Genomic DNA, 169,498 nt, shown 5'->3' with positions numbered 1-169,498 from the left:
TTGGATGCCGGAACCAGAAGAGCTTTTCTTCTGTCACTCAGCTCAGAAGTGTTTCTGTTCTTTTCCTCTTCAGTAGGCCTGTTCTGCGGATCTCCCAAACTTTTGAAAGCCTTATCAAAATTCTCCATCTGAGGAGTCTTCATGCTTTCTACGGTATTGACTGCTGTTCCTTCATTATTACAGGAAATAAGACTTATTATAGCGATTGCTGATAATAATAAATGTTTTTTCATAGCTAAAGTTTAATGATTGGTGTATAAAAACTAATTTTTGATAAATTTATAAAAAAAAATTACATGAACAATAATTTATTCACGATTTAGTGTTTTTTAGGTTGAATTTTTTTAGTGTTACCAGCTATGATGTAATAATTTACATGTATGTATTATTCCCTTTCGAGTGTTTTTTTAGCTTCTTCCAGTTCCGTTTTTTCCTTTTTTCCCATCTGTGGGTATTTCAGACCCATATTTTCAAGGGTGTCGATAATGATCTGTATAGCGGCAACTCTTGCGAACCATTTATTGTCTGAGCAGTACATACCATGGTGCATATTCTTTTGAAGTTTCGTTGATAGCCGTTTTTAAACCGGTCACATGATGAAAGCGTGTCGGCATGCCGAATTATCTGTGATAAAATTAATATTGAATAAAATTTGAAAATTATACAAGACGTTTATAAGGTTTTTTTAAAACAATAAAAGATTTTTATAAGATTTTTATATTGCATGAATTAGGCAAATTTGTTTCAAAGAAATTAAAGTGAAAAATGAAGTTTTACTATTAGATGCAAAAAATTATGATACAGGTTGTGCTGTGTATGTTTTAATTGGTTCATCAGCAATTCTTACAAACGTATCGTTCATTTTTATGGGTATGGTTAACTTGAATATTCACTTATTCATTATTTTCATGATTGTCATTTTGGGCTGGGTTATTAATGAAAACAGGATCTACAAAAACAAAAACAGAAAATATGTGCTTTCCGTTTCTTAAAAAGGTATTTCCGATTTAAGAAAATCAAATTTACTGTCTTGGAAAGAAATTTCTGAAATCCAAATCATCGATCATGTACTTTCTGTGACTGTAGATTCTGAACCGGGAAAGGATTTCAAACTTGCATTAAATACTACAAATTTTTATGAACGGCAAATGACAATTGATGATTTTGTGAAATTCATTAATTGCTATTATAAGAAGAACATTTATACGTATACTTCTCCTCCATCCTGTGGATGTTGTTAACTAAATGATTAATCCTCAATATCTCACATTATGAAACCGGAATTAAATTCAATACAGTTAACTTTATCCCAATTAAATTATTCTGAAAACCCTCTGTGGAAAAGAATTGCCGAATACCAAATAGATCAGTCTGATGCTGCACTTCCTTTTTCCAGAAAACTGGGGCAAACTGAAGGATGGACAAGACGATTCTGCCTTTTGGCCATTGAAGAATATAAAAGATTTATCTATTTATGTTGCGTTTCAAAAAATGGAGCTTCACCTTCAATGATGGTAGATAAAGTCTGGCATATGCACTTGCTTTATACGACCGAATATTGGAAAGAATTTTGTCCTGATATTTTTACAGAGAGAGCTCCATCATTTCCCGAGTTTAGGCGGAGTTACTGCCTTCAATAAACATCAGGATTGGTACTTAGAAACCTTAAAATTATACATTATCGTATTTAAACAAAATCCACCAAAAGATTTTTGGAAAATTCCCAAAGAAATTATCCCCTTTTTACTGCCCGAAAAAATGAATGATAAAAATTACGTAAGACAGCCGAGCTGGAAAAAGATAATACAGAATTTACTTTCAAAAATTGATATAATCAGAAAATCTGTTTAAACTTATACTTTATATAGTTGGCCCATCGCAAAGGCACAAATTATGAAAATCTTTGATTTCCCTGCGCCTGAAAACATCCATACAGTTTGCGCCTTTGTGATTTTCCAACAAAGAAGTTTAAACAAATTCAGAATTATTCTTTTTCTAACTGTTTTTTAGCTTCCTGTAAATCCAATTTGTCTTTTTCAGAAAGCTGTGGGTATTTCAGGTCCATCTTTTCAAGGGTGTCGATAATGATCTGTATAGCGGCAACCCGTGCGAACCATTTGTTGTCAGCAGGCAGTACATACCATGGTGCATATTCTTTTGAAGTTTCGTTGATGGCCGTTTCATAAGCTTCCATATATTGTGGGAAAAGCGCTCTTTCAGGAAGATCGGCGGCGGAAAACTTCCAGTTTTTCTCCTGCTCGTTGATTCTGTCTAAAAGTCTTTTCTTCTGCTCGTCCTTAGAAACATTTAAAAATATTTTAACAACAGTAGTTCCGCTCTGTGTAAGGTGCTTTTCAAAATTCCGGATGCTTTCATACCTGTTCTCCCAGAATTTAGCATCAAAATCCTTTACGGAAGACCATGTTTTCTCACTGAGATTATATTCAGGGTGAACCTTGCATACCAGAACGCTCTCATAATGTGACCGGTTAAAGATGCCTATCATTCCCTTCTGTGGAAGAGCCAGATAATGTCTCCACAGAAAATCGTGGGAATATTCTTTTGAACTTGGAGTTTTAAAGCTGGTAACATTGCAGCCCTGTGGATTTACACCCCCGAAAACATGCTCTATCAGGCTGTCTTTTCCCGCTGCATCCATTGCCTGGAGGATTACGAGAAGAGATTTGCTGCCATCAGCATAAAGCTTTTCCTGAAGTTCCCGCAGCTTTTCTTTTTCAGCGATTAATAACTGCCCTCCTTCTTCTTTGGTAAGTTTTCCTTTATATTCCGTTGAATTTTTTTTTATTGAAATCTTTCCTTTTACCAGGAAATCGTCCGAGAAATTGGTGTCCATGCTTTTTTAATATTTAATGATTTAAAAATTTAAAGATTGAAAAATTAGAAATTAAGGAGGTTTTTTCAACTGACTTCTAAAACCTAATCTTATTTTAAATGTAATAAAAAAACCGTCTTCACTGAAGACGGTTCCTTTATTTTTTAGTAGAGATTACTTTGCGGCTGTTTTTTTAGCAAGTTTAGCTGCTTTCTTTTCCGCTTTTGCTGCTGCTTTCTGTTCTTCAGCTGTTAAAGGCTTTGGTTCAGGAGCGTTGGCGTCTACATTACCTTTAATGTAGATTACACTTCTGCTGTTAGCAGGGTCATTAGAGAAAACTTCGATCATTTTGTTGAAAGGTCCGTTAAGAGTAGTGTTGTATCCTACTTTAATCTTAGCAGATTTTCCCGGCATGATAGGATCCTGGCTGAATTCAGGAGTAGTACATCCGCAAGAAGGCTTTACATTGGAAAGGATTAGAGGCTTGTCACCTGTATTTGTTACCGTAAAGAATCTTGTACCGTCAGCACTTGGTTTGATAGTACCGTAGTCAAAAGTAGTTTTGTCAAACGTAATAGTCTGTGCAGATGCTAATGCAAATGTTCCAAATAATGCAATTCCTGCAATTAATTTTTTCATATTCTTGAATGTTAATATGTTTGTTAGATAAATTTTGAGAAACAAAGTTAAAAATTATTTTAATTCATACTTAAAATTTTTTTTCTTTAGACTATTTTTGCAAATTGTAAGCAAAAAGAAATAGAATTTTATGCAGATTTCAGAAAAGTACAATCCACAGGAAACTGAACAGAAATGGTATAACTTCTGGATGGAGAACAAATACTTCCATTCGGAGCCTAATGAAAAACCACCATATACTGTGGTAATTCCTCCGCCAAACGTAACGGGGATATTACACATGGGGCATATGCTGAACAATACCATTCAAGATGTTCTCGTCCGCCGTGCAAGAATGCAGGGCTTTAATGCCTGCTGGATTCCGGGCACAGACCACGCTTCAATTGCCACTGAAGCCAAAGTTGTTGCTAAACTGAAGTCTGAAGGAGTCAGTAAATCAGATATCACCCGCGAAGAATTCTTAAAGCATGCCTGGGAATGGACCGATAAATACGGCGGAACAATTCTTGAGCAGCTGAAAAAGCTTGGTTGTTCATGTGACTGGGACAGAACCCGCTTCACTATGGAAGAAAAACTTTCCCAACAGGTGATCAAAAGCTTTGTTGATCTTTATAACAAAGGATTGATCTACAGAGGCTACAGAATGGTTAACTGGGATCCGGAAGCCAAGACCAATATTTCCGATGAAGAAGTAATATTTAAAGAGCAGAACGGGAAATTATATTTCCTTAAATATAAAATAGAAGGCACGGAAGAATTCCTTTCCGTTGCGACGACGCGTCCTGAAACGATTTTCGGAGACACAGCGGTTTGTATCAATCCGAATGATGAGAGATATGCTCATCTGAAAGGTAAAAAAGTGATTGTACCTATCGTAAACAGGGTAGTTCCTATTATTGAAGACGAATATGTTGATATCGAATTCGGAACAGGTGCTTTGAAAATTACGCCTGCCCACGATATAAATGACTACGAAATCGGGCAAAAACACAATCTTCAGATGATTGATTCTCTGGATGATGATGGGAATTTGAATGATTATGGTCAGCATTACGCCGGAAAAAACAGATTTGATGTAAGAAAGCAGATCGCAAAAGAATTAGAAGAAAAAGATCTTTTGTTAAAAGCAGAAGATTACGTCAATAAAGTGGGAACTTCAGAAAGAACAGGCGCCGTTATTGAGCCTAAAGTTTCTGTTCAATGGTTCTTAAAAATGTCTGATATTGCCAAACCGGCTTTGGATGTTGTAATGGATGATGAGGTTAAATTTTATCCTGAAAAGTTTAAAAATACCTACAAGCATTGGATGGAAAACATCCGCGACTGGAATATTTCCCGCCAGCTTTGGTGGGGGCAGCAAATCCCTGCATTCTATTATGGAGATGGCGAAAACGATTTTGTAGTCGCAGAAAACATCGAAAATGCCTTAATACTTGCAAAGCAAAAAACGGGTAACGAGCAACTGACAACTGATACTTTAAAACAGGACGAAGATGCCCTTGATACCTGGTTCTCATCTTGGTTGTGGCCAATGTCGGTTTTCGACGGTTTGCTTGATCCTGAAAATAAAGATATTAACTATTATTACCCAACTTCTGACCTGGTGACGGGTCCGGATATTATCTTCTTCTGGGTAGCCAGAATGATCATGGCAGGATTGGAATACAGAAAAGAGGTTCCGTTCAAGAATGTATATTTCACAGGAATTGTAAGAGACAAAATTGGCAGAAAAATGTCTAAATCTCTTGGTAATTCACCGGATCCGTTAGATTTGATTGAGCGTTATGGAGCTGATGCGGTAAGAGTGGGAATTATGATGAGTTCTGCTGCCGGAAATGATTTGAAATTCGATTCTGAGCAGATTGATGAAGAAGGAAATGTTTTAACTGAAAAACAGATAAAACAGAGAATGGAGGAAGGCAAAAATGCTGTTTACACTTCGCCGCTTTGCGATTTGGGAAGAAATTTCGGAACAAAAATCTGGAACGCTTTCCGATTGATCAACATGTGGAATCATGAAGATAAGCCTGCTAATTCAACAGAAATTCAGACAATTGAATGGTTTGAAAATCAGTTGAATAAATCAATAACTGAAATTAATGATCAATTCGAAAAATTCAGAATTTCTGACGCGCTGCATTTAATTCAAAAACTGGTTAAAGACGATTTCTGCGGTTGGTATCTTGAAGCAATCAAGCCTAATTATGGTGAAGGAATTTCTAAAGAAGTTTATACAAAAACGATTTATTTATTTGAAGAATTAATGAAACTGCTTCATCCGTTCATGCCTTTCTTAACGGAAGAATTGTGGCAGACTATTTCAGAAAGAAAAATAGAAGATGCTTTAATGATTTCTCAGCAGAAAAAATCAGAATCATTTAACGAAGATATTATTAAGAACTTCGAAACTGCGGCAGAATTTATTTCAGGAATTAGAAATTACCGTCAGACAAAAGGGATTTCTCCAAAAGAAGCCACTGAAATTTATACAAACGTTTCTGAAATTGCGAATGAATCTGTAATTAAGAAATTGGCAAACGTTTTTGAAATTCATTTCGGAACAAAGACGGATAAACCTAGCTTTACATTCTTGGTAGGATCAACAGAAGTTTCAATTCCTTTGAGTGAAAATTTAGATTTGGGTGAAGAGAAAAAGAAAACTGAAGAAGAGCTGGCCTATTTAAAAGGATTCCTGATCTCTGTTGACAAGAAGCTTTCCAATGAAAAATTCGTAGCCAATGCTAAGCCTGAAATTGTAGAGGTAGAGCGCCGGAAACAGAAGGATGCCCAGGATAAAATTGCTATTTTAGAAGAGAAATTGAAAACTTTATAAATAAACCTTCAAGGTTTTTAAAACCTTGAAGGTTTGACAAAATAGAATGACACACATAGAAAACATAAAAAAACTATTCTCAAAGAACTTCGTGGAAAGCCCCTTATTAGAGAGCTTTGAAGTAGGGAAGATCTATCTTTCAAGCGGAAAGCTGATCGCCTGCGATCCTTTGATCACCAATGATATGCAGCCCTTCACTACCGAATTTCCGAAGGGTGATTTTTCTGTTTTACTGCATAAAGAAAGAGAAAGTAACTGTGTAGCGTATGCAGAAATTATTTTTAGTGCTGCAGAAATTGCAGAATGGAAAATGGCGGTTACTGCAGGCCAGGACGTAAAAGATCTGGGTGAAGAAGAAATCTTCGGATATCCTGTCGAAAGCGGGATGGGATGCCTGATGGATGCCGATACCCAGAACAGCCTTAACGAACTCGAAAAAAGATTGTACCACAGCAAGGGTGCAGATTTCATGGGCATTTATGAAGAATTTTTCCATGAGTATTTCTTTGATGAGAAAGGCGCTATAGATCAGTATGCATTTCTAAAGCCGGCCGATGAGCATCCGGGTACTGTTTTTGCCTTCGAAACAGGGTACGGAGAAGGTTTTTATGCCAGTTATATTGCGTATGACAAAGATCAGAAGCCTGTAAAGATAATTACTGAATTTATTGAGATAAGTTAATTAAATTAGTTATTTTTGAAACCTAGTTTTCTGAATATAATTATATAAAACTAACATAAACACTAATGAACTTCTCATCAGAACAACCCAAAATTATTGTTGTAGGCAGTTCTTCAATCGATCTGGTTTTAGAAACTGAAAAAATTCCACAAACCAATGAAACGGTTTTAGCCGTCAATTCTGACAGTTATTTTGGAGGAAAAGGTGCCAACCAGGCGGTAGGAACAGCAAGGCTGGGAGCTAGTGTTTATTTTATCGGTTGCGTAGGAATGGATCCTTTGGGCCAGCAGATCATGAGAAATCTGGTGGGTGAAAACGTAAATGTAGGCTTTGTCTATGAAACGGATGCAGAATCTACCGGTACCGCATACGTAACCACAAGCAACGGCAACGCAGCTATTGTAGTGGTTCCGGCAGCTAACAAATGTCTCAGCATACAGCATATAGAAGATGCAGACCGTTATTTTCACACGGTAGACCTGATCCTTGTCCAGCTTGAAGTAGCAATGGAGGTCGTAGAATACACGATAAGAAAAGCTAAAAAATATGGAAAGAAAGTAGGGCTTTATGCCTCACCGGCTATGAAGATCAGTGAAGGGATTATAGAAAATGTAGATTTCATCGTAGCAAAAAGCAGTGAACTGCATACCGTTTTCGGAGAAGAAAAAAGAGAAGAGATCCTTAAAAAATATTTCAATAAGGTTTTTGTAAGAGACGATACCAATTCGACGATCTATTTCGACGGGACGGAAATGAAGTATTACAGGAATGACAAAGATGAAACCGTTTACAAAATGGGAATGGGTGATGCCTTTACTTCAGGATTTGCTGTGGCACTCTGCCACGGAAACTCTATCGAGGACTGTGTGAAATTCGGGAATGAGGTTTCCTCAAGGGTTTCCGGAGGGAAAGGCTCACAGACAGGGCTTCCGAGAATGTCGGATTTCTTTTCCTAAAGCTATTTGCCACATATCGAAAGTCAGAAACTTAACATAAAATTATAAGTAAAATATCCACTTTTATAGTGGATATTTTCTTTTTACAGTATGGAAAACCTGGAACTTATTACAAAAGATCACGCACAGCTGGCTGTTCATCTTTTCAGACCTGAAAAAAGCAATGGCAAGCTCCTTCTGATCAATTCTGCGACGGGCGTGAGACAGCAGGTGTACTTCTCATTTGCCCGCTTCTTTTCAGAACATGGATTTACAGTCATCACTTATGATTACCGGGGAATCGGGCTTTCAAAACCGGAAAACATGAAAGGTTTTAAAGCTTCCATGAGGATCTGGGGTTCCGAAGACTATAAAACCCTGACCCAGTATATCAAAACGGAATTTCCCGCATATACAAAATACGGACTGGGACATTCGGTAGGAGCACTGATCCTTGGGATGAATGAAGATTCCATGATGTTTGATCAGTTTATTTTTGTGGGAACCCAGAATGCATTTGTGGGAAACCTGAAATTCAGGACAAAAATTGAAGCTTATCTGGGGTTTGGAATTGCCCAGCCTTTAACTACCGGATTATTAGGCTATTTTCCGGCCAATTGGTTTGGACTTGGAGAAAGTCTTCCGAAAAATTGTGCATATGACTGGAGAACCTTAATTTTAAACAGAAAATCAACCAACAGGCTGTTGGAAAAAATGGATGACTATTCTAAAAATCTGACCCAAAAAGTGTTTGTGATCCGCGCGGAAGACGATGCATGGCTGACTGAAAAAGGGGTGTTGAGCCTTTTAAACAGTACATATCCTAATCTTAAACCTTCCTACAGGCTGGTCAAAACCTCGGAATCTGACAAAAAAGAAATCGGGCACATCAATTTTTTTAGAAGCTATAATAAAAAACTCTGGAATATTATTTTAAACGAACTGACAGATCAATGAAAAGTACGATTGAAAACACCGTAGAATTTGTAAAAGAAAAATTAGAAGGCGCTGAAGCAGGGCATGACTGGTACCATATGGAAAGGGTATGGAAGCTTTCAAAAAAAATAGCAGCAACGGAAGACTGCAGTCAGGAAGTTGTGGAACTTGCCGCACTGCTGCATGACATTGCAGATCCGAAATTTCACAACGGAGACGAGACCATAGCTCCCAAAATAGCACGGGAATTCCTCGAAGGACAGAAGGTCCAGGAAGATGTGATAGAAAAAGTTTTATTTATCATTAAAAATATTTCCTTTAAAAACAGAGGTGAGGTTCCGGCGGAACTGCCGGTTGAGCTTAAGATTGTACAGGATGCAGACCGTATTGATGCGATCGGAGCCATTGGGATTGGAAGGACGTTCAATTTCGGCGGTTTTAAAAACAACCTGATGTACGATCCGGAAGTTCAGCCAAGCCTGAATATGTCTAAGGATGAGTATAAAAAATCCAACGGAACAACCATTAACCATTTCTACGAAAAACTTCTGCTTTTGAAAGACCTTATGAATACCAGGAAAGGGAAGGAACTGGCTCAGGAAAGACATGATTATATGCTGGGATTTCTTGATCAGTTTTTCAAAGAATGGAATGTGGATTAAGATTCCTCTGAAAAATCTTAAATCAGTATCTTTGCAATATGGTATTTATCATTTTTGTGATCTTCTGGGCTTGTATTCTTTCTCTGATTTTCGTTAAAGTAAAATCAGGAAGGGCTGCAAAATGGGCGAAGCTGTTCCGTATTCTCACACTGGTTTTTTCAATTTCAATCTTTACATACTGGTTTATCAAAAAAAGTGTGGTGAGTTTTGTGGATAATTCGGTGGGACTGCAGGTGGTGAATAAGCTTCCCCAGACATTGGATTTCTACCTGATCAAAGTGGATACCGCTAAAAGCGGAAACCTGGAACCTAAACATATCGGGAAAATACGTCCGGAATATTACAGGATAGAATACCTTAAAATGGATAAGTCCGATGAATACTGGATCATTGGATATCTCGGTAAAAAGAACATGGTGTATTTCTCCCAGCATGCTGTTCCGAACAAAAATATAGATCAGATTGTTGAAGTCCAGAACTATATCAATCAAAGTGTAAAGCTCTCTGAAACCGCAAAAAAACAGGTAGAGGCTTATAATTATGAAAATGCAAAACTGGGAATCTGGGTATCCTTAGACTTTCTCCTTCTCTTCCTGAATCTTGTACTGCTCCTGAGAAAGGCCAAAAAAATAAGCAATGAAGAATAAGTAATTTTTAAACCGTTACTCATTACCCATTACTTATTGCTCATTACCCATTACTCATATATCATGGATAGTCCAGGATCTGCATGATCTGCTCCTTAAATTCTTCAGGACAGCTTTTTACAAGCTTATCTTTATTTTGCTTACTGATCTGGTGAGGTTCCAGCCATTCAGTGCGGTTGGCGTTCAGGCTGTGGTTATCGTAGACCCTTTTTATTTTATGATCTTCATAAAATGTATATTCATCACCAAGCCAGTTACTGGTAATACTGATTGTACAAATTTCTTTTTCCATGACATTTTGTATTTTAAAATACCGTATTCTATACGAACAGCAGTGTACCCTAAATTACTGATTTTTTTCAACAAAAACGGCTTTTCGGTTAGTTTTTGTAAATCTTACCGGAAAATGAAATGTATTTTATTATTGAATTTGTTTAAACTTCTTTGTTGGAAAATCGCAAAGGCGCAAAGTTTTAAACTGTATGGATGTTTTCAGACGCAATAAAATCAAAGATTTTCAGCAAAACTCTATAATAAAAAGTTAGAAATTTTATCGCAGATAAAATCTTTGCGCCTTTGCGATTGGCCAACTATATAAAATATAAGTTTAAACAGATTGATTGTTAAAACAGAGTCCCGTTATTATCAGAAGCCATTTGCGGAATATGAAGATCAGTTTTCCATTCCTCATTCATCTTTTTAATAAAATAGGCGGAAAGCAGCGGGGAAGCTTTTTCAATGTTCTGGTGAACAAAGAAATACACATTCTGAAGACCCTCTTTTTTCCACTTCGTCAGGTGTTTCATCCAGTCATCCAGCCTCTCATAGTCACTTTCGGCATTGGCTCCTACATATCTTATGAAGGCGTTGGGGGTTGTAAGGCGCATATGGAGCATATCTCTTCTTCCTGCGGTATCTACCAGAATGTTGGTAATATTATGGGCTTCAAAAAGCTCACACGTAGTATTGAAAACCTCTTCATCGGTAAACCATTCCGTATTTCGGAGCTCGATGGCCAGAGGAACTTCTTTTGGCCAGTCTTTCACGAATTTCTCCAGCCTGTCATAATCCTTAGGTTTAAAATTATCATGAAGCTGTAAAAAAGCCATCCCCAGTTTTTCCTCAAAATTCATGACTGCTGATGCAAACTGGGTTACCGGTTCAGTAACGTCGATCAGCCTTCTGAAATGAGAAACCGTATTGGTGATCTTCGGGAAAAATTTAAAATCTTCAGGCGTTTTTTCTTTCCAGACTGCCACCTGTTCAGGGGTAGGCATACCGTAAAAAGTAGCGTTCAGCTCAATGGAATTAAACTGCCTGGCATAATAGGTCAATTCGTCTTTGGTTCCTTTAGGATAGAATCCTTTAAGGTCGGTTTTGTTCCATTTTGCACACCCGACGGAAATGTTTTCAAGTCCTTTTTTATTCTGGTTTAAAATTTCCTTAGTTCTGGAATGGTCTTTAGGAAGCGTGAAATCTATTTTTGACGGGTCTTCTACTTGTCCGAATTTCATAGCTGAAGCTTTTTAAATTAAACTTTTAAACAAATATAAAACAAAAACTATAGAATGATCTATGGTTTTCGTTCAAACTAGTATGGTAAAACAGACTATTCTTTGATGATTTTCTTATAAATTTCTGCTGTATTGGTTTTAATTTTCATCGTGTAAGTTCCGGTAGGTTGAGCTGAAAGATTGATTTGACCAGCTTACTTTCCACATAATTGATGTTTTCAAAATAAAAAAGCTCTTCTCAAAAATATTGATTCCCGGGAATTGATTGCTTTGTTATACTTGTTCATATTTCGTTCATATAAGATTAAAATCTCAGATATGAATGCTATACTTGTTTTTGATTTAATTATATGCTCTGAAATCAGATCATATCGTGAGGTCATTAAGTTTTTTTTAAGGAAATAGTAAACTTTGTGTTACATAATGTTAATTGTATGTTACCATCCTTTATGTTCAGGGAGTCTAATTTTGCCCTGTCAACTAAGAAGAAAAATATATGAAAAAAAAACTGATCTGTGCTTTTGCTTTACTATCCTTTGGATTTGCATTTTCACAGGAAACGACCTCTAAAATTTTTGGAAGGCTAAAAGGAGTCAATTCTGAACTGACGGTAAAAGTGGTTCATGTTCCCACCAATACTGCATTTGAGACCAAAAGTAATACTAAGGGGCAGTTTAGTTTAGATAATCTTCAGCCCGGTGGTCCTTACCGTATTGAGATTTCCGATGGATCGCAAATCGTCTATACGAATGCCAACCTGCAGCTGTCTCTTGGGAATAATGACCTGCCCATTATGGAGATTGGGACTGGTGAAAAGACCATTGATGAAGTAAAGATCACCTCTAAGAGAACCACTGTTAAAAACGGAGTGGGAATCAGCCAGGCTCAGATTTCAGGCCTGCCCAATATCAACAGAGGTATTCAGGATGTAACGAAATTGGTGCCGCAAAGTGCCAATAACTCTTTTAACGGAACAAACTTCAGATACAATAACGTTACCATAGACGGATCTATTAATAATGACGCGATTGGCTTCAGCCCTTCTTTGGGTGGTCAGACCGGAACTTCGGGAATGCCGGGAAGCAGTACCCGCTCCAATTCTATAAGTCTGGATGCTATTCAGGATGTTCAGGTCTATATCGCTCCGTATGATGTGAAACTTGGTAACTTTCTGGGAGGAAGTATTAATGCGGTGACCAGAAGCGGAAGCAATGATGTAACAGGATCGATCTATGCTTACGGAAGAAATGCTGCCATTACCGGAAATAACAGGATCGGAGATAATTCAAAAATGCCGAAAGCTTTTGAAGATGTTATCTATGGTGGAAGGGTAGGATTGCCGGTCGTAAAAGACAAAGTGTTTTTATTTTCAAATCTTGAATACACGAAAAGAAGAGATCCTGTATTTTATAATGCGAATGATCCAAACGCATTGGTGAATGATGCCGTAACTCAGCAGATTTCGGATTTCGTACGGAATAAATATGGCTTTAATACAGGAAGCTTCGATGGATACAATAATTTTTCAGAAAGTGCCAAGCTTTTTAATAAACTGGACTGGAAAATCAATGATAAACATACATTATCCATTAAAAACAATACCGTATTTTCACACGCATCGAATCTTGAAAGGGATGGGGCGAATTTCAGGTTTGCCAGTATGGATTTTATCCAGAAAAATACGTCTTCCTCAACTACTTTAGAACTGAAGAGCCGTTTTAATGATCAATGGAATAATAATTTAGTATTAGGATACTCTTCTATTCATGATTACCGGGATCCTACTTCCAGCAATGCCATGTTCCCACAGGTGGAAATAGCCTATAACGGAGGAACTATTTTGTTGGGAAATGACAGGGAAGCTACAGTTTTTAACATGAAACAGAAAACTTTTGAGATCACGGATAACCTGACCTATAAAACAGGAAATCATACATTCTTATTAGGAACACACAATGAATTATATAACATTAACTATGGTTTTGTCAATGCGCTTAATGGAAGAATTTCGTATAAAAGTTTAGCGGATTTTTATAATTCTAATCCTTCGAGGATAAGAGGGACTTATCCATTTAATGGTGAAAACAGACAGACGATTTTCGATAATCCGTATGCTCAGTATAAGGTGAATCTTCTTTCACTCTATTTTCAGGATGAGATCAATTTAGGACGATTAAGATTATCTCCTGGTGTAAGATTAGATTATACTGATTTACCTAATAAACCTCTTTTAAGTCCGCAGGTACAAAGTTCTCCGATGGATCCTAATTATGGGAACACCTATACTTATACTCCGCTGAGCCAGCTAAACAACGATTATCTTACCAAGCCTACACTTTCTCCAAGATTAGGATTTACCTGGGATGTCACCGAAGACCGATCTGTAGTGGTAAGGGGAGGTTCAGGAATATTTGTTGGCAGAATTCCTTTTGCATGGCTGGGGTATGCCTATTACAACGATGGAGTAGGTTTTGGAAGTTATGATTATAATTCGCCTACCACTGCACAGCTTGCAGCGAATGGAGATCCTTTGGTAAGCGGTAATTTTCCGAAATGGCAGAACTCTTCCAAAGTACAGGTAGATCTTATTGATAACAATTTTAAAATGCCTAGAGTATGGAGAAGTTCTTTAGCCTTAGATTATACATTCGCAGGATATAAACTTACCCTGGAAGGAATCTACACCAAAGTACTTTATGATCTGAAATTCCAGCAGGTGAACAAAACAGATAATGTAACGTATTACAGCTATGATGAGAATCACGAAATGCCGGTTTATACGACCAATATCAACAGTAATTTTTCCAATGCCTACCTTTTATCCAATACCAAGGAAGGCTATCGTTATAACCTGACGGCACAGATTTCGAAATCTTATAATTTCGGGTTCAATTTCTTTATTGCTTATACCTACGGTGACGCAAAAGATATTACCAACGGAATCCGAAACTCAATGGAAAGCAACTGGCAGATGAACCAGTCTCTGACACCGAATGATCCTAAGCTTACCACCTCCAATTTTGCGATTAAAAACAGAGTGGTAGCCAATCTTGGGTATGGTTTTGATATTTCCAAATCCAACAGATTATCGGCTAATGTGTATTTTAATGCTCAGTCTGGAAATCCTTTCTCATGGGGATTTGTCAACAGTACGATTGCCAATACAGGACAGGCTGCAGGACTTTCTTATATCTTTAAAGATGCAGCAGAAGCCACAAAATATATTGTTCCGATAAAAGATGCTTCAGGAAATGTGCTGGTAACTGCTCAGCAGCAGATCGCTGATTATGAAAGTTTCGTGAGTGGTAATAAATATCTAAATACCAGAAGAGGCAAGTTCACGGAAAGGAACGGAGATTTTACCCCGTGGAATATTCAGGCTGATTTTAAAATTATGGATGAGATCAGGCTGAGCGAAAAGTCTAAGAATAACATCCAGATCTCATTAAGCATCATCAACCTTACCAATATGCTGAATAAAAACTGGGGTAAAGTTTATTTTGTCCCTAATACTTTTAATTCTACAGCAAGCGTTGGGCTTACAAAGGTTGGAAACGTAGCAGCTGGTCAGCCATCTGCCGGAGATCCTACCTATAACTTTAAAACACCGGGACTGCCTTATACTGTTGATCAGTTTGCATCCAGATTCCAGGCGCAGCTCGGAGTGCGGTATAACTTTTAATAACTAGTCTTTCATTCTTACTTATAATTTTTTCAGCAGCCCGGATTTTTTGTCCGGGCTGTTTTTATGATCAATTTTATTTAAAATAAATATACAATCGGGCTCATTTTTTCTTTTACAGGATATAACAAAGACCATAGAAAGCTCTATGGCTTTTTATCATTCAATTTGTTTTGTTGTTTTATTTTACGCCCTGTGTTTAGGTATTGGATAGCGGATTTTTTCAGTATTGATGAACGATTAACGGAAAATAAATTTTTCAATGACAAATGTTAAATTTTTTGAACAACAAAAAAGCACGCTGAAAAGCGTGCTTTAGTATGCTGATATTAATTATTACTAAGCTTCACAAGCAGAACAGCTAACAAAATTAACCATCATTTCTTTAGAGACTGAAGAACTTCTTTGATAATACAGTGTTTTTACTCCTTTTTTCCAGGCCTCAATATAAAGATAGTTCACATCTTTTACAGGCATCGTAGAAGGAATCTGTAGGTTCAGAGACTGAGCCTGGTCAATATATTGCTGTCTTTGAGCAGCCTGCGAGATAATTTCCATCGGAGAAATCTCTTTGAATGTTTTGAATACTGCTTTCTCTTCGTCCGTTAGCTCTTTCAGATGCTGTACGGAACCGTGGTTCAGCATGATTGTTCTCCACGTTTCTTCATTATCAAGACCTTTCTCTTCCAGTAATTTTGCTAAATATTTGTTCTTACGCATAAAGTTTCCTTTGGCAAGACCGGCTTTATAATAGTTGGAAGCAAACGGCTCAATTCCGGGAGACGTCTGTCCTAAGATCGCAGAACTTGAAGTGGTAGGAGCGATAGCCATTGTTGTCGTATTTCTCAACCCGTAACCTTTCAATAATTCAGGTTCGCCGTAGATGTTGGCTAATTCTCTTGAAGCTGTTTCCGCCTGCTCTTTGATATGTTTGAAAGCTCTTGCATTGAACTGAGTGGCCTCAAAACTTTCAAACGGAATCATATTTTTCTGTAAATAAGAGTGGTATCCTAAAACTCCCAATCCAAGCGCTCTGTGACGCAGTGCGAAGTTTCTGGCTCCCTGCAGGTAGTAGTTGCCTTCCGTTTTTTCGATGAATTCTGTTAAAACAGCATCAAGGAAATAAACAGCTAATTTTACAGCGTCTGTATCTTTCCACTCGTCATACAGTTCTAAATTCATAGAAGATAAACAGCAGATGAAAGATTCTTCTCTGGTAGAAGGAAGCATGATTTCAGAGCAAAGGTTACTTGCATTCACGGTCATTCCTAAATCCTTATAAACCTGTGGCTTATTTCTGTTAACGTTATCGGTAAAGAAAATATAAGGAAGACCTTTCTGCTGACGGCTTTCAAGAACTCTCGCCCAGACTTTACGCTTATCCATATCCCCGTCTATCATATCCTGCATCCAGTAATCAGGAACGCAGATCCCTGTAAATAAGTTTTGAATAGGGCTTCCGATATCTTTGATGGATAAGAATTCTTCAATGTCACCGTGGTCTACATCCAGATAAGCAGCAAAAGCACCTCTTCTTACGCCTCCCTGAGAAACAACATCCATCGCAGTATCGAATAATTTCATGAACGAAACGGCTCCTGAAGATTTTCCGTTATCTGTTACAGCAGTTCCTCTGTTTCTAAGTTCTCCGAAATACCCTGAAGTTCCGCCTCCGATTTTTGTCTGCATGATCACTTCACCCATTTTGTGGGTAATTCCTTCAATGCTGTCCGGAATATGAACGTTGAAACATGAGATAGGAAGACCTCTCTGTGTTCCCATGTTTGCCCAAACCGGAGAAGAGAAGCTGATCCATCCTTTCACGATCATTTCCTTGAAAGCGGGTTGCAGTTCCGGTTTATATAATTTTTTTGCGGCAGCAGTGGTGATTCTGTCGATGGCTCCGTCCACAGTTTCCCCTTTTAACAGATACCCTCTGTTCAGCATCTGCTCAGACTCTTCATTGAGCCACCATATATTTGAATTTTGTTCTTCCATAGATGTTATATTTTCGAATTCCGGAACAGTGTTTATGCTCCGGAATTTTGTTGCTTTTTATATTGATTGTAATATTTCCACTTTGTGCGTCCCGTTCAGGCCGCTTTCATCTCTTAATCGCTGAAACTCCTTAAAAGAAGGTACGTTTAAAACCTCATGCTGAACTTCTTCATTGATATAGTTTGAATAATGTACAAAAGTAACCCCGTCTTCTTTTAAATAAACCTTGTATTCAAATGTTTCCTGATCCAGATTTTTAAAATCATCCAGAAACTTTTGAATATGATTTTTGTTTTCCGAAACATATTCGGGTTTTACGGTGTAGGTTACGATTACATTGATCATTCTTGTGGTTTGAATTGTTTTGTCATTCCGGGGAATGAAGAAATTTTATTCCGATAAATGTTTGTATAGGCTCATCATAATATTGCTAATACTATCTGCCCTGACGCTCGCTTCGCTCGCGCCCTGTTTAATTAAAATAAATCGTTCGCTGTAATACTCTTATCGTGTTTTGTATAATCTACCGGTCTTTTGGCAAAGAAATCATCCATAGAGTTCGCAAAAACTTCCTCTTCAAACCATTTCATCGGACGGTATTGCTCGGGAGAAATATTATAACGGGTTTCCATGTCGATTTTCTTTAAACTGTCATCTACACGGTACTTCATGAAGTTCAGAAGGTCTTCTTTTGAGAAAAAGCTTAATTCTCCCAGTTCAAAGATCCAGTCAATAATTTCACCTTCCAGCTCAATGGACTGATCTACCAATGTGTAGATGTCCTCGATATCTGAATCTGTCAACAGGTCCGGCTGTTCCTCACGGATCTTGTTGATCAGGTAAATTCCTGCATTGGCGTGAATTTGCTCGTCAACGGATGTCCATGCGATGATATTGGAAACGTTCTTCATGTATCCTTTGAATCTTGTGAAAGAAAGGATGATCGCAAATTGTGAGAAAAGCGATACATTTTCGATCAGGATACTGAATAACAAAAGAGAAGATACGTATTCTTTCGGTGTTGTAGAATTGGCGTGCTTCAGAACGTTTGACAGGAAGTCAATTCTCTTTTTCACGGCAGGAATTTCTATAACATTGGAAAATTCTTCGTTGTATCCCAGTACCTCCACCAATCGGGAATAGGCTTCGGAGTGACGGAATTCGCATTCTGCAAAAGTAGCTCCAAGGCCGTTGAATTCAGGTTTTGGCAAGTGATTGTATAGGTTTCCCCAGAATGTCTTTACGGACACCTCGATCTGTGCAATGGCTAACAGTGCATTTTTCACAGCATGTTTTTCGTGCGGCTCTAACTGCGAATGAAAATCCTGAACATCTGCAGTAAAATCCACTTCCGAATGCACCCAGAACGATTTGTTGATCGCCTCTACAAACTGAAGAACCTCAGGGTATTCAAATGGCTTGTAACTTACTCTCTTATCGAAAATTCCCATATTAAAATAGCTTTAAAATTAAATAATCAGCATCACTGTGGATAACGGTGAAATAATGCTTAAATTCCTGTATGTTTGGTACTTACATATGAAACATATTCACATTGATGAATCTCGGTTTCTTGTAAAGAACTAGTGACAAAGTTCGAAAAAAAGAAATGATTTTGAAAGGGGTAAATACTAATTGGCTGAGTTTTAACTGTAAAAGTTTTCCACATTTACATGAAACCAGCGCAGATAATGGCTTAGACGGGGTTATAGGTAAAAAATAAATGAAAAATTACAATTACAGTTAAACACTTTCGCGTAATGTACTTTAAATAAAGGATAAATATATTAAACAATAAAATATTTGAATATATTATTCTTCTTGTAACAAATTGAAAATAACATCTACTTATTGGGTATAAAACAAGTACCACTTAATGTTAGTAATTCAGGATTTACATAAATCATACGATACAGGGAAAAGCAAGCTGCACGTTCTTAAGGGGATTAATCTTAATATTTCCGAGGGCGAGTTTGTTTCCATTATGGGGAGTTCCGGTTCCGGAAAATCTACGCTTCTTAATATCATCGGTATTCTGGATGAAAAAGATTCGGGAACTTATGAGCTGGATAATGTTCCGATTGAGCATCTGTCTGAAGTGAAAGCGGCAGAGTACAGAAGCAAGTTTCTGGGCTTTATTTTCCAGTCTTTCAACCTGATCAGCTATAAAACAGCTCTGGAAAATGTAGCACTTCCTTTATACTACCAGAATGTTCCCAGAAAAGAACGTAACCAGAAAGCATTGGAATACCTGGAGAAAGTAGGTCTTGCCCAATGGGCCGGTCACCTTCCCAACGAACTTTCGGGAGGACAGAAACAGAGGGTGGCCATTGCAAGAGCACTGATTACAGATCCTAAAGTGGTCCTGGCCGATGAACCAACCGGAGCACTGGATTCAAAAACAACACATGATATTATGAAGCTTCTTCAGGACATCAATAATGAAGGGCGAACCATCATCGTTGTAACCCACGAACCTGATGTAGCCGCACAAACCAAACGAAACGTAATACTGAAGGATGGCATCATCGAAAGTGATGAGTTTATCAAGCAGATTGTTTTATAAGTGAATGGTGAATTTTGCTTCGTAAGTCAATTGTGAATGGGTGGATCATCAATTTCAAATTAATTAAGTTAACAAAAATACACACAAATGAAAATGGAAAAAAGTAATCATGTTTTTAAATCTGAACCATTATAAACTCGATGTTTATCAATCGGCCAGACAGTTAAGAATTGAATGTTATAAAATTTTATCCTTAATTCCGGATAGTGAACGATTTAATCTTACTGATCAGATACGCAGAGCTTCAACGTCGGTGGTGTTAAATATAACGGAAGGATGTTCCAGAAAATCGGAAATTGAAAGAAAAAGATATTTTGAAATAGCCAGAGGTTCGGTGATAGAACTGGATTCCTGTTTTGATATCGTTATAGACTGTAATTATATCAAAAAAGAAGAGCTGGGAAAAATTGAAAATTTAATAAAAACAACATTTATCTTATTAAGCGGAATGTTGAAAAAGAAATAGAGAAAGTGAATTGTTAATAGAATAAAAGTGAATTGAAAATTAGAAATAATTTACTATAAAAACAACTTACTATTGACAACAGGGTTAATTGACTTCGGAGAAAATTCACAACGCAGTTAATTGACTTTTTACAAAGTAAAAAATAAAACTATGTTTGACCTAGATCGTTGGCAGGAAATATTCAGTTCTATCCGCAGCAATGTATTGCGGACGGTGCTTTCGGGGTTTACGGTGGCTTTGGGGCTGTTTATTTTTGTCGTTCTTTTCGGAATAGGGAAAGGGCTTCAGAATGCTTTTACCGAAGGTTTTGCAAGAGATGCACAGAATCTTATCACGATCTATACAGGCAAAACCACGCTCGCTTACAAAGGACTTCAGTCTGACAGGACGGTCACGATGGATAATGAAGATTACGATTTCCTGATCAATACAGATAAAGAAAAAGTAGGCGATGCCAGCCCAAGATATACTACCAGCTTAATGGTAAAATACGGCAAAGAAAGCGGTACTTACCAGATCAACGGGGCAGAACCGGGAGAAAAGATCATTGAGAACAGAAAGATGCTGGACGGACGTTATCTTTCGCCTATGGACCTTGAAAGAAAGCAGAATGTAGCGGTAATAGGAAGAATGGTTCAGCGTGACCTCATCAAGAACGGAAGCCCGATAGGGAAAGACCTGAACATCAATGGAACCATGTTCAAAGTAGTAGGGGTATTTTCCGATGACGGAGGAGACTGGGACGAAAGGCATATTTCCGTTCCCATTACTACCCTTCAGCAGATGAAAAAAGGCTCGGACACAGTGTCCACCGCATATATTGCCTATAATGAAAAGCTGACTCCCCAGGAAGCCATTAAATATGGTGATGAGCTTAAAGACAGGTTGAAAGCCAGGAAAAATGTTGCTCCTGATGATGAAAACGGAGTCCGTGTATGGAATAACGCCCAAAACATGAATGAGACCTTCCAGTTTATGGCAGTGCTTACCATTATTGTAGGGTTTATCGGATTGGGAACCCTGTTGGCAGGAATTATCGGGATCAGTAATATCATGGTGTACATTGTAAAAGAAAGAACCAAGGAGATCGGTGTCCGCAAAGCTATTGGAGCCAAACCCAGAAGTATTGTAGCTCTTATTGTACAGGAAAGTGTCGTGATAACGGTAGTTTCAGGAATTATTGGAGTTGCGGTAGGTGTATTGGCGCTGAGCTTAATAGGAGACAGCCTCGAAGAATATTTTATTAAAAGTCCGAGTGTAGGATGGGGAACGATCCTGATGGCATTCATAGCACTGGTTTGCTCAGGGCTTATTGCTGGATTTGTTCCGGCATACAGAGCCTCAAGGATCAAGCCGATAGAAGCATTGAGAACCGAATAATGATATCCTTATGATAATTAAAAAGATGAAAAAATAACTTTCAGTTCTACCGCTCATCAATTATCATTTATGATTTATCAATTATAGTATAAACTTATAACTCAAAGAAGTGAACATTTTATTTAAAAAAGATACTTGGCAGGAAATTTATTATTCACTGAGGAATAATAAGCTCCGCACGTTCCTTACCATGATTGGTGTAGGATGGGGAATGTTTTTGTATGTGAGTCTTCTTGGAGCGGCAAAAGGCATGGAAAACGGTTTTGATAAATTATTTTCCGGGTTTGCAACCAACTCTATTTTTCTCTGGGCTCAGAAAACCTCTATTCCCTATGAGGGATTCCCAAAAGGAAGAGAAGTTCACCTCCAGCTATCCGATATGGAAATGCTGAAAAGAAAAGTGAATGCCATAGATTATATCTCCCCGCAAAATGCCAGAGGAAGCTTTACCGGAACACCCGGCGAATCCATGTCAAGAAACGGTAAAAGCGCTACCTATTCCCTTACCGGAGATTATTCGGTGGGAAATAAAATCTCTGAAAAGAAACTTATTTTCGGACGTTATCTCAACGATGCCGATGTTATGGGAAATAAAAATGTAGTAGTGATTGGAGAAGAAATTTACAAGAATTTCTTTAATGCCAAGAAAAAAGAAAATCCCGTTGGGATGCAGGTCAATATAAAAGGTATATTCTTTAATGTGATCGGTGTTTTCAGAGTGAAAAAAGGTGGCGGTTTTGAAAATGACCGGACGGCTTTTATTCCGCTTTCAACCTATACCAAAATGTATAACGCAGGAGAGCAGATTGACATGTTTGCCATCGTAAGCAAGCCCAACGCTAATGTGAATGGAGTAGAAGAAGATGTGAAGCAGATGCTGAAGACTAAAAATAAAGTATCTCCCGAAGATACCAATGCCTTTGGAAGCTTCAACCTGGGAAAAGAATTTAAAAAACTCACAGGTTTCCTTACAGGGATGCAGCTTTTAACGATTATCGTAGGAACGCTTACCATTCTTGCAGGAGTTATCGCCATCTCGAATATCCTCCTGATCACCGTGAAAGAAAGAACCAAAGAAATCGGGATACGCAGAGCCTTAGGGGCAAAACCGGCTGAAGTAAGAAACCAGATCCTTTTGGAAAGCGTTGTCATTACACTCTCATCCGGGATCCTCGGGTTTATGTGTGGGATATTTGTTCTGATCATTTTAAATATGGTGACCCAGAACCAGGATGAATTTCCATTTTACAACCCGACTGTAAATTATGGAAACGTTTTCGGGGCCATGGCTGTAATGGTGATTCTTGGCCTTATTATCGGGATGATCCCGGCACAGCGTGCGGTAAAGATCCGCCCGATTGAAGCCCTGAGATCAGAATAATAATGTGGGAATAGGTTGATGTAGTAATTTGAAAATAATGACAGATTTTTTTAATGTTTAAATTCTTAAATATTTAAATCAGTTAAAAAACCTTAATAGTAAAAAATAAACTAGATATATGAAAAAGAAATTCACTTGGAAAAAAGCCATTTATATTGTACTGGGGCTTTTATTTGCAGTGGCATTGTTCTTCGGGATCGCGTATCTCGTAAAATCCAATTCTAAACAGAGTGAAGCTTTCCTGACCAGAAAACCAAAGTACCAGAACATGGAAGACAAGGTAATGGCAACAGGCAAGATCGTCCCAAAAGAAGAGATCGAAATCAAGCCCAATATTGCAGGAATCATTGAGAAAATTCTCGTAGATGAAGGAGATAAAGTAACGGCAGGACAACTGATCGCCACAGTAAGAATCATCCCTAATATTGCTGAGGTCAACAATGCTCAGCAGGAAGTGGTGAACTCCCAGCTGCAGATAAGCAATGCCAAAATGAATGTAGATAATATTCAGAAGCAATATGCTATGCAGGAAAAGCTGTATAAGCAGGGCGTTATTTCCAAGCAGGAGTATTTAAACTCACAGCAGCAGCTGTTTTCACAGCAGCAGGCCCTCAGAAATGCCAATCAGCAGCTGGCTACAGCCCAAAAAAGATTGCAGATTGTAAAAACGGGAGCTATTCCTGAGCTTCAGGGGCTGGCGACAACACAGATCCGTTCCAAAGCAGCAGGGACCGTTCTTGAAGTTCCTGTAAAAGTAGGAAGCCAGGTGATCGAGGCCAACTCATTCAACGCGGGGACCACTATCTGCTCCATTGCAGACCTTAATTCTTTGATCTTCCAGGGAGAAATAGACGAAGCCCAGGCAGGAAAACTGAAGCAGGGAATGGATATGAAAATCGTAATCGGTGCCCTTCAGAACAAAACGTTCCCGGGAAAACTGACCATGATTGCTCCTAAAGGAAAAGATAACCTGGGAACCATAAAATTCCCGGTAGAAGGCGATGTAAACAACCCTAACAACGAATACATCAGGGCCGGATTTTCTGCCAACGGCGAAATTGTTTTGAAATCCGAAAAAAATGCATTGCTATTGGATGAATCACTTATTCAGTACGAAAAGAAAAACGGGAAAGACACTCCTTTTGTAGAAGTGAAGCAGCCGGACGGAAAATTCAAAAAAGTATATGTAAAATTAGGTGCCAGCGACGGGATCAATGTACAAATCCTTTCAGGAATCACCAAAGACTCCGATGTGAAAGTATGGAACCCTTCCGATAAAGACAAAGAGGAGCTTAAAGAAAAGAAAAAATAGTAAACGATCACTATATATTTAACTGTAAGATCCTGGGGAATTTTTTCTCAGGATTTTTGTTTGATTAAACTGATGTAATAGATATTTGTAATAAATTGTCTTACAAGAAGCAATAACCATAATGCATAATGAACCATGAAGAAAGACCACCTACTTCTCTTTTTCTTTATCACTGCAAAATTCATCCTTCAGTATTCACTCATCAGCCCTGAATACGAACTTCACAGAGACGAATTCCTTCATCTGGATCAGGGCAGTCATCTGGCTTGGGGATATCTTTCCGTTCCCCCTGTGAACTCATGGCTGGCCTGGCTCATTAAAATACCTGGTGAGTCCGTATTTTGGGTGAAATTTTTCCCGGCACTCTTCGGAGCACTGACCATTGCCGTTGTATGGAAAATAGTTGAAGAGCTTCAGGGAAATTTGTACGCCAAAATTCTGGCTTCAACAGGTATTCTGCTTTCAGTGCTTCTGCGTATCAACATGTTTTTTCAGCCGGTTTCTCTGGAGGTACTGCTGTGGACACTTATCTATTATGTATTGATCCTGTATTTTAATTCAGGAAAAGTGAAATGGCTCTACATTGCTGCAGTGACCTTTGCAGTAGGTTTTCTCAATAAATATAATATCGCCTTTTCCGTGTTGGGAATTATTCCTGCCATTCTATTGACGAAACAAAGAAAGGTTTTTGCTCAGCCTCATCTTTATGGAGCAGCATTGCTCGCTTTATTGATTATGCTTCCCAATCTGTTGTGGCAGTACCATTATGATTTCCCGGTTGTTCATCACATGAAAGAGCTTAATGAAAGACAATTGGTACACGTTAACAGGCTGGATTTCCTTAAATCTCAGATCCTTTTCTTTATAGGTTCGCTATTGGTGATCCTGGCAGGATTTTATGCCCTGCTTTTTTATAAACCGTTTCAGAAATTCAGATCCTTTTTTTGGATGTATGTCATGACAATTGGCCTGTTTTTATTTTTCAGGGCCAAAGATTATTATGCCGTTGGGCTTTATCCAGTTTTCATAGCATTTGGGTCTGTTTTTTTGGCGCATACTTTTGAAAAAGGCTGGGAAAAGTTTCTGAAGCCTGTCTTTATCCTGATACCTGTCCTGCTGTTTCTGCCCCTGTATGATATTGCTTTTCCCAATAAAAGTCCTGAATACATCGTCAGCCATCCCGGAAAATATAAAAAAATGGGATTGCTCCGTTGGGAAGACGGTAAAGATCATGCGTTGCCTCAGGATTTTGCAGACATGATGGGATGGAAAGAGCTTGCCCGTAAAGTTGATAAAGAATATTCACGGCTTTCCGGGACTGGCAGAACTTTAGTTCTTTGCGACAGTTACGGACAGGCAGGAGCCATTAATTATTATTCCCGGGAAGGAATACAGGCAGTTTCCTTCAATGCAGATTATATCGATTGGTTTGATCTCAGCAAAAAATATGACAACCTGATCCGGGTAAAAGATTTTTCCAAAGAAGATGATGAGTTAACAGAAACAGGCCCCTATTTCGAAAGCTCCAAAGCCGCAGATTCCGTTGTCAATAAATTTGCCAGGGAAAAAGGAACCACGATCTTTAGTTTTAAAGGAGCAAAAATTGATATTAACCCAAAGCTACGCGATGAAATCAATGAAGTGAAGCATGGATATTAACACTTAATTAACTATGCTGAAGTAAATCAGGGCGGAAAATATTTTCTAATTTTACTGTAATTCTAATGAATCTATGAAATCACTATCCAAAATTGTATTTTTATCCTCAGCACTATTCTTTTTAAGCTGCAGCTCCCAGAAAAAGTTCGAAAAGGCCAAAGTGGTGTATAAAACAGATAACCTTTCCATTATTCAGCTTTCCGGTGATATTTACCAGCACATTTCCTATCTGAACACAGACTCCTTTGGAAAAGTGGAATGTAACGGAATGATTGTAAAAGACGGAAATGAAACCGTAATTCTGGACACTCCCACCAATGATAAAAGTACCGGAGAATTGATTGCCTGGATCAGGAATAGCCTTCATTCAAAAGTGAATTCCGTTGTCGCAACCCATTTCCATGATGACTGTGTAGGCGGGCTGAAAGAATTTGATAAAAATAATATCCCGTCTTACGCGAATAATAAAACCATAGAACTGGCAAAACAAAATGGTGAAAATGTACCGGGTCACGGATTTAATGATACCATCACACTGAATGCCGGAAAACATAAAATTTTGGTCAAATACTTTGGAGAAGGCCATACAAAAGACAACGTCGTTGCCTATATTCCGGATGAAAAAGCCATGTTCGGAGGCTGCCTGATCAAAGAGATGGATGCCACAAAAGGATATCTTGGAGATGCCAATGTCCAGGCCTGGTCCCAAACCGTTGAAAAAGTGAAAGCCCAATATCCGGACGTCAAAATGGTCATGCCGGGACATGGGGAAATAGGCGGGAAAGAACTTCTGGACTACACGATTAAGTTATTCAGGCAATAAACTGATCTCTCAGGCTGGTTTTTCCGGCAAAAATATACAAATTGACAGCTGGTTTTAAATCTTTTACAGGTTTAAAACCAGCTGTTTCAGTTTAAAATGCTTCATCAGCATAAATAATGATAAAATTATTAATGCAACAATGTTTCGTTAATGAAATTTTATTTTACCTTTGTACAGGTTAATAAATTATCAGCTAAAATGAAAAGTTTCGATGTTATCATTATAGGAGGAAGCTATGCCGGATTATCGGCGGGGATGTCTTTGGGAAGATCGGTAAGAAATACCCTGATTATCGACAGCGGGAAGCCTTGCAACAGGCAGACTCCCCATTCACATAACTTTATTACGCATGACGGAAAAACACCAAAAGAAATTTTAGACCTCGCAAGGGAGCAGGTTGAAGCCTATGATACAGTGAAATTTCATGATGGTTTTGCCGTAAAATTGACCAAAACAGAGGAAGGCTTTGAAACAGAAACTGCTTCCGGTGAAAAATTTTATGCTAAAAAGCTGATCCTGGCTTCCGGAGTAAAGGATATCATGCCGGATATTCCCGGATTTGCAGAATGTTGGGGGATTTCGGTTCTGCACTGCCCGTACTGTCACGGTTATGAGGTGAGAAATGAGGTGACCGGAATACTTTCGGACGGTGATATGGGCTATGAGTTTTCAAAACTGGTGCATAATTTAACAAAAGATCTTTATTTATTCAGTAACGGACAGTCGGTGCTTTCAAAAGAGCAGAAAAATAAGCTGGCTCAGAATAATATCAGCCTGGTTGAAGATGAAATAGAAAAAATAGAACATGAAAACGGAAATATCAGGAAGATCATTTTTAAAACCGGAAAAGAAATTTCTTTGAAGGCGCTGTATGCCAAAATACCTTTTGAACAGAATATCAATGCTTCCGGAGATCTCGGCTGTGAGCTTACCGAACATGGTTTTATTCAAATTGATTCTATGCATAAAACAAATATTCCCGGTGTTTTCGCCTGCGGGGATAATATAACCATGATGCGATCCGTTGCCAACGCTGTCGCTCAGGGGAATTTCACAGGCGCTATCGTTAATAAGGAACTTGTAGACGAAAGTTTTAATTAACCTGAGTGGAGAAGGTTGGAAGACGAAAGCTTGAAGTTATACCGGATTCATTTTCATATATTATAATTTGGAACGATCCCTGCAGGAATTTTTGTGGGGATTTTTTATTGAAAGTTTTGTTGTGAAAATTTATTATCGTAATATTGCGATATAATTATAGAATATGGGAGCTACAAAAACAGATTTCTTTACGGATGAGCAGAATAAAATGGCGGTCATTGCAAAAGCATTGGGACATCCGGCGAGAATTGCCATCATTGAATATCTTCTGAAGGTTAATGAATGCATATGCGGAGATATCGTTAATGAACTGCCTCTCGCTCAGCCTACCGTCTCACAGCATCTGAAAGAACTAAAAAATGCAGGACTGATCAAAGGAAATATTGAGGGGAATTCAATATGCTATTGCATTGATGAGAAAGCTTTCGGAACCTTAAATGCTTTCTTTTCAAATATCATTTCTACCGTTAAAAAGCAGAACTGCTGCTAAAATTTTTTGACTTCTATTATCGTAATATTGCATTATAACAATTAAAATATTGACTTATGAAATTATCAGACATTAAAAACATTTTGCCGGCATTGGAAAATGTAGAATTCCAGCTGGAGGACGGAAGATTGGTACCGGAACACTTCCACGTTACTGAGATAGGAATGGTCACCAAAAACTTCATCGACTGCGGAGGAACCATCAGAAAAGAAGAACGCGTGAATTTCCAGCTCTGGAATGCAGAAGATTATGAACACCGTCTTAAACCCGGAAAATTATTACATATTATTAATTTATCGGAAGATAAACTGGGAATCGGAGATTTTGAAATAGAAGTGGAATATCAGGATCAGACCATTGGAAAATACGATCTGGAATTTAACGGTAAAAACTTTGTCTTAAAAAATAAGCTGACGGCCTGTCTGGCGGCAGATGCCTGTGGAATCCCCCAAGAAAAGCAAAAAATAAACTTGAGCGAACTGAAAGCTAATCAGGATTCCTGCTGTACACCAGGTTCAGGCTGTTGCTAATATTAACCTTTATAATGATTGGAATGTATCCTAAATTGACAAAACATATAGAAGAAATTCTTTTTCAAGAGATCTGTGATGAAAGGAAAGCCGTGTTGCAGCCCTTAATAGATTTTATACAGAAGAAAAAAAGAAACCAGGAAACAATCAATATTAATTTTATCTGTACTCATAATTCCCGAAGAAGCCATCTTGCACAAATCTGGGCACAAACTGCATCTGCTTATTTTAAAATTTCTAATGTAAATTGCTATTCCGGAGGTACGGAAACAACAGCTTTATTTCCTAAAGTTGTCGAAACATTAATGGAAGCCGGTTTTCATATCTGGAAATTAAGTGAAGGTGAAAATCCTGTATATGCAGTTAAGTATTCTGAAAATGCTTTACCTGTCATTGGATTTTCTAAAAAATATGATGATATTTTTAATCCAAATACAGGTTTTGCTGCCATTATGACCTGCTCACAGGCAGATGGAGGCTGTCCTTTCATCTTAGGGGCGGAGAAACGTATTCCCGTCACCTTTGAAGATCCGAAAATTTCAGATAACAAACCTGGACAAGCCGGGGTATACAGAGAAAGAAGTCTGCAAATTGGGGCTGAAATGTTTTATGTTTTTTCCAAAATAAATCATTAAAAATGAAGACCAAATTAAAATTTCTTGATCGGTATTTAACACTTTGGATTTTTTTAGCCATGATAATCGGAGTCGGGTTGGGATACTTTTTTCCTGGCATTTCTGTAATCACAAATTCATTTTCTTCAGGTACAACCAATATTCCTTTAGCTATCGGATTAATCCTGATGATGTATCCACCTCTGGCGAAAGTAGATTACAGCTTATTACCACAAGTGTTCCGGGATAAAAAAGTGATATCTGTTTCGTTACTGTTAAACTGGGTCGTAGGTCCTGTCCTAATGTTTGTCTTAGCTGTTATTTTTCTTAAAAATGAGCCGGACTTTATGATCGGGCTGATCCTTATAGGCCTGGCAAGGTGCATTGCAATGGTTATTGTCTGGAATGATCTGGCAAAAGGAAACCGGGAATATGCAGCTTTGCTGATTGCTTTAAATAGTATTTTCCAGATTTTATCCTATAGTTTTCTGGTATGGCTGTTTATTAATATTCTTCCACAAAAATTAGGATTGGGTAATTTTAATGTTTCCGTACCCATCCGTGATGTGACGGAAAGTGTCTTAATTTATCTGGGAATCCCTTTTTTAGCAGGTTTTCTAAGTCGTTATTTTCTAACGAAACTTAAAGGAAAAGAATGGTATAGCCAAAAATTCATTCCAGTTATCTCACCTGTTACTTTATATGCCTTATTATTTACAATTGTTTTAATGTTTAGCCTGAAAGGGGATAAAATATTGGAGCTGCCCATGGATGTTGTAAAAATTGCAATTCCTCTGATCATTTATTTTGTATTGATGTTTTTTATCAGCTTTTCAATCAACAAATGGCTCAGAGTTCCTTACGATAAAAATGTTTCGGTTGCTTTTACGGCGACAGGAAATAATTTTGAATTGGCTATTGCGGTAAGTATTGCTGTTTTTGGGATTCATTCATCGCAGGCTTTTGTAGGGGTTATCGGTCCTTTAGTAGAAGTTCCTGTATTGATCCTATTGGTGAAAGCAAGTTTATATTTAAAAAAAAGTTATAAACTGAAGTAAAGTCAGAAAATGGGTAAATGAATACATAATATCTGAAATTTTATTCCCAAATCAGACTTTGAGATAAAGAAATCTTACAGGAAATTCCGTACATTTGGGGTGGAAAATTTCAAAAACTAAAAGTAAAATGGATATTATTTTCGACCTGATTGAAAAAGAAAGACAAAGACAATCCCATGGATTAGAGCTTATTGCATCAGAAAACTTTGTTTCTGAGAACGTGATGAAAGCAGTGGGAAGTGTGCTGACCAACAAATATGCTGAAGGATATCCCGGAAAAAGATATTACGGAGGATGTGAAGTAGTAGATGAGGTTGAAACATTGGCCATCAACAGAGCAAAAGAACTTTTCGGTGTGGACTACGTTAATGTACAGCCGCATTCAGGATCTCAGGCTAATGCTGCCATTTATCTTGCAGTTTTGAAAGCGGGAGACAAAATCATGGGAATGGACCTTTCAATGGGAGGACACCTTACTCATGGTTCAGCAGTTAATTTCTCAGGGATTCAGTATCAGGTAGTTTCTTATGGTGTTCAGAAAGAAACAGGACTTATCGATTACGATCAGATGAGAGAAGTAGCCTTGAGAGAAAGGCCGAAAATGCTTATTGCAGGTTTCTCAGCCTATTCAAGAGATCTTGATTATGCTAAATTCAGAGAGGTTGCAGATGAGATCGGAGCTACACTTTGGGCAGATATTGCTCACCCGGCCGGTTTAGTGGCAAAAGGATTGTTAAATTCACCATTCGGGCATTGCCATGTAGTGACTACTACCACTCACAAGACTTTAAGAGGTCCAAGAGGTGGAATGATCATGATGGGGAAAGATTTCGAAAATACGTATGGTCACAAAACACCAAAAGGAGAAATAAAAATGATGAGCCAGGTATTGGATGGAGCTGTTTTCCCTGGAATTCAGGGCGGGCCGCTGGAACACGTTATTGCCGGTAAAGCAGTTGCTTTCGGAGAAGCATTGGACGGTAAGTTCGAAACCTATGCCAGGCAGGTTAAAGCCAATGCACAGGCACTGTCAAAAGCTATGACCGACAGAGGCTTCGATATTGTAAGCGGAGGTACAGACAACCACTTAATGCTGGTAGATCTCAGAAATAAGAATGTAAACGGAAAAGAAACAGAAAAAGCTTTAGTGCTTGCAGATATTACTTGTAACAAAAATATGGTTCCTTTTGATGACAAGTCGCCGTTCACCACTTCCGGTATCAGACTGGGAACTGCAGCAATCACCACAAGAGGCCTTAAAGAAAACGATATGGATACCATTGCAGGACTAATCTCTGAGGTGGTTGACAATATCAAGAATGAAGAAGTTATCGGTTCTGTGAGAAAGAAAGTAAATGAACTGATGGAAGGTAAGGCTCTGTTCAACTATTAACTGGGTTTAAAACATTATAATAAAGAATGGGCATCTGTCCATTCTTTTTCATATCTATTTATGGAGAAAAAATCTTTCACCTTTGATGAAATAAAACTGAAACTGGTCAACTACTGCGTGTATCAGGACCGTTGTCATGCAGAGGTTGAGCAAAAAATGAGAGAGTTTCTGCTTATTGATGAAGCCAGAGATGAAATTATCCTCTACCTTCTGAAAGAAAACTATCTCAACGAAGAAAGATTTACGCGAAGCTATATCCGAGGAAAGTTTTACATCAAGCACTGGGGCAGAAATAAGATCAAAATGCATCTTAAACAGAAACAAATCTCTGAAAAATTAATCAACAGCTGTTTTGATGAAATAGATGAAGAAGATTATGTAAAAATGATCAGGAAAATCTACGAAGATTATTATTCCAGACAAAAAGGAACACATGAATATCAAAAAAAATCCAAAACCATAAAATATTTGATGAGCAGGGGTTTTGAATATGAGAAAATAAATGATACTTTTGACGAAACATAAATAGATAATTGAAAAAAAATAAGATTTGGCTCTCGCCTCCTCATATGGGGGGAAGTGAGCTTAAATATATACAAAACGCATTTGATACCAACCGGATCTCCCAGTACGGCTCCAATATAGATGAATTTGAAAATAGCCTGGAAAACTATTTAGGACACAATTCTTTTGTCACGGCTCTCTCTTCGGGCACTGCAGCCATTCATCTGGCATTACGGCTACTGAATGTTGAAAAAGGGGATTTTGTAATCTGCCAGTCTTTTACTTTTGTGGCCACTGCCAATCCTATTCTTTATCTCAAAGCTGTTCCTGTATTTGTAGATAGTGAAGATCAGACCTGGAATATGTGCCCGGATGCCCTGGAAGAAGCGGTGAAACACTGCATTCAGCAAGGGAAAAAGCCAAAGGCCATCATTACAGTATCTTTGTATGGGATGCCTTTCATGGTGGATGAAATACTTGAGATCTCAAAAAAATATGAAATTCCTGTCATTGAAGACAGCGCAGAAGCATTAGGCAGCAAATATAAGAACCGGCTGTGCGGAACTTTCGGAGATCTTGCTGTCATAAGTTTTAACGGAAACAAAATTATTACCACTGGTGGAGGCGGAGTTCTGATTTCAAAAAATAAAGATCTTAAAAACAGGGCACTTTTCCTTGCTACACAAGCCAAAGACAGCAAAGAATTTTACAGCCATTCTGAATTAGGATATAATTACAGGATGGATAATGTGGCAGCGGGGATAGGAAGAGGACAGCTGGAAAGCCTGGAGGACAAAGTGAGCCAGCGGAGAAAAAACCATGATTTTTATCAAGAACTGGTTGGAAATAATGAAGATATTGATCTTTTTTCGGCACCCAACAGTGACTTTTTTTCTAATTATTGGCTCAATACAGTTATTCTGAAGAATGATCGTTCAAAAGAAAAGCTGAAAAATGAATTTTTACTAAATAATATAGAAACCAGATATCTATGGAAGCCCATGCATCTCCAGCCTCTGTATAAAGGATATCGCTTTTTTGGAAATAATTTATGTGGTACGCTTTTTGAAGCAGGACTTTGCTTGCCGTCAGGGAGCAATTTAACGGATGACTGCAGAACCAGAATTTCTGAAGTAGTACAAAATAAAATTTATTAAATTTATTTTTTTTATTTAAGTTATAGATAGGATTTTATTTTAATTTTGTAGAATCAAGAAACGAATATTAATAAAATAGGGATTACCCATTAAAAATGAATAGAAATACAGGCAATGTACAACTCTCTTAGAAAAAAAATATTTGGAGGTGATAATGTTGTCAATCTCTCAGACGTAAGATATCTTCCCAGATGGATAATACTTGTAATAGATATTATTATTCTGGTCGTATCTTTATTTCTTTCCACTTATACTATTGAAAAAATTACCCAGAAAGAGTTTATTTATCATGAAGATAAAAGTGTCATCTTTGCTTTTATTATTTTGATAAATACAATATTTATGTATTTTTTCAAAACTTATGCCGGAATTATAAGGCATTCTACATTTATTGATCTTTTCAAGCTTCTTATCTCCTGTTTTTGTACTATGACTGTAGTAGGAGTGGTAAATCTTATTTATTTCTGGTCTACAGGCGGAAAATTTATACTGACCCCATTCCTGATATTGTATTTCATAATTTCTTTTATGGGACTGTTCCTATTCAGGCTTTATGTAAAAGAATTTTTCCACATCGTCAGAGAATACAGAAGGAGTACGCTGAAAAAAAGAATTCTGGTACTGGGGATAGATGAGCAGTCTATCGCTATAGCCCGTGCTATTTTAGATAATCCAAGTCTGCCTTACCAGGTAGTTGGCTTTCTTACCCAAAGAACGGATTCCAAAAGGGCTTCTTTATTAGGAAAACCTATTTACGAGAAAAAGAGAATTGAGGAAGCTACGAAAGAAGACCTCATTATCGATGGAGTTATTATTGTTAAAGAAATGATGTCTAAAGATGAAATGAATTCGTGGGTGAATTTATTTCTGGAAAAAGACTTAAATATATTCAAGGCGCCGTCTGTACAGAAATTAAGAGACAGTGATTTGGGAGGGGCAATCAGGAATCTTCAGATCGAAGATCTTCTCAACAGGAAGCCAATAAAAATTGAAAGCGAAGAGGTCAGAAGCAGACACTTTAATAAAAATATACTGGTAACAGGAGGTGCCGGGTCTATCGGAAGCGAAATCGTAAGACAGGTAGCACAGTTTAATCCGGCATTAGTTGTTGTTCTGGATCAGGCGGAAACACCGCTTTATGATATTGAACTTGAAATGAAGGAAAAATTCCCTCATATCAGGTTTAAATTTGTTTTGGCTGATGTGTCCAATATACACAGAGTTGAACCTGTATTTCAAGCCCATAACTTTTCAATGGTGTACCATGCTGCTGCTTATAAGCATGTTCCGTTGGTGGAGGAAAATCCTAATGAGGCTATCCGTGTCAATGTTTTGGGATCAAAAAATATTGCCGTTTTATCAAGCCGTTATAAAGTGAACAGGTTTGTCATGATTTCTACCGATAAAGCTGTAAATCCTACCAATGTAATGGGGGCTTCCAAAAGAGCCGCTGAGCTGTTCGTTCAGTCTTTACAGCATGTTGAAGGAAATACTACAAAGTTTATTACCACAAGGTTTGGAAATGTATTAGGGTCAAACGGTTCGGTTATTCCACATTTTAAAAGACAGATTGAAGCCGGAGGTCCGGTAACGATTACCCATCCTGATATCGTAAGATACTTTATGACCATTCCGGAAGCCTGCGAGCTGGTTCTTCATGCAGGAACAATGGGAAAAGGAGGGGAGATATTCGTATTTGACATGGGAGAACCTGTAAAAATACTTGATCTTGCGAGAAGAATGATTAAGTTGTCGGGCTTTGAACCCAATATTGATATAAAAATTATCTATACCGGATTAAGACCTGGTGAAAAACTTTATGAAGAACTGTTAAGCGATAACGCCAAAACACTTCCCACCCATAATGAAAAAATTATGATTTCTAAAGATCCCGCCATGGAATTCTTAGAAATAGAAAGCCTGATTATTCTGATTACAGATGCTTCTGTAATGCAGGATAAGGTAGAAGTAGTAAAGATGTTGAAATCCATTGTTCCGGAATTCAGGAGCAATAACTCTATCTACGAGGCTCTGGATAAATAGAAAAAATATAAATGTATATATTTGTACAATTTTAAAATATGAAGAGTAAAATACTGGTTATATTAATGGCATTTTGGTTAGTTTCATGTAAAACAAATCCTAATGCGAAAAATGATCTGAATTATATGCAGAATATAGGGCAAGTGGCTATAGAATCATCTGCCAGAAATTCTAGCTCTACTATACAAGTGGGAGATCAGCTAGTTATTTTGGTAACAGCAAAAGACATGGATGTTGTAAAACCTTTTAACCAAAACTACTCTTCTTCAGAAATAATTCAAACAAATGCATATGCAGGAGGAAATACACCAAATCAGGGTGTTACAAGTATTTCGGGTCCAACATATATAGTTGATGCGGAAGGAAATATAGATTTCCCTGTGTTAGGGAAAATTAATACTACTAATAAAAACTTAATTGGTCTTAAAGAAGAATTAAGAGATAAAATGTCTCAGTATGTTATTAGCCCCACTATAAATATCAGGCTTGCAAACTTTAAGGTAACTATATTAGGGGAGGTAAATAAACAAGGAGATTATACAATATCCAATGGGCAGGCTACTATTTTAAATGCACTTGGTCTTGCAGGAGATCTTACTATGTATGGAAAAAGAGAAGATGTTTTAGTCATAAGAACTGAAAATGGAGTAGTAACCCATGGAAAAATTAATCTTCAAGATGCAAATTTAATTAATTCTCCATATTATAACTTAAAGCAAGGAGATGCAATAATTGTAGCAGCTAATAATACAAAAGATTTAACTTCTAAACAAAATCCTAATACCGGGCTCTACCTGACTGCATTTTCAATTGCAATTACTGCAGTGGCAGTTGTGGTTGGTTTAATTAAAAAATAGCTCCACATAGAGAAGACTTTATAAAATACTATAATGGATGAAAACAAATCATATAGAATAGTGGTTATTGGACAAGGATATGTAGGTTTACCACTATCGTTAGAATTTGCTACACACTATCCAGTTTTAGGATTTGATATTAATAGAAATAGAATTAACCAGTTGAATAGAGGTCATGATATAACACTTGAAGCTGACACTGAGAAGCTTAATAACCTCTTAAAAAAATATATTAAGACAGGAGGAAAATTAGGCTATAAAGCCACAAATGAGCTAGAAGAAATTTCACAGTCTAATGTATTTATAGTAACTGTGCCTATATCAATTAATAAATATAATACACCTGATTTAGGTCCTCTTATTTTTGCTTCTAAAATGTTATCCGGAATTATTAAAGAAGGAGATATTATTATTTATGAATCTACAGTTTTTCCTGGATGTACCGAAGAAGAATGTATTCCTATACTGGAAAAATATCCAGGGTTAAAATATAATGAGAGTTTTTATATTGGGTATTCTCCTGAAAGAATAAATCAAGGAGATAAAGTAAATACCCTTACAAGTGTAAAGAAAGTAACTTCTGGCTCCACTAAAGAAATTGTAGAAGAAATAGATAACTTATATAGAAAAATAATTACTGCTGGAACCCAAAAAGCCCCAAGTATTAAAGTAACAGAAGCCTCTAAAGCTATTGAAAATGCACAAAGAGATGTTAATATTTCTGTTGCCAATGAACTTACATTAATATTTAACAGAATAGGGATTGATGTTGATATTTTTGATCCTTGGGTGGACAAAGCAGAAGTAGAAAATGAATATGGAATAGCTATTTTAAATAAACTATCTGAAGATAGGAAATATGATTCTATTATCATTGCAGTTTCTCACCATCAATTTTTAAAACTTAATTTTGGAAATATTAAAAAAGAAAATGCTGTTATCTATGATACAAAAACCTGTATAGATAGAAATCTAATTGATGCAAGATTATAAGAATAATATAGAAAATACAAAAACGTATTTTACTTAGTAAAGGTGAAAACACAATTTTAAATTTAGATAATGGATAATCCAACTGCAGAGGAATCAAAAGAAATAAATATTCAAGAAATAACAAAACCTTATTTGAAAAGTTGGTTTTGGTTTATAATTATTCCTATAATATCTTTAATTATAGCTTATTTCTATTTAAAGTTAGCAACTCCAATATATAATATTAAGTCATCTGTACTTATAAAAGATGCTAAAAAAGTACCCTCAGTAGCAGGTGACTTCGGCGTTTTACAAGATTTATCAGGCCTTGGGGGTATGGGAACAAATAGTATTGAAAACGAGATAGAGATCTTTAAATCTAAGAAATTAATGGAGCAAGTGGTCATTAAATTGAGACTACACACATCAATATATTCGAAGCATAATTTTAGATCAAAAGAACTTTATAAAGATACATCCCCAGTAATCATTCAGGTCATTAACGAAAAACTTTATAAGCAAGGACCTAAAGAGCCCATTTCTATCAAGATTTCAGGACAAAATGTAATTTTGAGTAGTAAAGAATTACCTGAAATTAAAACCCAGTTTAATAAAACTATTAGTCTGCCTTATGCAAATTTGATGATTTTAAAAAATCCAAACTTTAATAAAATAAAAGCAGAGGAAATAGGAGAATTATACTTTACTTATTCCACCGTTGAAAGTTGTGTAGATGGTTTACAGAAGATGCTAAATGTAAGTTTATTAAATAAAGATGCTACTGTCATTGGGTTATCTTTAGACTATTCTAATATAGATAAAGCGAAAGATATTGTTAATAACCTAGTGATTGCATATAATAATGAAGCCATTTATGATAAAAATTCAGAATCAAAGAAAACGAAAGATTTTATTGATGAGAGAATTAATATAATATCAAATGAACTTGGGCAAGTAGAAAATGAAAAAGAAAATTTTAAGGCTGCTAATAATATTACTGACATAGCCACTGAAGTGAAAATTAATCTTGAAACTTCAGCTGAGGCTAGGGCAAAACAAATTGATTTGGAATCTCAACTTGAATTGACAAATAATTTAGTTGATTTTATGGGAAGGCAAAGTACTTCTCAAGTATTACCTTCTAACATTGGTTTAAATAATAATAATGCTACTGCAAATATAACCGCTTATAATCAATTAGTTTTAGAACGTAACAGGTTACTTGAAAATGCAACACCCCAAAATCCACTAATTATAGATCTGAATAAGCAGATATTAGCTTTAAAAGGTTCGGTCATGGAAAGCTTAATTAAAAATAGAACCGGACTTCAATTAGCAAAGAACCAATATGAAGATGAACAAAATAAAATTAACTCGAAAATTACAAAAATCCCATCCCAAGAAAAGAAATTTAGAAGTATTGAAAGACAACAGCAGATAAAAGAGAATCTTTATCTTTTGTTATTAGAAAAAAGAGAAGAAACAGCGATTTCTTTAGCTGTTACTGCAGATAAAGCTAGAATTGTAGATTATGCATATGCTTCTTCCAGACCCGTTGCTCCCAAAAAAAATGTTTACCTAGGAGGGGCATTACTTATTGGATTATTGATACCTTTTGGTTTGATTTATGTAAGAGAGTTGCTAAATAACAAGGTGAAATCAAAGCATGATTTAGAATTCCTATCTCATGGTAAGGCCGTAATAGGTGAAATTCCTAGCCTAAATAAAGGGCAGGATGAACTGATAAAACTTAATGATCTTTCACCTTTAGCTGAAGCATTTAGGATTCTAATTACAAATATGAATTTTATGCTTCCAAAAAAGGAAGGGGCAAAAATAGTTTTTATTACATCTACTGTAAAAGGTGAAGGAAAAACATTTATTTCTGTTAATTTAGCACTTACCCTTGCAACACCAAGTAAGAAGGTACTTATAATTGGCTCTGATATTAGAAATCCTCAACTTCAGAGATATAATGCAGCAAGGAAAGGATTATTAGGACTTACTGAATATTTGTATGATAGTAATATGGAAATTAGTCAGATTGTTCACCTATCAACATTTAACCCTTATCTTGATGTCATTTATTCTGGAAGTATACCTCCTAATCCTACAGAGCTTCTTACGAATGGTAGATATGAAGAACTAATTAGTGAATTACAAGATAAATATGATTATATAATATTAGATACAGCACCTTTAATGTTAGTTACTGATTCTTTTCTGATCGCTGAAATGGCTGATGTTACGTTATATGTATCAAGATCTGGTTATACAGAGAAAGCACTAATGGAATTTGCAAATAACAGTATTGATTCAGAAAAAATAAAGAATGCTGCGTTTGTATTGAATGATGTAAGTAAAGACTTTTTAGGCTACGGTAATAAGTATGGATATGGATATAATGCTGAAGAAATGAAATGGTGGCAGAAAATATTTAATAAGTAAAAATGTCTATAATAAATGTTATTTTAAGTGGTGGAATAGGTTCAAGACTTTGGCCGCTTTCGCGGAAACGAAATCCTAAACAATATCTTAAGATATTTCAAGGTGATTCTTTGTTTAGTTTAACAATTAATAGAAACAAAAGTTTTGTTGATAGCTTAATAATTATATCAAATTCGGATCATTTTAAAATTGGAGAAGAATGGCTTAGAGATATAAATATACCTGTGCAATCAATTATAGAACCTATTCCTCGTAATACTGCTGCTGCTGTTGCTTTAGCTTGTCTTGCTGCTAATCTGGAAGATATTTTGTTGGTAACACCTTCAGATCATATAATTGATTGTGATCCATCTTATGAAAATGCTGTTCAAGAGGCTATTTTATTAGCTAAGCAAGGATACATTGCAACATTTGGGATTAAGCCTATTAAGCCTGAAACTGGATACGGGTATATCGAATACAGAGGTAATGATGTTTTAAGATTTCGAGAAAAACCAAATAGAGAGACTGCTATAGAATTTGTTAAAAGCGGAAATTTTATGTGGAATAGTGGGATGTTTTGTTTTAAAGCCCAAACAATGCTTGATGAACTGCTCTTTCATGCTCCTGAAATATTAGATACGGCAAAAAATGCCTGGAACAATAGGGTTGATAGTACTTCGATATCTGCGGAGTTAATGGATGTTATACCATCAAGAAGCATAGATTATGCTGTGATGGAGAAAAGTAAGAAAATAAAAATGGTAAAATCTGATTTTTTTTGGTCTGATTTGGGAACTTTTGATTCTTTATATGATTATCTAGTAAAGAATGGACATCCAGTAGATGAGTATGGGAATATGTATATAGGAGATGAAAAAAAATTTGTTCAATTCATTGGCTTTGATAATTCCATAATTGTTGATACTCCAGATGCTATACTGGTCTTAAATAAAGAAAACTCTCAAGATGTTAAATATATATATGAAAATCTTGAGAAAAAAAAACCGAGCTTAACGTAGCTCTAAAGGTTATCTAAACTAAACAAGCTTAAAATAAATTAAATATAATTTAGAACACACATATGGGGAAAATAGCGTTAATCACCGGAATTACTGGACAAGACGGATCTTTTTTAGCTGAATTTTTGATTGAAAAAGGGTATGAAGTTCATGGCATTATACGTCGTTCATCATCTTTTAACACTGATCGAATAGAACATCTGTATTTTGATGAATGGGTAAAGGATATGCATCAATCCAGATCTATTAATTTGCATTATGGAGATATGACAGATTCTAGCTCATTAATGAGAGTTATACAGCTTACCCAACCTGACGAAATTTATAATTTGGCGGCTCAGAGCCACGTCAAAGTTAGTTTTGATGTACCAGAATATACTGCTGAAACAGATGCTGTAGGAACATTGAGGCTTTTAGAAGCTATAAGGATTTTAGGAATGGAAAAAAAAACTAAAATATATCAAGCTTCTACATCTGAATTATTTGGTTTAGTTCAAGAAGTCCCCCAAAAAGAAACCACACCTTTCTACCCCAGAAGTCCATATGGAGTTGCTAAACAATATGGTTTTTGGATTACAAAAAACTATAGAGAGTCCTATGGTATGTTTGCGGTAAATGGAATCCTTTTTAACCATGAAAGCGAAAGAAGAGGAGAAAATTTTGTTACAAGAAAAGTAACACTTGCTGTAGCTAGAATTGTACATGACTTGCAGAAAAAGCTTTATATGGGAAATCTTGACTCTCTAAGAGATTGGGGCTATGCTAAAGATTATGTAGAATGTATGTGGCTCATGCTACAGCATGACAAACCCGAAGATTTTGTTATCGCAACGGGGGAAATGCATACAGTACGCGAATTTATCACAAAAGCTTTTAAAGTTGCAAACATTGAAATACGCTGGGAAGGGACAGGAGTTGATGAAAAAGGTATAGATAATGCTTCAGGAAAAGTTCTAGTTGAAGTAGATCCTAAATATTTCAGACCTGCAGAAGTTGAACAACTTTTGGGAGATCCTACTAAAGCCAAAACAATATTGGGATGGAATCCGACAAGCACATCATTTGATGAACTTATAGAAATCATGGTGAAACATGATTTAGAATATGTAAAAAAGGGGTTAAGATAATATGGAAAAGAATAGTAAAATATATATTGCAGGGCATAAAGGCTTGGTTGGCTCAGCAATTTGGAAAAAACTTTCTAAAACTGGCTATTCAAATTTGGTTGGGAAAACTTCTAACGAGCTTGATTTAATGGATGGTGCAGCAACAGCCGCTTTTTTTGAAGAAGAAAAACCAGAATATGTTTTCTTAGCTGCTGCTTATGTTGGGGGTATTATGGCTAATAATAAATATAGAGCCGATTTTATATACAGAAATTTACAAATTCAACAAAATATAATCTATCAATCTTATAAGCACGATATTAAAAAACTTCTTTTCTTAGGAAGTACATGCATTTATCCCAAAAATGCCCATCAGCCTATCAGTGAAAATGAGCTTCTCACAGATATATTAGAGTATACTAATGAGCCTTATGCTATTGCAAAGATAGCGGGTATTAAGCTTTGTGAAAGCTTTAATATTCAGTATGGAACAAATTTTATTTCCGTAATGCCTACAAATCTTTATGGTCCTAATGATAATTTTGATTTGGAGAAAAGTCATGTTTTGCCAGCTATGATTCGAAAAATTCATCTTGCACATTCATTAATGAATGATGATTGGGAGAGTGTTCATAAAGATTTAAATAAAAGACCAGTTGAGGAGATTTCAGGTTCTGATAACAATGAGAAAATCGAAAGTATTTTGTCAAAATATGGGATTTATAAAGATAGAGTTGAACTATGGGGAACCGGTAAACCTATGAGAGAGTTTTTATGGAGTGAGGATATGGCTGATGCATGTGTATTTTTAATGCAAAATATTAATTTTAATGATGTTATAGAATGTGTAGGAGAAATTAGAAATACTCATATTAACATTGGTACGGGTAAAGATATTACCATTCAAAATTTGTCTGATTTAATAGCGAAAGAAGTTGGTTTTGTAGGCAATATTCTTTTTGATTCTTCTAAACCTGACGGGACAATGAGAAAACTGGTGGATGTCTCAAAGTTGAATTCTTTGGGATGGAAGCATAACATTGAAATTGAAAATGGAATAAAAGAGATCTACAATTGGTATATTAATAATTTGATTTAATGAATATCGGAAGAAGTGATATTGTTTGGAATTATTTAGCAACCTTTTTTAAGATTGCTTCTTCTGCCTTGCTACTACCTCTTATTTTAAATAAAATGCCAGCAGAAACTGTAGGGATATGGACCGTCTTTATTTCTATTACAGCATTTTCTTATCTTTTGGATTTTGGTTTCAATCCATCTTTTGCCAGAAACGTTACCTATGTTTTTAGCGGAGTAAAAAAATTACAATCAAATGGTTTTGAAAGTAATTTATCAGAAAACGAAATTAGTTATCCTTTATTAAAGGGTCTAATCATTGCAATGCGTTGGTTTTATGCTAGACTGGCTGTTATATGCTTAATTTTATTATCTACACTAGGAACATTTTATATTTTTACATTACTTAAAAAATATAATGGATCTCATTCTGAAGTTTATATTTCTTGGACAATTTTATGTGCTATAACATCTTATAATTTATATACCCTTTATTATGATTCCCTCTTGGAAGGAAGAGGTTTGATAAAAAGATTAAAACAGATTAATGTCATTGGACAAATTTGTTATCTGGTATGTGCAGCAATTTTAATCTGGATGAATTTTGGGCTTATTGCTATTGTTTCAGCTCAGTTGTTATCTGTTTTGATAATACGTTTTTTTTCTTATCGCAGTTTTTACGATTCTGAAATAACAAAAAAATTGCAGGTATGTAAAGCAAGTCCTCAAAAAGATATACTTAACTCTATTTTTCCTAATGCTGTGAAAATGGGTTTAACTTCATTAGGCGGATTTATGGTAACTAAGTCTTCTCTTATTATTGGATCGTTTTATTTAACTTTGAATGATATAGCTTCTTACGGTATAACAGTACAGCTGGTAAGTGTTGTTTCCGGATTAGGTAGTATATACATACTAACTTTTATACCTAAAATAGTAGATTCTAGAGTAAAAAATAATATCGATTTTATTAGGTTAATTTATAAACGTGGCATTATTTTTCTTCTTTTTACTTATTTCGCATGTGGATTTATGATAATCGTGACGGGACCTTGCATTTTAGAAATCTTAAATAGTAAAACTCAATTAATATTATCTTCACTGATAGCATTGCTTTTATTTTCTTCATTATTAGAAACAAATGTATCTATGGCTGGAGCTATACTTGTAACTAAAAACTACGTCCCTTTTTTCAGAGCTTCCATGCTCTCGGGACTGGCAATTGTACTAGGGTTATTACTCTATTTTATTTTTTTTGAAAAAAACGTTTTAGGAATGATTTTAATTCCTTTTATAGTAACATTAGTTTATCAAGGGTGGAAATGGCCGTATGAGGTATTGAAAGATTTAAAAATAATAAAAAAAAATAAGAATGGCTGAAGTAATTATAATTTCTTATTTTTTTCTAAGTTTTATTTCTTTATTCAGTATTCTGGAATATAAAACATTCCCGGTAAGAAACTTTTTGATTTTTTTTGTGGCTGTAAGTCTAATTCTAATTGCTGCTTTAAGACCTCCATTTTTTGATAGGGATTATGGTTTATATTATTTTATGTTTTTAGATCAATATGAAACAGAATCAAAAGAACCATCATTTAATTTAATTTTATTTTTTGTAAAACAATTTTTAAAACTTGATTTTAATTATTTTCTCCTCATATATGCTATTCTGGGAGTAGGTACTAAAGTTTATGCTATAAAAAAATATAGTGAATTTCCTTTATTATCACTACTAGTATATTTTTCATATTTGTTTTTACTACAGGATATGACCCAAATTAGGGCTGGAGTAGCCTGCGGGTTAATTTTATTGTGTATGAAACCTCTACACGATAGAAATTGGAAACTCTTTTTAATTTTAGCTTTAGTAGCGTTTCTATTTCATTATTCCGCTTTTTTTGTGCTCTTATTTTGGTTTATAAATCCTACAAAAGTTAATAAAAAAGTTTACGCATTTCTGATTCCTATATCTTATATAGTGTCTAGCGTATCATCTGGAACACTAGCAATGGTTCAAGACTATCTCCCTCTTTTTATGCAAAAAAAAGTAAGTGCTTATGATTTCATAGATGGTACTGAATTAAACATTTTTAATGCATGGCAACTGATGAGAATTGCAATAGCATACTTTGCACTTTACCATTTAGATAAATTGGAACGTGTGAATAAGTACAGTATATTACTGTTTAAATTGTATGTTTTTAGTATTTGTACACTTGCATTATTGTCTTTTAATCCTGTTTATGCAGGACGAATGTCAGATTTATTTGCAGCAGCGGATATTCTTTTCATTCCTATAGTTTTCTCCATTTTAAAGCCTAAATTGTTAGGTAGAATCATTGTAATTGTGATAAGTTTCGCATATTTTTATTTAAACTTTTTTTATATAGGTATTTTTAAACCTTAAACAAATGATGGAAGTATCAATTATTATTATCAATTATAATACAGAAGACCTGCTGAGAAAATGCATAGCTTCTATAATTTCTAAGACAGAAAACTTGCTATACGAAATTATCGTAGTAGACAATCATTCTGAAAATAGTCCTCATAAAATGTTGGTAGAAAATTTCCCAGATGTATTTTTTGTATCCAGCAAAGAAAATTTAGGTTTTGGAAAAGCAAATAATTTAGGAGCATCATATGCAACAGGAAAGTATTTATTTCTTTTAAATAGTGATACTATCCTCATTAATAATGCGATTAAAGTGTTATTTGATTATAAAGAAAAAGATGTAAAGAAAGAAATAGGTGCTTGTGGAGGAAATTTATTTACAGAAGATATGAAACCTAATTTTTCTTTTTCTATGTATTATCCCTCTTTATATTCAATAGTAGCCTATCGTCTTCATTTATCATTTTTATTGAACAATGAAATCTTTAATTCTATAGGTATACCAAAAGAAGTCTCCATAATAATTGGAGCGGATCTTTTTATTGAAAGAGAATTATTCAATAATCTAAATGGTTTTGATCCCGCATTTTTTATGTATGTAGAAGATGGAGAATTACAACTTAGAATAAAAAAGAAAGGTTTAAAAATGATGTCTGTTCCGGAAGCAAAAATCATCCATTTACAGGGAGCATCTTCAAGTACTTTTTTCAAAATGAAAACTGAGTTTGATAGCTATTTTTACTATTTCAAAAAACAGTTTAATAGAAAAAGTCAAAGTAGGTATAAGAACATCGAGCTTTTTTCAAATTCTCTCAAATTGTTTTACTTTATCTTGACAAATAATAAGGCCAAGAAAAAAGATTATTTAGATATTCTAAAATATATTTATGCAAAACAATAATTCAAAATTGTATAAGATTCTTCATAATCCTATCTTGTATATGTTAACTTTCCTAAGACTTTTAAGGAATGTTCTGCTGTATCCGGTTAATATCATTTTATTTAAAAAGATAGGTTTTTTATCATATGTATCACTAAGAAGTTCAATAAGAAATCATAAAAATATTAAGCTAGGAAAAAAAGTACAGATTAACCCTTTTGTTACTTTATGGCCTATTAAATTAGATATAGGTAATAATACACAAATTAATCCGGGAACAGCGGTCTATGGAATAGTCTCAATAGGCGAAAATGTAATGATTGCACCCAATTGTATGATTGCAGGAGGAAATCATATGTTTTCACAAACTGAGATACCTATGATCCAGCAAGGCTCAAGTGAATATGGTATTATAATTGAAGATGATGTTTGGATAGGTGCAAATTCTGTGATTACTGATGGTGTTACTATAAAGAAAGGAAGTATAATCGCGGCAGGTGCTGTAGTAACAAAAAATACCGAACTAAATTCTATAAATGCTGGAGTACCTTCAAAAATTATAAAATACAGAAAATAATGATTTATGTAAAAATATCGGGGGGGGTAGGTAACCAACTTTTTCAGTATGCATTTGGTCAATATGCTGCTGGAATACTGAATACGGAAGTTAAATATTTTTCACAAACTAGAATAGAGAATAAAAATTTTACTAAAAGAGAGCTTGATATTCAGAAGTTTGATTTGCCAATTCTTTTTGAAGATAATTTTGATGAAAATTTATATTATAGATCCAAAGGGGCTTTAAAATCAATTGAACGTAAATTAATTCAAAAACTTCCTTTTCTTAATCGTAAACATAGAGTACAAAATATACATATTCATAGCCCGGAATTACATATAAATAATCATTGTTATTATGATGGTTATTGGCAAAATGAAATGTATCCAAATTATATTTTCAAATTGTTAAAGGATAAAATTAAGCTTGATTCTAAATCTTCTATTAAACTGGAAAATTTAATTTCAAAAATTAAGAGTTCGAACTCTGTAAGTATTCATATTAGAAGAGGTGATTATATAAACATAAAAGCCAATGCTAAAATCTTTCAAATATGTACCATTGATTATTATAATAGGTCAATTAAGCTTATTAAAGAAAAAGTGAACAATCCTATCTTTTTTATTTTTACTGAAGATAAGGAATGGGCAAGAGAAAATTTTAAAGGAGATGAGTTTTGTTTTGTTGATGGAAACACTGCGATTGAAGATATGTTGCTTATGAGTATGTGTAAAAATCAAATTATAGCAAACAGTACTTTCAGTTGGTGGGCTGCATGGTTAAATTCAAATGAGAGCAAGATAGTAATAGCACCAGAAGATTGGTATGTTAATTTTTTAAAGAATAATGTAGAGCATTTTATTCCTAAAAATTGGATCAGATTATAATGGTTGGTAAGTATAAATTAAAAATATGAATGAGAACATTTTAGTTTCAATTGCAATTCCGTTATTTAACGCAGAAAAGTTTTTAAGTTTTACATTAGATTCTATTTTGAATCAAACATATCAAAATTTTGAATTAATTATTACTGATGATGGTAGTACAGACAGATCTATAGAAATTGTAAATTTGTATAATGATCCAAGAATAAAATTATATATTGATGGGATGAATAAAGGAATATCTTTCCGGCTTAATCAGCAGATTGATTTAGCAAAAGGAAAGTATTTTATAAGAATGGATGCCGACGATATTATGTTTAAAGATCGTATAGAAAAACAGATAAACTTTCTGGAAAATAATCCAGATGTAGATGTTGTTGGTTCCTCAGCGGTAATAATAGGAGATAATAATGAAATCATTGGATACAGATCGGCTTATATTCCTCAATCATATGATGAAGCTTTGAAAAAATCCACGTTTATACACCCTACAGTAGCAGGTAAAACAACTTGGTTTCGAAAGTATAAATATGATGAAGGACTTATTGGAGCCGAAGATTTTGATTTATGGCTTAGAAGTAGAGAATTTTCAGTGTTTCAAATAATAAAAGAGCCTTTACTTTTTTACAGAGATCCACTGAAATTTAAGTTTAAAACATATAATTTTCGTTTAAAACAGCAAAGAAAAATTTTTAGTAAAGATGGTTATTTGAAAAAAAATAATATTAAACAGAAGAAAATAATTTTGATTTCATATATAAAAAGTTTTTTAGCTTTTTATATAAGTAAATTCGGACTGGATAATTATTATATTGCGAAGAGAAATTCGAATTCAGATACTGGTATGGCTCTTAAAAATTATGAGGGAATTTTAAAAAAAATTATTGACTAAACATAAAATATGAAAATAAAAACACATTTGATTTTTTGTTACATTTTATTAGCAAGTTTTTTTAGCTGTCAGGATCCTTCTTTCACATATAAAGATCCTTCCAGATCATTACTTGATACTTACAAATCCAGAATGCTAATCGATAGCAAAAAAGATTATAATATTGTATATTATGATTTGACACAGTCTTTGCCTGCAAATTATTCTAAAAATGGAGATGTAGATTATACAGACATTATTCAAAAAGTTTTAAATGAGAAAAGTAATGTCAAATTTCCTAATTTCCCATTACTTGTCAATAGTAAAGGGCTTTTTTTGAGAAGTAACTCTAATCTTTATTTTCAACCTCAATCTGTAGTTTTAGCAAAACCAGATAACTCACCTAAAGAAGATATTGGAAGTATTAAAGATTGGTATGACATTATAAGAATTTATAATGTGGAAAATGTTATTATGTATAATCCCAATATTATTGGGGACAGAAAAAAACATATAGATAATAGGGGAGAGTGGGGAGCAGGAATAGGAATAAGAAATTCTAAAAAAGTTTCTGTTTATAATGCAAATATAAAAAATACTTGGGGAGAAGGACTTTTTATTGGCTCTGAAGATGGAGGATATTGTGAGGAAATCAATATTAGGGATTTGAGAGTAGATTTTGCAAGAAGAAATGGAGTTGCTGTTACTTCCGGAAAAAATATTTTTTTAAATAACCTACTAGTTACGAATACCTACGGAACCAATCCAATGTTTGGTATTGATATAGAACCCAGTTGGCATAAAGATATTATTGACAATGTAAATCTTAAAAATGTTATAACATTTAACAATAATAATGGTGGGTTGTATATTGTCCTTTTTGGTTTTTCAACGGATGATATAAAATATAGGAGAAATGTTAATATTAATATAGATAATTATTTTAGTGATGATTATAATTATCCTTTTGGATTTCTGACAAGTAAGGTAAAACGTAAATATGAACCTACAGGAACAATTAATGTTACAAACGGAAATTGGAAAAGTTTAAAAGATGGTTTTGTAGATCTACAAAATGATAATAAAAATGTTAAATTAAACATTAAAAATATATCGACGATAGATTATAAAAATACAAAACGAACCCTTAATAAGAAAAACTATTAATAGAACAAATTTTGGATAATCATAAAGTTCTTCACATTATAACTGTATCTTTTACAATTAATCATTTTTTTGGAAAACAGTTTAAATATCTTAACAATAGAACAAATAATCGATATTTTCTTGGATGTACACCATCAGAAGAGTTTTTTCAACTGTCAGATTCTTTAGGATACGTGCCATTTCCTGTAAATGTTACAAGAAGTATTAGCCCGTTTACAGATTTAATAGCAATTTATAAGATCCATAAATTTATACGTCAAAATAATATAAAAACTGTTGTAGGGCATACCCCAAAAGGTGGTATGGTGGCTATGATTGCTGCTTTTTTTGCTCGAAGTGAAAATAGGGTGTACTTTAGACATGGTATTATTTATGAGACAAGTACAGGGCTGAAAAGACTTTTACTTAAAAATATTGACAGACTTTCAGGAACGCTGGCAACTAAAGTTGTTTGTGTAAGCCATTCTGTAAGGGAATTTAGTAATGCTGATCGTTTAAATGCACCCTCTAAAAACATTATTTTAGGTTTGGGAACTTGCAATGGTATTGACACTGAAAATAAGTTTAATCCTGAAAAACAAGATTTATTATTAATTAATCGTATGAGATCTGATATAAAAATTGATGAAAAAGATTTTGTAATCGGTTATGTTGGTAGATTGGTTAAGGATAAGGGAATCAATGAGCTTATTGAAGCTTGGCAGATCTTAAAAGTAAGGTATGCGAATTTAAAACTTCTTTTAGTTGGTCCGATCGAAGATAGAGATTCAATTAGTGAAGAATCAAAAAAAATTATTGAAAATGATCCTCATATTATACATACTGGATTTGTATTAAATGCAGCACCATATTTTAATTTGATGGATATATTTGTGTTACCTACTTACCGAGAAGGTTTTCCAACTGTTTCCTTGGAAGCTTCTTCGATGAATTTGCCAGTACTAATTACTAAAGCAACTGGATGTACTGAGGCAATCATTGAGTATAAAACAGGTCTTTTTATAAAAAATGAATCTTCGGACATCATTCAAAAAATAGAATTTTATATTGAGAATCCCGACATAAAAAAACTTCACGGGTATAATGGAAGAAATTTTGTAAGACAAAATTTTGAAGAAACTAAAATATGGGATTTAATACATGAAAATTTAGGTTATTAAATGAATATTGTTATCACAGGAGTTTCTGGGTTTGTAGGACAAAACCTGTCAAATTATTTAGTCGAGTGTAATTGCAATCCCTCAAGATTGTCTTTGAGAAATGATTGGAAACTTCCAAACAGTTCAGATGCTATTATCCATCTTGCAGGAAAAGCTCATGATACTGCAAATACATCTGCAGATGAAGAGTATTTTAAAATAAATACAGAGTTAACGAAGAAGCTTTTTAATGAATTTTTGCTATCTGATATTAGAGATTTCATATACTTTAGTAGTGTAAAAGCTGCTGCAGATACTGTTGAAGGAATTCTGGATGAAGATCATTTTTCTGATCCAAAAACACCTTATGGAAAATCAAAACTATACGCAGAGCAATATCTACTGTCTAAAGAATTACAATCAGGTAAAAGACTGTTTATTATCCGTCCCTGTATGATTCATGGTCCTGGAAATAAGGGGAATTTGAATCTTTTATATAAGATAGTGGAGAAAGGAATTCCATGGCCTCTGGCTTCGTTTCAAAACCACCGTTCATTTTTAAGTATTGACAATCTTAACTTTTTAATATTACAAATTCTTAAAAATAAAAATATTGACTCGGGAATTTATAATTTTGCCGATGATGATTTTATTTCTACGAATCAGCTTGTTGAAATTATAAGCAAGGCATCAGGGAAGAAGGGCAGATTGTGGAATATTCCGGCTGGAATTATTTCCTTTACTGCAAAGATGGGAGATAAAATAAAATTACCTCTAAATTCAGAAAGATTAAAAAAGCTAACTGAAAGTTATGCGGTCTCTAATAAAAAAATAAAAAGTGCTTTAAAAATCACTGGCCTTCCGGTTTCGGCAGAAGAAGGATTAATAAAAACAATAAAAAGTTTTCAAGCAAAATAATGGAATATATTCTTGTCATTATCATATTATTTATTTCAATATTGGTCTATTTCAAAATAGCGGATAAATATAACATTATCGATAAGCCCAACCACAGAAGTGCTCATACAAAAATAACTTTAAGAGGAGGAGGAATTATATTTCCCGTAGCATTTATTGTCTTTTGTCTGTTTAACCTTATTGAGACTATACATAATTACTGGTCTTTCGGATTGGGACTTCTAGCTATTTGTACCATTAGTTTTATTGATGATGTCAAAACTCTATCAAATAAAATAAGACTTTCGGTTCACTTAATTTCGGTAATTCTACTTTTGTATTTTACAGGAGCTTTTAATCTAACGCCTTTTTGGACCTGGCCTATTTTATTCGTTATGATAATAGGAACTTTGAATGCTTATAATTTCATGGATGGAATTAATGGAATGACAGGAATCTATAGTTTTGTAACCCTTTGTTCATTAGCATATATTAATAAAGATATTATCCGGTTTACAGATGAAAATTTCATCATATATCCAATTTTAGCATGCCTTGTTTTTCTCTTTTTTAATTTTAGGAAAAAAGCAAAATGTTTTGCCGGTGATGTTGGCAGTATGGGAATTGGCTTCTGGGTAATCGGGCTCATTACTTTACTTATTATGAGAACGGGAGAATATAAGTATATTCTATTGCTTTCAATTTATGGAATGGAAGTAGTGCTTACGATTACAGAAAGGATATTGTTGAGAGAAAATATTTTTGAAGCTCACAGGAGACACTTATACCAGCTTTTTGCCAACGAAAAAAAAATTTCACATTTAGTAATAAGTTCAGTTTATGCTGTTTGTCAGTTATTAATCAATATATTTTTAATTTATTCGCAATTTCCAATTTGGGTTATAATTTTGATTATATTTATTCCGCTTGGAGGAATATATCTGGGACTAAAATGGAAACTAAAAAAGAAATATAATTTATAGAAACATAAGATGAAAATAAAAGAAACACCTTTAAAAGATTGTTATATTATTGAACCTACAATTTTTGAAGATGATAGAGGATACTTCTTTGAGAAATATAATGAAAAAAAGTTTGAAGAATTAACAGGAATGAATGGCCATTTTGTACAGGACAACATTTCAAAATCTTCGTATGGTGTACTCAGGGGACTTCATTTGCAGAAAGGAGAGCATGCTCAGGCCAAGCTGGTATCCTGTCTGGAAGGTAAAGTTTTTGATGTTGCAGTTGATCTGAGAGAATATTCATCAACTTTTGGAAAATGGTTCGGAGTTGAACTTACACCGGAAAATAAATTTCAGCTTTACGTTCCACGTGGTTTCGGACATGGTTTTTCGGTTTTAAGCGAAACAGCTGTTTTTTCTTATAAATGTGATAACTTTTACAATAAAGAATCCGAAGGAAGTATTATATGGAACGATCCGTATTTGAATATTGACTGGAAACTTCCTGGCGAAGCAATCATACTTTCTGAAAAAGATAAGATACTACCCAAATTCTCTGAACAAAACTTTTAAATATTGAAAATCAAATTCATAAAGTGGTTTTTATTTTTTGATTCTTACTCTTTATTATTTCGTATCTTTGCACACTCAAAATCAAAACGATGCGCACAAAATCTGTAGGGAAGAAGAAAATCAATGTGGTTACGCTGGGATGCTCCAAGAATGTATATGATTCTGAAGTATTAATGAGCCAGCTCAAAGCAAATGGAAAAGAAGTGGTTCATGAAGGCCGTGGAGATATTGTAGTGATCAATACTTGCGGATTTATTGATAATGCTAAAGAAGAGTCCATCAACACAATCCTTGATTATGTAGAAGCAAAAAACAGAGGAGAAGTCGAAAAAGTTTTTGTTACAGGGTGTCTTTCCGAACGATACAAACCGGATCTTATTAAAGAAATTCCGGATGTAGATCAATATTTCGGAACAAGAGATCTTCCTGTCCTTTTGAAACATCTGGGTGCAGATTATAAGCATGAACTAGTAGGAGAGAGATTGACAACAACCCCTAGACATTATGCATACCTTAAAATTTCAGAAGGCTGTGACAGGCCGTGCTCTTTCTGTGCCATTCCTTTAATGAGAGGAGGACACCTATCTACACCTATCGAAAAACTGGTTTTGGAAACCCAGAAACTGGCAAAAAAAGGAACCAAAGAAATTATTCTTATTGCTCAGGACCTTACATATTATGGTCTTGATCTCTATAAAAAAAGGGCACTTGGAGAACTTTTAAAAGAGCTGGTGAAAGTTGACGGTATAGAATGGATCCGTCTTCATTATGCTTTCCCGAGCGGTTTTCCTGAAGATGTTCTTGATATCATCCGTGAAGAACCTAAAGTCTGCAATTATATAGATATTCCTCTTCAGCATATCAATTCTGATCTGTTGAAATCCATGAAACGTGGAACCACCCATGAAAAAACCAATGCCTTATTAACCAATTTCAGAGAAAAAGTTCCGGATATGGCGGTTAGAACTACTTTAATCGTAGGTTATCCCGGAGAAACCGAAGAAAGATTCCAGGAACTGAAAGATTGGGTAAGAGAGCAGAAATTTGACAGACTGGGTTGCTTTACCTATTCTCATGAAGAAAATACCGGTGCTTATGTATTGGAAGATGATGTTCCGCAGGAAGTAAAAGAAGCAAGAGTAGAAGAGATTATGGAATTGCAGTCACAGATTTCCTGGGAGAAAAACCAGGAGAAGATCGGGAAAATATTCAGATGTATATTCGATAGAAAAGAAGGAAACTATTTTATCGGAAGAACAGAATATGATTCACCTGATGTAGATAATACAGTTCTGGTTTCAGCCGATGAAACCTACATTTCTATAGGAGAATTTGCTGAAGTAAAAATAACTTCTGCAGAAGAGTTTGATCTTTATGGAGAACTTGTGTAATACTTTGTTTTTTACTGAATTACAACAATTTTACGTATTCGCAGATAATCAAAAATATTAATAAAATTTAACACAATTAATATAGTTGCTGAATTGTATAATATATTGATTTTCAATTTATTATTATTTTATAGAATAAAAGTGTTTTAATTTTTTTATATAAAATGAATAAATTTGAAAATTATGTCTTAAATTTGCGCAATAAGCAATGTTTTAAAATCAAATGCTTCAATGAGTTGCCTTTCTGATAAGTTACAGAATTTAGTGGCTTCGATGATGAGCACAAGTTGGGATGCATCTCCCATTTTGGAAATATTGATGGAAAATAATGTAATTTAAAATCTTTAAAAACTTATGAAAAAAATTTTATTAACAGCGACAATGCTCGTAGGCCTTTCGGCAGTTTCCAAGGCTCAGCAGGGACGTGTAGGTATTAACACGACTACACCTTCTGCAACGCTTGACGTAGTAGCAAATACTACTGACAATGCAAGACCTGATGCTTTACTAGTCCCTCGTATGACCGCAACAGAATTATCTAATAAAGATGATACTTCTGGTACTTATGGCGCTCCACAGAATGGCGCTATTGTTTACATCACTTCTGGAACCGGTTCTGGTGCAAGAAAAGCAAAAATTACCGGAGCAGGATTTTACTATTTTGATAATACCGTTCCTGAATGGAAACCTTTTGGAGGTGGCAATAGTACTCCCGCAGTTATTACACCTGTTAGAACTTCAGCAACTGGAACAGACTTATCTGCTGCTGACTTAGATGGTTATGTATTCCTTACAACAAATGCTGATCTGTCTACAATACCTGTAAGTGCAGCAGTTAAAGGTAGAAGTATTACTCTCGTTAAAGTTGGAGGAGGAACACTTTCTGTGAATGGAGCAAGTGCAGCTTCTGTTAATTCAATGACCACGAACGGTAGAGGTCTTGGTTTTGTATATGATGGTACCAGCTGGCAATCATATTCAGCACAGTAATTAATTTTAATTTTTATACACATTAGTTATGAATAAAAAAATTTTATTAGCTCTTGCCTCTACTTTGGCAATGCTTCAATATACAAATGCGCAGGTTAGAACCAACGGTTTTGCCAGTGGAAACATACAGGGACAAGGTGCTTTCTTAGATGCATCAGGTAGTAGTGGAGGATTTAATGATAGTGCAAATGATGGAAAAGGAATTGTTTTTCCTAGAACTAACCTAACTACTTTTACATTTGCTACTCCAGTTACTGATGAAGATAACTTTCCAACTGCATATGATGGTATGATTGTTTATAATAACGGTACAGGGAATACTATTTCAGGGATTACTACAAGTGTAACTCCGGGATACTACTATTTCTCAAACCCAACAGGTGGAACTGCAAACTCATTTGCAACCTCCACAGGTCGATGGGTACCTATTTCAACATCACCTAAATTAACTATCAGTACTTCTGAAACAACTACAAATACACTAATAAACGTTAGCCCTGGTGTTGATAAGCAGCTTTTTGCTATGAAGGGGTCTTTCACAGCTAGTGGTAGTTCTACAGCAGTAAACATTCCCGCTCCAGCAGGGATGACCACTTTGTATGGTATTACTATTTATAAAGCAGGTACAAACACTGTTTATGATAGAAGCTTATATTCTTATACAGTTGCAACTACTGCGGGAAATGCAATTACAGGTTCTCCAAGTATGTCAATTGTTTACCCTAACGGAACATATGACTATGTAATAGAATACTTAAAATAAGATTAATGCTTATTTATATATAAAACCAATGAGCAATCATTGGTTTTTTTGTTTTAACTAGTATTATTGAATGAGAATTGAAATAATAATAGAAAGAAGAACAAGATACTGAATAGGAGAAACAGGTCATTTGGTATTCAATTTGATTATAATGAAAAGGATAGCTTTAGAAATTTAGATGAATTGAGGCATTTGTATTGATGAACTTTACAGTAAAATTCAAATTTGAAGTTAAATAGTGTGTTAAAATAAACATACCTTATTATAACTAATAGCTTTGAATGACTTCTATCAAACCGATTTTGATGGTTTTACATCTTAAAAATTTTAGCTTTTAAAATGATTTAATCTGTTTTATTCAATTTTTAAAATTTATTTAATTCATTGATTATCAATTGGTTTTATAATTCGATTTTTGGTTTTTTTAGACAATAAGTTAATTGTGTTAACTTTTGGGTGGTTTTTTTAACGTTTTTTAACAGTGCTACCTAAAACCCCTGTTAATAGGAACTTACAGGCTTTGTTAACATATAATTCACTTTTTGTTAACGGTTTTTAACATATGGAGTAGGGACTTTAGAACATTCCTTATACTTTTGCTCCGTCAAAACCAATAAAATTCAAGATGATGAAAAGATTCATTCTCGTAATCATAATGATGATTTCAACTTTAGGTGTTTATTCTTTTACAGCAAATACCTTAGATGCGAAGAAAACAAGTTATGCATCGTACTACCACGATAAGTTTAATGGTAGAAAAACAGCAAGCGGAGAGATCTTTAGTAATTCAAAGTTCACCGCTGCAAACAGAACGCTTCCGTTTGGAACCAACATTAGAGTGACCAATCTGAACAATGGAAAACAGGTGATAGTGAAGATTAATGATAGAGGGCCTTTCCATGCATCAAGAGCATTAGATATTTCTAAAGCTGCGTTCGATGAAATCGGGGATACCAATCATGGTACCATTCCGGTGGAATATGAAATTGTCGACTAAATTTATGATTTAAATTTATAAAGCCAGCTAGTACAGCTGGCTTTTGTTATTCTAAACGTTTATTTCCAATAAGGCAGGGCAGTGATCAGAGTGTATGGCTTCCTTTAAGATGACGGCTCGTGAGAGCTTGTCTTTTAAAGTATAGGTGGCAAAATTATAATCGAGCCTCCAGCCTTTGTTTTTAGCCCTGGAATTCTGTCTATAGCTCCACCACGTATAATTATCCGGTTCATTATTGAAAAAACGGAAACTGTCAATCAGTTCACATTCTTCAATGAAGCTGGTCATCCATTCTCTTTCCATCGGCAGGAAGCCGGAAACATTCTTTAAACGGACCGGATCATGAATATCAATAGCCTGATGGCATATATTGAAATCACCGGAAATAATAAGGTTAGGAATCGTTTTTCTCAACTCCTTTATATAATCCAGAAAATCATGGCAGAACTGCATTTTGAATTCCAGTCTTTCAATATTGCTGGCAGAGGGAACATAGACTGAAATTACAGAGTATCCGTCAAAATCCGCACGGATGACCCTGCCTTCGTTATCATAGCTTTCAATGCATCCGTATTCAACATGATCAGGCTTGATTTTTGAGGCTATTCCGACGCCACTGTAGCCTTTTCTCACCGCAGAGTGCCAATAACTGTAGTAACCGATTTTTTCAAGGCTTTCAATGTCTATCTGGTCGTTTCCGGCCTTGCTTTCCTGGATGCAGACAATGTCAGGGTCGGCAGTTTTCAGCCAGCCTAGAAAATCTTTCGTGAACGCCGCTCTGATTCCGTTAACGTTATAAGTGATGAGCTTCATAAGTTTTTAATAAAAAATTTAAAGTGTTCGTTATATTTTGATGGAATAAATTCAGTGATAGTATAATCTGCTACCTGATGAATATAAAATGGATCTTCCTGAATGATCTCTTCAACTTCTTTTTTAGAAATGGCATCGGCAAGTATGATTCCTCCTGTTCTTGGTTCTTTTCTCCCCGAAGCGATAAAGTTTCCGGACTGGTAATGCTTTTCAAGAAAATCATTGTGCTCCGGGATGAAACGTTCCACATTTTCCAGAGAAGTTTTATAGGTTAGTGAGATGATAAACATTGTTTTTTTTGCTAAGATATGAACTCTTTGAGACTATTAAAACGACTGTAAAAAAAGAGGCGGCAAAAATCATACGATTTTTGCCGCCTTAAACCCAAAATTTAAATAAACTATGAAAAAAACTACTTGGGTTCTAAAATGCTGAAAGGAATAATACATTCTTCAAGTGAAATTCCTCCATGCTGGTATGTCTCTTTATAGTAATTCACAAAGTGATTGTAATTCTTCGGATAAGCCAGGAAAATATTGTTTTTTGCAAAAATATATTTCGAGCTTAAATTTCCTTTTGGAAGGAATAGTTTTTCAGGATTGGTGATCGCCCAAACATCACTGGTATCATACGTTAAACTCTTTCCGGTTTTATAACGGATATTGGTTGATGTTTCACGATCTCCCACTACTTTGCTTGGCTTTTTAACATAAACCGTTCCATGGTCTGTAGTGATCACAAGTTTGTAACCGCTTTCTGCTGCTGCTTTAATGATTTTCAGCAATGATGAGTTTTCAAACCAGTTAAAGGTAAGGGATCTGAACGTTTTATCATCACGGATCAGCTGGTCTACAATATGATTATCTGTTTTGGCGTGAGAAAGGATATCAATAAAGTTGTAAACAATTACCAGGAGATCATTGTTTTTATGCTGGTTAAAATCATCATAGATCTTTCGCTCAAAATCCGCATTCAGGACCTTAAGGTATTTCATAGATTTAGATCCTAAACCGATTCTTTTCATCTGGTCTTCAAGGAAATCCCGTTCAAATTCATTTTTATTTCCCTCTTCATTATCATTGAACCATTTATCAGGGAAACGTTTTTCAATTTCAGACGGCATCAGTCCTGCAAAGAAAGAGTTTCTTGCATATTGAGTGGCCGTAGGAAGAATACTGTAATAATAATCTTCCGAAATCTTATTGTAATATTTTGTGAATAGTGGCTCAATAACCCTCCACTGGTCAAAACGCAGATTATCCACCATGAGAAGAAGAACTTTTTCTTTTTCTACCTCAGGCTTTACTTTTTCCTTAAAAAGAGTATGGCTCATTAAAGGTTTCTCGGAATCTGTAAGCCAGCCTTCGTAATTTTTCTCAATGAATTTGGCAAACTGGATATTGGCTTCCTCTTTCTGTGACTGCAGAAGATCGGAAAATTCATTGTCCGCTACTTTATCAAATTTAATTTCCCAGCTCAGAATCTTCTTATAATATTCTGCCCATTCCTGATAGGTTCTGATATAAGAAAGCTCCATAGACAGGTTTCTGAACTCCTGCTGATACTGAAGAATTGTTTTTTGCTCTACAAGATTATCTTCCTGGAGATTCTTTTTTAATGATAATAAAATCTGGTTGGGATTTACGGGTTTTAAAATGTAGTCAGCAATCTGTGATCCGATGGCTTCTTCCATAATATGTTCCTCCTCACTTTTTGTCACCATCACGATCTTTAAAGAATTATCCTTCTCTTTGATCATGGGAATGGCTTCCAATCCCGAAATTCCGGGCATGTTTTCATCAATAAGTGTGAGTGCAAACTTCTCCGAATCCATTAGTTCCAGAGCTTCGTTCACGTTATTAACAGGGGTTACGTGGTAACCTTTCTTTTCTAAAAATACGATATGGGGTTTGAGTAAATCTATTTCATCATCTATCCATAATATCTTTTCCGACATAATTTATTTTTTTACATGGTTATTGCATCAAAATGTTGACCAATTCTTTTTAAATTCTCACAAATTAGAGACAATAAAAGTTAAATGTTAGTTAAATGAAAATTCTATTAATCATTACTGATATTCTATTCATTTAAAAACCGGTCTTTATATAGTGTAAAGCTCTTTCCAGAACTTCGTCTTTTCCTTCCTGTACGCCTTTTACAGTAGGCTTTATCACAATGTCAGGGATAATTCCGATCCGCTGGGTTTCCCTTCCGTCAGGGTAATAGGCTCCGAGCCCCGTAAAGCAGGTATCCATATCCGCAATTTTAAATCTGATGATATCACCATTGGCTCCTGAAGTATTACTGCCGATCACCCTGGCTTTCGGATGCTGTTTTAGCATCATGGCCGTGGTTTCTGCCTGGCTCTGCGTATTTTCATCTGCCAGGATTATAACATTTCCTTTATAGTAATCCGGATTCTTTCTGCCGATGCTGTTTTTTGCGCTATAAAATTTACTCAAATAATCGGTCTCCGGGAAATTAAATTGATAATAAATTGATTTTTCCGGAAGCATCAGCCTGCTTAAGGGAAAAATGGTCTGCTTAGGATAGTTCCGGAGATCAAAAATGATTGATGTTGTAAATTTTAAATCCCTGTACATATCATCCAGGTCACTTTTTTCAATAATTCCCATATTTACATAGCCTGTCCTTTTGTCAGTATCCAGGAACTTCCATTTTTGCTGAGCGGCCTGTTTTTCTAAAAGAATATCCTTGAGAAGATAGGTTTTAGCGGTGACTGTCAGATTCTGTCCCTCACGTTCTATTTTCAGGTTGACAGAATCATTATTACTGAAAAGAAACAGATTTTTCACTTTTGTGATTTTCCCCCAGGAATTGGATGTAGGAACATATTTTCCAAAACTGTTAACCATTTGGGGAATGGTTCTGCCGTTGATATCATAAATTACATCACCTGATTTTAAAGGTATTTCTTCATTAAATTTATTTTTAATGATCTTCGTTACAACCAGTTTTCCTTCTGTGTAGGTATATTCTACAGGAACTTTTCTTCTTCCATATTGATGGGCACTGATCAAAGGTGAATATAAAAAGGCATGGGAGTCATCCGTTTTTGCGACCAGTTCAGCAAGTGTGAGATGGTAACTTTCATCATTGTTGATCATGAGGAACTTGGGGATCATTTCAGTTAAAACATCATTCCAGTTCTGATCTGTCTGGTATTTGTAAGGAAAAAAATACTCTACCAGATTCCAATATCTGAAAAGCTCTAAAAGACTGATTTCTTTTGAAGTGAATTTTGAGCCGTATGAATTCTCATTTCTAAAATAAACCTTTTTTCCGCCCTTTCCCCAATAATGACTGCTGCCCAGGTTTCTGTTGTTCTGAATAAAAAGAAGCTGTTGGGTTACCTTTTTATTGAATATTTTTTGATTATTCATCCAGTTCAGATCAAAATTTCTCAGAAAATACACTTTCCCCTTATCCTCCTTTGAGCATTTTTTACATTCATCAATTTTTCCAAGACTGTTGATCCATTTAGAATATAATTCACTCAATTGCTCTTTATCGCGGATAATATCAAGCTCATCAATCTTCTCAAAAAGCTGCTTATCCCAATCCAATTCCCCTTTTGCAACATGAGGATGATAATATTTTAAAAATCCCCAAACCTTACAAAGCGATTCCAGTTTCTGAGTTTCAGATAAAGCTTGTGCAGAAAAGTTGATACTTAAAAAGGATATAATGAAAATGAATAAGCTTTTCATGAAAGGGTACTAGTTTATTAAAGCGATCAAAGGTAAATGTAAAACCAATATCACGCAAAGCTAAAGTACGTAAGCTTCGTAAAAATATCGTAAAAGCTTCAAAGGACATTTTATATTTTTAAACAGGAATGTCCTCATGGATTTTAATCTCAATTCTAATGAGGGTTACTTATAAAAGCTGCTTTTTTTTCACCAGTGGATGATTGGTCTCATTTCTCACCACTTCAAAATGGGGCAGATCATCAAATAATTTTGATAAAGTGGAGTATCCATACGTTCTCGAGTCAAAACTAGGATCAATCTTTCTGATATTGGTACCGAGTGTTGAAATAAAAGCGATGTCATTTTCGTTAGCAGAAATTTCAAATGCCTTTGAAATCGTTTCTTCGTCTTTCCTGGATAAGAAGCTCTGAAACTCCTGAATTTTAGGACTGGTATCCTGTTTCTTTACCGTATCCTTGGTTTTGTTTTCTTTTATCTTCTGGTTTTCGGCTTTTGGTTCCTTTTTGATTTTAGGGGTAATGTTTTCAGTATAAGTAAATATATCGCAGGATTTGACAAAAGATTCAGGCGTTTTTTTCTCTCCGATACCCATGACGAAAAGTCCTTCCTCACGAATCCTTTTGGCCAGGCCGGTGTAGTCGCTGTCGCTTGACACGATGCAGAAACCTTCAACACTTTTTCCGTGCAAAATATCCATCGCGTCAATAATCATGGCTCCGTCCGTTGAATTTTTTCCGCTGGTATATGAAAACTTTTGAATAGGATTAATGGAATAGAGATTAACAAGATCTTTCCAGGAGTTCATACTTTGAGAAGTCCAGTCTCCATAAATCCTCCTGATCGTAGCTTTACCATATTTTGAAACTTCTTCAATGGTTTCTTTTAATAATTTGGCCTGAGCATTATCACCATCAATAAGAATAGCAATATTAAATTTTTTGTCACTCATAGTTTTACATATTGGATGAAAAGTAATTATTCATGATGATTAATTTATAACACGGGTAATTCCTAAAAATTAATATACTTAAATTTAATGAGAAGACCAGACTTATTCTGTAATTTTTTTGATTTCCAGTTAATTTTAAGACGATTATGAATGAAAATTAAATAAGGGTAAAATTTAAAATCCCTAACTTTGTTTACTAATACCAAAGTTTCAATGCAGAATAAGCTAAAGATCATCAACGACCCCGTTCATGGTTTCATCAGAATCCCACACGAAATTTTATTTGATATTATCCAGCATCCTTATTTTCAGAGACTGCGCAGAATCGGGCAGACCGGACTTCTCAATCTGATATTCCCGGGAGCTACCCACACAAGATTTCATCACGCGCTGGGAGCGATGCATTTGATGTTTACGGCATTGGAAACCCTGCGCCAGAAAGGAATTAAAATTACAGAGGAAGAAGAAAAAGGAGCCATGCTGGCGATCCTGATGCATGATATTGGGCACGGACCGTTCTCTCACGCACTGGAAAATATGCTGATGGATGACTGGCATCATGAAAAACTTTCTTTATTGCTCATGAATAAGCTGAATGAAGAATTCGGAGGCCAGCTTTCTGTGGCCATTGAAATGTTCCGGGGGAAATACCACAGGAAATTTTTCAACCAGCTTATCTCTTCCCAGCTTGATGTAGACCGGCTGGATTATCTGAACAGGGACAGCTTTTTCACAGGGGTTTCAGAAGGGAATATCAATACACAGAGGATCATTTCCATGATGAATGTCTGCAGCGAAGGCGAATTGGTCATTGATGCCAAAGGCGTCTATTCCATAGAAAACTTCCTGACTGCCAGAATGTTTATGTACTGGCAGGTATATTATCATAAAACTTCGGCACTGGCAGAATTCCTTCTGGTTAAAATCCTGGAAAGAGCCAAATATCTGATTTCCGACGGAATGGATCTGCCTGCAGGGGAGAACCTGAAATATTTTCTGAACCGCGGAAAAAGTTCTGCTACCGATGAAGATATTTATAGATTTACGCAACTTGATGACAATGATATAATTCATGCGATGAAATCCTGGCAGGATTCAGAAGACTTTATTCTTTCCTATTGGTGCAAATGTATAATCCAGCGAAACCTCCCGAAAACGGTTATTTCCACGCACCCTTTTAAACGGAAATTTATTGAAGAAAAAATAAAAAACACCAACGAATTTTTCGGAATCAATAATGGAAAAGAGCTTGTACATGAGATTAAGAGGAAATTACTGCCTTATAACACCAAAAAACAGCCTATTTATTTACTTCAGAAAAACGGTAAAAAGATCAGGCTGGAAGAGTCGCAGGACCAACTGCTGTCGGGGCTTATGGTTCACAAAACGGCAAGGTATATCCTCACCTTTCCAAGGGATATTTCCCAGATAATATCTTAAATAATCTTAAAATTCACGTTCCTAAAATCAAAAAATGTTTGCGAATTACAGAATTTCTTATCTTTGCAGAATATGGAATTTACAGCTTCGCAAATTGCAAGTTTTATTGACGGACAAATAATAGGCGACGAAAGTACGGTTATTACAGGGGTTTCACCAATTGAGAATGGTGAATCAGGGCATCTTTCTTTTATAGCACAGGATCGGTTTGCCCATTTTTTAGACACCTCAAAATGCTCCGTTATCATTGTTTCGGAAAAACTTATTAATAAAAATACTTATAATCCTACCTTAATTGTTGTAAAGGATGCTTATCTTTCTTTTCAGATTTTAATGAATCTGTATCAGGAGATGCAGGCAAGAAAAGAAGGAATTGAAACCGGTTCTTCTATTCATGAAACGGCTGTAATCGGTGAAAAGACATACATCGGGGCCTTTACCTATGTCTCGGAGAAAGCCAGAATAGGAGAAGGTTCGCAGATTTACCCGCATGTGTATATCGGTAAAGGAGTGAAGATCGGTAAAAACTGTAAAATTGACAGCGGAGCCAGGATCTATGACTACTGTATCGTAGGAGACAACTGTGTGATCCATTCCAATACGGTTGTAGGCGGCGACGGATTCGGTTTTCAGCCTACCGCTGAAGGATTCAAAAAGATTCCTCAGCTAGGAAACGTGATTATCGAAGACGATGTGGAAATTGGTTCAAACTGCAGCATCGACAGAGCAACAATAGGATCTACCATCATCGGAAAAGGAACGAAGATCGATAATCTGATTCAGATTGCACATAACGTGAAAATCGGGCAGAACAACGTGATTGCAGCACAGGCAGGAATTGCAGGATCTACTACCATCGGAGACTGGAACCAGATCGGAGGACAGGTAGGAGTCGTAGGCCATATCAAAATTGGTAATCAGGTGAAAATTCAGGCCCAGAGTGGTGTGAATTCCAGCGTTAATGATAAAGAAACATTGTATGGATCCCCGGCGATAAGCTACAATGACTATCTTAGAAACTATGTACATTTCAGAAATTTTACTGAAATTGTAAAGAGAATAAATAATCTTGAGGATACCTCAAAAGATAAAACTAATGAGTGACATGCAAAAAACACTCCAGGAAGAAGTAACGCTTTCTGGAATTGGCCTTCATACAGGTAAAGAAGTAAAACTTACCATTAAACCAGCCAAGGAAAATACAGGTTTTGTGTTCGTAAGAACAGATCTGGAGGGACATCCTCAGGTAGAAGCTGATGTTAATTATGTAGTAGCAACAGAAAGGGGAACAACATTAGAAAAGCTGGGCGTTAAAATTACTACCTGCGAGCACCTTTTGGCTGCGCTGGTGGGATGTGATGTAGACAATGCCATTCTGGAAATGAATGCTTCAGAACCTCCAATCTTAGACGGATCTTCAAAATTCTTTGTTGAAGCCATCGAAAGTGTGGGTATAATGGAACAGAATATAGCCAGGGAATATCTTGTGATCAAAGAAGTGCTGAGCTATGCAGACCCGGCATCCGGATCAGAAATTACCATCATTCCTTCAGATACTTACGAAGTGACTACCATGGTAGATTTTGGAACCAAAGTGTTGGGAACCCAGAACGCTACTCTAAAAAATATTTCAGAATTTAAAGAAGAGATCTCTTCTGCAAGAACATTCAGCTTTTTGCATGAATTGGAGATGCTTCTGGATCACGGATTGATCAGAGGTGGTGATATCTCCAATGCCATAGTATATGTAGACAAGGATCTTACTCCTGAAACTACAGAAAAACTGAAAAAAGCCTTCGGAAAAGACAACGTGTCTATCAGACCGAACGGTATTCTCGATAACCTTACACTAAACTACCCTAACGAAGCTGCCAGACATAAATTACTTGATGTAATTGGTGACCTAGCATTAGCTGGTGTAAAAATAAAAGGTAAAGTAATTGCAAATAAGCCTGGTCACTTTGTGAACACCCAGTTTGCGAAAAAGCTGAACCGCCAGTGGAAACTTCAGAAAAAGAAAAACGTGCCGGATTTTGACCTTACCAAAGAACCTGTTTTTGATATCAACGGGATTATGCGTCTTATGCCGCACAGACCTCCGTTCTTATTGATTGATAAAATACTTGAACTTTCAGATTCTCATGTAGTAGGTTTGAAAAACGTTACCATGAATGAGCCTTTCTTCGTGGGACATTTCCCTAAAGAGCCTGTAATGCCTGGAGTTCTTCAGGTGGAAGCTTTGGCACAGACAGGAGGTATTCTGGTACTGGCAAGTGTTCCGGACCCGGAAAACTATTCTACCTATTTTATCAAAATTGATAAAGTAAAATTCAAGAAAAAAGTAGTTCCAGGAGATACTATTATTTTCAAAATTGAACTGATAGAGCCCATTAGAAGAGGTATCGTACATATGCAGGGATATGGATATGTAGGAGGTACCGTAGTTGTGGAAGCAGAATTAATGGCTCAAGTTGCAAAAAATAAAGTTGATTAAATGATTCATCAATTAGCCGCCGTAGATAAACGCGCAAAAATCAGCAAAAATGTTATTGTAGAACCTTTTACTACAATTGCTGGGGACGTAGAAATAGGAGAAGGAACCTGGATCGGACCGAATGTGACCATCATGGATGGGGCAAGAATAGGAAAGGATTGTAAAATTTTTCCGGGAACTGTAATCTCTGCGATCCCTCAGGATCTGAAATTTGATGGAGAAGATACACAGACCATTATTGGGGATAATACCACTTTAAGAGAATGTGTTACCGTCAACAGAGGGACCAAAGCGTTAGGATTTACCAGAGTCGGCAGCAACTGCCTTATTATGGCAACTTCCCATATAGCCCACGACTGTATCATAGGAGATAATGTGATCATTGCAAACGGATGCGGAATTGCAGGACATGTAGAAATAGGCGATTTTACCGTAATGGGAGGATTGTCTGCCGTACAGCAGTTTGGCAAAATCGGAAAACATACCATGATCTCCGGAGGATCCTTAATCAGAAAAGATATTCCGCCTTACGTGAAAGTAGCAAGGGACCCGATTTCTTACGCAGGAATCAACTCTGTAGGATTAAGAAGAAGAGGATTTTCCAATGAGAAAATATTTGAAATCCAAAAAATTTACAGAGCAATTTTCCAAATGAAAATGAATGTTTCCCAGGCCTTGGCATACATTGAAAAAGAAATGCTTCCAACCGCCGAAAGAGACGAGATCCTTCAGTTTATCCAAAATTCCCCAAGAGGTATTGTAAAAGGATACGGAACAACCAAGGAAAGTAATTAACAGCCGAACAGCAGCTTTACCTGAGTCAAAAAATTAAAAATAAAAAGATAACATAAATTAATGGCAACAAGCAACGATATCAGAAAGGGACTTTGCATTGAGTACAGTAACGATATTTTTAAAGTAATAGAGTTTCTTCACGTAAAACCTGGGAAAGGACCGGCTTTCGTAAGAACAAAATTAAAGTCGGTAACGAACGGGAAAGTAATTGATAATACATTCTCCGCAGGACATAAAATTGATGAAGTAAAAGTAATCACAAGAAAGTTCCAGTATCTTTATGATGATGAGAACGGGTTCCACTTCATGAATAATGATGATTTCTCTCAGCTGTATTTAAATAAAGAAATGATTGAGAACTCACAATTCATGAAAGCAGGAGAAGAAGTAACTATTATTTTGAAAGAAGCTGACGAAACTCCGCTTTCTGCTGAACTTCCTCAGTCTGTGTATCTGGAAATAGTTGAAGCTGATCCGGGAGTAAAAGGAAATACAGCAACCAATGCTCTTAAAAATGCAATTGTTGAAACAGGAGCCAGAGTAATGGTTCCTCTATTCATCGAGCCGGGAGACAAGATTAAAGTAAGTACAGAAGACGGCAGCTACTTAGAAAGAGTAAAATAATAATTAAAATTTACATAAATTCGGTTTGCACCAGCAGTCCGAATTTTGTTTTTTTATAAAGAAAATCAATTGTTATGAGATTCCACTCTCCACAAAAGCTCAAAACTATTGCCGGTTTAATAGGCTCAGAATTTGTTGGTCCCGAAGACTTTGAAGTATTGGGAACCAATGAGATTCATAGGGTTAAACCTGGTGACATCGTTTTTGTCAACCATCCGAAATATTACGATAAAGCGCTGAATTCTGCAGCCACGATCATTCTCATCGACAAAAAGGTAGAATGCCCGGAAGGAAAGGCTCTTTTGGTTTCCGATGACCCTTTCGGGGACTTTAATAAGATCAATACTCACTTTACGAGAATATATAATTTCACTGAAGAACTTCACGATGCCGAAATAGGAGAAGGAACAAGGATTCACTCTTCAGCAGTCATTGGAAACAATGTGAAGATCGGCAAGAACAGCCTTATCTTTCCCAATGTTGTGATCGGAGACAGAACCGAAATCGGTGATAACGTGATCATCCAGTCCGGCACTGTATTGGGGGGGGATGCCTTCTATTACAGAAAACTGAACGGGAATTTTGACCGCCTGATCTCCGTAGGAAATGTCGTTATTGAAAACAATGTGGAAATTGGCAATAACTGTACGATCGACAGAGGCGTTACAGATTCTACCGTAATCGGAGAAGGATCGGTTTTGGATAACCAGATTCAGATAGGCCATGACACTGTTATTGGAAAAAAATGCCTGATAGCATCACAGGTGGGCATTGCAGGATGCTGCGTCATAGGAGATGAAGTGACCCTTTGGGGGCAGGTAGGCGTGGCTTCCGGTAATAAGATTGAAGGCGGATCTGTTCTTCTTGGTAAAACAGGAGTCAACAGGGATCTTAAAAAAGGAACCTATATCGGAATGTTTGCAGAGGATTTCAAAAGCTATTTGAAAAAAGAAGTAAAGCTGAGAAATCTCAAATAAACTATTCACTTGGTTTTGTCCGAAATCAAAGAAAAATAAGTAAATTTGTGAGCATTAATAAAATATTTAAATAAATTAAAACATCAATAAAATGTCGATTTTAGTAAACAAAGATTCTAAAGTAATTGTACAAGGATTTACAGGGAACGAAGGTACTTTCCACGCGGGCCAGATGATTGAATACGGAACCAACGTAGTAGGAGGGGTTACTCCGGGAAAAGGAGGATCTGAGCACTTAGGGAAGCCTGTATTCAATACAGTAGCTGATGCTGTTGAAAAAGCAGGAGCCAACGTAAGTATCATTTTCGTACCCCCTGCATTCGCTGCTGATGCGATCATGGAAGCTGCCGAGGCAGGTATCAAAGTTATCGTATGTATTACTGAAGGTATTCCTGTAGCGGATATGGTGAAAGTAAAATCTTACATCGCTGACAGAGACTGCAGATTAATCGGTCCGAACTGTCCGGGAATCATTACTTCTGAAGAAGCTAAAATTGGTATCATGCCAGGATTCGTTTTCAAAAAAGGTAAAGTAGGGATCGTTTCAAAATCAGGTACGCTTACTTACGAAGCTGCTGACCAGGTTGTGAAAGCTGGTTACGGTGTTTCTACAGCAATCGGTATCGGTGGTGACCCAATCATCGGAACGACTACCAGAGAAGCTCTGGAATTATTCATCAACGACCCTGAAACTGAAGCTGTAGTAATGATCGGTGAGATCGGTGGTGGATTAGAAGCTGAAGCGGCAAGATGGTATAAGGCCAGCGGATCTACTAAGCCGGTTGTAGGGTTTATTGCAGGACAGACTGCTCCTAAAGGAAGAACAATGGGACACGCAGGTGCTATCGTAGGTGGTGATGAAGACACGGCTCAGGCAAAAATGCAGATCATGAGAGAAAACGGAATCAACGTTGTGGACTCTCCTGCAGATATCGGTGTTACCGTTGCAAAAGTTCTAGGATAATACAAAAACAAAACATATGAAAAAACTTTTATTAACCTCAGCATTGGCCCTTTCAACTCTGTCTTTCGCCCAGATCGACTTTGCAAACACAAGATTTGGTATCACGGCAGGAGGTAACTATTCCAGAGTAAGAAATGCCCATAACCCTTCTGGTCCAAGGTTCACGTTTCAGGGTGGAGCTTTGGCTCTTATCCCTATCGGGAAGGCCAACCAGTTCTTTTTACAGCCTGAAGTCGTGTATTACGGTGCAGGAGAAACCGGAAAAGATAAGGACTCAAAAGGAAGAGATGGTTATGATGCAGTATACGGTAACAACTACCTGAGTGTACCTGTTTATTTTAAAGGATATTTTTCTGAAGCTGAATCAGAATTCTTTGGAATGATAGGACCGAGATTTAACTTCCTGTTGAATCAGAATATTAAAAATGCTCCGGTAAGCAGACCCTATTATGATCCGGATGTTACCGATCCTTTGTATCCTTCGGTAAGCGGAAAAGCATCAAGCTTTAACCTTGCTTTAGGGTTGGGAGTAGGCTACAGCTATAAGCGACAGCTGGAACTGGCTCTTAAATATGATCTTGGTCTTTCGGATACTTATCCTGATCTTGCAAAAGAAAAAGGAGGTACCAATAAGAAAAAGTCTGAGCAGGTAATCAGTCTTAGCTTAAGCTATATATTCAACTAGAATATTCGTTATTCAGATATATAAAAATCCCGGAAATTTTAATTTCCGGGATTTTTTGTTTTATAATATTATGAAGCTGGAAGAGAGAAGTTATTGAGGAGACAAAGTAAACGTCCATTCTCTTCTTCAGGTATCCATCTGTTAATTTATTATCCTCTGATCCACTTCCAGATCTCCTTTAAAGTCGCCTTATTCCCATACATTAAAATCCCTACACGGTAGATCTTTCCGGCCAGGAATATCATAAGAATAGTGGTTCCCAGTAATAATGTGATAGACAGGGCAATCTGCCATGCAGGAACACCAAAAGGTATTCTTGCGATCATCGCCACCGGAGAAGTAAACGGAATAATAGACAGCCAGAAGCCCAGCGGACCGTCTGGATTGTTCATTAATGAAAAACTTCCGTACATCCCTAAAGTAAGCGGTAAAATAGCAAATAAAGTGAACTGCTGCGTTTCCGTTTCATTATCTACTGCAGAACCAATGGCTGCATAGATTGAACTGTAGAAAATATATCCCAAAAGGAAAAACACGATGAATACAAAAATGATCAGCGGAAAATTCAGTTCCAGCAAACTGTGCGAAACCTGTGTTGCAATCTTAGCTACATCCAGCTTGCTGGTCAGTTCTTCATTGCCTCCCGGAATGTTTTTCTGGAAAGGGGAAAACCCGGTATTCAAAACCAATGCTCCTATAACAGACATCGAGATCCAGATCAGAAACTGGGTCAGGGCAACCAGCGTTACCCCTAATATTTTACCCATCATCAGCTCAAAAGGCTTGACAGATGAAATAATGATTTCTACCACACGGTTATTTTTTTCTTCAAGAACACTTCTCATCACCCTTACTCCGTAAATGATGATGAACATGAAGGTTACATACATCAAAAGAATACTTAGGCCGCTTTTTACACCGAAAGCAAGATCAGAATCTTCCTTATTATTATCCGAAACATTAATGGTCTTTAAAGTAAAGCCTTTATCAAGACTGTTCAGCTGGGTTTCTTCAATACCGAGCTGTTTGATCTTTTCCTTTTTGATCACATCCGTAATATCCGAAACGATCTTCTGTTTCGTATCAAAGCCCATTTTAGTATTCACAATCAGCCTTGTGCTGTTTTCCAGTGTATTATAATCCTGATTTTTAAGCTCCGGGAGAATCAGGATGCCGTCCAGATATTCATTGTCTTTCAGGTTATTGATTTTCGCTTTTTCGTCTGCTGCAGAAACAAATATATAATTCAGCTTGTCATTGGATTTCAGCTGGTTTTTAAATAATCCGCTTTTATCCACAACCTCAATAATACTGTGAGATTCGTTGGCTTTAAACATTAATCCGATCACAGCCCCGAAGCCGATCAGTAAAACAGGAGCCAGAAGCGTTAATATAATGAAGGACTTTTTCTTAACCTGTGTAAGAAATTCCCTTTTTGTAATTAAAAAAATATTGTTCATAAAATTAAGGATGATTACTTACAGCATTAATAAACACTTCATTCATACTCGGAATTCTCTCGTCGAACGATCTTACTTTTCCTACATTGACAAGATCCAGAAGAATGTCATTCTGCCCGCTTTCATTTTTAAGGTCAAAAGAAACCAGATTGTTTTCATTCGAGAAATTAAAAATATCATAGCTGCTTTTGAAATTTTCAAACTTGGTTTCATCCACCTCGGAAAGAGTAACTCCGAAAATATTCTTTTTAAATTTTTCCCTTACGTCAAAAACCCTTCCGTCGATAATTTTCTTGGAATTATTGATCAGTGCCACATAATCACACATTTCCTCCACACTTTCCATCCTGTGGGTAGAAAGGATGATCGTCGTTCCGTTATTTTTGAGATCAATGATCTGGTCTTTAATTAAGTTGGCATTCACAGGGTCAAAACCTGAAAAAGGTTCATCAAGGATCAGAAGATGGGGGCGGTGAAGTACAGTTACTACAAACTGGATCTTCTGTGCCATCCCTTTCGAAAGTTCAGAAAGCTTCTTTTTCCACCACTGGTCGATGTTCAGTTTTTCAAACCATTTCTTGGCTTCATTCAGAGCATCATTTTTGCTCATTCCTTTCAGCTCCCCGAAATAAAGGATCTGGTCGCCCACGCTCATGTTTTTATACAGGCCCCTTTCTTCCGGCATGTAGCCGATGTCCCGGATGTGACTGGGATTAAGCTTGTTTCCATTGATGAATACATCTCCGGAATCTGCCTGGGTAATCTGGTTGATGATACGGATAAATGAAGTTTTTCCCGCTCCGTTCGGGCCTAGAAGACCATAAATACTGCCTTGTGGTACATGGATGCTGAAATCATCCAATGCTACTTTCTTTCCGGCGCTGTAGGTCTTTCTGATATGTTCAGCTTTAAGCATTAAATTGTTTTTACAATGAGTATAAAAAAGTCCTTAAAGTTACATAAATATTAAGGCAGAACAGAGGCAAAATAAAAAATCCTGATGATTATCAGGATTTAATTTTATTGTTTTACGATTTGAGTCACCTTTTGGGTATTATCGCTTAAAATATAGCGGATCAGATATTTTCCGGGTTTCAGCTTTTCAATATTGATTTCTCCGGAATTCATGTTGACCGAATAATTAGCTACCTGTGTTCCTAAAATCGAGTAAAAGGTTACACTTTTGATCTTTAAAGCAGAATCTTTTGCTTTAATCACAAGAAATTCCTTTGCGGGATTCGGGTAAGCTACCAATACACCGTCATCAGATTTCTGTGTGATAGAACCCGGCTCTCTCAGCTGTGCCTGCATATTATTGGATAATCCAAAGAAAGCGCCTGAAAATATAAATAAAAGTAAAAGTTTTCTCATCAAATTATAATTTCTCGAATGTATTAAAACAAAAGTAAACAATTCTACAATCCTGTACAATAGTTTTTTATATAAGTTGTAGTAAATTTGTGAAAACTTATTCAAAAAGTATTCCAAAATGATACATTCAAGAAATAGAAGACTTAGAGTTAATGAATCTATCAGAAGTTTAGTAAGAGAAAATATCCTTACAGCTGATGATTTTGTAATGCCGATCTTCGTAATGGAGGGCGAAAACAAGCAGGAAGCAATCCCGTCGATGCCGGGAATTTTCAGGAGGAGCATAGATCTGACGGTGAAGGAATGTAAGGAATTATTTTCTTTAGGAGTAAAATCTGTCAATCTGTACATGAAAGTGTCGGAACATTTGAAAGACAATACCGGAAAAGAAGCCTGGAACAAGGACGGACTGATGCAGCAGACCATTAAAGCGATTAAAGATGCAGTTCCGGGGATGATTGTAATGCCTGACGTGGCTTTAGACCCTTATTCAGTATACGGACATGACGGGATTATTGAAAACGGAAAGGTCATGAATGATGCTACCAATGAGGCACTTGCAAGAATGTCCGTATCCCATGCTGAAGCCGGGGCTGACATTGTGGCACCAAGTGATATGATGGACGGAAGGGTGCTGGCCATCCGTGAAGCTTTGGAAGAAAGCGGATTTACAGATGTCGGAATTTTAAGCTATTCCGCAAAATACGCAAGTTCTTTCTACGGACCGTTCAGAAGTGCTCTGGACAGTGCTCCGAAAGACAATATGGAGATTCCGAAAGATAAAAAAACCTATCAGATGGATTTTCACAATTCCCGTGAAGCATTGAACGAAGTATTTAAAGATATTGACGAAGGAGCTGATATCATCATGATCAAACCGGGGCTTCCTTACCTGGATATTGTTTCTAAAGTACGTGAAGCCATCGATCTTCCGATAGCCGTTTACAATGTGAGCGGAGAATACGCTATGGTAAAAGCAGCTGCCCAGAACGGATGGCTGGATAATGATAAAACGATCATTGAAAGCCTAACCTGCTTCAAGAGAGCCGGGGCAGATATGATCTTTACCTATTTTGCGAAAGAAGCGGCAATTCTTTTAAACAAATAGAAAATTTTTCATCAATAGGAATGGGCTTTAGCCCGTTCCTATTTGATATGATTTTGTAAGAATTTTTTAAGAAATATCAAAATCCTTTCCTTTGGTAAATTTTGCTGCAAAAGGAGCCTGGTTTCCTGTATATTTTAAAACAAAATTTTTCTTTGTGTCGGTGTCAACTTTAGCTTGAACTTCAACATCCTGTGTATGAAAAGTTACATCTAAATTCACTCCCGCATCTTTTTCAAGATTAATTTCCACACTTTCGGCAAAGAAAAGAGAAGTGCTCAAATAATTAAACTTAATGTTTTTTCGATACGTCCTGGATTGGTCCTGAGTAAATTCAGAATAGCTCCTTAAAATTTCAATTCCGGGAGAATCTATGTTTGTGATTCGTGATTTTGTCACGCCGTTTACTTTGACAGAAAAATCTTTAGCATTTTTAATGTCTCCATTAATTCCGATGTTGAATAAAGAAGGTAATGAAAGTCCAAATTCGATCATACTGTCTTTATTAAATTCAAAATCAGGAATTAAAGCTGGATATTTTTGAACGTTCATTAATTGGGTTTTAATCGTGTTCAATTCGTCTCCCGAAAATAAAAAGCCGATCAGATTATTTTCAGTTGTTCTCCAATTTCTTCCGTTCCATTCAAAGATTTCGCACAGTAAAGTGTCTGTGGAGGAGTGTGGCAGCAAATCCATATCCTGCCATTTGAAAACTTCCTTGGCATAGGGCCTTCTGTCAACAAGGTTAATACCCAGATCCAGGGCAAGAAGATCTGTCAGTTCCTGATTATTTTCCATATTATTTTAATTCTTGATTTGGTGGTATAAAATTATGGAAATAAAATAATAAATGGATGGGGCGAGATCATTAAGTCTTTAAAATATTTAAGCTGTAATTTAAATAATATACTTTCTATAACCAGCCCTTTCTCCCGTAAACATACGTTTCATCAAACTGCTTATCGCTCATGAACAGATACAAAATCCCTTCAATAAAAGGAATAATAGAAGCGGCACCAAAAGTGACAATATTAAGAATAAGCTGGATCACACCTTCTTTCGTATAGCCAAGATAAAATTTATTCAGAGCCAGCCAGCCTACAAGAATTCCTAATATAGCTGCCGGAATTTTCTTTTCCGAACGGTAAGGAGCATTATTCTGCTGATTTTGATTCTGGGTACCTTCTGTTTTTGTATAACCGTAATTTTCCATTGTTATTTCTTTGTGATGAGTAAAATGATTTTCTGATAGGTCGAGTGAAATTCTCAGGAGTTACAAAATACCCGTTTAAATATTTTGTTTTTTCGTTGAACAGATGTTGATTGAACCTGAGTATTTGAAAGTTTACTTAATGAGTAGAACAGGAAAATAAAGCCTTTCACTCAAAAAACAACGGATACAATTTATAATCTAAAAATTGAATTCAAAAAAACTTTATCTTTGCTCCTATGATTTTACGAGGAGAAAACTTAATCAAAGAATACGGTCCTAAAAAAGTAGTAAAAGGCGTTTCTGTACAGGTTCAACAGGGAGAAATTGTTGGTTTGCTTGGTCCTAACGGAGCAGGAAAGACCACTTCGTTTTACATGATCGTAGGACTGGTTAAGCCTACTTCAGGGAAGATCTTCCTGGATAAGCAGGAGATCACCACCGATGCAATGTATCGCCGTGCCCAAAAAGGAATCGGTTATCTGGCACAGGAAGCTTCAGTTTTCAGAAAGCTGTCTGTAGAAGAAAATATTATGGGTGTTTTACAGCTTACAAAGCTTTCAAGACGTGAACAGCAGATTAAATGTGATGAGCTGATAGAAGAATTTTCATTACAGCATGTGCGTAAAAACAGAGGAGACCTTCTTTCGGGAGGGGAAAGACGTAGAACGGAAATTGCGCGCTGTCTGGCCACAAGCCCGAACTTTATTCTTCTCGATGAGCCTTTTGCCGGAGTAGACCCGATTGCGGTAGAAGATATCCAGAAAATTGTAAGAAGCCTGGTGGATAAAAATATCGGAATCCTGATCACGGACCACAATGTACAGCAGACCTTAGCCATTACCAACAAAACATACATCATGTTTGAAGGAAAAATACTGAAAGAAGGACTTCCTGAAGATCTTGCCAATGATCCGCAGGTAAGAGAGGCCTATCTTGGAGAAAACTTTGTATATCAGAGTATTTTAGACAAACCGAAAAAGAAAAAATACATTTACAATATCTGGGCAGGTAATTTTGATTCAAAAGCACAGCTGCAGGGATTTGTAGATGAAAACTTCGGACAATTTGATGATTTGAGACTGATGTACGGATTTGAGGATATCAGCTTTGCATCGCTTGCCAATTCTGAAATTGAGCACATCTTCAGTGATGTGGTGGATAAAAATGCTAATAATTCATTCGTTTTCCAAAGAAAAGAACTGACCTCGCAATACCCTCTGGAGCAGGCACAGGCTGAATCCAAAGCCGCCGGAAAACCGGAGCTGCATTACCTTACAACCTATTTTTACGAAGGATAAAATTGGCATCTGTTATAAAAGTATTTGCTGAAAAATAGAATAAAACGTACCTTTTCTCTCGGAAACGGTACGTTTTTTAGTTATAAACACTCCTATGGCAAAACCTTTTAACAGAACAGTTACTTTATTCGGGATTTATAAGCAGCTCGTTCCATTTATCAGACCTTACCGTTTAATGATCTACGGGACGCTGTTTCTTACCTTTTTAGGAGCTCTTGCAGCGCAGGTCAATCCTATTGTATTGAAATATACCGTAGATGAGGTGACCAGCCTTACCCACCTTCCGCATCCTATGTCTGAAGGTATTCATATTCTGGTAGTGATCTCTATTATTTTACTGGGAAAGGAGCTGCTTAATATTTTTATCAATTTCGGGCAGAAATTTTACGGCGAAAAAATAAGGATCAATGTAAGTTCCGTCCTGGCACAGTCTGCCATTGATAAGATACTGATGTACCGGGTTGCCTATTTCAATGATGAGAACCATGAATCCGGGAAATTGCAGATCAGGATAGACCGCGGTATTGAAAGCCTGACAAGGCTGGTGCAGAATTTTTTCATAGATATCCTGCCGCTTTTTTCCAATGCTATTATTGCCCTCATCATTATGTATATGCAGAATGTGTATGTGGGAATGGTTTCTACGATCATTGTTCCCATCTATTTTTATATAAGCTCATTACAGGCGAAAAAGCTTGGAGGAGTACGCCGCCAGCTCAGAAATCAAAGGGAGAAAAAGACTTCGGGACTTTTGAATCTGATTAATTCTATCATGGTGATCAAAAGTTTTGTCCGTGAAAAATTTGAAGGTAAAAAGCAGTACGATTTGCAGATGAAACTCATGGAAAGCCAGATGTTCACCAGGAAGACCAACTTTATTTATGACGGTTTAAAGACTTTTTTAGAACAGTTCGGAGTCGTTTTAATTATTCTTCTGACCGTTTATCTGGTATTGGATCAGCAGATGACCATTGGTGCGATCATGCTTCATATTATGCTGTTCAACAATATATCAGCTCCTATCCGTCAGCTGCACAGGATCTACGATGATATGAATGATGCCATGATCTATGCTGAAGGCTATTTTGAAATCCTTAATGCAGATGATGAAAAAGAACCCAACGGAACTTTTGTAGAAAAAGAGATCAAAGGGAATTTTGAATTAAAAAACGTGGATTTCACCTATCCGAACGGAACAAAAGCCCTGAATGATGTTTCCATGAAGATAGAGAACGGAAAAACAACAGCATTGGTAGGATTGAGCGGAGCCGGAAAATCAACGGTGATTAACCTTCTCTGTAAATTTTACCTCCCGGATTCCGGAGAAATACTGCTGGATGAAGTCAATCTGAATAATTTTGATAATGCTTTTCTGAGAGATGACCTTGGTCTTGTATTGCAGAAAAACCATATTTTCCAAGGAAGCATTGAGGACAATATCCGGTATGGTGATATGAATGCCAGTTTTGAGGAAATTCAGGAGGCTTCAAAAAAAGCCTATCTGCATGATCAGATCCTGGACCTTCCGGATGGCTACCAGCATGATGCTACCCAGCTTTCAGGGGGACAGCAGCAGAGAATTGCCATTGCCCGATTATTCCTGAAAAATCCACCTATCATTTTCCTGGATGAGCCAACTGCCAGTCTGGATGCTATTGCTACCGAACAGATCAAGAACTCACTCGACGCGATCAAAGAAGGCCGTACCGTAGTTATTATTTCCCACTCACTATCACAGATCCTGGACTCTGACACCATTTATGTCATGAAAAAAGGAAGAGTAGTGGAAAGTGGAACTCATGATGAATTAGTTCAGATGAATGGCACGTACCGGGAAATTTTTGATGCTTCTGCCAGAAGTTTAAACCTGGATAAACTGGTGAATTCTTTTAAAGATAATTAATCTTTTGTTTCCCGAAGATCATACTGATTTCGCAGGTTTTTACACATTATGAATCTGTTTAATCTGAGAGAGAATTCTAAGATGGTATTCAGTTTTGTTATGATAAATGTTTATGCTTCCCGCGGATTTTTATGCATTATACATCTGCTTTACCCACTTCATCTGCGAGAGAATAAAATAACACAGAAAGATTTTCTTGCCTTTAAAACCATAATTTATATTTTCCACACGAAAAAAGATTGATAGATTTGCCATACCAATATGAACGATCACTATCTTAAAAAAATCGACAGGGTAACCGCTATTCTCACACAGTTACAATCAAAACCGACAGTAAGGGCACAGGATCTTGCTGCGAAATTTGATGTGAGTATCAGGACAATCTACCGTGATGTGAAAACACTGGAAAATGCAGGAATTCCCATTATAGGAGAGGCTGGAAACGGATATTCCCTGATGGATGGCTACAAGCTTCCGCCCATTATGTTTACGAAAGAAGAGATTTTGAGCTTCATCACTGCCGAAAAGCTGATGCAGAAATTCTCGCACCAAAGTCTTGGAAATCATTACCAGATGGCTATGGAAAAAGTCCGTTCCGTACTCCGGCATTCAGATAAAAACCTGATCCTGAATATTGAAAAGCAGATTGATGTATATAATTATTATGTACAGTCGGATGACAGCATTAAAAATGTGATCCCGACTATTCTGGAAAGTATTGCAGAGAAAACACAGCTGATCATAGAATACAGAACAGTCGATTCCCGGGTAACAAACAGAACCATTGAGGCAGTCGGTATTTTCTTTGAATTCAATTACTGGTACATTATGGCTTTCTGTACCATGAGAAAAGATTTCCGGCAGTTTCGGGTAGACAGGATCCTGCAGATTTTCAAAACCCAGAATCATTTTTCCCAGGAATACGGACAGATCAACGATTACAGGAAAAAAACAAATGAAAATGCAATAAAGGTCAGGTTGCTGGTTGACAAAAAAATAATAAATCATCTGACATACTCTAAAAAATATTACGGCTTAACTGAAGAAGTGGACAAAGGAGACCATGTAGAACTTACCTTCGAAACGGACTGTATTGACGAGGGTTTTCCGCGGTGGCTGATTACTTTTGCAGATTTTGCAGAGGTTTTGGAACCTGAATATTTAAAAACCAAGCTCAGGGATCTGGTCATGACTATTTCAAAAAAAATGGAATAAAAAGAGGTTGAAAAGCCGGATCTTTGCATTTACCCTGATATTACTCAAAAAAATTAACTCATATTAAAATCATGAAATTTTTATTTGTACGCGGTTTTCTATTATGGGCACTGGCTTATTCCGGTATTCTTTCGGCCTGTTCTGTATTCCTGTTAAAAGGAAAAGACCACTGTGTCGTTGGCTTCAATGAAAACTGGAAAACAATGCCCGGAATGATCGTGGTGAACAGGCGTGACATTCAGAAAAGAAATATCAGCTGGGAAAACCTCACAACAGACAATACGAAATATGCTAAAGAATGGACTTCAAAGTACGGATCAGTAACTTTTAATCTTCTGGGATATGATTTTCCCTGTTACGGAGTTAATGAGAAAGGACTTTTTCTGGTTGAACTCTACCTGGAAGAAACAACAAAAGTATTTAATCCTAAACAGCCGGATATGTTCTGGGCTCAATGGATTCAGTATCAGCTGGATCATTATAAATCCGTACAGGAAGTCGTAGACCATCTGAATGAAGGCCCCAATATAGACTGGTGGCCTAATGCCGCGGGAAGTCATTTTTTTCTGAGTGATGCCAAAGGAAATACAGCTACAATCGCTTTGCTTAATGGAAAATATAGAGTATGGACAGATAAAGAGATGCCGATGCCTCTTTTGTGCAATAATCAGTATAAAAAAGATTTTGAAGACACTAAAAAATTCGACTTCTTAGGCGGACCGGAGAAATTTAACTTTGCTGAACAGGGAAAATGGGAAGACCGCTACAGCCGGGCTTATTATATGCTGAAAAACTATCAGTACGACAGGAAACCTGTAGATTACGCATGGAATATTCTCAACTCAATTCATGCAGGAGAATGGCAGACCGTAATTGATGTGAAAAATATGAATCTGTATTTCCGTTCCGATCTGAAAAAAGAAATTAAAACCATTGATATCCGTCAGCTGGATTTTTCGAAAAAAGCTTCAGTGAAATTTTTGGATATCCATACCGAAAGCCTCGGGAAAGTCAATGACCGGTTCCAGGTTCTGACATTGGATAAGAATAATGAATATGTAGAAAAAGGATTTCCTATCGGCTATGATAACAAGGAATTCGGGACTTCCGGAACATTTGTAAAACTTAAAGAGAACATCATTAAATTCTTTAAAAATATTTTACCCGGATAAAAACAACTCCGGCTTCACATTCGTGAAGCCGGAGTTTTAGAAATTTATATAAATAAAAGTTGTACTTAAACTGAGAATGACAAAAAATCAAAACAACAAAATCTGGGTGGTCTGTATTTAATGAATGGATAATTTGACTGATTTGCTTTCCGGTTCCGTACTTTCGTTTTTCTGCCTGAATTGAATCATCATTTTCAGTCTGAGTAAAGGCATTAGTGAGCCTAAAATCTCTCCCAAAAAAAAGGGGGCTCAATTCCTAAAACTCTCAGGTAGACATATCCCTGGCCTCTGTGGTGGATCTCATTATCTACGAAGTAAAGGATATTCTGGTATACCGGGAACTCGTACTGTCCGAATAAATTGAATGTTTCCTGAAAACGCTCTTCTGTGATCTGGCTGAAGTATTGGTTGATCACCTCTGTTTCTTCATCCCATTTTTTCAAAAGGTCTTCCTTGGTTTTTGGGTTGAATCCTTCCTCATTGTAAGCCTCCATGTTTTTACTGATGATTCCTTTTAAAGCAGGTCCTCCGATGCTGATCAGTTCTACCGCCAGCTTTGCAAAAGGTCTCATGCCGCCTACAGAAAACTCAAATAAGTCTTTCTCTGGAAAAGCTTCTATTACTCTTCTTGTCAGGTTTCTGTGTCCTTGCCAGTGCTCTAATAATTGATCAGATGTCATAAATTGTTTTGTGGCTGTTGCTGTAGTTGTCATAATTGTATTGTTTAGTTTGTTATTGTTGATACAAAGGTATGATGGGCCAATGACAACAGTTTGTCAGTAGGATTTCTGACATTAAAAAAATATTTTATTTCTTTACTGAAATATAAAGGTATGTTTCCCGTTTAGATGTAAATTGCATGAGTGAAACAATTGCAACGCTATTAAAATCTCGAGATGAAGAAGTATATTTTGCCTGTTATTCCTGTTTTTTTATTAATCTCATGTAATAAAATCGAAGAGAAAATAGACGAGACTGTTCAGAAAACCAAAGAAACCGTACAGCAGAAAGCTCAGCAGGCCGTAGAAGAAACAGTGAAGAAAACGGTAAGCGAATCGATCAATTCTTTAGCCAATTCCCAGGATGTGAAATTTAACCAGGTATTTCCCGATGCAGGAAAGCCCGTAGTTTCAGAAGATACCGGAAAGAAATTTAAATTTCCCAACGGTTCAGAAGGGTATATCTTTAAATATAAATCGGATATTGCCATACTGCTTCCTTTCCTTGAAAAGCAGCCCTCTTCCGACGAAAGCAAATCAGAAAAAACAGCCCGTAAAATAGACGGACAAAGCATCATCGACAAAATAAGTTTTGTCTCAAAATTTCTTCCTGAAAACACTTTTGATACCAGTTTTTTAGAAGATATTAAAAATGACAAAAATATAGAATATTATAAACTGAAAAGGTTTCCCAACAGCAGTACAATAATCTATAACCCCAAAAACCAGACCGTCATACAATATGTAGAGGTAAATAAATAATTTGTGAATGGCCGGATTTATCCGGTCATTTTTTATTGATACCAAAATATATTCAACAGGATTTAGCCTTACTAAATATAATATCAACAGGATCGAATATATTCAATAGAAACAGGCTTTAGCCCGTTTAAAAGAACCATTTACAAATCAATACGGCTTTAGCCAAAATCTAAATTCTTAAATTAAGGATTCATATCCATACAAATCTGGCCTGAGCCACCCTTAGGAATAAAAAACAAAGAAATCATTCATACATTTTACTTTTTACATTCTGCAAAATAAAGTAATTTAGTACTATGAAAATTTACACTAAAACAGGAGATAAAGGACAGACCGCTTTATACGGCGGTGCAAGGGTTTCCAAGGCCAGTGCAAGAGTAGACAGCTACGGAAATATAGACGAGCTCAATTCATTTATTGGCATTTCAAAAAGTCATATTGAGGATGAAGAAGTTTTGAAACAGCTGAAGAAAATTCAGTTTGATCTGTTTACAGTAGGCTCGGAAGCTGCAACACCGGTTGATAAATTAATGCTGGCTAATGGAAAATCACGTCTGCCTTTAATTATTTCAGACACTGAGATCGAAGAGCTGGAACAGTGGATGGATGCTTTTGAAGATAAATTAGAGCCCCTTCAATACTTTATTCTTCCCGGTGGTGGAAAATCGGCAACATTTTTACATGCGGCAAGAACCATCTGCAGAAGAGCAGAGCGTTCCCTGGTTTTCCTTAATGAATCTGAAGAAGTACGTCCTGAGCTCATCAAGTACCTGAACAGGCTTTCCGATTATCTTTTTGTTTTGGCAAGATATATTTCAAAAATAAACAGCGAGCCGGAAGAATACTGGAATCCGAATGAAAGATAAAGCATTACTCTTCATCAACGGAGACCATCCCAAAACTTTTCCAAACCCGGATCAGTATGGCTTAATTGCCTGTACAGACGGTGCTTTTCATTATCTGAAGGAGCTGGGTTTTCCTTTAGACAGACTGGACTTTATATCCGGTGATTTCGATTCTCATTCAGGGTCAGACGAAAATGTCTACCACGGGAAGTTTATTCTTACCCTTGATCAGGATAAAACGGATTTTCATAAAGCTTTGGAAATTATTTTAGAAAGAGGATTTTCCTCTGTGGATGTTTTTGGAGGAAGCGGTGGTGAGCAGGATCATTTTTTAGGAAATCTTACCGTTGCCTATACCTTTAAAGATAAAATGGATCTGAAATTCTACGACGAATTTTCTGAATATTATTTTGTTCCGAAAAATTTTAAGCTGAAGGGAATCAAAAATAAAATGATTTCCCTATATCCTTTCCCTGTCGTAGAAAATATAACCACCACAGGACTCAACTGGCCTTTAACCAACGGAAGTTTAAGCATCACTTCAAGAATAGGAACCAGGAATTTTGCAGTTGAAGATGAGGTTTCCATTCAGTATGAATCCGGAGACCTGTTGTTTTTTGTTGGAATTAATGAAATAGAATATTCAGGGATATATTGAAACAGTTAATAAAAATATCACTTCTGCTTGTCGCGGTATTTTGTGTTTTCTCCTGTAAAACGCAGGATTTCGCACAACCTGAATATGGCGGAAATGAAGCCGGGAAAACGATCAAAATCAAAAAAGTAAATAATTTCCGGACGGTGGGAAATATTAAAAATTCAGAAGGAAGAATTTTAAAAGAAGGAAAATTCTACAGAAGCGGCCATCTTCATAAACTGAAGAAAAATTCGTTCAAAGAACTGGAAAGTCTGGGAATCAAAGAGATCGTCGATCTTAGAAATTCAAAAGAAATATCTGATAAACCCGACCGGCTTCCTACTGATATGGTTTATAAAAAGTATTCAGCTTTTAATGATGAAGGAGATCAGCTTACCCAGGCCAAAAAGCTTGTTTTAAAAGGAAAAGTAAATGGTTCCGATGCGGATAAAAGAATGATTGATTTCTACCGCGAATACGTGACTGAGAATCCTGAAGTGATTAGAACAATCATCACAGAAATTCTGGAATCTGATCAGCCCGTTCTTTATCATTGTACCGCCGGAAAAGACAGGACAGGAATTATCACAGCTTTAATTTTAACGATTTTAAAATTTGATAAGGCAACAATTTACAATGATTATCTTTTATCCAATAATTACAGGAAAGAATTAGTCCTGAAAAGGCTTAATCTTGCAGATAATCTACATTTCCTATACCCGAAAATGGATGTAAAAGTCCTTGAAAAGCTAAGTTGGGTAGAAACTGCCTATCTCGATGCAGCCTTTGATGAAATCAATAATAAATACGGCTCGATTGATGCTTATGTTCAACAGGTGCTGGGGATTTCAGAAGATAAGAGGGAAGAATACATTAAGAAGTTTACAAATTGATAATCCGTTCAGGTTTCCACCCGGTCCTGTTTTGAAATTTATAATAAATTTAACGCTTAAAAATGAAAGTTTTTTAGCAATTTTGCATTTCTTAATTCACTTGTCAAGAAATGAAAATAAAGTACTCGGAACTTATTGATCAGACATTGTATTTTCCTACGGAAGAATTTAATGTTTCTGAGAACAATTTGTTATTTCACGATGTTCCTTTAATGGAAGTCGTTGAAAAATTTGGCACCCCGCTAAAAATTAGCTACCTGCCGAGAATTTCTCAAAACATCCAGAAGGCGAAAAGCTGGTTCAGGGAAGCTTTTGAGAAAGCCGAATATAAAAAGAATTATACCTACTGCTACTGTACAAAATCCAGTCATTTCAATTTTGTGCTTGAAGAAGCTCTTAAGAACGATATTTCTATAGAAACTTCTTCAGCATATGATATGGATATTGTAAAATCTCTTTATGAGAAGGGGAAAGTGGATAAAAATATTGAAGTCATCTGTAATGGTTTCAAGACCGATGATTATCTGGTGAAGATTTCCGAGATGATCAACAGCGGTTTTGAAAATATTACCCCGATCCTGGATAACTACCGTGAGCTGGATAAACTTACCGAAAGTATTGATACCACTTTTGATATCGGGATCAGGATTGCTTCAGAGGAAGAACCTAAATTCGAATTCTATACCTCAAGATTAGGAATCGGATATAGAGACATTATTCCTTACTACAGCCAGAAAATCGCCGAGCATCCTAATGCAAGACTGAAAATGCTTCACTTCTTCATTAATACAGGAATCAAGGATACGGCTTATTACTGGAACGAATTATATAAATGTCTTCGTGTATACGCACGTTTGAAGAAAATTGCCCCGGAAGTGGATTCACTGAACATTGGTGGAGGTTTCCCGATCAAAACTTCTTTAAATTTCGAGTACGACTATCAGTATATGGTAGAGGAAATCGTTTCTCAGATCAAAAAATTCTGTGAAGAGGAAGGAGTGGAAGAGCCTAATATTTATACGGAATTCGGAAGCTTTACCGTAGGGGAAAGCGGTGCCAACCTTTACAAAATCATCTCTCAGAAACGTCAGAACGACAGAGAGAAGTGGAATATGATCGATTCTTCGTTCATGACTACACTTCCTGATACCTGGGCGATCTCAAGACACTTTATCATGCTTCCATTGAACAGATGGGAAGATACTTACGAAAGAGTGTTCCTGGGAGGGTTAACCTGTGATTCGGATGACTATTATAACTCTGAACAGCATACCAACGCGATCTATCTGCCGGTTTTCAGCGATACAAAACCCCTGTACATCGGATTTTTCCATACAGGAGCGTACCAGGAAACGATCGGAGGATATGGCGGAGTTCATCACTGTCTGATGCCTCAGCCAAGACATGTCCTGATCCAGAAAGACGAAAACGGTGAGCTTCAGTACGAAATTTTCCGTGAAAAACAGGAACCTGAAGATATTCTGAAAATTCTGGGTTACTAATCGAGGATCGGAAATAACGAAGCAAGCTTATCTTAAACAACTTAGTTATTTCTTAATGTTTTAAATTTTAACCATTAAGATTGATTTAGAGATTAAGATCATTAAGAACATTCTCTTTCCGAATGGAATGATAAGATAAAAAAGTAAAGCTCTCAATTTTTTGAGAGCTTTTTCATTTAAAAATATTTTGAAAGTTTATCCAGTTCCAGTTCTTCATAATCTGAAACCACAATATCAGCTAAAGTATAATCCTGATTTTTGGAATGCGGACTCCTGTAGGCAGCACAGAAAATTTTTGCTCTGTGTGCGGCAAGGATTCCGTTGGTAGAATCTTCAATCACCATGCAGTTTTCAACTGGCTCGTTTGCCATTTCTGCGGCCAAAAGAAATACTTCAGGATGAGGTTTGGATTCCTTTAGAGCCGCACCGCTTATTTTCCCGCTGAAATACTGTTCAAGCCCGAACTTTTCAAAAACCATGTTGATCGTGGTCATTGTTGCGGAAGAAGCGAGAATAAGCCTAATGCCATTTTCATGATAATGCTTGATAAGTTCCCTTACTCCCGGAATCAGGTCGAAGTCCTCATCATTATCAAAATAATCTTTGAAGTAGGCTCTTTTTATACCGGCAATAGCTTCGTGGGTCTGGCTTAAACCATATTTCTGGATAAGCGTCTCACAGACTCTTTTTGTGGAAGCTCCTGTGAAAGAGGTATAAAGATCTTCGGAAACGGCAATTTCCAGTTCCTCGAAGGTGGCAAAATAAGCTTTTCTGTGCAGTGGTTCCGTATCTACAATAACCCCGTCCATATCGAAAAGAACAGCTTTTAAGGACATATTTTGTTTTTTTACAAAAATAACTTTTAAAATTTAAACATTAAAAAGATTTAAGAATTTAAAACCTTAAAAAAATCGGGAACTCACAACTCCTGATTTATAACTCAACTACTATTTTGTATCTTTGTGAAATCATTGAATCTTTAAATCATTTAAATTTTTAAATAAAACATGAGAACATACGCAGGAATTCCTGAAGAAAATGCAACGTTAGAAAACTCTAAAGTAATGCTGGTAACCGTTCCTTATGATGGAACTTCAACATGGGGAAAGGGAGCTGATAAAGGCCCTGAACTATTCTTGGACGCTTCCGAAAACATGGAGCTTTATGACATTGAAACAGGAACCGAACCTTATCTTGACGGAGTATACCTGGCAGGAGAAATTTCTGAAAATTCAAGTCCGGAAGCGATGACGGAAGCTGTTTACCAAAAAACCAAAGAGCTTTTGAATAATGAAGGAAAGGTATTTACACTTTTCGGTGGTGAGCACTCTGTTTCCATCGGTTCTATCCGTGCGGTAGGGGAGAAATTTGAAAATCTTACCGTTCTTCAGCTGGATGCCCATACAGACTTGCGTCCTGAATTCCACGGTTCCACTTCTAACCACGCATGTGCGGTTTTTGAAGCCAATCAGAAGCATAACCTGGTTCAGGTGGGAATCCGCTCTATGGATATTGAGGAAGCTGAATACCTGCCGGAAGGAAGGGTGTTTTTTGCCCATGAGATCGCAAATAATGACAACTGGGTCAATGATGTTTTAGAAAAAGTTTCAGGAAACGTTTATATCACCATCGACCTTGATGCCTTTGATCCGTCAATTGCTCCTTCTACGGGAACTCCGGAACCGGGCGGCCTCCAGTGGTATCCTACTTTGGAATTGTTGAGAAAAGTATTTGAAAAATGCAATGTAGTAGCTTTTGATATTGTAGAATTAATGGATTCTCCGATGCCCAAGCCAACAGCTTTCTTAGCCGCTAAATTGTATTACAAAATGCTTGCTTACAACCATATTTATAAAAATAACTAAAATTCCGCAAGAATCAGATTTTTTCTGCCCTGTATTCTTTGGATATTTGTGAGGTAAAAAAGAAATAGTATGTCCGCACAAAGTCAGATAGATTATAACCGAATTGCCAAAGCGATAGAGTATATCCGGAGCAATTTCAGGCTTCAGCCGGGTTTGGAGGAAGTGGCAGAGAATATTCACCTGAGTCCGACTCATTTTCAGAAGATATTTACAGAATGGGCAGGAACAAGTCCGAAGAAATTTTTACAGTTCATCAGTCTTGAACATGCTAAAAGTTTACTGAAAGAAGAAAAAGCGACTTTATCTGATGCCGCTTATGAAACAGGATTATCCAGCACAAGCAGGCTTCATGACCTTTTTGTGAATATAGAAGGAATGTCTCCGGCGGAATATAAAAACGGCGGAAAAAGCCTGAACATCAATTACAGCTTTTCCAAAAGTCCTTTTGGATATGTAATGGCAGCATCTACAGAAAAAGGAATCTGCTATATGGCTTTTGAAGACGATAAAGAAACAGCATTGGGCAATCTGAAAAGTAGATTTCCCAATGCTTCTTTTTTTGAAAAGCAGGATGCCTTGCAGAAAAACGCCCTGTCCATATTTGATAAAGACTGGACGAAGCTCAACACGATTAAGCTACATTTAAAAGGAACAGATTTTCAGCTTAAAGTCTGGGAAAGCTTACTTTCTATCCCGATGGGAAAGCTTTCCACCTATGGAAATCTCGCTGAAAAAATAGGAAACCCGAATGCCTCAAGAGCTGTCGGAACTGCGATTGGCAGCAATCCTGTGGCATTTCTTATTCCATGTCACCGCGTGATACAGTCAACGGGTAATATTGGAGGTTACCGGTGGGGAAGCGATAGGAAACAGCTGATTATAGGCTGGGAAAGCTCACATATCTATTCTGAATAATTCATTATTTACCACCAAAGTTTACAAAAGCGCTTTTGCTTATTTTAGAAAGTTTGGTGTTTTAAAATACGCTTGTTCACAAATTGATCAGGAGTTTTTGTAGACTTCGTTTATAAATACCGGATTTAGGTTTGGGCTGAAGCCCGATGGAATTTTATGATTGATAAAAACGGACTAAAGTCCGTTTCTGTTGAATTGAATATATGGTTTTCGATAAAGATTATTGCTGTGATTTATGTTTTATATTACCTTTAGTTTTTGAAATGTATCATATTTTGAATTGATAATGCATCATCAATGAATTTTGAAATTAAAGAAGGCCCTAATTTACTTTCCATAGGCTATGAACCTGGATACTACAGTGAAAGTCTTACAATAGGAAACAGCCCCGTGCTTTTTCTGTGGGATGACTGTGACGATCCGGGAGATGAAAATTTGGTGTTGCTTCCTGTTGATAACGAAAGTAAACATTTAATTAATAATAAGCTGAAGGGTATTGATCTTGATGCAGATTATACAGACCGGATCGGGGATTTGTATGATATTTTACAGCCCTTACTACAGATATTAAAAAACGGAAAGTATCATATTGACTTTTCTATACACAAAATATATAAGGATTCAGGTCTCATTGCTGCTTTTGCAGAAGAGCGGATTGACAACGAGGACGTAGAAAAAGAGATCAGAAAATATGATGATAAATTAAGGCAGAATATCATATATGATTATACTTTTCACGATGCTTACAGAGGAACTCACCGTTTTAATAAGCACGAGCAGCCATTTGTAGCCTGGAAATCTAAAGAAGAGATTAATATCAATCTTATAAAACATTATGAAATTCTTATTTCTTCCGGTGAGAGGCCGTTTGCCATCATTTTTACCGGAAAATTTTTAGAAGATGATGATGATCCGCACGAATATATTCTGGACGGGCATCACAAGCTTTGTGCTTATAAAAACCTTGGAATTGATCCGCCTTGTGTCGTCATCAAATTTCTGCCGGAAGATCGAACGGAATTTGAAATCGATCTGGAAAGTATTTCCAGGCTGATCTATCCGTGGCAGTTTAATCACTTTTACGAAAACTGGCATGGAAAGAAAAACTATTTTAAGAATAACCCTGAAAGTTCCCTTAAAAAATATCTCAAAAACGGGTTCGTCACATTTCTGTATCCTGACGACAGAAAAAGAGCTGAAGGTTTCTATATCAATGACCTGCCGGATGGCGATTTTAAATTTTGGTATGAAAACGGAAAAGTAAGCAATATCAAAAGTTTTTCTCTTGGAAAACCTACCGGAAAGTCGGTATATTACTATGATGAATCGGTTCCTGATGTTGATGAAGATTATTCGGATCTCCGCAATATGGGCTATGAATTTATCTATAAAAACGGGGACCTCAGAATTACTAAGAAATGGAACAGAGAAGGAAAAATAGAATCCATTGCCCTCCATGAATTCAAAAGCATAAAACAGATTCCTTTAACGGATCAGATTATTTGGGAATATTCAATGGAAAGTTACAGGAAGATATTACAAAAGAAGGAACAGGAAGAAAAAAAGAGACAACTTGAAAAAGAAGCCAGAGATATCCAACTGGCAAAAACACGAAAAGAAGAAATCCTGTATGAACGCCTGAAGCTCCTTCTGATCCTTGTAATTGTTGTGTTAGTTATAGTTTACTTTTTATAAATTAAATGATGATAAACCTGTTTGAAGACCTGTCGGAATATTCTCTGAATATTCTTCCGCATGACGGAACGGTCAACTATTACGGAAAAGTCTTTACTAAAGAAAAATCAGATTTTTTCTGTGACTATCTCCTGAATCAGATTCCCTGGGAAAATGATGAGGCAGTGATCTTCGGGAAATTAATTTTGACCAAAAGAAAAGTAGCCTGGTTCGGGGAAAAAGCCTTTGAATACACCTATTCAAAGCGGACAAAATATGCGAAATTCTGGACACCCGAATTGCTGGAATTAAAGGAGAAATGTGAAGAGATTTCAGGAGAAACCTATAATTCCTGTCTTCTCAATCTATACCATGACGGAAGTGAAGGAATGGCCTACCACAGCGATGGAGAAAAAGACCTTAAAAAGCATGGTGCCATCGCTTCCCTGACATTCGGGGCAGAAAGAAAGTTTTTATTTAAGCATAAAACCACCAAAGAAAAAGTGGAAATATTCCTTGAAAACGGCAGCCTGCTGATTATGAAAGGACTGACACAGGAAAACTGGCTGCACAGGCTTCCCCCAACAACCAAAGTGAAAACCCCAAGGATAAATCTTACGTTCAGAACGATTGAAGAGTAAAAGCCACTGATGGCTAAAGCACCCGAAGCCACTACGGACCAACCTAGATAAAAAGATGATTGCCGAGTTCTTGTGAAGCCCCCGGTCAGCATGATATATGAAAAAAATCCGGTCGCTGAATCTATCAGGCAGCCGGATTTTATGTTTAAGATAATTGTATTATTACTATTACTGGTGGCTGAGGCACTCGAAGCCACACTGATTTTTATTTCAATACTTCAGCTTCAATAGAACTGTCATTATACACTTTAATAAAAGCTTTTGTGTAGTCTTCCTTCGTTGCGAAATTGGGATTTTCCATGAATTTCTGAGGGTTTATCGCAAAAAGCGGCCACCATGTGCTGCTGATCTGGATCTGGATTTTGTGTCCCTTTTTGAAAGTATGCATCACATCCTGCAGTCTGAAATTGACAGCTGTTTTCTGGTTAGGAACCAGGGCTTCACCTTTTTCTCTTGAATTTCTGAACCTTGCAGGCATGATCTCACTTCTTACCATCTGGTGATAATTAGGATAAACCACACCGTCTTTCTTTTCCGCAGGTTTAAAATCTTCAGGATAAACATCAATCAGTTTTACGGCAAAATCTGCGTCGGTAGAAGTGGAAGCGATATTCAGCTTAGCCATAATCTCTCCCGCGAAGCTTATATCTTCTGTTAAAACATCAGTAGTAAATGTAAGAACGTCTGGTCTTCCTACAGCAAATCTCTGATCTTCTGACATATAATTTTTAGGCGTAAAACCGTTGAAATCCTTCAGATTGTCAGAACTTAAAACAGGATTATCCGGATCACTGTAGTATTCCGAAAAGCCCTGGCCTGCGGTATTTTTCAACGTTCCGTCAGTTAAGTAGAAGTTGATCTTCCAGGCATTTTTTGGGGGATAAGAGGCAAATTCTCTCCATTCTTTAGATCCTGTGTCATACATCAAAGCTTCCGGAAGGCCGGCATCTTCTTTTGTGTTTCCTTTTAAATAATGATTGAAAAATTTAGTTTCAATATTCTTCTGGTAATACGTCGCGATGCTGTCCCCGAAATAGATCTGGTTATGGAAATGTTTCCCCTGTTCCTGCGCCCATGCTCCGTGGGAAAAAGGTCCCATCACGATGGTGTTTTTCGCTTTTGGACTTGTCTTTTCTATGGTTTTGTAAATATTCAGAGGTCCTGAAAGATCTTCAGCATCAAACCAGCCGCCAACAGTCATTACTGCATGGTTTACATTCTTTAAATGGGGAAGAAGGCTTCTTTTCTGCCAGAATTCGTCATAATCCGGATGGTTCATAATTTCCGTCATGAAGAAATTGTTCCTGTAATATTTTTCGTAGCCGTCCTTTAAAGTTCCCATATCTCTGTAAAACTTAAGGCCGTCTTCCGAAGTCTGCTTTACGAAAGTATCCATATACCAGGCTTTGTTTTCAGGCTTTGTCTTCTGAACCCCGAAAACAGGGAATGTTCTGAAATATCCCAGCATAAATCTGCCGTTGTGAAGAAAATCATCATTCCAGAAATCAGAAATAGGAGCCTGTGGAGACGAAGCGACCAAAGCAGGATGCTGTGCCAGTATCCCTGCTGCAGTGTAAAATCCGGGATATGAAGTTCCGTATTGGCCTGCCTTACCATTATTGTCTTTAACATTTTTTAAAAGCCAGTCTATCGTATCATAAGTATCTGTACTTTCGTCTACATCTTTCTTGGTTTTATGGTCCACCTGGGGTGTCATATTGGTGAAGATGCCTTCGCTCATATACCTTCCGCGTACATCCTGAAATACAAAAATGTATTTGTCCTTCATCAGGTACTGGTTAGGTCCCAGCTTGGTCCTGTATTCGTTTTCACCGTAAGGAGCAATGCTGTAGCAGGTTCTCTGCATCAGGAAAGGATATTTGTTTTTATTTGAAATGTCTTTCGGGATATATACGGCTGTGAAAAGCTTTACCCCGTCACGCATCGGAATGTAAAATTCCTTTTTGGTGAAATTATCTTTTACGAAAGTATCCGCCTGGTCTTTATTCTGCGCACTTCCAAGGATAAAAAATAAAATAAATACAATTGAAATATGGATCTTCATAAATAAAATTTACGGCTAATTTAGAAATAAAATAACTTCAATACACCTATAGTCTCAATCTTTCAGACGGAAATGGAAGAGAATAGGAGAACAGCAAGCTATTTGAGGACAAATATTTTGGATCTGAGATAAAGTATAAAAAAAACATCCCCGATTGGGGATGCCATATTGATTTTTCAAAAATTTGATATTCCGAAAAATTAAGCTTTTAAATATCTTGAATAAGCATAGCCTTCCTGACCGTCGTCAGTTTTAACTTTCCACCAGTCATCAGAAGTCTGCTCGATCAGAGTTACCGATGAACCTTTAGCTACTTTTCCTACTACAGCAGCCTCTGTAGAAGGCTCCTGTCTGATATTCAGGTTAGAATCTTCTGTAGCAACAGTTAAAGCTGCACCTGAAGCCAATCCTGAAACCTGTACATCAATATTGATGTCTGAAGCCGAATAGGTAGAATCAATAGTTCCCAAAGCATTCCATACTGCGTCTTTTGCAGCTGTGTTGGAAGCGCTTCCTGAAACATAAAGAATACCATCCTGCTCCTGAACCTGAAGATTGGAGATTCCTGCAGACTGTGCTGCTGAAACTACGCTTGAATATTTATCTTGTAATGTACTCATCTTAAAATTATTTTACCACTAGGTTATTGTTATACTTTCCGATTTTCAAAGCATCTACAGATTCTTTAATCTTTTTTGCCTGAAGGCTTGAAACATTTCCTGTAAGTGTAAGCTGTCCGTTTAGAACCTCTACTTTTACAGAAGGGAAATCTTTAACAGCATCCTGAACTTTTTTCTGAACTGCAGGATCTACAGCAGATGCAGTTTCTACCTGTGCAGGTGCAGCCGGAGCTACAGTAGACATGTCCATTACATCTTTTACTCCGTTAATAGCTTTTAAATTTGCAATCATGGCATCCTTAGACTGCTGATCGGCGAAAGTTCCGCTTAAATGAGCCACTCCTTCTTTTACTTCTACAGAAGCATTGGGATTAGAAGTTACCACAGTTGTAGCCTGAGTCTGAAGATCGGCATCAGAAATTTTCTTTTTACAAGAAACTGATCCGAAAGATACTGCTACAGCTAATGCAGCCATTGCGATAGTTTTTTTCATAGTTGTATATTTATTAATGTTGTTAATACAATCAAATGTAATAATAAAATCTGTACCAAAATAACAAATGCTCCATAAATGTTTCTTAAAATTTTTACAATATTTTATAAATCAGCGGTTTAATTTTGAAGTATTAAAATCCTGACCTCAATTTAGCCGGATTCAGACAAAATCTTGTACCAATTGAAAAACTGTTATATTTGTGGGAATTGAATATATATATGAAAGGACAGAATAAACTTTTTATTGCCATTATCATTGCGCTTATCCTGGGAGTAGGAATCGGAGGTCTGGTACATGTACAGTATCCTGAAAGTGCAGAACCTTTTTCCAAGAACATCAAACTGCTGGGAACGGTTTTTATCAGGCTTGTACAGATGATCATTGCACCGCTGGTCTTTACTACGCTCGTAGTTGGAATTGCCAAAATGAGCGATATCAAAATGATCGGAAGGGTAGGAACGAAAGCAATGCTGTGGTTTATCAGCGCTTCACTGGTTTCTCTGTTTATAGGGCTGATGCTGGTCAACTGGCTTGAGCCGGGACATGTAACCAAACTGCCTATCCAGGATGCAGCTGCTGCAGAAGATCTTTTAAAGAGCAGTAAAGGGTTTTCCCTGGAAGACTTTGTAAAACATGTGGTCCCTAAAAGTTTATTTGAAGCTTTTGCCACCAATGAGGTGCTTCAGATTGTCGTTTTTTCCATTATGTTTGGGGTTGCCCTTGCTAATTTAGGGGAAGAATATTCCAGACCGGTAGTTAAGCTTTTTGATATTATTGCCCATGCTATCCTTAAAATGGTTGGCTATATTATGTGGTTTGCGCCGCTTGGTGTTTTGGGAGCTATTGCCGCAGTAGTGGCCATGAACGGGTTTGAAATATTCAAAGTCTATGCAATTTACCTGAGAGATTTTTTCTTTGCACTGGGTGTGCTTTGGCTTATTCTGCTGCTGGTAGGGTATATGATTTTAGGAAACCGGCTTTTTGAACTGCTTAAAAGAATCAAAGCCCCGTTACTGATTGCTTTTTCTACAACAAGTTCAGAAGCAGTATTCCCGAAGCTGGTGGAAGAGCTTGAAAAATTCGGATGCAACAACAGAGTTGTATCTTTTATCCTGCCTTTAGGATATTCATTTAACCTGGACGGAAGTATGATGTATATGACGTTTGCTTCCATTTTTATAGCACAGATCTATGGCATCGAAATGTCATTGGGACAGCAGATCACAATGCTTTTGGTATTAATGCTTACTTCAAAAGGTATTGCGGGCGTTCCGAGAGCCTCACTGGTGATCATCGTAGCAACCTGTTCCATGTTTGGCATTCCGCCGGAAGGTATCGCTTTGATCCTGCCGATCGACCACTTCTGTGATATGGGAAGAAGTATGACGAATGTATTAGGAAATGCACTGGCAACTTCTGCCGTTTCCAAATGGGAAGGGCAGCTGGAAAATACACCTCAGGAAGTTTAATCGCACATGACAAAACAATATATACAGAATCATAAACAATATTTTCTTGAAAAAGGCCTTACCGTAATCAATTCGGTCTTTTCTGATGATGAGATTGAAAAGATGATAAAATGCATTCAAAATGCAGACACATCGAGAGATAATTTCAGAAAATCTGATGATCTTTTTGCCGTAAGACAGCTCCTGAAAGAAATCCCGGAAATTAAAGAGCTGATATTTAACGATACCGTTAAAACCATTATAAGGCAACTGTTCGGGGAAAAATATTTTGCAGTAAAAAGCATTTATTTTGACAAACCGGAAACTTCAAACTGGTATGTTGCCTATCATCAGGATCTGACGATTTCGGTGGATAAAAAGCTGGAAATGCAAGGTTTCGGGCCTTGGACCACTAAGAAAAATCAGTTTGCTGTACAACCGCCTCTGCCTGTGCTGGAAAATATCTGTACCATAAGGATCCATCTGGATGATACGGATGAATATAACGGAGCACTGAAAGTGATTCCGGGATCTCACACCAAAGGAATCTACAGAACGGAAACTATAGACTGGGGTACTGAAACGGAAAAAATCTGCGATGTACGGAAAGGGGGTATCATGATCATGAAGCCGCTTATGCTTCACGGTTCAAACAGAACAACAAACGACAAAAAAAGAAGAGTAATTCACATCGAATTTTCTGATATGGAACTGCCACAGGATCTAAAATGGTCTGAAAAATTGAATTAAAGCCACGTTAAAATGGGATCAGACGAAAACCAGTTTCCAGCCATCCACTCAAAAATTTCTAAAGGCTGGACTTTGGTTATTAAAGTTTTCGTTTCCATATTTGCTGTATTGACACCCCTGATGGTAATTTTGATGGCAGGATTTACTTTAGCTTCAGAAAAAATTAGTATTGAAATAAAAATTTTAATTGTTCTGCTTGCTCTATTAATGACTGGGGGATTTATATGGTTTCTGATTGTACAGATACGGGAAAAATCAGCAGTGAAAATAATCCGGTCAGCGGTTGACAAAGACGGCATTCATTACTATGGTAATCAGGGTTTAGTAAAATCAATCCTGTACAGTAAATTGATGCCGAATCCTGAAAATGGGAAGTATGACGTTTTTATCAATCCTGGCCAGGTCGATACCGATATAGATTCGTGTTTTTATTTATTTGATGAAGAGTCAGGTAAAGCCGTAATGAAAGCATTATTCCTGGAGGGAGATGTTGTAATTACTAATGGAAATTCATTAAAAAAGCATTTTATAAAAGGAATTATTCTTTTCAGGCCCGACTTGAAAGTTTCACCCGGTGTTCAGGATCTGTATAATCTAAAGAAAGACTTATAGACTCCGATAAAAATAATGCACTTCAAATACGAAGTGCATTTTTTTTGTTTAGAAATGACTTAATAAAATTGAAATTCAGTCATCTTCTTCTGTCTTCCAGTTTCCTTGTTATTATTATTTCACAGAAATCTCATCCACAAAAATATAAGCCTCACCGCCGGCTCCCTGGTGCCATTCCGGAAGTTTTCCGAAGTAATAGGCTTTTACCTTGATGTAGCGTGCTTCAGTCGGAAGGATCTCTGTTCCGAAATCCCTGATCTGTACTTTTTCATCTTTAGCATCAATCGTGTTGTCGATGCTTTTCAGAAGGATAAAGTCTTTTCCGTTCATAGAAGCATAATATTCCACTTTTTTAGGCATTAGGATCCAGGCCCTGCTGTCCTGAAGATAGGTAGATGATAATTGGGTGATCTGCTGAGGGGATTTTAAATCAATCACGGCTTCAAAATCCTGTCCCTGGTAGCCGTGCCACTCACCTTTTCTCCAGTTTATATCACCGTTGATGCCGTCGATCAGTGCCAGTTTTCCGTTGGCAGTATACTGCGGATTAACTTTTGAATGGATGGTAATATCCCAATAATTGGGTCTTCTGTTGAAATTGGCTGCTGTAACAGAGCTTTTTTCACCGTTTCTTTCCGAATAGGCGAGGACCTGAGTGGTTTTGCTAATGGTGAAAGGTCCTTTATATGCCGTGAAAGTCTTTCTCACATTGGCATCGTCTGAATTCATGGTCATATAATATACTTTATCAGCCGGATTCAGCGGGGTGATCTGCACTTTTGCAGAAAAATCGAAGATCCTGCCGGAGGCAATCACCGGGGCCGGGGTCAGCGGTGTATATCTGAAGTCTTTTGCAGGCTTTATGTTTTCAAAACCCAGTTTCTGAAGTTCAGATCTGCCGGTGTTCTTCGTGATCACTTTTGTACTGCCGTCTTCCAGGTGAATTTTAACCTCATCAAAATAAGGTGTTGTGGTCTGCCATTCCGGAAGTCCGGGAGTTACGGAATAAATTCCCATAGAGCTCAGAACATACCATGCGCTCATCTGGCCGCAGTCTTCGTTTCCGATAAGACCGTCCGGGCTGTTTTTATAGAAATTATCGAGAATATATCTGATTTTTGCATCCGTTTTTTCGGGTTTTCCGACATAGTTATAAAGATAGGCAATGTGATGGCTCGGTTCATTTCCCTGGGCATACTGTCCCATCAGGCCTGTGATATCTGCCTGTTCTCTGCCTGTCGTTGTATCCGGTGCTGCGAAAATAGCATCAATGAACTGCTCAAATTTTTCCTTTCCGCCATGAGCTGCGATCAGCCCCGGAATATCATGCTGTACCGAATAGGAATAGTGCCATGAATTTCCCTCCGTATAATTATTGTTGACTTCTGCCGGATCAAAAGGTTCGTACCAGTTTCCGTTCTTTCTTGGCTGCATAAAGCCGTTGCCTGGGTTGTAAAGGTTTTTCCAGTTCTGGGAACGCTTCATGAAATACTGATAATCTTCTTTTTTACCTAAAATTTTAGCCATCTGGGCGATACACCAGTCGTCGTAAGCATATTCTACCGTTTTCGAGACACTTTCATGCTCATCGTCAATACTGATGTAGTTATTATGTTTATAGGCATTTAAACCGAAAATATCCTGCATCGCAGAGTTTTTAGACGCTTCAAATGCTTTTTCATAATCAAAACCATGAATACCTTTAGCCATAGCATCTGCAATTACAGAAACAGAATGGTAGCCTATCATACATTCCGTTTCATTGGAGGCCAGTTCCCAAACCGGAAGTTTTCCACCCTGTTCATACTGTTTTATAAAAGTATTGATGAAATCTGCCGTTCTTTTTCTGTCAATAAGGGTCATCAGCGGATGGGCCGCTCTGAAAGTGTCCCACAGCGAGAATACGGAATAATAATCAAATCCCGTTGTTGTGTAAAGCTTATTATCCCGGCCTCTGTATTTTCCATCCACGTCCATATTGATATTCGGTTGGGTGAAAACGTGGTATAAAGCTGTATAAAAGACAGAAAGTTTATCCTTATCGTCAGACTTCACCTCAATTTTAGACAATTCCCTGTTCCAATCGGTTTCGGCCTGTTTTCTTACAGTTTCAAAATCATTGGATTTTCCTTCTGCCAGCATATTTTTTTCCGTGCCTTCATAACCTGTCGGAGAAATCGCCACCTTTACACTGAGTTTTTCTCCTTTCTTGATATCTGCTGAAAATGCCAGAGCCAGCCTTGTTCCTGTAAAAAGCCGATCTTCCTGCTTTCCGTTAACTTCTTTTTTTGAGATTTTCATCGGTTTTGAAAACTCAATTCTTGCATAAATGTATTGATTGGTTGCCCAGGCTTCACTTCTTCTGAAAACTTCAATCGTTTTACTGTCAATTATTTTAACCTCACCTTCAAGCAGTTTATCTCTGTGATTTAAGTCTAAAATAATATTTGCATTTCCCGCATTATTGAAAGTATATTCGTGATAACCGACTCTTTTTGTCGTTGTTAATCGAACATCAATATTGTTTTTATCTAATTTAACAGAATAAAATCCTGCCGTAGCTTTTTCGTTTTTGTGAGAAAATTTAGATGAATAATCTTTGCTGTTTAAACTTGGATTTCCCATTGTAGGCATCAGCATAATGTCACCGTAATCTGAAACTCCCGTTCCGTTTAAGTGAGTATGAGAAAACCCATAGATCACAGAATCCGAATAATGATAGCCGCTGCATCCGTCCCAGCTTCCGTCTATTCTGGTGTCAGGTGAAAGCTGTACCATTCCGAAAGGAACAATTGCTCCCGGAAATGTATGTCCGTGACCGCCTGTTCCTATAAAAGGATTGATGTATTGTGAATAATTCTGGGCTTGTAGACAGAGGGAAGTAAGGAAAAAAAGGAAGATGAATTTTTTAGAGTTCATTGGTTTGTTTAATGTGATTTTTACTTGATATAGATGGTGGCATAACTAACAAAGGTATCAATATAACACAAAAGTGTTATTAAAAACGAACATTAAAATGATTAAATTTGATACAAACTAAAAAATATAACCATGAATACCAAATTAAAAAAGATGGCAACTTAATTCCTCTTTACTTTTCAGCTATTTTAGAGATCTTATTAAATTTTCTAAAAGAATCTATTATTATTTATCATTATTCAATCAGACGATAATGATCTGAAGTTTCATTTGTTACACCTCAATCCTTAAACATTATCTTTATGGAAGCTATTTTTTATTTTATATTATTTGTTGCTCTTCTTTTTATAGGATTTTATTTTAAAGATGATCTTCATTCACCCAAAAGGTTAAAGATATCCAGACATGTCAACGGGAGATATCCTTATTATTTTACACCAAAAAAGCCTGTGAAATGGTTTGATTTTACGGGGCTTATCAATAGTTTCAGGATGGTTTCGCTTTCGGCGGATATTCTTTCTATTATTGATAAAAGGGAAGTTCAGACTGCGATGGGAAAAGATAAATGTGATGAACTGACCAGTAACGATTTTAATACTTCGGGAGATGAATTCTGGTTTGATTTCATTGCAGATACAGGTGATGGATTCGATTCTACAACGACTGTTTTTTATCATGTAACGAGAGACAGTTACACGTATTCCTTTAAAAATCCGGAACATCAAAACAGCCATGAGGAAACAGAGATTACTCTTAAAAAAGGCTCTGCTTTGGTTGTAGGCGGTGATTTGGTATATCCTGTAGGTTCTGAAGCCAATTACAGAGATCGCTTCAAAGGACCGCTGAGATTTGTCGCTCCCGATACCGGGAAATCAGGTCCTGTTCTTGTTGCAACACCGGGAAATCATGACTGGTACGATGGTTTGAGTGCTTTTTTCAGATTGATGTGCCAGCAAGGGAAAATCGGAAATTACAGGACGGTACAGAACAGGAGCTATTTTGCCTATGAACTTAGAAATCATGTGCATCTTTTTGGTATTGACAATCAATTGCTGGGAGATATTGACATTCCGCAGATGACTTTTTTTACGGATTATGTGAAGAAAATATCAGGGAAAAATCCGAAAAATCATGTGCTCCTTTTAATTGCAGAACCGTATTGGTACAATTACGACATCAATGACCGGTATAAAAGAAAACAGAGAATGGACAGTCTCGAATATATCATCAGAACGCTGACTGTTGCTGTGAAAAATCTTGAGGGCAGCAATATAAAATCCGAAATAGTTTTTGAAGTGGTTTTAACCGGAGATATTCATCATTATGCAGACTACAAACTTGAATAAGACGGTGAAAAATTCGATAATGAAGTAAAACATTTTATAACTTCCGGTGGAGGCGGAGCTTTTGGACATGTTACTGATTTTTTGAAAGAAAAAATAACCATTCCGGTATTACAGAATTCTAAAACAACAGGTTTGCATTACACATTGGGCGAAGTATATCCGTCAAAAGAAAAATCATGTAAAAAGATATTCTGGAATCTTATTTTCTTTATTATTAATTATGAATTTACCACTTTACTCTTGTTATTTTCTTTTATAACGACTTATGTTTTTCATTCAACGGATTCAATCTTTAAGAAGCTGGTTCTGCTTTTAATTCCGGCGTTGTTTTATTTAATTATCACTAAAGTAACGAGCACAGAGTGTTCCAGGAGAGAAAAATGGACGAACGTCATTCTGCGCGGATTGTTATTTATGTTTTCTCTTTGTATTCAACTGTTTATATTTTATCTGTTTCCCGTTAAATATACTTTTCTGAGTGATGATAATCTGAATTTTTTAAATATTAATGGAATAAAAGAATTTCTTGAAATCTTTGATGCCAGATATTTTATTTTCCAGTGGATTATTTCGGCCATTTCTCAATCCGCACTTTTCGGGCTGTATCTATTTTTCGGCTATTTTGTTTTTAAGCTTTATGTGACGGAAGTTTCTTCGGCAAAAATAAATAAGGGAAACAAAAACTTTTTAAAATTTAAAATAACAGATACGGAAATTGTTATCTATGTTATTGCCATAAAAAAAGCATACAAATGGATGAATTTACTGAAAAAGAAAGATGCAGCAGCCGTACAAAAAGAAATGCTGACAAAAGATCCGAAGAAATTTCTAAGAGATAATTTTAAACCTGATCCGGATAAAAATGTAAGAATTATTGATAAAATAACCATAAAACTATAACATCATGAGTGCCAATTCAAATCAACAGAACGGAGGTCCGGATGAAGCCCTGATTTCCTACCAACAGCTGAGAATGTTCATCGGATTATTAGGACTTTGCCTTTCGCTAATGCTTTTTCTCACAACATTTTTATTGAATGACCAATTTCCCTTCAAGGTAAGCATCAGTCATTATTATTACAGTTTCGGGCATATTATTTTCGTGGGAACGCTTTGTATTATGGGAGGATTGTTCGGAACATACAGAGGAAAACGGAAATATGAAAATCTCGTTTCAAATCTTTGCGGAATTCTGGCTGTATTGGTTGCCGTTTTTCCAACTAAATTGGAAGGTTACGGAGGAAATATGTATATCCATATCGAGAATGAAAATTACAAAGAATGGTTTTCTTATGTACATTATGCGAGTGCCGGATTGCTTTTTGCCCTGTTTTCCGTTTATTGCTTTGCATTTTTCCCGAAAACCGATGATAAACCTGAAACTCCCGAAGAAATATTGAAGAAAAAACGCAGGGATATTTATTACAGAATCTGTGGTTTCGGTATCATCCTGAGTGTTTTATGCATCGGGGTTATTGCTATTTTAGATATCAGTGAAGATACGGTTTCATCAAGTATATTTTTAACATATTCCACTTTGATCTTTGAAACTACGTCATTGTTTTTCTTTTCCACTTCATGGCTTTTAAAATCAAGTTCGGTCTGGAAAATCAAAGTGCCGCTTTTCAGATAAAATAAATAAAGTTCTTAATTTACTACAAAATCCCGTTCTGCAAAAGAAAATATCTATCAGTCTCTTTACTTATTCTAAATAGCTAAAAATTGCGTAAATTTGTAAACAATTTATTTAGTATATGTTGACGAAAGAAAAGGTACAGAATTTCCTTAAAGAGATAGAAGTTGATGACTTGGTAAGCAATTTTCAGGTTATGGGCAACGATGTATATATTGATATGACGGCTCACTCACCGGCCATGCACGAAAAGAAAAAGCTGGAAGCAGCAATGAAGCAGGCGTTTGCAAGTGAATTCGGGGAAGAAATTAATTTAAAATTAAAGATTGTTTCTCCGGAACCGAGTGAAATCCAGCAGAGTCAGATCAAAGGCAAGCAGATCCCGGGAATTCAGAATATTATAGCCATTGCTTCCGGAAAAGGAGGCGTTGGTAAGTCTACCGTTGCTGCAAATATGGCAGTAACCTTAGCAAAAATGGGTTTTAAAGTAGGTATACTGGATGCCGATATTTACGGTCCTTCCGTTCCTACCATGTTCGATACAGAAGGTGAAAAACCAATCTCTGTAGAAGTTGACGGAAAAAGTAAGATGAAGCCTGTTGAAAATTACGGAGTGAAAATGCTTTCTATCGGTTACTTCTCAGGAGCCAACCAGGCAGTAGTTTGGAGAGGTCCTATGGCTTCAAAAGCTTTGAACCAGATGATCAGAGATGCAGCGTGGGGAGAACTGGACTTTTTATTGATCGACCTTCCTCCGGGAACGGGTGACATTCACTTGTCGATTATTCAGGAAGTGCCTGTAACAGGAGCTGTGATCGTAAGTACACCTCAACACGTAGCTTTGGCAGACGTAAGAAAGGGTATAGCAATGTTCCAGATGGAAAGTATTAATATTCCGGTTCTTGGATTAATCGAAAATATGGCGTATTTTTCACCGGAAGAACTTCCTGATAACAAGTACTACATTTTTGGAAGACAGGGAGCTCAGTATCTTGCTGAAGATCTGGGAATTCCGGTACTGGGAGAGATCCCGTTGATCCAGAGTATCAGAGAAGCCGGAGATGTAGGAAGACCTGCAGCCCTTCAGGAAGGCTCTAAAATTGCAGAAATCTATACCGAAACAGCAAGGAAAATGGTAGAAAGTCTGATCGAAAGAAACAAAAATCTTCCGCCTACAGAAGCTGTAAAGATTTCGACCATGGCAGGATGCTCGCCGAAAGCTAAAAAATAATTATTTTCAATTAAGTTTGAAAAAAAGCCGAATTGAATAAAAAAAATATGGAAACAAATATAAAACACGAAGATACAGTAACGAGAGTAATGGAAGCTCTGGAAAGCATCAGACCGTTCCTGAATAAGGATGGAGGTGATATCGAGCTTATTGACGTGAAGGATAACCAGGTTTTTGTAAAGCTTCTGGGTAACTGTTCCGGATGCTCGCTGAACTTCTCGACCCTGAAACTGGGCGTAGAAAATACCATCAGGCAACATGCTCCGGAGATTGAAAAAGTAATCAATGTAGAGTAAAAAATTACACGAAATATTTTTAAGACAGGTTTTTCAGCCTGTCTTTTTTTGTGCTGTACTATAATGATTTTATTTTATCACAAAGTCAGGCAAAGGACATTTTATAGCAACTGAATACTTGTAAAATCCTTGTTTATCCTTACATTATTTTTTTAATCCTTATCCCGAATTCAGTTATCTAAGATATTTTACCCTATATTTTTCTAGCTGTTTTCAGTTAACCGTTCCTTTTATTAAGATCTTGTAATTGAATAGTATATATACAGTTCAGAGAACTCATTTTCTTGGTTTTATTGATTTTTTTTAATTATATTTGTGAGAAACGCATCTTATGTTTGAATTTCTGCAAAACTTAGAACCGCTTCATCAGGGGTTCTGGTATACGGCCATAGCAGCCAGCTTTATCTTTCTGATTCAAACGGTCCTTACTTTTGTCGGAGGCAGCCATGGAGATGTATCACACGCTGATTTTAGTGGAGACAGCCATGCTGACAGTCCTTTTCAGTTATTTTCTTTCAGAAACCTGATCAACTTCCTTTTAGGATTCGGGTGGAGCGGTGTGGCATTCTACGGCTCAATAGGCAGCAAATCATTATTAATCTTTGTTGCAGTGCTGGTAGGTGCCGGATTTATATTTCTGTTCTTTATTCTTATCATGCAGATCCTTAAACTTACGGAAGACAATACGTTTAAGATCGAAAATCTGATCGGCAGGGCAGGGGAAGTTTATCTTACCATTCCTGCAGGAATGGGCGGCAAAGGCAAGATCACAATTTCTGTGAACGGAACCAGCCACGAACTTCCTGCGATGACGGAAGAAAAAGAAAATATCCCGTCCGGTGATTCTGTGAGAGTTACTTACATCTATGACAAGATCCTTGTTGTATCAAAAATTTAATTCATTATCAACCATTTTATAAAACTATTTATGGCAATACCAGGAAGTCTTATTCTTACATTAGTTATTGTACTTGTACTATTCGTCACATTTTTAGCCCTTATTTCGAGGTACAAAAGATGTCCGTCGGATAAAATTTTGGTGATCTACGGTAAAACGGGAGGCAGCTCTGCAAAATGTATCCACGGAGGCGGTGCATTCGTTTGGCCAGTTATTCAGGATTACGCTTACCTTGATCTGAAACCGATTTCTATTGAGGCCAATCTTACCAATGCCTTATCCAGGCAAAACATTCGTGTGGATGTGCCGTGTAGGTTTACCATTGCTATTTCTACAGAACCGGATTCTATGGGAAATGCAGCGGAAAGACTATTGGGCCTGGCCCAGGAACAGATCCAGGAGCTTTCCAAAGATATCCTGTTTGGTCAGCTTCGTTTGGTTATTGCAACCATGACGATTGAAGAGATCAATTCAGACAGGGATAAATTCTTAGACAATATTTCTAAAAACGTAGATACGGAATTAAAGAAAATCGGTTTAAAGCTGATCAACGTCAACGTGACGGATATCAGAGACGAATCCGGATATATTGAAGCTTTGGGTAAAGAAGCTGCAGCAAAAGCTATTAACGAAGCCATCATCAGTGTGGCCGAGCAAACGAAGATCGGGGAAACCGGAAAAGCGATTGCCGACAGGGAAAAAGACACACAGATCGCCGAAACACAAAGAGACAGGGATGTAAAAATTGCGATCACGCAAAAAGATAGAGAAGTCAGTATTGCTTCAGCCATCAAGGATGAGTCCATCGGTAAGGCAGAAGCGGCAAAGGAATCGAGAATTGCTACCTCACTGGCCAACTCTATCGCTGTAAAGGGGGAAAACGAAGCAAAGATCACCATCGCCAACTCTGATGCCGAAAGAAGAGAAAAAGAAGCAGAAGCATTAAGAATTGCAACTGCTGCAGAAAAAGTACAGGCTGCAAAATCTTTGGAAGAATCTTACCTGGCTGAACAGAAAGCGGAAGTAGCAAGAGGGGAAAGAGAACGCTCTACCCAGCAGGCCAATATTGTAGTCCATGCAGAAATTGCAAAACAGAAAGCGATCATTGATGCACAGGCAGAAGCCGAGAAAATCAGGTTACAGGCAAAAGGAGAAGCTGATGCTATTTTTGCTAAAATGGAAGCAGAAGCAAAAGGTCTCTATGAAATTCTGACCAAGCAGGCGCAGGGTTACGATAAGATAGTACAGGCCGCAGGAGGAGATACGAACAGTGCCTTCCAGTTATTGTTAATTGAAAAGCTTCCTGAATTGGTTAAAACTCAGGTGGAAGCTGTCAAGAATATTAAAATCGATAAAATTACGGTTTGGGACAGTGGAAACGGGCAGGACGGAAATGGCTCTACCGCTAATTTCGTTTCAGGAATGATGAAAACAGTACCGCCTCTGAACGATCTGTTTAATATGGCCGGCCTTAACTTACCGGAATATTTAAAAGGAAAGCCGGATGAGGTTAAGACAGAGATTGTAACTGTTCCGGAAAAGAAAGAAAAAAAGAATTTTGATGATATGAATCCGGAAACTGAAGCTCCGGCTCCAACAGCATAATATTAAAATATAGAGATAAGACTCGGGCGGAAAGCGAAGCTTTCCGCCCGAGTCCTTTTAAAGTAAAATAACTTTTATATTAAAATCTGCAAAAATTTCGAGTATCTTATCAAATTGGGTTTTAAATAATTTTTTGCTTCTCTGATGATTAAGCCATGTTATTTCTGAAATAGATTCTACTCCGAAGTCTCCTCGCAGACAGTCGTACGATGCATAAATCCCTCTGCCAAAATATCCTCCAGCGCCATTGATTTCTTCCCCTAAAGTACAAAAGAAGCTGTCTAAATTATGAAATTCATTTCCATCGATCTGAATACTGATATTTTCTTTAACATGGTCTATCCTCGTTGTGTGAAGTGCATAAACAAGCCAGCCTTGTAATTCTTTCCTGAAATCTTTCCAGATATTCTTTCGGATAATTTCATTATTGAGTCTCATTTTCCAGGCTTTATGATAACCTGGGGGATGACACCATATCTGACCTAATAAAGTAACACTGTTTTTTTTGGACTTTAGTATTCTGATGTTGCTAATGAACGTTTGGGTTACAATAGATTTTTTGTCATCAAGTAAGCAAATGAAACCATTATTTTCATATGTTTTGGCAGAATTTTCTATTGCTGATATCAGATTGGGAGTGTTATCAACATCGATAAGCCGTACAGTACGGTAAACGATGCCTGCCGGATTTTCAATATTTTTTGCTTCATCAATAAGTGCAATAATTTCCAGCTCTGTTTCACTGTCAAAGGCAAATCCAAACATATTTTAATTATTTCAGACATTAGCAAAGCTTCAAATCTACTGAATTTACATACCAAAAAAAAGCCCCGGAAAATCCGGGACCTCATCAACTCAATTATATTTATTTGCTATTTTACAATAACTCTTTTGATATATCCTTCTGATGTTTTCACCAGATAAACCCCTTCAGAAAGTTTTGAAGTGTCTATGGTTAAAGCATTTTTCTCTTTTCCAAGCATTTTTCCGGACATATCGTACAGCTCATAATCCTGTGCTCTGTTGAAATACAGCGTATTTCCTTTCGTGATCGGGTTAGGGAATACATTGAATGTGGCTTTCTCAACTTTTATTTCGCCGATTCCCAGTGTAGGAGAAGACGCAACTTCATACATGGATAATGTTCCGCTGATTTCGTTGGCAACAATCACATAGCCTTTTCCGGTTGTTGTATTTCCCGGAGCAATGTACGTGATTCCTTCAGGTCCGTTGTCGCCGCCGTAAGCTGAGGTAGAGCGTGAGTGTTTATAATCTGTGAACGTAGGATTATTTGGATCGGTAATATTATAAACCATTACTCCTCCGGTTCTTTCCAGAGTAATGAAAGCGTAAGTCTGTCCGCTGATGGCAGCCAAAACAACCCCTTCCGGTTCAGGACCTTTTGCACGGCTTCGGTTTTTGGCACCGTTGCCTTCATTGTCTGCATTAAAGATCAGTGGATGATTGGCTGCAATATACCTTTCAAAACGGTCACCGCTGTCATAAACCAATTGTTTTGTATCTGCATTGAAAATAGAGAATGAACGCGCACCCAAGGCTGCAATTTCTTCAAACTCTGAATCTCCATCGGTATTTCCCGTAGCACTGGAAACCCTGAACCTGCCTAAATTATACGATGCCTTTAAAACAGATGCCTGAGGAAACAGTACAGGATCCAATGTATATGTATTGGCTCCCACAGTTGTTCTTTCACTGTAACCTGAAAGATCTTTTTCATCACCCTCATTAGCGGTTACGATATAATGGGTATTTCCTATTTTGTAATTCTGAACAGCATCCGGAATGTAGTAGGCTTTTACAGGCCAGTTGGCGATCAGTACCTCACCATTATTGTCTGAAGCATCAAAACCGTTACCGGGAAGGCTCATGTCTTTTTTGCCCAATCCCCAGATTCCGGAAATTGTTTTTGTTGCTAAATTGATTTCCGCAACTGCATTGTTTTCCTGAAGTGTTACCCAGGCTTTCTGGCTGTCTGAGCTTACCGTAACATATTCAGGTTCCAAATCCTGGGAAAGCGTATTATTGGCTCTTACTTTTCTGAGTCCCGTTGCCATTAAAGCGGCTGTCTGAGAATCGAAACTGTTAAAATTCAGAGTTGTAACATGAGTTTGGGTAAGATTTCCGATACCACCTGAAATATCAATAATGCTGATAGTACCTTCAGGATCTGTTGTATAGGCATCGTTCGGTTCTCCTTCATTAGCCGTGATCACTTTGGTTCCGTCCGGAGTGAAGGTGATCATATCTGGAAGCGAACCTACAGTTACCTGTTTCAGGAAGTTTCCGTTAATGTCAAAGAAAACTACAGATCCATTCTGCTGTGGATCGGCATTTGGGGAAGCAGTTGCAATGATGCCGTTTTTAACGGCAATGCTTGTGATTCCTCCGTATGGAGCCATATTTACAGTTTTAACTACTGACAAAGCTGTAGGATTGCTGAAATCAATAATGTCAAAAACATCCGTGATCGAACTGATGGTAAATAATTTCTGTGTGGCAGGATCATGCACTACAATTTCCGTAGAGCTATTGTTATTTCCGGAAGGATCAAAGCTTCCGACATAATTCAGCTGGATCTGCCCGGAAGGAACCGGTGCAGGTTTATCATTGTCTACAATATAAACAGTAGCTGTATTATCTCCGGAAATAGTAGTTCCGGTCGGATTTTCAAGACTTACCACGAAATATTCTGCCTGCTGCTCTTCCAGTGCATCATCAATGATTGGAATATTTACAGTATAGCTGGTCATAGAAGGTGTAATATTGATCGTTTGGTTCGCTAATGTGAAGTCGCTGCTGTTTGCAGTACTGAACGGTGCTGGTTTTACCACAAGGTTGACAGCAGCAGCAGAAGGATTGGTAACATTGATTTTAAATGCAAGAGTTCCCGCATTTTCATTCACCTTAATGAAATTTTTATCCAGAGAGACTGTTGTCCCGGCTGTCGTAAAAGTACTTGATGTTACTGCCGTAACTCCGTTATCACTTAAATCTTCAACCATATTGGGTTTAAGGGCGAGATAATACGTCTGCCCCGGAATAAGTGCAGCCGTTGGAATTACTGTGATCTTATTATTGTTAAAAGTTGTCGTGAAGGGAACCTGAGTACCTGAAGCATTTCCAATACGGAACTCTGCCAGGTTTTGTGCATTAGAATCGGTGATCGCGGAATTATCTGTAAGTCTTACATTTTCATTAAAAGAAATAGATGGATTTACAGAAATGGAAGCATTATTTGTGTTGTGAGCGGGAAGATAAGCAGTAGTTGGAGGTGTAGTGTCTGTTCCTCCGGCAGAGGCAGCATCTACCGTAAAATTATCAAAACGGTTATTTCCTCCCGTTCCGCCTCCTGTTGCAGAGAATTCTACTTTTAATTTAAAATTCGGATTATTGGAAGCTCCTGAAACTCCCGAAAAATCAAAAGTGATCAGTTGAGGATTGGCATCCTGAGGATTAACAGTCTGATACGGAACAAAAGTAGTTCCATCTGTTGAGTAGGACCACGATTGAGTTCCTGCCCCCTGTCCGGATCTTCTGGTCGTAAATTTTACAACGGCATTCTGATACCCTGTCGTAGGGAGATTAAACTGTAAGGCTCCTCCAATCGGATTGTTGAATCTTAAATGTGTTCCGGAAGGATCGCCATTTCTTGTATTTAAATTATCAATATTGAAATTCTGTCCGGTACCGCCTGCAAAATCTATTTCACTGGTACCGCCTGGTACGGCAGTGAGAGATCCGCTGACTAAAGTGGAAGAGGGGGCTGCAATGGATGCAGCAGATGTATTATTGTTAAAATTCCAGTAATGAATAAGTGTCTGTCCGAAAAGCCCGCCCTGAAGGAAGAATGCGGCAATAACAGATCCTTTTAATAGATAGTTGTTGGTCATTTTACTTGCATTAGATTTCTGCAAAAATGAGCTTTATATATGGTTAGTATTTTAATGGAATTTTAATAAATGTTTAATAAAAAGGTAACAGTTATTGTGAAAAGTCCAAAAACGGAAAGAAGTTATGATAAAAGGCAGATCTGCAAACCAACTGATCTGCTTTCTAAGTTTCTTTTATTTTTGCTATTTACTCGCCTGGCTTCCCGAGATATGTAATGTTTTACTTGCAGAAGTTTTCCCTTCCATTGGGTGTTTTTGCATATAGAAATAGCCTGAAACAGCCGTCAGAACGAGAAGTATAAAAACGACAAGAACAATTCTTTTTAACATTTCTCTCATATTGCTAAATTTTTAATGTCCCTAATTTCCAAAGTAGAGGTAGGATAGCCTTTATGTACGGCATTGATCATTGCTCTCCCTACTTCATGTAAAGTTAATGATTTTGAAGGTAACAAAACAGGAAAAAACCAAATAAATGGCTTGAAGAACCATTTTACATTGATCTGACCTTCAACAGGTTTCATGAATCCCGGACGGAAATTGAACGCATTCCTGAATCCCATTTTTTTCAATGCATTTTCTGTTCTGCCTTTTACTCTTGCCCACATTAGCTTTCCGCTTTCTGTACTGTCAGTAGACGCTCCTGAAACATAGTTGAAAACCATGTCCGGATTCTGGTTCAGAACTGCCCGGGCAAAATGTATCGTTGTATCGTAGGTGATCTTCGTATAGTCTTCCTCGTTCATACCTATACTGCTGATTCCTGCACAGAAGAAACAGGCATTATAGCCTTTAAGATTTTCATCATCCAGATTTAAAGACAGAAAGTCAGGAACCAAATATTCTTTGAGCTTGGCGTGCGTTTTTCCGGAAGGTTTTCTGCTTACACTTAGTATTTCTGAAACATTAGGATTTTCCAGGCATTCCATTAAAACACCTTCACCCACCATACCGGTTGCTCCTGTAAGAATTATTTTGATCGGATTCATTTTTTGTCTGTTGATATTATGTAAGACGTATTACATTGAGTATTACTTTAAATTGATAGTAAAAATTTACAATTTTAAAGATAATACTCAAGAAGGGTATGTTTACGTATGCTTCCTCATCCTTTCATTTGTGAGTAGAATTAAACAATTTCAAGCTTTAATTTAAAACATGAAGGAAGTATTCAAAGGTTATGAGGCTTAAAAGATTGCGTCGCTTCGCTCGCAATGATGCCTAGTTAAATAAAAACCAGCCAAAAGATGGCTGGTTTTTAAATATATGGTGTCAGAAATTTATTTCTTTTCGTGCAGCTGGCTGTAAATATTATGGATAAGCCCGTCTGCCACGGAAATTTTAGGAACAAATATCCTGCTGATATCCGACCATGTCATGACATTATTGAAGATCCTTAAAGCATGAACCAGCACATCTGCCCGGTCTTCCCGGAGAGTATGTTTCGTCATTCTTTCCTCTACAGAAAGTTCATTAAATTCTTTATACACCTTTTTAAGATGGGAAAGTGTCATCGGTTTTCCGTCTTTGGTTTTGCTCATTGAGAAAACCTTATTGATGTTTCCACCGGAACCGATGGCTACGAGAGGTTTTTTGCTTACAATATTCTGTCTGATCTCTTCCTTCATCTCCTGCCAGTTTTCTGGAGTTACGAGATTGTTCAGAAGCCGTATGGTTCCGATGTTAAAGGATTTTTCATAAACCATTTTTCCGTTTTCGTAAAAAGTAAGCTCTGTGGAACCTCCTCCCACGTCAATGTACAGATAGGCAAATTCTTTGTCAAGGCCTTCTGCAACATGATTTTCATAGATAAGCGTTGCTTCCTCATCTCCGGAGATAATTTCTATATTGATGCCTGAAGTTTCTTTCACCTGTCTGATGATCTCATTTCCGTTCGAGGCATCCCTCATTGCACTGGTGGCGCAGGCCCGGTAATGCTCTACCTTATAGATTTTCATAAGGTCGCTGAAAATCTTCATAGAGTCGATGACCATTTTTTCTCTTTCCTCTCCGATCATCCCCATGGTAAATACATCCATGCCCAGCCTTAAAGGAATTCTCAGGAGATTAAGTTTTATAAATTCAGGTTTCCTGTTGCTGATCTTTACTTCATTGATCAGAAGTCTGGCGGCGTTGCTTCCTATATCTATCGCTGCAATCTTCATTTTTTGCTTGTTTTAGCTTTTAAATATTTGTAGGTTTCTATTTGAGAACGGCAATCATTTTTATCATTCCTCACATACTCGTTACCCAATTTTTTATCTAAAATACGAGCTTTTACGTTATCTCTCAACTGAATGTCGAGAATATCTTTCAATTCTTTCTTAAGTTCCTTACTGGTAATCTTCGCTGCAGCTTCAATTCTGTAATCCAGATTCCGCGTCATCCAGTCGGCAGACGAGATGTACAGGTCTTCTGCACCTTTATTGTAGAAATACATTACCCTGGCGTGTTCCAAATATTCGTCTACAATACTTATTGCTTTAATTTTCTCTTTAAATTCTTTCTGATTGACGGGACAATAAATTCCTCTCACGATCGTTTTTGTGACTACACCTGCTTTTGCAGCTTCATAAAGTTTTTCAATCAGAGCCCTGTCGCTCATGGAATTTGCTTTTATAATGATTTCGGCTCTTCTTCCGGCTTTGGCTTCTTCAATTTCCTTGTCGATGTGGTGTACAATCTTTTCCCGCATGAATTCCGGACAGATCAATAAATTTTTGCAGGTCTTTAAAACCGAAAGAAAATCTTCTTTTGGCTTTTTCAAAACATTGAATACCTTATTAATATCTGCCATGATCCCGCGGTCTGCTGTCATTAATAAATGATCCCCGTAGATTCTTGCTGTCTTTTCGTTAAAGTTTCCTGTACTTATAAAACCATACTGCATGGTCTTGTTGTTTGCTCTTTTCTTGATCACACAGAGTTTGGCGTGTACTTTTTTGTTGGGAATACCTACGAGTACTGTGATGCCTTCAGGTTCCAGCATTTCTTTCCATTTAAGATTGGATTCTTCATCGAATCTTGCCTGGAGCTCCAGCATAACAATTACTTCCTTGCCATTTCTTGCGGCGTAGATCAGCGCATTGATGATCTTTGAGCTGCTGGCAAGACGGTAGGCGGTGATCTGTATAGATTTTACATCGGGATCCATGGCTGCTTCACGCAGAAGATCAATAACAGGATTGTATTTGTGGTAAGGGAATGATAGAAGGACATCTTCCTTTAGAATAACATCTGTCACTCTTTCTCCGTGTTCAAAAGCCTGGTGCGTAAAAGAAGTTCTCTCCACCGGCTTTTCAAACGTTTCAAAAACATCGGGAAAATCCATGAAATGTTTGAAATTATGAATTTTTCCTCCCGGAATAATACTGTCTTTTTTGGATAAATTTAATTTTCGGATAAGAAGTTCCAGCAGGGCTTTGTCCATATCCTTATCGAAAGCAAAACGGGTAGGTTTTCCTTTTCTTCTGTTTTTAAGCCCTTTTTCTATTTTTTCTGCGAAGTTGGTACGGATGTCATTATCCAGATCCAGTTCCGCATCTTTTGTTACTTTAAAAGCATTGGCAGAAAATTCGTCGTAACCGAAATACGAGAAGATATGGGGAAGGTTGAAGGTAATGACATCTTCAAGCAGCATAACGTTTTTTTCTTCCGGATCTTCCGTAGGCAGCAGAACAAATCTTCCTACAAAACGGGACGGAATTTCGATAATGGCATAATTGCTGGAATACTGCCAATCCTTTTTCCTCATAGCGACACCCAGATAGAGACTTTTGTCCCTCAGGTAGGGCATCGGTGTGTTTTCGTGAAGCAGGATAGGAATCACATTGGATTCTACCACTTCATCAAAATACTGTCTTACGAATTCCTTCTGTTTGGCAGTCAGGTTTTTAGAATTCTTAATGGAAACCTTAAGGCTGGCCATTTCAGCCTGGATGTGTTTCCAGGTCTTGTCAAAATTCTGCTGTTGGCTGATCACAATTTCATTGATCCGCTGAAGGATCTTTGAAGGCGGCTGATAGAAAGATTCAGCGATTACTTTTTCTTTAAAATCCATTGCCCGCTTTAATCCGGCCACACGTACCCTGAAAAATTCATCTAAATTATTGGAAAAGATTCCAAGGAAACGTATTCTTAAATGTAAAGGGACATTTTCGTCCATAGCTTCCTGTAAAACCCTTTCATTAAAAGCAAGCCATGTAATATCTCGCGGATTAAAGTGTACTGACATTCTAAAGTATAATATTTTATCAAAAATAACAATTCGTAAAGTTTAATTCCTATTTCCAAGGTTAAACTTTGATTAATTTTAACAAAGTAGTATAAAAATGTGCCTGATGATTACATTGTTGTTTCTCAATAATTAAATTTTACATCAATAATACTTCATAATATGCGTTTTGTTTAATTGTTGGTAATGATATATAAAAACAAATATTGGTTATAAATGCTGATGTAAACTGCGTTTTTTTAATATTTATTTTTAAAAAAATAGATATATTTGTTGAATATTTTATAAAAATTATGAAAAAAGTTTTACTATTGTCGTCCATATTGTTTATGGTGAATGTTTATGCGCAGCGTGAATGTGGGACAACTGAAAAAATGAATGAATTTTTTGCTAAAAATCCGCAGGCTCTGGCAAAAAAACAAGATCTGAGGAATTATCTGACGAGCAAAAATACAACTGGAAAAAATGTACAGACGCTCATTACTATTCCAATTGTAGTGCACGTTCTATATAAGAATCCCGCACAGAATATTTCGGAAGCTCAGATTGCTTCCCAGATCGCGATACTTAATAATGATTTCAGAAAGCTAAATGCTGATTTCAATACGGTAGTACCTGATGCATTCAAACCGGCTGGGGCAGATATGGAACTGGCATTTTGTATGGCAACAAAAGATCCAAACGGGAATGCTACTACGGGTATCGAAAGAAAATCTGTGGCCTCCAATTTTAATTTTGCAAATAATTATTATCTGGCTTCGGGACTTACTGCCTGGGATCCGACAAAGTATCTTAATATATGGGTGGGAGATATGCCTAATCCTTATTTAGGTTGGGCTTATCTGCCGGATGCAGCCGGATACCCGGAAGATGGTTTAGCTATTGGATACAAATACTTTGGAACAACCGGTGCAGCAGAGTTTCCATATAATGGTGGAAGAACCGCTACGCATGAGATCGGTCATTATTTCGGACTTCTGCATCCATGGGGAGAAGATGACAGTGCTTGCGGAACAGCTGATAATGATGATGGCTGTGCAGATACTCCTGCTACTAATAGTCCTTATTACGGAGGAAATGTTTTTCCGGATAATTCTTATACATGTACAACTTCCGCAAACGGTGCCATGTTTATGAATTTTATGGATTATGTTACTGACACAGAAATGGCACTTTTCAGCAATGATCAGAAAACGATTAAAACCAATACCATGTCAGGTCCCAGAGCAAGTCTTCTGAACTCAAACGGGTGTGCGTTTTTATCGGTAAATGAAGTGGAAAAGGCAAATTCTATCAATGTTTTTCCTAACCCTACTACTCAGTATATTTCTATAGCGTCACCCTTAACTACCATCAATGAAGTTGAAATTTTCAATTCTGAAGGCAGGTTAGTGAAAAGTGCTGTCATTAAAAATGAAACAGATAAAATTGATGTGAATGATTTTGCCAGTGGTGTATATTATGTAAGAACATATAATGGTAAAGACTTTGTCAAATCCATGAAGTTTATCAAAAAATAAGTGAAAATATTTCCAATATTTGTTTAATTAAACCCTGACTTAGTCGGGGTTTAATTTTTACTGTGTCATTTTGTCACAAATTTTTGAATGGTACAGATATTGAGAATTTGAGAGTGTAAATTAAAATATAAAAATTAGAAAAAATAAATATTATGAGTAAAATAATTGGAATTGACTTAGGAACAACCAACTCTTGTGTTGCTGTAATGGAGGGGAAAGACCCTGTTGTTATCCCTAACGCGGAAGGTAAAAGAACGACTCCGTCTATCGTAGCATTTACAGAAGATGGCGAAAGAAAAGTAGGGGATCCTGCAAAAAGACAGGCTGTAACGAATCCAAAGAAAACTGTATACTCTATCAAAAGATTTATCGGTACTCATTTTAAGGAAGATGCTAAAGAAATTTCAAGAGTACCTTATGAAGTAGTAGCAGGACCCAATGATACCGTAAAAGTAAAAATCGACGACAGAGAATATACACCACAGGAAATTTCAGCTATGACGCTTCAGAAAATGAAGAAAACTGCTGAAGATTATCTTGGACAGGAAGTGACAAGAGCGGTAATTACTGTTCCTGCCTACTTTAATGATGCACAGAGACAGGCTACCAAAGAAGCAGGAGAAATTGCAGGTCTTACAGTAGAAAGAATTATCAACGAGCCTACGGCAGCAGCATTAGCTTATGGTTTGGATAAAGCTCATAAAGATCAAAAAATTGCTGTATATGACCTTGGAGGTGGTACTTTCGATATCTCTATTCTTGACTTAGGGGATGGTGTATTTGAAGTATTGTCTACAAACGGAGATACGCACTTAGGAGGTGATGACTTTGATGATGTGATCATCAACTGGATGGCAGACGAATTCAAAGCGGAAGAAGGAGTAGAATTAAAAACTGATGCAATCGCATTACAGAGATTAAAAGAAGCTGCTGAAAAAGCAAAAATAGAATTATCTTCTTCTCCACAAACTGAAATCAACCTTCCATATATCACAGCTACGGCTACAGGTCCGAAACACTTAGTGAAGACTTTAACGAAAGCTAAATTCGAGCAGTTATCTGCGGAATTGGTAAAAAGATCTATGGATCCTGTTGCAAAAGCGTTGAAAGATGCAGGTTTATCAACTTCTGATATCGACGAAGTAATCCTGGTAGGAGGTTCTACAAGAATCCCGATCATCCAGGAAGAAGTAGAAAAATTCTTCGGTAAAAAACCTTCAAAAGGAGTTAATCCGGATGAGGTTGTAGCAATCGGTGCAGCTATTCAAGGAGGTGTATTGACAGGTGATGTAAAAGATGTTTTACTTCTTGACGTTACGCCACTTTCTTTAGGTATCGAAACAATGGGTTCTGTATTCACTAAATTAATTGAAGCGAACACTACAATCCCAACTAAAAAATCTGAAGTATTCTCTACAGCTTCTGACAACCAGCCGGCTGTAAGCATCAGAGTAGGACAGGGTGAAAGACCAATGTTCAACGATAACAAGGAAATCGGTAGATTTGATTTAACAGATATTCCACCAGCTCAAAGAGGAGTTCCTCAGATTGAAGTAACTTTCGATATTGATGCGAATGGTATTCTTAGCGTTTCTGCTAAAGATAAAGGAACCGGTAAAGAGCAGACAATTAAAATTCAGGCATCTTCAGGGCTTTCTGACGAAGAAATCGACAGAATGAAGAAAGAAGCTCAGGAAAACTCTGCAGCGGATGCCAAGAGAAAAGAAGAAGTTGAAATTTTCAACAAAGCTGACGGATTGATCTTCCAGACTGAAAAACAACTGAAAGAGTTTGGTGATAAATTATCTGCAGACAAAAAAGCAGCAATCGAAACAGCTCACACAGAATTGAAAGCAGCTTTTGAAGCGAAAAACGGTGATGATGTGAAAGCTAAAACTGAAGCTCTTGATGCAGCCTGGATGGCAGCTTCAGAAGAAATGTATGCAGCAGGACAACAAGGTCAGGGGGCAGACGCCGGAGCAGGTGCTCAAAACCCTGGAGGTAACGCAGGAGGTGCTGATGATGTACAGGATGCTGATTTTGAAGAAGTCAAATAAGTAGCAATTATCATCGATTAATATCGATCGAAATAAATTAGCAAATCGCTGTAAATGTAATGTTTACAGCGATTTTTTTTGTTTTTGTATTTTTTATTAATAGTTGATTTTAATCAATTTTTGTTGTAATTTTGTATCTTACTTGTACCGCGTTTTATTTAGATAGTATGTGCGTCTTATGCGCCTTAATTGTAAAAAAACGGAGAATGTTCAGGATGTTATTTCAGAATGGGATTTAGTAAATTGAAAATACCTAGGGTATGTGAGCAGTGTTCCAAACCCTTTGAAGCAAAAACAGTTATGACTCGTTTTTGCACTTTATCTTGTAATAATAAAGCATTAAAAGAGAAGAAAAAACTTGAAAAAGAAAAAGTAGAAAAAGACACTCTTTTACAAAAATATAAGAACAAGATTGCCGAAGTTCAGAATAGGGAATTTATTTCAGTTGCAGAAGCGACTGTTATGTTTGGACTTTCAAAAGATACAGTGCACAGATATATAAAACGAGGAATTATTACTGGAACTAATCTAGGCTCAAGATTGACTCGCGTGAAGCGATCAGATCTGGAAAATTTATTTTCAGCAGTTGAAATGCCGGAAGAAGAGGAAATAATAATTGAGAAACCCAATTTTGAAGTTGGTAATTGTTACACAATTTCTGAAATTAGTTCAAAATTCTACGCTGATCCTGGAACTGTAACAAACTTAATTAAAAGAAACAAAATTCCGACAAAGAAAGTTGGAAGTTTCGTGTATGTTCCTAAAAATTTAATTGATAAAATTTTTGACGGAAAATGAAAGAGCTATTAAAAACCAAAGTTACCGTACGATTGCGAAAATCTGAATTCCGAAAAGAATGGTTTATTTATTTGGAAAGTTATCCTGTGATGATTCCTGGTAAAGATAAAGTTCAAAGAATCCGGGAATATTTGAACAGAAGCGTCACAACCGTAGATTTTGATAAGAAAAGACCTGCAAGAACAACCCAAGAATCCGTTTCATTTAAACCTAAAAGAGATGACAATGGTATTATCGTTTGCAAAAGCGAAAATGATCGGGAAACAATGTTCTATGCAGATTCTATGCGTAAATTACGTCAGAGAGAATATGATAATATAGAACTTTACAGCGAACTCGACAAAATTCAAGTAGAGCAAAAAGAAAAATCGCAGGAGAATTTTGTGAGATATTTTGATTTGTTGGTTAGTAAACGACATAGAAACAATTCCGAATCTATTCAAATAAATTGGTATCGCTCAATAGAATTTCTAAAAGATTTTGGAGGCGAAAAAATTATGTTTTCGCAGATCAACACAAAATTCTGTGAACACTTTAAATCATATTTGTTGACTGCAAAAAGTGGCAGCAATAAGGAAGAGAATATTTCTCAAAATACGGCTTCAACTTATTTTTCTGTATTCAAAGCTGCATTAAAACAAGCTTTTATTGATGGATATTTTACGACTGATATTTCTGCTAAAATTAAAGCGATTCCGCACGAGGAATCAAGACGAGAATATTTAACACTTGATGAACTTAATACTTTAGTTGAAACGCCGTGCGAACTTGAAGTTCTTAAACGAGCAGCACTTTTTTCAGCTTTAACAGGTTTACGTCATTCCGATATTCAGAAACTAACGTGGAACGAAATAAGTATTGAAAACGATCAGGCAAAAATAAATTTTACTCAAAAAAAGACAAAAGGAGTAGAATATATGCCAATGTCTAAACAAGCACTACAACTTTGTGGTGAAGTAGGTCTTCCAAATGATTTGATTTTTAAAAATTTGACTAATCCAGCTTGGATTTCCCGACCACTCAAGAAGTGGATTGAAAGTGCTGGAATAACTAAAAAAATAACTTTTCATAATTTTAGACACACTTTTGCAACGCTTCAACTTTCGAGTGGAACTGATATTTACACAGTGAGTAAAATGCTTGGTCATACGAACGTAAAAACTACACAGGTTTACGCAAAAGTTGTTGATGAAAAGAAAAATAAAGCTTCGACCGCTATTCATTTAAAAAACTTATAAAATGCACTTGAAATATTTCGAATATATTGTCATCTACCTTTCCGTTCTATTAGTATGTGTGATAGGGGGAGCGTTAGCAAGAATTTCTTTTCTTGGAAAAGGTGGTGATGAATATACCGCAAATATTGTATTTTGGTCAATCACAGCATTAAGTATATTATTTTATGCGCTTATTATTTTATTTCTCGATGGGATAATTGTCTTATTCAGAAAGATTTTCCCTAAGAAAGGCAGTTCTGAAAATTCTACTGAAGATTTTATTACATCTGAAAATCCTGAGAATGTAGGGGAGAAGCAAAAACAAATAATTGATAAAAATACCCCAATCTCTTTAGTTGAAAATTCGGAGGAAAACTTTGTGAATCAAACTACAGAATCCGTAAATCTGGAATCTATAAGAAAAACTCAACTCCAGCAAAAGCAACAGAATGACATTGTAAAACTACAAATCGCTCTGGATTATACTCGGAATCAATTTGCATTATATGTAACAGATGAAGATCTTGATGCACTTTATAATGCCGTAAGTTTATACTCAAAAAAAGAAGAAATTCCTAACGATATTTCTGTCCACACCAAAGGATTAACTAATCTAGATCTTTATCATTTCGGTTGGAATATTTGGAATTATTTCAGACCAATAAAACAGGAAGAAATTTCAAAATTATTAAAATCTGTATTTGTTTCGCTTGATGATATTGATTTAGATAGTATCAAGTCACATTTGAAAGATGAACCTCAAAAAGGTAATATCAAAATTCAAGAAGACTTGACAGACTACCAAAAAACATAAAAAATCACAAAATGAAGTGTATGTTTAGTGATTCCTCTGTGATTGCGTGTTTATAGTGATCACAGAGGAATCACTTTTTTTCTTTGCACCATAACAATCAAAAACAATAGTTATGGATAGCAATGACATTTCATTTGAAAATCTGCCAAGAGCAGTTGCGCATCTGGCTAGCGAAATAGCCGAAATTAAATTTCTGGTAGAAAGGAAAGAACCTCCGATTATTCCCGTAAAAAGAATTCCGATTGATATTGCAGAAGCTTGCCAAATTATAGGTAAGGCTAAACCTACTGTATATACTCTTGTGCGGAAAAGATTGATTCCTTGTTATAAAAATGGCAAGAAACTTTACTTCTTTGAAGACGAATTATTGGATTGGATTTCTAAAGGAAAGAAGAAAACCTTACAGGAGATCCAATCTGAAGCGGAAGCCAATTTCAGAAAACATTCAAGAAAGGCAAATGTAGATTCTAACCAAAATCTACAAAGATGAGCCAAAAAATTCCCTACATCCGAGTTGGTACAACTTACTATAAAGTAATAGAAAAGCCATTAATTTCGGGCGATAAAACTTCTGTTTTGGTTCGCTGGAATCGAGAAACAATCGTGAGCGATCACGGAAAAATTTATGTTTCAACTGTGCCAAAATTTGATGGTTTCTGTTGCATTCCGGAGCATTTAAATTATCGACAAATCGTTCAAGGTTTCTATAATATTTACAATGAAATTCCATTTGCTCCTTCATCCGAAAAGGAAAATTTAAAAAATAATATTCCATTTTCTTTGAATTTTGTAGCGCACATTTTCGGTGAACAACTGGAAATGGGTTTGGATTATTTGAAAATTCTCCTGCAATTTCCAACACAAATCCTTCCTATTTTATGTTTGGTGTCCAAAGAACGAGCTACTGGAAAATCAACTTTTATCAAGTGGCTGAGAGAGATTTTCGGATTGAATATGACTTATATCAAAGGCGATTCATTCGGAAGTCAATTCAATTCCGATTGGGCAGCAATGTTGTTGGTAGCAATCGATGAAGTTTTCTTTGATAAAAAAGAAATTACAGAAAGATTGAAATATCTATCGACAACTAATAAAGATAAACTAGAAGCCAAAGGAAAAGACAAAGAAGAAATCGATTTTTTTGCCAAGTTTATTCTTTGTTCCAATAATGAGGAGAATTTTATTCAAATTGATGAAAACGAAATTCGATTTTGGATTCTAAAAATCAATCCGATCAAAACGGAAAACACTGAATTTTTGAATAACCTCATTTCCGAAATCCCATACTTTCTTCGGTTTTTAATTGAAAGGCCATTTTCAACGGAAAAGAAAACAAGAATGTGGTTTTCTGCAGATGAAATCAGAACAAAAGCACTTCAGAAATTAGTATTCAAAAACAACAATAAACTCGAATCTAAGATTATTGAATTGCTGTACGAGTTTTTCGAAAGCAACAATGATGAAGAAATTAATGTCGTTCCGCAAGACTTGCTGAATATGATAATCAGAATGTTTAGACTTACTTATTGGACGAGAAATGATATTCGAACTCTATTAAAGGAAACTTGGAAATTAAATCCACAAAATAATGGTTTGACTTACATCAGATACGACCTTGATTTTGCAGGAATATTTTACCAAAACAATTCAGTTGGTCGCTATTTCACCATAAAAAAGGATTTTATTCTTAATAAACGTGTTGAAATGTTGAATTGATTGATAATGAATAGAAAATCAAACACTTTAAACTCAACAAAATCCTCAACAAACTTTTAAACCCAACTTTTTGTTGAATGTTTGTTGAGCGTAAAAACTCTAGTTTGTTGAATTTTTGAGCATTTGTTGAGTAATTAAATATTATTAAATCAATAAGTTACAAGGTTTTCTCAACAATTCAACAAAAAATTTCTCACTCAAAACACGGAAAATTTACAGCTATGAATTGCAAACAATTTAATACAATCCCGTTGGAAGAAGTCCTCCTTTCTCTCGGACACCCTCCAACGAAACAAAATGAAAAAGAAGCTTGGTATCTCAACCCTTTTGCCAGCGAATCCCAAGCCTCTTTTAAAATCAATAAAAGTCTAAACAAGTGGTACTTATTTTCAGAAGGAATCGGTGGAAACAATACTGACTTTATGAAGAAGTATCTCAATACTTCAGTAAATGGAGTTTTAATTTGGGCAGAAAATCAGAACTTTTCTTCTTTTCAAAATCAAGAAATTTCTAATCGGAAGTCAGAAAACCCAACTAAAAATTATGAGATACTTGACGTGAATGGAATCCACCATCCTGCACTTTTGGAATATTTAAGAGAAAGAAAAGTTGGAAATCAAACTCAGTTCTTACACGAAATTCATTACCGAATGAATGATAAAAACTATTTCGGAATTGGTTTCAAGAACGATTCTGGCGGTTATGAAATCCGCAATAAGTATTCTAAAATTTGTTTGGGCAAAAAAGATATTTCAACCATAAAAAACGGATCAGAATCGCTTCGGCTTTTCGAGGGCTTTTTCGATTTTCTTTCCTTTAAAAATGTAGAGAATTTTTTAGAAAAAGAACCTGTCGATTATCTCATTTTGAATTCCGTTTCGATGATTCACAATATTAAAAGTTCACTAGGAAATTATGAAAATATTGAGCTTTATTTTGACAATGACGAAGCAGGAAATCGTGCGGTTGAAATGATTAAAAATGAAAATCAAAGCGCAGAAGATTGTCGGGTTTTATATTCAGATTTTAAAGACTTAAATGACTGGATGATTCACAAAAATCCATTACCTGAAAGACAAGTGAAACAAAGGAGAAGGTGAGTAAAATAAACACAGGTAAAATATGGTGGTATGTTAGTGCAAAAAGTACCCAAAGTTTACAATAAGCGTACCCGCTTATTGCAAAAATTGGGATTTTTGATTTCTTCCTATCGTCAGAAATGTTTTAAAACACACTAAAATATACACAATGGAAAAAGACTTCTTACAAGAATTTATACACCAAGTCACCAAGGAAAATGAAGCAAAAATTGCTCAGGAAAAAAGAAAAAAATATTTCCAGGAATTAGGCCGTAAAGGTGGTTTGAAAACCAAAGAAAATAAAAAACTTGACAAGGTTATTTCGATACGAATGACCAATTCCGAATATGAAATTCTCATTAAAAAACAAGAAAAATATCCGCTAAAATTGTCTACTTATATCCGGAATATTTTGTTGGAAAAAGAACTGAAAATTAATGAATTTCAAACCGATGAGATCTTACTTCAATATGGAACTCATTTCAAAAAGATAACGAATCTTTTACGAAATCGGGAATGGAATGTTTTTGAAAATAAGAAAGAAATTTTATTGAGAATTGAAAATCTCATCGAATTAATTCATCAATACCTGTACTCAAAAATTCAGAAAAATGAATAATTCAGCAACCACAAGAACCATTACAAAAATAGCTTTGGAATACAATGGAAACGACAAAGGGACAGCCGAAATGATTTCGTCAAATTGTCTTTTAAGTTCAAATCCGGAAGGTCAGTATTTAGAAATGAAAACAGTAGCCGACCGAAATCCCAAAGTTAAGAAATGGGCATTGACGGGCTACATTTCTCAACCAGATGAAATTGGCAGAAAATTGAAGGATGAAGAATTTAAACAAATTGCAATGGAAGCTCTTGCAAAAGTAGGTGTGACGTACAAAAATCAATACCGATTAGATATTCACAACAGTACAAAACATAAGCATATTCACTTTGTTGTCAATAGAATTGATATTTCGGGAAAGTGCACCGTTAAATCACACGATATCGGAAAGAGATTTGGTGAAGCTGTCAGAGAAGTTTGTAAAGAGAAAGGATTATTAACCGATGTTGAAATTGGAATTCAGAAAAAAGCGGAGATGCTGAAAAGTTTGACCGAAGCCATTAGGTTAGAAGATAATTTTGATGATCTGATCTCACAAATGAAGAAAAAAGGTTTTGAAATTCAATTGTCTTCAAATGTGAAAGACGGGATTTCGGGAATGCGAATTGTGATGGAAAAAGACAAAAATTTTCAAACTGAAAGAATTTATAAAGCTGGTTACAAATTATCTGAAATTTCAAATCAACTGAAAATTTCTGAAATAAAATCTGTATTTGAAATGAAAAGAGTCGTCAGGAAAGCACAAAAAAACGCTGACAACTTAAAAGAGTTTAGGGAGAATATCCAACAAAAGGGATTTTCTGTAAAGATTCAATATACCGGAGAACTTAAAGCCAATCGAAAAAATGAAATTCAGGATATATGGATAAATAAAATTGGCAGTAGTGAAGAGAAAAACGGCTTCTTTTTTCGGAAAAATGTCGGGTTCTCTCTTTCTGCAATAGATTCTGATCTTGGTTCTCTCGTAATATCATTAAGTCAAAGTAGTATAAAAAATGATGTAAGTGATTATTTGAAATCAGAAACAAATGAAAGCTTAATAGAAATTGCAGGCGGATTACTAGGTGACTTCCTCAAACCAACCTATGTTTCTCAGGACGAAAATGAACTCTGTAAAAAGAAACGAAAATTAAGACGATAATCAAAAATTTTAAAAAAATCAATATGGAAAATGAAAATCAAGAATATAAAAGTAACGGGATGGAACTTTTGGAAAATGTTGTAAAATCAAATGAAAGAAATATTGCTTCAAATTTGGAGAATAAGGAATCTAATGCTGAAGTGAAAGCCGATATTAAAGATCTGGTATTGGCAATTGGTCAACTGCAATTAGACTTTGAAGCCGTAAAAGAAATTCCCACCAAAATAGAAATAGTCCTTTCACAAGAAACCAGCGATTTTTATGAGGATTTTTATAAGAAAATGAAAATGAAGGAGAAGTTTAATTGGAGTGGATTAGGAGTTTTTATCTTAGGGATTTTCACTTTTATGCTTTCCATCACTTTCGCAACCAATTGGTATAAAGAAAGCATTAAAGCAAAAAGTGAACTACGACAAGATATTTTAAAAGAAATTGCTGATGAAGGAAAAAATATCTACGATGAAAAAGAGATTAAAATCTTGAACGAAAACACTCAAGTAATGAAAATATGGATTAAAAATAATCCTAAAAAAGCGGAAGATTTTCTGAGGTTTAAAGATGGGTTTGAGGCGAGTAAGAAACAATAATGAGAATGGTTTACCCCAATGCTTTTTCCAAATCCTGATGGCTGTAATAAAAATTCCGTTTTAAAATATTTTTCATCGTTCTGTGGTAATACTCAATCTTTCCCGTAAAGCTGATTGATTTGATGCATTTCTGCAAATACTCTTTCAATTCGCAAGTTATCAAGAACCGTTATATGATAAAGTTTAAAAGATATGTCCTTTCTCAAGCCCTTCTTTTATTACAGGCGAATCGACAGTTATTTTCAAATACAACGGCTGCAATAATATTGATACAAGCAGAGGAAGGTTCAAGAAAAAGAGTCAAAGTCCTATCAGAAATTTTATTCAGGAATATTGTTATCGGGAAATGAATTTTACTTGGTGATTGAGATTTTCTTATAATTTAACTTATGTAAAAAGCTTACAAATAGTTGGCTGACACAAAAATCCCGTCAGAAAGACATGCTGTCAGTTGTCGGAATAGTCTTTTTGCATGTAAATGGAGCAACAATTTTTCAAAAATCCTTTCTTTAAGTCTTTCCATTTTATTTCTTTACTTCGTTTCCTATTTTTTAAAAAAGGCTGCGTTTTTGATTTTTTTGAATGGTATTTTTTATCCCTTATTTGGAACATTCAACTTTTCTTCAGAACAAAATACATTTAGTTTTAAAGGCAATTCCAATCCCAATTTCTTTATTTTTCAGTAAATTCGTATTCGTGAAAGCTTTGGAATAACAGGCACTTTACGTTAATAATTGTAAACCTAGAATAGTGAAATTACATGAATAAAAAAGTTTTCATCTCTTATGCATGGGGAAATAGTGAGTATCAGGATTGGGTTGTTGAACTTGCAACAAGATTAATGAATGATACAGTGGATGTCGTATTGGACAGGTGGTCGTTAAAAGATGGCCATGACATTCACAGTTTTATGGAAGAAATGGTTAAAGCCGAGGATGTCTTTCGTGTACTGATTATTTCAGACAAGAAATATACTGAAAAAGCCAACAGTCGAGAAGGTGGTGTGGGTACAGAGACCCAGATTATTACACCCAATATTTATTCAAAAGAAAAGCAGGATAAATTTATACCATTGGTAAAGGAGAGGGATGAAGATGGTACTGCATATCTTCCTATTTACTTAAAGAGTAGGAAATATATTGATTTCTCACGAGATGAAGACTTCGAAAATAGTTATGAAGAACTTTTAAGAAATATTCTTGAAGTCCCGGCACTTCCAAAACCTAAATTGGGAACTACAGCTCCGGCATATATTACAGATCCATCAGTTAATCTTTCTGAGACACATAATAAAGTGAAGACGATAGATACTCAGATCACCAAAAATGGAAAGGTTTCTTATAAAGAACTGGCGAATTTTATTGAAATTTTCCAAGATAAACTTTGGGATTTTGAATTGGTTAATTCGCCTCGTGATGTAATCGGATATGGCGAGGTGCTTTATGGTAACCTGAAAAAATTTAAACCTCTCAAAGACGATTTTGTGAAGTTTATCAATTTAATTTCTTCTCATGAAGTAGATAATGTAGATGAATTATTGATTGAATTCTTTGAAACGGCTCCACTATATCAAAGTCCACGTGAAGAAGTTAGAAGTTGGAACCCAATTCAATTTGAAATTTTTAAAGTTATTTTTCATGAGCTGTTTTTATATACTATCGCTATAACATTAAAAAATAAAAACTATAAGCTGACCGCAGATCTACTACATACCAAATATTACCAAAAGGATAAATTCGAAAGAAAACCTAAGGCGTCTGATTTTACTTTTATTTGGTCATACCATGAAAACTTGGAAAGGTATTTCTCACAGCTATCAAAAAAAATTACAGGCTTCGGTGAGTATGTTACAGCTAATCTTTCTGAGGGTTTAAAAAAATCAGACATTATTTTAGCTGATACTTTGTGCTATTTTATCAGTTATCTAGACGGAACAAGTCATTATGATCAGTGGTTTCCATTTACGTATGTATATGGAGAAAGCCATTCTATCAGTTTTTTTGATAAAATGACTTCACAAAAGCATTTTGATCATGTGAAACAGGTTTTTAATATAGCTAGTGCTAGCGAATTAAAAACTAAAATAAATACATATATGAGTCAATCACCTGATCAGATACGTTATAGTGGAAACGGTTTTTCAAAAATTCCATTCATTTACGAATTAGTTGATCCGAAAACTATTGCTATGCACAGGTAAACTTTGCAGTTGAACAGCGCTTCCCCTAATTATTGAGTCTTAGGTTAACCTAGATTGCCATTTCGTAGGAAATTTTCTTTTATCAGAAGATTATGAGTTGTTCGGTCTTATCCCCAGATGATGGTTAAGGATTAAAAAATAAAGCTTATCACGAACCTAAATTATTTATGGGCAAATTTTGAAAATGATGCCGTCAACTGACCTTATCTCAATTTGAATTATCAAAACTAATATATATGGAACAAAAACTTGAATATGGAAACTCCTATTACCAATTTTCATTTTTTAATATGAAAGTAGATGTTCCGGGAGACCTAACAATCTGCTGATTAAACTGCCAGCTTGTTAATTCATTTATGATTCTTTCATAAAATTCGCATTATAATAATTTTAAAGAATTTTATTACGAACTTATAAAACAAGCTTAATTGCTTAAAAAGACATAAGCAGATTGGCTTTAATTTTAATAGATTTTCATTGTCACACAAGAAGTCTTTTTTCTTATTTTTAGAATCCCTAATAACTAAAAAAAACTATTGAAAATGCCTGGTTATAATATTGAAGGTAAAAGAATTATCATTTCTGATGATAAATACAAGGATGTTTATTGGAAAGAGCTTTCTTACCTTTTAAAAGAAAAATTCTTCCAAACAGAAGTTGAAATCATTGACACTAAAACGGTAAGCGAAATTCTGAAATTCAGTTTTACTTTTTTCTGTGAAAAATTGGAAGAAAAAATTCAAAGTGAAAATAGATTTTCATTTTATTTATTCTGCCATAATATACATGAAGATTCAATTGATCTTCATCAGAAACAAATTGAAGGTTATCAACTAAGTATAAATGAAGAAAAGTTTGCAGGATCTCGACGTATCCTAAAAATTATACTGGAGCAGTCTACGAAATATGATCTTAAGGGAGCTCCTAATTTTTTTATGGAGATGAAAGAATACACATTAGAATATTGTACATTTCTTGAAGAGTTAATCTATATTGGTGAGTGGGCATTCATTTCCAGCGAATTTTTAGCAAGAGCTCAATTGTTTCCGAAGGCAATAGGAATTAAATATGAGGAGCAAGATAAGGAAATTGCTTTTTTGACTTATCAACCGTATCCAGTACTATTCTCTTACATTTTTAATGATTTACCAAAACATAATTCAGAAGTTGCTATATCAGACTGTATTCATTATTTCAAAGCTTTAGTCGAGGATAAGTATTCTATTAAATACGATGATCTATGCTATTTTGTTGCAGTAAATTTACAAAAGCCTGAGAACCGTTTAGGCATCACGCTTTTCCCTGAAATAATTAAAAATATTAAAGCTAACACTAGCGTGGATCATACATTTCTAGATAGTTTCTATACCGGTCTGACAATTACAAAACATAATGCTTTGAGTATTGAAGAGTGTTTCTATAAGAACCAAGATATATACAGACATATGTATCGACCTATTCTGGAATATAATATTGATGACAAGCAATATCACATAGTCGGGGCTAACAAATGGATGGAAAGTCTTTCACAGCTCTCAACAAATTGCTTTCCATTTGGAATTTTCCCACCGGAATGGAAAATTAATAATGATCTGAAGAAATTTATTGAAAAGGTTGATAATACTCACGATAAAGTTCTTCAGGACCCTGTAGCGAATATCATTGAATCAAAAAAGTTTCCATACGAAATTGATATTAAGAGCTTTCAGACTATTAAGAATCAATTTATAAATATCGACAATACGATTGGTGATATTGATATTCTTTTTCTTGATTTAAATAATAGGAAGATCTATGTTTCAGAATGTAAGCACAATCGATCCAGATTTGATTATAATAATTGGAAAAGGGACTACAGTAATTTCAAAGAAAAGTATGAGAAACAGTTACAAAGAAAAGTAGACTGGGCAGAAAAAAATGTAGATGTTATTCAAAACCATTTTAAGTTCAGGAAAAATGATCCTATTGATATTGACCTAAATCATTTTGAAGTTGTCGGTATTTTTGTAATCAATGCTCCGACAATTTATATGTATAACAGTCCATTTAAATGCTACACCATTCATGATTTTGCAAGATTTTTGAATGATGAGGATCCTTATCCTGATTTTAATATTACATCAGAAGATACCGAGAGGATGTTTACAATTGAACATCCATATTTTGAAAATATTGAAAAACAGATTTAAGATTCTGAGTTTAAAATACTAAAGTTAAACAAGTATTATATAAGTCCCAATGTGCATGATTTATTAAAATTTGTACAAGACAAAAGAATTTAGGAAGTTGTAATTCGGATGAGCTTTACAATATTTTTCTAAGAACTAAACCTGTTATTATTTTCAAAGAAACACCGCCTTCATAACTAGATAAGCCAATTCAATACATGAGTTCTCCAGATTACTTTCATAATATTAGAAAATATTTATTCAGTTACGCCGATCATCTAGAATATACTAATTCATTAGGATTAGGTGACTATGCAATTTTCTCAGAAAATTTATTTAAAAATATACTAAACTTAGTATTTGACTGGAATTTAATCAATGCTAACTCTGAAAAGAAAAATCAAACAGGCTATGATCTAATTTCAAAATCAAAAAACATTTATATACAAATTACGTCGAATAAAAAATTTAAATCAAAATATGATCGTAGTATAGAATCGTTTAAAAATATTGGTAGAGATGATGATCGCTTTATAGTTATCTTTATCTCCAAAAAAATTAATTCAGATATTCTTGAATCTAAAAAGTTAGATGGTGTTGTCTATGAAGCATATGATTTAACTAATCTATTAAATATTATTTTTTACGAATGTAAAGACCCTGGGAGATTGAAGACAATTAATGATCTTCTTGAAGAAATGATTTTACCCATACCATATAAATCTTCATCTACCCACTCAACTGATGCCTTATCTATAGATAGATTACCAGTACAGAAAATCAAAGATATTACATCAAAAATTTATATCAATAGAATCGAACTAATTTCTCAATTATTTGGTTTTGCACAAAAAGATAACGGTTTACTAATTGGTGGCCCAGGATATGGTAAAAGTTTTATATTAGAAGAACTACAAAGATATTGTAGAGATCAAAATATACCCTGCTTCATTATAAGGATTAATGATTTAACAGAGGGAGATAATGAAGAAATTGGAAAAGAACTCAAAATAGATAAAGAATGGTTAAGTGTACTGTCAAATTTGGGATCAGAAGATAATTATCCGATATTAATTTTTGATGCTTATGATACTGCCAAGGATGAAAAGCTTAAGAGTAATGTATTAAAATTGATAAAAAAATCGATAGAAGAGCTTAGAGATTGGCGTATAATAGTTAGTGTTAGAACTTATGATGCTACAAAATCAAGGAAACTCCTTGAACTCTTTCCAGACGGTGAAATCACCAATCAAGTTTCAAGCAGAAATTTTTCAATACCAGAGTTGTCAGAAAAAGAAGTTGAAGAAGTATTTAGCTCAACTCCTGGCTTTGAAGGAATTTTAAATAAGTGTAATAACGAATTAAAAAGGTTATTTAAAATTCCCTATTTTTTGAGGTTGTTCTATAGAATTCTAACTGAAAATGAAGATAAGATAAACACATTTTTAGCAATTGAAAGTGAAGAACAACTATTGAACATTTTTTGGGTTAATATAATTGAAGACAGCTTAGATAAAGATCTGTTAATAAGGAAATTAACTTTAGAGCTTACAAATAGCTCAAGTTTATCTTGTGATAAATATGCAATAGTAAATGAGCGAAATTTCATTGTCTTTAACGAACTTGTAAGTTCTGGTGTTTTAGAAGAAGTTACTATTTTAAATCAAAAGATTTCTTTTACCCATCATATACTCTTAGATTTTGCAATTTCTAAATACTTGTTAAATACGAATGCTGAAAAGCAGATAGAATTTGTTTCTAAGAATGAGAAAATACCATTTATCTTTAGGCAGAGCTTCATTTATTTTTACACTAAATTATATAAAGAGGAGAATAAAATTTTTTGGACTCACTATTTCAGAATAATAAAAGAAAACACTCCTTTATTTAGATTACTCCATCAAACCACATTGATTTATGTGCTGGTTAATTCATATAATTCGATTGAAGAGCTAGACGTCCTTTTTAATGAAAAAGATTTTGATAAAAAAGGAGAAATAATAAAAAAACTGCTTGAAGGTATTAGATTTTTAACTAAAGGAAATGTTAGAGAAAAAGACATCGATTTATTATTAAGAATTTCTTCCAATCTGCATAAAGTAAATCTATGGGAAACCACTGTGCTTATTGAAAAAAGTATAGAACAATTTTCTTTAACTAATAATTTATCATCTATCAGTATTCTTTCTGATGCAAGCTGCAATTGCTTCGATTTTGTATGGCAAAGCAGAAAACAGGTCCAAAATAAGATTGTTTTTGATAATAATGGAGGTATTAGATCGATTGAAAATATATGTAAAACTTTACCATTTAATATTAAAAAGGCAAAAGAGATTTTTAGCAATATACTGTCATTGCTAACTGAAAGTGATTTCCCTATCAGCTATTTCACTGAATTGGCGGATAATATTTTGTTGATTCACAGTCATGACAAAGAGATGGCTGCTCATATTTATAAATCACTTTATTTTCACACAGAATTAAGTGATAAAAAAACAAGTTTTGGAAACGGAGTGGTTTTAACTCTTCAAAGTAATCGGAGACAGGATTATGGAAGAGTTCATTATATATTGGAAGAAAAGTTTAAAGAACTTTTAAAAGTGGACTTTGAATTTTCTATGAAGTTGGGAATTGAGATTTATAATAATGTTAACAGCGTTGAAAATGAAAAGTTTTATAAAAAAGCTAAATTCAGAATTGGACAACAGAATTTAGAAATCTACTCAGATTACTCTCGATATGATTACGATGACGTTAAAGGACCAACATCGTATATTAATAAAATATTAGATAGGATAAGAGAAAATCTAAGTAATGCAGATGCATTTAAAGAGGGAATAAATCAAATTAATAAACTCATGCCATGGTTGAAGAATGCAATGTTATGGCGAAGATTATTTCAAGTACTAAAAATGTCCCCTGATAAAATCAATATAATTGCTTTTCAACTACTAAGCAAAAACGAAATCTATTTGTTTGATGAGTTACTTTATGAATCAGGAGAATTGATTGGGGCAACATGGACAAACTTTACTAATACTCAAAAAGTGAAAATAGAAAAAGCCATTATTTCACTTTTGTCAAATGCTGAATATATTGAAAATCCCCGTATTTCTAAAAAAAGAGTAAGTCAGGTTTTAAATTGCATACCTATTGGACAAGCAGTTACAAAAGATACTATAGAAATACTTTCCGAGAACATCATTGCTCCAAATAAACCACTAGTTTATGAGGGCAATACACTTGCAGATGTTTCTTATCCATCTAGAGAAGAAAAAGCACAAATGGCGGGATTGGATTTAAATAATGAGGAAGAGGCTGCAACATATAAAAAAATTGAGGAGATTGAATCTTTTAATAACCGATTCGGTAATGTAAATAAGCTGCCATCGAAAGATGATTATAGTAATATAATGAGCTATCTAGAAAAACTGTTTTCAGATAGTACTAATTGGAGCGAGTATAAAAAGAAAAATGCGGAACAAGAAATTGCAAGGTTTGTAGGGATATTTTCAAGACTTGGGCAGCAACTAAGTGAGGAAGAATACCGATTAATTAAAAAAATAGCATTACAATATATTTATGATACTGACTATTATAAAGCTGAATATGAACATAGTGATTTGAATCAAATTATTAAGGGATATGGTCCTAATGCAAGGAATGCTTCTATATCTACACTAGTTAGGATAATGTATGCTTTTAAAGAAAAGGATATTGAAGATGTCGTTTTATCATTGATGTTTGATAATGATTCAATTGTAAGGCATTATGCGCTTAAAGGACTCAAATATTTTTGGAACGGTCGTAAAAATGATTACTGGAATATTATTCGAAGACGAGGTGAAGCTGAATTTGATGGCAGATGCTTTTATGAGATCCTTTTGGCATTCTTACCTATAGAAATATTGAAAGAGGATCAAAATAACGTTGAAGATGTAACCTTTTTATTTATCTCAAAGTTAAATAATTATGATAATAAAATAGCTTCAGAAATATGGAAGGTATTAGTTGTGATCATATTAAGATTAATTATGTACAGTAATAGTTCTAAAGCTAGAATATTAATCAGTGAAAATATACATACAACGGAATTTTGTAAAAGTGTCATATTTGAAATCATGAAGTTCATTGATCCTCACCTTGAAAAAAATGACTATTCTAATGATATTAAAAAACACGAAGAGTTTTTTAATATCCTTGTAGAATTAATAACTTATAAATTTGAACAAATCGATAAAAAGCAATTAGAGCCTGATTATAATTTTGAAGACCTTACAACCATTGATTATATGATTCAGCATTTGTACTTTATAGTAGATCAAGGGAAAGGTGAAAACAAAGGTATTTCTGTTACTGAAAATAACATGCTGGCGTTCTATAAAAAAATTAAACCATTGATAGCGCATATTATCGAACAGTCTTTAAATATAGAATCTGGATATATGGTAGCTCACACTGGTTATTATCTTATGAAGATGCTTAATTTCGTATTTGAATTTGATCCCGAAGATATTTTGGATTTTTCGAATAGTGTTGTCTTTTGTGCATCCAAGTCTGGCTTTACGTACGATTACATAACTCTAAAGGAGATCATGAAGTTAACTGATTTAGTTATTACGGATCATAAAGAACTGTTATATAAAAAGGATAATTTTAATAATTTAATTTCAGTATTGGATCATTTTTCAAATTCAGGATGGCAGGAATCAATGGAGATGACTTGGCGACTAAAAGAAGCATTTTAGAATTTTGAAATTATAAAAATTTAAATTGATTAAAAATTAATCAAATATATTCATATAAATATTTTGACATTCACAAAAATTCTGTTGATTTATCCAATTCTCGGATTTTTGGAATATAAGGTATTCCACGAAATCGTGTAATTAGAAAAAATGGGTTTCTTTAGTAATAATCTTATATATTAATGATGCATAAGTCTGTAATGTAATATAAAGTAATTTTAGATTATTTTTATCATATCAAATTATACATTTGTTTGTTTGTCGTTAATAATATTATATCTTTTAATTAATACCATATTTTTACCATCCATTTTTAAATGATTGAATATCAGTATTTGTGATATTATAACTTTTTAATTAAATTGTCACTAACCTCGTTTTTAAGAAAAAAGAAGCCCACGCCGTTGTATATACTCTTCAGTATTTAGTGAGTGTTCATGACCTCACCCTACGGGTTTACAAGCACCCTCGTTATCTTTTTTAGCTATCCAATGATCAATTCGATACCTGCCTTTTCGGCTTTGTATCTTATTTTGGTCTGCAATTCATAATAACTCCAATTGCGAAGCACAAATTCCTGTTCTTTTGCAATGCCGATTTTGTCTTCCTGGTTTTTTAGAATCAATGTGCCTGCCTGCTGCTGGATGCAGAAATCAATAAGCTTCCGGCTATACAAATGAAGCCGATGGCTTACATAACGGCTTTCCAGATTCTCTGTTTTATGCAATGCCTTTTGTTTGCGTTTGACTCCATTATCTGAACGGGCATAGGCGATACCGTCTTGAATCCTTTTTTGACTTGCCTGAATCGCCAACCTGCGGTATAAAAACTCCTCTTTTGAGCCAATATTGATTCGCATATTGTTGGCTTTTACCACTATCGGATGTTCCAAAGACAGGGAAGCTTCTGCAATAATTTCTGGTTTTAAAAGATGCTCTTCTTTTTCAAATTCAAATACTGCCAGCCAATAGATTTTTCCGGCTTTCAGCTGGATTTGCGACGTGCAAAGCTTTATCTCTTTTCTTAATAGACGTTCCATTATCATTCGCTTATCAGAGAAGTCTTTCCCTAAATAAGTTTTAACAGGAATAGCAAACATATTGAAGCAAAACGCTTTCTTTTCAGGATCATACTTCATTTTGCTGATGCATTTTACTGGAAGCGGAATTGGAATGTCTTTTTTAAAGTTCCTCAAAGATTTTGTTCCCTGCCAATAGTCGGCTTTGTTTTTAGAAAAGGTTGATTGAATCGTATTGTTCAGGCTTCCCAGAATATCGGTAGGAATTTCTCCTTTAAAACGGTTGGAGACTAGCCGTGCAGTTGTGTTTGTTTTCGAACGGGTAAATATTCCCATTTCATCTTTGCTTTCATCAGCAAGCTTGTATTGTATTTCTTCGGTGAGGTAAAAAAAATCCTTGATCATTTCCTGAACATACAAATGGGAAACGATAAAATTAGCCGCTCTGAAACAGCGGTTTTGATATCGATAGAGTTTTTCCCACATCTCTTTTTGTTCATTTGCAGGAAGATCGATCAGCAGCTGAATTCTTCTAGTAAGTGTAATCGTGGATTTTTCCATTTCAAAGAAGTATTTCAGAAGTGTTTTGATTTTGCAGATGTTGAAATGCATACAGAAATTCCCGATGGACTTCTTTTTCAGATAATTTGAGTTCTTGGGCGATAACTGCAAATGAAGATTTCTGCTCAAACCTTCTTTTCAAAATATCGAGTTGTTGACTACTGAGTTTTTCTGACTGCTCATTGTTATCGAAAGCTTTTTCCTGTGGCTTTTCAAAAGAACTTCTGTTAAGAATTTTCCGAAGGTCATTAATAGCTCTGCTCACCTCATTGCTGATGTCTTTCACGCTGCTTCCCATTGCTTCTGCGATTGGTTTGTGCTGAAAGCCATATTCTAAGCAAAGTTCAATCAGGTGTTTTCTTTTGGGATCCAATACGTTTAACACTTTTTTAACTTCATCGAAATTTTTCTGATCGGATTCCTGACTGAGAAGATACTCTTTATCTTTTAGCGGGTCATAACCTGCTAGATAATCCTGATAATTCTCAAAACTTTCAAGAGAGGCAATTAAGCGATGGAATTTATTTCTTGGAGAAGAAACATACGATATACAATCTCTTTTCATAACAAACCGTAAAAATCCAGTAATATGATTCGGGGTCTCAATGGTGTCGCGGTGTAGCCACAATTTAAGGAATGTATCCTGAACAATAGTCTCCACTACAAACTCATCCTTAAGTACCTGCCATCCAACCCAGAAAAGAAGTCTCTTGTAACGCAGATGAATATGTTCCAGAGCGGTCGGATTGCCTTTTTTCAGCAGTTCGTACAACTGAAGATTGCTCATTTTTCGGAATAAAGAGTTTGTTGTTTTCATAAGCAGCGTGTTTAAGCAAAATTATTGCTGGAAGGAACTGCTTAGATTTTTATATGAATTCACTGCATCATTAAAACACTATCTCACTACATCTTGCCAAAAATAAAAGGCGTGGAACTCAACTTATAGCATTAGAGGCACTGGTATACCCGTGTACGATAAGTGAGCCCACGCCGAAGTCGTGGGCACATTTACTTATCTTCTCGTACACATAAAATTACCAGTTTTCTAATGCGAGAATCTAAGCAATAGCTTCTATATTTCTTTGAACTATTGCAAAATTACACTCTTGTAACTTGTATTGCAAATATAACAAAATATTTAATACTTGGGATATATCCCAATAGAAATTTTATGATTTTATTGCATTTTGCTTTTAAATAAAGCTACGATGGACATTTTGAAGGATCTTACAGTTGGTATTGGAAAAAGAATTAAAGTAATTAGAAAACAAAAAGCTTTAACTCAAGAAACCTTAGGATTGATAACTGGAATTGATAGTGCTGATATAAGTAAATATGAGTCAGGTAAAATTAATTTAACACTAAAAACAATCTCAAAGTTTGCTATTGCATTAGGAGTACATCCAAAAGAATTATATGATTTCGATCTTGATATTGCAGAATATAAAATTGAGGAATAAAGTTCAAATGAAGTTAGAATTTTATATATATTTAATAAAGAATGAATTGGTATAACTTGAGATTGAATAGATTAAAAAAATCTAAGATTTAAAATACCTTGCATTAAGTCAATACGATATAAAAATATTATCTAAAACGCCCGTATAATTAAAGGTAATAATACCTAGTTTACACATGCTAGATAAAATATTTTAGATGGTATGTATTAAAACGAAGAATTTTTGTATGTTTAGAGCAATTGATTTTAGAAATCAATTATTTTCTTTAAAAACTATTTTAGTGTTGAGATAGCTTTTTTATAAGTAGCATTCAAGTTTTTTATAAATACCATCAACAATTGTCGCAATACCTGACACGGTTACAACTTTATCCTCATTTAAACTTTTAGTGAATATTGTGTGAGTTAAATCTTTATTGTTCCTATTGATTGCTAATCTAATTCTACTGAAATTTTCAGATGAATCAGTGTATAATCTTGCTAACCCTTTTCCTGATTCACTATTTATACTAAAAACAAGTATTCTATATTCTTTAGGCGTTTCATCTGTTACAACTTTGATATCATTTGCAATTGATTCACTATATAAAAGCTTAGTTTCTACAATATTCTTGTAATCACGATCTATGATTCCATTGCTGAAAAATTGGTCTTTATAATCCACTACACCGACTTCAAGTGTATCAAAGCTTTCGTTCGATTTTAAAAATTCACTAATATCGGATAACTTTTCTGCCGTAGTATTAATTCCGTCAATAAGGACATCAGCTGATTTTGGGTCAGGTTCCTGATTTGAGCTCTGAAATATTTCAAAGAAACTATCTTTAACGACTGAAAAATTTTCAGACTCATCTACGTTGCCATTTAAAAAATTATTTTTTTCTTGAGGCAATTTATAAGAGATGTAATTTAAGTACAGATTTAAAAAATCAGTTACTTTTTCTTTTTTTGCTTCAAAAAAAGCTAACTGCGGATTTGGAATAATATCTATATCAAAATTAAGCCTATAACTCCCTACTTGTGAAGGTTGTGAAAGAATTCTTGATGAAATTCCAAATACAGCTAATGTTTTTGAAGCCTCATTTAAATAATCATATATTTTTAAATTCATGCTATTAATATCATTCACCAATCCCCTATGCAAATCAGCTAATTTTCCTTTTAAACTGAAAGAGTAATTTAGAGTTTCAGCAACAATAAATTTTTCAGGAATAAAGGAATTCTCTAACGGGATATAATCTGTTGGAATTTCTGATGTTGGTAACAAGTACGAATTAATTATTGTATTATTAAAAGTCTTCTCTAACACAAATATTTCTTTAGTATTAAGAATCAAATCTCTATAAGATAATTTTTTCTTGTAGAAATATCCATAATCTTTCTCACTTACGATTACGATAAAATATATCAGAGAGTTTTTGTCGTCATCTTCGTCACAAAAAGACCCTATAATTTTATTTCCGAATTTATTTGTTCCTGTAAATAAAATGGGGTATTCATCAAAGTGCAAAACGGTGTAATTGCTAGTTATAACTGGCAATTCTGAGTTTTTTAGGGCACCTATTAAGTTAAGCATTTTTAGTTGGGATTAAAGGTATCATTTTAACTAATTCTAAACGGTCAACTATGAATGTATCTTCTTTAAAAAAGTCGTAATGAAATTCATTATATACTTCTTGATTTGGTGTATATTTTACCACACCAGCATCATTTTTAAATTTAAAAACGGAAATATTATTTTTATATTTGGGACTGTAATTAGCTGTAGCCTGATACTTCTCTAGTAAAGTACTTGAACTGGCATCATTCCAAATTTCGACGGAGACACCATGGTATCCACATATATCTTCACACTCGACCGAAATTGGATGTTGATCTCTTTCGTAATGATTTTTAAAATCTCCCTCTTTCATATCAGGAGCCTTCCTAACTCTTCTAGCAAATGTGTTGCTTAAATCCACATAAGATTCAGTTAAACAGGAGCATTCAGAGTTATCAGTTATTTTTGTAAAAAGCATATAAAAGAGGTATGGTCATAACAAATATACACTTTATAGTAGCATTTTCTAAAATTTGTAAAATCTATTTAATTTATAATTCAAATTCTGACATATTATCATCTAATAAATTACTTTTTAAAATAAAGTTTTTTTGAAAAGAAATTATTTTTACGTATTTTGACGAGCAGTAAGTAATCTACTACATCTAAATATAGTGAAAAACGAAAAGCATACACGAAAAGAGATAATTGATAGCCGACTCAAACATGCAGGGTGGGATGTCAATGATTCTACTCAGGTAGTAGAAGAGTTTGATATAATTGTTGACTCAAGTATGGTTAAAGAAGCTTCCACACCGTACGCCGGTCGTCAATATAGTGATTATGTTTTATTGGGAAAAGATGGTAAACCATTAGCAGTTGTCGAAGCAAAAAAATCTTTAGTTGATGCTAATATTGGTAAAGAACAAGCGAAACAATACTGTCAAAATATTCAAAATCAAAGAGGGGGCGAATTACCATTCTGCTTTTTTACAAATGGTCATGATATTTACTTTTGGGATTTAGGAAATTATCCACCAAAAAAAGTACACGGTTTTCCAACCCGTGATGATTTAGAGCGCTATATATATATTCGAAAATCCAGAAAACCACTTGCAAGTGAACTTATTGACATATCAATTGCTGGACGCGATTATCAGATCGCTGCGATACGTTCTGTAATGGAAGCTATTGAAAAACGTAAGAAAAAGTTTTTATTAGTGATGGCGACAGGTACGGGTAAGACTAGGACTTGTATTGCATTAGTAGATGCATTAATGCGTGCTGGTTGGGCAGAACGTGTTTTGTTTTTAGTAGATAGAATTGCATTACGAGACCAAACTTTAGAAGCTTTTAAAGAACATTTACCAAACGAGCCTAGATGGCCAAAAATTGGTGAAAAATCAATAGCAAAAGATAGAAGGATGTATGTTTCTACATACCCTACAATGTTAAATATAATTAGGGATGAAGATACTTCCTTAAGCCCTCATTTTTTTGATTTGATTGTAGTTGATGAAAGTCATCGTAGTATTTATAATACTTATGGTGAAATTCTTGATTATTTTAATACAATAACATTAGGATTGACTGCTACACCAACCGATGTAATTGACCATAACACATTTAAACTCTTTGACTGTGAAGAAGGAATTCCAACATTTGCCTATTCCTACGAAGAAGCAGTAAATAATATTCCGCCTTATTTGAGCAATTTTCAAGTAATGAAAATTAAAACCAAGTTTCAAGAAGAAGGAATCAGTAAAAGAACCATTTCTTTAGAAGATCAAAAAAACTTAATTTTAGAAGGTAAAGAAGTTGCTGAAATCAACTTTGAAGGAACAGACTTAGAAAAATCGGTGACCAATAAAGGAACTAATGCTTTAATCATTAGGGAATTTATGGAAGAATCTATAAAAGACCCAAATGGTGTTTTGCCTGGAAAAACCATATTCTTTTGTACAACCATCAAGCATGCAAGGCGGATGGAAGAATTGTTCGACGCTTTTTATCCAGAATATCATGGCGAGCTTGCAAAAGTTATTACAAGTGATGACCCAAGAGCATATGGTAAAAATGGTTTGTTAAGTCAATTTACCAATAATGATATGCCTCGTATTGCAATAAGTGTAGGAATGCTAGATACAGGAATAGATGTCCGTGAATTAGTAAATCTTGTTTTTGCAAAGCCAGTTTATTCCTATACTCGTTTCTGGCAAATGATAGGTAGAGGAACGCGTTTGCTAGAACCTAAAAAAATAAAACCTTGGTGCACACAAAAAGATAACTTTTTGATTTTAGACTGTTGGGATAATTTTGAGTATTTCAAAATTAATCCAAAAGGAAAAGAAATTAATTCTTCTATACCTTTACCAGTTCGTTTGTTTGGAATTCGATTGGATAAAATTGAGAAAGCACAAAAATTACAAAACAGTTTCATTGTAACTAATGAAATTACAAAATTGAGAAAACAAATAGTGTCTTTACCAACAAAATCTATTGTGATTCTTGATGCACAATCAGAATTACAACGGCTGGAAGATGTAAATTTTTGGAATCTCCTTACCTCTGATAAACTTGCATTTTTACATTCCGTTATAAAACCCTTATTGAGGACCGTTTCTAATGTAGATTTTAAAGCTATGCGTTTTGAAAAAGACGTCCTAGAAGTTTCCTTAGCACATTTGTGTAAAGAGAACGAAAAGTTTGAAGCGTTAAAAGAAAGCATTATAGAAGAGATAAGTGAATTACCTACAACAGTAAGCATTATTGCGAAAGAAAGTGAACTCATAAGAAAATCCCAAACAAACAATTATTGGGCTACCATTACTGAAGAAGGATTTGATGAACTAATTGTGAAGTTATCACCTTTGATGAAATTTAGAGAAGCAGTTATGCCACTTGGAACTGCAAAATATAATTTCAAAGATGAAGTTTATGCAAAAGAATATGTAGAATTTGGCCCACAACATGAAGCTTTAAGTATTGCGAAATACCGTGAATTGGTAGAGCAAACTGTGAACGATCTTGTATCAGAAAATCCAATTCTTCAAAAATTAAAACAAGGACAAGAAATAACTACTGAAGAAGCAGCAAGTCTTGCCGAAGTTTTACATGACGAACATCCACATATCACTGTCGATTTATTGCGAAGGGTTTATTCCCATCGCAAAGCACAACTCGTCCAGTTTATTAAACATATTTTAGGAATTCAGATTTTAGAATCATTTCCGGAAACCGTCTCCAATGCTTTTTCTGAATTTGTAAAAGCACATACTTATTTAACTGCAAGACAGTTGCAGTTTTTAGATTTACTCAAAAAATTCATCATCGAAAAAGGTGAACTCAATAAACGAAACTTAATTGAATCTCCCTTTACCATGTTACATCCTGAAGGAATTCGTGGTATATTTAAACCCAACGAAATAGAAGAAATTATAAACCTTACAAATAAATTATTAGCAGCTTAATATGTTACATAACAATGCTATATTAAAATCATTAATTGATCGCCTCTGGAATAACTTCTGGAGTGGAGGAATCAGTAATCCATTAACGGCAATCGAACAGATTACATATTTGCTCTTTATGAAGCAAATGGATGATTTAGAAGCCAAACGAGAACGCGATGCAGAATTTACTGGAGAATCTTATACTTCAAAATTTGTCGGATTCTTCCAAGTTCCGGGAAGTGATACTGAAGTAGATAAACAAGATTTGCGTTGGAGAAATTTTAAAAGAATGCCTGCTGAACCAATGTTGTTGCATGTACAAACTAAAGTTTTTCCATTTTTAAAGCAGTTTGAAGGCGGTTCGAAGTTTACACACGCGATGAACAATGCTGTTTTCATCATGCCTAAACCTTCGTTATTGGTAGAAGCCATTAAAATTATTGAAGAGATTTTTGTAGAGATAGAAAAAGATTCGTCAATTGGTGGGCAAGCTTTTCAAGATATACAAGGTGATGTGTACGAAATGCTGTTGGGAGAAATTGCAAGCGCTGGTAAAAACGGACAGTTTAGAACACCGCGTCACATTATAAAATTAATAAACGACTTGGTAAAGCCACAATTAGGACAGCGTATTGCAGATCCTGCTTGTGGAACAGGCGGGTTCTTACTTGGTGCATATCAATATATTTTAACGGATTTGGTTAAAAAAGAAAATCCAGATGCTTTACAACCCGATGAAGATGGTTTTTTGCGAGCTACCGTTTCAGCAACCTTAAATGAAAACTTAAAAAATATTGTAGAAGAATCGTTATTTGGATATGATATAGATACTACAATGGTACGTTTGGGTTTGATGAACTTGATGATGCACGGTATCGATCAACCGAATATTGATTATAAAGATACCTTGAGTAAATCCTATAATGAAGATGCACAATTTGATATTGTTCTTGCTAATCCGCCATTTACCGGAAATATTGATAAAGGTGATATTAATGAAAGTTTAAAATTAGGAACTACTAAAACCGAGTTGCTTTTTATAGAACGCATTTACACGATGTTAAAAATGGGTGGAACAGCAACTGTTGTTGTGCCACAAGGAGTTTTGTTTGGAAGTGGAAAAGCTTTTGTAGAAGCGCGAAAAATAATGGTAGATAAAAGCGAGTTGAAAGCAGTTATTACCATGCCAAGCGGTGTTTTTAAGCCGTATGCAGGTGTAAGTACCGCTATTTTATTATTTACAAAAGGCAGTGAAACTAGTAATGTATGGTTTTATGAAATGCAGCACGATGGTTATGATTTAGATGATAAGCGTAGAAAAAATGGAAAAAGTGATTTGCAAGATATTGTAACACAATATTATAATCGTAGTTCGGTTGCTAGTACTGAGGAAGAAAGAGAAAGTCACTATTTTTCTATTACAAAGCAAGAAATTGCGGAAAATGGTTATGATTTGAGTTTGAGCAAATACAAACGTGAAGTCCATGAAGAAATAACTTATGAAACACCAACAAAGATTTTTAATCGATTAGAAAGAATTGAAGAAAATATTATTAAAGGTATTATTGAATTAAAAGAATTGGTATAATGAAGTTAGGGGATTTATGTGATGTAGTTCGTGGGAGTAGTCCAAGACCGCAAGGTGACTCAAGATATTTTGGTGGAAATATTCCTAGGCTAATGATTGCTGATGTAACAAGGGATGGAAAATATGTAACTCCGACAATAGATTCTTTGACAGAAGAAGGCGCCAAAAAAAGTCGTCCAATGAAAAAAGGAGATGTAGTTATTGCGGTAAGTGGTGATCCTGGAAGACCTTGTATTTTAGCTGTAGACGCTTGTATTCATGATGGATTTGTTGGATTAAGAAATTTGGATGAAAGTGAAATTTTAAAATCTTATTTATTTTGTTTTTTAAATTATTTTAAACTTGTAAATAGAAAGAATGCTGTTGGAGCAATTTTCCAAAATTTAACAACAGATCAGATAAAAAAAATTGATATACCAAGAATATCAATTGATAAACAAATTAATATTGTTGAAATTATAACTAAAGCCGATACTTTAATAACCCAACGTAAAGAAAGTATCTTGATGTTGGATGAATTGTTGAAGAGTAGTTTTTTGGATATGTTTGGGGATCCGGTAAAGAATGAAAAAGGATGGGTAGTTAAAAAATTAAAAGATGTTTGCATTAAAATAACTGATGGAACACACTTTTCACCTCCAATAGTTGATGTAGGAATTCCATATATTACTGCGAAACATGTTAGAGAAAATAAAATTGATTTTTGGGCAAAACCATGGTTTATTTCAGAAGAGGATCACAAAGAAATATATAAAAGATGTAGTCCGAAAAAAGGAGATATTTTGTACATTAAAGATGGAGCTACAACTGGATATTCTGCAATAAATCGGTATGATTTTGAATTTAGTATGCTGTCAAGTTTAGCATTACTTAAAGTAAATTGTAAAATATTAAATGCTGAATATCTAAATTCATGGTTAAATAATGATATTGTAAAAACTCGAATACTTAAAGGTATGGCCGGAGGTGCAATTAAAAGGTTAACACTAACTAAGATTAATCAATTACCAATCAATGTCCCGCCAATAGAACTTCAAAACCGATTTGCCACAGTAGTAGAAAAAGTAGAAACTTTAAAAGCGGAGTATCAAAAGAGTTTGGTTGAGTTGGAAAATATGTATGGTGTTTTGAGCCAACAGGCGTTTAAGGGAGAATTGAAAATAAAATAGTAGTTAGATGAAGTTATTACGTTTACAAATAAATCATCATTTTAGAAGTTTACCAGCTGGCTTTAAGTTAATTTTTAGAGAGGGTGATGATAATCTTTATGAAAATATAGATGAGCCTATTTGTTTGGTAGGAGTAAATGGTTCTGGGAAATCTAATGTTTTGGAAGCTTTGGCAGAAATTTTCAGTTATTTGGATCAAACCTTTTTAAGATATGTAAATAGTCACTCCGATAGTCCACTTATCAATAGTTTTGAAATTGAATATTTATTACCAATTGCATATGATATGAGATCTATTGCAACGGATTTGGATATTAGTGGTAAAGAAGATTTTATTCATGTTAAAATTGCTAAGCTTAATGATGTTAAGCCAACATTTTATTATTATTTAAATGGAGTTGAAAAGATAATTGGTACAGATTTTCAATCTTTTATGCCAAAAAGAATTGTAGGGTATTCTTCAGGTCAAAATGAGTTATTAAGCATTCCCTTTTCTAAAATTAAATTTAGATATTACAACACTTTATTACAAGAGTTTAAAGAAACATATCGGGAAAATGTTGAATATAGTAGATTGAAATATGTTGATTACGAAGAAAATTACAACATACTACTTTCAAATTTTTTAATGGCAAAAGATAATGAAGCCGACGTTTTAAAAGAAACTATTTCGATTGAAGAGATAGAAAGTTTTGAATTAATTATCAATAGAAACCAAAGTAAAAAAGGTGCTTTACCAATAGATGTCGACATAGATAAATTCCTCACTTTCTTTGAGAGTAGATCGAATTATAAATATCAAAAAAAGCCAAATGTTACAGTGCTTGGATATACTGATATAGAAAATTTAAAGATTGAATTACAAAATAACTTTGGAGATGCTGCAGGGTTATATACTTTATTTAAACGACTCGGTTATTTGAATCTGAATTTTGTTGATAAGATTAGTATTGACCTATTACTTGCTTCAGACATTGAAATATATAATAATTATGATATTTCGGATTTTAGTCCAAAAGACAAACTGTTCCAGATTGCGGAGGTTAACGTTAGAAAAAGTAATTTAAATTATCCAATTAACTACAAAAGCCTTTCAGACGGCGAACATCAGTTTATTCATGTGATAGGGACTTTATTAATGTATAAAGATGAGTCCTCTTTATTTCTTTTTGATGAGCCAGAAACTCATTTTAATCCACAATGGAAATATGAATACACCAAAACCTTTAAAAAAATAACTGACCGTTTTAAATCACAGATAATAATGACAACGCATGATCCTGTTTTACTTTCAGGATTGTCTAAAGAGAATGTAATTGTATTTAACAAACCAAATAATGGTTTGGAAAGAACCTATAAGCCAGATAAAGATCTTAGAGGAATGGGTGTAGATGCAATATTAACTAGTGAAATATTTGGGTTGAATTCTACTCTTGATAGTGAGACATTAAATGATTTTATTGAGAGAAGAAAATTATTGATTAAAAAAGAAAAAGGAGAACTAAGTGACATTGAAAACGAAAAATTAACAAAGTTAAGTTACCATCTAATGGATATTGATTACAATAAACCTTTTGCAGATCCACTATACAAAGATTTTATTATGGCAATCGAAGATTTGGATGTTTATAAACAAACAGAAATAAGTCGATCAGAAATAAGGGAAAGAGAAGAAATAGCAAAACAAATCATGAAAAAATTGAATGATAATGGATTATAATTATGAGATACATTAATGTTGAAGGTTATAATCCTAAAAGTTTAAAAATAGTATCGCAAAAGAAATTGTCAGAAATGATTTCTAAAGTTTCCATTGCAGAAAAAAAAGCATATTTGGATGTACCAGACAATCAAATATGGACGAAATATAAGAGAGGATTTGAAAGATTAAGTCATAATAAATGCTGGTTCACTGAAGCATATTCAACTCTGTCAGATTTTCACATAGAACATTTTAGGCCAAAAAAGAAAATTTATTTAATAAAAAATAAAGATCCATATATTGAAGAAAGAATAGCTACAGACAATAATGGTTATTGGTGGCTATCTTTTGAATTAGGGAATTTTAGATTGGCTGGTGGAAAACCTAATCAATATAAAGGAAATTATTTTCCTTTAGAATCAGGCAGTAAAGTTGCTAAAGAATTAGACAATTCATGGAGAAATGAGAAGCCAATGTTTTTGGATCCTTGTGTAAAAGAAGATGTTGAATTAATTACTTATGATGGAGTTGAGCCCAAAGAATCAAACCCAGATATAAATTCATTAGAACATATAAGAGCAAGAATATCTATTAAGATTTATGCTTTAAAAATTAATAAATTAAAAAATGCTAGATCAAGAATATTTGAGGTTGCTAAAAATTATTATAACTCGGCTGAGTTAAACTGGAAAGCATTGAATGAAAATAATGGAGTCAATCAAGTAGCTTATAATTTGGCAAAAGAAAATTTTGATGTAAGTTGTTCAAATCTTGTTTTAATGCTAAAGCCTAATAAAGAATTTACTAGAATGGTATTAGTATTTTTAGTTTCCACTAATCTTGATTGGATAGAAGAATATATTATTGATGTAGCTAAGGCGAATAAGTTTATTTAAAAATAAAAATGAGAAAATTTTACTCCTGTAGTGTGGGCGAAGAAGGTAAAGGTTATGATGAAAAAAACCTTTCTAAAATCATTGAAAACAAAGCTTTTATTCTTCACGAGAATACTCCACAAAAAGGTCATTATCAAAATATTAAAATAAATGACATTCTTTTACTGAAGTATAGGGGACAGTTTGTTGCTTATGGGGAAGCATTAGATATTATAAAATCTTCTGATGATGAATGGAATTTATTTGCACCTGTAAAGCATTGGTTTTTTCACAACAGTTCAGAACCTGGTACAGGCCCTGAGATTTATGGGATGAAAAATGCAACTTTGGGAGGTAGTCAATATGGAACTGTAAAACCTCTTGAAGAAAATTTTTCATTAAAAAAGATTTTGAATATTGATGATGAAACAGATTTATTTAAAATACTAAAGATAGAGCAGCAAAAACATAAAGAAAATAAAGCCATGCAAGATAAAATAGACTTACTCGAATATAAAAAACAAATCATACTTCAAGGTCCACCGGGAACTGGTAAAACCAGAATGGCTAAAATGATCGGGGAAGAAATGACGAAAGTTAATAAAGTAGAAAGTCCAATTGATTTTATTGACAATTATTTCAAAACCTATAAACCTGATGAGTCAAGATTAGAACTACGTGCTAAAATAAAAAATTCGTTAAACGATTTTCAACAAAAATTTAAAAAAGAAGAACTTAAAAATTTACCCTTAGAAAACTATGCTTTGGGAACTGATGACAAAGACGGTTTTTGTTACTGGTTAGAGTATGTATTAACGGAAACAGGTCAGTACAATGGTCAAGCAGATAAAGGAAAAATTTATTGGAAAAGCGATGAACAAAAATATGTAAAGAGCGGTTTTCTTAAAAATATTGAAGATGATGAAGAGGCCATGAATAAAATGGCTGGCTGACTTACTAAATAATATTATCAATGAAAGCTATACATATGGAGTTGAATATCCCATTGGTAAAGGTTTCGTTTTAAAAGTTCTAAATTCTTACTTTCCCGATAAATACTTTCCAATTAATAATGAAAAGCCCTTAACGAATGTTTTGAAGCTTTTGGGAGAAAAAACTGAAGGACAAAATTACATTCAGAAAAATGTAAGATTGCAAGAGATTTTTTTAGAAAAAAAAGAAAAATTTGATGCGAATATCACTAACAATGAATTCATGCAATTCCTGTTCAATAATTTTAGTATAAAAAATGAAGTTAAGGTAGAAAACAACGAGTTAATCGTTGAAGGAAAATATAAAATTATACAGTTTCATCCTGCATACAGTTACGAAGATTTTGTAAGGGGTATTTCTGCAAAAACTAACGAAAATGGAGATGTCTGTTATAAAGTTGAAAATAGAATTTTAGCAGAGTTTGCTGATGAAGCATTTGACAATCCCAAAGGAAAATACATCTTAATTATTGATGAAATTAACAGGGCAAATTTACCTTCTGTTTTAGGAGAATTAATTTATGCACTAGAATATCGTTATAATCATGAGAAAGACAATAAAAAAGAAGCTTCTGTGGAAAGTGTCTATGATATCTCCGAAAATGAAGAGGAGTCAGATCGACTAATTCTTTTGCCTGATAATCTTTATATTATAGGAACAATGAATACCGCAGATCGAAGTGTCGGACATATTGATTATGCTATTAAGAGGCGTTTTGCTTTCGTGGACGTTCCTCCAACCTCAGATGCGATAGATAATGTGGTAAAAGATTCTGCAGTAAATGCAAAAGCGAAATCATTATTTAGTAAGGTTTCAGATTTGTTTAACGAAGATGAAACGAAAACTATTTATTTACAGTCAGACTTTAAAGCAAAAGAGGTACAGCTGGGACATAGTTATTTTATAGCAGAAACTGAAAAACAATTGGAATTAAAATTAGAATTTGAGATAATACCGCTGTTAAATGAATACGTTAAAGATGGTATATTAAGTGAAAGTGCTTTAGCTGAAATTCAAAATTTATGATCTCCCGTATTTATGAGCATTACAATGGACGAGCTTTAAAAAGAGAATATAATTTTGAAGGCGATTTATCTTTCAATGAAGATTATTCTAAACAGTTTTACCGAAAGTCCAGAAATGAAAAAATAGATTGCTTTCGTATTTATTCCGATAACGAAACAAAAACCCACGCAATTGCCAATTCTTATTTCGTAGGAGTCGACTGGATCATTGAGAAAAAAAAAGCTATTTATATACAGCCTAAACTTGATGATTATTCTGACAACGAAACCGATTATTTGCAGATGTTGTTTTCGGCATTGAAGCATGAAGAAGTTTCTAAACACACTGTAGAACTGTTTGAAATAAAATGGGATAAACCTACAATTGCCATTACTCAACAAGAAGATTTGCTAACTCCTTTGCTAATAGTGTAATTTTTGACTTTGGTAAAACAAATCGTTCGAAAAGGATTGAAAAAATCTTATTATAAAGTTGAAAACAATTTACATTCAAAAGTAAAGGGGAAAGTTTTGGTAAGTCGAACAATCAAGCAAAATTTGGTGAAGAATAAACCATTACATACTTTTTGCAGCTATGATGAATTTGGTTTCAATGGATTAGAAAATCGCTTGTTAAAAAAGGCTTTGTCTTTCGTAGAACGTTATTTACCTACAATCAAAAATTTACAAACCGACAATTATACTACAGAAATTTTTAATTATATCAATCCAGCTTTTCAATTCGTATCTGAAGAAGTAAGTCTTTATGATGTGAAAAACACTAAAACAAATGTTTTTTATAAGGAATACAAGGAAGCCATTCATTTGGCTAAATTGATTTTAAAGCGCTTTGGTTACAACGTCTCTAATATACAAGAGAAGACAATAAACACACCGCCCTTTTGGATTGATATGAGTAAATTGTTTGAGCTATATGTTTATGGAAAGTTGAAAGAACGTTTTCCTTTAAAAAATGATGTTAAATATTTATTTAAAACAAATTATCAAGAACTTGATTTTATCATAGATTCCAAAATTGAAAATTATCAAATGGTCGTTGATGCAAAGTATAAACCGCAATATAAAGAGGGTAATATTAACAAGGAAGACATTCGACAGGTAAGCGGTTATGCGCGAATGAAATCTGTTTATAAAGAATTACACAAGGAAGATAATTACAATCAAGTTATAGATTGTCTAATCATATATTCGGATCAAGGTGCAGGAAGAAAGGATTTTGCAAACGCCAATTTTAGAGAGGAAACTGAAGATAATTACGTGCAGTTTTACAAAATTGGTATTGAACTACCAACTTTAATAGTAAATGACCATACTAAGAAATCTTTATAATTATGCTAAGAATCTACTGTGATAAAAATATTTATTCTTCAATAAAAGAGGGTAAAAGAAACTTCAACCTTGCACTAAAGGAGTTAATGGATGAGCTTAAAGATATTCTAATTTTTACCTATTCTCATGCGCATCATCAAGATCTATCAAACTCTGAAAGTTCATTTTGGGAAGAGGATTTACTTTTGTTGGAGCATTATGTTAAAGATCATTATTTCGATTATGATGCAATCAAAAAAAAGACAAATTGTTTATTAGCAAAACCAACGGAATCCTTTTATGATACTGATTTTATTATTTCAAAAAACTTCCTCAATCCAGATAATAATTTAATGGATAGTCTTTTTCCAACTATTGAGGGAGAAGACGACGACGAGTTTTCAAAAATTGCAAAAGATCTATTTCAAAATCTATTAAATATTCCTATTCCGAATCTTCATCAAACTGAATTAGCCGGAAAACAAAAAGAACTTTCAGAAAAATATTTACCTAGTAATGAAAACCTTACCGTAGGATCAATGATGGAGCATTTTTTTAAATTTGGAAATAATCTCTTAACAGATCGAGAAGAAGTGATTGGGTTAAAAAAAATGATGGAAGAGTATGTAAGTAGTGATAAATACAGTTTCGAAAAATGGAGGGATCAATTTGATGAAAAGTTTAAAGAAAATTTCGGAGGTCAAAGTTTTACAGACTTAATGAAACAAACTTTTGATGCTGTTAAAGATTATAATGAATATGACAAATTTGTTCTTTTTTTTAATTCATTGGAATTGCATAATGTTACGAAAGATAAACCATTAAGAAAATCACAAGCTCTAGAAAGCATTCATACAGATGCAAATCACGCTTGGTATGCGTCTTTTTCAGATGTTTTAGTTACTGATGATAAAGGATTAGCAACTAAAGCTTACATCACTTATAAGTTTTTCGAAATACGGACAAAAATTTTTACCACTGAAGAGTTTTTGAATAACAGAACGATATTTTTGCAACAAGAAGAAAATGATGTAAAGTCTTTTTTTAAATTATTAGATTTCGAAATAAAGAATAGTTTGGTTTTAAGAAATAGTACTCACTACAATATTGAAAATGATATGATTTTAAAAAATCATCATAAGTTTTTCAATTACTTTAATAGGATTAGTAATAGTAAAGGTTCTTTAAAATTATATTGTCAACGCCACTCAAATGCTAACTTTAATATGTTTAGAGAGGCAAAACTATTAACAGATAAACTTGTGAAGTTGTTTGGTGTAGATGCAGAAAACAAAGGATATTACAATTCTGAAAAAGATGATCCAAAAGATGATGTTATCAGAAAATGGACATTTGAAAATATAGAATTAATCTTTGGAATCGCTTTTAATAATGGTGGAAATTGTTATTGTTTAGAGATTCTTATTCATTAAAAAAATCAAATTTACTTAGCAATATTATCTTTTAGACCAAAGAAAATCAGTGGGATTTTTTTCTATATTAAAATCTCCTGATTCGAAAGTGAAGTTTAGTACTTCAACAGGATCAAGTAAACCTAATGAAACGGAGAATGTAAAAAACTGATTATCAGTATTTTAAATAGAAATAAATAAGATGCTAAATGATAAAAAAGTTATTGTTCAGTATGTATTTTTACAAATAGTACTATTAAATCAGTCCCTTATTTGTACCATTGAATCATAACTAATTCATTATCAGTAGTCGTTATTTTTGAAGAAGTGAAATAATTATTGATTAGCATTTAATTAATAAACATACAAAACCGCTATGAACAATTGTTTATAGCGGTTTTTGTTTTATTATGCTGAATATTAAATTAGGCCGGCTTTTTCTTTACCATGCTGATGATAGATACCAAAGTAATTGCACCACCCAGACCTAGTAAAAATAATGCTAAAGAATTGCCGCCGACTTCACTCCGGTTGTTGGCAGAAATCTGTTTAGCAGCCTCTTCCGCACTGGTTGCGGTTGTAGCAATTTCTATATTTTTCTGATTGACCGCGTCGCCATCTGCCTGAAAATAAAGATAGCCGCCTATGACCAAAGCAATTATACCAATGATCAGTAATACCTGAGATTTGTTTTTCATAATATGATTATTAAAGTGGATCTAAAGTACCGAAAATTTTATTGGATATCAGTGGTAATTCTGTCGATTTCCTGAAAAAAAATAAAAAATTCTGCGCAGTTTAGGATGTTGTTTTATTGCTGTTTTTTTAACAGGTATTTAAAAATTGCTGATATTCAGACAAGGCTTTTTATTTCTATTTCTGAGACTGCCATATTCTTTAGAGTTTCAAAAGATATTATTTATAGCCTCATTAAAGTGGTCAAGCTTATTTGTTATTCAGCAAACTAATCGTATACCCGTAACTGTATTTTTTGTCAAGTAAACGATATTCATCATGCGGATACGCACCCCAGCTGTCATCACCACCAAGTCCGCGTTGCTTAAGGTCAATGTTTAAAAACACCTGATGTCTTGGCGGTAAATCAGTAGGATGCTGCTGCTTTTTGGTCAGACCGGGATCAAGATCTTCCACACTGTGGTTAATAGCTGTAAAAGCAATAGGCTGTTTGCCTTCCACTTTTATTCCATTGCCCGATTCATCAGTAAGAGTGAACCAACGGACATCCGTTTTATTACCGCTCTCCTGCGGACGGATATATCCTTTGTAGTACTGATTCTCTACTTTATCCTGATAAATATCGATAAAGGAACTGCTATTCCGGTCAATATAGTTCTCGTATGGACCTCTTCCATAATAGCTGAGGTTATTATAGCTTCCGGGCAATGTACTGCGCATTCCAAAGCGTGGCAGTTCAGGAAGCTCTTTACCGGTCATATCCATTGTTGCAGTAATCTGTATGTCGCCATTATTATGGATAAAATAATTGATTTGATAAGGTACATCGATGCCGGCCAGTTGCCATTCGACCTGGATTCCTATTCCGTTTTCGCTTTGTTCTGCAACCGTAATCTTTTTTAATTTTTTCTGATCATGAGCAGAACGCCACAAGCCCAATTTTGAAGGCATACCATTTCCGAAATCATTATCGGTAGGTGCTCTCCAGAAATAAGGTTCCGGGAAATTATTGAAATTGCTTTTGTTTTTGCTGTATCGTGTGAACTTTCCTTTTTGCAGATCAAATTCACCTTTTACGTCACCAGCAGTGAAATTCAGCTTTTTATCATCTTTTGTGATGACTAATTTTGGTGCTGTAGCTGCTTCTTTCTCAAAATAAGAACCTGCATAACTGAACTGCTCTTTGGCGATCTCCACTCCGGCAGGCAACATTTCTGTAGCTTTTTTCGTATATACATAAAGGTTTAGGAAATACTCGCTTCCTGCCGCAGATTTATATTGGGGAAGGTTGAGCTTCAACTCTTTTGACTGATGAGGAGCGAGCTGAACATCAAATTTTCCTTCATTTACTTTTTCGCCATTCCTAAGAAGTTCCCATTTAAATGTATATTGGTCCAAATTGGTAAAATCGAAGATATTTTCGATATTGATTAAGCCTTTGCTCAAGTCTTTTGCGGTAAAGATTACATTCTGATACATCTTTTTTACTTCATAAGCACCAGGATCAGGCGTGCGGTCGGAACTGATGATCCCATCGGCTACCCCATTCTCGTCATTCTGCCAGTAAAATGCACCCAGATCACCACCATAAGCCCAGAATGGCTTACCGTTAGCATCTTTGGTTTTAATACCCTGATCTACCCAATCCCAGATGAATCCGCCCTGCATATTCCTGCTTTTCCGTATGATTTCAAAATAAGTCTGCATATTACCATTGCTGTTACCCATTGCGTGTGAATATTCGCACATAATGTAAGGTCTTGTTTTAGTGGAATCGGCAGCATATCTTTTCATATCGGCGATGCGAGGGTACATAGGAGCAACAATGTCCGTATTCCAGTCTTGTCCGGCCTGTTCAAACTGTACCGGTCTGGAAGTATCCCGGCTTTTGATCCATTTGTAATTATCGTGAAATACGGGTCCGTTACCACATTCATTACCCAAAGACCAGATAATAATAGAGGCGTGGTTTTTGTCGCGCTCTACCATTCTTACAATCCTGTCTGTGTGTGCCGGAGCCCATTCCGGAAGGTAGGCCGGGTGTACCGTTTTATCAAAACCGCCCTGTAGTTCCGCACCCATACCGTGGGTTTCGATATTGGCTTCATCTACGAGATATAAACCATATTGATCGCACAACTTATACCACAGCGGATCATTCGGGTAATGCGAAAGCCGTACAGCATTGATGTTCAGCTCTTTAATTAGTTTTATATCTTTCAACATCAATGCTCTTGTGGTGGTATGACCTGTTACATCATCGTGTTCATGGCGGTTTACACCGTGGACGGAGATCGGCATTCCATTAACCAGAAGTCTCGCATTCTTGATCTCAACTTTACGAAATCCTATTTTTGAAGCAATAATGCTGATTGCTGTTCCATTTTGATCTTTCAGAGTGAGTATACAATCATATAAATTGGGTGTTTCGGCATTCCATTTTAACGGCTTTTTAATGGTTGTCTGGAATTTCAGGGTTTGAATGCTGTCTGCATTTATACTGAAGTTTTCCTGCTTGTTATAAATGGCTTTCCCTGATTTGTCCAGCAAGCTGAGTGTTAAGCTGCCGCCTTTAAGGTCGTTGCCTTTGAATTTGCGAAGATCTACATCGGCACTGAACAATCCATTTGTATATTTTGCATCAAGATCTGCTTTGAGGAAGAAATCCCATACCGCCAGCTTTGGAAGGGCATACAAATAAACATCCCTTTCCAGTCCGCTCAGGCGCCAGAAGTCCTGATCTTCCAGGTAGCTGCCGTCGTGCCATCGGAATACCTGTACAGCAAGCAGGTTCTGTCCTTTTTTCAGGTATTTGCTGATGTTAAATTCTGCCGGGGTCTTGGAAGCTTTGGTCATCCCAACCTTCTCACCGTTCACATAAATAAATGCACATCCTGAAATAGAACCAAAATGAAGCAATATTTCTTTCTGATCCCAATTTTCAGGAATGGTAAACGTTTTTCTGTAAGTACCTACGGGATTATTCGGACCTATAAATGGCGGCGTTCTGGGATGCGGATAGGTAACATTGGTATAGATAGGAATACCGAAACCGTTCAGTTCCCAGTTGGAAGGCACTGTTAAATTCGCCCATCCGGAATCGTCCAGTGTAGTTTTGTAGAAATCGGTACGCCTGTCTTTGTACTGATCTGTATAGCTGAACTTCCATTGCCCGTTAAGGGATTTATAGTTAGCAGATTTAGTATAATCATCGGAAAGAGCATCTTGCTGACGATCAAAGGATACAAATGTGATGTGAGGCTTTTCCTTTCCCTGGTCAACGAGACTAGGATTTTCCCAATCGTTGTTTTGAGCCAGAACTGACGAAAAGAAGAAAAAGGGCAGGAATACTACCGTTACTATTTTTAAATTCATGATAGGAGTCTTCGTGGTATAGGTTTGATAAACAAATTTACATAAAAAAATAAAATCACAAATATGAGACTACATTTTGAATAACCTGAATGTGTTTAAAATATTTTTATTATGACTCATAAATATACATTTTGGGCTTTGCGTTGTGGCGGAAAAGCTAGTTCGACTTAGGCAAATCGAAGCACAGGAATAGTTGAATTTTATCTCGCAGACATACAATCCTTTTAGAATTGATTTTTGTTCCTGTTATTTGCCGTTTTCAAAGCGTTGTCAAGTATGTTTTTTAGGTTTCCATAGTTGTCAATATGAGATATTTGCTGTTCTAAAAATGGTTTTTCCATTTTGTAGATTTTATAATTCTTAATGTAAATTTTCAGCCGTTCCGAACTGTGTTTCCCTATATATCTATAAAATTCAAAACGCTCAATATGTCGAAAGTAGATAAATCCGAATTCATCTGTCCATATGCCATTTTTAGAAATTCTGAAAATTAATTTGCTTCTTTTAAGTCCGCCATAAATGAAAAACAAACCTATGGTAATTATTAAAAATCCATAAAGTATATGGGATTTAAGCAGCATTATGTATAGGGCAGACAAAAACATTAAACCCCCGAAAATAGCTAAACCAAAAGGTTGTTTGGTTTCATAATAGTCACTATGAAATTCTTCTTTCTCAATTTCTAATTTCTTTGAAATGGTACCTTCATAATTTCGTCTAAAAATGGTGTAATTTTTATTTGTCATTATTTATTTCTGCTGTAATTACCGGTTTTCTTTAAAACATAAAGTGTTCGAAATTCATTTGTATTATTTTGTCCAATAATTCCCAGTATCAGAAAGGTCAAATTATAGCTGCAGTTTTTTATTTATGTCTTTCAAATAGCCATTTGGGAATTTCCTCAGTTAGTAAAAACGGAATGACAATATTATTATGATTCAGGTTACTTAAAGTTGTAAAAGTCAAATTTTTGTTTGAAGATAATTTATTAAACAATTCAAGACTTCCGATATAAGGATTCTCATCATCTTTTCCCCCATGAATAAGCCATATACTTTTCTTGCTTAATTTTTTAAGATTTGAAAAATCAGGAACGGCTGCAACAGAAACAGCCGCCGCAAATTTGTCTGGCGCACTATTCAGTACATTTTGTGCAGTTGAACCACCCATAGAATAACCAATTAAGTAAATCCTGTTTTTATCAATGTTCGGATATTCTTTTTCTACATTTTGAATTAATTCCAATAAGGCAAAAACATCTTTTGAAGGTGTTGAAATTTGAATGCCCTCCCTATTTTTTTCATAATTTGAAGAACGGGTGCTGAATTGCGGTGCAATTACATAACATTGATATTTATTATAAATTTCGGGTCTCAGCCAAATTTTCGCAAATGGCTCAAGTTGATTTTCATTATCATTTCCAATTCGGGTAGAGTTGTGGAAAGTAATTACTAAAGGATATTTTTGATTATCAATATTATTTTTTGGTGTTAGAAGCCTGTAAGGAATTTGTATATTTTCTTTAGTAAATATTTTTTTTACAAAGACATCAGTATTCAGACTGTTTAATGTTTTTCTATTATTTACGAAAGTTAAACTGTCAACGGTCGTTTCCCGGAACTCTTTTTTCTGTGCAAAAGCGAAACTTGCAGTTAAAGTCAAAAAAAGTATCGCCAGAATTTGTTTTAAATTTCTTTTATGCATACGGTTTTTACAAAATTAGGATAATGGTTTGGTATTGCCAAAGGCGAGGATTTTTATTGCAAGAGTTCAATAGAAAAACACAAGCGGTACTTGTATAAATGTCCAATTCAAGCCGTCCAATACCTAGGCATGTGTATGTTTTTTATTTTTCGTAATATAGAAAAGGCTTTTTGTCGTTTCCAAATATATAAACTTTGTTATTATCAATTGCAATTGTGCCTTTATCCGAAATCCAGTCATAATTTTTATTTAATGAAGAGCCATCCTTAAACAAGATATTGTATTTATCATTTGCTTTATAGATTCCAAAGCCATCATTTATAATTATTCCACCTATATTCCTGCATTCAAATTTACTTTTTAAAACTAAAGTTGGTGTGCGAAGTAAATTATAATATTCCCAAACCGAATTGATTTTCAAACCAATTAGATCCGGATTCTCTGTTGATAGAATAACTTTACTATATGTAAACGGGAGCATAAGTTTATTGTTTTCATCAACAATACCTATTTTTCCGTTTTTTTTGGCAATAACTAAATTTCTTTTGATATAATAAATGGAATCAAAAACAGGTTTTATAATGGTATTTTCATTTTGATAATTTTTATCCAATTTATTTACACCATATTTTTTATTTTTCCCTTTAAATGAAATTAATCTTTCTCTTTCAAAATAAGGTTCTGCACAGCCAAGACCCGGAGTTACATAATCTCCTTTAGATAAATCAAAAACATCAAACGAAGAACAATTATTTGTGTGGCATAATGCAACGAAATTTTCTCGCATTGGTGTGTGCCACAATTGAAATATTTTGTAGATTGGTTTAACTGATACATTACCACTTATATCAATTATCCCAAAATTATCGTCTAATTTTATCAATGTAGATTTTCTGCCAACGAAAGGATAAGCAGTGTGAAAACCCACATCTGATATTTTTTTATTTGTTTTTGTATTAATATAATAAAACTTATCATCAATAAATGTTGGCATTATTGAATCTTTTTTATAGGATAGATTTTTTAATGTTTCAATATCGAATGGAAATTTATCAAACTCAATTTTATTTTGAGAAAATAAATTTTTGCAGGTACAAAGAAGAATTAAAATTGTGATACAAGTTTTCATTTCAATATTATATAATGATTTCATAACCTTTAATATAGTAAAAGGTTTGTTTCCTTAATTTACAAAAATAGAGTATTCTTTTAACTAAAATTTCCTATGTTTTCCAGTTTTTATGAAATAATTGTATCTATAATTTAACACGACAAGTTCTGTCGCTATGCAGCAGTAGATTTGTTTATCAAAGTCAAAGTTTAGGAGAAAAACACGAGTAATTGATAATATTCATATTAAATCTCATTAACGGGACTTGAAATACGTTAAAAAATGTTAAATTTGCCGGAAAATTATAAATAAAACTAATATTAAATACACAAACAGATGAATAAACTTTACTCTGGTGCATTTATTCTATGCACGGTTCTGGGATTGTCTGCCCAGGAAGTACTGTGGCAGAAAGATATCAAATCCTCGACACAGGATTTTCTAAGCCAGGTGACAACTACTATTGACCAACAATACTTAATTACGGGAAGCTCAATCCAAACATCCAAAATTCTGGATGGAAATAAACAAAATAACGGTTACGATTTTCATATAATCAAATTGAATCAACAGGGGCAGGAAGTCTGGGAAAAATACATTTCTGGTCAGAATCATGATTATTTATCTGCTGCTGTTTCTACACAGGATGGTGGTTTTCTGCTTTCCGGTACTTCCTATTCCGGAAAAGGTCTGGATAAGAAAGACGACAGCAAAGGTGGATCAGACATCTGGCTTATTCGATTGAATGAATTCGGGAATGAATTGTGGCAGAAAACATTGGGAAGCTCTTCCGATGAAGAGGCCAGATCGATCATTCAAACAACTGATCTCGGATTTTTTGTAGCTGGGAATGTTCAGAATTCAGCTAAAGGTTACGGTTCCAAAGATATTTTGATTGTTAAATTAGATAAGAACGGAAAAGAGCTTTCTCAATCCATTTTAGGCGGAAAAGGCCTTGATGAAGTAGAGAAAATGATTCCCACTAAAGATGGCGGTGCTTTGTTAGGGATCTATTCCAGAAGCAATATGGGAGGTTCAAAGAAAACTGAAAACTATGGTGAAGGAGATTATTATATCATCAAACTTAACAAGGAAGGAAAGGTTGAATGGGAAAAGAACTTCGGCGGAAAAGCAGATGACCATATCAGAACATTAGCTCTTACTTCCACAGGCTATTTAATCGGTGGAGAATCCAGATCAGAAAGATCAGGAAACAAATCGGCAGGAATCACCGAAGGAACAGACCTATGGTTGATCTCTTTAAATGAAAGAGGCGAAGAGCTTTGGCAGAAATCCTACAATTTTGGGAACCGGGATATTCTGATGGGAATTAGCGTGCTTCACTCAGCAGATGATCAATCTTCAAAAGGGATTTTATTAGGAGGTTATACCCAGGCAGAAGGCCGTATAGAAACCACCGATGAAACCTTCTGGATGCTGTACCTGGATCAGGATGGCAGCGAGCAGTGGAGAAAACACGTGAAAGGAGAATCCAGAAAAAAAGAAGAAAAATTATCTGACATCAAATTGAACAGAGACGGCTCCATTATTCTGGCGGGAACAAGTGCGGAAGAACTCGGAAAGGAAAACTGGAAGATTGTGAAGCTGGGAGATAAGCAGCTAGATCAGTTAATTGAAAAGCAGGATATAAAGATTTATCCGAATCCGATGTCTGATTATGCTTATGTTGAAATAGGGTTTGATTTTAAAGAGGCTGATATTATGCTGTATGATATGGGCGGAAGGCAGCTTCAGAGCTTGAAGACTAAGAATAAAGTGACTAAGTTGGGTACTCAAAACTTAATTCAGGGGGCTTATCTGGTGACGATAAAAACAGATTTGGGTAAAACAGCTAGTGCCAAGTTAATCAAAAAATAGAACACAAATGAAAATTAAAAAAAGAATATTATTCTTATCTGCAATGCTATTGGTGATAAACAGACTAGCTGGACAGACGGACAGATCTATTGTATTTCCTCCTACCCCGGAAGTATCTTCCATAGGTAAATTTATAGATCAGCCTATGACCCTAAGCCGTGGGATTCCTGAGATTACAATTCCTGTTTACAACCTTACAATAGGTAATCAATGGTCTTATCCAATCAGCTTGCAATACCATGCAGGAGGAATCAGAGTTGAAGAAATGGCTGGAAGGACCGGGTTGGGCTGGAATATGAGTGCTATGGGAATGATCACCCGTACCGTGAAAGACTCTCCGGATGATATTTCTGGAAGTGGATATATGTATACTTCTTATGATATAGATGAAGTGAAATTAATGGTTCATGATAGCGAGCAAGGCAATATATTACAATCTCAAAAAGAATATATTGATACAGAACCCGATGAATATACCGTCAGCGCAAACGGAATGCAGTTTCGTTTCTTTTACGACAAGCAAAATGCAAGGTTTGTTCAGGCACCATTAAGTAATGTAAAATTGGAGCCTCAATACAATAATGGTAAAATTATTTCCTGGATATTGACGGATACTAATGGGGCCAAGTACTATTTTGGGATAAACAATAATGTAGAGTATTCCGATCTCTCACAGACTATTACCCTTGCAAGTGATACTCAGGGAGCTGTAGGAGGCCCCAGCAGTACACTTCCCCATATTCTGACATGGTATTTAGTTAAAATAGAAGATACAAAAAATAATATTTTAGAATTCCAATACAAGCAAAATCCGACTTATCAATATTATTCTAAAGCAGGCGAATCTACAGTGAAATTTTTTCCTAGTGAAAAAGTTAAATACATCAATTACAGTCAGAGAAGAATTACAGCTATGTCTTTGGAAAAAATCAAATATAATACAACTGAGATTGAATTTATTGATGATACAGCCAATAGACAAGACTTGGCTAATAACAAAGCCCTGAAAGAAATTAAGGTGAAGGAAAATGGGAGGTTAATAAAAAAAGCAGTCTTCAATTACAGCTATTTTACTTCTGACAATTCAAAGCCATACGATCACTATTATTATTTTGCAGAAGACGGATACCGGCTTAAGCTTGATAATGTAAATATCTACAACGGTACGGACTCAATGCCACAGAAATATGAATTTATATATAATTCCAGAAATTTACCGAACAAATACAGCTACTCACAGGATGCATGGGGATTTTATAACGGAGAAAGCAATTCGGAACTGATTCCTAAAACAGTGGGTTATTTTACAGATGCCGGAACTGCAAAGAGAAATGTTTCTTTGGAATACGCCAAAGCCTGTATACTTGAAAAAATTATTTACCCTACCGGAGGATCTATAACTTACGAATATGAATCTAACCGGGTTTCCAGAGTTGTACGTCCAGCTGTTGTTAGGTTCGGAGAAACTGAAACCAAGAATTTCTGGCTTGAAGCAGACAAAGATATTGGTCCGGTTAATGTTACCGTAATAGATAAACCAGAGTACAGGCAGAGATTATCAATCAACCGCCCGGGTAGTACTGTTACATTAAACACCAATGTAGAAGGCTGTACCAATCAATTAAACAGCAGTGACTGTAAATATACTGTAAAAATAGCAGGGGTTAATAATTCTACAAATATGACCATAGCGCAGTCTCAGCTATCTCTTAACCTGCCCAAAGGAGAATATGATGTCATCGCTTTAAAAACAGGGAACGGCAATAGCCAGACTTTGGGGTTCAGCGTTGTTGCTTACTGGGATGAACTTTTAGATGATCCTAATAACCTTATTGTTGGAGGACTTAGAACAAAACATATTAAACTTTTTGATTCGGATGGAACTCCATTACTGACAAAACAATATGAATATGATTACATTCAAAATGGAGAGACCATATCCAGCGGCAATATAATGGATTATCCTGTTTTTATATTTAACTACACGGCGGGTCTTAATTTTTCCGAATCTAAAATAAGCAGTACACCAGTCTCTCCTTTGGCTAACCTTGCGATGGCTTCAGTAATTTATGACAGGGTTACCGAAAAAAGGATAGACGCACAATTAAGAACACTGGGACGTACAGAGTATTCATACACATTTGACATGAAGACAGACCCTGAATATTACACAGAGGGAACTATTAACAGTGATCTTACCGCCAGTGTATTTAGCTGGAGAAACGGGCTGCTTTTATACAAAAAGGATTATGATGAAAATAACAATCTCTTGCGTTCAGTAACCAATGAATATACGAGTAAAAATAAATTCTCCATCAGTAATTTCGGAGGATATTTTGAGGCACGGAAAAAGAATGCTACTCCATTTTACAGCTACCTGTTTTATCCCTTTATTACAGATACTTTCAGCATTGATAACTCAGAAATCATAGATTATTTAGATGGAAAGACTGTAAAAATGGAGGCTGAATACTTTTATAATAGCCCCAACCATTACGGGATGACTTCCCAGAAAACCATATCTTCTGATGGTTCTATAGCAGAATTCAATTACCAGTATGCCCATGAGCAGAACCAAACAGACATGATTACCGCCAATATGATAAGTGTTCCTATCCTGACGGAAGTCAAAGAAAACGGCAAAACGATTTCAAAAACAAAAACCGTGTATGCCAAAAATGCTCAGACTACTAATTTGATCCTTCCGGTGTCCGTACAAAAATTCAATAAGGATAATTCCTCTGTAGCAGAAAATAAAATTGAGTATAACCAATATGATAATAAAGGAAATATCCTTCAGTACACGACGAAAGGTAGCATTCCTACCGCTATTATCTGGGGATATAACAATACCCTGCCTATTGCAAAGATTGAAGGTGCAACCTATCAGCAGGCGGTAAGTCTTGCTGCCGATATTATTGCCGGATCCAATGCAGATATAGATGCAGGAACGGAGAAAGAGCTCATGACGGCTCTGGATACTTTCAGGAATCAGGATGCCCTTAAAAGTTACAGCATTACGGCTTACACCTATGATCCGCTTATAGGAGTAACAAGCGTAACTCCGTCAACAGGTCTCAGGGAATTTTATAAGTATGATTCCGCAGGCAGGCTGCAATCCATCGTGGATGCCAATGGGAACATCCTGAAAGAAATGAATTACAATTACAAACACTAAAACACCGATCATGAAAAAATATTGGTTATTAATGATAACCTGCCTGTGTACTGTAATGCCTTTAACGGCGCAGAACCTGACACAGACAGAAAACTATATCTACAGCAGGACCTATTTAGAGCCTGTAACCACTTCCAGCGACAGCGCAAAACAGGTACAGGAGGTGAGCTATCTGGATGGCCTGGGAAGACCCAAGCAGAATATTTCCATTAAAGCGACCCCGTCAGGAAAAGATTTGGTAACGCCTGTGGAATATGATGCCTTCGGAAGGCAGGTGAAAAATATGCTGCCATTACCTCAGCAGAATACAAACGGTGGAGGAATTTTTACCTCGCCTGATGTGGCAGGAGCGGCCTCTTTATACGGTAATGCTTCCAATTATTATGGCGAAAAGAAACTCGAGAATTCTCCCTTAAACAGACTACAGGAGCAGGCTGCTCCGGGTGAGCCGTGGAAAATGGGAAGCGGGAAAACCATACAATATACGTATGAATCCAATAATGATTCAGAGGTTAAAAAATGGGTTGTTACTACTTCATGGGCTACCGTTTCCAATGTCGCAACATCAAACCCGGTATTAAGTATTTCAAATGAAAATACAGCGTATGCTTCAGCAGGTTTTTATAAAGCAGGAACATTGTATAAAAATACCTTAACAGATGAGGATGGAAATACCGCCACTAAATATACCAACAGCAAAGGACAGACTATTCTGGTAAGAAAAAATGACGGGACTCAAAATGTAGATACCTATTATGTTTACAATGAATACGGCCAGCAGGTATTTGTCCTTCCTCCTGCGGCAGTAAAAGCCATTGAAACAGAAAACAATACCATTTCTTTGGCAACGCTGGATAATTTTTGTTATCAGTACCATTATGACAACCAGGACAGATTGGTGGAAAAGAAATTCCCGGGAAAAGGCTGGGAATATATGGTCTATGACCAGCAGGACAGATTAGTGCTGATGCAGGATGCCAATCTGAAAACCACCACCAATAATTTCGCTGCCAAAGGCTGGTTATTTACCAAGTATGACCAGTTCGGAAGAGTAGCTTATTCAGGATTTTTTGCCAGTACGGATACAAGGCAGATGATGCAGAATGCCCTGAACACCATGGCTTCCAATGCTCAGAATAATGAAAAAAGAGACGATTTGAATCCCTTCACGCAGGGCACAGAAAATATTTATTATTCCAAAATGGCATTTCCTACAGGAAGCATGACCATTCTTTCGGTTAATTATTATGATACCTATCCTCCGGTACCTTCGGGGTCCAATCTTCCTGTAAGACCTGGTGTTATCCTGAGACAGAATACCCTTGCCTCAGTTCCAGCTTCTATGACGGTGAACGGGGTTACCACAAACAGAAGTATTAAAGGGCTTCCTACGGCAAGTTATGTAAGGAATATTGAAGATACCAACTGGACGAAAGATTATTTCTGGTATGATACCAAGGGAAGAGGTATCGGAAGTCATTCTGTCAATCATTTGGGAGGACTTACCAAAACGGAAACAGAGCTTGATTTTACCAGAATTCCTAAGCAGACCATTACTTATCATAGAAGAAAAGACAATGAAACAGGGGTAACGGTAAAAGAACGTTTTGAGTACGACAATGCAAACAGGCTTGTAAAGCACTGGCACCAGGTAGACAGTAAACCTGAGCAGCTTCTGGCTGAAAACACTTACAATGAACTCTCGCAGCTGATCAATAAAAAAGTGGGAAACAATCTTCAGAGTATTGATTATACCTACAATATCCGGGGTTGGCTGACAGATATCAACAAAAACCAGATGGCTTTGCCGGATCTTGGTGGAAAACTGTTTTCTTATAAAGTAAAATATAACCAAAAAGACGGAATTGAAAATCCTGATCCTGCACAGTTCCCCGGAAAGAATGTCAAAGCAAAATACAACGGGAATATTGCCGAGATAGACTGGAGGGCTGTTGAAACCATAGGCGTCAATCCTTCTCTGACACCCAAAAGATATGGCTATGCCTATGATCCGATGAGCAGGCTCTTGGCTGGATATTATCAAAATCCGAACAACCCTTACAGCAAAGAAAATACAGAATCTTTAACCTATGATTTGAACGGGAATGTTACCAATTTGTACAGAACCTCTGTATTAGAAGGTGGAACCAATACCGCTGCCGTAATAGACAGACTTACTTATGCCTACAATGGAAACCAGGTAACCAATATTAATGATGCCTCTCAAAATTCTATAGGCTATGAAGGGGGCGGAGGTACCATAAGCTATGATCTGAACGGAAGTATGA

General features: G+C 35.5%; 144 protein-coding genes and 2 pseudogenes (1 of these 146 only partly in view). 105 read left to right on the top strand and 41 right to left on the bottom strand.

Translation table 11 applies throughout. The annotated features are described in order from the left end of the window. The coding region (locus IX38_RS10915; protein ID WP_034704741.1) for a hypothetical protein at nt 1–233 on the bottom strand (233 nt) is incomplete at its 3' end. 152 nt (nt 234–385) lie between these two features. Further along, nucleotides 386–538, bottom strand: coding sequence for a hypothetical protein (locus IX38_RS22605; protein ID WP_185097678.1), 153 nt, complete (start codon nt 536–538; stop codon nt 386–388). Between the two features lie 733 nt (nt 539–1,271). Here IX38_RS22605 and IX38_RS10905 point away from each other — a divergent pair. Next, the gene (locus tag IX38_RS10905; protein WP_051884637.1) at nt 1,272–1,640 is read left to right on the top strand and encodes a glycine-rich domain-containing protein; all 369 of its coding nucleotides are present in this window, start codon (nt 1,272–1,274) and stop codon (nt 1,638–1,640) included. A gap of 344 nt (nt 1,641–1,984) precedes the next feature. Here IX38_RS10905 and IX38_RS10900 read toward each other — a convergent pair whose 3' ends face one another. Continuing rightward, on the bottom strand, nt 1,985–2,854 hold the full coding sequence (locus IX38_RS10900) for a polyphosphate kinase 2 family protein (RefSeq protein ID WP_034704736.1): 870 nt from the start codon (nt 2,852–2,854) through the stop codon (nt 1,985–1,987). A gap of 153 nt (nt 2,855–3,007) precedes the next feature. Further along, nucleotides 3,008–3,472 (bottom strand): DUF1573 domain-containing protein, encoded by a 465-nt coding sequence (locus tag IX38_RS10895; RefSeq protein WP_034704735.1) that lies wholly within the window; start codon nt 3,470–3,472, stop codon nt 3,008–3,010. Between the two features lie 130 nt (nt 3,473–3,602). Between IX38_RS10895 and IX38_RS10890 the strand changes: the two genes are divergently transcribed. The 6 genes from IX38_RS10890 to IX38_RS10865 all read left to right on the top strand — a co-directional run bounded on the left by IX38_RS10890 (nt 3,603) and on the right by IX38_RS10865 (nt 10,167). After that, nucleotides 3,603–6,305 carry a valine--tRNA ligase gene (locus tag IX38_RS10890; protein ID WP_034704732.1) on the top strand — a complete coding sequence of 901 codons (2,703 nt, stop codon included), beginning with the start codon at nt 3,603–3,605 and terminating at the stop codon, nt 6,303–6,305. Nucleotides 6,306–6,351: 46 nt separating this feature from the next. Next, complete coding sequence (locus IX38_RS10885; RefSeq protein ID WP_034704729.1) at nt 6,352–6,987, top strand: DUF4241 domain-containing protein; 636 nt, start codon at nt 6,352–6,354, stop codon at nt 6,985–6,987. A gap of 65 nt (nt 6,988–7,052) precedes the next feature. Continuing rightward, on the top strand, nt 7,053–7,943 hold the full coding sequence (locus tag IX38_RS10880) for a ribokinase (RefSeq protein ID WP_034704726.1): 891 nt from the start codon (nt 7,053–7,055) through the stop codon (nt 7,941–7,943). A 90-nt stretch (nt 7,944–8,033) separates the two neighbouring features. Then, entirely contained in the window at nt 8,034–8,879 is an 846-nt protein-coding gene (locus tag IX38_RS10875; protein WP_034704723.1) for an alpha/beta hydrolase family protein, read from the top strand. Further along, nucleotides 8,876–9,520 (top strand): HD domain-containing protein, encoded by a 645-nt coding sequence (locus tag IX38_RS10870; RefSeq protein ID WP_034704721.1) that lies wholly within the window; start codon nt 8,876–8,878, stop codon nt 9,518–9,520. The genes IX38_RS10875 and IX38_RS10870 overlap by 4 nt, the downstream gene beginning before the upstream one ends. Before the next feature lie 38 nt (nt 9,521–9,558). Then, nucleotides 9,559–10,167 (top strand): hypothetical protein, encoded by a 609-nt coding sequence (locus IX38_RS10865; RefSeq protein WP_051884634.1) that lies wholly within the window; start codon nt 9,559–9,561, stop codon nt 10,165–10,167. A 61-nt stretch (nt 10,168–10,228) separates the two neighbouring features. Here IX38_RS10865 and IX38_RS10860 read toward each other — a convergent pair whose 3' ends face one another. From IX38_RS10860 to IX38_RS23445, 3 genes are all read right to left on the bottom strand, one after another. Continuing rightward, entirely contained in the window at nt 10,229–10,459 is a 231-nt protein-coding gene (locus tag IX38_RS10860) for a hypothetical protein (RefSeq protein ID WP_034704717.1), read from the bottom strand. A gap of 331 nt (nt 10,460–10,790) precedes the next feature. Continuing rightward, nucleotides 10,791–11,681 (bottom strand): DUF72 domain-containing protein, encoded by an 891-nt coding sequence (locus tag IX38_RS10855; protein WP_034704713.1) that lies wholly within the window; start codon nt 11,679–11,681, stop codon nt 10,791–10,793. A gap of 95 nt (nt 11,682–11,776) precedes the next feature. Next, a complete protein-coding gene (locus tag IX38_RS23445; protein WP_117585892.1) occupies nt 11,777–11,866 on the bottom strand; it encodes a hypothetical protein in 90 nt (29 codons plus the stop codon). Nucleotides 11,867–12,177: 311 nt separating this feature from the next. Here IX38_RS23445 and IX38_RS10850 point away from each other — a divergent pair, with 311 nt between their 5' ends. Further along, the gene (locus IX38_RS10850; protein ID WP_034704711.1) at nt 12,178–15,363 is read left to right on the top strand and encodes a TonB-dependent receptor; all 3,186 of its coding nucleotides are present in this window, start codon (nt 12,178–12,180) and stop codon (nt 15,361–15,363) included. Between the two features lie 339 nt (nt 15,364–15,702). On the opposite strand, the gene IX38_RS10845 is transcribed toward IX38_RS10850, so the two are convergent. The 3 genes from IX38_RS10845 to IX38_RS10835 all read right to left on the bottom strand — a co-directional run bounded on the left by IX38_RS10845 (nt 15,703) and on the right by IX38_RS10835 (nt 18,812). Then, on the bottom strand, nt 15,703–17,370 hold the full coding sequence (locus IX38_RS10845; protein ID WP_262483445.1) for a ribonucleoside-diphosphate reductase subunit alpha: 1,668 nt from the start codon (nt 17,368–17,370) through the stop codon (nt 15,703–15,705). Between the two features lie 48 nt (nt 17,371–17,418). Continuing rightward, nucleotides 17,419–17,706 carry a hypothetical protein gene (locus tag IX38_RS10840; RefSeq protein WP_034704708.1) on the bottom strand — a complete coding sequence of 96 codons (288 nt, stop codon included), beginning with the start codon at nt 17,704–17,706 and terminating at the stop codon, nt 17,419–17,421. 131 nt (nt 17,707–17,837) lie between these two features. Beyond that, on the bottom strand, nt 17,838–18,812 hold the full coding sequence (locus IX38_RS10835; protein ID WP_034704705.1) for a ribonucleotide-diphosphate reductase subunit beta: 975 nt from the start codon (nt 18,810–18,812) through the stop codon (nt 17,838–17,840). A gap of 425 nt (nt 18,813–19,237) precedes the next feature. Here IX38_RS10835 and IX38_RS10830 point away from each other — a divergent pair, with 425 nt between their 5' ends. From IX38_RS10830 to IX38_RS10650, 37 genes are all read left to right on the top strand, one after another. Further along, nucleotides 19,238–19,927, top strand: coding sequence for an ABC transporter ATP-binding protein (locus IX38_RS10830; protein WP_034704703.1), 690 nt, complete (start codon nt 19,238–19,240; stop codon nt 19,925–19,927). Nucleotides 19,928–20,036: 109 nt separating this feature from the next. Next, a complete protein-coding gene (locus IX38_RS10825; RefSeq protein WP_034704701.1) occupies nt 20,037–20,393 on the top strand; it encodes a four helix bundle protein in 357 nt (118 codons plus the stop codon). A 150-nt stretch (nt 20,394–20,543) separates the two neighbouring features. Then, nucleotides 20,544–21,773, top strand: a complete 1,230-nt coding sequence (locus IX38_RS10820) for an ABC transporter permease (RefSeq protein WP_034704697.1) — start codon at nt 20,544–20,546, stop codon at nt 21,771–21,773. A gap of 109 nt (nt 21,774–21,882) precedes the next feature. Next, complete coding sequence (locus tag IX38_RS10815) at nt 21,883–23,154, top strand: ABC transporter permease (RefSeq protein ID WP_034704694.1); 1,272 nt, start codon at nt 21,883–21,885, stop codon at nt 23,152–23,154. A gap of 118 nt (nt 23,155–23,272) precedes the next feature. Further along, on the top strand, nt 23,273–24,466 hold the full coding sequence (locus IX38_RS10810) for an efflux RND transporter periplasmic adaptor subunit (protein ID WP_034704693.1): 1,194 nt from the start codon (nt 23,273–23,275) through the stop codon (nt 24,464–24,466). A gap of 135 nt (nt 24,467–24,601) precedes the next feature. Then, entirely contained in the window at nt 24,602–26,125 is a 1,524-nt protein-coding gene (locus IX38_RS10805; RefSeq protein ID WP_034704692.1) for a glycosyltransferase family 39 protein, read from the top strand. Nucleotides 26,126–26,198: 73 nt separating this feature from the next. Continuing rightward, a complete protein-coding gene (gene bla / locus IX38_RS10800; protein ID WP_034704691.1) occupies nt 26,199–26,948 on the top strand; it encodes a subclass B1 metallo-beta-lactamase in 750 nt (249 codons plus the stop codon). 198 nt (nt 26,949–27,146) lie between these two features. Further along, entirely contained in the window at nt 27,147–28,049 is a 903-nt protein-coding gene (locus IX38_RS10795) for an NAD(P)/FAD-dependent oxidoreductase (protein WP_034704689.1), read from the top strand. Between the two features lie 163 nt (nt 28,050–28,212). Then, entirely contained in the window at nt 28,213–28,539 is a 327-nt protein-coding gene (locus IX38_RS10790) for an ArsR/SmtB family transcription factor (protein WP_034704688.1), read from the top strand. Nucleotides 28,540–28,595: 56 nt separating this feature from the next. Further along, a complete protein-coding gene (locus IX38_RS10785) occupies nt 28,596–29,069 on the top strand; it encodes a DUF6428 family protein (RefSeq protein ID WP_034704687.1) in 474 nt (157 codons plus the stop codon). A gap of 23 nt (nt 29,070–29,092) precedes the next feature. Then, a complete protein-coding gene (locus tag IX38_RS10780; RefSeq protein WP_034704810.1) occupies nt 29,093–29,704 on the top strand; it encodes a low molecular weight phosphatase family protein in 612 nt (203 codons plus the stop codon). A gap of 2 nt (nt 29,705–29,706) precedes the next feature. Then, nucleotides 29,707–30,741, top strand: coding sequence for an ACR3 family arsenite efflux transporter (gene arsB, locus IX38_RS10775; protein ID WP_034704685.1), 1,035 nt, complete (start codon nt 29,707–29,709; stop codon nt 30,739–30,741). 127 nt (nt 30,742–30,868) lie between these two features. Then, on the top strand, nt 30,869–32,134 hold the full coding sequence (glyA, locus tag IX38_RS10770) for a serine hydroxymethyltransferase (RefSeq protein ID WP_034704808.1): 1,266 nt from the start codon (nt 30,869–30,871) through the stop codon (nt 32,132–32,134). 60 nt (nt 32,135–32,194) lie between these two features. Next, on the top strand, nt 32,195–32,659 hold the full coding sequence (locus IX38_RS10765) for a regulatory protein RecX (RefSeq protein WP_051884632.1): 465 nt from the start codon (nt 32,195–32,197) through the stop codon (nt 32,657–32,659). An 8-nt stretch (nt 32,660–32,667) separates the two neighbouring features. Beyond that, a complete protein-coding gene (locus IX38_RS10760; protein WP_228377937.1) occupies nt 32,668–33,795 on the top strand; it encodes an aminotransferase class I/II-fold pyridoxal phosphate-dependent enzyme in 1,128 nt (375 codons plus the stop codon). A gap of 114 nt (nt 33,796–33,909) precedes the next feature. After that, nucleotides 33,910–35,838, top strand: a complete 1,929-nt coding sequence (locus IX38_RS10755) for a polysaccharide biosynthesis protein (protein WP_034704680.1) — start codon at nt 33,910–33,912, stop codon at nt 35,836–35,838. A 38-nt stretch (nt 35,839–35,876) separates the two neighbouring features. Next, nucleotides 35,877–36,695, top strand: coding sequence for a polysaccharide biosynthesis/export family protein (locus IX38_RS10750; RefSeq protein WP_034704677.1), 819 nt, complete (start codon nt 35,877–35,879; stop codon nt 36,693–36,695). Between the two features lie 33 nt (nt 36,696–36,728). Continuing rightward, nucleotides 36,729–37,688, top strand: a complete 960-nt coding sequence (locus IX38_RS10745; protein WP_034704675.1) for a nucleotide sugar dehydrogenase — start codon at nt 36,729–36,731, stop codon at nt 37,686–37,688. A gap of 69 nt (nt 37,689–37,757) precedes the next feature. Beyond that, nucleotides 37,758–40,115 (top strand): GumC family protein, encoded by a 2,358-nt coding sequence (locus IX38_RS10740; protein WP_034704673.1) that lies wholly within the window; start codon nt 37,758–37,760, stop codon nt 40,113–40,115. 2 nt (nt 40,116–40,117) lie between these two features. Then, nucleotides 40,118–41,116 (top strand): mannose-1-phosphate guanylyltransferase, encoded by a 999-nt coding sequence (locus IX38_RS10735; protein ID WP_034704670.1) that lies wholly within the window; start codon nt 40,118–40,120, stop codon nt 41,114–41,116. 62 nt (nt 41,117–41,178) lie between these two features. Beyond that, complete coding sequence (gene gmd, locus IX38_RS10730) at nt 41,179–42,243, top strand: GDP-mannose 4,6-dehydratase (RefSeq protein WP_034704668.1); 1,065 nt, start codon at nt 41,179–41,181, stop codon at nt 42,241–42,243. Between the two features lies 1 nt (nt 42,244). Next, nucleotides 42,245–43,321, top strand: a complete 1,077-nt coding sequence (locus tag IX38_RS10725) for a GDP-L-fucose synthase family protein (protein WP_034704666.1) — start codon at nt 42,245–42,247, stop codon at nt 43,319–43,321. Next, nucleotides 43,321–44,679: an O-unit flippase-like protein gene (gene wzx / locus IX38_RS10720; RefSeq protein WP_034704664.1), complete on the top strand. Its 1,359-nt coding sequence runs from the start codon at nt 43,321–43,323 to the stop codon at nt 44,677–44,679. Before IX38_RS10725 ends, wzx begins: the two co-directional genes overlap by 1 nt. After that, entirely contained in the window at nt 44,672–45,706 is a 1,035-nt protein-coding gene (locus IX38_RS10715) for an EpsG family protein (RefSeq protein ID WP_034704662.1), read from the top strand. The genes wzx and IX38_RS10715 overlap by 8 nt, the downstream gene beginning before the upstream one ends. A 4-nt stretch (nt 45,707–45,710) precedes the next feature. Then, the gene (locus IX38_RS10710) at nt 45,711–46,595 is read left to right on the top strand and encodes a glycosyltransferase family 2 protein (RefSeq protein WP_051884629.1); all 885 of its coding nucleotides are present in this window, start codon (nt 45,711–45,713) and stop codon (nt 46,593–46,595) included. Continuing rightward, on the top strand, nt 46,582–47,151 hold the full coding sequence (locus IX38_RS10705) for an acyltransferase (protein WP_051884628.1): 570 nt from the start codon (nt 46,582–46,584) through the stop codon (nt 47,149–47,151). Before IX38_RS10710 ends, IX38_RS10705 begins: the two co-directional genes overlap by 14 nt. Next, complete coding sequence (locus IX38_RS10700; protein ID WP_034704660.1) at nt 47,151–48,020, top strand: alpha-1,2-fucosyltransferase; 870 nt, start codon at nt 47,151–47,153, stop codon at nt 48,018–48,020. The genes IX38_RS10705 and IX38_RS10700 overlap by 1 nt, the downstream gene beginning before the upstream one ends. Before the next feature lie 25 nt (nt 48,021–48,045). Then, on the top strand, nt 48,046–48,909 hold the full coding sequence (locus tag IX38_RS10695) for a glycosyltransferase (protein ID WP_051884625.1): 864 nt from the start codon (nt 48,046–48,048) through the stop codon (nt 48,907–48,909). Between the two features lie 9 nt (nt 48,910–48,918). Further along, a complete protein-coding gene (locus IX38_RS10690) occupies nt 48,919–50,055 on the top strand; it encodes a hypothetical protein (protein WP_034704658.1) in 1,137 nt (378 codons plus the stop codon). A gap of 11 nt (nt 50,056–50,066) precedes the next feature. Continuing rightward, nucleotides 50,067–51,215 (top strand): glycosyltransferase family 4 protein, encoded by a 1,149-nt coding sequence (locus tag IX38_RS10685; RefSeq protein ID WP_051884623.1) that lies wholly within the window; start codon nt 50,067–50,069, stop codon nt 51,213–51,215. Then, nucleotides 51,216–52,112: an NAD-dependent epimerase/dehydratase family protein gene (locus tag IX38_RS10680; protein ID WP_034704653.1), complete on the top strand. Its 897-nt coding sequence runs from the start codon at nt 51,216–51,218 to the stop codon at nt 52,110–52,112. It begins immediately after the preceding gene. Continuing rightward, the gene (locus IX38_RS10675; RefSeq protein ID WP_034704651.1) at nt 52,112–53,074 is read left to right on the top strand and encodes an MraY family glycosyltransferase; all 963 of its coding nucleotides are present in this window, start codon (nt 52,112–52,114) and stop codon (nt 53,072–53,074) included. Before IX38_RS10680 ends, IX38_RS10675 begins: the two co-directional genes overlap by 1 nt. Nucleotides 53,075–53,083: 9 nt before the next feature. Further along, nucleotides 53,084–53,629 carry a dTDP-4-dehydrorhamnose 3,5-epimerase gene (gene rfbC / locus IX38_RS10670; RefSeq protein ID WP_034704649.1) on the top strand — a complete coding sequence of 182 codons (546 nt, stop codon included), beginning with the start codon at nt 53,084–53,086 and terminating at the stop codon, nt 53,627–53,629. 89 nt (nt 53,630–53,718) lie between these two features. Further along, complete coding sequence (gene rimO, locus IX38_RS10665; RefSeq protein WP_034704645.1) at nt 53,719–55,020, top strand: 30S ribosomal protein S12 methylthiotransferase RimO; 1,302 nt, start codon at nt 53,719–53,721, stop codon at nt 55,018–55,020. A 354-nt stretch (nt 55,021–55,374) separates the two neighbouring features. Beyond that, nucleotides 55,375–56,010 (top strand): hypothetical protein, encoded by a 636-nt coding sequence (locus tag IX38_RS21935; protein WP_051884622.1) that lies wholly within the window; start codon nt 55,375–55,377, stop codon nt 56,008–56,010. Between the two features lie 28 nt (nt 56,011–56,038). Beyond that, nucleotides 56,039–56,773 (top strand): hypothetical protein, encoded by a 735-nt coding sequence (locus IX38_RS10655; protein WP_034704643.1) that lies wholly within the window; start codon nt 56,039–56,041, stop codon nt 56,771–56,773. 625 nt (nt 56,774–57,398) lie between these two features. Then, a complete protein-coding gene (locus tag IX38_RS10650; RefSeq protein ID WP_034704641.1) occupies nt 57,399–57,770 on the top strand; it encodes a septal ring lytic transglycosylase RlpA family protein in 372 nt (123 codons plus the stop codon). 51 nt (nt 57,771–57,821) lie between these two features. Here IX38_RS10650 and IX38_RS10645 read toward each other — a convergent pair whose 3' ends face one another. The 5 genes from IX38_RS10645 to IX38_RS10625 form a co-directional block, all read right to left on the bottom strand. Further along, nucleotides 57,822–58,583 carry an exodeoxyribonuclease III gene (locus tag IX38_RS10645; protein ID WP_034704640.1) on the bottom strand — a complete coding sequence of 254 codons (762 nt, stop codon included), beginning with the start codon at nt 58,581–58,583 and terminating at the stop codon, nt 57,822–57,824. Then, a complete protein-coding gene (locus IX38_RS10640; RefSeq protein ID WP_034704639.1) occupies nt 58,580–58,873 on the bottom strand; it encodes a YciI family protein in 294 nt (97 codons plus the stop codon). The genes IX38_RS10645 and IX38_RS10640 overlap by 4 nt, the downstream gene beginning before the upstream one ends. Before the next feature lie 122 nt (nt 58,874–58,995). After that, nucleotides 58,996–60,540 (bottom strand): T9SS response regulator signal transducer PorX, encoded by a 1,545-nt coding sequence (gene porX, locus IX38_RS10635; RefSeq protein WP_034704638.1) that lies wholly within the window; start codon nt 60,538–60,540, stop codon nt 58,996–58,998. 133 nt (nt 60,541–60,673) lie between these two features. Next, nucleotides 60,674–62,317, bottom strand: coding sequence for a S41 family peptidase (locus IX38_RS10630; protein ID WP_034704637.1), 1,644 nt, complete (start codon nt 62,315–62,317; stop codon nt 60,674–60,676). Nucleotides 62,318–62,486: 169 nt separating this feature from the next. Beyond that, a complete protein-coding gene (locus IX38_RS10625; RefSeq protein WP_034704634.1) occupies nt 62,487–63,269 on the bottom strand; it encodes an NYN domain-containing protein in 783 nt (260 codons plus the stop codon). Nucleotides 63,270–63,482: 213 nt separating this feature from the next. Here IX38_RS10625 and IX38_RS10620 point away from each other — a divergent pair, with 213 nt between their 5' ends. The 8 genes from IX38_RS10620 to IX38_RS10585 all read left to right on the top strand — a co-directional run bounded on the left by IX38_RS10620 (nt 63,483) and on the right by IX38_RS10585 (nt 71,248). Continuing rightward, nucleotides 63,483–64,709 carry an HD domain-containing protein gene (locus IX38_RS10620; RefSeq protein ID WP_034704632.1) on the top strand — a complete coding sequence of 409 codons (1,227 nt, stop codon included), beginning with the start codon at nt 63,483–63,485 and terminating at the stop codon, nt 64,707–64,709. A 72-nt stretch (nt 64,710–64,781) separates the two neighbouring features. Next, nucleotides 64,782–65,813, top strand: a complete 1,032-nt coding sequence (lpxD, locus tag IX38_RS10615) for a UDP-3-O-(3-hydroxymyristoyl)glucosamine N-acyltransferase (RefSeq protein ID WP_034704629.1) — start codon at nt 64,782–64,784, stop codon at nt 65,811–65,813. Then, nucleotides 65,806–67,203 carry a bifunctional UDP-3-O-[3-hydroxymyristoyl] N-acetylglucosamine deacetylase/3-hydroxyacyl-ACP dehydratase gene (locus tag IX38_RS10610; RefSeq protein ID WP_034704627.1) on the top strand — a complete coding sequence of 466 codons (1,398 nt, stop codon included), beginning with the start codon at nt 65,806–65,808 and terminating at the stop codon, nt 67,201–67,203. The genes lpxD and IX38_RS10610 overlap by 8 nt, the downstream gene beginning before the upstream one ends. Continuing rightward, nucleotides 67,204–67,998, top strand: coding sequence for an acyl-ACP--UDP-N-acetylglucosamine O-acyltransferase (gene lpxA, locus IX38_RS10605; RefSeq protein WP_034704625.1), 795 nt, complete (start codon nt 67,204–67,206; stop codon nt 67,996–67,998). 60 nt (nt 67,999–68,058) lie between these two features. Continuing rightward, nucleotides 68,059–68,622: an elongation factor P gene (gene efp / locus IX38_RS10600; RefSeq protein WP_034704623.1), complete on the top strand. Its 564-nt coding sequence runs from the start codon at nt 68,059–68,061 to the stop codon at nt 68,620–68,622. A 74-nt stretch (nt 68,623–68,696) separates the two neighbouring features. Further along, entirely contained in the window at nt 68,697–69,599 is a 903-nt protein-coding gene (locus IX38_RS10595; protein ID WP_034704622.1) for a UDP-3-O-(3-hydroxymyristoyl)glucosamine N-acyltransferase, read from the top strand. Nucleotides 69,600–69,690: 91 nt separating this feature from the next. Beyond that, nucleotides 69,691–70,563 carry a succinate--CoA ligase subunit alpha gene (sucD, locus tag IX38_RS10590; RefSeq protein ID WP_034704619.1) on the top strand — a complete coding sequence of 291 codons (873 nt, stop codon included), beginning with the start codon at nt 69,691–69,693 and terminating at the stop codon, nt 70,561–70,563. Nucleotides 70,564–70,579: 16 nt separating this feature from the next. Beyond that, nucleotides 70,580–71,248 (top strand): porin family protein, encoded by a 669-nt coding sequence (locus IX38_RS10585; RefSeq protein ID WP_034704617.1) that lies wholly within the window; start codon nt 70,580–70,582, stop codon nt 71,246–71,248. Nucleotides 71,249–71,397: 149 nt separating this feature from the next. On the opposite strand, the gene IX38_RS10580 is transcribed toward IX38_RS10585, so the two are convergent. From IX38_RS10580 to IX38_RS10570, 3 genes are all read right to left on the bottom strand, one after another. Further along, nucleotides 71,398–72,708: an ABC transporter permease gene (locus tag IX38_RS10580; RefSeq protein ID WP_034704616.1), complete on the bottom strand. Its 1,311-nt coding sequence runs from the start codon at nt 72,706–72,708 to the stop codon at nt 71,398–71,400. A 4-nt stretch (nt 72,709–72,712) separates the two neighbouring features. Further along, nucleotides 72,713–73,624 carry an ABC transporter ATP-binding protein gene (locus IX38_RS10575; RefSeq protein ID WP_034704614.1) on the bottom strand — a complete coding sequence of 304 codons (912 nt, stop codon included), beginning with the start codon at nt 73,622–73,624 and terminating at the stop codon, nt 72,713–72,715. Between the two features lie 104 nt (nt 73,625–73,728). Then, nucleotides 73,729–74,079, bottom strand: a complete 351-nt coding sequence (locus tag IX38_RS10570) for a T9SS type A sorting domain-containing protein (RefSeq protein ID WP_034704612.1) — start codon at nt 74,077–74,079, stop codon at nt 73,729–73,731. 118 nt (nt 74,080–74,197) lie between these two features. Here IX38_RS10570 and hemB point away from each other — a divergent pair, with 118 nt between their 5' ends. Continuing rightward, entirely contained in the window at nt 74,198–75,187 is a 990-nt protein-coding gene (gene hemB / locus IX38_RS10565; protein ID WP_034704611.1) for a porphobilinogen synthase, read from the top strand. Nucleotides 75,188–75,253: 66 nt separating this feature from the next. Here hemB and IX38_RS10560 read toward each other — a convergent pair whose 3' ends face one another. Together IX38_RS10560 and IX38_RS10555 are read right to left on the bottom strand one after the other, a co-directional pair. Next, nucleotides 75,254–75,982 (bottom strand): hypothetical protein, encoded by a 729-nt coding sequence (locus IX38_RS10560; RefSeq protein ID WP_034704610.1) that lies wholly within the window; start codon nt 75,980–75,982, stop codon nt 75,254–75,256. Between the two features lie 115 nt (nt 75,983–76,097). Beyond that, nucleotides 76,098–76,397: a TM2 domain-containing protein gene (locus IX38_RS10555; RefSeq protein WP_034704609.1), complete on the bottom strand. Its 300-nt coding sequence runs from the start codon at nt 76,395–76,397 to the stop codon at nt 76,098–76,100. 236 nt (nt 76,398–76,633) lie between these two features. On the opposite strand from IX38_RS10555, the pseudogene lptB reads away from it, so the two are divergent. The 4 genes and pseudogenes from lptB to IX38_RS10530 form a co-directional block, all read left to right on the top strand. Beyond that, nucleotides 76,634–77,359 (top strand): annotated as a pseudogene (gene lptB, locus IX38_RS10550) (LPS export ABC transporter ATP-binding protein); the annotation flags it as partial. A gap of 511 nt (nt 77,360–77,870) precedes the next feature. Then, complete coding sequence (locus IX38_RS10545; RefSeq protein ID WP_051884639.1) at nt 77,871–79,598, top strand: ABC transporter ATP-binding protein; 1,728 nt, start codon at nt 77,871–77,873, stop codon at nt 79,596–79,598. A gap of 261 nt (nt 79,599–79,859) precedes the next feature. Continuing rightward, nucleotides 79,860–80,813 carry a helix-turn-helix transcriptional regulator gene (locus tag IX38_RS10535; protein WP_034704603.1) on the top strand — a complete coding sequence of 318 codons (954 nt, stop codon included), beginning with the start codon at nt 79,860–79,862 and terminating at the stop codon, nt 80,811–80,813. A gap of 71 nt (nt 80,814–80,884) precedes the next feature. Further along, nucleotides 80,885–81,985, top strand: a complete 1,101-nt coding sequence (locus IX38_RS10530) for a linear amide C-N hydrolase (protein ID WP_034704602.1) — start codon at nt 80,885–80,887, stop codon at nt 81,983–81,985. Between the two features lie 221 nt (nt 81,986–82,206). Here IX38_RS10530 and IX38_RS10525 read toward each other — a convergent pair whose 3' ends face one another. Further along, entirely contained in the window at nt 82,207–82,698 is a 492-nt protein-coding gene (locus IX38_RS10525; protein WP_034704599.1) for a DinB family protein, read from the bottom strand. A 183-nt stretch (nt 82,699–82,881) separates the two neighbouring features. Here IX38_RS10525 and IX38_RS10520 point away from each other — a divergent pair, with 183 nt between their 5' ends. The 5 genes from IX38_RS10520 (at nt 82,882) to IX38_RS10500 (ending at nt 87,343) form a co-directional block, all read left to right on the top strand. Next, nucleotides 82,882–83,466 (top strand): hypothetical protein, encoded by a 585-nt coding sequence (locus IX38_RS10520; RefSeq protein ID WP_034704598.1) that lies wholly within the window; start codon nt 82,882–82,884, stop codon nt 83,464–83,466. A 296-nt stretch (nt 83,467–83,762) separates the two neighbouring features. Next, nucleotides 83,763–84,332 (top strand): cob(I)yrinic acid a,c-diamide adenosyltransferase, encoded by a 570-nt coding sequence (locus IX38_RS10515; RefSeq protein WP_034704596.1) that lies wholly within the window; start codon nt 83,763–83,765, stop codon nt 84,330–84,332. Then, a complete protein-coding gene (locus tag IX38_RS10510) occupies nt 84,322–84,969 on the top strand; it encodes a thiamine diphosphokinase (RefSeq protein ID WP_034704594.1) in 648 nt (215 codons plus the stop codon). Before IX38_RS10515 ends, IX38_RS10510 begins: the two co-directional genes overlap by 11 nt. Further along, nucleotides 84,966–85,841 carry a tyrosine-protein phosphatase gene (locus IX38_RS10505; RefSeq protein WP_034704592.1) on the top strand — a complete coding sequence of 292 codons (876 nt, stop codon included), beginning with the start codon at nt 84,966–84,968 and terminating at the stop codon, nt 85,839–85,841. The genes IX38_RS10510 and IX38_RS10505 overlap by 4 nt, the downstream gene beginning before the upstream one ends. Before the next feature lie 110 nt (nt 85,842–85,951). Further along, nucleotides 85,952–87,343: a type III PLP-dependent enzyme domain-containing protein gene (locus IX38_RS10500; protein WP_034704591.1), complete on the top strand. Its 1,392-nt coding sequence runs from the start codon at nt 85,952–85,954 to the stop codon at nt 87,341–87,343. Between the two features lie 176 nt (nt 87,344–87,519). Here the strand turns inward: IX38_RS10500 and IX38_RS10495 are convergent, their stop codons facing one another. Beyond that, nucleotides 87,520–88,179, bottom strand: a complete 660-nt coding sequence (locus tag IX38_RS10495; protein WP_034704589.1) for an HAD family hydrolase — start codon at nt 88,177–88,179, stop codon at nt 87,520–87,522. A gap of 171 nt (nt 88,180–88,350) precedes the next feature. Here IX38_RS10495 and speB point away from each other — a divergent pair, with 171 nt between their 5' ends. From speB to IX38_RS10475, 4 genes are all read left to right on the top strand, one after another. Then, nucleotides 88,351–89,208: an agmatinase gene (speB, locus tag IX38_RS10490; RefSeq protein ID WP_034704587.1), complete on the top strand. Its 858-nt coding sequence runs from the start codon at nt 88,351–88,353 to the stop codon at nt 89,206–89,208. Between the two features lie 69 nt (nt 89,209–89,277). After that, entirely contained in the window at nt 89,278–90,123 is an 846-nt protein-coding gene (locus IX38_RS10485) for a bifunctional helix-turn-helix domain-containing protein/methylated-DNA--[protein]-cysteine S-methyltransferase (protein WP_034704586.1), read from the top strand. A 297-nt stretch (nt 90,124–90,420) separates the two neighbouring features. Continuing rightward, nucleotides 90,421–91,818: a toxin-antitoxin system YwqK family antitoxin gene (locus IX38_RS10480; protein ID WP_034704583.1), complete on the top strand. Its 1,398-nt coding sequence runs from the start codon at nt 90,421–90,423 to the stop codon at nt 91,816–91,818. A gap of 8 nt (nt 91,819–91,826) precedes the next feature. Next, the gene (locus tag IX38_RS10475) at nt 91,827–92,438 is read left to right on the top strand and encodes an alpha-ketoglutarate-dependent dioxygenase AlkB family protein (RefSeq protein ID WP_394331185.1); all 612 of its coding nucleotides are present in this window, start codon (nt 91,827–91,829) and stop codon (nt 92,436–92,438) included. Between the two features lie 205 nt (nt 92,439–92,643). Here the strand turns inward: IX38_RS10475 and IX38_RS10470 are convergent, their stop codons facing one another. From IX38_RS10470 to IX38_RS10460, 3 genes are all read right to left on the bottom strand, one after another. Next, on the bottom strand, nt 92,644–94,503 hold the full coding sequence (locus tag IX38_RS10470; RefSeq protein WP_034704581.1) for a CocE/NonD family hydrolase: 1,860 nt from the start codon (nt 94,501–94,503) through the stop codon (nt 92,644–92,646). 200 nt (nt 94,504–94,703) lie between these two features. Further along, entirely contained in the window at nt 94,704–95,123 is a 420-nt protein-coding gene (locus IX38_RS10465; RefSeq protein WP_034704580.1) for an SH3 domain-containing protein, read from the bottom strand. A 7-nt stretch (nt 95,124–95,130) separates the two neighbouring features. Then, on the bottom strand, nt 95,131–95,616 hold the full coding sequence (locus IX38_RS10460) for a BON domain-containing protein (RefSeq protein ID WP_034704579.1): 486 nt from the start codon (nt 95,614–95,616) through the stop codon (nt 95,131–95,133). A gap of 221 nt (nt 95,617–95,837) precedes the next feature. On the opposite strand from IX38_RS10460, the gene IX38_RS10455 reads away from it, so the two are divergent. From IX38_RS10455 to IX38_RS10445, 3 genes are read left to right on the top strand one after another with little or no spacing between them, the layout of a single operon-like run. After that, on the top strand, nt 95,838–97,088 hold the full coding sequence (locus tag IX38_RS10455) for a dicarboxylate/amino acid:cation symporter (RefSeq protein WP_034704578.1): 1,251 nt from the start codon (nt 95,838–95,840) through the stop codon (nt 97,086–97,088). 6 nt (nt 97,089–97,094) lie between these two features. Then, the gene (locus IX38_RS10450) at nt 97,095–97,817 is read left to right on the top strand and encodes a phytanoyl-CoA dioxygenase family protein (RefSeq protein ID WP_034704576.1); all 723 of its coding nucleotides are present in this window, start codon (nt 97,095–97,097) and stop codon (nt 97,815–97,817) included. A 12-nt stretch (nt 97,818–97,829) separates the two neighbouring features. Then, nucleotides 97,830–98,429, top strand: coding sequence for a hypothetical protein (locus IX38_RS10445; RefSeq protein ID WP_034704574.1), 600 nt, complete (start codon nt 97,830–97,832; stop codon nt 98,427–98,429). A gap of 114 nt (nt 98,430–98,543) precedes the next feature. Here the strand turns inward: IX38_RS10445 and IX38_RS10440 are convergent, their stop codons facing one another. Further along, nucleotides 98,544–101,348 carry a GH92 family glycosyl hydrolase gene (locus tag IX38_RS10440; protein ID WP_034704572.1) on the bottom strand — a complete coding sequence of 935 codons (2,805 nt, stop codon included), beginning with the start codon at nt 101,346–101,348 and terminating at the stop codon, nt 98,544–98,546. A gap of 302 nt (nt 101,349–101,650) precedes the next feature. Between IX38_RS10440 and IX38_RS10435 the strand changes: the two genes are divergently transcribed. The 7 genes from IX38_RS10435 to IX38_RS10405 all read left to right on the top strand — a co-directional run bounded on the left by IX38_RS10435 (nt 101,651) and on the right by IX38_RS10405 (nt 108,357). After that, complete coding sequence (locus IX38_RS10435) at nt 101,651–102,694, top strand: metallophosphoesterase (RefSeq protein ID WP_034704570.1); 1,044 nt, start codon at nt 101,651–101,653, stop codon at nt 102,692–102,694. A gap of 81 nt (nt 102,695–102,775) precedes the next feature. Continuing rightward, nucleotides 102,776–103,594 carry a hypothetical protein gene (locus IX38_RS10430; RefSeq protein ID WP_034704569.1) on the top strand — a complete coding sequence of 273 codons (819 nt, stop codon included), beginning with the start codon at nt 102,776–102,778 and terminating at the stop codon, nt 103,592–103,594. A 4-nt stretch (nt 103,595–103,598) separates the two neighbouring features. Then, nucleotides 103,599–104,327, top strand: a complete 729-nt coding sequence (locus IX38_RS10425; protein ID WP_034704567.1) for a hypothetical protein — start codon at nt 103,599–103,601, stop codon at nt 104,325–104,327. Nucleotides 104,328–104,448: 121 nt separating this feature from the next. Next, nucleotides 104,449–105,558, top strand: a complete 1,110-nt coding sequence (locus IX38_RS10420; RefSeq protein WP_034704565.1) for an Mrp/NBP35 family ATP-binding protein — start codon at nt 104,449–104,451, stop codon at nt 105,556–105,558. Between the two features lie 47 nt (nt 105,559–105,605). After that, on the top strand, nt 105,606–105,854 hold the full coding sequence (locus tag IX38_RS10415; protein ID WP_051884620.1) for a NifU family protein: 249 nt from the start codon (nt 105,606–105,608) through the stop codon (nt 105,852–105,854). Between the two features lie 331 nt (nt 105,855–106,185). Next, nucleotides 106,186–106,752, top strand: a complete 567-nt coding sequence (locus IX38_RS10410; RefSeq protein ID WP_034704563.1) for an NfeD family protein — start codon at nt 106,186–106,188, stop codon at nt 106,750–106,752. Between the two features lie 30 nt (nt 106,753–106,782). Then, complete coding sequence (locus IX38_RS10405; RefSeq protein WP_034704561.1) at nt 106,783–108,357, top strand: flotillin family protein; 1,575 nt, start codon at nt 106,783–106,785, stop codon at nt 108,355–108,357. 57 nt (nt 108,358–108,414) lie between these two features. Here the strand turns inward: IX38_RS10405 and IX38_RS10400 are convergent, their stop codons facing one another. From IX38_RS10400 to ppk1, 6 genes are all read right to left on the bottom strand, one after another. Then, complete coding sequence (locus IX38_RS10400) at nt 108,415–109,122, bottom strand: barstar family protein (RefSeq protein WP_034704559.1); 708 nt, start codon at nt 109,120–109,122, stop codon at nt 108,415–108,417. A gap of 107 nt (nt 109,123–109,229) precedes the next feature. Then, nucleotides 109,230–112,268: a choice-of-anchor I family protein gene (locus IX38_RS10395; RefSeq protein ID WP_034704557.1), complete on the bottom strand. Its 3,039-nt coding sequence runs from the start codon at nt 112,266–112,268 to the stop codon at nt 109,230–109,232. 183 nt (nt 112,269–112,451) lie between these two features. Beyond that, on the bottom strand, nt 112,452–112,607 hold the full coding sequence (locus IX38_RS22980; RefSeq protein WP_165570726.1) for a hypothetical protein: 156 nt from the start codon (nt 112,605–112,607) through the stop codon (nt 112,452–112,454). After that, entirely contained in the window at nt 112,604–113,257 is a 654-nt protein-coding gene (locus tag IX38_RS10390) for an NAD-dependent epimerase/dehydratase family protein (RefSeq protein ID WP_034704554.1), read from the bottom strand. Before IX38_RS10390 ends, IX38_RS22980 begins: the two co-directional genes overlap by 4 nt. Nucleotides 113,258–113,548: 291 nt before the next feature. Further along, nucleotides 113,549–114,433: a Ppx/GppA phosphatase family protein gene (locus IX38_RS10385; protein WP_034704552.1), complete on the bottom strand. Its 885-nt coding sequence runs from the start codon at nt 114,431–114,433 to the stop codon at nt 113,549–113,551. Beyond that, the gene (gene ppk1, locus IX38_RS10380) at nt 114,430–116,502 is read right to left on the bottom strand and encodes a polyphosphate kinase 1 (protein ID WP_034704551.1); all 2,073 of its coding nucleotides are present in this window, start codon (nt 116,500–116,502) and stop codon (nt 114,430–114,432) included. Before ppk1 ends, IX38_RS10385 begins: the two co-directional genes overlap by 4 nt. Before the next feature lie 293 nt (nt 116,503–116,795). Here ppk1 and IX38_RS21930 point away from each other — a divergent pair, with 293 nt between their 5' ends. The 14 genes from IX38_RS21930 (at nt 116,796) to IX38_RS10310 (ending at nt 137,166) form a co-directional block, all read left to right on the top strand. Continuing rightward, entirely contained in the window at nt 116,796–118,022 is a 1,227-nt protein-coding gene (locus IX38_RS21930) for a M43 family zinc metalloprotease (RefSeq protein WP_131368661.1), read from the top strand. A 152-nt stretch (nt 118,023–118,174) separates the two neighbouring features. Next, nucleotides 118,175–120,079, top strand: a complete 1,905-nt coding sequence (dnaK, locus tag IX38_RS10370; protein ID WP_034704550.1) for a molecular chaperone DnaK — start codon at nt 118,175–118,177, stop codon at nt 120,077–120,079. Nucleotides 120,080–120,307: 228 nt separating this feature from the next. After that, entirely contained in the window at nt 120,308–120,877 is a 570-nt protein-coding gene (locus tag IX38_RS10365; RefSeq protein WP_034704548.1) for a helix-turn-helix domain-containing protein, read from the top strand. Continuing rightward, the gene (locus tag IX38_RS10360; protein ID WP_034704546.1) at nt 120,874–122,115 is read left to right on the top strand and encodes a site-specific integrase; all 1,242 of its coding nucleotides are present in this window, start codon (nt 120,874–120,876) and stop codon (nt 122,113–122,115) included. Before IX38_RS10365 ends, IX38_RS10360 begins: the two co-directional genes overlap by 4 nt. A 1-nt stretch (nt 122,116) precedes the next feature. Then, entirely contained in the window at nt 122,117–122,908 is a 792-nt protein-coding gene (locus IX38_RS10355) for a DUF2214 family protein (protein ID WP_034704544.1), read from the top strand. Nucleotides 122,909–123,020: 112 nt separating this feature from the next. Next, a complete protein-coding gene (locus IX38_RS10350) occupies nt 123,021–123,398 on the top strand; it encodes a helix-turn-helix domain-containing protein (RefSeq protein ID WP_034704542.1) in 378 nt (125 codons plus the stop codon). Beyond that, nucleotides 123,395–124,624: a primase-helicase family protein gene (locus IX38_RS10345; protein WP_034704540.1), complete on the top strand. Its 1,230-nt coding sequence runs from the start codon at nt 123,395–123,397 to the stop codon at nt 124,622–124,624. The genes IX38_RS10350 and IX38_RS10345 overlap by 4 nt, the downstream gene beginning before the upstream one ends. A gap of 221 nt (nt 124,625–124,845) precedes the next feature. Then, the gene (locus IX38_RS10340) at nt 124,846–125,724 is read left to right on the top strand and encodes a toprim domain-containing protein (protein WP_034704538.1); all 879 of its coding nucleotides are present in this window, start codon (nt 124,846–124,848) and stop codon (nt 125,722–125,724) included. A 148-nt stretch (nt 125,725–125,872) separates the two neighbouring features. Further along, nucleotides 125,873–126,322: a plasmid mobilization protein gene (locus tag IX38_RS10335; protein WP_034704536.1), complete on the top strand. Its 450-nt coding sequence runs from the start codon at nt 125,873–125,875 to the stop codon at nt 126,320–126,322. Next, nucleotides 126,315–127,463, top strand: coding sequence for a relaxase/mobilization nuclease domain-containing protein (locus tag IX38_RS10330; protein ID WP_084680248.1), 1,149 nt, complete (start codon nt 126,315–126,317; stop codon nt 127,461–127,463). Before IX38_RS10335 ends, IX38_RS10330 begins: the two co-directional genes overlap by 8 nt. 23 nt (nt 127,464–127,486) lie before the next feature. Beyond that, on the top strand, nt 127,487–128,050 hold the full coding sequence (locus tag IX38_RS10325) for a hypothetical protein (protein WP_034704534.1): 564 nt from the start codon (nt 127,487–127,489) through the stop codon (nt 128,048–128,050). A 760-nt stretch (nt 128,051–128,810) separates the two neighbouring features. Then, entirely contained in the window at nt 128,811–130,250 is a 1,440-nt protein-coding gene (locus tag IX38_RS10320) for a toll/interleukin-1 receptor domain-containing protein (RefSeq protein WP_034704532.1), read from the top strand. Between the two features lie 542 nt (nt 130,251–130,792). After that, on the top strand, nt 130,793–132,439 hold the full coding sequence (locus tag IX38_RS10315; RefSeq protein WP_034704530.1) for a hypothetical protein: 1,647 nt from the start codon (nt 130,793–130,795) through the stop codon (nt 132,437–132,439). A 197-nt stretch (nt 132,440–132,636) separates the two neighbouring features. Further along, entirely contained in the window at nt 132,637–137,166 is a 4,530-nt protein-coding gene (locus IX38_RS10310; RefSeq protein WP_034704528.1) for an SMEK domain-containing protein, read from the top strand. A gap of 484 nt (nt 137,167–137,650) precedes the next feature. Here the strand turns inward: IX38_RS10310 and IX38_RS10305 are convergent, their stop codons facing one another. Beyond that, entirely contained in the window at nt 137,651–138,745 is a 1,095-nt protein-coding gene (locus IX38_RS10305; RefSeq protein ID WP_034704787.1) for a hypothetical protein, read from the bottom strand. Nucleotide 138,746: 1 nt separating this feature from the next. After that, nucleotides 138,747–139,562 carry an RNA polymerase sigma factor gene (locus IX38_RS10300; protein ID WP_051884617.1) on the bottom strand — a complete coding sequence of 272 codons (816 nt, stop codon included), beginning with the start codon at nt 139,560–139,562 and terminating at the stop codon, nt 138,747–138,749. A gap of 391 nt (nt 139,563–139,953) precedes the next feature. Here IX38_RS10300 and IX38_RS10295 point away from each other — a divergent pair, with 391 nt between their 5' ends. After that, complete coding sequence (locus tag IX38_RS10295) at nt 139,954–140,205, top strand: helix-turn-helix domain-containing protein (protein ID WP_034704526.1); 252 nt, start codon at nt 139,954–139,956, stop codon at nt 140,203–140,205. Nucleotides 140,206–140,502: 297 nt separating this feature from the next. Here IX38_RS10295 and IX38_RS10290 read toward each other — a convergent pair whose 3' ends face one another. Both IX38_RS10290 and IX38_RS10285 read right to left on the bottom strand, forming a co-directional pair. Next, a complete protein-coding gene (locus tag IX38_RS10290; RefSeq protein ID WP_034704525.1) occupies nt 140,503–141,780 on the bottom strand; it encodes a hypothetical protein in 1,278 nt (425 codons plus the stop codon). After that, nucleotides 141,773–142,222 (bottom strand): hypothetical protein, encoded by a 450-nt coding sequence (locus IX38_RS10285; RefSeq protein ID WP_034704524.1) that lies wholly within the window; start codon nt 142,220–142,222, stop codon nt 141,773–141,775. The genes IX38_RS10290 and IX38_RS10285 overlap by 8 nt, the downstream gene beginning before the upstream one ends. Nucleotides 142,223–142,418: 196 nt before the next feature. On the opposite strand from IX38_RS10285, the gene IX38_RS10280 reads away from it, so the two are divergent. The 10 genes and pseudogenes from IX38_RS10280 (at nt 142,419) to IX38_RS10240 (ending at nt 155,289) form a co-directional block, all read left to right on the top strand. After that, nucleotides 142,419–145,214: a type I restriction endonuclease subunit R gene (locus IX38_RS10280; protein WP_034704523.1), complete on the top strand. Its 2,796-nt coding sequence runs from the start codon at nt 142,419–142,421 to the stop codon at nt 145,212–145,214. Nucleotide 145,215: 1 nt separating this feature from the next. After that, entirely contained in the window at nt 145,216–146,784 is a 1,569-nt protein-coding gene (locus IX38_RS10275; RefSeq protein WP_034704521.1) for a type I restriction-modification system subunit M, read from the top strand. Further along, complete coding sequence (locus IX38_RS10270; RefSeq protein WP_051884613.1) at nt 146,784–147,953, top strand: restriction endonuclease subunit S; 1,170 nt, start codon at nt 146,784–146,786, stop codon at nt 147,951–147,953. The genes IX38_RS10275 and IX38_RS10270 overlap by 1 nt, the downstream gene beginning before the upstream one ends. A gap of 7 nt (nt 147,954–147,960) precedes the next feature. After that, complete coding sequence (locus IX38_RS10265) at nt 147,961–149,673, top strand: restriction system-associated AAA family ATPase (RefSeq protein ID WP_034704519.1); 1,713 nt, start codon at nt 147,961–147,963, stop codon at nt 149,671–149,673. A 2-nt stretch (nt 149,674–149,675) separates the two neighbouring features. Continuing rightward, on the top strand, nt 149,676–150,551 hold the full coding sequence (locus IX38_RS10260) for an HNH endonuclease family protein (protein WP_034704517.1): 876 nt from the start codon (nt 149,676–149,678) through the stop codon (nt 150,549–150,551). A gap of 8 nt (nt 150,552–150,559) precedes the next feature. Beyond that, nucleotides 150,560–151,483: an nSTAND3 domain-containing NTPase gene (locus IX38_RS23395; RefSeq protein WP_034704515.1), complete on the top strand. Its 924-nt coding sequence runs from the start codon at nt 150,560–150,562 to the stop codon at nt 151,481–151,483. A gap of 310 nt (nt 151,484–151,793) precedes the next feature. Beyond that, a pseudogene (locus tag IX38_RS21925) lies at nt 151,794–152,549 on the top strand (AAA family ATPase); the annotation flags it as partial. Beyond that, nucleotides 152,546–152,962, top strand: coding sequence for a hypothetical protein (locus IX38_RS21920; protein ID WP_051884609.1), 417 nt, complete (start codon nt 152,546–152,548; stop codon nt 152,960–152,962). The pseudogene IX38_RS21925 and the gene IX38_RS21920, both read left to right, overlap by 4 nt. 9 nt (nt 152,963–152,971) lie before the next feature. Continuing rightward, entirely contained in the window at nt 152,972–153,877 is a 906-nt protein-coding gene (locus IX38_RS10245; protein ID WP_051884607.1) for a 5-methylcytosine restriction system specificity protein McrC, read from the top strand. A 2-nt stretch (nt 153,878–153,879) separates the two neighbouring features. Next, nucleotides 153,880–155,289: a hypothetical protein gene (locus tag IX38_RS10240; RefSeq protein WP_034704512.1), complete on the top strand. Its 1,410-nt coding sequence runs from the start codon at nt 153,880–153,882 to the stop codon at nt 155,287–155,289. A 404-nt stretch (nt 155,290–155,693) separates the two neighbouring features. Here the strand turns inward: IX38_RS10240 and IX38_RS10235 are convergent, their stop codons facing one another. The 5 genes from IX38_RS10235 to IX38_RS10215 all read right to left on the bottom strand — a co-directional run bounded on the left by IX38_RS10235 (nt 155,694) and on the right by IX38_RS10215 (nt 162,196). Next, on the bottom strand, nt 155,694–155,966 hold the full coding sequence (locus IX38_RS10235) for a hypothetical protein (protein WP_034704510.1): 273 nt from the start codon (nt 155,964–155,966) through the stop codon (nt 155,694–155,696). Between the two features lie 247 nt (nt 155,967–156,213). Beyond that, nucleotides 156,214–159,339 carry a glycoside hydrolase family 2 TIM barrel-domain containing protein gene (locus IX38_RS10230; RefSeq protein ID WP_117585890.1) on the bottom strand — a complete coding sequence of 1,042 codons (3,126 nt, stop codon included), beginning with the start codon at nt 159,337–159,339 and terminating at the stop codon, nt 156,214–156,216. A 224-nt stretch (nt 159,340–159,563) separates the two neighbouring features. Continuing rightward, the gene (locus IX38_RS10225; protein WP_034704504.1) at nt 159,564–160,085 is read right to left on the bottom strand and encodes a hypothetical protein; all 522 of its coding nucleotides are present in this window, start codon (nt 160,083–160,085) and stop codon (nt 159,564–159,566) included. 118 nt (nt 160,086–160,203) lie between these two features. Continuing rightward, the gene (locus IX38_RS10220) at nt 160,204–161,043 is read right to left on the bottom strand and encodes a carboxylesterase family protein (protein WP_034704501.1); all 840 of its coding nucleotides are present in this window, start codon (nt 161,041–161,043) and stop codon (nt 160,204–160,206) included. Nucleotides 161,044–161,185: 142 nt separating this feature from the next. After that, nucleotides 161,186–162,196 carry a WG repeat-containing protein gene (locus IX38_RS10215; RefSeq protein WP_034704498.1) on the bottom strand — a complete coding sequence of 337 codons (1,011 nt, stop codon included), beginning with the start codon at nt 162,194–162,196 and terminating at the stop codon, nt 161,186–161,188. Nucleotides 162,197–162,490: 294 nt separating this feature from the next. Between IX38_RS10215 and IX38_RS10210 the strand changes: the two genes are divergently transcribed. The 3 genes in view from IX38_RS10210 to IX38_RS10200 are tightly spaced (at most 10 nt apart) and all read left to right on the top strand, a layout consistent with a single transcriptional unit that may run on beyond the window. Beyond that, nucleotides 162,491–164,032, top strand: coding sequence for a T9SS type A sorting domain-containing protein (locus tag IX38_RS10210; protein WP_034704495.1), 1,542 nt, complete (start codon nt 162,491–162,493; stop codon nt 164,030–164,032). 7 nt (nt 164,033–164,039) lie between these two features. Continuing rightward, a complete protein-coding gene (locus tag IX38_RS10205; protein ID WP_131368660.1) occupies nt 164,040–167,210 on the top strand; it encodes a hypothetical protein in 3,171 nt (1,056 codons plus the stop codon). A gap of 10 nt (nt 167,211–167,220) precedes the next feature. Next, nucleotides 167,221–169,498: the 5' portion of a DUF6443 domain-containing protein gene (locus IX38_RS10200; RefSeq protein ID WP_084680246.1), read on the top strand. 1,487 nt of this gene lie beyond the right edge of the window; 2,278 of the gene's 3,765 nt are visible here — the first part of the coding sequence; it begins with the start codon at nt 167,221–167,223; its stop codon lies off the right edge, out of view.

Source organism: Chryseobacterium luteum, from assembly GCF_000737785.1.
In the GTDB taxonomy this organism is placed as follows: Bacteria; Bacteroidota; Bacteroidia; order Flavobacteriales; family Weeksellaceae; genus Chryseobacterium; species Chryseobacterium luteum.
Note: the sequence above shows the minus strand (reverse complement) of the source record. Positions and strands in the feature narration are given on the sequence as shown.

What these genes read in the sequence shown, in the direction of transcription:
- IX38_RS22605 (WP_185097678.1), bottom strand. Translation starts at nt 538, where the DNA reads ATGTACTGCTCAGACAATAAATGGTTCGCAAGAGTTGCCGCTATACAG.
- IX38_RS10905 (WP_051884637.1), top strand. Translation starts at nt 1,272, where the DNA reads ATGAAACCGGAATTAAATTCAATACAGTTAACTTTATCCCAATTAAAT.
- IX38_RS10900 (WP_034704736.1), bottom strand. Translation starts at nt 2,854, where the DNA reads ATGGACACCAATTTCTCGGACGATTTCCTGGTAAAAGGAAAGATTTCA.
- IX38_RS10895 (WP_034704735.1), bottom strand. Translation starts at nt 3,472, where the DNA reads ATGAAAAAATTAATTGCAGGAATTGCATTATTTGGAACATTTGCATTA.
- IX38_RS10890 (WP_034704732.1), top strand. Translation starts at nt 3,603, where the DNA reads ATGCAGATTTCAGAAAAGTACAATCCACAGGAAACTGAACAGAAATGG.
- IX38_RS10885 (WP_034704729.1), top strand. Translation starts at nt 6,352, where the DNA reads ATGACACACATAGAAAACATAAAAAAACTATTCTCAAAGAACTTCGTG.
- IX38_RS10880 (WP_034704726.1), top strand. Translation starts at nt 7,053, where the DNA reads ATGAACTTCTCATCAGAACAACCCAAAATTATTGTTGTAGGCAGTTCT.
- IX38_RS10875 (WP_034704723.1), top strand. Translation starts at nt 8,034, where the DNA reads ATGGAAAACCTGGAACTTATTACAAAAGATCACGCACAGCTGGCTGTT.
- IX38_RS10870 (WP_034704721.1), top strand. Translation starts at nt 8,876, where the DNA reads ATGAAAAGTACGATTGAAAACACCGTAGAATTTGTAAAAGAAAAATTA.
- IX38_RS10865 (WP_051884634.1), top strand. Translation starts at nt 9,559, where the DNA reads ATGGTATTTATCATTTTTGTGATCTTCTGGGCTTGTATTCTTTCTCTG.
- IX38_RS10860 (WP_034704717.1), bottom strand. Translation starts at nt 10,459, where the DNA reads ATGGAAAAAGAAATTTGTACAATCAGTATTACCAGTAACTGGCTTGGT.
- IX38_RS10855 (WP_034704713.1), bottom strand. Translation starts at nt 11,681, where the DNA reads ATGAAATTCGGACAAGTAGAAGACCCGTCAAAAATAGATTTCACGCTT.
- IX38_RS10850 (WP_034704711.1), top strand. Translation starts at nt 12,178, where the DNA reads ATGAAAAAAAAACTGATCTGTGCTTTTGCTTTACTATCCTTTGGATTT.
- IX38_RS10840 (WP_034704708.1), bottom strand. Translation starts at nt 17,706, where the DNA reads ATGATCAATGTAATCGTAACCTACACCGTAAAACCCGAATATGTTTCG.
- IX38_RS10835 (WP_034704705.1), bottom strand. Translation starts at nt 18,812, where the DNA reads ATGGGAATTTTCGATAAGAGAGTAAGTTACAAGCCATTTGAATACCCT.
- IX38_RS10830 (WP_034704703.1), top strand. Translation starts at nt 19,238, where the DNA reads ATGTTAGTAATTCAGGATTTACATAAATCATACGATACAGGGAAAAGC.
- IX38_RS10825 (WP_034704701.1), top strand. Translation starts at nt 20,037, where the DNA reads ATGTTTTTAAATCTGAACCATTATAAACTCGATGTTTATCAATCGGCC.
- IX38_RS10820 (WP_034704697.1), top strand. Translation starts at nt 20,544, where the DNA reads ATGTTTGACCTAGATCGTTGGCAGGAAATATTCAGTTCTATCCGCAGC.
- IX38_RS10810 (WP_034704693.1), top strand. Translation starts at nt 23,273, where the DNA reads ATGAAAAAGAAATTCACTTGGAAAAAAGCCATTTATATTGTACTGGGG.
- IX38_RS10805 (WP_034704692.1), top strand. Translation starts at nt 24,602, where the DNA reads ATGAAGAAAGACCACCTACTTCTCTTTTTCTTTATCACTGCAAAATTC.
- bla (WP_034704691.1), top strand. Translation starts at nt 26,199, where the DNA reads ATGAAATCACTATCCAAAATTGTATTTTTATCCTCAGCACTATTCTTT.
- IX38_RS10795 (WP_034704689.1), top strand. Translation starts at nt 27,147, where the DNA reads ATGAAAAGTTTCGATGTTATCATTATAGGAGGAAGCTATGCCGGATTA.
- IX38_RS10790 (WP_034704688.1), top strand. Translation starts at nt 28,213, where the DNA reads ATGGGAGCTACAAAAACAGATTTCTTTACGGATGAGCAGAATAAAATG.
- IX38_RS10785 (WP_034704687.1), top strand. Translation starts at nt 28,596, where the DNA reads ATGAAATTATCAGACATTAAAAACATTTTGCCGGCATTGGAAAATGTA.
- IX38_RS10780 (WP_034704810.1), top strand. Translation starts at nt 29,093, where the DNA reads ATGTATCCTAAATTGACAAAACATATAGAAGAAATTCTTTTTCAAGAG.
- arsB (WP_034704685.1), top strand. Translation starts at nt 29,707, where the DNA reads ATGAAGACCAAATTAAAATTTCTTGATCGGTATTTAACACTTTGGATT.
- glyA (WP_034704808.1), top strand. Translation starts at nt 30,869, where the DNA reads ATGGATATTATTTTCGACCTGATTGAAAAAGAAAGACAAAGACAATCC.
- IX38_RS10765 (WP_051884632.1), top strand. Translation starts at nt 32,195, where the DNA reads ATGGAGAAAAAATCTTTCACCTTTGATGAAATAAAACTGAAACTGGTC.
- IX38_RS10755 (WP_034704680.1), top strand. Translation starts at nt 33,910, where the DNA reads ATGTACAACTCTCTTAGAAAAAAAATATTTGGAGGTGATAATGTTGTC.
- IX38_RS10750 (WP_034704677.1), top strand. Translation starts at nt 35,877, where the DNA reads ATGAAGAGTAAAATACTGGTTATATTAATGGCATTTTGGTTAGTTTCA.
- IX38_RS10745 (WP_034704675.1), top strand. Translation starts at nt 36,729, where the DNA reads ATGGATGAAAACAAATCATATAGAATAGTGGTTATTGGACAAGGATAT.
- IX38_RS10740 (WP_034704673.1), top strand. Translation starts at nt 37,758, where the DNA reads ATGGATAATCCAACTGCAGAGGAATCAAAAGAAATAAATATTCAAGAA.
- IX38_RS10735 (WP_034704670.1), top strand. Translation starts at nt 40,118, where the DNA reads ATGTCTATAATAAATGTTATTTTAAGTGGTGGAATAGGTTCAAGACTT.
- gmd (WP_034704668.1), top strand. Translation starts at nt 41,179, where the DNA reads ATGGGGAAAATAGCGTTAATCACCGGAATTACTGGACAAGACGGATCT.
- IX38_RS10725 (WP_034704666.1), top strand. Translation starts at nt 42,245, where the DNA reads ATGGAAAAGAATAGTAAAATATATATTGCAGGGCATAAAGGCTTGGTT.
- wzx (WP_034704664.1), top strand. Translation starts at nt 43,321, where the DNA reads ATGAATATCGGAAGAAGTGATATTGTTTGGAATTATTTAGCAACCTTT.
- IX38_RS10715 (WP_034704662.1), top strand. Translation starts at nt 44,672, where the DNA reads ATGGCTGAAGTAATTATAATTTCTTATTTTTTTCTAAGTTTTATTTCT.
- IX38_RS10710 (WP_051884629.1), top strand. Translation starts at nt 45,711, where the DNA reads ATGATGGAAGTATCAATTATTATTATCAATTATAATACAGAAGACCTG.
- IX38_RS10705 (WP_051884628.1), top strand. Translation starts at nt 46,582, where the DNA reads ATGCAAAACAATAATTCAAAATTGTATAAGATTCTTCATAATCCTATC.
- IX38_RS10700 (WP_034704660.1), top strand. Translation starts at nt 47,151, where the DNA reads ATGATTTATGTAAAAATATCGGGGGGGGTAGGTAACCAACTTTTTCAG.
- IX38_RS10695 (WP_051884625.1), top strand. Translation starts at nt 48,046, where the DNA reads ATGAATGAGAACATTTTAGTTTCAATTGCAATTCCGTTATTTAACGCA.
- IX38_RS10690 (WP_034704658.1), top strand. Translation starts at nt 48,919, where the DNA reads ATGAAAATAAAAACACATTTGATTTTTTGTTACATTTTATTAGCAAGT.
- IX38_RS10680 (WP_034704653.1), top strand. Translation starts at nt 51,216, where the DNA reads ATGAATATTGTTATCACAGGAGTTTCTGGGTTTGTAGGACAAAACCTG.
- IX38_RS10675 (WP_034704651.1), top strand. Translation starts at nt 52,112, where the DNA reads ATGGAATATATTCTTGTCATTATCATATTATTTATTTCAATATTGGTC.
- rfbC (WP_034704649.1), top strand. Translation starts at nt 53,084, where the DNA reads ATGAAAATAAAAGAAACACCTTTAAAAGATTGTTATATTATTGAACCT.
- rimO (WP_034704645.1), top strand. Translation starts at nt 53,719, where the DNA reads ATGCGCACAAAATCTGTAGGGAAGAAGAAAATCAATGTGGTTACGCTG.
- IX38_RS21935 (WP_051884622.1), top strand. Translation starts at nt 55,375, where the DNA reads ATGAAAAAAATTTTATTAACAGCGACAATGCTCGTAGGCCTTTCGGCA.
- IX38_RS10655 (WP_034704643.1), top strand. Translation starts at nt 56,039, where the DNA reads ATGAATAAAAAAATTTTATTAGCTCTTGCCTCTACTTTGGCAATGCTT.
- IX38_RS10650 (WP_034704641.1), top strand. Translation starts at nt 57,399, where the DNA reads ATGATGAAAAGATTCATTCTCGTAATCATAATGATGATTTCAACTTTA.
- IX38_RS10645 (WP_034704640.1), bottom strand. Translation starts at nt 58,583, where the DNA reads ATGAAGCTCATCACTTATAACGTTAACGGAATCAGAGCGGCGTTCACG.
- IX38_RS10640 (WP_034704639.1), bottom strand. Translation starts at nt 58,873, where the DNA reads ATGTTTATCATCTCACTAACCTATAAAACTTCTCTGGAAAATGTGGAA.
- porX (WP_034704638.1), bottom strand. Translation starts at nt 60,540, where the DNA reads ATGTCGGAAAAGATATTATGGATAGATGATGAAATAGATTTACTCAAA.
- IX38_RS10630 (WP_034704637.1), bottom strand. Translation starts at nt 62,317, where the DNA reads ATGAAAAGCTTATTCATTTTCATTATATCCTTTTTAAGTATCAACTTT.
- IX38_RS10625 (WP_034704634.1), bottom strand. Translation starts at nt 63,269, where the DNA reads ATGAGTGACAAAAAATTTAATATTGCTATTCTTATTGATGGTGATAAT.
- IX38_RS10620 (WP_034704632.1), top strand. Translation starts at nt 63,483, where the DNA reads ATGCAGAATAAGCTAAAGATCATCAACGACCCCGTTCATGGTTTCATC.
- lpxD (WP_034704629.1), top strand. Translation starts at nt 64,782, where the DNA reads ATGGAATTTACAGCTTCGCAAATTGCAAGTTTTATTGACGGACAAATA.
- IX38_RS10610 (WP_034704627.1), top strand. Translation starts at nt 65,806, where the DNA reads ATGAGTGACATGCAAAAAACACTCCAGGAAGAAGTAACGCTTTCTGGA.
- lpxA (WP_034704625.1), top strand. Translation starts at nt 67,204, where the DNA reads ATGATTCATCAATTAGCCGCCGTAGATAAACGCGCAAAAATCAGCAAA.
- efp (WP_034704623.1), top strand. Translation starts at nt 68,059, where the DNA reads ATGGCAACAAGCAACGATATCAGAAAGGGACTTTGCATTGAGTACAGT.
- IX38_RS10595 (WP_034704622.1), top strand. Translation starts at nt 68,697, where the DNA reads ATGAGATTCCACTCTCCACAAAAGCTCAAAACTATTGCCGGTTTAATA.
- sucD (WP_034704619.1), top strand. Translation starts at nt 69,691, where the DNA reads ATGTCGATTTTAGTAAACAAAGATTCTAAAGTAATTGTACAAGGATTT.
- IX38_RS10585 (WP_034704617.1), top strand. Translation starts at nt 70,580, where the DNA reads ATGAAAAAACTTTTATTAACCTCAGCATTGGCCCTTTCAACTCTGTCT.
- IX38_RS10580 (WP_034704616.1), bottom strand. Translation starts at nt 72,708, where the DNA reads ATGAACAATATTTTTTTAATTACAAAAAGGGAATTTCTTACACAGGTT.
- IX38_RS10575 (WP_034704614.1), bottom strand. Translation starts at nt 73,624, where the DNA reads ATGCTTAAAGCTGAACATATCAGAAAGACCTACAGCGCCGGAAAGAAA.
- IX38_RS10570 (WP_034704612.1), bottom strand. Translation starts at nt 74,079, where the DNA reads ATGAGAAAACTTTTACTTTTATTTATATTTTCAGGCGCTTTCTTTGGA.
- hemB (WP_034704611.1), top strand. Translation starts at nt 74,198, where the DNA reads ATGATACATTCAAGAAATAGAAGACTTAGAGTTAATGAATCTATCAGA.
- IX38_RS10560 (WP_034704610.1), bottom strand. Translation starts at nt 75,982, where the DNA reads ATGGAAAATAATCAGGAACTGACAGATCTTCTTGCCCTGGATCTGGGT.
- IX38_RS10555 (WP_034704609.1), bottom strand. Translation starts at nt 76,397, where the DNA reads ATGGAAAATTACGGTTATACAAAAACAGAAGGTACCCAGAATCAAAAT.
- IX38_RS10545 (WP_051884639.1), top strand. Translation starts at nt 77,871, where the DNA reads ATGATCTACGGGACGCTGTTTCTTACCTTTTTAGGAGCTCTTGCAGCG.
- IX38_RS10535 (WP_034704603.1), top strand. Translation starts at nt 79,860, where the DNA reads ATGAACGATCACTATCTTAAAAAAATCGACAGGGTAACCGCTATTCTC.
- IX38_RS10530 (WP_034704602.1), top strand. Translation starts at nt 80,885, where the DNA reads ATGAAATTTTTATTTGTACGCGGTTTTCTATTATGGGCACTGGCTTAT.
- IX38_RS10525 (WP_034704599.1), bottom strand. Translation starts at nt 82,698, where the DNA reads ATGACAACTACAGCAACAGCCACAAAACAATTTATGACATCTGATCAA.
- IX38_RS10520 (WP_034704598.1), top strand. Translation starts at nt 82,882, where the DNA reads ATGAAGAAGTATATTTTGCCTGTTATTCCTGTTTTTTTATTAATCTCA.
- IX38_RS10515 (WP_034704596.1), top strand. Translation starts at nt 83,763, where the DNA reads ATGAAAATTTACACTAAAACAGGAGATAAAGGACAGACCGCTTTATAC.
- IX38_RS10510 (WP_034704594.1), top strand. Translation starts at nt 84,322, where the DNA reads ATGAAAGATAAAGCATTACTCTTCATCAACGGAGACCATCCCAAAACT.
- IX38_RS10500 (WP_034704591.1), top strand. Translation starts at nt 85,952, where the DNA reads ATGAAAATAAAGTACTCGGAACTTATTGATCAGACATTGTATTTTCCT.
- IX38_RS10495 (WP_034704589.1), bottom strand. Translation starts at nt 88,179, where the DNA reads ATGTCCTTAAAAGCTGTTCTTTTCGATATGGACGGGGTTATTGTAGAT.
- speB (WP_034704587.1), top strand. Translation starts at nt 88,351, where the DNA reads ATGAGAACATACGCAGGAATTCCTGAAGAAAATGCAACGTTAGAAAAC.
- IX38_RS10485 (WP_034704586.1), top strand. Translation starts at nt 89,278, where the DNA reads ATGTCCGCACAAAGTCAGATAGATTATAACCGAATTGCCAAAGCGATA.
- IX38_RS10480 (WP_034704583.1), top strand. Translation starts at nt 90,421, where the DNA reads ATGAATTTTGAAATTAAAGAAGGCCCTAATTTACTTTCCATAGGCTAT.
- IX38_RS10475 (WP_394331185.1), top strand. Translation starts at nt 91,827, where the DNA reads ATGATAAACCTGTTTGAAGACCTGTCGGAATATTCTCTGAATATTCTT.
- IX38_RS10470 (WP_034704581.1), bottom strand. Translation starts at nt 94,503, where the DNA reads ATGAAGATCCATATTTCAATTGTATTTATTTTATTTTTTATCCTTGGA.
- IX38_RS10465 (WP_034704580.1), bottom strand. Translation starts at nt 95,123, where the DNA reads ATGAGTACATTACAAGATAAATATTCAAGCGTAGTTTCAGCAGCACAG.
- IX38_RS10460 (WP_034704579.1), bottom strand. Translation starts at nt 95,616, where the DNA reads ATGAAAAAAACTATCGCAATGGCTGCATTAGCTGTAGCAGTATCTTTC.
- IX38_RS10455 (WP_034704578.1), top strand. Translation starts at nt 95,838, where the DNA reads ATGAAAGGACAGAATAAACTTTTTATTGCCATTATCATTGCGCTTATC.
- IX38_RS10450 (WP_034704576.1), top strand. Translation starts at nt 97,095, where the DNA reads ATGACAAAACAATATATACAGAATCATAAACAATATTTTCTTGAAAAA.
- IX38_RS10445 (WP_034704574.1), top strand. Translation starts at nt 97,830, where the DNA reads ATGGGATCAGACGAAAACCAGTTTCCAGCCATCCACTCAAAAATTTCT.
- IX38_RS10440 (WP_034704572.1), bottom strand. Translation starts at nt 101,348, where the DNA reads ATGAACTCTAAAAAATTCATCTTCCTTTTTTTCCTTACTTCCCTCTGT.
- IX38_RS10435 (WP_034704570.1), top strand. Translation starts at nt 101,651, where the DNA reads ATGGAAGCTATTTTTTATTTTATATTATTTGTTGCTCTTCTTTTTATA.
- IX38_RS10425 (WP_034704567.1), top strand. Translation starts at nt 103,599, where the DNA reads ATGAGTGCCAATTCAAATCAACAGAACGGAGGTCCGGATGAAGCCCTG.
- IX38_RS10420 (WP_034704565.1), top strand. Translation starts at nt 104,449, where the DNA reads ATGTTGACGAAAGAAAAGGTACAGAATTTCCTTAAAGAGATAGAAGTT.
- IX38_RS10415 (WP_051884620.1), top strand. Translation starts at nt 105,606, where the DNA reads ATGGAAACAAATATAAAACACGAAGATACAGTAACGAGAGTAATGGAA.
- IX38_RS10410 (WP_034704563.1), top strand. Translation starts at nt 106,186, where the DNA reads ATGTTTGAATTTCTGCAAAACTTAGAACCGCTTCATCAGGGGTTCTGG.
- IX38_RS10405 (WP_034704561.1), top strand. Translation starts at nt 106,783, where the DNA reads ATGGCAATACCAGGAAGTCTTATTCTTACATTAGTTATTGTACTTGTA.
- IX38_RS10400 (WP_034704559.1), bottom strand. Translation starts at nt 109,122, where the DNA reads ATGTTTGGATTTGCCTTTGACAGTGAAACAGAGCTGGAAATTATTGCA.
- IX38_RS10395 (WP_034704557.1), bottom strand. Translation starts at nt 112,268, where the DNA reads ATGACCAACAACTATCTATTAAAAGGATCTGTTATTGCCGCATTCTTC.
- IX38_RS22980 (WP_165570726.1), bottom strand. Translation starts at nt 112,607, where the DNA reads ATGAGAGAAATGTTAAAAAGAATTGTTCTTGTCGTTTTTATACTTCTC.
- IX38_RS10390 (WP_034704554.1), bottom strand. Translation starts at nt 113,257, where the DNA reads ATGAATCCGATCAAAATAATTCTTACAGGAGCAACCGGTATGGTGGGT.
- IX38_RS10385 (WP_034704552.1), bottom strand. Translation starts at nt 114,433, where the DNA reads ATGAAGATTGCAGCGATAGATATAGGAAGCAACGCCGCCAGACTTCTG.
- ppk1 (WP_034704551.1), bottom strand. Translation starts at nt 116,502, where the DNA reads ATGTCAGTACACTTTAATCCGCGAGATATTACATGGCTTGCTTTTAAT.
- IX38_RS21930 (WP_131368661.1), top strand. Translation starts at nt 116,796, where the DNA reads ATGAAAAAAGTTTTACTATTGTCGTCCATATTGTTTATGGTGAATGTT.
- dnaK (WP_034704550.1), top strand. Translation starts at nt 118,175, where the DNA reads ATGAGTAAAATAATTGGAATTGACTTAGGAACAACCAACTCTTGTGTT.
- IX38_RS10365 (WP_034704548.1), top strand. Translation starts at nt 120,308, where the DNA reads ATGGGATTTAGTAAATTGAAAATACCTAGGGTATGTGAGCAGTGTTCC.
- IX38_RS10360 (WP_034704546.1), top strand. Translation starts at nt 120,874, where the DNA reads ATGAAAGAGCTATTAAAAACCAAAGTTACCGTACGATTGCGAAAATCT.
- IX38_RS10355 (WP_034704544.1), top strand. Translation starts at nt 122,117, where the DNA reads ATGCACTTGAAATATTTCGAATATATTGTCATCTACCTTTCCGTTCTA.
- IX38_RS10350 (WP_034704542.1), top strand. Translation starts at nt 123,021, where the DNA reads ATGGATAGCAATGACATTTCATTTGAAAATCTGCCAAGAGCAGTTGCG.
- IX38_RS10345 (WP_034704540.1), top strand. Translation starts at nt 123,395, where the DNA reads ATGAGCCAAAAAATTCCCTACATCCGAGTTGGTACAACTTACTATAAA.
- IX38_RS10340 (WP_034704538.1), top strand. Translation starts at nt 124,846, where the DNA reads ATGAATTGCAAACAATTTAATACAATCCCGTTGGAAGAAGTCCTCCTT.
- IX38_RS10335 (WP_034704536.1), top strand. Translation starts at nt 125,873, where the DNA reads ATGGAAAAAGACTTCTTACAAGAATTTATACACCAAGTCACCAAGGAA.
- IX38_RS10330 (WP_084680248.1), top strand. Translation starts at nt 126,315, where the DNA reads ATGAATAATTCAGCAACCACAAGAACCATTACAAAAATAGCTTTGGAA.
- IX38_RS10325 (WP_034704534.1), top strand. Translation starts at nt 127,487, where the DNA reads ATGGAAAATGAAAATCAAGAATATAAAAGTAACGGGATGGAACTTTTG.
- IX38_RS10320 (WP_034704532.1), top strand. Translation starts at nt 128,811, where the DNA reads ATGAATAAAAAAGTTTTCATCTCTTATGCATGGGGAAATAGTGAGTAT.
- IX38_RS10315 (WP_034704530.1), top strand. Translation starts at nt 130,793, where the DNA reads ATGCCTGGTTATAATATTGAAGGTAAAAGAATTATCATTTCTGATGAT.
- IX38_RS10310 (WP_034704528.1), top strand. Translation starts at nt 132,637, where the DNA reads ATGAGTTCTCCAGATTACTTTCATAATATTAGAAAATATTTATTCAGT.
- IX38_RS10305 (WP_034704787.1), bottom strand. Translation starts at nt 138,745, where the DNA reads ATGGAAAAATCCACGATTACACTTACTAGAAGAATTCAGCTGCTGATC.
- IX38_RS10300 (WP_051884617.1), bottom strand. Translation starts at nt 139,562, where the DNA reads ATGAAAACAACAAACTCTTTATTCCGAAAAATGAGCAATCTTCAGTTG.
- IX38_RS10295 (WP_034704526.1), top strand. Translation starts at nt 139,954, where the DNA reads ATGGACATTTTGAAGGATCTTACAGTTGGTATTGGAAAAAGAATTAAA.
- IX38_RS10290 (WP_034704525.1), bottom strand. Translation starts at nt 141,780, where the DNA reads ATGCTTAACTTAATAGGTGCCCTAAAAAACTCAGAATTGCCAGTTATA.
- IX38_RS10285 (WP_034704524.1), bottom strand. Translation starts at nt 142,222, where the DNA reads ATGCTTTTTACAAAAATAACTGATAACTCTGAATGCTCCTGTTTAACT.
- IX38_RS10275 (WP_034704521.1), top strand. Translation starts at nt 145,216, where the DNA reads ATGTTACATAACAATGCTATATTAAAATCATTAATTGATCGCCTCTGG.
- IX38_RS10270 (WP_051884613.1), top strand. Translation starts at nt 146,784, where the DNA reads ATGAAGTTAGGGGATTTATGTGATGTAGTTCGTGGGAGTAGTCCAAGA.
- IX38_RS10265 (WP_034704519.1), top strand. Translation starts at nt 147,961, where the DNA reads ATGAAGTTATTACGTTTACAAATAAATCATCATTTTAGAAGTTTACCA.
- IX38_RS10260 (WP_034704517.1), top strand. Translation starts at nt 149,676, where the DNA reads ATGAGATACATTAATGTTGAAGGTTATAATCCTAAAAGTTTAAAAATA.
- IX38_RS23395 (WP_034704515.1), top strand. Translation starts at nt 150,560, where the DNA reads ATGAGAAAATTTTACTCCTGTAGTGTGGGCGAAGAAGGTAAAGGTTAT.
- IX38_RS21920 (WP_051884609.1), top strand. Translation starts at nt 152,546, where the DNA reads ATGATCTCCCGTATTTATGAGCATTACAATGGACGAGCTTTAAAAAGA.
- IX38_RS10240 (WP_034704512.1), top strand. Translation starts at nt 153,880, where the DNA reads ATGCTAAGAATCTACTGTGATAAAAATATTTATTCTTCAATAAAAGAG.
- IX38_RS10235 (WP_034704510.1), bottom strand. Translation starts at nt 155,966, where the DNA reads ATGAAAAACAAATCTCAGGTATTACTGATCATTGGTATAATTGCTTTG.
- IX38_RS10230 (WP_117585890.1), bottom strand. Translation starts at nt 159,339, where the DNA reads ATGAATTTAAAAATAGTAACGGTAGTATTCCTGCCCTTTTTCTTCTTT.
- IX38_RS10225 (WP_034704504.1), bottom strand. Translation starts at nt 160,085, where the DNA reads ATGACAAATAAAAATTACACCATTTTTAGACGAAATTATGAAGGTACC.
- IX38_RS10220 (WP_034704501.1), bottom strand. Translation starts at nt 161,043, where the DNA reads ATGCATAAAAGAAATTTAAAACAAATTCTGGCGATACTTTTTTTGACT.
- IX38_RS10215 (WP_034704498.1), bottom strand. Translation starts at nt 162,196, where the DNA reads ATGAAATCATTATATAATATTGAAATGAAAACTTGTATCACAATTTTA.
- IX38_RS10210 (WP_034704495.1), top strand. Translation starts at nt 162,491, where the DNA reads ATGAATAAACTTTACTCTGGTGCATTTATTCTATGCACGGTTCTGGGA.
- IX38_RS10205 (WP_131368660.1), top strand. Translation starts at nt 164,040, where the DNA reads ATGAAAATTAAAAAAAGAATATTATTCTTATCTGCAATGCTATTGGTG.